The sequence below is a fragment of the Micromonospora sp. M42 genome, assembly GCF_000568915.1.
GTDB classification, from domain to species: Bacteria; Actinomycetota; Actinomycetes; order Mycobacteriales; family Micromonosporaceae; genus Micromonospora; species Micromonospora chalcea.
Genome location: NZ_KK037233.1, coordinates 3,993,211 through 4,158,452 on the forward strand (window position 1 = coordinate 3,993,211; position 165,242 = coordinate 4,158,452).

167 protein-coding genes, 4 tRNA genes, 4 pseudogenes and 1 riboswitch (1 of these 176 running past the window's edge) are annotated in these 165,242 nt (G+C 72.1%); of the genes and pseudogenes, 87 read left to right on the forward strand and 88 right to left on the reverse strand.

Features of this window, described 5'->3' with window-relative positions:
- The 5 genes in view from paaE to paaA are tightly spaced (each overlapping or abutting the next) and all read right to left on the reverse strand, a layout consistent with a single transcriptional unit that may run on beyond the window.
- A protein-coding gene (gene paaE, locus MCBG_RS18250; RefSeq protein WP_043327325.1) for a 1,2-phenylacetyl-CoA epoxidase subunit PaaE crosses the window boundary here: on the reverse strand, window positions 1-772 show its 5' portion. It extends 341 nt beyond the left edge of the window; only the first 772 of its 1,113 coding nucleotides appear in the window; it begins with the start codon at window positions 770-772; the stop codon falls past the left edge of the window.
- Window positions 769-1,245, reverse strand: coding sequence for a 1,2-phenylacetyl-CoA epoxidase subunit PaaD (gene paaD, locus MCBG_RS18255; RefSeq protein WP_043327327.1), 477 nt, complete (start codon window positions 1,243-1,245; stop codon window positions 769-771). Before paaD ends, paaE begins: the two co-directional genes overlap by 4 nt.
- Window positions 1,242-1,964, reverse strand: a complete 723-nt coding sequence (gene paaC / locus MCBG_RS18260; RefSeq protein WP_043327329.1) for a 1,2-phenylacetyl-CoA epoxidase subunit PaaC — start codon at window positions 1,962-1,964, stop codon at window positions 1,242-1,244. Before paaC ends, paaD begins: the two co-directional genes overlap by 4 nt.
- The gene (gene paaB, locus MCBG_RS18265) at window positions 1,961-2,248 is read right to left on the reverse strand and encodes a 1,2-phenylacetyl-CoA epoxidase subunit PaaB (protein ID WP_043327331.1); all 288 of its coding nucleotides are present in this window, start codon (window positions 2,246-2,248) and stop codon (window positions 1,961-1,963) included. The genes paaC and paaB overlap by 4 nt, the downstream gene beginning before the upstream one ends.
- Entirely contained in the window at window positions 2,245-3,312 is a 1,068-nt protein-coding gene (gene paaA / locus MCBG_RS18270) for a 1,2-phenylacetyl-CoA epoxidase subunit PaaA (protein WP_043327333.1), read from the reverse strand. Before paaA ends, paaB begins: the two co-directional genes overlap by 4 nt.
- A 366-nt stretch (window positions 3,313-3,678) precedes the next feature.
- On the opposite strand from paaA, the gene MCBG_RS18275 reads away from it, so the two are divergent.
- Window positions 3,679-4,659, forward strand: coding sequence for a hypothetical protein (locus MCBG_RS18275; RefSeq protein ID WP_043327335.1), 981 nt, complete (start codon window positions 3,679-3,681; stop codon window positions 4,657-4,659).
- Window positions 4,659-5,594 (forward strand): serine hydrolase, encoded by a 936-nt coding sequence (locus tag MCBG_RS18280; RefSeq protein WP_043327337.1) that lies wholly within the window; start codon window positions 4,659-4,661, stop codon window positions 5,592-5,594. Before MCBG_RS18275 ends, MCBG_RS18280 begins: the two co-directional genes overlap by 1 nt.
- Before the next feature lie 44 nt (window positions 5,595-5,638).
- On the opposite strand, the gene MCBG_RS18285 is transcribed toward MCBG_RS18280, so the two are convergent.
- The 5 genes from MCBG_RS18285 to MCBG_RS18305 form a co-directional block, all read right to left on the reverse strand.
- Window positions 5,639-6,490, reverse strand: a complete 852-nt coding sequence (locus tag MCBG_RS18285) for a menaquinone biosynthetic enzyme MqnA/MqnD family protein (protein WP_043327339.1) — start codon at window positions 6,488-6,490, stop codon at window positions 5,639-5,641.
- Window positions 6,491-6,624: 134 nt separating this feature from the next.
- Window positions 6,625-7,866, reverse strand: a complete 1,242-nt coding sequence (locus tag MCBG_RS18290; protein WP_043327341.1) for an MFS transporter — start codon at window positions 7,864-7,866, stop codon at window positions 6,625-6,627.
- Between the two features lie 40 nt (window positions 7,867-7,906).
- Window positions 7,907-8,488, reverse strand: coding sequence for an ArsR/SmtB family transcription factor (locus tag MCBG_RS18295; protein WP_043327342.1), 582 nt, complete (start codon window positions 8,486-8,488; stop codon window positions 7,907-7,909).
- Window positions 8,489-8,543: 55 nt separating this feature from the next.
- Window positions 8,544-8,864, reverse strand: a complete 321-nt coding sequence (locus MCBG_RS18300) for a helix-turn-helix domain-containing protein (protein WP_043327344.1) — start codon at window positions 8,862-8,864, stop codon at window positions 8,544-8,546.
- Window positions 8,861-9,214 (reverse strand): type II toxin-antitoxin system RelE/ParE family toxin, encoded by a 354-nt coding sequence (locus tag MCBG_RS18305; protein WP_043330725.1) that lies wholly within the window; start codon window positions 9,212-9,214, stop codon window positions 8,861-8,863. The genes MCBG_RS18300 and MCBG_RS18305 overlap by 4 nt, the downstream gene beginning before the upstream one ends.
- A gap of 236 nt (window positions 9,215-9,450) precedes the next feature.
- On the opposite strand from MCBG_RS18305, the gene MCBG_RS18310 reads away from it, so the two are divergent.
- On the forward strand, window positions 9,451-11,514 hold the full coding sequence (locus MCBG_RS18310) for a HelD family protein (RefSeq protein WP_043327346.1): 2,064 nt from the start codon (window positions 9,451-9,453) through the stop codon (window positions 11,512-11,514).
- A gap of 37 nt (window positions 11,515-11,551) precedes the next feature.
- On the opposite strand, the gene MCBG_RS18315 is transcribed toward MCBG_RS18310, so the two are convergent.
- Genes MCBG_RS18315 through MCBG_RS18330 form a run of 4 tightly spaced genes read right to left on the reverse strand, consistent with a single transcriptional unit; the run spans window position 11,552 to window position 13,776 of the window.
- Complete coding sequence (locus MCBG_RS18315; protein WP_043327348.1) at window positions 11,552-12,151, reverse strand: hypothetical protein; 600 nt, start codon at window positions 12,149-12,151, stop codon at window positions 11,552-11,554.
- A gap of 4 nt (window positions 12,152-12,155) precedes the next feature.
- Window positions 12,156-12,509: a YbaB/EbfC family nucleoid-associated protein gene (locus tag MCBG_RS18320; protein WP_043327350.1), complete on the reverse strand. Its 354-nt coding sequence runs from the start codon at window positions 12,507-12,509 to the stop codon at window positions 12,156-12,158.
- A 9-nt stretch (window positions 12,510-12,518) separates the two neighbouring features.
- Window positions 12,519-13,445: a WXG100 family type VII secretion target gene (locus MCBG_RS18325; protein WP_043327351.1), complete on the reverse strand. Its 927-nt coding sequence runs from the start codon at window positions 13,443-13,445 to the stop codon at window positions 12,519-12,521.
- A gap of 10 nt (window positions 13,446-13,455) precedes the next feature.
- Entirely contained in the window at window positions 13,456-13,776 is a 321-nt protein-coding gene (locus tag MCBG_RS18330) for a type VII secretion target (protein WP_043327353.1), read from the reverse strand.
- Between the two features lie 154 nt (window positions 13,777-13,930).
- Between MCBG_RS18330 and MCBG_RS18335 the strand changes: the two genes are divergently transcribed.
- The 3 genes from MCBG_RS18335 to MCBG_RS18345 all read left to right on the forward strand — a co-directional run bounded on the left by MCBG_RS18335 (window position 13,931) and on the right by MCBG_RS18345 (window position 16,418).
- Window positions 13,931-14,818: an ABC transporter ATP-binding protein gene (locus MCBG_RS18335; protein WP_043327355.1), complete on the forward strand. Its 888-nt coding sequence runs from the start codon at window positions 13,931-13,933 to the stop codon at window positions 14,816-14,818.
- A gap of 9 nt (window positions 14,819-14,827) precedes the next feature.
- A complete protein-coding gene (locus MCBG_RS18340; protein ID WP_043327358.1) occupies window positions 14,828-15,565 on the forward strand; it encodes an ABC transporter permease in 738 nt (245 codons plus the stop codon).
- Window positions 15,566-15,659: 94 nt separating this feature from the next.
- The gene (locus tag MCBG_RS18345; RefSeq protein ID WP_043327360.1) at window positions 15,660-16,418 is read left to right on the forward strand and encodes a VOC family protein; all 759 of its coding nucleotides are present in this window, start codon (window positions 15,660-15,662) and stop codon (window positions 16,416-16,418) included.
- Window positions 16,419-16,707: 289 nt separating this feature from the next.
- Here MCBG_RS18345 and MCBG_RS18350 read toward each other — a convergent pair whose 3' ends face one another.
- From MCBG_RS18350 to MCBG_RS18365, 4 genes and pseudogenes are all read right to left on the reverse strand, one after another.
- The gene (locus MCBG_RS18350; protein ID WP_043327362.1) at window positions 16,708-17,487 is read right to left on the reverse strand and encodes an ABC transporter ATP-binding protein; all 780 of its coding nucleotides are present in this window, start codon (window positions 17,485-17,487) and stop codon (window positions 16,708-16,710) included.
- Window positions 17,484-18,578, reverse strand: coding sequence for a FecCD family ABC transporter permease (locus tag MCBG_RS18355; RefSeq protein WP_051611556.1), 1,095 nt, complete (start codon window positions 18,576-18,578; stop codon window positions 17,484-17,486). Before MCBG_RS18355 ends, MCBG_RS18350 begins: the two co-directional genes overlap by 4 nt.
- 77 nt (window positions 18,579-18,655) lie before the next feature.
- On the reverse strand, window positions 18,656-19,588 hold the full coding sequence (locus MCBG_RS18360; RefSeq protein WP_043327365.1) for an ABC transporter substrate-binding protein: 933 nt from the start codon (window positions 19,586-19,588) through the stop codon (window positions 18,656-18,658).
- Window positions 19,589-19,695: 107 nt separating this feature from the next.
- Window positions 19,696-19,789, reverse strand: a riboswitch (cobalamin riboswitch).
- Between the two features lie 120 nt (window positions 19,790-19,909).
- Window positions 19,910-21,229: pseudogene (locus MCBG_RS18365) on the reverse strand (M14 family metallopeptidase); the annotation flags it as partial.
- A 207-nt stretch (window positions 21,230-21,436) separates the two neighbouring features.
- Between MCBG_RS18365 and MCBG_RS18370 the strand changes: the two are divergent.
- The gene (locus MCBG_RS18370; RefSeq protein WP_043327369.1) at window positions 21,437-22,777 is read left to right on the forward strand and encodes a C39 family peptidase; all 1,341 of its coding nucleotides are present in this window, start codon (window positions 21,437-21,439) and stop codon (window positions 22,775-22,777) included.
- Between the two features lie 89 nt (window positions 22,778-22,866).
- On the opposite strand, the gene MCBG_RS18375 is transcribed toward MCBG_RS18370, so the two are convergent.
- The 3 genes from MCBG_RS18375 to mqnE are packed head-to-tail and all read right to left on the reverse strand — an operon-like array spanning window position 22,867 to window position 24,777.
- Window positions 22,867-23,145, reverse strand: coding sequence for a DUF4229 domain-containing protein (locus MCBG_RS18375; RefSeq protein WP_043327371.1), 279 nt, complete (start codon window positions 23,143-23,145; stop codon window positions 22,867-22,869).
- A gap of 26 nt (window positions 23,146-23,171) precedes the next feature.
- Window positions 23,172-23,600, reverse strand: a complete 429-nt coding sequence (locus tag MCBG_RS18380; RefSeq protein WP_043327373.1) for a hypothetical protein — start codon at window positions 23,598-23,600, stop codon at window positions 23,172-23,174.
- Between the two features lie 7 nt (window positions 23,601-23,607).
- Complete coding sequence (gene mqnE / locus MCBG_RS18385) at window positions 23,608-24,777, reverse strand: aminofutalosine synthase MqnE (protein WP_043327375.1); 1,170 nt, start codon at window positions 24,775-24,777, stop codon at window positions 23,608-23,610.
- A 221-nt stretch (window positions 24,778-24,998) separates the two neighbouring features.
- Between mqnE and MCBG_RS18390 the strand changes: the two genes are divergently transcribed.
- From MCBG_RS18390 to MCBG_RS18410, 5 genes are all read left to right on the forward strand, one after another.
- A complete protein-coding gene (locus tag MCBG_RS18390; RefSeq protein ID WP_051611280.1) occupies window positions 24,999-26,591 on the forward strand; it encodes a C40 family peptidase in 1,593 nt (530 codons plus the stop codon).
- Between the two features lie 109 nt (window positions 26,592-26,700).
- Complete coding sequence (locus MCBG_RS32575; protein WP_157560789.1) at window positions 26,701-27,765, forward strand: hypothetical protein; 1,065 nt, start codon at window positions 26,701-26,703, stop codon at window positions 27,763-27,765.
- Between the two features lie 619 nt (window positions 27,766-28,384).
- The gene (locus MCBG_RS34220; protein WP_223201478.1) at window positions 28,385-29,089 is read left to right on the forward strand and encodes a hypothetical protein; all 705 of its coding nucleotides are present in this window, start codon (window positions 28,385-28,387) and stop codon (window positions 29,087-29,089) included.
- Between the two features lie 189 nt (window positions 29,090-29,278).
- Window positions 29,279-31,180 carry a DEAD/DEAH box helicase gene (locus tag MCBG_RS18405; RefSeq protein WP_043327377.1) on the forward strand — a complete coding sequence of 634 codons (1,902 nt, stop codon included), beginning with the start codon at window positions 29,279-29,281 and terminating at the stop codon, window positions 31,178-31,180.
- A gap of 97 nt (window positions 31,181-31,277) precedes the next feature.
- Window positions 31,278-31,898, forward strand: coding sequence for a putative glycolipid-binding domain-containing protein (locus MCBG_RS18410; protein WP_043330730.1), 621 nt, complete (start codon window positions 31,278-31,280; stop codon window positions 31,896-31,898).
- Between the two features lie 16 nt (window positions 31,899-31,914).
- On the opposite strand, the gene MCBG_RS18415 is transcribed toward MCBG_RS18410, so the two are convergent.
- From MCBG_RS18415 to MCBG_RS18425, 3 genes are read right to left on the reverse strand one after another with little or no spacing between them, the layout of a single operon-like run.
- Window positions 31,915-33,009 (reverse strand): L-cysteine desulfhydrase Cds1, encoded by a 1,095-nt coding sequence (locus MCBG_RS18415; protein WP_043327379.1) that lies wholly within the window; start codon window positions 33,007-33,009, stop codon window positions 31,915-31,917.
- Between the two features lie 10 nt (window positions 33,010-33,019).
- Window positions 33,020-33,862, reverse strand: coding sequence for an SDR family NAD(P)-dependent oxidoreductase (locus tag MCBG_RS18420; RefSeq protein WP_043327380.1), 843 nt, complete (start codon window positions 33,860-33,862; stop codon window positions 33,020-33,022).
- A 42-nt stretch (window positions 33,863-33,904) separates the two neighbouring features.
- On the reverse strand, window positions 33,905-34,363 hold the full coding sequence (locus MCBG_RS18425; RefSeq protein WP_018787850.1) for an Lrp/AsnC family transcriptional regulator: 459 nt from the start codon (window positions 34,361-34,363) through the stop codon (window positions 33,905-33,907).
- Window positions 34,364-34,630: 267 nt separating this feature from the next.
- Here MCBG_RS18425 and MCBG_RS18430 point away from each other — a divergent pair, with 267 nt between their 5' ends.
- Window positions 34,631-34,897, forward strand: a complete 267-nt coding sequence (locus tag MCBG_RS18430) for a BldC family transcriptional regulator (protein ID WP_013473529.1) — start codon at window positions 34,631-34,633, stop codon at window positions 34,895-34,897.
- A 57-nt stretch (window positions 34,898-34,954) separates the two neighbouring features.
- Here MCBG_RS18430 and MCBG_RS18435 read toward each other — a convergent pair whose 3' ends face one another.
- Window positions 34,955-35,599, reverse strand: a complete 645-nt coding sequence (locus tag MCBG_RS18435) for a UbiX family flavin prenyltransferase (protein WP_043327384.1) — start codon at window positions 35,597-35,599, stop codon at window positions 34,955-34,957.
- A gap of 145 nt (window positions 35,600-35,744) precedes the next feature.
- On the opposite strand from MCBG_RS18435, the gene MCBG_RS18440 reads away from it, so the two are divergent.
- Window positions 35,745-36,710 carry a terpene synthase family protein gene (locus MCBG_RS18440; protein ID WP_043327386.1) on the forward strand — a complete coding sequence of 322 codons (966 nt, stop codon included), beginning with the start codon at window positions 35,745-35,747 and terminating at the stop codon, window positions 36,708-36,710.
- Between the two features lie 19 nt (window positions 36,711-36,729).
- Here MCBG_RS18440 and mqnP read toward each other — a convergent pair whose 3' ends face one another.
- The 3 genes from mqnP to MCBG_RS18455 all read right to left on the reverse strand — a co-directional run bounded on the left by mqnP (window position 36,730) and on the right by MCBG_RS18455 (window position 39,743).
- Entirely contained in the window at window positions 36,730-37,635 is a 906-nt protein-coding gene (gene mqnP / locus MCBG_RS18445) for a menaquinone biosynthesis prenyltransferase MqnP (RefSeq protein ID WP_043327388.1), read from the reverse strand.
- Window positions 37,635-39,095: a menaquinone biosynthesis decarboxylase gene (locus MCBG_RS18450; protein ID WP_043327390.1), complete on the reverse strand. Its 1,461-nt coding sequence runs from the start codon at window positions 39,093-39,095 to the stop codon at window positions 37,635-37,637. Before MCBG_RS18450 ends, mqnP begins: the two co-directional genes overlap by 1 nt.
- A gap of 93 nt (window positions 39,096-39,188) precedes the next feature.
- Complete coding sequence (locus tag MCBG_RS18455) at window positions 39,189-39,743, reverse strand: carboxymuconolactone decarboxylase family protein (RefSeq protein WP_043327393.1); 555 nt, start codon at window positions 39,741-39,743, stop codon at window positions 39,189-39,191.
- A 63-nt stretch (window positions 39,744-39,806) separates the two neighbouring features.
- On the opposite strand from MCBG_RS18455, the gene MCBG_RS18460 reads away from it, so the two are divergent.
- Entirely contained in the window at window positions 39,807-40,277 is a 471-nt protein-coding gene (locus tag MCBG_RS18460; RefSeq protein ID WP_043327395.1) for a MarR family winged helix-turn-helix transcriptional regulator, read from the forward strand.
- A gap of 44 nt (window positions 40,278-40,321) precedes the next feature.
- On the forward strand, window positions 40,322-40,546 hold the full coding sequence (locus MCBG_RS18465; RefSeq protein ID WP_043327397.1) for a hypothetical protein: 225 nt from the start codon (window positions 40,322-40,324) through the stop codon (window positions 40,544-40,546).
- Here the strand turns inward: MCBG_RS18465 and ccsB are convergent.
- From ccsB to hemL, 6 genes are read right to left on the reverse strand one after another with little or no spacing between them, the layout of a single operon-like run.
- Window positions 40,515-41,480, reverse strand: a complete 966-nt coding sequence (ccsB, locus tag MCBG_RS18470) for a c-type cytochrome biogenesis protein CcsB (RefSeq protein WP_043327400.1) — start codon at window positions 41,478-41,480, stop codon at window positions 40,515-40,517. The genes MCBG_RS18465 and ccsB overlap by 32 nt on opposite strands.
- Window positions 41,480-43,099, reverse strand: coding sequence for a cytochrome c biogenesis protein ResB (locus MCBG_RS18475; RefSeq protein ID WP_043327402.1), 1,620 nt, complete (start codon window positions 43,097-43,099; stop codon window positions 41,480-41,482). The genes ccsB and MCBG_RS18475 overlap by 1 nt, the downstream gene beginning before the upstream one ends.
- Entirely contained in the window at window positions 43,099-43,965 is an 867-nt protein-coding gene (locus tag MCBG_RS18480; RefSeq protein WP_043327404.1) for a cytochrome c biogenesis CcdA family protein, read from the reverse strand. The genes MCBG_RS18475 and MCBG_RS18480 overlap by 1 nt, the downstream gene beginning before the upstream one ends.
- Window positions 43,965-44,540 carry a TlpA family protein disulfide reductase gene (locus MCBG_RS18485; protein ID WP_030500717.1) on the reverse strand — a complete coding sequence of 192 codons (576 nt, stop codon included), beginning with the start codon at window positions 44,538-44,540 and terminating at the stop codon, window positions 43,965-43,967. The genes MCBG_RS18480 and MCBG_RS18485 overlap by 1 nt, the downstream gene beginning before the upstream one ends.
- Entirely contained in the window at window positions 44,540-45,187 is a 648-nt protein-coding gene (locus MCBG_RS18490; protein ID WP_013283542.1) for a histidine phosphatase family protein, read from the reverse strand. Before MCBG_RS18490 ends, MCBG_RS18485 begins: the two co-directional genes overlap by 1 nt.
- 2 nt (window positions 45,188-45,189) lie before the next feature.
- Window positions 45,190-46,527 carry a glutamate-1-semialdehyde 2,1-aminomutase gene (gene hemL, locus MCBG_RS18495; protein ID WP_043327407.1) on the reverse strand — a complete coding sequence of 446 codons (1,338 nt, stop codon included), beginning with the start codon at window positions 46,525-46,527 and terminating at the stop codon, window positions 45,190-45,192.
- Between the two features lie 144 nt (window positions 46,528-46,671).
- On the opposite strand from hemL, the gene MCBG_RS18500 reads away from it, so the two are divergent.
- Entirely contained in the window at window positions 46,672-47,004 is a 333-nt protein-coding gene (locus MCBG_RS18500) for an STAS domain-containing protein (RefSeq protein ID WP_043327409.1), read from the forward strand.
- Between the two features lie 96 nt (window positions 47,005-47,100).
- On the opposite strand, the gene MCBG_RS18505 is transcribed toward MCBG_RS18500, so the two are convergent.
- Window positions 47,101-48,693: an ABC transporter permease gene (locus MCBG_RS18505; protein WP_043327411.1), complete on the reverse strand. Its 1,593-nt coding sequence runs from the start codon at window positions 48,691-48,693 to the stop codon at window positions 47,101-47,103.
- A complete protein-coding gene (locus tag MCBG_RS18510; RefSeq protein WP_043327413.1) occupies window positions 48,690-49,583 on the reverse strand; it encodes an ABC transporter ATP-binding protein in 894 nt (297 codons plus the stop codon). The genes MCBG_RS18505 and MCBG_RS18510 overlap by 4 nt, the downstream gene beginning before the upstream one ends.
- Before the next feature lie 53 nt (window positions 49,584-49,636).
- On the opposite strand from MCBG_RS18510, the gene MCBG_RS18515 reads away from it, so the two are divergent.
- Window positions 49,637-50,161: a GbsR/MarR family transcriptional regulator gene (locus MCBG_RS18515; RefSeq protein ID WP_223201263.1), complete on the forward strand. Its 525-nt coding sequence runs from the start codon at window positions 49,637-49,639 to the stop codon at window positions 50,159-50,161.
- A 4-nt stretch (window positions 50,162-50,165) separates the two neighbouring features.
- Here MCBG_RS18515 and MCBG_RS18520 read toward each other — a convergent pair whose 3' ends face one another.
- Window positions 50,166-50,723: a response regulator gene (locus tag MCBG_RS18520; protein ID WP_013283536.1), complete on the reverse strand. Its 558-nt coding sequence runs from the start codon at window positions 50,721-50,723 to the stop codon at window positions 50,166-50,168.
- Entirely contained in the window at window positions 50,720-55,084 is a 4,365-nt protein-coding gene (locus MCBG_RS18525) for a HAMP domain-containing protein (RefSeq protein ID WP_043327414.1), read from the reverse strand. Before MCBG_RS18525 ends, MCBG_RS18520 begins: the two co-directional genes overlap by 4 nt.
- 168 nt (window positions 55,085-55,252) lie before the next feature.
- Between MCBG_RS18525 and MCBG_RS18530 the strand changes: the two genes are divergently transcribed.
- The gene (locus MCBG_RS18530) at window positions 55,253-57,316 is read left to right on the forward strand and encodes a SpoIIE family protein phosphatase (RefSeq protein ID WP_043327416.1); all 2,064 of its coding nucleotides are present in this window, start codon (window positions 55,253-55,255) and stop codon (window positions 57,314-57,316) included.
- A 312-nt stretch (window positions 57,317-57,628) separates the two neighbouring features.
- On the opposite strand, the gene MCBG_RS18535 is transcribed toward MCBG_RS18530, so the two are convergent.
- A complete protein-coding gene (locus MCBG_RS18535; RefSeq protein ID WP_043327418.1) occupies window positions 57,629-59,110 on the reverse strand; it encodes an FAD-binding oxidoreductase in 1,482 nt (493 codons plus the stop codon).
- A 100-nt stretch (window positions 59,111-59,210) separates the two neighbouring features.
- Between MCBG_RS18535 and MCBG_RS18540 the strand changes: the two genes are divergently transcribed.
- Window positions 59,211-61,304: a S9 family peptidase gene (locus MCBG_RS18540; protein WP_043327420.1), complete on the forward strand. Its 2,094-nt coding sequence runs from the start codon at window positions 59,211-59,213 to the stop codon at window positions 61,302-61,304.
- A 6-nt stretch (window positions 61,305-61,310) separates the two neighbouring features.
- Here MCBG_RS18540 and MCBG_RS18545 read toward each other — a convergent pair.
- Window positions 61,311-62,257, reverse strand: a pseudogene (locus MCBG_RS18545) (threonine/serine dehydratase).
- Between the two features lie 22 nt (window positions 62,258-62,279).
- On the opposite strand from MCBG_RS18545, the gene MCBG_RS33085 reads away from it, so the two are divergent.
- A complete protein-coding gene (locus tag MCBG_RS33085) occupies window positions 62,280-62,423 on the forward strand; it encodes a hypothetical protein (RefSeq protein WP_166455678.1) in 144 nt (47 codons plus the stop codon).
- Window positions 62,424-62,508: 85 nt separating this feature from the next.
- Here the strand turns inward: MCBG_RS33085 and MCBG_RS18550 are convergent, their stop codons facing one another.
- Entirely contained in the window at window positions 62,509-63,075 is a 567-nt protein-coding gene (locus tag MCBG_RS18550; RefSeq protein ID WP_043327422.1) for a TIGR03086 family metal-binding protein, read from the reverse strand.
- Window positions 63,076-63,106: 31 nt separating this feature from the next.
- On the opposite strand from MCBG_RS18550, the gene MCBG_RS18555 reads away from it, so the two are divergent.
- Window positions 63,107-63,895: a helix-turn-helix domain-containing protein gene (locus tag MCBG_RS18555; RefSeq protein WP_043327424.1), complete on the forward strand. Its 789-nt coding sequence runs from the start codon at window positions 63,107-63,109 to the stop codon at window positions 63,893-63,895.
- 307 nt (window positions 63,896-64,202) lie between these two features.
- Here the strand turns inward: MCBG_RS18555 and MCBG_RS18560 are convergent, their stop codons facing one another.
- From MCBG_RS18560 to MCBG_RS18585, 6 genes are read right to left on the reverse strand one after another with little or no spacing between them, the layout of a single operon-like run.
- A complete protein-coding gene (locus MCBG_RS18560) occupies window positions 64,203-65,741 on the reverse strand; it encodes a SpoIIE family protein phosphatase (RefSeq protein WP_043327426.1) in 1,539 nt (512 codons plus the stop codon).
- Window positions 65,742-65,743: 2 nt separating this feature from the next.
- On the reverse strand, window positions 65,744-67,090 hold the full coding sequence (locus tag MCBG_RS18565; RefSeq protein WP_043327428.1) for a sensor histidine kinase: 1,347 nt from the start codon (window positions 67,088-67,090) through the stop codon (window positions 65,744-65,746).
- Complete coding sequence (locus MCBG_RS18570; RefSeq protein WP_043330732.1) at window positions 67,087-68,100, reverse strand: SpoIIE family protein phosphatase; 1,014 nt, start codon at window positions 68,098-68,100, stop codon at window positions 67,087-67,089. Before MCBG_RS18570 ends, MCBG_RS18565 begins: the two co-directional genes overlap by 4 nt.
- On the reverse strand, window positions 68,097-68,516 hold the full coding sequence (locus MCBG_RS18575; RefSeq protein WP_043327430.1) for an ATP-binding protein: 420 nt from the start codon (window positions 68,514-68,516) through the stop codon (window positions 68,097-68,099). Before MCBG_RS18575 ends, MCBG_RS18570 begins: the two co-directional genes overlap by 4 nt.
- Entirely contained in the window at window positions 68,513-68,923 is a 411-nt protein-coding gene (locus MCBG_RS18580; protein ID WP_043327433.1) for an STAS domain-containing protein, read from the reverse strand. Before MCBG_RS18580 ends, MCBG_RS18575 begins: the two co-directional genes overlap by 4 nt.
- Entirely contained in the window at window positions 68,923-69,783 is an 861-nt protein-coding gene (locus tag MCBG_RS18585; protein ID WP_043327435.1) for an STAS domain-containing protein, read from the reverse strand. Before MCBG_RS18585 ends, MCBG_RS18580 begins: the two co-directional genes overlap by 1 nt.
- Window positions 69,784-69,942: 159 nt before the next feature.
- On the opposite strand from MCBG_RS18585, the gene MCBG_RS18590 reads away from it, so the two are divergent.
- Window positions 69,943-70,299 carry an STAS domain-containing protein gene (locus MCBG_RS18590; protein WP_030500698.1) on the forward strand — a complete coding sequence of 119 codons (357 nt, stop codon included), beginning with the start codon at window positions 69,943-69,945 and terminating at the stop codon, window positions 70,297-70,299.
- Between the two features lie 10 nt (window positions 70,300-70,309).
- Here MCBG_RS18590 and MCBG_RS18595 read toward each other — a convergent pair whose 3' ends face one another.
- Complete coding sequence (locus tag MCBG_RS18595) at window positions 70,310-71,578, reverse strand: MFS transporter (protein WP_043327437.1); 1,269 nt, start codon at window positions 71,576-71,578, stop codon at window positions 70,310-70,312.
- Window positions 71,579-71,627: 49 nt separating this feature from the next.
- Here MCBG_RS18595 and MCBG_RS18600 point away from each other — a divergent pair, with 49 nt between their 5' ends.
- From MCBG_RS18600 to MCBG_RS18630, 7 genes are all read left to right on the forward strand, one after another.
- Window positions 71,628-72,311, forward strand: a complete 684-nt coding sequence (locus tag MCBG_RS18600) for a FadR/GntR family transcriptional regulator (protein ID WP_043327439.1) — start codon at window positions 71,628-71,630, stop codon at window positions 72,309-72,311.
- A gap of 40 nt (window positions 72,312-72,351) precedes the next feature.
- Window positions 72,352-72,822 (forward strand): large conductance mechanosensitive channel protein MscL, encoded by a 471-nt coding sequence (mscL, locus tag MCBG_RS18605; protein WP_043327441.1) that lies wholly within the window; start codon window positions 72,352-72,354, stop codon window positions 72,820-72,822.
- Window positions 72,823-72,899: 77 nt separating this feature from the next.
- Complete coding sequence (locus tag MCBG_RS18610) at window positions 72,900-73,148, forward strand: hypothetical protein (RefSeq protein ID WP_026268772.1); 249 nt, start codon at window positions 72,900-72,902, stop codon at window positions 73,146-73,148.
- Between the two features lie 29 nt (window positions 73,149-73,177).
- Window positions 73,178-73,543 carry a hypothetical protein gene (locus MCBG_RS18615; RefSeq protein ID WP_043327443.1) on the forward strand — a complete coding sequence of 122 codons (366 nt, stop codon included), beginning with the start codon at window positions 73,178-73,180 and terminating at the stop codon, window positions 73,541-73,543.
- 234 nt (window positions 73,544-73,777) lie between these two features.
- The gene (locus MCBG_RS18620; RefSeq protein WP_043327445.1) at window positions 73,778-74,071 is read left to right on the forward strand and encodes a hypothetical protein; all 294 of its coding nucleotides are present in this window, start codon (window positions 73,778-73,780) and stop codon (window positions 74,069-74,071) included.
- Complete coding sequence (locus MCBG_RS18625; RefSeq protein ID WP_113972225.1) at window positions 74,068-74,691, forward strand: RNA polymerase sigma factor; 624 nt, start codon at window positions 74,068-74,070, stop codon at window positions 74,689-74,691. Before MCBG_RS18620 ends, MCBG_RS18625 begins: the two co-directional genes overlap by 4 nt.
- Complete coding sequence (locus MCBG_RS18630) at window positions 74,678-76,582, forward strand: GGDEF domain-containing phosphodiesterase (RefSeq protein ID WP_043327447.1); 1,905 nt, start codon at window positions 74,678-74,680, stop codon at window positions 76,580-76,582. The genes MCBG_RS18625 and MCBG_RS18630 overlap by 14 nt, the downstream gene beginning before the upstream one ends.
- A gap of 7 nt (window positions 76,583-76,589) precedes the next feature.
- Here the strand turns inward: MCBG_RS18630 and MCBG_RS18635 are convergent, their stop codons facing one another.
- Window positions 76,590-77,804: a benzoate/H(+) symporter BenE family transporter gene (locus MCBG_RS18635; protein ID WP_043327449.1), complete on the reverse strand. Its 1,215-nt coding sequence runs from the start codon at window positions 77,802-77,804 to the stop codon at window positions 76,590-76,592.
- A 57-nt stretch (window positions 77,805-77,861) separates the two neighbouring features.
- On the opposite strand from MCBG_RS18635, the gene MCBG_RS18640 reads away from it, so the two are divergent.
- The 5 genes from MCBG_RS18640 to MCBG_RS18660 all read left to right on the forward strand — a co-directional run bounded on the left by MCBG_RS18640 (window position 77,862) and on the right by MCBG_RS18660 (window position 82,646).
- The gene (locus tag MCBG_RS18640) at window positions 77,862-78,425 is read left to right on the forward strand and encodes an XRE family transcriptional regulator (protein WP_043327451.1); all 564 of its coding nucleotides are present in this window, start codon (window positions 77,862-77,864) and stop codon (window positions 78,423-78,425) included.
- A gap of 93 nt (window positions 78,426-78,518) precedes the next feature.
- On the forward strand, window positions 78,519-79,238 hold the full coding sequence (locus tag MCBG_RS18645) for a PP2C family protein-serine/threonine phosphatase (RefSeq protein WP_013283512.1): 720 nt from the start codon (window positions 78,519-78,521) through the stop codon (window positions 79,236-79,238).
- A 52-nt stretch (window positions 79,239-79,290) separates the two neighbouring features.
- Entirely contained in the window at window positions 79,291-80,490 is a 1,200-nt protein-coding gene (gene eis, locus MCBG_RS18650) for a GNAT family N-acetyltransferase (RefSeq protein ID WP_043327453.1), read from the forward strand.
- Window positions 80,491-80,529: 39 nt separating this feature from the next.
- Complete coding sequence (locus MCBG_RS18655) at window positions 80,530-81,279, forward strand: ZIP family metal transporter (RefSeq protein ID WP_030500687.1); 750 nt, start codon at window positions 80,530-80,532, stop codon at window positions 81,277-81,279.
- 215 nt (window positions 81,280-81,494) lie between these two features.
- Entirely contained in the window at window positions 81,495-82,646 is a 1,152-nt protein-coding gene (locus tag MCBG_RS18660; RefSeq protein WP_043330735.1) for a hypothetical protein, read from the forward strand.
- A gap of 321 nt (window positions 82,647-82,967) precedes the next feature.
- On the opposite strand, the gene MCBG_RS18665 is transcribed toward MCBG_RS18660, so the two are convergent.
- Window positions 82,968-84,050 carry an NAD-dependent epimerase/dehydratase family protein gene (locus tag MCBG_RS18665; RefSeq protein WP_043327455.1) on the reverse strand — a complete coding sequence of 361 codons (1,083 nt, stop codon included), beginning with the start codon at window positions 84,048-84,050 and terminating at the stop codon, window positions 82,968-82,970.
- A gap of 37 nt (window positions 84,051-84,087) precedes the next feature.
- Entirely contained in the window at window positions 84,088-84,387 is a 300-nt protein-coding gene (locus MCBG_RS18670; protein ID WP_043327456.1) for a hypothetical protein, read from the reverse strand.
- 131 nt (window positions 84,388-84,518) lie between these two features.
- Between MCBG_RS18670 and MCBG_RS18675 the strand changes: the two genes are divergently transcribed.
- Window positions 84,519-84,590, forward strand: a tRNA-Lys gene (locus tag MCBG_RS18675).
- 65 nt (window positions 84,591-84,655) lie between these two features.
- Here MCBG_RS18675 and MCBG_RS18680 read toward each other — a convergent pair.
- Window positions 84,656-85,384 carry a tyrosine-type recombinase/integrase gene (locus MCBG_RS18680; protein WP_084789573.1) on the reverse strand — a complete coding sequence of 243 codons (729 nt, stop codon included), beginning with the start codon at window positions 85,382-85,384 and terminating at the stop codon, window positions 84,656-84,658.
- A gap of 140 nt (window positions 85,385-85,524) precedes the next feature.
- The gene (locus MCBG_RS18685) at window positions 85,525-85,896 is read right to left on the reverse strand and encodes a hypothetical protein (RefSeq protein WP_043327458.1); all 372 of its coding nucleotides are present in this window, start codon (window positions 85,894-85,896) and stop codon (window positions 85,525-85,527) included.
- An 89-nt stretch (window positions 85,897-85,985) separates the two neighbouring features.
- Here MCBG_RS18685 and MCBG_RS18690 point away from each other — a divergent pair, with 89 nt between their 5' ends.
- Window positions 85,986-86,525 (forward strand): hypothetical protein, encoded by a 540-nt coding sequence (locus tag MCBG_RS18690; protein WP_051611286.1) that lies wholly within the window; start codon window positions 85,986-85,988, stop codon window positions 86,523-86,525.
- Window positions 86,526-86,550: 25 nt separating this feature from the next.
- Window positions 86,551-87,021 carry an NUDIX hydrolase gene (locus MCBG_RS18695; RefSeq protein ID WP_043327461.1) on the forward strand — a complete coding sequence of 157 codons (471 nt, stop codon included), beginning with the start codon at window positions 86,551-86,553 and terminating at the stop codon, window positions 87,019-87,021.
- A gap of 70 nt (window positions 87,022-87,091) precedes the next feature.
- Here MCBG_RS18695 and MCBG_RS18700 read toward each other — a convergent pair whose 3' ends face one another.
- Window positions 87,092-87,562: an HD domain-containing protein gene (locus MCBG_RS18700; protein WP_223201264.1), complete on the reverse strand. Its 471-nt coding sequence runs from the start codon at window positions 87,560-87,562 to the stop codon at window positions 87,092-87,094.
- A 51-nt stretch (window positions 87,563-87,613) separates the two neighbouring features.
- Window positions 87,614-87,952: a hypothetical protein gene (locus MCBG_RS32580; protein WP_140946135.1), complete on the reverse strand. Its 339-nt coding sequence runs from the start codon at window positions 87,950-87,952 to the stop codon at window positions 87,614-87,616.
- A gap of 2,577 nt (window positions 87,953-90,529) precedes the next feature.
- Here MCBG_RS32580 and MCBG_RS32585 point away from each other — a divergent pair.
- From MCBG_RS32585 to MCBG_RS18715, 4 genes are all read left to right on the forward strand, one after another.
- On the forward strand, window positions 90,530-91,204 hold the full coding sequence (locus MCBG_RS32585; RefSeq protein WP_140946134.1) for a hypothetical protein: 675 nt from the start codon (window positions 90,530-90,532) through the stop codon (window positions 91,202-91,204).
- A 241-nt stretch (window positions 91,205-91,445) separates the two neighbouring features.
- The gene (locus tag MCBG_RS18705; RefSeq protein ID WP_043327463.1) at window positions 91,446-91,841 is read left to right on the forward strand and encodes a hypothetical protein; all 396 of its coding nucleotides are present in this window, start codon (window positions 91,446-91,448) and stop codon (window positions 91,839-91,841) included.
- 292 nt (window positions 91,842-92,133) lie between these two features.
- On the forward strand, window positions 92,134-92,370 hold the full coding sequence (locus MCBG_RS18710) for a type II toxin-antitoxin system Phd/YefM family antitoxin (RefSeq protein ID WP_043330739.1): 237 nt from the start codon (window positions 92,134-92,136) through the stop codon (window positions 92,368-92,370).
- A gap of 184 nt (window positions 92,371-92,554) precedes the next feature.
- Window positions 92,555-93,121 carry an NUDIX hydrolase gene (locus tag MCBG_RS18715; protein WP_043327465.1) on the forward strand — a complete coding sequence of 189 codons (567 nt, stop codon included), beginning with the start codon at window positions 92,555-92,557 and terminating at the stop codon, window positions 93,119-93,121.
- On the opposite strand, the gene MCBG_RS18720 is transcribed toward MCBG_RS18715, so the two are convergent.
- The gene (locus MCBG_RS18720; RefSeq protein WP_043327467.1) at window positions 93,122-94,432 is read right to left on the reverse strand and encodes a helix-turn-helix domain-containing protein; all 1,311 of its coding nucleotides are present in this window, start codon (window positions 94,430-94,432) and stop codon (window positions 93,122-93,124) included.
- 442 nt (window positions 94,433-94,874) lie between these two features.
- On the opposite strand from MCBG_RS18720, the gene MCBG_RS35255 reads away from it, so the two are divergent.
- The 4 genes from MCBG_RS35255 (at window position 94,875) to MCBG_RS18740 (ending at window position 97,102) form a co-directional block, all read left to right on the forward strand.
- A complete protein-coding gene (locus tag MCBG_RS35255; RefSeq protein WP_084789673.1) occupies window positions 94,875-95,273 on the forward strand; it encodes a hypothetical protein in 399 nt (132 codons plus the stop codon).
- A complete protein-coding gene (locus MCBG_RS34230) occupies window positions 95,270-95,497 on the forward strand; it encodes a hypothetical protein (RefSeq protein WP_043327471.1) in 228 nt (75 codons plus the stop codon). The genes MCBG_RS35255 and MCBG_RS34230 overlap by 4 nt, the downstream gene beginning before the upstream one ends.
- A 255-nt stretch (window positions 95,498-95,752) precedes the next feature.
- Entirely contained in the window at window positions 95,753-96,490 is a 738-nt protein-coding gene (locus MCBG_RS18735; protein WP_051611289.1) for a class I SAM-dependent methyltransferase, read from the forward strand.
- A gap of 93 nt (window positions 96,491-96,583) precedes the next feature.
- Window positions 96,584-97,102, forward strand: a complete 519-nt coding sequence (locus tag MCBG_RS18740) for a cupin domain-containing protein (protein ID WP_043327473.1) — start codon at window positions 96,584-96,586, stop codon at window positions 97,100-97,102.
- 83 nt (window positions 97,103-97,185) lie between these two features.
- On the opposite strand, the gene MCBG_RS18745 is transcribed toward MCBG_RS18740, so the two are convergent.
- On the reverse strand, window positions 97,186-98,670 hold the full coding sequence (locus MCBG_RS18745; RefSeq protein WP_043327475.1) for an endo-1,4-beta-xylanase: 1,485 nt from the start codon (window positions 98,668-98,670) through the stop codon (window positions 97,186-97,188).
- A gap of 278 nt (window positions 98,671-98,948) precedes the next feature.
- Complete coding sequence (locus tag MCBG_RS18750; protein WP_043327477.1) at window positions 98,949-99,377, reverse strand: winged helix-turn-helix transcriptional regulator; 429 nt, start codon at window positions 99,375-99,377, stop codon at window positions 98,949-98,951.
- Between the two features lie 115 nt (window positions 99,378-99,492).
- Between MCBG_RS18750 and MCBG_RS18755 the strand changes: the two genes are divergently transcribed.
- Window positions 99,493-100,407 carry an NADP-dependent oxidoreductase gene (locus MCBG_RS18755; protein ID WP_043327479.1) on the forward strand — a complete coding sequence of 305 codons (915 nt, stop codon included), beginning with the start codon at window positions 99,493-99,495 and terminating at the stop codon, window positions 100,405-100,407.
- Here MCBG_RS18755 and MCBG_RS18760 read toward each other — a convergent pair whose 3' ends face one another.
- A complete protein-coding gene (locus MCBG_RS18760) occupies window positions 100,408-104,511 on the reverse strand; it encodes an NACHT and WD repeat domain-containing protein (protein WP_051611290.1) in 4,104 nt (1,367 codons plus the stop codon).
- A gap of 15 nt (window positions 104,512-104,526) precedes the next feature.
- The gene (locus MCBG_RS18765; RefSeq protein WP_013283485.1) at window positions 104,527-104,856 is read right to left on the reverse strand and encodes a CU044_2847 family protein; all 330 of its coding nucleotides are present in this window, start codon (window positions 104,854-104,856) and stop codon (window positions 104,527-104,529) included.
- A gap of 375 nt (window positions 104,857-105,231) precedes the next feature.
- Here MCBG_RS18765 and MCBG_RS18770 point away from each other — a divergent pair, with 375 nt between their 5' ends.
- Window positions 105,232-105,891, forward strand: coding sequence for a hypothetical protein (locus tag MCBG_RS18770; protein WP_043327481.1), 660 nt, complete (start codon window positions 105,232-105,234; stop codon window positions 105,889-105,891).
- Entirely contained in the window at window positions 105,888-109,154 is a 3,267-nt protein-coding gene (locus MCBG_RS18775; protein ID WP_043327483.1) for a helicase HerA domain-containing protein, read from the forward strand. Before MCBG_RS18770 ends, MCBG_RS18775 begins: the two co-directional genes overlap by 4 nt.
- Here MCBG_RS18775 and MCBG_RS18780 read toward each other — a convergent pair.
- The 5 genes from MCBG_RS18780 to MCBG_RS18800 all read right to left on the reverse strand — a co-directional run bounded on the left by MCBG_RS18780 (window position 109,147) and on the right by MCBG_RS18800 (window position 112,345).
- Window positions 109,147-109,941, reverse strand: coding sequence for an ABC transporter permease (locus tag MCBG_RS18780; protein ID WP_043327485.1), 795 nt, complete (start codon window positions 109,939-109,941; stop codon window positions 109,147-109,149). The two genes, MCBG_RS18775 and MCBG_RS18780, sit on opposite strands and share 8 nt — an antisense overlap.
- Window positions 109,938-110,843, reverse strand: coding sequence for an ABC transporter ATP-binding protein (locus MCBG_RS18785; RefSeq protein WP_043327487.1), 906 nt, complete (start codon window positions 110,841-110,843; stop codon window positions 109,938-109,940). The genes MCBG_RS18780 and MCBG_RS18785 overlap by 4 nt, the downstream gene beginning before the upstream one ends.
- On the reverse strand, window positions 110,840-111,211 hold the full coding sequence (locus tag MCBG_RS18790; RefSeq protein ID WP_043327489.1) for a hypothetical protein: 372 nt from the start codon (window positions 111,209-111,211) through the stop codon (window positions 110,840-110,842). Before MCBG_RS18790 ends, MCBG_RS18785 begins: the two co-directional genes overlap by 4 nt.
- Complete coding sequence (locus MCBG_RS18795; RefSeq protein WP_223201265.1) at window positions 111,211-111,813, reverse strand: helix-turn-helix domain-containing protein; 603 nt, start codon at window positions 111,811-111,813, stop codon at window positions 111,211-111,213. Before MCBG_RS18795 ends, MCBG_RS18790 begins: the two co-directional genes overlap by 1 nt.
- Window positions 111,814-111,883: 70 nt before the next feature.
- Entirely contained in the window at window positions 111,884-112,345 is a 462-nt protein-coding gene (locus MCBG_RS18800; RefSeq protein WP_043327491.1) for a MarR family winged helix-turn-helix transcriptional regulator, read from the reverse strand.
- 92 nt (window positions 112,346-112,437) lie between these two features.
- On the opposite strand from MCBG_RS18800, the gene MCBG_RS18805 reads away from it, so the two are divergent.
- Window positions 112,438-113,529 carry an epoxide hydrolase family protein gene (locus MCBG_RS18805; protein ID WP_043327493.1) on the forward strand — a complete coding sequence of 364 codons (1,092 nt, stop codon included), beginning with the start codon at window positions 112,438-112,440 and terminating at the stop codon, window positions 113,527-113,529.
- A gap of 227 nt (window positions 113,530-113,756) precedes the next feature.
- Here MCBG_RS18805 and MCBG_RS18810 read toward each other — a convergent pair whose 3' ends face one another.
- Together MCBG_RS18810 and MCBG_RS18815 are read right to left on the reverse strand one after the other, a co-directional pair.
- On the reverse strand, window positions 113,757-114,221 hold the full coding sequence (locus tag MCBG_RS18810) for a DIP1984 family protein (RefSeq protein ID WP_030500648.1): 465 nt from the start codon (window positions 114,219-114,221) through the stop codon (window positions 113,757-113,759).
- Window positions 114,222-114,316: 95 nt separating this feature from the next.
- On the reverse strand, window positions 114,317-114,802 hold the full coding sequence (locus MCBG_RS18815) for a carboxymuconolactone decarboxylase family protein (RefSeq protein ID WP_043327495.1): 486 nt from the start codon (window positions 114,800-114,802) through the stop codon (window positions 114,317-114,319).
- A gap of 167 nt (window positions 114,803-114,969) precedes the next feature.
- On the opposite strand from MCBG_RS18815, the gene MCBG_RS18820 reads away from it, so the two are divergent.
- Together MCBG_RS18820 and MCBG_RS18825 are read left to right on the forward strand one after the other, a co-directional pair.
- Window positions 114,970-115,851: an RNA polymerase sigma-70 factor gene (locus tag MCBG_RS18820; RefSeq protein WP_043327497.1), complete on the forward strand. Its 882-nt coding sequence runs from the start codon at window positions 114,970-114,972 to the stop codon at window positions 115,849-115,851.
- Window positions 115,852-115,877: 26 nt separating this feature from the next.
- Window positions 115,878-116,171 carry a hypothetical protein gene (locus MCBG_RS18825; protein ID WP_043327499.1) on the forward strand — a complete coding sequence of 98 codons (294 nt, stop codon included), beginning with the start codon at window positions 115,878-115,880 and terminating at the stop codon, window positions 116,169-116,171.
- An 8-nt stretch (window positions 116,172-116,179) separates the two neighbouring features.
- On the opposite strand, the gene MCBG_RS18830 is transcribed toward MCBG_RS18825, so the two are convergent.
- Window positions 116,180-116,953, reverse strand: coding sequence for an SAM-dependent methyltransferase (locus tag MCBG_RS18830; RefSeq protein ID WP_043327501.1), 774 nt, complete (start codon window positions 116,951-116,953; stop codon window positions 116,180-116,182).
- 115 nt (window positions 116,954-117,068) lie between these two features.
- On the opposite strand from MCBG_RS18830, the gene MCBG_RS18835 reads away from it, so the two are divergent.
- On the forward strand, window positions 117,069-117,551 hold the full coding sequence (locus MCBG_RS18835) for a hypothetical protein (RefSeq protein ID WP_043330744.1): 483 nt from the start codon (window positions 117,069-117,071) through the stop codon (window positions 117,549-117,551).
- Here the strand turns inward: MCBG_RS18835 and MCBG_RS18840 are convergent.
- Both MCBG_RS18840 and MCBG_RS18845 read right to left on the reverse strand, forming a co-directional pair.
- A complete protein-coding gene (locus tag MCBG_RS18840) occupies window positions 117,524-119,899 on the reverse strand; it encodes a glycoside hydrolase family 65 protein (protein WP_043327503.1) in 2,376 nt (791 codons plus the stop codon). The two genes, MCBG_RS18835 and MCBG_RS18840, sit on opposite strands and share 28 nt — an antisense overlap.
- Window positions 119,900-120,007: 108 nt before the next feature.
- Window positions 120,008-120,301, reverse strand: a pseudogene (locus MCBG_RS18845) (prepilin peptidase); the annotation flags it as partial.
- Between the two features lie 1,514 nt (window positions 120,302-121,815).
- On the opposite strand from MCBG_RS18845, the gene MCBG_RS18850 reads away from it, so the two are divergent.
- The 12 genes from MCBG_RS18850 to MCBG_RS18905 are packed head-to-tail and all read left to right on the forward strand — an operon-like array spanning window position 121,816 to window position 130,747.
- Window positions 121,816-122,382 carry a hypothetical protein gene (locus tag MCBG_RS18850; protein ID WP_043327504.1) on the forward strand — a complete coding sequence of 189 codons (567 nt, stop codon included), beginning with the start codon at window positions 121,816-121,818 and terminating at the stop codon, window positions 122,380-122,382.
- Window positions 122,376-123,329: a hypothetical protein gene (locus MCBG_RS18855; RefSeq protein WP_043327505.1), complete on the forward strand. Its 954-nt coding sequence runs from the start codon at window positions 122,376-122,378 to the stop codon at window positions 123,327-123,329. The genes MCBG_RS18850 and MCBG_RS18855 overlap by 7 nt, the downstream gene beginning before the upstream one ends.
- Entirely contained in the window at window positions 123,326-123,991 is a 666-nt protein-coding gene (locus MCBG_RS18860; RefSeq protein ID WP_043327506.1) for an SAF domain-containing protein, read from the forward strand. The genes MCBG_RS18855 and MCBG_RS18860 overlap by 4 nt, the downstream gene beginning before the upstream one ends.
- Window positions 123,991-124,824 (forward strand): P-loop NTPase family protein, encoded by an 834-nt coding sequence (locus MCBG_RS18865; RefSeq protein WP_043327507.1) that lies wholly within the window; start codon window positions 123,991-123,993, stop codon window positions 124,822-124,824. The genes MCBG_RS18860 and MCBG_RS18865 overlap by 1 nt, the downstream gene beginning before the upstream one ends.
- Window positions 124,814-126,352: a CpaF family protein gene (locus MCBG_RS18870; RefSeq protein WP_043327508.1), complete on the forward strand. Its 1,539-nt coding sequence runs from the start codon at window positions 124,814-124,816 to the stop codon at window positions 126,350-126,352. The genes MCBG_RS18865 and MCBG_RS18870 overlap by 11 nt, the downstream gene beginning before the upstream one ends.
- Entirely contained in the window at window positions 126,295-127,248 is a 954-nt protein-coding gene (locus MCBG_RS18875; RefSeq protein WP_369799315.1) for a type II secretion system F family protein, read from the forward strand. The genes MCBG_RS18870 and MCBG_RS18875 overlap by 58 nt, the downstream gene beginning before the upstream one ends.
- A gap of 14 nt (window positions 127,249-127,262) precedes the next feature.
- On the forward strand, window positions 127,263-128,108 hold the full coding sequence (locus MCBG_RS18880) for a type II secretion system F family protein (RefSeq protein ID WP_124779077.1): 846 nt from the start codon (window positions 127,263-127,265) through the stop codon (window positions 128,106-128,108).
- A 23-nt stretch (window positions 128,109-128,131) separates the two neighbouring features.
- A complete protein-coding gene (locus MCBG_RS18885; RefSeq protein WP_013283462.1) occupies window positions 128,132-128,341 on the forward strand; it encodes a hypothetical protein in 210 nt (69 codons plus the stop codon).
- A complete protein-coding gene (locus tag MCBG_RS18890; protein ID WP_043330748.1) occupies window positions 128,341-128,823 on the forward strand; it encodes a TadE family protein in 483 nt (160 codons plus the stop codon). Before MCBG_RS18885 ends, MCBG_RS18890 begins: the two co-directional genes overlap by 1 nt.
- The gene (locus MCBG_RS18895; RefSeq protein ID WP_043327510.1) at window positions 128,820-129,293 is read left to right on the forward strand and encodes a TadE/TadG family type IV pilus assembly protein; all 474 of its coding nucleotides are present in this window, start codon (window positions 128,820-128,822) and stop codon (window positions 129,291-129,293) included. Before MCBG_RS18890 ends, MCBG_RS18895 begins: the two co-directional genes overlap by 4 nt.
- Window positions 129,290-129,721 carry a hypothetical protein gene (locus tag MCBG_RS18900; RefSeq protein WP_043327511.1) on the forward strand — a complete coding sequence of 144 codons (432 nt, stop codon included), beginning with the start codon at window positions 129,290-129,292 and terminating at the stop codon, window positions 129,719-129,721. Before MCBG_RS18895 ends, MCBG_RS18900 begins: the two co-directional genes overlap by 4 nt.
- Before the next feature lie 15 nt (window positions 129,722-129,736).
- On the forward strand, window positions 129,737-130,747 hold the full coding sequence (locus tag MCBG_RS18905) for a LysM peptidoglycan-binding domain-containing protein (protein WP_043327512.1): 1,011 nt from the start codon (window positions 129,737-129,739) through the stop codon (window positions 130,745-130,747).
- 1 nt (window position 130,748) lies between these two features.
- Here the strand turns inward: MCBG_RS18905 and MCBG_RS18910 are convergent, their stop codons facing one another.
- Window positions 130,749-131,600, reverse strand: a complete 852-nt coding sequence (locus MCBG_RS18910; RefSeq protein WP_043327513.1) for a Rieske (2Fe-2S) protein — start codon at window positions 131,598-131,600, stop codon at window positions 130,749-130,751.
- Between the two features lie 110 nt (window positions 131,601-131,710).
- On the opposite strand from MCBG_RS18910, the gene MCBG_RS18915 reads away from it, so the two are divergent.
- From MCBG_RS18915 to MCBG_RS18925, 3 genes are read left to right on the forward strand one after another with little or no spacing between them, the layout of a single operon-like run.
- Complete coding sequence (locus MCBG_RS18915; RefSeq protein ID WP_030500628.1) at window positions 131,711-131,920, forward strand: type II toxin-antitoxin system VapB family antitoxin; 210 nt, start codon at window positions 131,711-131,713, stop codon at window positions 131,918-131,920.
- Window positions 131,917-132,342 (forward strand): PIN domain nuclease, encoded by a 426-nt coding sequence (locus tag MCBG_RS18920; RefSeq protein ID WP_043327514.1) that lies wholly within the window; start codon window positions 131,917-131,919, stop codon window positions 132,340-132,342. The genes MCBG_RS18915 and MCBG_RS18920 overlap by 4 nt, the downstream gene beginning before the upstream one ends.
- 40 nt (window positions 132,343-132,382) lie before the next feature.
- Window positions 132,383-133,147 carry a crotonase/enoyl-CoA hydratase family protein gene (locus MCBG_RS18925; protein ID WP_043327515.1) on the forward strand — a complete coding sequence of 255 codons (765 nt, stop codon included), beginning with the start codon at window positions 132,383-132,385 and terminating at the stop codon, window positions 133,145-133,147.
- Between the two features lie 4 nt (window positions 133,148-133,151).
- Here MCBG_RS18925 and MCBG_RS18930 read toward each other — a convergent pair whose 3' ends face one another.
- The gene (locus MCBG_RS18930; RefSeq protein ID WP_043327516.1) at window positions 133,152-134,636 is read right to left on the reverse strand and encodes a dihydrolipoyl dehydrogenase family protein; all 1,485 of its coding nucleotides are present in this window, start codon (window positions 134,634-134,636) and stop codon (window positions 133,152-133,154) included.
- Window positions 134,637-134,728: 92 nt separating this feature from the next.
- Here MCBG_RS18930 and MCBG_RS18935 point away from each other — a divergent pair, with 92 nt between their 5' ends.
- Window positions 134,729-135,829: a serine hydrolase domain-containing protein gene (locus tag MCBG_RS18935; protein ID WP_043327517.1), complete on the forward strand. Its 1,101-nt coding sequence runs from the start codon at window positions 134,729-134,731 to the stop codon at window positions 135,827-135,829.
- Between the two features lie 355 nt (window positions 135,830-136,184).
- Here the strand turns inward: MCBG_RS18935 and MCBG_RS18940 are convergent.
- Together MCBG_RS18940 and MCBG_RS18945 are read right to left on the reverse strand one after the other, a co-directional pair.
- Window positions 136,185-137,509: pseudogene (locus MCBG_RS18940) on the reverse strand (deoxyribodipyrimidine photo-lyase).
- On the reverse strand, window positions 137,506-138,432 hold the full coding sequence (locus MCBG_RS18945) for a phytoene/squalene synthase family protein (RefSeq protein WP_043327518.1): 927 nt from the start codon (window positions 138,430-138,432) through the stop codon (window positions 137,506-137,508). The pseudogene MCBG_RS18940 and the gene MCBG_RS18945 overlap by 4 nt, the downstream one beginning before the upstream one ends.
- A 64-nt stretch (window positions 138,433-138,496) precedes the next feature.
- Here MCBG_RS18945 and MCBG_RS18950 point away from each other — a divergent pair, with 64 nt between their 5' ends.
- The 8 genes from MCBG_RS18950 (at window position 138,497) to MCBG_RS18985 (ending at window position 144,023) form a co-directional block, all read left to right on the forward strand.
- Complete coding sequence (locus MCBG_RS18950; protein WP_043327519.1) at window positions 138,497-139,651, forward strand: polyprenyl synthetase family protein; 1,155 nt, start codon at window positions 138,497-138,499, stop codon at window positions 139,649-139,651.
- A 29-nt stretch (window positions 139,652-139,680) separates the two neighbouring features.
- Window positions 139,681-141,162 carry a phytoene desaturase family protein gene (gene crtI, locus MCBG_RS18955; protein ID WP_181373707.1) on the forward strand — a complete coding sequence of 494 codons (1,482 nt, stop codon included), beginning with the start codon at window positions 139,681-139,683 and terminating at the stop codon, window positions 141,160-141,162.
- On the forward strand, window positions 141,159-141,752 hold the full coding sequence (idi, locus tag MCBG_RS18960; protein WP_043327521.1) for an isopentenyl-diphosphate Delta-isomerase: 594 nt from the start codon (window positions 141,159-141,161) through the stop codon (window positions 141,750-141,752). Before crtI ends, idi begins: the two co-directional genes overlap by 4 nt.
- Entirely contained in the window at window positions 141,742-142,689 is a 948-nt protein-coding gene (locus MCBG_RS18965) for a MerR family transcriptional regulator (RefSeq protein ID WP_043327522.1), read from the forward strand. The genes idi and MCBG_RS18965 overlap by 11 nt, the downstream gene beginning before the upstream one ends.
- A 75-nt stretch (window positions 142,690-142,764) precedes the next feature.
- Entirely contained in the window at window positions 142,765-143,550 is a 786-nt protein-coding gene (locus MCBG_RS18970) for a polysaccharide deacetylase family protein (protein ID WP_043327523.1), read from the forward strand.
- 143 nt (window positions 143,551-143,693) lie between these two features.
- Window positions 143,694-143,766: transfer RNA gene (locus MCBG_RS18975), tRNA-Glu, on the forward strand.
- A gap of 33 nt (window positions 143,767-143,799) precedes the next feature.
- A tRNA-Asp gene (locus tag MCBG_RS18980) sits at window positions 143,800-143,873 on the forward strand.
- Window positions 143,874-143,949: 76 nt separating this feature from the next.
- Window positions 143,950-144,023: transfer RNA gene (locus MCBG_RS18985), tRNA-Phe, on the forward strand.
- A gap of 63 nt (window positions 144,024-144,086) precedes the next feature.
- Here the strand turns inward: MCBG_RS18985 and MCBG_RS18990 are convergent.
- Entirely contained in the window at window positions 144,087-144,983 is an 897-nt protein-coding gene (locus tag MCBG_RS18990; RefSeq protein WP_043327524.1) for a LysR family transcriptional regulator, read from the reverse strand.
- An 80-nt stretch (window positions 144,984-145,063) separates the two neighbouring features.
- Here MCBG_RS18990 and MCBG_RS33090 point away from each other — a divergent pair, with 80 nt between their 5' ends.
- The 3 genes from MCBG_RS33090 to MCBG_RS19010 all read left to right on the forward strand — a co-directional run bounded on the left by MCBG_RS33090 (window position 145,064) and on the right by MCBG_RS19010 (window position 148,069).
- Window positions 145,064-146,299 (forward strand): NAD(P)-binding domain-containing protein, encoded by a 1,236-nt coding sequence (locus tag MCBG_RS33090; protein ID WP_198033307.1) that lies wholly within the window; start codon window positions 145,064-145,066, stop codon window positions 146,297-146,299.
- A gap of 168 nt (window positions 146,300-146,467) precedes the next feature.
- Window positions 146,468-147,433 (forward strand): TolB-like translocation protein, encoded by a 966-nt coding sequence (locus tag MCBG_RS19005; RefSeq protein ID WP_043330752.1) that lies wholly within the window; start codon window positions 146,468-146,470, stop codon window positions 147,431-147,433.
- 51 nt (window positions 147,434-147,484) lie between these two features.
- A complete protein-coding gene (locus tag MCBG_RS19010) occupies window positions 147,485-148,069 on the forward strand; it encodes a GNAT family N-acetyltransferase (RefSeq protein ID WP_043327525.1) in 585 nt (194 codons plus the stop codon).
- Between the two features lie 50 nt (window positions 148,070-148,119).
- On the opposite strand, the gene MCBG_RS19015 is transcribed toward MCBG_RS19010, so the two are convergent.
- Window positions 148,120-148,557, reverse strand: coding sequence for an ArsI/CadI family heavy metal resistance metalloenzyme (locus tag MCBG_RS19015; protein WP_043327526.1), 438 nt, complete (start codon window positions 148,555-148,557; stop codon window positions 148,120-148,122).
- Between the two features lie 297 nt (window positions 148,558-148,854).
- Here MCBG_RS19015 and MCBG_RS19020 point away from each other — a divergent pair, with 297 nt between their 5' ends.
- Window positions 148,855-149,367 carry an SRPBCC family protein gene (locus MCBG_RS19020; protein ID WP_043327527.1) on the forward strand — a complete coding sequence of 171 codons (513 nt, stop codon included), beginning with the start codon at window positions 148,855-148,857 and terminating at the stop codon, window positions 149,365-149,367.
- A 20-nt stretch (window positions 149,368-149,387) separates the two neighbouring features.
- Here MCBG_RS19020 and MCBG_RS19025 read toward each other — a convergent pair whose 3' ends face one another.
- Entirely contained in the window at window positions 149,388-150,092 is a 705-nt protein-coding gene (locus tag MCBG_RS19025) for a DUF2786 domain-containing protein (protein ID WP_043327528.1), read from the reverse strand.
- Window positions 150,093-150,136: 44 nt separating this feature from the next.
- A complete protein-coding gene (locus tag MCBG_RS19030; protein ID WP_043327529.1) occupies window positions 150,137-150,526 on the reverse strand; it encodes a hypothetical protein in 390 nt (129 codons plus the stop codon).
- Between the two features lie 166 nt (window positions 150,527-150,692).
- Here MCBG_RS19030 and MCBG_RS19035 point away from each other — a divergent pair, with 166 nt between their 5' ends.
- Window positions 150,693-152,030: an ABC transporter substrate-binding protein gene (locus MCBG_RS19035; protein ID WP_043327530.1), complete on the forward strand. Its 1,338-nt coding sequence runs from the start codon at window positions 150,693-150,695 to the stop codon at window positions 152,028-152,030.
- Window positions 152,031-152,090: 60 nt separating this feature from the next.
- Here MCBG_RS19035 and MCBG_RS19040 read toward each other — a convergent pair whose 3' ends face one another.
- Both MCBG_RS19040 and MCBG_RS19045 read right to left on the reverse strand, forming a co-directional pair.
- Window positions 152,091-152,834 carry an enoyl-CoA hydratase/isomerase family protein gene (locus tag MCBG_RS19040; protein ID WP_043327531.1) on the reverse strand — a complete coding sequence of 248 codons (744 nt, stop codon included), beginning with the start codon at window positions 152,832-152,834 and terminating at the stop codon, window positions 152,091-152,093.
- Window positions 152,831-153,688: a 3-hydroxyacyl-CoA dehydrogenase family protein gene (locus MCBG_RS19045; protein ID WP_043327532.1), complete on the reverse strand. Its 858-nt coding sequence runs from the start codon at window positions 153,686-153,688 to the stop codon at window positions 152,831-152,833. The genes MCBG_RS19040 and MCBG_RS19045 overlap by 4 nt, the downstream gene beginning before the upstream one ends.
- Before the next feature lie 162 nt (window positions 153,689-153,850).
- Between MCBG_RS19045 and MCBG_RS19050 the strand changes: the two genes are divergently transcribed.
- Window positions 153,851-154,138, forward strand: a complete 288-nt coding sequence (locus tag MCBG_RS19050) for a hypothetical protein (protein WP_043327533.1) — start codon at window positions 153,851-153,853, stop codon at window positions 154,136-154,138.
- Between the two features lie 53 nt (window positions 154,139-154,191).
- On the opposite strand, the gene MCBG_RS19055 is transcribed toward MCBG_RS19050, so the two are convergent.
- On the reverse strand, window positions 154,192-154,971 hold the full coding sequence (locus MCBG_RS19055) for a class I SAM-dependent methyltransferase (protein ID WP_043327534.1): 780 nt from the start codon (window positions 154,969-154,971) through the stop codon (window positions 154,192-154,194).
- Window positions 154,972-155,026: 55 nt separating this feature from the next.
- Here MCBG_RS19055 and MCBG_RS19060 point away from each other — a divergent pair, with 55 nt between their 5' ends.
- Window positions 155,027-155,425: a PPOX class F420-dependent oxidoreductase gene (locus tag MCBG_RS19060; protein ID WP_043327535.1), complete on the forward strand. Its 399-nt coding sequence runs from the start codon at window positions 155,027-155,029 to the stop codon at window positions 155,423-155,425.
- Window positions 155,426-155,496: 71 nt separating this feature from the next.
- Here the strand turns inward: MCBG_RS19060 and MCBG_RS19065 are convergent, their stop codons facing one another.
- Both MCBG_RS19065 and MCBG_RS19070 read right to left on the reverse strand, forming a co-directional pair.
- Entirely contained in the window at window positions 155,497-155,706 is a 210-nt protein-coding gene (locus tag MCBG_RS19065) for a BldC family transcriptional regulator (protein ID WP_007073996.1), read from the reverse strand.
- A 256-nt stretch (window positions 155,707-155,962) separates the two neighbouring features.
- Window positions 155,963-156,802, reverse strand: a complete 840-nt coding sequence (locus MCBG_RS19070) for a hypothetical protein (protein WP_030500602.1) — start codon at window positions 156,800-156,802, stop codon at window positions 155,963-155,965.
- 174 nt (window positions 156,803-156,976) lie between these two features.
- On the opposite strand from MCBG_RS19070, the gene MCBG_RS19075 reads away from it, so the two are divergent.
- Window positions 156,977-158,059, forward strand: coding sequence for a Glu/Leu/Phe/Val family dehydrogenase (locus MCBG_RS19075; protein WP_043327536.1), 1,083 nt, complete (start codon window positions 156,977-156,979; stop codon window positions 158,057-158,059).
- Window positions 158,060-158,351: 292 nt separating this feature from the next.
- Window positions 158,352-158,567: a DUF3073 domain-containing protein gene (locus MCBG_RS19080; protein ID WP_013283429.1), complete on the forward strand. Its 216-nt coding sequence runs from the start codon at window positions 158,352-158,354 to the stop codon at window positions 158,565-158,567.
- Between the two features lie 146 nt (window positions 158,568-158,713).
- Here MCBG_RS19080 and amcA read toward each other — a convergent pair whose 3' ends face one another.
- The 5 genes from amcA to MCBG_RS19105 all read right to left on the reverse strand — a co-directional run bounded on the left by amcA (window position 158,714) and on the right by MCBG_RS19105 (window position 163,378).
- The gene (gene amcA / locus MCBG_RS19085; RefSeq protein WP_030500600.1) at window positions 158,714-158,926 is read right to left on the reverse strand and encodes a multiple cyclophane-containing RiPP AmcA; all 213 of its coding nucleotides are present in this window, start codon (window positions 158,924-158,926) and stop codon (window positions 158,714-158,716) included.
- Entirely contained in the window at window positions 158,907-159,998 is a 1,092-nt protein-coding gene (amcB, locus tag MCBG_RS19090) for a cyclophane-forming radical SAM peptide maturase AmcB (protein WP_176722793.1), read from the reverse strand. Before amcB ends, amcA begins: the two co-directional genes overlap by 20 nt.
- A 127-nt stretch (window positions 159,999-160,125) precedes the next feature.
- The gene (gene purM, locus MCBG_RS19095; protein WP_043327537.1) at window positions 160,126-161,280 is read right to left on the reverse strand and encodes a phosphoribosylformylglycinamidine cyclo-ligase; all 1,155 of its coding nucleotides are present in this window, start codon (window positions 161,278-161,280) and stop codon (window positions 160,126-160,128) included.
- Window positions 161,281-161,337: 57 nt separating this feature from the next.
- Window positions 161,338-162,855: an amidophosphoribosyltransferase gene (gene purF, locus MCBG_RS19100; RefSeq protein WP_043330756.1), complete on the reverse strand. Its 1,518-nt coding sequence runs from the start codon at window positions 162,853-162,855 to the stop codon at window positions 161,338-161,340.
- A gap of 169 nt (window positions 162,856-163,024) precedes the next feature.
- Entirely contained in the window at window positions 163,025-163,378 is a 354-nt protein-coding gene (locus tag MCBG_RS19105) for a sterol carrier family protein (protein WP_043327538.1), read from the reverse strand.
- 160 nt (window positions 163,379-163,538) lie between these two features.
- Between MCBG_RS19105 and MCBG_RS19110 the strand changes: the two genes are divergently transcribed.
- A partial coding sequence (locus MCBG_RS19110) for a carboxypeptidase-like regulatory domain-containing protein (RefSeq protein WP_043330758.1) occupies window positions 163,539-165,242 on the forward strand: 1,704 nt, incomplete at its 3' end.

The window sequence follows — 165,242 nt, forward strand, 5'->3', positions numbered from 1 at the left end:
TGTGCACCGCCGCGTCCGGCACGCCGCGACCGGCCAGCACCGCCTTGGCGTCCACCACCATCCCGTACGGGCCGCAGAGGAACCACTCCTCGATCTCGTCCCCCGGTACGACGGTGTCGAGCAGCCGGGTCAGCCGGTCGGCGTCGATCCGCCCCGACAGCAGCGCCGACTCGCCCATCTCCCGGGACAGCACGTGCACCAGGTGCAGCCGGGTCGGATAGCGGTCCTTCAGGTCCGCCAGCTCCTCGGCGAACATCACCGAGTTCGCCGTGCGGTTGCCGTACACCAGCGTGAACGTGCTGCGCGGCTCGGTCGCCAGCGCGGTCGCGGCCAGGCCGAGGACCGGGGTGATGCCGGAACCGGCGACCACCGCGCCGTACCGGCGGACCCGGTCCGGGGTGAACGCGGAGGTGAAGTGGCCCAGCGGCGGCAGCACCTCGACGGTGTCGCCGCCACGCAGCGCGCCGCAGGCGTACGCGGAGAACGCCCCGCCCGGCACCTCACGCACCCCGACCCGCAACCGGCCGTGCCGGGCCAGCTCGTCGGGGGTGGAGCAGATCGAGTACGACCGCCGCACCTCCCCGCCGTCGGCGTCGGCCGGGCGGCGGACGGTGAGGTGCTGCCCGGCGGAGAACGCGAACGTCTCGCGCAGCTCCTCCGGCACCGCGAACGTGATCGACACCGAGTCGTCGGTGAGCCGGTCCACGGCGGCCACGGGCAGCGGGTGGAAGACCGGCCGGCGGCGAACCGGCCGCGTGATGGTGACAGTCACAGCGCCTTCAGGTGGTCGAAGGGTTCGGAACAGGAGCGGCAGCGCCACAGCGCCTTGCACGCGGTCGAGCCGAAGCGGCTGATCTGGGTGGTCTCCGGCGACCCGCAGCGCGGGCAGCGTACGGCCAGCGTCAGCGGCACCACGGTGTCGTCGCCGCGCGGCGCGGGCGGGGCGATGCCGGCGGCGGCGAGCTTGGCCCGCCCGGCGTCGGAGATCCAGTCGGTGCTCCACGCCGGGTGGTAGACCGTGCGGACCTCGGCGTCCGGATGCCCGGCGGCGGCCAGCGCCCGGCGGATGTCCGCCCGGATCACGTCCATGGCCGGGCAGCCGGTGTAGGTGGGGGTGATCGTGACGACGACCCGGCCGGTGCCGGGCTCCTCGTCGACGGCGCGCAGGATGCCCAGCTCGTCGATGGTGATGACCCGGATCTCCGGGTCCACCACCGCCGCCGCGGCGTCCCTCGCGCTTGTCACCAGCTCGCTCCGGGGTGGGCGCGGTGCAGCACCTGCATCTCGGCGAGCAGGTACGAGAGGTGCTCGGTGTGCAGGCCGTCCCGGCCACCACCGGGCGTCCAGCCCGTCTCCGGGCGGGTGAGCGTCGCCTCGTCCAGCACGGCGGACACGGTGGCGTCGAAGTCGGCCCGAAGGGTGGACGGGTCGACCGGCGCCGCCGGATCCGGGTTGAACAGCTCGTGGACGTACGGCCACACCTCGTCGACCGCGTCCTGCATGCGCCGGTGCGACTCCTCCGTGCCGTCGCCGAGCCGCTTCACCCACAGCGCCGCGTGGTCCAGGTGGTACGCCGACTCCTTGCGCGCCTTCGCGCCGACCGCCGCGAGCCGTTCGTCCGCGCAGCCGGCCAGCGCCGTGTAGAGCGGCACCTGGTACGCGGCCAGGAAGAACAGCTTCGCCATGGTCACGCCGAAGTCGCCGTTCGGCAGCTCGACCAGCAGGCAGTTGCGGAACTCGCGGTCGTCGCGCAAGAAGGCCAGGTCGTCCTCGTCGCGGCCCGCGCCCTCCAGCTCGCCCGCGTACGTGAGCAGCAGCCGCGCCGCGCCGAGCTGGTCGAGGGCGATGTTCGCGAGCGCGATGTCCTCTTCCATCTCCGGCGCGCGGGAGGTCCACTCGCCGAGGCGCTGCGCCGCGATGAGCGCGTCGTCGCCGATGGCGAGCGTGAAGTCGAACCGGCTCATAGGTTCGCCGCCCCTTCGGGGACCTCGTAGAAGGTGGGGTGCCGGTAGACCTTGTCGGCGGCCGGGTCGAAGAACGAGTCCTTCTCGTCCGGGCTGGACGCGGTGATCGCGCTCGCCGGCACCACCCAGATGGATACGCCCTCCTGGCGGCGGGTGTAGAGGTCCCGGGCGTTGCGCAGGGCCAGCTCGGCGTCGGGGGCGTGCAGGCTGCCGACGTGGGTGTGCGACAGGCCACGGCGGGCCCGCACGAAGACCTCCCAGAGGGGAGAGGACGAGCTGCTCATGCCGCCACCGGCTCCTTTCGATCTGACCGCTTCGCGGCGTACGCCGCGGCGGCCTCCCGTACCCACGCGCCGTCGGCGTGCGCCTTGCGCCGGTGCGCCATGCGCTCCCTGTTGCACGGCCCGTTGCCCTTGATGACCCGCATCAGCTCGTCGTAGTCGGGCTGGGTGTAGTCGTACGCCTGGCGCTCGTCGTTCCAGCGCAGGTCCGGGTCGGGCAGGGTGAGGCCGAGCACCTCCGCCTGGCCGACGCACATGTCGACGAAGCGCTGGCGCAGCTCGTCGTTGGAGAAGCGCTTGATCTTCCAGGCCATCGACTGGGCGCTGTGCGTCGAGTCGCCGTCCGGCGGGCCGAACATGGCAAGTGACGGGTACCACCAGCGGTCCACCGCGTCCTGCGCCATCGCCTTCTGCGCCTCGGTGCCGTGCGCCAGCGTGTGCAGGATCTCGTAGCCCTGCCGCTGGTGGAACGACTCCTCCTTGCAGACCCGGATCATCGCCCGGGCGTACGGGCCGTAGGAGCAGCGGCACAGCGGCACCTGGTTGACGATCGCCGCGCCGTCCACGAGCCAGCCGATCGCGCCGACGTCGGCCCAGGTCAGCGTCGGGTAGTTGAAGATCGAGCTGTACTTCTGCCGCCCGTCGAGCAGCAGGTCCACCAGCTCGTCGCGGCTGATCCCGAGCGTCTCGGCCGCCGCGTAGAGGTAGAGGCCGTGGCCGGCCTCGTCCTGCACCTTCGCCAGCAGGATCGCCTTGCGCTTGAGCGACGGCGCCCGGCTGATCCAGTTGCCCTCCGGCTGCATGCCGATGATCTCGGAGTGCGCGTGCTGCGCGATCTGCCGGATCAGCGTCCTGCGGTACGCCTCGGGCATCCAGTCGCGGGGCTCGATCTTCTGGTCCGCGTCGATGACGTCGGCGAAGTACGCCTCGACGTCCTCGCCCGGCGCCGGACCGCCGCGCCGCGCACGCGCCGCCGCTTCGCGCAGCGCCGCCTCCGCGGCCTCCACTTCGCCGAGCAGGCCGCCGCCCGGAGCGTCCTCCGGCGGAGCGAAGTCATTGCCATACATGTAGCTAGTGTTACAGCTCGGCACGATTGACACCAGAGGGTGTAACAGCATTCGCGAGCCGCCTTCCACGACCGGACAAGCGCCTGCCGTCATCGCCAGCAATCGGAGAGTGACTGTGATGTCGATCACTCGATGAAGGTGAAACCTCCCAAGGCTGGCAAAGCACGTCAATAACCCGCCCTTCCCACCAAGTCGGCGGGTGTCGAGACCTGGCATATCGACAGTCCGGAAGTAGACTTCCCCCGGCAAGCCGTTCGGCTCCAAGATCGTCACCGTTCAGGCCAACGTCCCCCGGCCTTGTGGCGACCGGAGCGAAACCTGCGGAAGCGCCGGTCCCCCCGGCCATACATCTGGAGTTCACCACTCATGCGACCTCGCGTGACCATGGTGCTCGCCATCGTGGCGGTCCTCGTCGGTGGCGTCATGCTGGTGCCCGCCGCGTACGCCAAGTTCGCCGGCGGCAGCGGCGAGGGCGGCATCGGCGGCGGTGGACAGGTCCCGGCGCCGAGCCCGACCGCCCCCGCACCGCCGACGCTCGCCGACGCGCCGGTCTCGGTGAAGTTCGAGGGCGAGTTCTTCTCCTGGGCACTGATGGACCGCGAGACGGGCACCGTCACCGGCGCGAAGAACATGAACCAGACCAGCTCCACCGAGTCGATGCTCAAGGCCTGGATCGTCGCGGACTACCTGCGCCAGCTCGGCGAGAAGGAGCCGAGCGACGACCTGAAGAAGGCGGCGATCCTGGCGATCCGGGACAGCGACGACGACGGCGCCAACCGGGTCTACCGGGCGGCCGGCGGCTCCTACCGCCCGCAGCCGGGCGGCAAGCCGGACCCGGTCATCGCGCGCGCGATCCGGATCTGCGGCCTGACCGACACCAGGCCCGGCGACGTGCCCGACTACGAAGGCTGGTGGAGCTTCACCGAGATGTCCCCCCGGGACGCCGTTCGCCTCGGCGACTGCATCGCCGACGGCCGCGCCGCCGGGCCCAAGTGGACGAAGTGGCTGCTCAGCGAAATGACCAAGGTGGCCGGCAGCGTCAAGCAGCAGGAGGAGCGCTCCGGCGGCGGCCGGTGGGGCATCATCGACGGCCTGCCCGCGACGATCAAGGCGCAGGGCCCGGTGCACATGAAGAACGGCTGGACGCGGCTCGCCTACGACGGCAACTGGCACGTCAGCTGCTTGGCGTTCACCGACAAGTGGAGTCTCTCGGTCATGATGCGCTACCCGGCCAGGGCCGGCCTGTCGTACGGCGCGAAGATGTGCGCCAGCGTCGCCACCCAGCTCGTGACGCCGCAGCCCGGCGCCGCGCTCAAGGTGCCGCAACAGCCGGCCGGGAAGCTCTGATGGCCGGCGCCCGGCGTCGACCCGGCAGCCATCGCCGCCCGCTGGCGTTCAGCGCCCTGGCAGTGGTTCTCCTCGGACTGCTCGGCCTCTCCCTGCGGGTGATCCCCGGCTCGCCGCTGGAGGCCACCGCAAGCTCGCACCCCGAGCCGACCAACGAGCGGTCCGCCCGGCAACCGGTCGACCGCAACGCGCCGCGCGTCGCCCCCTCACCGGCGCTCACCCCGCTGCCGTTCCAGGAGAAGAACCTGGACAGCCTGAAGATCAAGGGCTGGTACGCCTGGTCCGTGCTGGACAAGCGCACCGGAAAGATCATCGGTTCGGCGAACATGGACGAGACCAGCACGACCGCTTCGCTGATCAAGTCCTGGGTGGTGGCCGACTACCTGCGCCTGCGCGCCGAGGACGGCAGGACGCCGAGCGAGGCGAAGCTGGCCGACGCCACGAAGATCATTCGCGACAGCGACAACACCCGCGCCCAGGAGTTCTACGAGAGCGTGGGCGGTTCCGACTCGATCGAGCGGCTCATCTCGATCTGCAAGCTCACCGACAGCGCGGTCGCCGACGACGGCGGCTGGAGCCGCACCGAGCTGTCCCCCCGGGACACCGCCCGGCTCGGGCTCTGCATCGACGACGGCCGCGCGGCGGGGCCGAAGTGGACCAAGTGGCTGCTCAACGAGATGCGCCAGGTACGCGCCCCCGGTGACTTCGGCATCCGCAAGGCGTTCCCGGCCGCCCAGCAGAAGAAGATCGCCATCAAGAACGGGTGGATCGACCGGGACAAGGAAAAGGAGTACCACGTCAACTGCCTCGCCATCGGCGACACGTGGACGATGGGCGTGATGGTCCGCAGCCCGTTCGGTGTCGAGGGCGGCTGGGAGTACGGCATGGACGCCTGCGAACGGATCACCAAGGCGCTGCTGCGACCGGCGACCTGATCCGCCCGGCCGCCCACCGCGGGGTCGGCAGCCGGGCCGCACGCTCAGCCCTGGAAGAACTCCGGACCGTCGGCCGGCAGCGCCGGCACCTCCCCGTACGCGGCCGCCCGGCGGGCGAACTCGCGCAGCCCGGCCACCTGCCGCTCACCGAGCGAGAAGTCCAGCGCCCGGAAGTACGTGGCGAGCGTGTCCGCGTCGAACGTCTCCCAGCGGGCCGCCGCCTCCGCCACCTGGTCCAGCTCGGCCAGGCACAGGTCACGCGAGCGCAGGAACGCCTCGTGCACCTCCTTGACCAGGCCGGGGTGGGCGGCGGCGAAGTCACGGCGTACCGCCCAGACGGCGAAGACCATCGGCAGCCCGGTCCAGTCGTGCCACGCCTGACCCAGGTCGGTCACCTCGAGGCCCTTGGCGGGCGCCTCGTACAGCGCGCGCAGCGCCACGTCGCCGATCAGCACCCCGGCGTCGGCCTCCAGCAGCATCTGGGTCAGGTCCGGCGGGCAGCGGAAGTACTCCGGCCGCACCCCGTGCCGCTCGGCGAGCAGCAGCTGGGCCAGCAGCACCCCGGTACGCGACGTCGAGCCGAGCGCGACCCGGGCGCCGTCCAGCTCACCCAGCGGGCGAGTGGACACAATGTTCACCGAGAGCACCGGCCCGTCGCTGCCGACCGCCAGGTCGGGCAGGAGCAGCAGGTCGTCGGCGTGCTTGAGGAACTCCACGAGCGTGATCGGGCCGATGTCGAGGTCACCGGCGACCAGGTCGGCGCTGAGCCGGTCCGGCGAGTCCTTGTGCAGGTCGACGTCGATGAGCGCGCCGGACCGCATCAGCCCCCAGTAGATGGGCAGGCAGTTGAGGAACTGGATGTGCCCCACCCGGGGGCGGGCGATGCGATCGGCCATGACCCGACCGTATCGCCGCGGCCTCTCCCCCGCCGCCGGGGGATCCGATGGAGTGGTGAACCCCGCACCCGGCGGTAAGGAAGGGCCCCCTATTAACGCCTCCGGTATAGGAAGGGGCCCTTCTTAACCAGCGGTCAGACCGGCTCCGCCGCCACGGCTGCGGCGGGGACGACGGCGCGCTCGGCGCGTACCGCCCGGCGGACCGGCCCGGCCAGCGCCGCCACCACCAGCAGGCCGGCCACGCCGCAGCCGGCGATCAGCGTGCGCGGGCCGGCCACCTCCAGCAGCAGGCCCCCGACCAGGTAGCCGCCCATCGCGGCGCCCTGTGCCGCCGCGCCGAAGACCGCGAACGCCCGGCCCCGGGCCGCCTCCGGCACCCGCCGGGCCAGCAGGAGGTTGTTGAAGACGTTGTCGCCGCCGTTACCGACCCCGCCCAGCAACCAGATCGGCACGAGCAGCCACGCCGAGGGCACCGCCGCCGACACGAGCACCGCCAGGCAGCATCCGCCGAGCAGCACCAGCCCGGCGCCGAGCAGCGCGCCGTCGTCGGCGAGCCGGCGGGCGACCCGGGCGAACAGCCACGCGCCGAGCACGATGCCGAGCGTCCACGAGCCGGTGACCAGCCCGTACACGGTGGCGCTGCTGCCGAGCGTCTCCCGGATGAAGAAGACCTCGATCACGTTCACCGCCCCGACCGCGCCGATCACCGCGGCCACGCTGCCGACCATCACCGTCAGCAGCGGGTCGCGCCGGAACCGCCACGGGGGCGCGACCGCCGCGGCGGCGCCGACGGTCACCCGGCGGCCACCCCTTCGGGTACGGACGAGCAGCCCGGCCGCCACCAGGGAGAGATAGCTGAGCGCGCCGAGGAGCAGCGGTACCCGGGTGCCGAACTGGCCGACCAGGAGCCCGGCCAACGCCGGTCCGGCGAGCGCGCCGAGTGTACCGGCGGTCTGGTTGAGCGCGCCGGCCCGGGGCAGGTCCTCCGGCCGCACCATCACCGGCACCAGCGCGGAGATCACCGGCTGGGAGACCGCGAGGCCGGTGGCCAGCAGCGCCACCAGCGCGATCACCAGCGCCGGACCCGGTGCGTAGGCGAGCGCCAGGCAGGTCGCCCCCTGACCGAGCCCGGTCGCGATCAGCAGCACCCGGCTGTCCACCCGGTCGGCGAGACGACCGGTCAGCGGCGCGAGCGCGACCAGCGGCAGCGTCGCGGCGAGCAGCAGCCCGGAGACGGCGAGCCCACCGGCCCCGGCGGACTGGAGCGCCAGCGTGAGGGCGCTGGTGACCAGGAAGTTCCCGCAACTGGAGATGCCACGCGCGGTGGCCGCGAGCCAGACGTCCGGCCAGCACGAGGAGCCAGGTGTGAAGGACATACTTCGAAAATAATCCTTCACACCTGGTGCGCACAACCCCTCAATCGATGGGCATCGCCCGGTACTGAGCCGCCACCGCACGGACCCCGGCGGGTGGATCGGCCCGATGCCGCCGCCGGTACGGCTCCATCAGCGCCTGGATCGCCTGGTTCAACTCGCTCAACTCCTCGGCGGTCACCAGCAGCACGCTGTCGCTGAACCAGGTCGCCGCGTACCACTCCGGCGACTCGTCCGGCGCGCGGCGCAGCCAGTCCCGGACCCGCTGGGCATCGCGGACCATGTGCGCCTCGACCAGGGCCGCCTCGGCGGCGCGTGCCTCCGGTTCGGCATCCGGCCCCACCTCGACGTGGAACGACGGATTCACCGCCTGCCACACCCGCTCCCGCGCGTCCCCCCGGCCGGGCGCCTGCCGGATCAGCCCGAACTTCGCCAGCTCACGCAGGTGGTAGCTGGTCGCGCTCGGCGACAGCCCGGCGATCTCGGCGCACTCGGTGGCCGTCGCACCGCCCTCCAGCGTGCCGAGATGTTCCATGATCGCCATACGGGCCGGGTGAGCCAGCGCCCGCATCACCTGCGGGTCGCTGATCGTCACTCGGCGCTGCTCGGGCCGCGCCTCGGTCATGCCCCAATGATCCCGCGCCGCCGACACCTGGACACGCAGGGTGGAGCCCGTCGACTCAGGCGACCTTGAGCTGCTCGTCGCCGAAATCGGCGATCAGCTTGAGCGTGCCGCCGAGAGCGGCGATGTACCGCGCGAGCACGTCCTGGGTCGCGACACTGCCCGCCTCGATCTGCGACACTCGCGCGACCGACACACCCATCCTCAACGCGACCTGCTCCTGAGTCATCTCGCGCCGCTTGCGCAGCTCCGCGAGACGCCACCCGCGGGCCTCGTCGAGCATGCCACCGATCGCGGCCTCGAATGCCTGCACACCACCGGCGGTCTCCACCGCCCGGCCCAGGTGCGAGGTGTCACGCCACCGCTTGACGCCGCTCATCGAATCTCCTCCTGCCGCTCCTTGAGGTAGGTGTCGTAGAGCTGCTCCGCCTCCGGAATGGCATCCCGGTACCAGCGCGTCCACTGCCCCGACTTGTCGCCGGCGACCAGCAGAACCGCGGAGCGCCACGGGTCGAAGACGAAGAGAATCCTGATCTCGGTGCGCCCGGCAGAGGGAGGCCGCAGCTCCTTGAGGTTACTGAGGCGAGATGCGGTGATGCTGTCGACCAGCGGGCGCCCCTCGATGGGACCGTTGCGTTCCAGCACCAGGATTGCCTGGTTCACCAGGCGGTGCGACTCACGGTCGGCAGCGTAGAGCTCATCGAGGAAGTCCTCGACCTGCCCGGTCATCAGAATCTCCCACTCCACTTCTCATCCCCGAACTTAAGAATATTATTAAGAGCCGGGTCGGTCGAGTGACACGCTCGGCAGGAAAAATCGGTGGTGCGGGCGGCTGGATGGCCGTAGCGTGGATGGCCGCCCGACGGCCGCGGTGAGCATGCACCGCAGCGGACGTCCCCGCGCCGGGAGCAGGCCAACCGCCCCGGACACGCGAGCGAGCCTCAGTTGAGCCATCGGAGTTCACAGTGCCCGCAACCGAACTTGACACCACGCCCGAACGTGACGCCACGCCCGACCTCGACGCCGAACTCGCCGCCGAGCGCGCCCACCTCGACGCCTCCCGAGCCGCGCTGAAACGGATGCGGGAACGCGCCGAGGCGCTCTTCGCCACCGGCGACAAGGTGGCCGGTGACTCGTACACCGCCGAGCAGCTCGGCCGGCACATGGCCCGGCGGGTCAAGGAGCTGGCCGACGACCCGACCACGCCGCTGTTCTTCGGCCGCCTCGACTTCGGGGAGACGGACCCGGACCACGCCGGGCGGGACTACCACGTCGGGCGGCGGCACGTCACCGACGAGCTGGGCGAGCCGCTGGTGCTGGACTGGCGGGCCCCGGTGTCCCGGTCGTTCTACCGGGCCAGCGCGCGTGACCCGCAGGGCGTCGCCGTACGCCGCCGGTTCGGGTTCAGCGCGGGCGTGCTGACCAGCTTCGAGGACGAGCACCTGGACCGGGGCGAGGAACTCGGCACCGCCAGCCGCATCCTCACCGCCGAGATCGAGCGCCCCCGCGTCGGCCCGATGCGCGACATCGTCGCCACCATCCAGCCGGAGCAGGACGAACTGGTCCGGGCCGACCTGGCCGACTCGATCTGCGTGCAGGGCGCGCCCGGCACCGGCAAGACGGCGGTCGGGCTGCACCGCGCCGCGTACCTGCTCTACCTGCACCGGGAACGACTGCGCCGCTCGGGAGTGCTGATCGTCGGGCCGAACCGGGCGTTCCTGTCGTACATCGCGGCGGTGCTCCCCGCGCTCGGTGAGGTCGAGGTCGAGCAGGCCACCGTGGAGGACCTGGTCGCGCGGGTCCCGGTCCGCGCTGTCGACGACCCGGCCGCCGCCGCGCTCAAGCACGACGTCCGGATGGCCGAGGTGCTGCGCCGGGCCGTCGAGGCCCACATCGGTACGCCCACCGAGCCGATCATGGTGTCGGACGGCTCGTACCGGTGGCGGATCGGGCTCGACCCGCTGCACCGGCTGGTCACCGAGACGCGCCAGGAAGGGCTGCCCTACGCCACCGGCCGGGAACGGGTCCGGGCGCGGGTGGTGGGGCTGCTGCAACGCCAGGCGGAGGCGCGCCGGGCGGAGTCGCCGAGCGACGCCTGGCTGCGGCGGATGAGCCGGATCAAGCCGGTCACCGACCTGCTCGACGCGGTCTGGCCGGCGCTCACCCCGGACGGGCTGCTGCACCGGCTGCGTACCGATGCCGACGCGCTCGCCGCCGCCGCGGACGGCCTGCTCACGCCCGAGGAGCAGGAGTTGTTCCGGTCCGGCAAGACCGCGCGTACCGCGAAGGCGACCCGGTGGACCGCCGCCGACGCGGTGCTCATCGACGAGGTGGCCGGGCTGCTGGAACGGCCCGCCGGCTTCGGGCACGTGGTGGTGGACGAGGCGCAGGACCTCTCCCCGATGCAGTGCCGCGCCATCGCCCGGCGCAGCGAGCACGGCTCGATCACTCTTCTCGGCGACCTCGCCCAGGGCACCGCGCCGTGGGCCGCGACCGATTGGCGGGAGTCCCTGGCCCACCTGGGCAAGCCGGACGCCGCTGTGGTGCCGCTGAGCGTGGGCTTCCGGGTGCCGGCGGCAGTGGTGGCGTTCGCGAACCGGCTGCTGCCGGCGCTCGCCGTCGACGTACCCCCGGCCCGCTCGCTTCGCCACGACGGCGCGCTGGATGTGCGTACCGCCGAGGACCTGGCGGCCGCGACGGTGGCCGAGGTGCGGGCGGCGCTCGCGCACGACGGCTCGGTCGGTGTGATCGCCGCGGACGACGCGGTGGACCGGCTGCGCGCGGCGCTCGCCGACGCGGGCGTCGCAACCGCGACGGCCGACGACGTCGAGGCCGCGGCGCGCGTCACAGTGGTCCCGGCGACGCTGGTCAAGGGCCTGGAGTACGACCACGTGGTGGTCGTCGAGCCGGCCGCGATCGTGGCCGCCGAGCCGCGTGGGCTGCACCGCCTCTACGTGGTGCTGACCCGGGCGGTCTCCCGCCTGGCCGTGCTGCACCGCGAGCCGCTGCCCGCGCCGCTGGCCACCTGACCCGGGCGGGCGGCTGCGGCCCGGGCGGGCGGATCCGTCAGGCGGACAACGCGGCGGCGACCTCGCGCAGCGGACGGCCGGACTCGGCGATCGGCACGGTGAACGACAGCCAGGAACCGTCGGTGAAGTCGATCCGCAGCCGCTTCGGGTTCAGCCGGTGCCACCCGACCCGGGCCGAGGCGACCTCCGCACGCGCGGCCGACCACGCCACCGACGTCTCGGCCAGCGCGCGTTCCTCGGCCTCGCGCCCGGCCAGCAGCTTGACCCCGCCGGTACGGCAGACCAGCAGCCGCCGGTCGGTGACCGCGAGCAGCGTCTCCCGGACCTGGAGGTCGGGCCGGGCCGGGCGGAGCGCGCGGTGCAGGCGGGAGGCGGCCGAGCCGGGCTCGCCACGGCCGGCGATCCCCCAGCCGATCGCATCGACCAGCCGGTCGCCGCGGTCCCAGGTGGCGAGCGGCAGGAGGACGTTCAGCAGCACCGAGCCGAGCGTCCGCCGACCCGGCTCGGCAGTGGACTCCGGTTCGGGCGGCGGCGCCGGAGCGAGGCCCTGGCCGACGTCGGCCTTGGCGTGGGCCAGCACGCGCTCGCCCGGCTCGACGAGCCGGTCGATCGGGTCGCGGTATCTGGTCTCGTCCATCGGCTCAGTATCGGCCGTCGCCGTAGCCGTCGTCGGTACGGCGCTCCGCCGCCGGGGCGTTGCCCATCACCTCGCCGACGATCTCGCGTACCCGGGCGGCGGCGGCCTCCTGCGCCCGGTTCGCCGCGGCGGTGATCTCCTCGGCCAGCGTGTACGAGTCGAACCGCATGGCCCGCGCGTTGATATCGGTGGAGAGAATCTTGCCGTCGGCGGCGGCCACCACGGTGACCAGGCCGGAGTCGCTGACCCCCTGGGCGCTGCTCTGCTCCAGCTCGGCCATCCGCGCGCCGAGTTCGCGCTGCCACCCGTCCAGGTTGCGGGCCAGCGCCTCGATCCGGTCCAGGGCCGGGAACGTCATGGGTGCCTCTCAGTTCACGATCGAGTCGAACACGTTCTGCACGCCCTTTGTGTACGGGCCGAGATCCTCGCGGTACGTGCCGTCCACCAGGTAGTTGCGGTCCTTGCGCCCGTCGGAGATGTCGTGCAGCCCCATGCCGGTGTCGAGCAGGGCGCCGCCGATACCGGGGATGTTCACCGGTGACGCCTGGTTGATGGCGAACTTGCCCGGGAACAGGATGGCGGCGCGTTTGGCCTTGAACAGCACCGCCTCCCTGGTGTAGCCGGCCTTACTGAACGCGCCGTACGCCTTCTTGGCCTTGCGGAGCTCCAGCACCACCTGGCGGTAGCGCATGAGCAACTCGGCGACCTTCTGGAGCTTGGTGGCGAGCTTCGTGAGGATCTCCGCGAACCGCGCCACGATCTTGACCATGCGGCCGACGGTGGTGGCGAGCCGGGCCAGCACCCGCACCACTGTGGCGGCCAGGCTCACCCCGGCGCTCAGCACTGCCGCCACCGCGGCGATGATGACCTCGGTCAGGAACCAGAGCAGGAACTCCAGGATCAGCTCGACCAGCAGGTTGAACGCGTCGACAGCGGCATTGGCGGCGTCGACCAGCACCTCCTTGGTGCCGTCCAGCCCCTTGGCCAGTTCCTCCATCGCCTCCTCGATCGACTCCATCGAGGCGTGGAACTTGTCCGCCGCGTCGCCGTCCCAGGCGCCGCGCAGCCGAGCCCGGTCGGCGACCTGGTCGCCGGCGATCCGCCGGACCGCGTCGCCGGTGGTCAGCGCGAGCTGGGCCGCCCGCATCAGATCGTCCGGCTCGCCGGCGACCAGCTCCAGCAGCTGCTCGAACGGCCACAGCACGGCGTTCGAGAGCGGCTTGAACGGGTCGGGCGTGCCCGACACGATCTGCTCGAAGTAGGTCTTGTTGCGCTGCAGCGCCTCGGTGCTCATCCCGCCCCCCTCAGGCGCCCGGCTGGAACATGTCGGTGTTGGCCACGTCCGTGCCGGTGTACGCCTCGGCGGTGTCGCGGAGCCCCTCGGCGATCGTCGCCATCACCTCGGCGCCGTCCTCCAGCCCTGCCAGGCACGCCTCGAACTGCTGCTCGTACGCGGCGGCGAGACTGAACGACGCGGGCATCACGCCGAACGCGTGCCGGGCCACGTGGCCGTCGCGGAACAGCCGGTGCAGCTCACGGAACTGGCCGGCCCGGTCCCGGGAGGCGGCGGCGAACGCCGTCAACGCCTCCGGCTGCACCTCGAGATTCCTGCTCGGACTGGTCACGGACCCTCCCCAGTGTCCGGTCGGAACTTCCACCGTCCTCGACGGCGCCACCAGCCTAGGGGATGTGCGCAGTTCCACAGGGGGCGGCGACGGTTGCCCCGGCACGGTAGACAGGGAGTGCACGAGCACCCTTCCGCCGCCCGAGGAGCCCCGGATGATCCTGGCCCGCGCCGAACAGGTCAGTCGCCGCTACGGCGACGTGCTGGCCCTGGACCGGGTCGACCTGACCGTCCGGGCCGGGGAGCTGGTCGGCCTGCTCGGCCCGAACGGCGCCGGCAAGAGCACCCTGATCAACCTGCTGGTCGGGCTGCGCCGCCCGAGCGGCGGCCGGGTCGAGCTGTGCGGCGGCGACCCGCGTGACCCGGCGAGCCGGCGGCAGCTCGGCGTCACGCCGCAGGAGACCGGCCTGCCCGGCACGCTGCGGGTCGGCGAGGTGGTCGACTTCGTCTCCGCGCACTTCCCCGACCCGGTGCCCCGGGGCGAACTGCTCGACCGGTTCGGCCTCGCCGACCAGGTACGCCGGCAGACCGGCGGCCTCTCCGGCGGCCAGCGTCGCCGGCTGGCGGTGGCGCTGGCGTTCGTCGGCCGTCCCCGGCTGGTGGTGCTGGACGAGCCGACCACCGGCCTCGACGTGGAGGCGCGGCACGCGCTCTGGGACGCGATCCGCGGCTTCCACGCCGACGGCGGCGCCGTGCTGCTGAGCAGCCACTACCTGGAGGAGGTGGAGGCGCTCGCGCAGCGCGTCGTGGTGATCGGCCACGGGCGGGTACTGGCCGACGACTCGGTGGCGGCGATCCGCGGGATGGTCGGCGTACGCCGGGTCAGCCTGGTCGCCGACGACCTGCCGACGCTGCCCGGGGTGGTCGCCACCGAACGCGCCGACGGGCGGGTGCACCTGCTCACCACCGACGCCGACCAGCTCGTCCGCGACCTGGTCACCGCCGGGGTGGCGTTCCGCGACCTGGAGGTCCGGCCCACCTCGCTGGAGGAGGCGTTCCTCGCCATCACGGCCGGCGACCGGCCCGCGCCCACCCCCGCCTAGGAGACAGTCGTGCCGCTCGCCCTCGTCCACGCCCGCTACCACCTCCTGGAGATCATCCGGATTCCGGTGGCGGTGGTGGGCAGCGCCTTCTTCCCCGCGGCCGCGATGCTCTTCTTCGTGGTGCCGTTCGCCGGCGACGACCCCACCGGCGCCACCTACGCCACCGCCGCCATGGTGACGTTCGCGGTGATGAGCGCCAACATCTTCCAGTACGGCGTGGGTGTCGCCGAGGACCGCGACCAGCCCTGGAACCCGTACACCCGGACCCTGCCGACCGGACCGGCCCCGCGACTCACCGGGCGGATCCTGGCCGGGCTGGTGCTGACGTACGTGTCGATGATCCCGGTGGTGGTGATCGCCGCGGTGGCCACCGAGGCCCGGGTCAGCGCGCTGCAGTTCCTGCTCGGGCTCGGCGCGGTAGCGGTGATCTCGGTGCCGTTCACGCTGCTCGGCCTGGCGATCGGCTACGCGCTGCCGAGCAAGGCGGCGATCGTGGTGGCGCAGGTGATCTTCTTCCCGCTGGCGTTCGGCGGCGGCCTGCTCTCCGGGCCGGACGACGCGCCCGGCTTCATCAAGGCGATCGCCCCCTACCTGCCGACCCGGGGCGCGGTGGAACTGATCTGGGCGGCGGTCACCGACTTCCGGCCCGGCACCCTGTCGCTGGTGATGCTGGGAGTCTGGGTGCTGGTGCTCGCCGCGGCCGCCGGCTGGGCGTACCGGCGGGACGAGGGACGCCGCTTCACCTGACCTTTTGTCCGGTTCCGGCCCGGTGGCCGACCCGGCGGTGCCACGATGCCGACAGGGCGGGTCAGCGGGACCGTCCCCGGCGAGAGGGGTCACCGTGAACGGCGTCGAGCCCGGCACACCCTGCTGGACCGACCTGGCCACGCCGGGGCTGGAGGACGCGCGACGGTTCTACCCCGAGCTGTTCGGCTGGACCGGGCAGATCTCCCCCGAGCCGGAAGCGGGCGGCTACACCGTCTTCCAGAAGGACGGCAAAGCCGTCGCCGGGGCCGGCCCACCGGCCACGCCGGACCAGGTGCCGGTCTGGTCGATGTACGTGGCCACCGACGACGCCGACCTTGTCGCGACCCGGGTGGAGGCGGCCGGCGGGCAGGTGGTGGTCTCCCCGTTCGACGTCGCCACGCAGGGCCGGATGGCGGTGCTCGCCGACCCGGCGGGCGCGGTGTTCAGCGTCTGGCAGCCGATGGCGATGCGCGGGGCCGAACTGTTCAACGCACCCGGCGCGATGTGCTGGAACGAGCTGGTCACCCCCGATCCGGAGAACGCCAAGGAGTTCTACGCGCTGGTCTTCGGCTGGCACCCGGAGGAACGTCCCGCCGGGCCGGTGCCGTACACCGGATGGCGCTGCGGCGCCCGGATCGTCGCCGGGATGCTGCCCCGGGCCGAGCCGATGCCGGAGGACCTGCCCGCGTACTGGGCCGTCTACTTCGCGGTGGAGGACGCCGACGTCACCGCCGCGCGGGCCGCCGAGCTGGGCGGCACCGTCCTGGTCCCGCCGCGCGACAACCCGGCCGGCCGCAGCGCCGCCCTGCGCGACCCGTCCGGCGCCCTCTTCTCCATCTCCACCCTCCGCTGACCCCCTCCGCCGCGCGCGAGGCGGGTCCGGTCGAGATCTTGGTACGGGTTGGCCCCCAGGAGGGCCTGTTCGTACCAAGATCTATCTGCCCTCCCGGCAATCGGAACACCTGCTCAGGATTCGGGACGGCGCTCCCTGAGGGTGGGCTGTTCAGCGGCAAAGCCGCCACCCCGTCCGCCGATCTTGCAGTTGCGGCCCTCGTGGCGTTACATTCGCACCTTTTGTCGGGGCCGGAAGTGCAAGATCGACGGCGCGAGAGGGCGGGCGCGCGAAGGCGGGGCGGGTGGGGTCAGGTTGGGCGGACGGGGACCACCAAGGGGCCGTGGTCGCCGGGGATCACCCGGATGTGGGCTCGGTAGTGGCGGGCCAGCAGGGCCTCGGTGAGCACCTCGTCCGGTGGACCGGCGGCGGCCACCCGGCCGTCGGCCAGCAGCACCAGACGGTCGGCGTACTCGCCGGCGATCGAGAGGTCGTGCATGGTGGCCAGCACGGTCAGGCCGTGCTCGCGGCGGAGCTGGTCGACCAGTTCCAGCACCTCCTGCTGGTGCCCGATGTCCAGCGCGCTCGTCGGCTCGTCCAGCAGCAGCAGGGTGGCTCCCTGGGCCAGCGCCCGGGCCAGGAAGACGCGCTGCCGCTCGCCGCCGGAGAGCGTGGCCAGCTCACGGTGTGCGAACGGGCCGAGGTCGAGCCGGTCCAGCACCTCGTGCACGGCGGCCAGGTCGGCGGCGGACTCGCGGCCCAGCGCCGGGATGTACGGGGTACGCCCGAGCAGCGTGTAGTCGAAGACCGACATGCCGGCCGGCACCACCGGGGACTGGGCCACCGTGGCCACCACCCGGGCCCGTTCGCGGCGGCGGAGCGCGCCGATCGGCGTACCGAAGAGTGCGACCTCGCCCGGGCCGGTCAGCAGGCCGCCGACGGCGCGCAGCAGGGTCGACTTGCCGGCGCCGTTGGGTCCGATCACGGTGACCCACTCACCGGCGGAGACCGTGAGGTCGACGCCGGCCAGGATCGGGTTGCCGCCGAGGGCGACCCGCAGGTCGTGCACGCGCACGGCGGGGGCGTTCACATCGCCACCCGGCGGGCGGTACGCAGGACGAGGACGAAGAACGGGCCGCCGAGCAGCGCGGTGACCACGCCGATCGGGATCTCGGCGGGGGCGGCGGCGGTACGGGCGACCACGTCGGTGAGCGCGAGGAACGCGCCGCCGAACAGCATGGACAGCGGCAGGATGATCCGGTGGCTGGAGCCGAAGAGCAGCCGCATGGTGTGCGGCACGATGATGCCGACGAAGCCGATCAGCCCGGACGCGGAGACCGCGGCGGCGGTACCGAGCGACGCGGCGGCGATCAGCAGGTAGCGGGAGCGCTGCGGGTGCAGGCCGAGACCGGTGGCCTCGTCGTCGCCGACGGAGAGCACGTCCAGCTCACGCCGGTGCAGCAGCACCACCACGGCGGTGAGCACGAAGTACGGCAGGACCAGCCACACGTCGTGCCAGCCGGCGGTGGCGAGCCGCCCGAGCAGCCAGGAGTAGACCTGCTGGATGTTGTCGGAGTGCTGTTGCAGCAGGTACGTCTGCCCGGCGCCGAAGAACGCCGAGACCGCCACCCCGGCCAGGATCAGCGTGGCCGGTGACCGGTCCCGTCCGCCGGCCGCGCCGAGCAGGTACGTCAGCACGACCGCGCCGAGCGAGCCGACGAACGCGGCGAGCGGGATGGTGATCGGCAACCCGGTCAGCGCCCCGCCGGCTCCGGCGCCGAGCACGATCGCCGTGGTGACCGCGAAGCCGGCGCCGGCCGCCACGCCGAGCAGGTACGGGTCGGCCAGCGGGTTGCGGAAGACGCCCTGGTAGCAGCCGCCGGCCAGGGCGAGGAGCGCGCCGACGAGCAGGCCGAGCACGACCCGGGGCAGCCGCAGCTCGGTGATGATCGCGATTTCCCGCTCGGTGAGCCCGCTGTCGAGGCGTACCCCGGGTAGCAGGTTGAGCAGTTCGGCGGCGACGCTGCCGGGCGGCAGGCTGACCGGGCCGAGTGAGACGCCGGCCACCAGCGCGACGAGCACGGCCACGACTCCGGCGAGCAGCCAGCGCTTGCGTAGCCCGGCGGGCCGGACCGGGGCGCCGCCCGCGCCGGGCGCCCCGCGCCGCCCGGGGCGGGACAGCGGCCGGATGCCCGGCCGGGACGCCCGAGGCGTTCCGGCCGGGTTCGGGGCGGAGTCCGCCTGTCGTAGGGCCACTGTCAGGCCGGGACCTTGGCGGTGGCGTCGACGATGACCTTGAGCAGGTCGACCACGCGCGGGCCCCAGCGCGAGGCGATGTCGTCGTCCAGCTCCACGATCTGGTTGTTCTTCACCGCGTTGATGCCGGCCCACCCGCTGCGCGCCTTCACCGTGTCGGCGTTCTGCTTGCAGCACTTGGTGTCGGACAGGAAGACGAAGTCGGGGTTCGCCTTGACGATGACCTCCTGGGAGAGCTGCGGGTAGCCGCCGTTCTTCCCGTCGGCGTCGGACGGGTCGGCGATGTTCTCCAGCCCGGCGAGCGCGTAGATGGTGCCGATGAACGTCTTGCTGGTCGCGGTGTACAGCTCCGGACCCAGTTCGTGGAAGTAGGTCAGCTTCTCGGTGCGCTTGGGCAGGTCCTTGGTCAGCGCGGTGATGTCGTCCTTCATCTTCTGCACCACGGCCTCGGCCTCGGACCGGTGGCCGGTGAGCGTGCCCAGGTCGGTGAGCTGCCGGTACGTGTCGTCGAGCGTGGCCGCGGCGGGGATCTGCAGCACCGGGATCTTCAGCGCGACGAGCTGGTCGGCGATCTTGTTGAGGTTGTCCGAGATCACCACCAGGTCGGGGTTGCGGGAGGCGACCGCCTCCGCGTTCGGCTGGTAGCCGGACAGGTCGGTGCGGGGCGCGTCGGCCGGGTAGTTCGACTGGTCGTCGACGGCGGTGACCTGCTTGCCGGCGCCGATGGCGAAGAGCATCTCGGTGGAGGTCGGCGAGAGCGAGACGATCTTCTCGGGCCGCTTCTCCAGCGTCAGCTTGCCGACGGTGGCCGGGAACGCGCCGCCGGAGGCGCCGGCGGCGGGGGTGTCGGTCGAGGTCTTCTCGGCGCAACCGCCGAGAAGCAGCACGCCGGCCGCGAGCGCGGTGGCGAAGAGCCGGGGGGTACGTCGGGACATGAAGCCTCCTGTCGGTCGAGGAGTGTGGTGCTTCGCCGACAGGAAGAGAGGCCCGTCCGCGAGGCGCCCTTCCTCGAGAGCGCGTGTCGCGACCGGGCCGCAGGCGACCTGGCTCGTCCCACGTCCGTCGGCGCCGGCGGGAGGCCGACGCCGCGCGTACGGGGCATCACAGTTGCGGGACAGCGCCGGTTTCGCACCGGCTTCGCTGTGGCACGGTCGGTGCCACGGTAGCGCACGACCAGCGGAGATCGTCCGGACGGTGGGGGTGGGTGGGAACCCCGGCGGGGGTGGAACCGGGGTTCCCACCCGGTGGTGAGGTCAGCAGTACTGGCTCTGCTTGCCGATCGCCCGGTACGGGCAGTCGGCGTACTCGGACAGGATCAGCACGGCCTCCCGGTTGCGTGAGGTCTGCGCCGGGATCACCTCGTCCGGCGGGTAGAAGCCGCCGCCGGAGGCCGAGCCGGGGTACATCTCGAAGGTGTACGCCCAGATCTTGTGGGCGCCCCACATCCAGTCGATGCTGGTGCCGTCGGCGATGTAGAGGTCGCTCGACTGTTCCGGGGTGTAGTTGTTGGTCGCCGCCATCTGCCGTCCGATGGTGGCGAAGGTGTTGTACTGGTCGGTGTTCATCCCGGTGGCGGTGTTGTTGTACGTGTACCCGTACGGCCAGAGCACCAGCTGCGAGTAGGTGTGGAAGTCGATGTTCGCCTTGATCTGCTGCACCCCGCCGACGACCCGGCTGTTGACGAAGTTGCGCAGCGCCGCGGTCTCCGGCGCGGAGAAGGCGGACGGGCCCCGGTAGGTGTCCGACGACTTCGAGCTGGACGAGCCGCCGCAGCAGCCCCACTGGTAGCCCCAGTTGCGGTTCAGGTCGGTGCCGACGGCGGTGGAGCCGCTGTTGGGCTGCCGGTTCTTGCGCCAGGAGCGGTAGGAGCCGGTGGCGATGTCGTATTCGCTGCCGTCGGGGTTGACGGTGGGGACGATCCAGATCTCCCGGGTGTTGACGATGTTTGTGATCCGGGAGTCGCTGCCGTAGTTGTCGGTGAAGAGGTTGAGCAGGTAGATCGCCATTTCGACGGTGAGGTGCTCACGCGCGTGCTGCTGGGCGTTGAACAGGATCTCCGGCTCCGCCTCGTCGGTGGCGACGTTGTCGGAGATCTTCACGGCCATCAGGTCCCGGCCCTGGTAGGACGTGCCGATGCTCAGCTTCCGCGCGATGGTCGGGTGGTCGGCGACCACCTTGTTCACCACCGCGGTCAGCTCGGCGTAGTCGTGGTAGTTCGAGTCGGCGGGCGGGAACGCGTTGGCGGTCATGCCCCCGTCGGCGTGGTTGTGCTCCGGCACGACGTCCTTCTCGAGCCGGAACCCGAGCCGGGTGATCGCGTTCGCCTCGGCCTTGGTGGCCGTGACGTGCAACACACCGTGTTCGGAGTAGTCGATGGCGGCGCCGGTGCCGGCGACCGCGGTGCGGTCCGCGGCGGTGCGGGGGCCGAGCACCCGGTACGCGACGGCGGCCGGCTCGCCGGAGCCCTCCGGCGCGGGCCGGGCGACGGCGGGCGCGGCGGCCGCGCTGACGATGGTCAGGCCGACGGCGGCGGCGAGCGCCAGCCGGCGGCGGAACGGAGAGGTGCGGAAGGCCATGGACAACCTCCTGGGGGTACGGGAGAGCTCCCGTTGTCCGCACACTCCACCAGGAGACACATGGTCATATCAATATCTGTCTCTTCCTTTAGTCATCCCGACCTGATCGTCACTTCGGCAATGATTTTCCATGCCTGAACATCTGGCGAAACTTCCCGCCAGGCGCGACAGTGAACGGCAACGATGCCGTCTCCCCGTGGAGCTGCCATGTTCGGACGACCCATGCGCGCGGCCGCCCTCGCCGGCCTCACCGCGCTCACCCTCCTCGGCACCACCGCACCGGCCCAGGCACAAGCCCCGCGGCCGGGCCTCACACACGACGAACAGATCACGTTCCAGGAGTTCTCCCGCTTCCCCGACTGGCGCAGCGGCTCCCACCAGGGCACCCGCGCCGTACCGGGCCGTCACCCCGCGCTGACCATCGACCGCCCGGTGGGCACCACCGAGTTCACCGACGAGCACACCGGCACGACCCGCACCTGGGAGTACGCCACCTGGACCTCGCCCGAGCGGCGGATCGGCTTCGACGCCAGCGAGATGGTCGCGTCCTGGAACGCCGCCACCCCGGCCGGCACCTGGATCCAGGTCGAGCTGCACGGCACGTACAACACCGGGACGCAGACCCCGTGGTTCGTCATGGGCCGCTGGGCCTCCGGCGACCAGGACATCAAGCGGTCCACGCTGGACGGCCAGGGCGACCCCTGGTCGAGCATCTGGACCGACACGTTCTCGATCGACGACGCCGACGCCGGAGTGCTGCTGCGCTCGTACCAGTTGCGGCTGACGCTCTACCGCGCGCCCGGCCAGGCCGCCGCGCCGCAGGTGCGGATGGTCGGCGCGATGGCCTCGAACGTGCCCGACCGGTTCACCGTCACCCCGAGCCGGGGCGGCATCGCCTGGGGCACCGAGCTGGCCGTGCCGCGCTACTCGCAGAACGTCCACATCGGCGAGTACCCCGAGTACAACGGCGGCGGCGAGGCGTGGTGCTCACCCACCTCGACGGAGATGGTGGTCGAGTACTGGGGCCGCAAGCCCTCGGCCGAGGACACCTCCTGGGTCGACCCCGCCTACCCCGACCCGACCGTCGACCACGCCGCCCGGATGACCTACGACTACGAGTACGACGGCGCGGGCAACTGGCCGTTCAACACCGCGTACGCGGCGAGCTTCCCCGGCCTGGAGGGCCGGGTCACCCGGCTGCACTCGCTGGACGAGGCGGAACGCTTCATCAAGGCCGGCATCCCGGTGGTCACCTCGCAGTCGTTCCTCGCCAGCGAACTCGACGGGGCCAACTACGGCACCGCCGGGCACCTGTTCGTGATCGTCGGCTTCACCGCCGAGGGCGACGTGATCGTGAACGACCCCGCGTCCTCCTCGAACGAGGCGGTGCGCAACGTCTACAAGCGGGAGCAGTTCGAGCAGATCTGGCTGCGCACCAAGCGCTACCGCGCCAACGGCACAGTGGCCTCCGGCTCGGGCGGCATCGCGTACCTGATCAAGCCGGTCGACCGGCCGTGGCCGGTCGTCCCGGGCTCGACCAACTGGTGAGCGGCTCGACCATCCGGTGAACCGCTCGACCGGCTGGTGAACCGCGAAGGGCCCGGCGCGACGTCGCGCGCCGGGCCCCGCCGGTCCGCTCAGCTGTCGCGGCGTTCGCCGTCCGGCTCGGCCTGGTCCTCACCGGCCAGCGCGGAGCGCAGCCGGTCCTTCTCCAGGCGACGCCGCTCGGCCGCCTCCGCCATCTCCCCGGCCATCTGGTCCCGCAGGCCCTTGAGCAGGAAGAACGACAGCGTGGCGGAGAAGATCAACGCCAGCATCAGCCGCAGGAACATGTTCATGTCGACGAACCAGAGGGCCGCCAGCACGACGACGAACAGCCCGATCCGGCCCAGCGTGTACTTGAGCGCCGCGCTCATTCCCGCATTCCCACTCTCTTCGTGCCTCAGCCCGTACGCCGGGCCAGCCAGTGCACGCCATGAAACCAGACGACCGCGTAGACCACGGTGAACACCGCCGCGGCCAACGCTCCCGTGAACAGCGCGGGCAGCCCCGAGGCCAGTCCGGCGGCCAGCAGACCGGCGAGCACGCCGAGCGCGATGCCGGCCAGCGCCGCCACCACCCGGGCGGCGCCGAACTCCCAGGCCCGGAACTCGTCCCAGAACAACCAGAGCGGCAGGATCACCGCCAGCCAGCCGTTCGTGCCCCCGAAGCCGCTGTCGCCGATGGTGGCGAACGCCCATTCGAAGACCAGCAGCGCCAGCACCCCGATGACCAGGCCGGCGAGGCTCACGCCGAGCAGGTCACCGAGGGTCAGGATGCGCCCCTCGGCGTCACGCCGGGGGAAGGCGCGCTGCTGTTCCTCGCCGCTCATCGCCCGCTCAGGCCCAGACCTGCTGCGGCTCGGACCGGCGCTCGGCCAGCGACGGCGGCCCGTCGTACTCGCGCACGATCTCGTAGCGGGTGTTCCGCTCGACCGGGCGGAACCCGGCGTCCCAGATCATGTGCAGCAGGTCGTCGCGGTGCATGGTGTTCGGCGTGCCGTACGAGTCGGCGTCGTGGGTGATCTTGTATTCCACGACCGAGCCGTCCAGGTCGTCGACGCCGAAGTTCAGCGAGAGCTGCGCCACCGACAGGCCGTGCATGACCCAGAAGCACTTGACGTGCGGCACGTTGTCGAACAGCAGCCGGGAGACCGCGAACGTCTTCAGCGACTCGGCCGGCGAGGCCATCGTGGTGCGGGCCTGGATCCGGTTACGGATCTTGCCGTCCGCCGAGTCGACGAAGTCGTGCTGGTAGCGCAGCGGGATGAAGACCTGGAAGCCACCGGTCTCGTCCTGCAGCTCGCGCAGCCGCAGCACGTGGTCGACCCGGTGCCGGGGCTCCTCGATGTGGCCGTAGAGCATGGTCGACGGCGTCTTCATGCCCTTGGAGTGGGCAAGCCGGTGGATGCGCGACCAGTCCTCCCAGTGGCAGTTGTGGTCGACGATGTGCTGGCGGATCTCCCAGTCGAAGATCTCCGCGCCGCCGCCGGTCAGCGACTCCAGGCCGGCGTCCATCAGCTCGTCGAGGATCGCGTCGGCGGTGAGCCCGCTGATCTTCTCGAACCACTGCACCTCGGTCGCGGTGAACGCCTTGAGGTTGACGTTCGGCAGCGCGGCCTTCAGCTCCCGCAGCACCTTCGGGTAGTAGCGCCAGGGCAGCGTCGGGTGCAGGCCGTTGACGATGTGCAGCTCGGTGAGCTGCTCGTCCTCCATCTCCTTGGCCTTACGGACCGCCTCGTCGATCCGCATCGTGTAGGCGTCCTTCTCGCCCGGCTTGCGCTGGAACGAGCAGTACGCGCACGACGCCGAGCAGACGTTCGTCAGGTTCAGGTGCCGGTTGACGTTGAACATCACCCGGTCGCCGTTGAGCTCCGTACGCCTGTGGTGGGCCAGCCGGCCCAGCCAGGTCAGGTCGTCGCTGTCGTAGAGGGCGATGCCGTCCTCGCGGGTCAACCGCTCCCCGGCGTACACCTTCGCTTCGAGTTCGCGCTTGAGTCCGGCGTCCATCCGAAAGCCACGTCCTTCCCCCTGGGTTCCCGATCGAGCGTACGTCGCGGGTCCGACCAGCCGCCGACGTGGTCGAGCCAGTTCACCCGCCGTCACTCTCCGCACATCGACATCGCTGCGACGGTGAGGTAAGACAGGGTGGGGCGGAACACACACCAGTGCCGTCCTGTCCTGACACGCCCCACCTCGCGTGGCGGGCACCAGACCGGACGGGGAGCGGAATGTCCGACAGCACCAAGGCCCGGCGGCGACGAGGCCGGCAGCCGGTGATCTCACCGGTCCTGCGTCCGGCCCTCTGGTCCGCCCTCCTCGGTGCGGTCGCGGCGGCGGCGCTCGCCACCCCGGCCTGGGCCGACCCGCTGCCCGACACCGTGCCCAGCACCGGCTCCCGCCCCCAGGTCACCGGCCCCCTGCAACTGCCCGGCAGCGTCCCCGGCCTGCCCGGCAGCGTTCCGGGCGTGCCCGGAGTAACCGTCCCGGGCCTGCCGGGCGGCACCACCGGCGTCACCAACCCGGCCGACGGCCCGCTGATCGCGCAGATCAACCAGCTCGACGCCCAGGTCGGGCTGCTGGGCGAGGAAATGCTGCGGATCAAGGGCGAGCGGGACGCCGCACAGGCCGAGCTGACCCAGTCCGCCGCCCGGCTCAAGGAAGCCGAGGACGCGCTCACCCGGGCCCAGGAGAACGCGAAGAGCGCCGCCGCCGACGCGGTCAAGGCCGACGCGGCGCTGCCGCCGGGCGAGTTCGGCGCCAGCCTGCGTGACTTCGCCAACCTCCAGCGCATCACCCGGGGCGACAAGGCCGAGGGCGCCACCACGTCGGTGACCGGCGAACTCCTCCGGGCCACGAACGCCGAGCGGATCGCCCGGGAGGCGCACGACTCGGCCCAGCGCCGGGCGACCGAGAAGGCCGCCGAGTTCACCCGCGCCGAGACCGACCTGCGCAAGCAGGAGACGACGCTCGTCGCGCTGCGCAAGGAGAACGCCGCCAAGCTGCTCGAGATCGAGCGCCTGGCCGACGCCGCCGAGCAGCAGCTCGGCAGCTCGTACGTCGTCAACCAGAGCATCGACGGTCTGGCGGCGGACCCCAAGGCGCTCGCCGCGGTCCGCTACGCCCTCGCCCAGCTCGGCGACCCGTACCTCTGGGCCGCCGAGGGCCCGGACCGGTTCGACTGCTCCGGCCTGGTGCTCGCCTCCTACCGGTCGGCCGGCTACAAGGGCCTGCCGCGGGTCGCCAAGGACCAGTACTACGCCACCCGCTCCCGCACCGTCTCACCGAACGCGCTGCTCCCCGGCGACCTGCTCTTCTTCGCCTCCAGCAGCAGCTGGACGAGCATCCACCACGTCGCCATGTACATCGGCAACGGCAAGATGGTGGAGGCGCCCCGGACCGGCGACGTCGTCAAGATCTCGGTGGTCCGCTGGTCCCGGCTCTACGCCGCGACCCGGGTGATCGGAGCCGTCGCCGCCCCGGCCACCCCGGCTCCCCCGCCGCCCGTGCCGACCACCCCGCCGCCGTCGTCCCCGGCGCCGAAGCCGACGCCCACCACGCCGAAGCCGACGCCGACGACCCCCAGGCCGACGCCGACCACCCCGAGGCCGACCACGCCCACGCCGGACCCGACGACCTCCAGCCCGACGCCCAGCACGCCGCCCAGCCCGCCCGAGGAGCCGACGCCGACGCCGAGCGAGAGCAAGAGCGCCGCGCCGAGCACCAGCGCCGCCCCGAGCAGCAGCAGCGTCGCCCCGTCGCGCAGCACGTCCGCCAGCGCTTCCGCCAGCGCCTCTGCCAGCGCGAGCGGCAGCGCCGACTGACCCAACCCGCACTCCGGCTGTGCGCCCGGGCCGGAATATGGCACGGTGAGATCCAGGCACTTTCGGCCGGCGCCACGGTCGGGGGCGAGCGTAGGTGCGGAGGGGCGAGATGGGCGAGCACGAGGTTCCGGCGGAGAAGGTCCACCCCGGACCGACGCCCGACGCCGCCGACCCTGCCGACGACAGCCCGGCAGCGGCCCGCCCCGGGCCGGTGGCCGTCGCGCGGGCACGGGTGACCGTCGCCGGGGCGGCCGTACCGCCTCCCGCCGGCGACGAGCCGCCGGCGGCGCCGTCGAGCCCCACCACGTACCGCGCGGGCACCCCGGCGGACGCCCCGCCGCTGGACCGGCGTCAGCCCGGCGCGACAGTTCCCCCGTCGACCTGGTCCGCCTTCGCCGTGGCCGAACGCCCGGCGACGCCCGAGGCCCCCATCAGCACACCCGCTGCGGGTACGCCCTCCCCGGCCACGCCGGACGGCCCGGCGGCCGGTATCCCGGCTCCCCGTGTCTCCGGTTCCGCCCGGGTGCCCGCGCCCATTCCGACGGCCCTCGCCGACTCGGCTGCCCCGTCCGTTCCGCCTGCCGTGTCCGCTCCCGCCGTGTCCGCTCCCGCCGACTCGTCCACACCGGCCGCTCCGGCTGGCGTGTCCACTCCGGCGGGCGCGTCGACTTCGGTGGGCGGCGAGACGCCGGGTGAGGACGCCGCCGGCGCGGATGCGGTCGCGACCGACGATCGACCGGACCGCGACGCCGCGCCGGGCTGGCCGGAGAACGCGGCTGGAAGCACCGCCACCGATCCCCGGGACGGCGCCCCGGCAGCCGGGTCCGCCGACTCCGGCACCGCGTCCCCCGCCCTCGCCGAGCAACCGGCCGGGCCGGGTGCGGTGCCCTCCGCGAAGCCCGCCGACCTCGATGCGGCGCCGTCCGCGAAGCCCGCCGGGCTCAATGCGGCGCTGTCCACGAAGCCGGCCGGGCAAGGCGGGACGGCGCACGCCCGGGGCCAGCGCCGCGGTACCCGGCCTGAGCCGGGTGTCCGCCGACGAGATCGCCGCCTCGGTGGTGACCGCTCCCGCCGCCGCGACCGTTACTTTCTTAGTTTGGTCTCCTCACATCCACAAGTACATCACATCGCAAACCATCCTAGACTACCTCTTAATGATTTATTCAACTGGTGATTAACCTGATTAGCCCAAGTTTTTATCGGAGCTGCAACTAAGCGTGATGGGCCCACAGTGGCACACGAGCAGTCCGTCCCTTGAATCCCATTCTACCGCTTGGGTTATACATATTCGAGTACGCCGTGCACAGTTGGTCGCCCCAAGGAACAGTGTGCCTCGTAGGGAGTTTAAACCTTCTCGCAAAGCCCGACGGTAGCTCAAGCCTAAATCGCGGCATTGGTTACGCTAACAATCCGCGGCTCGCTTGTGACCTCGCGGCTTGTGTCACTGGGTAATTGGGGTTCAGGTAAGTGCCCGCGCTAATAAGAGAGATCCTTTGTTAGCGTTAACGAGGTGGCGACAAAGGCCGCCGGAGCCCGCGCAGCCCCGGCCCCGCACGGCTCAGGAGCCCGAGCCGGCGCCGACCCCGGTACCGGGTCCGACCCCGCCGTCGCCCGCGCCGCCGGTGCCGGAGCCGGAGCCGCCGTTCCGGCCCACGCCGCCCGCGCCCGCGCCGCCCGCGCCCGCGCCGCCCGCGCCGGCGCCCACCCCACCGGGGCCGGTTCCGCCCGTACCGGGGCCGCCGGTGCCGCCGCCCGGACCCGCGGTGCCCCCGCCGCCGCCCCCACCGGGTCCGATGCCCGCGCCTCCGTTCCCGCCACCACCGGCGATGACGGCCGCGGCGAACCCGCTGCCCGCGCCGCTGTTCCCCGCGCCACCGGCCACCGCAGGCCCGTCGTTCGGCACGCCGTCGGCCACCCCAGGCGCGCCGTCGTTCGTCACGCCACCGGTCACCGCGGGCCCGCCGTCGTTCGCCCCGCCGTCGGCCGGCTCGGCAGTGCCGCCCGCGCCGGCCACCACGCCCTTCCCGTCCGCGCCGCCGGCCACGACCGGCACTCCGGCGTCCTCCGCCGAGTCGCCGCCCTCGTGGGCCGCCGCGCCCGTCTCCGCCCCGCCGCCGCCCGCGGTCCCGGCGCCGGCGCTGCCGACCTGGCCGCCGCCGGCCACGCCGGCCCGCGACGCCGACGCGACCCGTCCGGTACGTCAGCAGTCCGGCAGCACGGACCTCGCCGGCGCCGTCTACGGCGGCGGGACGGACGGACCCGGTTTCGCCACCGTGTCGTTCCCGCAGGGCAATCCGCTGGAGAACTCCGGCTCGCTGACCGGGCACATCCTGGCTCAGGGCTGGTCCGAGGAGAGCCCGGCGGCCCGGGGCGGCAACACCAAGGTGATCATCGTGCTGGCGGTCGCGCTCACCATGCTCATCGCCATCAGCCTGCTCGTGGTCTTCCTGGCCAACGACGCGCTCAGCGGCCTGACCGGAGCCATGCCGGTCGAGTGATGGGGGTGAGCCCGCCCACTACCGCCTCGCGCTGCCGTGGCGGAGTGGGCGAAGCGCCGTACACTTGTCTCCGATTACTGACCTGGCGCGCCCCGATTGCGCGCTCATGGGCGATCTTGCGGGCGATTCGGCGGCGTGACAGGCCGCGGCGGGCCATCGCGAAGATGCGCCCCGCTCGAGAGGCATTTCTTGACCACGTTCGCTGAATCCAGCACGTCCCCGTCCGTCGACCCGAACTCCGACGCCGTCGACTTCGCGTCGCTCGGCCTGCCCCGGCAGCTCGTCGAGGCGCTCGCCCGGCAGGGCATCACCACCCCGTTCGAGATCCAGCGGGCCACCCTGCCCGACTCGCTCGCGGGACGCGACGTACTCGGCCGGGGCCAGACCGGCTCGGGCAAGACGCTCGCCTTCGGCCTGCCGGTGATCGCCCGGGTCGCCGACCGCAACCGGGCCCGGCCGCTGCACCCCCGCGCGCTCGTCCTGGTCCCCACCCGTGAACTCGCCATGCAGGTGAACGACGCCCTCGTGCCGCTCGGCAAGTCGGTGGGCGTCTTCCTGAAGACCGCCGTCGGCGGCGTGCCGTACGACCGGCAGATCGACGCGCTGCGCCGTGGCGTGGAGATCGTCGTGGCCACCCCGGGCCGGCTCGGCGACCTGATCGAGCGCGGCGTATGCCGGCTCGACGACGTCGAGATCACCGTGCTGGACGAGGCCGACCAGATGGCCGACATGGGCTTCCTGCCCGAGGTCACCCAGCTGCTGTCGAAGACCCCGGCGGACGCGCAGCGGCTGCTGTTCTCGGCCACCCTGGACAACGACGTCGACACGCTCGTCAAGCGGTTCATGACCGACCCGGTCACCCACTCGACCGCGCCGGCCACCGCCGCCGTGTCCACCATGGACCACCACCTGCTGCTGATCCCGCCGCACGACAAGTTCGCGGTCGCCGCGTCCATCGCCGCCCGCGAGGGCCGCACCATGCTGTTCGCCCGTACGCAGCTCGGCGTGGACCGGCTGGTCGAGCAGCTCGCGGCCGTCGGCGTGCGGGCCGGCGGGCTGCACGGCGGCAAGACCCAGCGAATGCGTACCAAGACGCTCGCCGAGTTCCGCGAGGGCCGCACGCCCGTGCTGGTCGCTACCGACGTGGCGGCCCGCGGCATCCACGTCGACGGCGTGTCGCTGGTGCTGCACGTGGACCCGCCGAAGGACCCCAAGGACTACCTGCACCGGGCCGGCCGTACGGCCCGGGCCGGCGAGTCGGGCGCGGTGGCGACGCTCGTGCTGCCCAAGCAGCGCCGCACCACTCTGGCGATGATGGAGAAGGCGGGCGTCGAGCCGGCCGAGACCCGGGTCCGGGCGGGCGACGAGGCGCTGGCCGAGCTGACCGGCGCGCGCGAGCCCAGCGGCGTACCCGTCCGGGACGAGCCGGAGCCGCGGCGCGGCGGCCCGCGCCGCTTCGGCGACCGGGACGGCCGGGGCTTCGACCGGGGTGGCCGGAGCGGCTTCTCCGACCGTGGCGAGCGCCGGTTCGGCGACCGCGACGGCCGGGGCGAGCGCCGCTACGGCGACCGGCCCGCGGGCGAGCGGTCCGGCGACCGGTTCGCGGACCGTGGCGGTGACCGCCGGTTCGGCGACCGGCCGGCGGGCGAGCGCTACTCGGGCGAGCGGGCCGGTGGCGGCGAGCGCCGCTTCGGGCGGCCGGAGCGTCGCGACGACCGGAGCTTCGGCGACCGGCGGTCCGACGGCCGGAGCTTCGGCGAGCAGCGGTCCGACGACCGTGGCCAGCGCAGCGACCGCTTCGGCGACCAGCGCGACGACAGGCGTTTCGGCGAGCGCGCCGACCGCCCGTTCGGGGACCGGCACCGGCCGGCGGCCGGGCGCGGGTACGACCGCGACGAGCGGCGGTACGACGACCGGCCGGGTGGCTTCGGTGACCGTCGCCAGGAGGACCGCCCGCACGCCGAGCGGCGTTTCGGTGACCGGGGCGACGCGCGCCCGGCCGAGCGCCGGAGTGGCGGTTTCCGGGCCGAGGGGCGGGGCCGGGACGACCGGCGCGGCTTCGGCGGGCGACCGCCGGCGCGTACCCACTGATCGGAGCGCACCCACGACGCCGCCGCCGAGCACCCGCTCGGCGGCGGCGTTCGCGCATCCGCTGCCGCCGACGGCCGGGTCGCGTAACGTCCGGACCATGCCGAAGTCGCTCTTCTGGGCCCGGACCGACACCGCCGGCTGCGAGCACGTCGTGCTCGACGGCGGGCAGGGGCTGACCGCGCAGGGCGTGGCACTCGCCGTGGACCCGATCCCGTACACCTGCCGTTACCGCCTGGCGCTCGCGCCCGACTGGTCGACCGACCAGCTGGAGGTCGAGGCAGAGGGCGCGGGCTGGTCGCGAAGCGTACGCCTGGAACGGGGCCGGGACGGGTGGCGCGTGCGTACCGGCGAGGAGGGTGACCTGGACGCGGCGCTGAGCGCGGCGGGCCACCCACCGGCGGGGTTGCCGGGCACCGACGACCCGGGCCGGCTGGACGACGCGCTCGACGTCGACCTGGGCGGGTCCCCGCTGACGAACACGCTGCCGATCCGCCGGATCGGGTTGGGGCGGCTGCCCGCCGACATGGCGACGGCGGTGACCGTGGCCTGGGTGCTGCTGCCCGGCCTGGCCGTGGTCCCCGCCGAGCAGGTCTACACCTCGCTCGGCCCGGGCCGGGTCCGGTACGCCAGCGGCACGTTCACGGCCGACCTGGAGGTCGACCCGGAGGGTTTCGTGGTGCGCTATCCGGGGCTGGCCGAGCGGGTCGACCCGCGCTGACAGTCCGGGGGCCGGCTCAGGCCGCCGGCCAGGTGCCGTCGGTGAGGAACCGGTCGATGGTGGCCAGGTGCGGGGCGAGGTCGAGGCCCTGCCCGGCCACCCACTCGTCGGAGTAGTAGGTGTCGACGTACCGGTCGCCCGGGTCGCAGATGAGCGTGACCACCGAGCCGGTACGTCCGTCCGCCAGCATCTGGGCGATCAGCCCGAACGCGCCCCACAGGTTGGTGCCGGTGGAGCCGCCCACGCGGCGGCCGAGCACCGCCGAGCCGGCCCGCATGGCGGCGAGCGACGCGGCGTCCGGCACCTGCACCATCCGGTCCACCACGCTGGGCAGGAAGGACGCCTCGACGGTGGGCCGCCCGATGCCCTCGATCCGGGAGCCGCGGCCGGTGCACGCCGACCAGTCACCGGCCTGCCAGGCGGGGTAGAACGCGGAGTTCTCCGGGTCCACCACGCAGAGCTTGGTGGGCAGCCGCCGGTAGCGGGCGTAGCGGCCGATGGTGGCGCTGGTGCCGCCGGTGCCGGCGCCGACGACGATCCAGGCGGGCACCGGGTGCCGTTCCAGCGCGAGCTGGGCGTAGATCGACTCGGCGATGTTGTTGTTGCCCCGCCAGTCGGTGGCCCGCTCGGCGTACGTGAACTGGTCCATGAACCGGCCGCCGGTGTCCTCGGCGAGCCAGCGCGCCTCCACCACCACCTTCGCCGGGTCCTGGACGAGGTGGCAGCGCCCGCCCTGGAACTCGATCTGGGCGATCTTCTCCGGCGAGGTGGAGGCGGGCATGACCGCGATGAACGGCAGCCCGAGCATCCGCGCGAAGTACGCCTCGGAGACCGCCGTCGAGCCGGACGACGCCTCGACGATCGTGGTGTCCGGGCCGATCCAGCCGTTGCAGAGCCCGTAGAGGAACAGCGAGCGGGCGAGCCGGTGCTTGAGCGAGCCGGTGGGGTGCACCGACTCGTCCTTGAGGTAGAGGTCGATCCCCCACTCGCGGGGCAGCGGGAACGGCAGCAGGTGGGTGTCGGCGGAGCGGTTGGCGTCCGCCTCGACAGCGGCGATCGCCTCGGTCACCCAGCGCCGGCTGGCCTCGTCGCACCGGTCGAGATGAGTCACGTCGGCAACGTTACAAGCGAGGTGGGCTCGGGTTTTCCCGGACCCGGCGGGCCTGCCGCCGTTGACCGGCCCGGCCGGTGGCCCGGATCACCGGGGTGAGCGCCAGGGCGAGCCGGGGGAAGGCGTCCAGGAGCCGTACCTGGACGCCGCGCCAGCGCGGCAGGCTGACCACCGGCCGGGGCCGCCGGGCCAGCCGGACGGCCCGCGCGGCCACCCGCTCCGGCGTCAGCAGCGAACCGGTGAAGGATGCCAGCGCGCCCGGGTCGTCCAGCTTGTCGTGCAGCATCGGCGTCCAGATCCCGTCCGGGCACAGGCACGACACGTGTACGCCCCGGACGCCGGCCATCCGCAGGTCGCTCAGCGTGCCGAGGCTGAACGCGAGCAGGGCGTGCTTGCTGGCCGCGTACACCGTCTCGCCGGGCGCGGCGATCAGCCCGGCCAGCGAGACGACGTTCAGCACGTGGCCGCGGCCCTGCTCGCGCATCACCGCGACGGCGGCGAGCGTGCCGTTCATCGCGCCGAGCGCGTTCACCTCGACCACCGCGCGCCGGGTCGGGGCGTCGTGCGCCCAGGACGGGCCGGTGAACAGGATGCCCGCGTTGTTCACCCAGAGCCCGAGGCCGCCGGGTGCGGCCGCCGCCTCGGCGGCCACGTCCGCGCAGGCGGATTCGTCGCGTACGTCGAGCGGGCGCGACCAGCCACCCAGCGGCGCGGCGGCGGTCGCCACGGCATCGGCGTCGACGTCGGTGAGCAGCACGTTCCAGCCGTCGGCGTGCAGCGCGACGGCGATGGCCCGGCCCAGCCCGCCGGCCGCACCGGTGACCACTGCGGCGCCGCGTCCCGAGATCGTCATCGGCGCACGGTAACCGCAATCCCCGCGCCGGGGCCAGAGTGATCAGGCGGTGGGCGGTTCCAGCGGCTGCGGGCGGTTCTCCCACTTGGTCGACAGGGCGATGCTGGTACGGGTGGATGCCACGCCGGCCGTCCGGTTCAGCCGGACGATCAGCTGCTCCAGCTCGGCGATCGTGCCGACCCGCGCCTTGAGCAGGAAGGACTCGACGCCGGCCATGAAGTAGCAGGACTCGATCTCGGGGATGCGCCGGAACGACTCCAGCACGTCGTCGGTGTCCGCGTCGGAGTCCTCGATGATGCCGATGAGCGCGGTGACGCCGAGCCCGATCGACTCCGGCTCGACCTCGGCCCGGTACGCCCGGATCACGCCGCTGGACTCCAGCTTGCCGACCCGCTCGTGCACGGCCGGGGCGGAGAGGCCGACCTGACGGGCCAGCTCGGCGTACGACAGACGGGCGTTGCCTCGCAACAGCTCCACAAGGCTCAGGTCGATCGTGTCCACGGAGAGTGACCCTATCTCGATCGGGGCCCGGCACTGCGGCCACCGGGCGACGATGAGGTCGGGCCGCGCCTATCACAAACGTGCGCTCACGGGGGTTCTCCGCCGGTACCATTTCCTAACTTCCCAGTGTGTGCGTTTTTCGCGTTTGGCGGACACGTCCGGTAGCCGGTGCTGTAATTGCCATACGTCCCTCATGACGGCTCTGGGCTCGCACCGGCCGGGGGCAGTGTGTTCAGCCGGGGGCTTCGTCGACGCGAGGAGGGGGCTGTGGACACTGGAGATCGCCTGCTGACACCGGGTGAGGTCGCTGCGCTGTTTCGGGTTGACCCGAAAACCGTGACCAGATGGGCAGCGGCCGGCCGGATCGGCAGTATCCGGACTCCAGGAGGGCACCGCCGGTTTCGGGAATCCGAGGTGCGGGCCCTGCTCGAGGGGGAGGGCATGCTGGACGAGGCGGAGGACATGGGCAAGGCCCGCAACATGGGCCCGACCGCTTCCACCGGCCCCGGCCCGGCGAACGCCGGCATGTACTGAACGTGCGGGGCGCGGTCCGATCGAGGCCGCGCCCCGCTCGTCGTACGCCGGGTCCGGTCAGGCCGGGCCGGGCTCCCGGCGACCGGAGGCCAGCTCGCCGGCCCACCGGCGGAACAGCGTGTGCGGGACGCCCAGCGCGTCCAGCACCTTGCCGGCCACGAAGTCCACGAGCTGCCCGGCGGAGGCCGCCGCCCCGGCGCCGTAGAAGCCCGGGCTGGCCGGCAGCACCACGGCGCCCGCGTCGTGCAGCGCGATGAGGTGCTCCAGGTGGCTGCGGGTCACCGGGGTCTCCCGGGGCACCACCACTACCGGGCGGCGCTCCTTGAGGTTCACCTCGGCGGCACGCTGGAGCAGATCCTTGGAGAGCCCGATGGCGATGCCGGCGCAGGCGGCGGTGCTGGCCGGCACCACCGCCATCCCGCGTACCCGATAGGAGCCGCTGCTCGGGCCGGCGGCCAGGTCACCGGCGGGCCAGTGCCGGATGTCCGCGCCGGTGAGGTCGCGGTCGAGCCAGGCGGCCAGGTCCTCGGCCCAGTGCCCGTCCCGGAAGGGCCGGCCGGTCTCGTCCAGCACTGTCAGCCGGGCCGCCCGGGACACGATCAGGTCCACCGCCTGGCCCGCGTCGAGCAGTGCCCGGACGACCGCCGCCGCGTACGGCGTGCCCGAGGCGCCGGAGACACCCACCACCCATGGTTCGCGCATGCCCTCAAGCGTGCCTGGTCGCCGCGGGCGACGGACCACGACCCCCGTTCGGGCGGCCCGCCCGGGATGTCCAGAGGGTTCACGGGAGTTCCCGCGACGTGAAATTCTTCGATCGGCAAGTCCACTTCCGTGGGAAGGGCCGGTGATGACTGCGGCGGTGCTGCGGGCGCTGCGCTCCGACTGCCCCATCACGCCCCGCCTCTCCCCGTACGCGGACGACGTGCAGGGCTGGCTGGTGGAGCTGATCGACCGGCTCGGCCTGCCGCCCGACCCGGCCACCCGGCGGCGGCTGGCGCGGGCCGGGTTCGCCCGGTACGCCGGCCGCCTCTACCCGGACGCCACCGAGGCGGACCTGCGGGTGCTGACCGCGCTGTTCACCTGGTTCTTTCTGGTCGACGACGCCTGCGACGGGCAGGACGGGCTGACGCCGGGGCAGATCCGCGCGTTGCGCGACGGCGCGCTCGCGTTGCTGCGCGAAGGTCCCCGAGCCCGCCATCCGGGCTTCTCCGGCCCGCTGCGCCGCCTGTTGGTGCAGGCGTGGCGGGAGCCCCGCCGCCGGATGCCGGCCCGCTGGCGGCTACGTTTCGCCGACGCGGTCGCCGACCACCTCGACGGCGTCCACCGGGAGGCCACCGCCACCGGGTCGGGCCGTCCGCCGGGCGTCGCCGAGTACGTGCGGCTGCGCCGGGCCACCTCGGCGGCGTACGTGTCGTACCCGCTCATCGAGTTCGCGTCCGGACGCCCGCTGCCCGACGCGGTCTACCACCACCCGGCGCTGCGGCGGCTCGCGGACCTCGCGAACGACCTGCTGTCCTGGTTCAACGACATCGCCTCGCTGGAGCGCGACCACGCCACCGGCGGCGGGCACAACCTGGTGCTGGCGGTGGCCGCCGAGCGGGGCGTGCCGCTGCCGGCGGCGGTCGACCTGGTGGCCGGGCACTGGCGGGCCGAGATGGACCGGTTCGCGGCGCTCCGCGCGGCGGCGCCGTCGTTCGGCCCGACGCTCGACGACGCCGTCTCCGTCCACCTCGACGGCCTGGCCGCCGCCGTGCGCGGCACCGTGGACTGGACGCTGGAGAGCGCCCGCTATCCGGTCACCCCGGCGTCCTGACCGCGTTCCGGCGTTGCCGTTACGGCCGCAGGCCGAGCCGGATCACCAGGTCGAGCAGCGCGAGGACGAACAACGCGATGCCGACGAAGCCGTTCGCGGTGAAGAACGCCCGGTTGACCTTGCTCAGGTCGGTCGGGCTGACCACCAGGTGCTGGTACGCGAAGGCGGCAGCGGTCAGCGCCAGCCCGATCCACCACAGCCAGCCGAAGCCGACCCACGCGCCGAACCAGATGAACAGCGCGAACGTCACCACGTGCGCGACGGTGGAGGCGTGCAGCGCGAAGCGCCGGCCGTACCGGGCGGGGACGCTGTGCACGCCGATCTCCCGGTCGATCTCCGAGTCCTGGCAGGCGTAGATCAGGTCGAAGCCGCCGATCCAGAGGCCGACCGCCGCGCCGAGCAGCCAGGCCGGGCCGGAGCCGTCGAGCGTGCCGGTGACCGCCAGCCAGGCGCCGACCGGGCCGACCGCCTGCGCCACCGCGAGGATGGCGTGCGGCCAGTTGGTGAACCGCTTGCCGTACGGGTAGACGATCAGCGGCACCACGGCCAGCGGCGCGAGCACCAGGCAGAGCGGGTTGAGCAGGGCGGCGGCGGCCAGGAACACCACGAGCGCGACGGCCGCGCCGGTCCAGGCCGTCCGCACGCTCACCGCGCCGGTGACCAGTTCCCGGTTCGCCGTACGCGGGTTCCGCGCGTCGATCCGCCGGTCGAGGATGCGGTTCGCGGCCATGGCGAACGTCCGCGCGCCGACCATCGCCACGGTGATCAGCAGCAGGTCGCCCCAGCGCACCCGGCCGCCGTTGAGCTGCATGGCGGTCAGCGCCGACAGGTACGCGAACGGCAGCGCGAAGACCGAGTGCTCGATGGCGACGAGCTTGAGGAAGGACGCGACCCGGCCGGGCCGTTCCTGTACCGCCGCCGTCATCAGATCCCGTATTCCTTCCAGCGCTTGTCCACCAGTGAGACCACCTCGGGCGACATCCGCATCTCCTCCGGCCAGCCCCGGGTGTAGCCCTCCTCGGGCAGCTTGCGGGTCGCGTCGATGCCCGCCTTGCCGCCCCAGAACTGCTGGTACGAGGCGTGGTCGAGGTGGTCCACCGGGCCCTCGGTGAGGAGCAGGTCACGGGCGTAGTCGACGTTGCCGAAGGCGCGGAACGCGACCTCGTTGTAGTCGTGGACGTCGCAGTCCTCGTCCACGATCACGATCAGCTTGGTCAGCGACATCATGTGCGCGCCCCAGATCGCGTTCATGACCTTCTGCGCGTGCTTCGGGTAGCGCTTGCGGATCGACACGATCGCGCAGTTGTGGAAGACACCGGCGGCGGGCAGGTCGTAGTCGACGATGTCCGGGATCAGGAAGCGCAGCAGCGGCGCGAAGATCCGCTCGGTGGCCTTGCCGAGACCGTGGTCCTCCTGCGGCGGCTGGGACGTGACGATCGAGTGGTAGACCGGGTCGCGCTGCATGGTCATGCACTCGATGTGCATCACCGGGAACGGCTCGACCGGCGTGTAGAAGCCGGTGTGGTCGCCGAACGGGCCCTCGGGCAGCCGCTCGCCCGGCTCGATGTAGCCCTCCAGCACGATCTGCGCGTGCGCCGGCACCTGGAGCGGGACGGTCAGGCAGTCGACCATCTCGACCCGCTCACCGGCGAGGAACCCGGCGAACAGGTACTCGTCGATGTCGGCGGGCAGCGGCGCGCTGGCCGAGTACGCCACCACCGGGTCCGCGCCGATGGCGATCGCCACCGGCAGCCGCTCGCCCAGCCGCTCCGCGACCGCGTGGTGCGCGGTGGAGTTCTTGTGGATCTGCCAGTGCATGCCGATCGTGTTGTGGCTGTGCTGCTGGAGCCGGTAGAGCCCGAGGTTGCGCTTGCCGGTCTCCGGGTGCTTGGTGTGGGTCAGCCCGAAGTTGTGGAAGATCCCGCCGTCGCCGGGCCACACCTGCAACCCGGGCAGCCGGTTCAGGTCGACGTCGTCGCCCCGGTAGACGACCTGCTGGCAGGGGGCGGTCTTGACCTTCTTCGGCGGCATCGACTTGAGCTGCATGACCTTGCCGAGGCCACCCATCATCCCGGAGAAGCCCTGCGGCAGCTCCGGCTTGAGCATGTCGCCGATCCGCGCGCCGATCTCGTCGAGGTCTTCCACCCCGAGCGCCATCGCCATCCGCTTCTCGGTGCCGAACAGGTTGATCGCCACCGGCATCTCACCCCGGGTGGGGCGCTCGAACAGCAGCGCCGGCCCGCCGGCCCGGACGGTGCGGGTGACGATCTCGCTGATCTCCAGCGTGGGGTCGACCGGCGCGCTCACCCGCCGCAGCTCGCCCGCGCGCTCCAGCGCCGCGAGGAAGTCCTTGAGATCGGTGTACGGGAAGCCACGAGCCGCCATGCCGCCATCCTCCCGCACGTTCCTGGGAGGTAAGGAAGGGCCCCCTGTTAACGCCTCCGGTAGAGGAGGGGCCCCTTCTTAACACCCCGCAGCTCAGGCCGCGGACGTCCAGGCGTACGCGGCCAGCGGCGCGTCGAGCGGCGCCTCGGTGAGCCGGTTGGCGAACGTGGAGATGGTGTACGTGCCGACGCCGAGCACCACGTCCAGCGCGTGCCGGCGCTGCCACCCGGCGGCGAGCAGCGCGTCGAGGTCGGCGTCGGGGACCGCGCCCCGGTGGTCGAGGACGGCGACGGTGAACCGGCGCAGCGCCTCCAGCCGAGGGTCGGGCAGCGTCGCGCCGGTCCGCAGCGCCTCGATCAGCTCCGGCGCGGCGGCGTGCCGGACGAGCGTAGCGGTGTGCATGGCCACGCAGAGGTGGCAGCCGTTGCGGGTGGCGACGGCGAGCACGACCACCTCCCGGGCGACCGCGTCGAGGTCGGTCGCCTCGAACGCGGCGTTGGCGGCGAGGAAGCCCTTGAGCAGCTCGGGTGAGCCCGCCATCAGGCCGACGGCAGCGGGCAGGTGGCCCAGTGTGCGGCGTACCCCGGCCATGACCGGGCGGGCGGCGGCGGGTGCGGTGTCCGGCTCGTACGTGGTGAAGCGGGACATGACTGTGCCCCTCTCGTAAGATGGTCAACGTGGTTGACGAAATAGTAAACGTGGTTGTCGAACGTGGCAACGCCTGACCGCCCCGGCTTCGCGCTGCCGCTGCTCCTGCTCGCCGGCTTCCGTACGCTCGTCGACGACCTGCACGCCGAGCTGGCCCGCCAGGGGCACCCCGAGCTGCGCCCGGCCCACGGGTTCGTCCTCCAGGCCGTCGGCCCGGACGGCACCACCGCCTCCGACCTCGGCCAGCGTCTCGGCGTCTCCAAGCAGGCAGCGGGCAAGACGGTGGACCGGCTGGTCGCGCTCGGCTACCTGGAACGCGTGGACGACCCGACCGACGCCCGACGCAAGCTGGTCCGGACGACCGCGAAGGGCCGCGACGGGCTGCACCGCTCGGCGGCGGTCTTCGACGAGCTACGCGACCGCTGGGCGGCCACGCTCGGCGCGGACCGGGTCGCCGCCATCGAGGACGACCTGCGCCGGATGGTTCCCGCCGACGTGTTCCGCCTCGACGTCCCCGGCTGGTTCGGCGGATGAATTCGTCACTGACAGGATCGCCGACGGCGGTTCATCATCGACGGATGGACGACGCATACGTGGTGGGTGACCCGGACGGCCTCAGCCCACTCCAGGCAGAGATCCGCGACGCGGTGGCCCGCGAACTGCACGCCCAGTTCGCGCTCCGGGCCGACCGCCTCGAACTGGCCGACCTGCCGGAGGTGGCCTACCAGGTCACGCGCCGGGTGGACGAGGTGCTGAGCGCGCGCCCGGCCACTACACCCCGGCGTACGAGTGCAGACCGGTGAAGAAGAAGTTCACGCCGAACAGGTTCATCATCACGGTCAGGAAGCCCACGATGGAGATCCAGGTGGCCACGCTGCGCTTCACGCTCGGCGTGGCCCGGGCGTGCAGGTAGCCCGCGTACACCACCCAGGAGATGAACGCCCAGGTCTCCTTGGGGTCCCAGCCCCAGGCGCGGCCCCAGGCCGCCTCGGCCCAGATCGCGCCCGCGATCACCGCGAACGTGAAGATCGGGAACGAGAAGGCGTGCAGCGTGAAGGTCAACCGCTCCAGCCCGGCCGCCGCCGGAAGGCGGCGGGCCAGGGTGTACGGGAAGCTGCGGCGACCCTGCTCCCAGCCGGCCCGCATCAGGTACGCGGCAGCGGGCACCACGCCCAGCAGGAAGAGGCCCGAGGCAAAGATGATCGTCGAGACGTGGATGATGAACCACCACGACTGCAGTGCCGGCATCAGCGGCTCGATCGGCACGTAGAGCTTCAGCTCGGCGAACGCCAGCAGCAGCACCATCACCAGCGTCAGGAACAGCCCGAGCCGGCGCAGCCACGGCTGCTTCCAGAGCACCACGAGCCAGGCCGCCACACCGATCCAGGTGCCGGTCAGCACGAACTCGTACATGTTGCCCCAGGGCATCCGGTCGGCGGCGACGCCCCGCGTGATCACCGCGCCCAGGTGCACGGCGGCGGCGACCGCGGTGAGCCAGCCGGCGATCCGGCCGGCCAGCACGGCCCGGGCGGCGGAGTGGTCCGGGCGCGGCGGCGCGGCCGGCTCGTCGACGGTGCCGCCGGCGCCGCCGACGCCCGCGCCGACCAGTTCCCGCGCGGGCGCGGCCGCGGGGACCTTCCGCGCGTTGCCCAGCGCGAACTCCACGGCGTGGCTGATCATCGCGATCAGGTACACCAGGATCGCGTACGCGACCAGCTGGTCGGAGAGTGCGGACATCACTCGTCTCCTTCTCGCGCCCGCCGCGCGTCCGGCTCGTCGCCGCTCACCGCGGCGACGAGCTGCGCGAACTCGTCGGCGAACCCTGGGTGCTCGGTGCGCGGAAGCCCACCGGCCTCCACCAAACTACTACCGCCCGTCGGAGATCCACCCTCCGGGGGCGAAACCCGGAACCACACCCGTCGCCGCCGGGCGAACAGCGAGCCCATCAGGCCCAGCAGCAGCGTGCCGCTGGCCACCAGCAGCAGCGTCTGCCCGGGCGCGTGCCGGACCGCGAGCGTGATGTACGGCTTGGTGCCGACGAACTCCAGCGTGCTGCCGTCGTCGAGGGTCCACTTCTCCCCCGGCCGCAGCAGCTTGGTGCCGATCTCCTTGAGCTTGCCGTCGTCGATCTGCCGCCGGTCCAGCGCGTAGACCGAGCCGGGGATGCCGGCGTCCATCCCGAGGTTCCCCCGGTACGCGGTCAGGTTCACCATCGGGTTGCGCTCGGCCGGGTACTGCGACGCCACGTACGGCGCGCTCTCCGGCCCCGTGGGCAGGTAGAGCCCGTCGAAGGCGATCTGCTGGTCCGGGGCCCGCGCGCCGGTCTTCGGGTCGACGTTGGCGTCCGGGAAGATCGCCACGCCCTCCTCGGTCGCGTTGGAGTCGCCGGTACGCAGGAACGGCGCCTCGCTGGTCTGGCTGCGGCCGTACTTGTCGGTGTACTTCAGCAGCGGCGCGTAGCCGTTGCCGAGCAGGTAGACGTTCGCCGAGCCGAGCCGCAGCGGCGAGTTGACCGAGAAGCCGGCGGTCCGCGCCTCGCCGCCCGGCTCGTCCACGGTCACCGTGGCCCAGTAGCGGGACGCCAGCCCGGACGGCAGGTAGTCGGCCTCGAACTTCTCCAGCGTCAGGCAGAACGGCGGCAGGTCGGCGCTGTCCACGCGCGGGCCGAGCGACGCCTCGGCGTACTGCTGACGGGTGTTGCAGAAGGCGTTGTCCTCGCCCGCGACCAGGATGCGGTTGCCGTGCCATCCGTACCAGGAACCGAGCGCGACCCCGAGCAGGACGGCGACCAGCGATACGTGGAAGAGCAGGTTGCCGGTCTCCTTGAGGTAGCCCTTCTCGGCGGAGACCTCGTTGCCGCGCACGGTGACCCGCCACCGGCGGCCGCGCAGCACCGCCGCGATCGCCTCGGGGTCGGCGGCGGCCGGGGCCTCCAGCACCGTGTGCTGGGGCAGCCGTTCGAGCCGCTTCGGCGCGGCCGGCGGCTTCATCCGCAGCGCGCGGACGTGGTCCCGGGCGCGGGGCAGGATGCAGCCGATCAGCGAGGTGAACAGCAGCAGGTAGATCGCGGAGAACCAGACCGAGCCGAAGACCTCGAACGCGCCGATCTGGTCCAGCCGGGGTGCGAGATCGGGGTGGTCCACGAACCACTGGTTGACCCGCTCCGGGTTGACGCCGCGCTGCGGCAGCACCGAGCCGGGGATGGCCGCGACGGCGAGCAGGAACAGCAGGATCAGCGCGGTACGCATGCTGGTGAGCTGCCGCCACGAGTTGCGCAGCAGGGCCAGCACCGGGTTGACCCGCCGTCGGGGCGCCTGCGCCGGAGGGGTCGACGGCCGGTCGTCGACGGTCGTCATCAGATGCTCACCTCGCCCACGCCCACGTTCGTCTGCAGCCAGATCACCACGTTCACCCAGCCGCCGGTGATCAGCGCCAGGCCGATCGCGATCAGCAGGGCCCCGCCGATGCGGGTGACCCAGCGGCTGTTGCGCCGGACGGCGCGGAACACCCCGAGCAGGCGCTGGAAGCCCAGCCCGAAGACGACGAACGGTATCCCCAGCCCGAGGCAGTACGCCACGGCGAGCACCACGGCCCGGTCGGTGCCCCCCTCGGTGGCCGCCATGCCGAGCACCGCGCCGAGCGTCGGGCCGGTGCAGGGCAGCCAGCTGAGCGCGAAGACCGCGCCGAGCACCGGCGCGCCGAGCAGCCCGGCGGAGGGCAGCCAGCGGATGCGGAACTCCCGCTGCATGCCGGGGATCACCCCGAGGTAGCCGAGCCCGAGCACCACCACGAGCGCGCCGATGACGATCTCCAGCGTGCGCTCGTACCGGAAGAAGAGCTTGCCGACGCCGGAGAAGAGGATCGCGGTGGCGACGAACACGACTGTGAAGCCGGCAATGAACAGCAGCGTGCCGGCGAGCACCCGGCCCTTGACGGCCGCGGTGGTCCGGGCCGGCGCCGCCCGCTCGGCGACGCCCACACCGCCCCCACTCGCGCCGCCGCTGTTAACAAGGGGCCCTTCCTCTACCGAAGGCGTTAACAGGGGGCCCTTCCTTGCACCCTCCAGGTCGGCGCCGGCCAGGCCGGTCACGTACGACAGGTAGCCGGGCATCAGCGGGAGCACGCACGGGGACAGGAAACTCACCAGCCCGGCCAGTGCGGCCGCGCCCACCGCGAACAGCAGCGGGCCGGACTCGGCGAGCTGGCGGAACGTCTCGCCCATCAGCGGGCGCCGTTCGGCGCCGGTGACTCGGCGGCGATCTTCTCGACGATCGGCCGCAGCTCGTCGCGGGTGACGGCCCGGCGGATCACCACGGCGATCCGGCCCTCACGGTCGAGCACGACGGTGGCCGGCGTGGTGTTCGGCGGGATGTCGAAGTTGAGCGCCTGCCGGCTGGCCGGGTCGAAGATGCTCGGGTACGTGACCCGGCCCTCCTCGAAGGCGAGCGCCTTGTCCTTGCTGTCCTGCACGTTGATGCCGAGGAACGTCACGCCGGAGCCCTTCGTGGCCTGGTAGGTGTCCTCCAGGTCGTCCGCCTCGGCACGGCAGGGCGCGCACCAGGAGCCCCAGAAGTTGACCACGACGACCTGGCCGCGGTCGCGGGAGATGTCGTAGCCGCCGCCGGTGAGCAGCTCACCGCTGACCTTCGGCGTCTTCGAGCGCTGGTCGGGTGCGCAGGTGACGACGGAGCCGTCGGCCGCGCACCGGCTCTCCTGGCTGCCGGAGGAGCAGCCGACCAGCGCCGTACCGGCGGTGACGGCGGCGAGCAGGGCGGCGGCGAGCCTCCGGGTGAGCATCAGGCCCCCTTGGCCGTCCGGGCGGTCGGCGAGATCGACACCAGGTGGGCGGCCGGCTCGGAGTACCCGATGCCGACGATCTTGGCGCCGTCGAAGTGGAACGAGGTGAGGCTGGCCAGGCCGCACTGGCGGCGGCGCGGGTCGTGCCAGAGGCGCTTGCGCTCGACGTGCCGGCGCAGCGTCCAGATCGGGAGCTGGTGCGACACGAGCACCGCCTCGCGGCCCTCGGCGGCGACGCGGGCGGCGTGCAGCGCGGCGAACATGCGCTCGGCGATGGCCCGGTACGCCTCGCCCCAGGACGGGGTCACCGGGTCGCGCAGCACCCACCAGTTGCGCGGGTCGCGGAACGAGCCGTCACCGGGCGAGACCTTCTTGCCCTCGAACCAGTTCGCGCTCTCGATCAGCCGCTCGTCGACGCCGACGGAGAGGCCGAACTGCGCCGCGATCGGCTCGGCGGTCTGCTGGGCGCGCTCCAGCGGGCTGGCCACCACGTGCACCACGGTCCGGTCGGCGAGCGCCTGCGCGGCCGCCTTCGCCATCTGCACGCCCAGCTCGGAGAGGCGGAACCCGGGCAGGCGGCCGTAGAGGATGCCGTCCGGGTTGTGCACCTCACCGTGCCGCAGCACGTGCACCACGGTCTCCGCCATAGTTACCCCCCGCTTCCCGCCGCTGCCGCCGCCCGCGCCGCCACCGGCAGGGCGGCGGCGATCTGCTCCCACGCCGCGTCGTCGATCGCGGTCGAGACGAACCACGACTCGAACGCGCTCGGCGGCAGGTAGACGCCACCGGCGAGCATCGCGTGGAAGAACGCCTTGAACGCCGGCACCACCTGGGTACGGGCGCTGTCGTAGTCGCGCACGTCCGCGTCGGTGAAGAAGACCGAGAACATGTTGCCGGCGGTGGAGAGGCGGTGCGGCACGCCGGCCGCGGACAGCGCCTCGGTGGTGAGCTTGCCGAGCGCGGCGGAGGTCTCGTCGAGCCGCCGGTAGAGCGCGTCGTCGGCCAGCCGCAGCGTGGCCAGTCCGGCGGCGCAGGCCAGCGGGTTACCGGAGAGCGTCCCGGCCTGGTAGACCGGGCCGGCCGGGGCGAGCTTCGCCATGATCTCCGCGCGCCCGCCGAACGCCGCGGCGGGCAGGCCGCCACCCATGACCTTCCCGTACGTCCACAGGTCCGCGTCCGACGGGTCGAGGCCGTGCCATCCGGCGCGGGACACCCGGAACCCGGTCATCACCTCGTCGACGATGAGCAGCGCGCCGTGCGCGTGCGCGATCCGGGCCAGTTCGGCGTTGAAGCCGTCACGCGGGGCGATCACGCCCATGTTGCCGGCGGCGGCCTCGGTGATGATCGCGGCGATGTGCTGGCCCTGGGCGGCGAACGCCTCCTCGACCGCGCGCAGGTCGTTGTACGGCAGCACGATCGTGTCGCTCGCCGCCGCGCCGGTCACGCCGGGCGAGTCGGGCAGGCCGAACGTGGCCACGCCGGAGCCGGCGGCGGCGAGCAGCGCGTCCGAGTGGCCGTGGTAGCAGCCGGCGAACTTGATGATTTTGGAGCGGCCGGTGAAGCCGCGGGCCAGCCGGATCGCCGACATGGTCGCCTCGGTGCCGGAGTTGACCAGGCGCACCTGCTCGACCGGCGTCCGCGCGATGATCTCCTCGGCGAGGTCCACCTCACCCGGGGTGGGCGTGCCGAAGCTCGTGCCCAGCGTGGCGGCCTCGCGCAGCGCCTCCACCACCGCCGGGTGCGCGTGGCCGAGAATGAGCGGGCCCCAGGAGCAGACCAGGTCGACGTACCGACGACCGTCGGCGTCGAAGAGCCACGGACCCTCCCCCCGGACCATGAAGCGCGGGGTGCCGCCGACGGCACGGAACGCGCGCACGGGAGAGTTCACCCCGCCGGGCACGACGGCCTTGGCGCGGTCGAACAGGGCCTCGGAGGCCGGGGCGTCGGCCGGGTAGCGGCCGGATCCGGCGGAAAGCGTCTCGGTCACGATGGGCCCATTGTGTCAGCGTCGGAGCACTGCCTGGCACGCACCCCGCGACGGGGGTTACCAGGCTCACCCCGGTGAGCGGCGGCAGGCCGCCAGCGATCCGCTCGACAGGCCCGTCGGTCGAGATCGCGATAGGCTGACCGGGTGGATCGTGCCGAACTGTCCATCGCCGTACAGCGGACCGGTGACGAAGCAGTGCTTCGTCTGGCCGGTGAGATCGACATGCTCACGGCCGCCCAGCTCTCGACGGTGGTCAACGAGGTGCTGGCGGATCCGCCCCCGCGCATCGTGCTCGACCTGGCCGGGGTCACGTTCTGCGACTCGCAGGGCCTCGGCACGCTCGTGGTGCTCAGCCGCAAGGCCAGTCATGCCCAGTGCCTGCTGATACTCACCAACGTCGGCGACTTCCTGATCCGCGTCCTGGACATCACCGGTCTCCGCAGCGCCCTGATGATCCGCAACGAAGCCACCCCGTAGCCCGACCCTCGCTTTCCTCCGCGATCTTGCACTTGCGGCCCTCCACGAGGGTGATTCACCCCTTTCGCCGGGGCCGCAAGTGCAAGATCAACGCTGCTAGAGGACGGGGAGGTCGCGGCGGCGGAAGGTGAGCAGGCCAGCCGTGGCCAGGGTCACCGCCAGGGCCGTGAGCAGGTAGAGCGGGGTGGGGGTCCAGGCGTCGCGGAGCACCTGCGGGGTGTGCGTGAACGGGGACAGGTCCAGCAGCCACTGGTCCAGCTCCAGCACCGCGCCGAGCTGCCCGAGCAGCACGCAGACCGCCAGCACCGCCCAGGTGACCGGCGCGAGCCGGGGCAGCAGGCCGTAGAGCAGCACGGCGAGCCCGGCCAGCACCCACGCCGCCGGCACCTGAGCCAGGCCCGCGGCGAGCATCCGGCCGAGTTGCCGGGGCACGTCACCGGTGCTCAGCCCGTACGTCAGGCCGGTGGCCAGCCCGGTCACCGCGAGCACCACCACCGGGCCGAGCAGCGCGAACGTCACGTGCGAGAGCAGCCAGGTCGAGCGGCGGGTGCCGGTGGCCAGCACCGGCTCGGCGTGCCCGGCGGACTCCTCGGCGCGCATCCGCAGCGCGGCCTGGATGCCGTACCCGGCGGCGGCCAGCCCGGCCAGGCTCAGCGTCACGCCCAGGTACGCGTCGGCCATGCCGGACGCCCCGCCGAGCCGGGCCACGATCTCCTCCATCCGCGGGCTGCCCTCGACGGACCGGCCGGCCGCCTCGGCCGCGCCACCGAGGATCAGCCCGAGCAGGCCGAACCCGACCGACCACCAGAGGATCTGCCCCCGGTGCAGCCGCCAGGCCAGGCCGAACGGACCGGACAGGCCACCACCGGCGGCGGCCGGGCCGAGCCGGGGCGGCAGCACGCCCGCGCCCAGGTCGCGGCGGACCGAGACCGGGTACGCGAACGCGGCGAGCAGTGCCGTGGCGGCAAGCGGCAGCAGCAGCACCCACCACCGCTCCCCCTCGTACGGGCGGACCCGGGCGGCCCAGCCCAGCGGGGACAGCCAGCTCGGCCAGTCGTTGCCCGCCGTGTCCCCGGCCAGGCGCAGCCCGAACGCGGCGCCGAGACCGGCGAGGCCGATGCCCCGCGCCCCACCCGCGGTCTCGGTCAACTGGGCCGCCAGCCCGCCGAGCGTGGCGAACACGACGCCGGTCAGCACGGTGACCAGGCCGTACGCCAGCGAGCCGCCGACCGGCAGCCCGGTCGCGACCAGCCCGGCGGCGGTGAGCAGGCCGAGCAGCAGATCCGCCGCGTACGTGACGAGCAGCGCGGCGGTCAGCCCGGCGTGCCGCCCGAGCACGTTGCCGCCGAGCAGTTCCCGCCGGCCGGCCTCCTCCTCGGTGCGGGTGTGCCGGATGACGGTGAGCAGGCTGGCCAGCGCGACGATGAGCAGCAGGAAGCCGCTGCGCTGCGCGGTCAGCCCGCCGATGCTGTCGCCGTAGGCGGGGCCGAGCAGCGCGACGATCGACGGGTTGCGGGCGGTGCCCTCCAGGTACGCGGCCCGCTCGGCGGCGGTCGGGAACAGCCCGGCGAAGCTGGCCGCGTACGTCATCGGCAGCACCGCGAGGATCAGCACCCACAGCGGCAGCAGGAGACGGTCCCGGCGCAGGATCAGCCGGACCAGGTGGCGGGTGCCGGTGAGCGTGCTCATGCCCGGTCCGCCGTTTCGTAGTGCCGCAGGAACAGTTCCTCCAGCGTGGGCGGGGTGCTGACCAGGCTGCGTACGCCCAGTTCGGTGAGCCGGCGCAGCGCGGCGTCGAGCGCGGCGGTGTCGACGTCGAAGCGCACCCGCCGCCCGTCGACCCGCAGGTCGTGCACACCGGGCAGGTCGGCCAGGCCGTCGAGCGGCGCGGCGACCTCGGCGTCGATGGCGGTGCGGTGCAGGTGGCGCAGGTCGCCGAGCGTGCCGGACTCCACCGTCCGGCCGGCCCGGATGATCGTCACCCGGTCGCAGAGCGCCTCCACCTCGGCGAGGATGTGGCTGGACAGCAGCACCGTGCGTCCGTCGTGGACGGCGCGGCGGACCCAGTGCTGGAAGACCTCCTCCATCAGCGGGTCGAGCCCGGAGGTCGGCTCGTCGAGGATGAGCAGTTCGACGTCGGAGGCGAGCGCGGCGACCAGGCCGACCTTCTGCCGGTTGCCCTTGGAGTAGGTGCGGCCCTTCTTGCGCGGGTCCAGCTCGAAGGAGTCCAGCAGTTCGGCGCGGCGTTTCGGGTCGAGCCCGCCGCGCATCCGGCCGAGCAGGTCGATCACCTCGCCGCCGCTGAGGTTGGGCCAGAGCGTGACGTCGCCGGGCACGTACGCGAGGCGGCGGTGCAGCGCGACCGCGTCCCGCCAGGGGTCGCCGCCCAGCAGCCGGGCGGCCCCCGCGTCCGCCCGCAGCAGGCCGAGCAGCACCCGGATGGTGGTCGACTTGCCGGAGCCGTTCGGGCCGAGGAAGCCGTGCACCTCCCCGGTGCGGACGGTCAGGTCGAGCCCGTCGAGGGCCCGGGTGCGGCCGAAGGTCTTCACCAGGCCGGACACATCGATTGCCGTTTCCATAATTCAGAAGCTACGCTCGTTTCACAAACTTGTGAAGACTGTAGGGTCACGGGGTGAGTGTCGAGGAGCCGACCATGAACGAGCCGTTCCGCCACGACGAGGAGGAGGTACACCTCTTCGTGGAGCGGATGGCGATGGCCTTCGCCGACGTGGGCTTCCCCCGGATGGCCGCCCGGGTCCTGTTCACAGTCATGAGCGCCGACGACCCGCTCACCGCGGGCGAGATCGCCGAACGGCTCGGCGTCAGCGCGGCGGCGGTCAGCGGCGCGGTCCGCTACCTGACCCAGTTCGCCATGCTGGTCCGCGAGCCGGTCAAGGGCTCCCGGCGCGACCGCTACCGGATGCCGGACAACCCCTGGTACGAGGCGACGATCACCAAGACCACGCTCTACAAGAACTTCATCGACATCGCCGCCGGCGGGGTCGACGCGCTGCACGGCCGCAGCACCCCGGCCGGTGAACGGGTCGCTGAGATGCGCGACTTCTTCCTCTTCGTACAGGAGGAACTGGAATCGCTCGGCGACCGGTGGCGGGCCCGGCGGGCCGCGACCGGGCACGGCGGCCCGGCCGGCGGCTGAACCGTCAGCGGGTGTTGCCCCAGCGCGCCTGCTCCAGCAGCTCGACCGCGCGTTCGCGGGTGGACGGGTCGTCGTCGGCGCGCAGCAGCGCCGTCGCCTCGTCCACCGCGTCGGTCAGGTGCCGCCACTGCAGATCCCGCTCCCGCACCAGGTCCGACTGGGCGGCGAGCTGCCGGGTCTTCACCCACAGGTCGACGAAGACGGTCACCTTCGCCCGCAGCACCCACGGATCGAACGGCTTGGTCAGGTAGTCGACCGCACCCGCCGCGTAGCCGCGCAACGCGAGCTGCGCGTCCTTGTCCGCGGCGGTCAGGAAGATGATCGGTACGTGCCGGGTGCGCTCGCGCCGCTTGATGTGCGTCGCCGTCTCGAAGCCGTCCATGTCGGGCATCTGGGCGTCCAGCAGGATCACCGCGAAGTCGTCCACGAGGAGCTGCTTGAGCGCGGCCTCGCCGCTCTCCACCGCGACCGACTGCACCGGGAGACCCTGGAGGATCGCCTCCAGCGCCATCAGGTTCTCCCGCCGGTCGTCCACCAGCAGGGCCTTGGCCGTCTGCGTCACGCGTTCTCCTCGCCTCGGCTGCGGCCGATCCAGGACGCCATCAGCTCGATCAGCTCGTCCAGGTCCACCGGCTTGGTGATGTAGTCGCTGCCGCCGGCGCTGAGCGCCGACTCCCGGTCGCCGGGCATCGCCTTGGCGGTCAGGAAGACGATCGGCAGGTCCGCGAACCGGTGGTTGCGGCGGATCTGCGCTGTCGTCTCGTACCCGTCCTGGTCCGGCATCATGGCGTCCATCAGGACGATGTCCACCTCCGGATGCTCGGCGAGCTGGCGGACGCCGTCCGCCCCGTTGTCCGAGTACAACACGGTCATGCCGTGCAGTTCCAACGCGGACGTCAATGCGAACACGTTCCGCACGTCGTCGTCGATGATCAGCACGGTCACGCCGTCCAGCCGCCGGGTGGCCGGCGTCTCCTGCGGCTGCGGCAGCTCCATCGGCATGAGCAGCGACGACGGCAGGCCCGCGCGGCTCGGCGACGGCGGCGCCGGCGCCACCACCGCGTCCGGCGCCAGCACATCGGGTACGAAGAGAGTGAACGTCGAACCCTGACCGGGCGCGGACGAGACGGTGATCGTGCCGCCGAGCAGGCGGGCCAGATCACGGCTGATGGACAGGCCCAGGCCGGTCCCGCCGTACCGCCGGCTGGTGGTGCCGTCCGCCTGCTGGAACGCCTCGAAGATCAGCGACAGCTTGTCGTCGGAGATGCCGATGCCGGTGTCGATCACGGTGAACGCGATCACCCGCTGCGCGTTCGTCAGCGCCGGCACGTCGAAGACGGCGTTCTCGGCCGCCGGCCCGATCCGCAGCGTCACCGCGCCGTTGTCGGTGAACTTCACCGCGTTGGAGAGCAGGTTGCGCAGGATCTGCTGCAACCGCTGGGCGTCGGTCACCAGCGCCGGCGGCAGATCGCTGCTGACCCGTACCTGGAAGTCCAGGCCCTTCTCCTCGGCCTGCGGCGCGAACGCCTGCTCGACGTAGCTCCGGATCTCGGCGAACTGGATCTCGGTGGGCTCCACGTCCATCCGGCCCGCCTCGATCTTCGACAGGTCGAGGATGTCGTCGATCAGCGAGAGCAGGTCCGAGCCGGCGCCGTGGATGGTCCGCGCGAACTCGATCTGCTTCGCGCTGAGGTTGCGCTCCGGGTTCTCGGCCAGCAGCCGGGCCAGCAGGAGCAGCGAGTTCAGCGGCGTACGCAGCTCGTGGCTCATGTTCGCCAGGAACTCCGACTTGTACGCCGACGCCCGGGTGAGCTGCTGCGCCTTCTCCTCCAGGCCGAGGCGGGCCAGCTCGATCTCCCGGTTCTGCGTCTCGATGTTGGCCTTCTGCTCGGACAGCAGCTTCGCCTTGTCCTCCAGCTCGGCGTTGGTGCGCTGCAACTCGGCCGACTGGTCCTGCATCTCGTGCGCCAGCCGCTGCGACTGCGCCAGCAGCTCCTCCGTACGCCGGTTGGCCTGGATGGTGTTGACCGCGACGCCGATGGTGAGCACCAGCCGCTCCAGGAACGCCAGGTGCAGGTCGGAGAACGTGGCCACGCCGGCGAACTCGATCACGGCGAGCAGTTCGCCCTCGAACAGGACCGGGAGCACCACCAGGTCGGCCGGGGGCGTGTCGGCCAGCCCGGAGCGCACCACGAGGCGCCCGTCCGGCTGCGCCTTGACCCGGATGGTCCGGCGGGACAACGCGGCCTGCCCGACCAGCCCCTCACCCGGGCCGAACGTGACGTCGTGCCCCCGGGCCACGTACCCGTAGGAGGCGGTGAGCCGCAGCCGCATGCTGCCCTCGGAGCTGTCCGCCAGGAAGAACGCGCCGAGCTGCGCGTCCACCAGCGGGGTCACCTCCATCATGATCATGCGGCAGACCTCGCCCAGGTCGCGCTGGCCCTGCAGCAGACCACCGATCCGGGCCAGGTTCGAGTCGAGCCAGCCCTGCTCGGCGTTCTTCTTCGTCGTCTCCCGGAGGGTGACGATCATCTGGTTGATGTTGTCCTTCAGCTCGGCGACCTCGCCCTGCGCCTTCACGTTGATCCGCTGGGTCAGGTCGCCGCGGGTCACCGACGTGGAGACCTGCGCGATCGCGCGCAACTGCGTGGTGAGCGTGGAGGCGAGCTGGTTGACGTTCTCGGTGAGGTCGCGCCACGTACCGGAGACGCCCTTGACCTGGGCCTGACCACCCAGCTTGCCCTCGGTGCCCACCTCGCGCGCCACGCGCGTCACCTCGTCCGCGAACGAGGAGAGCTGGTCCACCATCGTGTTGACGGTGTTCTTCAGCTCCAGGATCTCGCCCTGTGCGTCCACGGTGATCTTCTGACCCAGGTCGCCGTTCGCCACGGCGGTGGTGACCGAGGCGATGTTCCGCACCTGGCTGGTCAGGTTCGACGCCATCGAGTTCACGTTGTCGGTCAGGTCCCGCCACGTACCCGAGACGCCCTTGACCTGGGCCTGACCACCCAGCTTGCCCTCGGTACCCACCTCACGCGCCACCCGCGTGACCTCGTCCGCGAACGACGACAGCTGGTCCACCATCGTGTTGACAGTGGACTTCAGCTCCAGGATCTCGCCCTGCGCGTCCACGGTGATCTTCTGCGACAGGTCGCCCTTCGCCACCGCCGTGGACACCTGGGCGATGTTGCGCACCTGCGCGGTCAGGTTCGACGCCATCGAGTTGACGTTGTCCGTCAGGTCCCGCCAGGTGCCGGCGACGCCGCGCACCTGCGCCTGGCCGCCGAGCTTGCCCTCGGTACCCACCTCACGGGCCACCCGGGTGACCTCGTCGGCGAACGACGACAGCTGGTCCACCATCGTGTTGACAGTCGACTTCAGCTCCAGGATCTCGCCCCGGGCGTCCACGGTGATCTTCTGCGACAGGTCACCCTTCGCCACCGCCGTGGTGACCGAGGCGATGTTCCGCACCTGGCTGGTCAGGTTCGACGCCATCGAGTTCACGTTGTCGGTCAGGTCCCGCCACGTACCGGAGACGCCCTTGACCTGGGCCTGACCACCCAGCTTGCCCTCGGTGCCCACCTCACGCGCCACGCGCGTCACCTCGTCGGCGAACGAGGAGAGCTGGTCGACCATCGTGTTGACGGTGTTCTTCAGCTCCAGGATCTCGCCCTGCGCGTCCACGGTGATCTTCTGGCCCAGGTCGCCCTTGGCCACCGCCGTGGAGACCTGGGAGATGTTGCGGACCTGGCTGGTCAGGTTGCCGGCGAGCTGGTTCACGTTCTCGGTGAGGTCCCGCCAGGTGCCGGAGACGCCGCGCACCTGCGCCTGGCCGCCCAGCTTGCCCTCGATGCCGACCTCGCGCGCCACCCGCGTGACCTCGTCGGCGAACGACGACAGCTGGTCCACCATCGTGTTGACGGTGTCCTTCAGCTCCAGGATCTCGCCCTGCGCGGCCACCGTGATCTTCTGCGACAGGTCACCCTTGGCGACAGCCGTCGACACCTGGGCGATGTTGCGGACCTGCGCGGTCAGGTTCGACGCCATCGAGTTGACGTTGTCGGTCAGGTCCTTCCAGGTGCCGGCCACGCCCGGCACCTCGGCCTGGCCGCCCAGCTTGCCCTCGGTGCCCACCTCACGGGCCACCCGGGTCACCTGCTCGGCGAACAGCCGCAGCGTGTCGGTGAGCGAGTTCATCGTGTCGGCCAGCTCGGCCACCTCGCCGCGCGCCCCGACCGTGATCTTCTGCGACAGGTCGCCCTTCGCGACGGCGGTGGCCACCTGCGAGATCGACCGCACCTGGCCGGTGAGGTTCGACGCCATGGTGTTCACCGAGTCGGTGAGGTCCTTCCAGGTGCCGGCCACGCCACGCACGTCGGCCTGGCCGCCCAGCTTGCCCTCGGTGCCCACCTCACGGGCCACCCGCGTCACCTCGTCGGCGAACGACGACAGCTGGTCCACCATCGTGTTCACCGTGCGGCCGATGCGCAGATACTCACCCCGGAGCGGACGACCGTCTATCTCCAGCGCCATGTGCTGGGAGAGGTCACCGTCGGCGACCGCCACGATCACCCGGGCGATCTCCGTGGTGGGCCGGCCCAGGTCGTCGATGAGCGAGTTGACCGCCCGCTGCCCCTCCGCCCAGGAGCCGTCCAGGCCCTCGTCGTCCAGGCGCTCGGTGAGCCGGCCGTCGCGGCCGACGATCCGGCTGATCCGGCGCAGGTCCAGGTGCTGCCGCTCCTGCAACGACACCACGTCGTTGAAGGCGTCGGCGACCTCACCGGGCAGTCCGGCCCGGCGCGGCAGGCGTACCCGCAGGTCACCGTGCGCCACCCGGCGCAACGCGTCGACCAGCTCGCCGAGGAGCACCTCGTGGTCGGGCGCGGACGGGTCCGCGGTCACCGACTGTTTTGCCGTGGTCATGGTTCCTCGCTCCGCTCGGGCTCGTGCCGTCACGCGGCCATCCCATCATTCTGCCGCGCGATCCGTCGAGGTCACGGCGTGCAACCGCGCGTCACGCGCCGTATCCGCCCGACTGGCCGGTTCGCCGGACCCTTGGCACCCGGGGCCGGACCGGTGGAGGATACGGAGGTGTCAGCGGAGGCGGGGGCCACTCGGAGCGGCGGTGCGGACGAGCACGTCCGCCGCGTCCGCCTCCCCGCAGACCGCCGCACCCCGGCGGCGGCCCGCGCGGTGGTACGCACCATGCTGCTCGAAGCGCGGCTGCCCGAACTGCTGAACGAGGCGCTGCTGCTCACCACCGAGCTGACCACGAACGCCGTCGAACACGCACGCACCGAACTGGACATCGAGGTCGAAGCCGACCCGAACGGCCTCACCGTCACCGTCACCGACTTCGCCTCCGGACCCGTCGACGAACTGATCGTCGGCGTGCGCAACACCACCTCCGACATCACCGAAGTGGCCGCGCGGGGACGCGGACTGCTGCTCGTCGACCACTTCTCCAGCCGGTGGGGCACCACGTACCTGCCCACCGGCAAGGGCGTCTGGTTCCGCCTCGACCGGCCCGGCCCCGGCGGCCCCGCCCGCCCGTCGGCCGGCCCACCGCCGGTGACCGAGCCGGAACGGACCGGCGACGGTACGCCCAGCGCCGCCGCGATGAGCGAGTTGATGCAGATCACCCCCGACCCGTACGCCGACGAGCCACTGCCCGAGTTCGCGACCGCCCTGCTGAGCCGGGTCGGCGAGATGGTCGGCGCCGCCGGTGGCACGGTCCGGCTGGACCGGGGCGACGGGCTCGGCACCCAGGTGTTCGCCCGGTACGGCCGGCACCCGCGTGAGGGCAACGAACTGCTGCGCGTACCGCTCGCCGTGCACCGCCCGTACACCGGTGAGCTGGAACTGGACGCGGCGCCCTCCACGTACGCGCGGCCGCTGGCGGTGCTGGCCGCCGAGCGGCTGTCGCTGCACCTGGAGAACGACCGGCTGCGCCGCGCCGACGTACGCCGGTCCACCTGGCTGACGTTCCTGGCCGAGGCGAGCGAACTGCTCGCCCAGTCGCTGGACGTCGAACTGACCATGGCGCTCATCCCGCAGCTCGTGGTGCCCCGGCTCGGCCAGTGGTGCGCCGTGCACACCACCGACGAGTGGGGGCGGCTGCGTCTCGCCGCGTCCAGCCACGCCGACGAGGCCATGCTGCCGCAGCTGCACCGGATCCTCCAGGAAACCGGCCCGGACTCGATCCAGTCCCGGCTGCGCGAGGCGTCCCGCAACGCCGCCCAGGTGCCGCTCGGCGGACCGATGGAGGGCTTCGCCGTACCGCTGATCGCCCGTGGCCAGCGGCTCGGCACCCTCGCGGTGGGCCGGCACCAGCGGCACCGGCACGACCCGGACGAGGTCTCGGTGCTGGAGGACGTGGCCCGCCGCGCCGCCCTCGCCATCGAGAACGCGCGCATCCACGCCGAACGCCGCCGGGTCGCCCAGACGCTCCAGCAGTCCCTGCTGCCGCCGGTGCTCCCGGTGGTCGAGGGCATCGGCTTCGCCGCCGAGTACGTCCCCACCGGCGACGACGCGGAAGTCGGCGGCGACTTCTACGACGTGGTCCCGCTGCCGGACGGCCGCTGGCTCGTGGTGGTCGGCGACGTTTCCGGCAAGGGCGTGCAGGCCGCCGCCGTGACCGGCCTGGTCCGGGACGTGATCCGGGTCCTCGTCGGCGACGGCAAGCCGCTGCCCGAGGTGCTCAGCCGGCTCAACGAGACGCTCGTCGAGCGCGGCGGCGGACGCTACTGCACGCTGGCGCTGGCGGCCGTCTCACCCGGCGACGGCGACCAGCTCGACGTCTCGCTGCACCTCGCCGGCCACGACCGCCCGGTGCTGCTGCACGGTGGAGGCGGCGCCACCTTCGTCGGCACCGGCGGTACGGCGCTGGGCCTGCTCGACACCATCACCACGCCGACCGCCGAGCTGGCGCTCAAACCCGGCGACGCGCTGATCTTCTACACCGACGGGGTCACCGAGCGGCGGCGCGGACGCGAGCTGTTCGGCACCGAACGGCTGCGCGAGTCGGCGGCGCCGCTGGCCGGGTACTCGGCCGACGTGGTGGCCGCCCGGCTGCGCGCGGCGACGATCGCCTTCTCGGTGGAGCCACCGCGCGACGACATAGCCGTCCTGGTCCTCCGAAACGACACCCCGTAGCCCTCTCCCCGCGCCCCGCCCACCCAACCCGCCCCCGGTTCCGACTCCGGTTCCGACCCGGCGGTGATCAAGGAGTTTGTGGCCTGGGGAGGCGCGAAACGTGACACAAACTCCTTGATCACGACAGTGGTGGGGAGTGCGGGTTGTCGGTGGCGGGTGGGCGGCGCCAGCTCGCCGAAGTGGCGGCATCCGGCGCACGTGGACACAACCACCACCCCGAACTGGTGCCTGCCGCTGCCGCGCCCGCTGGGACGGGCGTCCAGTGTGGAGGCAGGTCGGGGTGCCGGGTGAGCAGGCCGAGGCGGGCCGGATTCAGAGACCACCGGGGAGGCGGCCGGGGGCCAGCCGGTGGTGCGGGTCCAGGTGGGCCTTGGCGCTGCGCAGGCGCGGCAACGCGGGCAGCTCGCCCCAGAGGTCCACGGCACGGCGCACCGCCGTCGGCGCGGCCACCACCACACACCGGCCTCGCCGGGCGATCAGCACGCTGCGGACGGCGGTGAGGATCGAGGCGACCCGCTCCGGCGGCAGCGCGCCGGGCAGGGCGGCGTGCACCGCGCCGCCGCCGGCCGAGCCGCGTACCGGCACGGGGGTGCCGGCGGCGTCGCGCAGCGCGTAGACGGCGGCGTGCAGGTCGTTGATCGGCACCTCGATGCGCAGCGCGGTGTCTCCGGGCGCGAAGGGATAGCGCCCCCACCACTCCGGCGCGTGGTGGCTGACCATCGCCGGGGCGCCGAGCACGGCGGTGAGCCGTTCGGCCCGCTCGGTCACGTCGGCCGGGCCGCCCTCCAGGAGCACCACCAGGTTGCCCGCCGCGGGTCGGCCGGTCACGGCCGGGTGATCGGGGCGGTTGATCACCGACGGGTGCGTGGCCGGAATCCTGCGACGGGGCAACGGCACCGGCACGGGCAGGTCCAGCTCGACGGCGGCCGGGCCGACGCCGGACGCCAGTACGGCACGGACCAGGTCGTGCACCTCCAGCGGGGTCCAGACCGGACGGGACACCCAGACCCGGCTCGCGGGCACGGCCTGCACCCGCATGGTGGCCGAGACCAGCACGCCGAGCCCGCCCTGCGAGCCGCAGAGCAGCCGTGCCACGTCCAGCCCGGGCATCCCACCCCGACCGAGGATCGCATCGCCACCACCGCGACCCGGACCTCCGTCGGCACCGGCATCGGCCGCCGGAGCGCGTCCGCCCGGACGGCCACCGCCGACACCCGGGGTGGCCCGGCCGAACGCCTCCGTGCCGGACTCGCCGACGCTCACCAACTCGCCGTCGGCGTCGAGATAGCGCACGCCGATGAGCTGGGCGCACGGGCTGCCGTGCCGGTGCCGCAGCGGACCGGACTCGTCGGCGGCGAGCACCCCGCCGAGCGTCGCGCCCGGCGAGGGCGCGTCGACAGGCAGCCGCCGGTTGGTGCGCGCCAGCGTGGCCTGGACGGCGCGCAGCGGCGTACCGGCGCCGATCTCGGCCACCGCCGCGGCATGCGGCTCGTGCCAGACGCCGGCGAGGCGGCCGGTGTCGAGCATGATGTCCACCTGCGCCGGAGCGGCGCCCCAGTCGATCTTCGTGCCGGCGCCGCGGGGCACCACTGTCAGGTCGTACGCCGCGGCCAGCCGCAACACCTCGGCGGCGGCGTGCGGGCCGCCCGGCACGGCCACCCAGCGGGCGGTACGCCCGGCCACCTCGTCGGCCGGGCCGGCGAAGCGGGCGAACGGCGAACCACAGATCTCCGCCAGCTTCCGGGTGATGTCGAGGGCTCCGGGTCGGTTGGTGGAACGAGCTGCATCCGCCATGGCGCTTATCGTACACATGTTCGAAAGCCCTGGCGGCGAGTCGCCGGATTCGCGCGGCGGGCGGCCCCGGCGGCGGTCCGGCGCCCGGTAACGTGGCGCCGTGACCGAAACCCCACTGCCCGTCGCCAAGCGCGTCCCGACCGAGCGCGTCCATCACGGTGACACAGTCCTCGACGAGTACGCCTGGCTCGCCGCCAAGGACGACCCGGACACGATCGCCTACCTGGACGCCGAGAACGCGTACACCGAGGCGCGCACCGCCCACCTGGCCGAGTTGCGCGCGGAGCTGTTCGAGGAGACGCGCCGGCGCACCCAGGAGACCGACCTGTCGGTGCCGACCCGCAAGGACGGTCACTGGTACTACACCCGCACCGTCGAGGGGCAGCAGTACGGCGTGCACTGCCGCCGCGCGGTCCGCCCCGGCGAGACCGCGCCCCCGGTCAGCGCCGACGGCGCGCCGCTCGACGGCGAGGAGGTGCTGCTCGACGGCAACCAGCTCGCCGAGGGGCACGACTTCTTCTCGCTCGGCGCGTTCGACGTCAGCCCGGACGGCCGCTGGCTGGCCTACTCCACCGACTTCTCCGGCGACGAGCGCTTCACGCTGCGGATCAAGGACCTGACCACCGGCGAGTCGCTGCCGGACGAGGTGCCGGACACGTTCTACGGCACGGCGTGGTCGAGCGACGCCTCGACTCTGTTCTACGTGACGGTGGACGAGGCGTGGCGGCCGAACCGGGTCTGGCGGCACACCGTCGGCACGTCGTCCACCGAGGACGTGGTGGTCTACCAGGAGGACGACGAGCGGTTCTGGGTCGGCGTCGAGCTGACCCGCTCCGAGCGCTTCGTGGTGATCGACATCCACAGCAAGATCACCAGCGAGGTGCGGGTGATCCCGGCCGCCAACCCGACCGGCGAGCCCGCCGTCGTGGCCCCGCGGCGTCAGGGCATCGAGTACGCGGTGGAGCACCACGGCCACCGCTTCCTGATCCTGCACAACGACGGCGCGGAGGACTTCGCGCTGGCGTACACCTCGGCGGACGCGCCGGGCGAGTGGACGCCGCTGATCCCGCACGCGCCGGGCACCCGGCTGGAGGCGGTCGACGCGTTCGAGAACCACCTCGTGGTGTCGCTGCGGGCCAACGGGCTGACCGGTCTGCGGGTGCTGCCGGTCGGCAGCGACGACAGCTGGGACATCGACTTCCCCGAGCCGATCTACAGCGTCGGGCTGGACGCGAACCCGGAGTACCGCACGAACGAGGTACGGCTGCGCTACACCTCGCTCGTCACCCCGGACTCGGTCTACGACTACGACCTGGTGACCCGGGAGCTGACGCTGCGGCGGCAGAAGCCGGTACGCCCCGGGCCGGACGGGCGGCCGTACGACCCGGCCGACTACGAGCAGCACCGGGACTGGGCGCTCGCCGACGACGGCACCCGGGTGCCGATCTCGCTGGTCTGCCGCCGGGACACCCCGCGCGACGGCTCGGCGCCCGCCGTCATCTACGGCTACGGGTCGTACGAGGCGAGCATGGACCCGTGGTTCTCGATCGCCCGGCTGAGCCTGCTCGACCGCGGCGTGATCTTCGCGGTGGCGCACATCCGGGGCGGTGGCGAGCTGGGCCGGCGCTGGTACGACGAGGGCAAGCTGCTGGCCAAGAAGAACACGTTCACCGATTTCGTGGCCTGCGCCCGGCACCTGGTGAAGGCGGGCTGGACGGCGAGCGACCGGCTGGTCGCCCGGGGCGCCTCGGCCGGTGGCCTGCTGATGGGCGCGGTGGCGAACCTCGCCCCGGACGCGTTCACCGGGATCGTCGCGCAGGTGCCGTTCGTGGACGCGCTCACCTCGATCCTCGACCCGTCGCTGCCGTTGACGGTCACCGAGTGGGAGGAGTGGGGCAACCCGCTGGACGACCCCGAGGTGTACGCGTACATGAAGTCGTACACGCCGTACGAGAATGTGACCGCCGCCGACTACCCGGCGATCCTGGCGGTGACCAGCCTCAACGACACCCGCGTGCTCTATCACGAGCCGGCCAAGTGGATCGCCCGGCTGCGCGCGCTCGCGCCGGCCGGCGACTACCTGCTCAAGACCGAGATGGGCGCGGGCCACGGCGGGCCGAGCGGCCGGTACGACTCGTGGCGTGAGGAGGCGTTCGTCAACGCCTGGATCCTGGACCGCGTCGGCCGCGCGTGACGGGGTTCAGGCGGCCAGTGCCGCGGTGAGCACCTGCGGGTCGGCGTTGCCGCCGGTCACGACCGCGACGGTACGGCCGGCCGGCAGCTCGCCACTGTGGAAGAGCCGGGCGGCCAGGGCGACCGCGCCGCTCGGCTCGGCCACCAGTCGCGCGTCCCGAATCAGCCGGCCGGTGGCCGCCATGATCTCGTCCTCGGTGACCGTGACGATGCCGTCGAGCCGGTCCCGCAGGTGGGCCAGCGTCAACGCGGACAGGCTGGTCCGCAGCCCGTCGGCGCACGTCCGGTAGGTGCGTTCGACGTCCCAGACGACCACCTCACCGGCGGCGAGTGACTCCTGGGCGTCGGCGGCCAGCGCCGGCTCCACGCCGATCACGACGGCGGACGGGCGCAGCGCCTTGACCGCAGTGGCCACGCCCGAGCCGAGCCCGCCGCCGCCCACCGGCACCAGCACCACGTCCACTTCCGGCAGGTCGGCGACGATCTCCAGCCCGACGGTGCCCTGACCGGCGATGACAGCTGGATGGTCGAACGGCGGCACCAGCGTCGCGCCGGTCCCGGCCACGATCCGCTCCGCCTCGGCGAGCCGCCGGGCCGGCGGCACCAGCCGTACGTCCGCGCCGAGAGCCCGCATCCGGGCCACCTTGACCTCCGGCGCCCCCTCGGGGACCACCACCGTGCAGGGCGCGCCGAGGGCGCGGGCCGCGTACGCCAGGGCTTGCCCGTGGTTTTCCCGACGAGTGGGTGACCACCCCCCCGGGCGCGGGTCGCGGGATCGAGCCGGGCCACCGCGTGGGTGGCGCCGCGCAGCTTGAACGACCCCACCGGTTGCAGGTTCTCCGGCTTGAGCCACAGCTGATCGTCCCAGAGCACCGGCACCAACGGGGTCCGCAGCACGGTGCCGGCCACGTCCTCGGCGGCGGCGCGGATGTCGGCGATCGAGATCAGCTCCATCGCACCAACCTAGACTGCCGGCATGAGTGCGGAGGAGCCCTCGGCGGCGCGACGCGGACCGACCTGGCTGATCCTCGTGGTGGTGGCCGCCGCGCTCGTCGTCTGCTGCTGTTCGACGGTGATCGGGCTGGTCGTCGCCGGCTCCGCCGGGCTGCTCGGTCGCTGACCGCCGGGCCGGACGCCGGCCGTCCCGGCCCGGCGGGCGCCGCCGTCCGTGCCGCTCGCCGCCCCGTGCCGGCGAGCAAGCAACGTCAGCGGGTCCAGGCCGGGTTCCGTCCGGCCCGGCCGAGCAGCGCGTCCATGCTGGCCGGCGCCGCCTCGGTGGGCACCGGCGGGCCGAACGCGCCCATCTTCTGCCCCATGTCGCCCATCCGGTCCATGAACTCGTGCCCGGCCGACACCACGGCCGGATCCACTGTCAGCTCCTGGCCGGTGGCCCGGGCCAGGTCCCACCCGTGCACCGTGAGGTCGATCAGCGCCATCGACCCGACGGTCTCCTGTGGGAGCCCCATGCCGGGTGACACGCCCTCCAGCGCGGCCGGGTCGGACCAGGCCTCGGTGAGCCGGGCCGTCTCGGTCGCGAACCGGTCACGCCAGCCCTCGGTCAGGTGATCGGTCTTGCCGGACCAGTCGACCTCTTCCCGGCGGGCCAGCGCCTGGAAGTTGACCACCACGTCGAACAGGTGCCCGAGCAGGTCGCGCACCGTGTAGTCGGGGCACGGGGTGGGCAGGCCGAGTTGCTCGTCGGAGATGCCGCGAACCACAGCGACCGTACGCGGCGCCGCGACGGCGAGCAGCTCACTAGTCTTCGTGCTCATAGGGGCAGCGTATGAGGGCGGTCTTGAAGAAATGCGACACGAACCGCGGCGTGACAACCGGGGCATCCTCGATCCGGGCCGGCTGCGGCAGCAGGTCCGGTTCCGGCGCCGGATGGCCGCCCCGGCGTTGCGCCGGTGGGTGGAGCACTACTGGTTGATCGACTGGGATCTGGACGAGCCGTTCGAGCAGCGGGTGGTGCCGCACCCGACCGTGAACGTGGTGTTCCAGGCGCAGGAGGGCGCGCCCGAACAGGGCGAGATCGCCGGCGTCGACACCGGCCTGTTCGCCGTCACGCTGCACGGCGTCGGCCGGGTCTCCGGCGTCCAGTTCCGCCCGGGCGGCTTCCGGCCGTTCTGGCGGCGCCCGGTCGCCGAACTGACCGGCCGGCGCGTGCCGATCCCCGGCGGGCCGATCTGCCCGGGGACCGACGACGAGCGCTGCGCGAGGCTGGACGAGCTGCTGACCTCGTGGCCGCCGGTCGCGGATCCGCTCGCCGCGGAGGCCACCGCGCTGGTCGAGGAGATCCGCGCCGACCGGACCGTGCTGCGGGTGACCGACTTCGCCCGGCGGCGCGGCGTCTCCGTCCGCCGGCTCCAGCGCCTCTTCCTCGACCACGTGGGCGTCGGTCCGAAGTGGGTGATCCGCCGCTACCGGCTCCAGGAGGCGATCGAACAGGCCGCCGCCGGGCCGCTGGACTGGTCGCGGGTCGCCGCCGATCTGGGGTACGCCGACCAGGCCCACCTGGTCCGCGAGTTCACCGCCGTCGCCGGGGTCTCGCCCGCGGCGTACGCCCGCTCGCTGGCGGCCCTGCGGCCGTGACGCGGGTCAGGCCTGCCGAGCGCGGGCCAACCCTCACTCCGCGCGGTTACGCACGGTGACAGTCGGCCCGAGCGGCGGGCCTCGCCTCGCGCCGACTTTGCTCTGCAGCCACTGACGCAACGCACACCGACGGTGACGGTGGCGGTGCGACGCCGCCGACCATGGTCAACAGGAAGCGCCTGCTCAGGCGCCTGCTGCACCGATGGCTGCAGAGCAAAGTCGGCAGCAAGCCCACTCACTCGCCCAGCGGCGGCCGTGACGCAGTGTTACAGGCAGCTTGGCTACGGTACGTGACCGGGAACGCGCGTCAGCGGCGGCGGACCGCCACCACCGCAACGTCGTCCTGGATCTCCGGCGGCGCCAACTCGACCAGCAGCCGCTGGCAGAACTGGTCCAGGTCGTCGTCCACCCGGGCGGCGGCCACGCCGAGCGCCGCCATGCCGTCGTCGATGGTGGCGTCCCGCCGCTCGATCAGCCCGTCGGTGTAGAGCACGAGCGTCGCCCCGGCGGGAAGCACGAACTCCAGGTCGGGCGGGCGCGGCGCGCGTACCCCGAGCAGCGGCGCGGACTGCGCCACGAACTCGACCCGGCCGTCCCGGCTCAGCAACGCCGGCAGGTGCCCGGCGCTGGCCATCCGGACCAGCCCGGTCGACGGCTGGAGCAGCAGCACGCAGATGGTGGCCAGCTCATTCGGCAGCAGGTTGCGCATCAGCTCGTTGACCCGGTCCAGGATCACCCCGGGCTGATGGCCCTCGACCGCGTACGCCCGTACCGCGTGGCGCAGCTCGGCCATCACGGTGGCCGCGTGCAGCGAGTGCCCGGCCACGTCACCGATCGCCACCAGCAGGTGCCCGTCGAGCATCACCAGCTCGTAGAAGTCGCCGCCCACCTCGGTCTGCGCGCTCGCCGGCTCGTACCGCACGGCCAGGTCCAGGCCCACGACGTCGGGCAGCCGCTGCGGCAGCAGGCTGCGCTGCAACGTCACGGCGATCCGGTGCTCCTCGTCGAAGGAGCGCTGCGCCTCCACCGCCGAGGCGACGGCCTGGGCGAGCTGCACCAGCACCGGCGTACGGACGGTCTGGGTGGCGGTCGGCACCACCACGTACAGCGGGGCGCGGTCCTCCCGCAGCCGGGAGGCGGCCACCGTCACCGTGTCCCCGTCCGGCCAGCCCGTCAGCGCCCAGTCGCCCGGGTCGTCGACCCGTACCCGGGTGCCGATCGGCACGCCGGTGTCGTCCACCACCCACGGCACGATCGTGGCCGGCGTGTGCGGGTCGACCGCCACCCCCGCCAGGCAGTCCCCGTCGAACGTCTCGGCGACCACCGCCGCTGGGGCCTTGAAGATCCGCGCCGCGCCGCTCGCTGCCGCCTCCAGCAGCCGGACGAAGTTCGGCGTCGCGTGCATCTCCACCGTGGCGTCGGCGAGCGCGGCGAGCCGCTCGGCGAGCTGCTCGGCACGCAGCCGGGCCTGGTAGTAGCGCAGCACCGCGTGCGCGGTGGCGACCAGTTCCTCCGGCTCGATCGGCTCGGCCAGGTAGGCGTCCGCGCCCCGGGTGAGACCCTGCGCCCGGTCGACCACGTCCACCGCGTGGGCGGAGACGTGGATGACCGGAATGTACGGGTGCGTCTCCTTGATCCGCTCGCACACCTCGAAGCCGCTCATGTCGGGCAGCCGCACGTCGAGCACCACGAGGTCGACGTGCTCACGGGCCACCCGGTCCAGCGCCTCCGTGCCGTTCTCCGCCTCCACGGTGACGAAACCGGCCCGGGTGAGCCAGTTCACCAGCAGGTACCGCTTGGGGCCGCTGTCGTCGACCACCAGCACGGTCACCGGCCCGCTGTCCACCGTCACGCTCCGCCCGCGGGAAGGACCACTGTGAACGTGCTGCCCCGGCCGGTCTCGCTCGTCAGCTCCAGCGTCCCGCCGAGCAGCGTGACCAGCCGCCGCGCGTACGGCAGGCCGAGCCCGGTGCCACCGACCCGCGTCGTGCCGGGCACCTGGTAGAACTCCTCGAAGACCCGCTCGTGCAGTTCGGGCGGGATGCCGACGCCGGTGTCGGTGACCGACAGCGTCCACTGCTCGCCCCGGCGCTCGGCGCGCAGGCGTACCTCGCCGCGCTCGGTGAACTTCAGGCCGTTGTGCAGCAGGTTGCGCAGCACCTGGGCGAGCAGCACCTCGTCCGAGCGGAGCATCGCCGGGGCCGGGGGCTCCTCGACCACAAGCTCCACATCGGAGCGGACGGTGAGCGCCCGCAGCGTGCCGCGCAGCTGCCCGAACACCGCGCGCAGGTCGACCTCGGACCAGTCCGGCTCGATCCGGCCCGACTCCGCCTTCGCCAGGTCGAGCAGCTCGTTGACCAGCCCCAGCAGGTCACCGGCGGAGGACCGGATCAGCCCCACCTGGCGGGCCTGCTCGCCGGTGAGCGGGTCGGAGGCGGAGTCGGCCAGCAGCCGGGCCAGACCGATGATCGCGGTGACCGGCGCGCGCAGCTCGTGGCTGACGTTGGCGAGGAACCGGCTCTTCGACTCGCTCGCGGCCCGCAGCTGTGTGGACTTCTCCTCCAGCTCGGCGTAGAGCGCCACCACGCCCCGGTTGGTCTCCTCCAGCTCCTCGGTGAGCTGGTTGTAGAGCGCCATCACGCCCCGGTTGGTCTCCTGCAGTTCGGAGTTGAGCACCGCCAGCTCGTCGCGCTGACTGCGTACCTCGTCGAGGGCCGCGATGAGCTGGGAGTTCTGCGCGGCCAGCTCGTCCAGCGCGGAGGCCGGAGCACGCTCGGCCAGCTCGGCCCGGAGCCGGCCGGCGCGTTCCGGCGTCAGCTCCTCGGCGTGGTCGGGCACCCGTCTGGACATCCTCACGACGGTATCGCCCTCGACGGCCACGACCTGCAACGTGTCCACCAGACGCGCGACGGCGCCGGACTTCGGCTCGTACCGGCCGCCTGGCAGTGGACGCAACGGCGACAGGTCGACCTGGAGGATCCGGCGGCCCACGGCGTCCCGGTCGAGAGCGAACGTGACGTCCGCGCCGTCGGCGCCGCTCAACAACTCCCGGGCCACCTCGCTGAGCGCGGTGGCGATCCGCACCTGGTCCTGGTGTTCCAGCCCGACCGCCGCGGCCACCTCGCGGCCGCGCTGCCGGACCAGGAAGATGTCCTGCTCGACCCGGAGTGCCAGGTGCAGAAGGGGTTCGGTCATGCCGCCCCCCGCGCGACCAGGACGCAGGCGTCGTCGCGACGGATGGCGGCGTCACGCAGCAGCGTCGCGGCGGCCAGCAACGGGTTGCGCCCGGCCAGCCCGGGGTAGTCGTCCAGGTCCCAGCGATCCACCACCCCGTCACTGTGCATGACCAGGGTGGAGTCACGCGAGAAGGGGTAGTCGTACCCGCGGATCGCCGGACGCTGGTGCCCGGCGATGCCCGGCAGCGAGACGAGCCCGCGCCGCCGCTCGCCCGGCGCGACGATCATCGCGGCGATGTTGCCCAGGCCGGCGAAGCGGAGCAGCCCGGCGGCGGGATCCGGTTCGGCCACCGCGAGCGCCGCGCCCCGGGTGTGCGACATGGCGGCGTGCAGGTGCCGCACCACGACGTCCGGCGGCCCGTCCGGCGCCGAGCGGAACGCGGACACGGCGGCCCCGGTCGCGGCGGCGGCCAGTGGCCCGTGGCCGAGGCCGTCGGAGACCAGCACCTGGCGACGGCCGTCCACCTCGCGCACCGCGTACCCGTCGCCGCTGCTCTGCTCGCCGGTGATCGGCCGGGCCAGCCCGGCCGCCCAGTCCGGCTCCGGCGGCGCTCCGTCCCAGACCTGGACGACCAGGACCGTGCCCCGGCCGGGCGTCGAGTAGCCGTCGAACCGGCTCGACTGCCGGGTGATCGCGCCGAGCCCGATGCCGAGCGTGCCGGCGGTGGAGTGGCCGTCGACCGACGAGAGCGTGAGGTCGGCCATGCCGGGGCCGGAGTCGATGGCCACCAGTTCCACCCCGGCCCGTCCGGCCCGGCGCGCCGGGCGCAGCAGGAGCGTGCCCTCGCGGGCGTGCTTGACCAGGTTGCTGGTGATCTCGGCGGTGACGATGGCCAGGTCCGCGACACGATCGGTGCTCAGTTCGAGCTGCCGGCCGAGACGCTCGGCGGCCCGGCGTACGCCGCCGGCGGTCGCGCCGTTGTCGACCCGGAACCACACCCCGTGGTCGGGGACCACGTCGGCGGTCATCGCGACCACTTGGTGACGGTGATCCTCGTCCCCTCGCCGACAGCCGTCTGGATGTCGAAGTCGTCCACCAGCCGGCGGGCCCCGCTGAGCCCGAGGCCCAGCCCGCCCCCCGTGGTGTAGCCGTCGGTCAGCGCCAAGTCGAGGTCGGGGATGCCCGGCCCTTCGTCGGCGAAGAGGATCCGTACGCCACGCCGTCGGCCGTCCTCCACTGTGCTCACCTCGGCGCTGCCCCCGCCGCCGTAGATCAGCGTGTTGCGGGCCAGCTCGCTGGCGGCGGTCACCAGCTTCGTCTGGTCGACCAGGGAGAGCCGGACCGCGACGGCCGTGGTACGCACCAACTGCCGGACCCGCACCACGTCCTCGTCGCTGCGGATCGCCTGCGTCGCCGGCACGCCGAGGTCGACGCCCGTGGTCATGCCGTCGCCGTCGTCTCGGTGTCCTCGTCGTCGGCGCCCTCGTCCCACTCGTCGGCTCGGCTGGCCGCGATCAGCTCCATGCCGCGCTCGACGTTCAGCGCGGTACGGATGCCGTTGAGCGACAGCCCCAGCTCGACGAGCGTGATGGCGACGGCCGGGCGCATGCCGACCACCACCGTCTCGGCGTCCAGCACCTTCGAGATGGACGCGATGGTGGAGAGCATCCGGCCGACGAAGGAGTCGACGATGTCCAGCGCCGTGATGTCGATGATCACGCCGTGGCAGCCGGTGGCGACGATCCGCTCGGCCAGGTCCTCCTGCAACTGGATCGCCGTCTGGTCGGACATGTCGACCTGGATGGAGACCAGCAGGATGTCGCCGATCTTGAGGATCGGCACCCGTTCCATCAGGACTCCCGCCGCGGGCGGCGAGCGGTGGTCTCGACCCCGGTCAGGCGCAGCACGTGGCGCAGCGCGTCGGCGAGGCTCGCCTTGGTGGCGATGTCGCCGAACTCGATGCCGAGGGCGACGATCGTCTGGGCGATCTGCGGGCGGATGCCGGAGATGATGCAGTCGGCGCCCATCAGCCGGGCGGCCACCACGGTCTTGAGGATGTGCTGCGCGACCTGGGTGTCCACCGCCGGCACGCCGGTGATGTCGATGATCGCGTACGGCGAGCCGGTGTCGACCAGGGTCTGGAGCAGCCGCTCCATCACCACCTGGGCGCGGGCCGAGTCCAGCGTCCCGACCAGCGGGACGGCGACCACGCCCTCCCAGAGCTTGACCACCGGGGTGGACAGCTCCAGCAGCTGCTCCGCCTGGTCGGCGATCAGGCTCTCCCGGGCCCGGACGAACGTCTCGAACGTGAACAGGCCCATCTGGTCGACGAGCGCGGAGAAGGCGACGAAGTCGCGCAGGGTGTCGTCACCCTTCTCCTCTTCCATCAGCTCCAGCAGGGCGTCCTTGCACGCGAACACGCTGATCGCGGTCTCGGTGGCGGAGAACCCCTGCCGGGCCCGGTTGGTGGACAGCTCGGACAGCACCGCTCGCAGCTCACCGCCGTGCTCGTCGGCCAGGTCGGAGACGCCCTGGCGCCCGGCGTCGACCAGCGCACGGTGCAGTTCCTGGACCTGCCGGGCCAGCTCGGCCCGGCTCAGGCGACCGCGCAGCGAACTGGCGACGATCTCCGTCCAGCGGTTGGTCAGCCGGTCCGCGTGCTGACTGAGCAGGTGGGCGAGCCGACCACCCTGTTCGGCGCTCAACGCCATCCTGACCTCCCTGATTTGGACGGGCGGACTCTATCACCGGGGGCTGACGCGGTACTTGTCGCGGAGCAAAGAATGATCGACCGCACCCGTGACCGCTCCCGTTCTGCGCGGCGCGCCCGTCGTGGGATACCGTTTCCCCCGAACACAGGAGGTCGACGAATGTCCTTGACGGTGCACACGGAACAGCGCGGCGACGTGGTCGTCGTGTCGGTCGCGGGCGAGCTGGACATGGCCACGGCACCGCAACTGCAGGACCAGATCACGGATCTGCTCGACAAGGGGCGCAACCGCCTCGTCTTCGACCTGGCCGAGGTGTCGTTCTGCGACTCCACCGGCCTGTCGGTGTTCGTCCGGGCGAAGAACAACTGCGACGAGGCCGGCGGCGTCGTCCGGCTGGCCGCTCCGCAGCGCGGCGTGCTGCGCATCCTCGAGGTCAGCGGGCTGGTCGAGGTGCTGCACACGTACCCGACCGTGGAACAGGCCGTCGCGGGCGAGCCCACCCCGACCTCCTCCTGACCGGTTCCGCTCAGCGCTCGTCCTCGATGTAGCGGGGACGGGCGATCACCATGCCCGCCGCCGTCTGCACGGCGAGCGCCACCAGCAGGAAGCCGATCGGGGCGGTCCAGCCGCCGGTCGCCTCGTAGAGGATGCCCACCAGCAGCGGCCCGAGCGCCGCGATGACGTACCCGGTGCTCTGCGCGAACGCGGACAACGCCACGGTGCCCTCGGCGGTCCGGGCGCGCAGCCCGATCGTGGTCAGGATGAGCGGGAATGCGCCCTGGCCGAGCGCCAGCAGCAGCACCCACAGCGGCGCCAGGCCGTGCGGGGCCAGCGCCAGACCGGTGTACGCGGCGGCGGAGAACACGGTGAGCGACAGCACCAGCGGCCGGAGCGTGGCCAGCCGGCCGGCCAGCGCCGGCATCATCAGCGCCACCGGCACGCCCAGCGCGGTCACGCCGGCGAGCAGCAGCCCGGCCGCCTCCGGGCGGTACCCGGCGTCCCGGAAGAGCTGGGCCAGCCAGCCCATGATCGCGTACCCGCTGAGCGACTGCGCCCCGAAGTAGACCGCCATGGCCCAGCCGAGCCGGGTCCGGGCGGGTTGCACCCGCGCCGGGGCGGCGACGGCCACCGCCGGGGGCGCGGCCCGTCGCGCCGCGCGGGCCCGCAGCGCCAGGGGCACCCACGGGAGTACGGCCAGCGCGGCCAGCCCGGCCCAGACGCCGAGTCCGGCCCGCCAGGAGCCGAAGGCGTGCGCGACCGGCACCGCCGCGGCGGCGGCCACCGTCGTGCCCACCGTCAGGGCCATCGTGTACGCCCCGGTGACCAGCCCGGTGCGGTGCGGGAAGTGCTGCTTGACGAGCATCGGCAGCAGGATGTTCGCCACCGCGATGCCGGCCAGCGCGAGCGCGCTGGTGGCCACGAAGACCGCCGCCGAGCCGGTGAGCGCGCGCAGCACCTGCCCGACGGTGAGCGCCAGCATGGCGAGCACCAGCACCCGGGGCGCGGCCCAGCGGCGGACCAGCCACGGGGTGAGCGCGCCCAGTCCGGCGAACGCGATGGTGGGCAGCGTGGTGACCAGGCCGGCCATCGCCCCGGAGAGGCCGAGACCGACCCGTACCTCGTCGAGCAGTGCGCCGAGGCTGGTCACCGCCGCGCGCAGGTTCAGCGCGACGAGCAGCATCCCGGTCAGCACGAGCAGTCCGCCTCGGACCGCGCGGGGCGCCGGGGTGGGGAGGGCCGCGGAGCCGGCGCCGGGGGCGGGCACTGTCGCGGCGGGCGCGGGTGGCGGAGTCATGACCTCGAACCTACAATCATGGGATGAATTTCGGCACGAGGTGTAACCGGTGACACCCGCCGTGGATTCCGTCGTCGTGCCGCCGCGCGGTCACCGGGTCCGCCAGACCATCGAGCAGCTCCGCGAGCGCATCCTCGGCGGCGAGTGGCCGGTGGGCGGGCGCATCCCCACCGAACCGCAACTCGTCGCCGAGCTCGGCGTGGGCCGGAACACGGTCCGCGAGGCGGTCCGGGCGCTCGTGCACGCCGGGGTGCTGGTGTGCCGGCAGGGCTCCGGCACGTACGTGGTGTCGACCGACGAGCTGGCCCCGGTGGTGGCCCGCCGGCTCACCGACGACCGGATGACCGAGGTGATCGAGGTCCGGCGCGCGTTCGAGGTGGAGGCCGCCCGGCTCGCCGCGTTGAGGCGTACCCCCGAGGACCTGGTGGCGCTCGACGGCGCGCTCGCGGCCCGCGAGGCCGCGTGGCGCGGCGGCCGGGTGGACGAGTTCGTCGAGGCGGACGCCGCGCTGCACACGGCAGTGGTGGCGGCCGCGCACAACGCCATGCTGGCCGAGCTGTACGCCTCGGTCGGCGCCGCGCTGCGCAGCACCGTGGCCCAGGCGATGGGCGAGGCGCTGACCCCGGAGCGGTACGTGGATCACGGCCGGCTGGTGGAGGCGATCCGGGCCGGCGACCCGCAGCGGGCGGCGATCGAGGCCGGTGCTTTTCTCGAAGGGCCCGCCGGGGCATAGGTTGTCCCCGACGCAGACTCATCAGGGCACGGGAGTACGGATGCTCAAGGGCTTCAAAGACTTCATCATGCGCGGCAACGTCGTCGACCTGGCGGTCGGTGTCGTCATCGGCGCGGCGTTCACCGGCGTGGTGACCCAGCTCACCAAGTCGTTCCTGGAACCGCTGGTACGCGTGTTCATCGTGTTGATCACCGGCAACGAGGACGGGATCGGCGGCTCGACGCCGTCCTTCCGCGGCGTCGCCTTCGACTGGGTGGCCTTCGTCAACGCGCTGATCACGTTCGTGCTCACCGCGGCGGCGCTGTACTTCCTGGTCGTCTACCCGATGAACAAGCTCGCCGAGCGCCGCAAGCGCGGCGAGGAGCCGCCGCCGTCGGCCCCGAGCGAGGAGGTCAAGCTGCTCACCGAGATCCGTGACGCGCTGCTCGCCGGCAACCACGGCACCCCGGGCCAGCGCAGCGCCCTGGACGACGTGCTCGGCCGCCGGCAGGAGCCGCCCGCGCCGCGCTGACGCCATAGCCGATCGGCCCCCGCGACAATCTCGCGGGGGCCGACGTGCATCGAACACATGTTCGATAGAGTCCGGGCATGGAGCAGCGTAGGCACTGGTGGAACGGGAAATGGGGACGCCTCGCCCGGCGTGACGTCTTCCTCCGGGTGGACGGCGACCGCTGGCACGTGGAGCAGCGGGCCGGCGGCGCCGAGGGGGTTTCCCGGTTCTACGAGCACGCCAGCGTCGAGGAGGCGGAGGAGACGGTCCGGGCGCTGCTGGACGGCACCGACACGTGGCGCGAACTGTCCCCCCGCCCGCCGGGCGGCTGGGCCCCGTCCGTTTAGCGCCCGCGTGACCCGGGAACCGCTGCCGTATGAGCCAGCAGCAGGACACCGTCTCCCGGGTCACCACCGGCATGCGGGTGGTCGACTCCGCAGGCGTCGAGGTGGGCACAGTCGATCTCGTCCAGCGCGGCGACCCGGCCGCGGTGACCGTGCAGGCACCCGCGCCGGTCGACCCGGGCAGCAGCCTGGACGAACTGATCGAGTCGGCGGCGGTCGAGGAGCCGGACGTGCCGGCCGACCTGGCCGCGCGACTGCTGCGCGACGGCTACCTCAAGGTCTCCACCGAGCTGGTCCGCACCGGCGCGGTCTACGTGCTGGCCGACCGGATCGCCGCGGTGCACGACGGCGCGGTACGCCTGACCGTCCCGGCCACGGAGCTGCCCGCCGAGGAGTGACGCCCGCCGAGGTGATGGATTTGTCACCCGCAGTAATAGGTGATCAATGCAAGTTGCCCGGAAAAGCCGCCCGTCAATCCCCTTGCGCAGAGTCTCAATGCCATGACTTTGCGCTTTAATCGCTGATGAACGACTTGATCGTTGATCTTCAAAAACATTGCGCGCGTTCTGGTATCTACATCGGCCTCTCGCCACGGATAGTAATTGGCGAACCAAGGGGGCCGAGGGGGAACAATGAACGAAGCGCTGGCGGAACCGCTCACCGGATATCAGGTGGTGGCCGTGGCCACTGCCGTCGCCGGAGTGGTGGCGGGCCTGGTGCGGGCCTACGTGGCATACCGCGCCCGCATGAACGAGGAACGCGAGGCGACAACACGCACCACAGCGCGGGTCACGTGGCTGATCCGGCTGGCCGAGGCGGACCATGACGTCGTACGGATCGTGGAGCGCGATCGCGACGGGCATCGGGAGGTCGAACTGGGCGGGCGCGGCGCGTCGAAGCCCGGCCCCGTCGAGGAGGCGGCGTGACAGACATCAAGGGCACCGCCGCTCTCACACCGGATCCCGACGACAACGACGCTCTGCGCGAGGCGGAGGCGGCCCGCCTGAAGGCCGTTCACGACCGGGAGTTCGCCGAATTCACCGAAGGCTCGTACCACACCGTGGAACGGATTCTCCGGGCGAGATGCCGGGACCGTCAGGCGGTGGAGGACGCGCTTCACGAAGCCTTTCTGCACGGTCGGGTCGAGTGGTCCAAGCTCCGCGACCACGTCCGGCCGATCGGGTGGATCGTCCGTACGGCGCGGTTCAAGATGCTGAAGGATCACGACCGACGACTGCGGGAGGCCGCGGTGGCGCCGGAGGACCTGCCGCCGTCGTCCCACTCGGACATCGCTGACGCGTGGGAGGCGCAGGAGACGCTGCGCGGCTGGTTGCACCAGTTGCCGGTACGGCACGCCGAGGTGTTCCAGATGTCGAAGGAGGGCTTCTCCAACCAGGAGATCGCCCGCATCCTCGGCCTGACCGAGAACAGCGTCCGCTCCTACAAGGCCGCCGCCAAGAAGGAGCTGTGCGAACTGGCCGAGAAGGCCGGCTTCACCCGCTCGGAGAGCGAGCGGCGGCAGGGGGCCGGCCGTGGATCTCGATGACATCCTGGCGCTCGCCGAGACCACACCCAGCCCGTTGGAGCTCGCGCGCGCCCGCCGGGTGGCGCGGACCGTGCAGAGCCAGCACGACCTGTCCCTCGCCGAGGGCTACAAGATCATCGTCGACACCGACCTCGCCGATCCCCTGACCTGGGACGCCGACGAGGCCGTCCGGGTCACCCGCGCCGCCCAGCTGGCGAAGCAGGGCACCGTCACCTGGCTGCCCGGCGACCACGACGCGGAGCGCTTCGAGCGGCTCTCCTGGTCCGACGAGATGGCGATGATCGTCGGGCACGCGCCGGGAACGCTCCGCCTCACCCCGCGGACGCTCGCCGACCTCGTTCATCCCGCCGATGTCGAGCGCGTCCTCGCCGCGGTGCGGACGGCGTGGGAACAGAGCCGCCCCGACGAGATCGGCTTCCGGGTGGTCCAGCCCGGAGGCAGCGTCCGCCACGTGTACTGCCACCTCGAGATCCTCACCGACGCGGGCCGGCCGGTCGGCGTCATCGCCACCGGCGAGGACATCACCGCGCTCGAACTCGCCCGCCAGGAGCAGCGCCGGCTCGCCGTACGCAGCCGGATGCTCGGCCCCGACCCGGCCGTCCGGGACGTGCTCACCGGGCTCCAGACCCGCGGGTACGTGATCGACGAGGTCGACCGGGCGCGGCGCACCACCGGCGGCGCCCTGATCGTCGTGGCGACCGAACCGGCCACCCGGCTGCCCGACGCGCTGACCGACGAGGACCGCGACCAGGTGACGGCGGAGATCGCCCGGACCCTGCGCGCAGTCGCCGGGGACGGCGTCACCAGCGGGCTGGTGGGTTCCGGCTCGTGGGGGCTACTGCTCGCCCCCCGGGACGACGCGGGGAAGGCCGAGGCCCTGGCCGCCCGGATCGTGGACAAGTTCCGGAACCATCTGTTCAGCGTCCGGCAGAAGCCCCTGCGGCTCAACACCTCGGCCGGCGTGGTCCATTTCGACAACGACATCCCGGACACCGGCTTCGACCTTCTCGTGGACGGCGAGCACGCGGCCCGCGACGCGCACCGCAACGCCACCGCCGTCAAGGTCCTGGAGCGGCCGGTCGCCGAGCGGGAACGGACGGACCGGTGCCGCCGCCGGATTCACCGCGCCGTCTCGGCCAACCGGTTCGCCCTGTACGCCCAGCCCATCATCGATCTCGGGCTCAATCAGGTGGCCCGTCACGAGATTCTGCTGCGCGTTCGCAGCGACACCGGTGAACCGGTCGCGCCGTGGGCCTTTCTCGACATGGCCGAGCGGGTCGGCGAAATCCTGGCGGTGGACAAGTGGGTCATCGACCACGCTCTGGAACTGATCGGCCGCGGGGCACAGACCTCCCATTACCAGGTGAACATTTCCGGGAAGTCGCTCGCCGACCCGGGACTGCTCGCTTTCGTGACCGGGGCGATCCACCGGCACCACGTCAAGCCGGAATGCCTGACGTTCGAAATCACCGAGACCGCGCTCATCGAGAACCGCAACGAGGCGCTGGCCTTCGCCACCGGAATCAGAGAGGTCGGCTGCCACCTGGCGCTCGACGACTTCGGCACCGGATACGGCGCCCTCGCCCAGCTCAAATACCTGCCGGTGGACCTGGTGAAGATCGACGGCGCGTTCATCGTCGACCTGTGCCGGTCGCCGGCCGACCAGGCTGTGGTGTCGGCGCTCGTCGAGCTGTGCCACACGCTCGGCATCCGGGTCGCCGCGGAGTACGTCCAGGACCAGGAGACCCTCGATCTCCTGCGCGCCGCGGAGGTCGACTTCGCGCAGGGATATCAGATCGGGCGGCCGGAACCGATAACTGTGAGCCAGGAGGAGGTGCAGAGCGTCGAACTCGAACTGCGGCTCCTGCCTCAGCAGACCGCCATGGGATGACCGGTCGTCACCCGGCCCGGCTGGGAACCGGCGGGGCGGGTTCCGCCTCGGGCGACCCGGCCGGCGGGGACGCGGCCGCGCGGCGGCGGAACAGCAGCAGCATCAGCCAGCCCGCGACCAGTCCCCAGAACGCGCCGCCCACCCCGAACAGGCTCACCCCGGAGGCGGTGACCACGAACGTCACCACCGCCGCCTCCCGCGCGTCCGGCTGGGCCACCGCCGCCGCGACCGCCCCGGCCAGCGCGCCGAGCAGGGCGAGCCCGGCGACGGCCTCGACCAGCACCGGCGGGGAGAGCAACACCAGTGTGGTGGCCACGCCCGCGCCGAGCCCGAGCAGCGCCAGCCCGATCCCGGCGGTGACCGAGGCGATCCAGCGCCGTTCCGGGTCCGGGTGGGCGTCCGGCCCGGCCGCCAGCGCGGCGGTGATCGCGGCCAGGTTCACCGCGTGCCCGCCGGCCGGCGCGCCGAGGGCGGTGGCGAGCCCGGTCACCCGCAGCGCCGAGCCCAGCGGGGCCCGATAGCCGTAGCCGGCGAGCACGGCGGTGCCGGGCACGTTCTGGGCGGCCATGGTGACCAGGAACAGCGGCAGCGCGAGCCCGACGACGGCGGGCAGCGTCCAGGCCGGCGCGGTGAGCGCGACGACCGGCGCGGCGTCCATCCGGGCCGGGCCGGAGGTGGTGAGCGCGATCGCCACCACCGCCACGGCGAGCGCGCCGGGTACCGCCCAGCGGCGGGCGAACCGGTGCAGCAGGAGCCAGACCAGCACCACCGGCCCGGCCAGCCAGGGCACCTCCACGAGGGCGCGTACGGGCGCCGTACACAGCGGCAGCAGCACCCCGGCGAGCATGGCGGAGGCGATCGGGGCGGGGATCGCGGCGACCGCGCGGCCGAGCGCGGGGATCAGCCCGGCGGCGACGATCAGCAGGCCGGCGAGCAGGAACGCGCCGACCGCGGCGGGCCAGCCGCCGGTGACCGGCCCGGTGGCGACGAGCAGCGCCGCGCCCGGCGTGGACCAGGCGATCGACAGTGGCAGCCGGTGCCGCAGGCCGAGCCAGACCGCGCAGGCGCCACTGGCGACGCAGAGCGCGAGCAGGCCGGAGGCGGCCTGGTCCCGGTCGGCGCCGACGGCGCGCAGCCCGGCCAGGACGACTGTGAACGAGCTGGCGAAGCCGACCAGGGCGGTCACCACGCCGGCCAGGACGGGTTGGAGCCGACCCCCCATGCTCTCCTCCTCCGCCGTTCCGTTTACGGAACGGCACGGTGTAGCACGATAGCCCTCATGACAGCCGCCGCACCACCCGATGACCGGGGCGCCCGGGAGGTCGGCCGGCGCATCCGCTCGCTCCGCACCGAACGGGGCATCTCCCTGTCCGAGCTGGCCCGCCTCGCGGGCGTCGGCAAGGCCACGCTCTCCGGCCTGGAGAACGGCGTACGCAACCCCCGGCTGGAAACCCTGTACGCGATCACCGCGCAGCTCGGCGTGCCGCTGACCGCCGTACTCTCCGCGCCCGAGCAGGCACCGACGGTACGCGGGGCCGCGGTCGGCGCCACGCTGCTGGAGGTCTTCGGCGACCGGGAGGCGACCTTCGAGCTGTACCGGATGTGGGTCACCCCGGGTCCGGCGCAGCTCTCCCCCGCCCACTCCAGCGGCGTGACCGAGCACGTCACAGTCTTCTCCGGCGTACTGCGCGCCGGCCCGGTCGACGCCCCGCTCACCGCCGGTCCCGGCGGCTACCTGCGGTGGATCTCCGACGTGCCGCACACGTACGCGGCGGTGGGTGAGGAGGAGGTCCACGCGAGCCTGCTGCTGCGTTATCCTCGACCGTCCACACCGGACAGTTGACGCATACCCAGGATGCAAGCGGATGACATTTCTTTCAGCAGACCCGCCACCGCGTAGAGACGCGGAGCCGTTCTTCTTGGCAAGCTTGTCCTCATGACGCTCATCCTCCGCTCGGCCATCCTCAACGACGTCGGCCTCGTCCGGACCAACAACGAGGACTCCGCCCTCGCCGGTGACCGCCTCGTGGCGGTGGCCGACGGCATGGGCGGGCTCCCCGCCGGCGAGGTGGCCAGCGAGATCGTCATCCGGATTTTGGACGAGCTGACCCCGCCCACCGGCGCCGACGAGGCAGCCGACGCGCTGCGCGCCGTGGTCAGCACCGCCAACCAGCGCATCCGCGCGGCCATCACCGTCGACCCGGCCCGCGACGGCATGGGTACGACGCTGACCGCCGCCCTGCTCGCCGGGGACACCCTGGTGCTCGCCCAGGTCGGCGACTCCCGCTGCTACCTGCTGCGCGACCACGAGCTGACCCAGCTCACCCGCGACGACACGTTCGTGCAGGCGCTCGTCGACCAGGGCGCGCTCTCCCGCGACCAGGCCCGGCACCACCCGCAGCGCTCGCTGGTCACCCGCGCGGTGCAGGGCTCCGACGCGCCACCCGCCGTCGGGGCGCTCACCGTGTTCCCCGGCGACCGGCTGCTGCTGTGCAGCGACGGCCTCTCCGACTACGTGGAGGACGCCGCCATCGCGGCGGCGCTCGCCACCTACGGCGACCGCCAGCAGTGCGGCGAGCAACTGGTGAAGCTGGCCCACCAGGCCGGCGCGCCGGACAACGTGACTGTGGTCATCTCGGACGTCACCGAGGCGTGAGTCGGCGTCCTTTCCGGTTGCGGAGCGCGCCCGCTGCGGTTGGGATGAACGGATGCACATCCGCCGGCTGGCCGCCGATGAACGACTGACCACCAGCTTCCCGCTCCAGGCGTACGCGTTCGAGGCCTCGCCGATGGGCGCCTCCCGGACCGACCAGTTCCGCGCCTACCTGCCGTACAACGCCGGGAACACGACACTGGTGGCCGAGGAGGACGGCGTCACCGCGGCGGCGGTCTCGGCGATCCCGATGCGGCAGAACCTGCGCGGCGCGGTGCTGCCGATGGCCGGTGTCGCGGGCGTGGCCACCCACCCGCTGGCCCGCCGGCGCGGACACGTCCGCACGCTCATGCACCAGCTCCTCGACGGCATGCGGGACGAGGGGCAGCAGCTCAGCGCGCTGCACCCGTTCCGCGCCTCGTTCTACGAGCGCTTCGGCTACATCGGGCTGCCCCGGCGGCGTACCGCTGTCTTCTCCCCCGCGGACCTGGCGCCGCTGCTGCGCGCCGAACTGCCGGACGAGCTGGTCTGGGAGCGGATCGGCACCGGCTATGCGCGGTGGCGCGCGTACACCGAACGGTGCCTGCGGGAACGGCACGGCTTCGCGGTCTTCCCGGACTTCCGGGCGGTCGGGCTGCGCGACCGCGACGACCGCTGGCTGGTCAGCGTGGTGCGCGGCGGCGAGACGGTCGGCGCTGTCACCTACCGGATCGACGACCACGCCGGCACGCTGCACGCCGACGACCTGCTCGTCGACGACCCGTACGCCCGGGCGTCGGTGCTCCAGTTCTTCGCCCGGCACGTCGACCAGGTGGCCCGGATCAGCGTCCAGATTCCCCCGGACGAACTGCCCGAGCTGTGGCTCACCGACCTCGACGTGCAGGTGGAGGCGAGGGTGGCCCGGCCCGACCCGACCGCGCCGATGGCCCGGCTGCTCAGCCTGGACGCGCTCGCCGACCAGCCGGTCGGGGTGGGCCGGGTGCTGATCGAGGTGGTCGGCGACCGCTGGCTCGCCGGCCGGCACCTGCTCGACGGCACCACCGGCAAGCTCGCGGTGCTGCCCGCGCAGACCACCGCCGAGGGCGGCGTGCCGGCCGCGCGGCTCACCGCCGCCGGGCTGTCCGCCCTGGCGTACGGGGTGCTCGACCCGGCCGAGGTGGTCGTACGCGGCCTGGGCGACGTGCCGGTGGACGCGGCCGGTGAGCTACGCCGCCTCTTCCCCCGCGAACTGCCGCACCTGTTCGCCGACTTCTGACCCGGTTGGCGGCACCCGCGCGGGGGTAGGGTCCAGCGCGTGCCGGAATGGCTGGAAGCGGGATTCTGGGGCCTGCTCGCCGGGTCGGCCCTGCTGATCGGGGCGGCCGTCGGGTTCTTCGCGCGCGTACCGCGCCGGACGACCGCCTCGGTGATGGCGTTCGGGGCGGGCGTGCTGCTCTCCGCCGTCTCGTTCGAGCTGATCGACGAGGCGCACGAGCAGGGTGGCCTGCGGCCCGTGGTGATCGGCGCGGCGATCGGCGCGCTCGCGTACACCGGGGCGAACGTCCTGCTGGCCCGGCACGGCGCGCGGCACCGCAAGCGCTCCGGCGACGAACAGCCCTCCGAGCGGGAACAGCCCGGCTCGGGTACGGCGATCGCTGTCGGCGCGCTGCTCGACGGCGTACCCGAATCGGTGGTGATCGGCGCGAGCCTGCTGGCCGGCGGCCCGGTCAGCCTGGTCACCGTCATCGCGGTGTTCCTCAGCAACGTGCCGGAAGGGCTGTCCAGCGCGGCCGGCATGCGGCAGGCCGGGCGCACCCGGCGCTACGTGTTCGGGCTGTGGACGGCCATCGCGTTGATCTCCGGCGCGGCGGCGCTGGCCGGGTACACGCTGCTCGGCGGCGCGCCGCCGGAGGTGCTGGCGACGATCACCGCGCTCGCGGCGGGTGCGATCCTCGCGATGATCACCGACACGATGGTGCCGGAGGCGTTCGCGGACGCGCACCTGCTGGTCGGGCTGATCACAGTGCTCGGCTTCCTGGTCGCGTTCGCGCTGTCGCACGCCTGACCGTCGCGCGCTTTGCCGGGGCCGCTGCCTGCGGGCACGCGGCCGCTCGCTGCGGCTGCGGTGCCAGCTGCGGCTGCGGCTGCGGTGGTGGTGGCTGGGGCTGCGGCTGGGGTGCCAGTTGCGGTGGTGGCTGCGGTTGCGGCTTAGCGGCGGGTTAAGGATCGGCTGTGGAGTCGTGCCGGGGCGGCCGGGCCTCCTAGCATCGGGCGGTGCGCGTGAAGTCGGCTGTCACTCTGCTCGTCCTCGCCCTGGCGACGGCGACGCTGCCCGCCTGCGGCGACGATCCGGCCCCCGCACCCGCCGCCGACCCCGGTTCGCCGGCCGGTCCGGCAGCCGCCCCGTCGCCCTCGCTCTCCCCGAGCGGGCGTTCCGGACTCGGCAGCGCCCGGCCGAGCCCCACCCCCGCCACAGTGGCGTTCCGCGCCGGCAACCCCGCCGGCCGGGCGAGCGTGCCGGCCGAGGCGCGTCCGGTGGACACCTCGCGCCCGACCCGTACCGTCGGCAGCGGCACCCCGGCGAGCTGCACCTCCGAGGCGGTGGTGAAGGCCGTCGCGGCCGGCGGCGTCATCACCTTCGACTGCGGGCCCGCGCCGGTCACCATCACCATGAAGGCCACCGCCAAGGTGGTGAACTCGCACGGCCCGCGCATCGTGCTGGACGGCGGCGGCACTGTCACGCTCAGCGGCGGCGGCAAGCGCCGCATCCTCTACATGAACACCTGCGACCAGGCGCAGGGCTTCACCACCTCGCACTGCCAGAACCAGGACCACCCGCAGCTCACCGTGCAGAACCTGACGTTCGCCGACGGCGACTCCACCGGCGAGCGGACCGAGGGCGGCGGGGGCGGCGCGATCTTCGTCCGGGGCGGGCGGTTCAAGGTGGTCAACTCGCGGTTCGTCGGCAACCGCTGCGACCGTACCGGCCCCGACCTGGGCGGCGCGGCGCTGCGCGTGCTCAGCCAGTTCGAGAACAAACCGGTGTACGTGGTGAGCAGCACCTTCACCGGCGGTGTGTGCGCCAACGGCGGGGCGCTGAGCAGCATCGGCGTCTCCTGGACGGTGCTGAACAGCGTCTTCCGCGACAACCGGGCGATCGGCACCGGCGCGAACCCGGCCCGGGGCGGCACGCCGGGTGGTGGCAGCGGCGGCGCGACCTACTGCGACGGCAACGAGTTCGCGGTGCGGATCGCCGGCACGGTCATCGAGGACAACAGCGCGAACGAGGGCGGCGGCGCAATCTTCTTCGTCAGCAACAACCGCACCGGCACGCTGCAGATCGACAGTTCAACGCTGCGCCGCAACCCGAGCAGAGGCTTCGAGACAAAGGGCCACCCCGGCATCTTCTTCCTGGGTGCCCAAATCTCCTGACCCCCTCCCTGCCCCGCCCCGCCCCGCCTCGCCTTGCCCCGCCTTGCCCCGCCTCACCTCGCCCCGTCGATCATGAAGTTGGCGGTCCCGATATCGGCGTGTCGACCCGCCAACTTCATGATCACCGGCCAGTCCTCCGCCCTACGGCGCCCGCCCCACCCGCCCCACCCTCGCACCTGCCCTTCAACTCGGTGATCAAGGAGTTTGTGTTCCAGTTGATCTCTGCGCGTGACACAAACTCCTTGATCAACAGGGCGGGGTGGCGGGGTGGGGCGAGGGCGGAGCGGATGGGACAGCGGCGGGCAGCGGCGAAGGGTGGGATCAGTAGGGGTTGGGGTGGCCGGGGAGGTGGCCTCGGGTCAGGGCTGCGGGGCGACCGGGGAGGGTCGGGTCCGGGGACAGCGGCGGGGAATCCGTGCCGGCTCTCGTGGCCATGCCGGTGAACAGGTCCTTCAGGGCGGTCACCGAGTCGATCGCCGGGGCCCAGCCGAGTTCGGTCTCGGCACGGTGGCTGGACATCAGCGGCACGTTCAGCGCCAGGTCGACCCAGCCGGTGTCGACCGGTTGCAGCCGCGCCCGCCAGGTCAGCGCCGCCGCCGCGCGCAGCACCGGCGTCGCCACCGGCACCGTCCAGCCGTGGAAGTGCCGGGCCACCAGCTCCGGCGTCAGCACCGGGTCGGCCGCCACGTTGAAGGCGCCGCCCGCATCCCCCAGAACCGCCCGGGCGTACGCGTCGGCCACGTCGTCGGCGTGCACCGCCTGCATCCGCAGCCGCTTGTTCGACGGCACCAGCGGAATGCGGCCGTACCGGAGAAGGCGCACCGGCGCCAGCGGGCCGAGGAAGTAGCGGCTGATCTCCGTACCGGCCTCCCGCTGGAAGATCAGCCCCGGGCGCAGCCGTACCACCCGGAGCTTCGGGTGCTCCCGCTGCACACCGTCGAGCAGCGCCTCCACCTCCGCCTTGTCCCGGCTGTACGACGACGTCTCCACCCCGGTCGCCGGCCAGTTCTCGCTGACCGGATGGTTCTTCGGGCCGGGCGCGTAGGTGCCGACCGATGAGGCGTACACCAGGGCCGGAACGCCGACCCGGACGGCGGCCTCGATCACCGCGCGGCTGCCGCCGACGTTGGTCCGGTAGAGCGTGCGGCGGTCGTGGCTGGGCTGGATCTGCCAGGCCAGATGCACCACCGCCCGCGCCCCGGCGAAGATCCGCACGAGCTGGTCGGCCGCCCCGGGCGCGCCGATGTCGCAGGAATGCCACTCCACGTCGGCGTACGGCTCACCGGCGTCCGGCCCGGGCAGCCGGCGCGCGACGCCCACCAGTTCCGCTTCCGCCTCCCGCCGCAGCCGGCGCAGCACGGCCGTCCCCACGTTGCCGGTCGCTCCCACGATCACGATGCGCATGTCCGGTGCGGTACCCGCTGAACCGGGCAGCAACCGCTCACGGACGGGGGTTCGTGCGCACCCAGCCCTTCTCCCGATCGCGGCGACCCGACGTGGCGGCCAGGCAGCGCGGACAGACCCAGCCCTCCGGGTCGGCCTCGGTGAGGACGTCAGTGCCGGAGTAGTCGAACGGCACGTGCGGGAAGCGGCGCAGGCGGGTACGGCTCAGCGGCAGCCCGCACAGCGTCTGGTTCTGGCCCGGCAGCCAGGCGTGCACCTCGCCGCCGGGCCGGCGTACGCCGTCGGCGCCCGGGACCTCGCGGGAGGCCGCGACGGCGGCGGTGCTGGTCACTCGCATGGTTGCCTCGGTTCCCCGGGCGGGGAGATTCACGCCTCGCGTCTGACAGGTCGCCTGGTTCGGGTCTGAAGATCGACAGGCGGTGGAAGCCGCGAGCTTAGGGCGGCCGGGTTCCGGTAACCTGAGCGGGCGGGCCGCTAGCTCAATGGCAGAGCTGTGGACTTTTAATCCATAGGTTCAGGGTTCGAGTCCCTGGCGGCCCACTCAACAGCGCATCTGAGCTGCGAGAACATCGGCCGAAGATCATCGGGCACAACCAGGGCACAACTCAGGCATGATCTTGGCTGACGCGGGGTGCGGATGACTTGCCGTCTGCCTGCCGCAGCAGGCTGCCGACCAGTCCGCGCGGGCGGTCCTTCTTCGGCAGCCAGTGCACGTAGGTCTCCAACGTGATCCGCAGGTTGGCGTGCCTCAGCGCCTTCTGTACCTCCTGGGGCTCGACACCGTTGCTCATGAGCGTGGTGGCGAAGAAGTGGCGCAGGGAGTGGAAGGTGCCTTCCTTCGGCCACCCGGCGGCCTGCCGCCGATCCGCCCACAGCTCCGACCAGTAGGTGTCCGTCAGCAGCTTGCCGCGCGCCGAGGTGAACAGGACCGCCACCGGTCGGATCAAGCGCTCTCCGGTGGTGATGTCGGGCAGCTCGAACTCGACAGGACCGACCTCGTTGAGATGGGCGGTCAGTTCCTCCGCGACCACCGCGTCCAGGTCGACGGTCCCGGTGGACCCGCTCTTAGGTGGCGAGAGGTAGAAGCCGCCGAAGTGCTCCGGCGAGTGCCGTAGTTGCTGCATCACGTGCAGCTCGCCGTGCTCGAAGTCAGCACAGCGTGAACCGGCTTCCATTCCCAGGACCTCACCGAGGCGAAGCCCTTCCCCTGCTCCCAGCCAGATAGCCGCCCGGAATCGCCGGGGTACCACCTCAACGAGTTTGAGCACCTGGTCCCCGGTGGGAACCCATTTCGGTGCCCGCGACAGACCGCGCAGGATCTGGGCGAGCTTCACGCCGTTGCAAGGGTTGTCCGGGAATCGCCTTGTCGACGACGGCCGCGTTCATGATGGTCTTGAACAGCCCGAAGTACAGACTCACCGAGGACTTCGGCGTTTGCTTGTCGAGCAGCCGCCCGAGCCAGGCAGCACGTCCGTCAGGGTGATCGACCGATTCTCTTCTCGCCGAACGCGGACAGGAGGTGCTTGCGCAGGTTCTGCGGTATCCGCCGCCGGGTCTCCGTCGACCACCCGGATTCGCGGGCCTCTCTCCACCGCTGCGCGTATTCACCGAAGGTCAGCTCGGCTTCCGCCCGCTTGACCAACACCTCTGGTGCTACACCGGAGCGGCACGCCAGATCGAAGGTTTCCGCTTCGCGCTTGAGATCGAACAACCGTTTCCGATCGTTGCTATCGGCATCGGCGTAGCGGACCCGCCAGCGCTTGCCCCGGCCATACCGCTTGGACGGAATCGGCTTCTTCGTGTCGGGGTCGCGCTTCTTGAGGTACCACAGGTCATCGATCGGCATGTCAGGCCGCCTGTTCTTCCAGCCACGCCCGAACACTGGAGGAGAGCGAGTCGTATCTCTGGCCAGACGCCTTGCCGACGCAGCGAGCGGTGCAGGTCAGCCAGTCCGAAGTCGTCCACATTTACCCGCGCCGCGGCGCTGTGCCGACCGACCTCTGGCAGCAGCTCCTGGAGAAGGCCACTCAACAGGTCGGCGTCCTGGTCTACGGCGGGCTGTTCCTGCCCGAGTTCAACCACCGGTGGGTGCCGACTCTGCGAGAGAAGGCGCTGGCCGGGTCTCAGGTGGAGTTGCTATTCGGAGATCCGGAGGGCAAGCACATCGCCGAACGGGGAGACGACGAAGGCATCGGCGTAGCCATGTCGACCAAGATTCTGAACGCGCTGGCCTTCTACAAGGACCTTCGAGACCTGGGCACGGTCGGGATCTACTACCACGACACGATCCTGTACAACTCCATCTATCGCTTCGATGACGAGATGCTGGTCAACACCCACCTCTACGGCACGCCAGCCGCCTACGCCCGGTCCTGCACCCTGCGCCGGCTCGGGGGCACGGACCTGTTCGACAGCTATGTCGCCAGCTTCAACCGTGTACTCGGCAAGAAGCGGGCCGTCTGGCCCGGACACTGAGCTGGCAGCGGTAAGAGGCTAGGCCATGGCCCGGATCGAGCACTTCAACAACCCGAACGCCCCGAAGCCGAACAGCATCGTCGTCGCGGTGACGGTCTTCGTGCAGGACGAGCAGGGCCGGGTGCTGCTCATCCAGCGGACCGACAACGGCCTGTGGGCGCTACCAGGTGGCGCCCAGGACTTCGGCGAGTACATCGCCGAGACGGCCGTACGGGAGACGCGCGAGGAGACCGGCGTAGAGATCGAGGTGATCAGCGTGGTCGGGATCTACACCAACCCGAATCATGTGGTCGAGTACAGCGACGGCGGGGCGCGGCAGGAGTTCTCGATCTGCTTCCGAGGCCGGTATATCGGCGGGGCGCCTACGACTAGCGACGAGTCCTCGGCAGTGCGCTGGGTGGCGCAAGAAGAACTCGAGGATTTATCTATTCACCCATCAATGCGGCTACGTATCGACCACGGATTTGAGCAGCGGGGCGAGCCCTATATTGGTTGATCAGCCAAGCGTTTCTGCATACGCCGTACCGCAACCAGCAATGGCGCCTCGGCCTTCTGCCAGAAACGTGTCACCAGGTCATCAGGCCCGTACCGCTCGCGAATCCAGCGAGCCGTTCCTCGACCGTCAGATCTTGGCCGTCCGTCCCAGTCGTCATATCTGCGAACCATAGCGCGTCTGATGTTGCAGACTCCTCAAAGGAGAACTCGCCTGCCAGAACGTCACCGAGACCGCGTTCATCCGCCTCATAGGAGGTGCAAGAGTGATAAGCGATCAGGGCAGCCAACCGCGGGCTGAAGCCCTCCCGCCGCGCCCATCGCGCCCCATCGAGCGCATGAAAACCGGTGTCAGCAACATCGGGCGCATAGCCGATATCGTGCAGCCAAGCGGACGCGACTAGCAGGTCCGCGTCTTCGCCGACCAACCTTCCTAGTGTCTTGGCCTTGGCTGCCACTGCCTGGACGTGTCGCCAGCGGCGCGGCGAGGTAGAAGCCAGGTGGCGAGCGGAAGTTTCCGCCGCCCAGCCGCTAAGAGAAGTCACGCAGGGAATGGTACACACGCTGGCTTAGCCTGCGCCACGTTCCGGTACCCGTCAGTCCACCTGATCGTCTGGGTCTGGAATTTCAAGCAGAGCCTCGGTAGCGAAGTCCCGAGGAGCGTCGGGCTCGGTGGCCAGCAATCGTTGAACGAAGTTCGATTCCCGCTTGAAATCCTCTTCCGCGGTGCGAGGCTTCCAAGCGAAGGGGTTCCCTCCGAGCGACCATACGACAAAATCATCGTAAAGCTGATCGTCCGTCAACAACAGTCGCGGTCGCTCAGGCAGGGACTTTGCTAGATTGGTCAGCGACTGGCATTCGCGTGCTGGTTCGGTAACCGCCACCACATCATACGGGGCCTGAATCGCGTCTGCGAGAGTGTCAAGCAATTCCACAGTTCGGCCGGACGTGCCTCCAACTCTACGCTTTACTTCTACAGGTACAAGACTCCCATCCGAAAAGAGAAGCAGGACATCAGCCTCCCCAACGTCGAGATTCGTTTTGGGATCTATGAAGCGGACGCCTGGGTGAGCGCCAACTAGTCCGTGTCCGTCCAACAGTTCGGTCAGCCACCGTAGAGCGAAAATGTGGCCAAGACTATCCGTTTCTAGGACCCGTCGCAGCGGCTCACCGATCCGATAGGTGAATAGCAAATCGCGGGCGCCATACGGCTGGGCAATGGCCCTTCCACATCCCGGGCAGCCGACCGGGGGCGGTAGTGAGGCTATCGGCAGCCATGAGGAGCTGGAGCAGTAGGGGCATGTAATGTTAGTTCCACGCACTAGCAGGTGTCTGCGCTCTGCCCAGGCAACCCAGCGCTTTGCGGCAGCCTCATTTCCTAGGGCTTGCCGGAACTTCTGAAAGGGAAGGGCTCGACCCTCCCCGGCGGGAGCTACTGCGGGGTCATCCCTTCCAAGCTCTTGGGCCGCAGACTCGAACGCTTGCGGATCGGCTCCAAGCTTCATTAGCTCGCGATGGGTGCGGGTCCACCGCTGCCTCCACCACGACATCCCACTACGCTCACCGATCTCATAAAGAAGGTGGATCAGCGGCCGATGTAGAAGCCAGCGGATCCCACTCACATCGCCGATTGATTCAATGAGTGTCGATGCAGCTAGTCCTGCTTCCGACGGAGCTACCTTCAGCTTTCGGCTTTGCGCTACGGCGGCAAGGCATGTCCAGGTAGGCGGCCAGGCCACCTCAACCGTGCGTTCCCGGTTAAGGGCTACGGGCACTTGGGCTGCCCCAGCCTGGAACCGAGCAAAGAACTGCTCTCCCCGTAAGGTGGGATCCGCCGGGATGGGATGCCCCGAGACATAAACGTCAAGAACCATGCTGGGTTGGCGAAACCCTGAGAGAGTGGGGTTTAGGATTTCGCGGTCGGAGTCACTGAGGGCATCCAGCTTCGCTCTTCCGTTACGCCATATCGCCACCTGGCTACGAGGTCGGGAGGGTGGGTAGCCGAATGTAACTAGATCCTCGTAGTTGGCGCACAGTGCACTGGATGCGTCTGCCGTAAGGGACTGCAACTCGGAAGTATCCAGCGAAGCGCTTGTAACGTAGCACTTCCCGCCGCTGAAGCCGAACATAGTTGCGATGCCCGGCTCGGAAAGCCGATCGAGTGTCGCGGCAGATATTTCAGCAATCGGCAGACCTATTGGGAGCGCTCTGTGGTCTCCATGTGCGGCCCGGAGGTTCCACAGCAGTGCGACGTCTTCGACTGAGCCGGGACTAACCGCAACGACAATATTAGGGCCGGCCGCACGCCGAATCGAGTTCGGCCGTGGGATGACCGAGTCTGTAGCGATGTAGCTAGTGTCGGGCTCGCTGCCAGCGGCCAGGAAGGCATTACTTACTCGCCGCGGGCTAATAAACTCCTCGTGGTTGAGGCGCGCGATAAGATCATCGAGGGAGCCTGACACGCGCTCGCGCGTGACATTAAAGATGTCTTCGAATCGCAGATCCGGCTTCAACGAGGCGAACTCTGAGAGTCTCTCACTGGGGCTTGAAGGCCAAGCTCCGAGAGTTGCGGCATAAATCGGATACCAAGGGTCAGTAGATTCTAGTTCCGCAATTTTGACCGGTCGCCAGTTCTCGGCCGATTTAGTAGACGCGAGAACAATCACAGGGTAGTCCCACACCGCCCGTTTTCCAACGCGCCTGGGGAGGCGTACATCAACTTCCTTTAGCCCAGATATGTAGTCGACCTGCTGTGTCTCCAGCAGCCTCGCATAGGCTTCTGGAATTCGGCCACGGGTGACCGGGAGGAGGGGCTGTCCACTACCACCCCAGACCTGACACAGGTGACTAATCTCCTCGATTAGGCTTGTCATGTCCCCCGCAGAAACCGGGCGGGCCCAGCGCTGTGGGCGTAGCCGAGTGTGAACCTCGAGTGCGCCGTCAAGTAAGGCGTCATCCAACAGGCCAAGCATCGCGACAGGGTCTCACATCCTTGTGCCCTACTTGGGACGACGCGCCAGGCAGCGATGTCGGGCAAGGACTCGTTCCCCACGCCGTGCTGCTGTGGGCACATGTCACGAGGTGCAGCGTCAGGAGTTTCTAATACCGATGTGTCACGCAGGTCTTGAGACCGGACACGCGCAACTCGCGCAAACCTGTGAGAAGCCTCTGTACGGGATGAAGGCGGCCCGCTTCGCAGGCCGCGCGGGGGCCGAACCTGGGCCGGGCCGATGGCCCGCCGCCGCGCCTCTGGCCTTCGGCCGCCAGCGCGACGGTGACAGCCCGCCGGCGGCGCGACATACGAAGAAGCCCCGGGCCGCCATGATCGATGGCAGTTCCAGGGCTTCACGTTGAACGAGACACAGACAGTGCCTCCGGCGGGGCGCTCGGGCGCTCTGGGATGGTGGCGCCATCCCGACAACCTCCGTCCGGGCAAAGCCGAGTGGATGGCTAGCGGGAGTGCCAGGTGTTCTCCGTGGGCGGTGGTTGCGGCGGCAAGACACCATCACAACGTGGATGGTTTCTGGAGCGGGGCCGTGAGTGCCCTAATTGGTGCGGTCGTTGGCGGTGTCGCTAGTTGGCTAGCCGCATGGATGCAGGTTAGAGCAGCAATGCGGGTCGCCAAAATGCAAGCCGACAACGCTATTGAGGCGCAGCGACTACTGCGCAAGGAGCAGTCAGAGCATGAAGCGATAAGAGCTTACTATCCACTAGTGACGAGGCAGCTAGAGGCACTTGCCAGTCTCGAAACAGCGCACATGCACTATCCGACAGAAGATGGGCGCTGTCCAGAAGAGGTCGATCCGCCGGAGATCGCTGCGGAACTAGTGATTGAATATGAGAAGTTGTACCCGCTGCATCACGCATTCTTGCATCCGACTATCTCGCACGAGCTGGCCTGGGTCGCGGAAACCTTGAATTCGGCAGTGCGCGGCAGCAAAATGTTTGCTCATATCGTCCTGGGGCCACCGCATCCTGAATTATGCGAAGTCGCCCGGGCGGCGGCGAGTGCAAGTGACATTGCTGATTTTGTCATGCGTTGCTTCCGAAATCAGATGATCGGTAAGCCGCTACCCGATCCCCGCCATCACGATCGTTATGTGGGCGACATCGTTGTCGATCGGGCCCTGAGGCAGCAGACTCTCGCCAAGCAAGCGTCAGCGAAGCTGAGGGCCACGGGCATGTAGGTCGGCCAAGCGCCTCCGGCCGGCATCCAAGATCATGCCGTTGCCAAGCCGTCCAAGGGAGGCTGGCGCTGACTATCGTTGACCAACTACGCCAAGCGTAGCGGCAGGTCAGGATCGCCATCATCCGGTTTGGTTCAATGCACCCCTGCCGTAGATCAATACCGCTGGAAGCGGCCTCGTCAGAAGACCGACAGCCCAGAATCCTTCACGTCGTGCACTCGCGTCCGTACCGTACGCACTCATGGCGTCGCGGGGAAGATCGAAGTTGTGGCAGTACTGGGGCTACGCGGTTCTGGCGCTGCTCTTCCTATCCCTGGGCAACAACGCGATCGGGCCGGGCGTCTACGCCGTTCTCGTCGGCCTACTGATCGTCTTCGTCCTCTTCCAAGCACCGGTGTACTGCGGCGCGATCAACCGCAAGCGCGGCGGCGTGGTCGAGTTCTGCCGCAACAACTCGACGGGGCTGATCCTGGGATGCCACCTCAGACAGCACAAGTGGCAGAAGTTCGGGCGTGACTGGTGGTCTCTCGGCTGGCGGGAGAAGACCAAGGGCATCTGGACCGGCGCGTCAGCGAAGCTTGCAACAGTCAGCGGCATCGTCGGCACGGTCACGGGGATCATCGGCGTCTTCAAGTAGCCCTGCGATCGGGCACGCTCCCTCCCCCTTGCGACAAGATCAACGGGCACAACTCCGGCACAACAGAGGGCGACAAGGGCTGTCAAACGTTGCCAGGCACCGTGAACGGACGCCCTGCTCAGCAGCCCGATCTGTCCGGTCACGGCGGATAGTCATGAGGCCCGCCGGATTCAGGGTTCGAGTCCCTGGAGGCCCACTCTCTTGCAGCTCAGCGCCCCATTGTGTGGGCGCGATCTTGGCTCAGCATGGTTCGACCAGGACGAGACGCGGACCACTTGCTCTGGAGGTGGTCATGCGGACCGTCAACTTCACCCAGCTACGGCAGAACCTGGCCGCTGAACTCGACAGCGTCATCAACGACGCCGAGGAAGTGGTGGTGACCCGCTCGGGCCACGAACCGGTGGTCATCGTCCCGCTTGCCGAGTACGAGGCGATGAAGGAAACCGAGTACCTCTTTCGCAGCCCGGCCAACGCCGCCGCGCTGCGCCGTTCGATGGAGGAGCTCGAGAAGGGCGACGCGGCTGACTAGAACCAGTACCTCAGCCACACGGGCCAAAAGCTGGTCGAGCTCATCAACGGCCTCATCGCGGACGTGATGCAGGGTTCGAAGCTCTGCCGGCCCACCACATACCGCCTCCCGGGTCCTCCGGGGTCGAGCCGAGTCGCGGGCGCCGCGGGCCGCGACCCGGCACCGCTGGTCGGATACTGGCCGTGTGACGGAGGAACTGGCTAGCAGGTCGACGCGCTGGACGATTCACGGCGAGCGGGTAGTGGACGGCAGCCGGCGCTCCCGGTTGAGCATCGCCGACGTGGAGTTGCCGGACGGGGTCCGCTTCGAGCAGTACGTGATCCGGGCGCCCCGGTCGGCCATGGTTGCCGTGCTCGACGGCCAGGAGCGCCTGTTGCTGATGCGGCGGCACCGGTTCGTATTCGACAGATGGGTGTGGGAGCTACCTGGCGGCTACGTCGATGAGGGCGAGGACGCGGCGACCTGCGCGATCCGCGAGGTCGAGGAGGAAACCGGCTGGCGCCCGGGCGCCATGGAGCCCTTGGTGTCGTTTCAGCCTTGGGTAGCAACCGCAGACGCGGAGAACTTGCTGTTCCTTACCCGGACCGCGGAGTACACCGGTGCTCCGGTGGACGTCAACGAGACGGAGCGGGTGGCCTGGGTTCCGCTGGAGGAGACGCGGCAACTCATCTCCGAGGGAGAGATCGTGGGTGCCGGCACGGTGATCGCCGTGTTGGAGCTGATGGCGCGCAAGGCTCGGGGTGAGCTGTAGTCAGCGCCGCTGGCCGAGCACCGCGTCGACCCGGGTGATGAACTGCCGTACTGCCGGCTTGCGGCGGTGGGGCGCCAGACCGGTCTGCAGATCGCGTAGGTAGCGGACGGCACGAGCCGACCGCAGTTGGGTGGTCAGGGTGAGCGCCTCCGCGCCGACGGCACTGGCACGTTCCGGCTCGCCGTGGCGAGCGTGGACGCTGGCCAGCAGGGCGAGGTTGAAGGCTTTGCCGCGTACGTAGCGCTCGTCCATCTTGAGTGAGCGAGCGGCGAAGCGCTCGGCTCGGCGGTGTTGACCGAGCGCGTGGAAGCAGTGGCCGAACTTGGCCGACAGGTACGCCTCGTCGAAGTAGCCGAGCCACTGAGGATCGCTGCTGCGGTCCGCTCGGTCGAGGGTTCGCTCCGCTTGGTGAAGCGCGGTCGCGCAGTCGCGTTCGTGGAGGGCGACAGCGTGGGCATGCGCTTCCATGACCAGCGCTTCGGCAGTCAGCGCCGTGAGGCCGGCGTCGGCGGCCGTTCGGGCGAGGTCCAGGGCATGCGTGAGGTATCGCTGGGCGAGGCCGTGTTCGGCCATGTCGTACGCCTGCCACCCGGCGAGCTGCGTCAGTTCGGCAGCAGCGGCGAGCAGTCTGCGGCCGGTCGCCGGGTCGTACCGGCACTCGGTCACCAGGGGCGCCACCTCGTGGTGCAGGAAGCGGGTGACGTTGTCGCGGGCATGCCCGCCGCCGTACTGGTTGTCGAGTCGCCGATAAGTGGCGGTCATCTGCCGGATCGTGTCGATGTCGGGTTGACCGACCGTTCGTCGGCCCTCCTGCTCGACGGGCTGCGCCGTGGTGGCGGTGAACCAGCGTAGGGCGGGCAAGGTGTACGCGGTGGAGCTGAACACTGTCTGGCGAAGCAGTTCTCGACGGTTCACATCGCCTTCCCATAGCTGCGCGGCGGCCCGGACGTCCTCGCGCCAGGACCGGTTGGCCGGCACGTCACTGTGCCGACCGCGGGAGTGATCCGCCATGGCCGGGCGATATGACCGCTGGTAGGGCGCGAGCCCCAGCGTCATCCGAGCTTCGTCGGGCATGCCGCAGCCGTCGGCGATCCGCTCCAGCACGTCGATCGAGGTCACCCGTCGGCCGGCGATGATCCGGCTGATGTAGCCCTGCTCCAGGCCGACAGCCGCGCCGATGCGAGTTTGGCTCGCGCCGGTGTGCCGAGCGAGCAGCCGGAACACCGCACCGATGTCGCGGGCCGCCAGAGCCTTGTGCATTTCCTCGCGCGACCAGAGGTCGTCGGGTATCCGGAGGTTTTCCAGCAGCACTACGGCTCCCAGCGTCGTCAGACGACTACCCATGGTGGTCGATCAGGAGCCTACGGTCGGTGTACGGGCAGGTCGAGTCCGCTCATGTCACCGTGACATGACCGGTCGACATGGTCACCGCACCCCACTCGGCGGGACCGTCTCCGGCATGGACTTCGACGTTGACGACTCGCCGGGCGGGATGTTCGTCTACGGCTCTGAGCCGCCGGTCAGGCTCGCCTTCCCGACCCTGCACGACAGGATGGGCTCGTGACTATCCGGGGTCGCCTGTGTCCGTTGGTGCGATGGCTGTTCCGGCAACCCGATCCGGCATCACCGCCCGGAACAGGGCAGCGGTACCAGGACGCCGAGCGCGCGGCAGCGCGACAGCGCTTACTCGACCTGGCAGCGCAGCTAGGGCGACCGGAAGGCAACCGTGAGCCGGCGCAGGACGCGGCAGAGCATCGATGAGCCGAAGGGCGGCCCGGACGACTCCGAGCAGACGACACGTCTCGTACGAGGACTACCTGGTCGCGACGGCACTCACTCTCGCCCGGAGGCACCGCCCTGTCTGGTGCTGGCGGAAGTGGCGACGGATCTGCCGCTGCGGAGCAGATCTGCCCTGCCGCGCCCGGCACCGAATCCCTATCAATCGTGGCCACTGGCCGGGAGAGGACGCGTCGTGAAGGACGACCTGGAGCAGGCGATCCTGGCTGTGCATGTCCGTGGGTTCGACGGCATGTGCACCGGCTGCCGCGCCTGGTGGTCGCGGCTGTCGCCGTACCCCTGCTGGCAGGTGGAATGGGCGACCAGCCGGCAGGCACGGACGATCACCGCCCGTTTCCTCGAGGGTGTGCGGTGACCACCCACGGCCCGGTCATGCCGGTCTGGAGCTGCGGAGGTTGCGATCTGCCCTGGCCCTGCCCGACACGGAAACGCGAGCTGCGCGCGGAGTATGACCGCGCTCCCGTGTCACTGGCCCTCTACCTCGGCGCCTACCTGGTCCAAGCCACTGAGGACATGCCGTGGACGCCAGCCGGGGTGTTGCACCGCCGCTTTCTCGGCTGGACCAGGCAGGCCGACTAGGTCCGGCCGACGGAGGGTGAGTTCTCGCCCGTGACGGACTTCGAGTTCCCCGTCGGCAACGCGCCCTATGTCGTCACCGCTCAGTATCCCGACGGCACCTGGTCGGGCGGTGCCGGTGTTCCCGGCACTACGACCGCGTACGCGCCGGCCCCTCCGGTGTCGGAGATCGGGACGCCAGAGGGGTCGGCCAGAGCCGGCACTGCCTGTCGATCGACGCCCCCACGCTAACGCTCGTTAGGTCTATGGTCAGCGACCATGGTGAATGCGAATCGCAATCTGGGGCTGGGGCACGGCAGCGCATTCGGCGAGCGTGGGGTGGCGAAGAGGCTCGGCACATTGGGCCGGCACACATCGCTGACCGGCCGGCGATTACTGGAGATCGGCTGCGGGGACGGCACATACACGATGCGGCTGGTCGACGCGTTCGCGCAGATCGAGGCCGTCGACATCCAGCAGGATCGGCTGGAGCTGTTCCGGGAGCGGCTGGCCGGCGATCCGGCGGCGGCCCGGAAGATCAACGTACGGGAGTTGTCCGCCACCGAGCTGGACTACCCGGACGGCAGCTTCGACCTGGTCACCGCAATCGAGGTGGTGGAGCACATCGACGACCTGGATGCCGCCCTGCGGCAGGTCCACCGCGTGCTCGTGCCCGGCGGCCGGTTCGCGCTGACGACACCCAACCGGTGGTTCCCGTTCGAGACGCACGGCTTCCTGATCCGGGGCCGGCGGTACCGGCCGGCGCGGGGCCCGTTCCTGCCGTGGATCGTGCCGCTGCACCGTCGGCTCGCCGACGCCCGCTCCTTCACCGCCCGTGGCTTGTCCGCGCAGCTGCGGCGGGCCGGGTTGGAGCCGGTAGCGGTGGACTACATCATGCCGCCGTTCGACAGGTCCCGCTTCGGGCGTCGCATCCGGCCGGTGACCGACGCGATCGAACGCTCGCCGTTGAAGTTCTTCGGCATGGCCCTGGCGGTTGTCGCCCGCCGCCCGGCATGACGGTCCCAGCACGGGAAGCGCCCCAGGTTTAGCAGCTTGCCGGATGGCTATGAGGGGAATCGATCCGCAGACCGACGATCGAGGAGAGAGCCGATGGCCAGCGGTGCGATCCCGTCCGACGATCCGACCCGTACCCTCGTCCATGCCCGGCCCGACGACCCCGGCCTCGCGCACCTCGCCATCGCGGGCGGCACCTACACGATCCTGGTCACCGGTGAGCAGACGGCCGGCCGGTACTGCCTGATCGACATGCGGGTTCCGCCGGGTGGTGGGCCGCCTCCGCACCGGCACGACTTCGAGGAGATGTTCACGGTGCTCGACGGGGCGGTGGAGTTCACGTTCCGGGGCGAGCAGACCGTCGCGCGGGCCGGGGAGACGGTGAACATTCCGGCGAACGCGCCGCATTTCTTCCGCAACTCCTTCGACCAGCCGGCGCGGCTGCTGTGCATGTGCACGCCGGCCGGGCAGGACGAGTATTTCCTGCGCGTCGGCGACCGGGTGGACGGTCCCACTTCGCCGCCGCCGGCTCTGACCGAGGAGGAGCAGGCCGAGCGCCGGAACCGGGCCGCCGCGCTGGCCGCCGACTACCGCACGGAGTTGCTGATCGGCTGACACCGGCAGCACGCGAGCACCACGAAAGCGGCTCACCGCCGTGGCCGAGACCACGACGGTGAGCCGTTTTCCGTACGCGAAGGTCAGCTCGTCGCGACGAGCTGGAACCGCTGGTTGGCCTGGCCGTTGCAGTCGTAGATCTGCACCTGCTGGCCGTTGCCGGTGCCCCAGACGTCGAGGCAGCGGCCGGACTGGACTCCGGTGATGGTGCCGTTGGAGTTGACGTTCCACTGCTGGTTCGTCTGGCCGTTGCAGCTGTAGATCTGGACCGCCGAGCCGTTGCCGGAGCCGGCGGCGTCCAGGCACACCGAGCCGTACACGGTCAGTTGCCGGCTGGAGGTGTAGGTCCACCGCTGGTTGGTCTGGCCGTGGCAGTCGTAGAGCTGCACCCGGGTGCCGTTGCTCTGCGAGGAGTTCGGCACGTCGATGCACCGGCCGGACTGGTTGCCGACGATCCGGCTCGCGCCGGTGGTCGGCGGCGGCGTGGTCGGCCCGCCGGTCGGCGACACGGTCGGCGACACAGTCGGCGACACGGTCGCGGTCGGCGTGGGGTTGGGCGACGCGGAGTTGAGGACGTTGAGGACCGAGTTGTACGCGGCCTTCTTGTTGCCTCCGCCGTCGAACAGCAGCGGGCTCTCGTTGGAACGCCACGAGTCGCTGTCACGCACGCCCCACACCGTGATGCCGATGCAGCGCGGCACGTTGATGCACGCCTGCGTCAGACCCGCGTACTGGCTGGTCGAGGAGTTCGTGACGTCGACCTCGGTCAGCGCCACGTCCACACCCAGCGCGGCGAAGTTCTGCAGCGTGGTCTGGAAGTTGCCCGGCAACGAGCTGCCACCGGTGAAGTGGGTCTGCAGACCCACGCAGTCGATCGGCACACCACGGGACTTGAAGTCCCGGATCATGTTGTAGACACCCTGCGTCTTGCCGTACGACCAGTTCTCGATGTTGTAGTCGTTGTAGCACAGCTTCGTCGACGGGTCGGCCGCCCGCGCGGTGCGGAACGCCACCTCGATCCAGTCGTTACCGGTGCCCTGCAGGTTCGACTGCCGACGGCTGCCGTCCTCGTTGAACGCCTCGTTCACCACGTCCCACGCGGCCAGCTTGCCCTTGTAGTGGGCCATCACGCCGTTGATGTGGTCGATCATCGCCTGACGCAGGTTGCTGCCGTTCAGGCTCTGCATCCAGCCCGGCTGCTGCGCGTGCCACGCGAGGGTGTGGCCGCGGACCTGGAGACCGCGCTGGGTGGCCCAGTTGTAGATCTGGTCGCCGGAGGAGAAGTTGAACTGGCCCCGGTTGGGCTGGAGCGCTTCCGGCTTCATCTCGTTCTCGGCGGTGATCATGTTGAACTCACGCGCCGCGATCGTGCTGTACGTCGAGTCGCCCAGTCGGTTCGCCGCGATGGCGGTGCCGAAGTAGCGGCCCGACTGTGCCGCGGCGGCACCGAGCGTGCTCGCCGCCGCCTGGGCAATGGTGGGCACCACGAGCGCGGCGCCGGCGAGAGCCAGCGCGCTGCTGACGGCGGCCAGCACCACGCGGTGGCTGCGCCTCGGTAGATGTTTCATGACACTCCTCTGCATATCGGACGATGATGCGCTGGCGATGCCCGGCTTGACGCGGGCGGGAGCCGGCGGTGCGCCCACCCCCGCGTCACTGCCCTGAAACTTTTCGAAGATGTACCGGTAACTTCCCTGGGAAGATATCCGCGACGGCACGATCGGTCAATGTCGATGTCGACGCGAACATGGACTCAAACGGCTGATCAGCGCGGGAGTCCATGGATGACCGTGCGAGCGAAGGGCGCCGAGAAGCGCGAGCACGACCGAAAGTTTCGGAGATCCGGTCAGTGACCGGCGGCGTCGTACCGCTCGCGGTTGGCGTGCACCTCGTCCATGTGCGCCTCGGCCCACAGCTTCATGCCGTACATCAGCTGGTGCAGCGACTGACCGAGGTCGGTCAGCTCGTAGGTGACAGTCACCGGCACGCTCGGCGTCACGGTCCGGGTGACAAGGCCGTCGCGTTCCAGTGAGCGCAACGTCTGGGTGAGCATCTTCTGGCTGACCCCGGCCAGCCGCCGCGACAGCTCGGAGTAGCGCATGACCCGCGGTTCCGCGTTGCGGTCGGGCCCGTCGCGGCCGAGCGCGGCCAGGATCAGCGCCACCCACTTGTCGGAGATCCGGTCCAGGAGTTGCCGGCTCGGGCAGCCGGCGAGGAACGCGTCGTACTCCTCCCGCGCCTGCGCCCGCTTCTCCGCCGCCGTCTGCGTCGGCATCGTCCGCGCCTCCTACCCGGGGGTACCCAACGCACTCCGAAGTGCGTACTTCCCGATGGAAAGTTACCCCTCCATCGTGGAGCAGGGCATCCCTCACGACCAAGGAGACAGAACCATGGGTACGCGTACCTTCCGCACCGCAGTCGTCCGCACCCCGGGCGGACCCGAGGCCATCGAGATCATCGACGTTCCGCAGCGCGAGCCGGGGCCCGGCGAGGTCCGGGTGGACGTCGCGGCGGCACCGGTCAACCCGGCCGACCTCGGCGTCGTCGGCGGCTTCTTCCACTCGCTGGGGCTCATCCACCAGCCGCACCACACCGGCCTGGGCTGGGACTTCGCCGGTGTCGTCGCCGCCGCCGGGCCGGGCGTCGACCTCGCCGTGGGCACCCCTGTCGCCGGGCTGGTCGGCGGGTTCGACCGCGACTTCGGCACGTACGCCGAGCAACTCGTCGTACCAGTGGCCGACCTGGCCGTCGTACCCGATGATCTGGACCTGGTGGCGGCGGCGACAGTGCCGCTCAACGGCCTGACCGCGGCGCAGATCGTCGACCTGCTCGGCGACCCGCCCGCCGGCGGCCGGCTGCTGATCACCGGCGCCGCCGGCGCGGTCGGCGGCTACGTCGTGCCGCTCGCCCGGGACCGGGGATGGCGGGTGACCGGCCTGGCGCGGGCCGGGGACGAGAAGTTCGTCCGCGGGCTCGGCGCCGACTTCACCACCGCCGCCGAGCCGGGCTGGGACGCGGTCGCCGACGCCGCGGCGCTCCAGGACCGAGGGCTCGCGCTGGTGGGCGACGGCGGCGTGTTCGTCGGGGTACGGCCGAACGCCCACCCGGCCGCCGAACGCGGTGTCACGGTGCGCGCGGTCGAGGTGCACGCCGACGGGACACGCCTGGCCGACCTGCTCGCCCGCACCGCCGCCGGTGAGCTGCCGGCGCGGGTGCACGCGGTGGTGCCGCTGGACCGGGTGGCGGACGCCCACCGGGAGGCGGCCGAGGGCGGGGTACGCGGACGCTACGTGCTGCGCCCCTGATCAGCAGCGCACCGCCACCCGAGCGACCGCACGGTCCGCGGCCTCGGGTGGCAGGTCGCTCCGGCCGTCGACGTCCAACGCCAGCAGGCCCTGATCCAGACCGACGAGCAACGTTCCGTCGACAGTGCAGCACGTCAGCGCCGGGTGATAGACGGGGATGGTGTGCAGCGCCCGTCCGGTGGACGGGTCCCAGATCCGCACCGTCCGGTCCCGGCTGGTCGAGGCGAGCAGATCCCGCCCGCCGACCCGCACCAGGCTCAGCCCGGTTACGGCAGCCGTGTGGCCGGTGAACACGTCCACGGGCTCACCCCATTCGGCGTCCCACAGACGGATCGTGTGGTCGGCGCTGGCCGACGCCAGCATCCGGCGACCCGCCACGACCAGGCCGCAGAGCGCGGTGACCGCGTCCTGATGTCCCTGCCGGGTCCAGACCGGCGTGTCACCACCGCCCCACAGCATCACCGTGCCGCTCTTGTCGGCCGAGGCGAGCGCCTCCACCTCGGGCCACCGAACCGTCGCGAGGGCCGTCACCCAGGCACGGGTGACGTGCCCGAGCAGGACCGCCCGCACGGTGCCGGTCTGCGGGTGCCAGAGCCGGATGGCCTGGTCGTCGCCGGCCGACGCGACGAGCGTCTCACCGCCGATGACGATCGGGCAGACCGCCGCCACCGGAGCGTGGTGCTCGGTCATCTCCCCCACCAAGGCGCTGTGCCGCACACTCCAGGTTCCGACCGTGTTGTCGTCCTGGGCGGTGACGAGCAGCGGCTCCTCGACGTCGGCGACCGCGCACATCGCGTTCACCGGCCCGCCGGGTGTCGGGATCTCCCGCAGCCGCTCGCCCGTGGCGGCGTCCCAGATCCGCACCCGGCCGTCGGCACCGCCGGAGGCGACCAGGCCCGGTCGCTCGTCAGGGACCGCGCAGAGGCTGTGCACGGGCCCGAGCCGGTCCCGCTCGGCGACGGTGTCGGGTCGGCCGCCGGCCGGGTCCCACAGCCGCACGGTGCCGTCGTCACCCGCCGTCGCCAGCATCCGGTCCTTCGCCGTACGCAGCTCGCAGACCGCACGGATCCAGCTCGCGTGCCCCCGCAGGCTCGGCCGGCTCGTCCACGTCGGCACGTCCCAGACCCGGATGAGCCCGTCCTCACCCGTCGACACGAGCAGACAGCCCTCGTCGACCTCGACCGTGCACAGATCCGTGACCGGTCCACCGGTGGCAAGGACGTGGACGCATTCGCCGCTCTGCGGGTCCCAGAGCCGGACCGTGCCGTCGTAGCCGGCCGAGGCGAGCAACGTGCCACCCGGCGCTCGAACGGCGTAGAGCGTGGTCACCCAGCCGACGTGTCCGGTGAGGGTCAGCGTCGGGCGCGTGTCGGCCGTCGGCTCCCAGACCCGGACCACGCCGTCGAAGCCGGTGGAGGCGAGCAGGTGCCGGCCGTCCGACGGGACGTACGTCACGGCCGTCACCCAGCCCGAGTGTCCGGTCAACGCGTAGCGCTGCGTCCCGGTCACCGGATCCCAGATCCGGACCGTCCGGTCGTCGCCGGCCGAGGCGAGCAGGTCGCCGTCCGGCAGTGGAATGACGCAGATGTTGCGGACCCAGTCGTCGTGCCCGCTCAGTTCGTGCCGACGCTGGCCGGTCCGGGGATCCCACAGGCCGACGGTCCCGTCGTGGCTGGCGGTGGCGATCAGCGTCTCGCCGCCGCCGGTACGGACAGCGCACAGCCCGCGGATCGTGTCGTTGTGACACGGGAAGACTCCCACGGCCTGGTTGGTCATCGGGTCCCAGAGCCGGACCGTGCCGTCGTCACCGGCGGAGGCGAGCAACCACCGATCGTCCAGCTCGACGGCCGCCACGTCGTAGACGGCCTGCGAGTGCCCGTCCAGCACGCTGCGCTCCTGCCGGGGCGGGGTGTGCGCCCAGCGCGCACGGTACGGCGCGCCGTCGGCCTCGATCCCGCTGCCCAGTCCGTCGAGCCGGTCGACGACCGAGAAGAGGGCGGCGCGCTCGGCCGGTGCCGCCGCGACAGCGAGCGGCGTCCGGTGCAGCAGCCGCACCCGTGATCGGGACAGCGGCTCCAGCAGTCTCTCCATGTCGACGACCGAGAGCAACCGCTCCAGGTGCGCGTGCAGTAGGTAGCCCTCGTCGGCGAGGAGCCGCTCCACGAGCCCGGCGCGGGAGGCGTGCTGGGGCAGGGAGCGCCGTAGGTAGTCGGGCACCGAGGCCCATCCTACCTCGGCCGCCAGGTCCGCCCAGGCGGCGACCAGCCGTCGCTGGTCGTCCCGGCGTGACGCGCCGTCCAACAACGCGTCGTTGAGGGCCTGGTGGAACAGGCGGTACGCGGGCCGGCTGCCGCCACCGGTCTCGACCAGGAAGTTCGCCGCCGACGTACGGGCGAACGCGAGGAGTTCGTCCTCGGTGACCGTGCCGCCGAGCGCGGTCACCGCGATCCGCCAGAGCGACAGCGGCAGACCCGGCGTCTCGGCGTACGCCAGGGCGGTGAGGGCGAGCCGGGCGGAGGCCGAGCCGGCAGCCGGCAGCCCGGCCAGATAGGAGTCGAGCGCATGGGCCACTGTCGCGCTGAACGACACCGAAGCCGGGTCGACGGGCTCGATGTCGCGCAGCGCGTGTGCCCGTGCGACGAGACCGGCCACCAGGAAGTTTCCCTTCGCCAGCTCGGCGATCCGGCGGGCCAGCGGGATAGCCGCCGCCGAGTCGCTGTATGGGTTGCCCGGCCGTTCCGCGCCGAGCAGTCGCAGGGTCGCCAGGGCGTAGTTCACCAGATCGGCCCCGGCGAAGTATTCCGGTGTGTCCAGATCCACCAGCTCGACCGGATCACCGAAGCAGGCGATCAGGTCACCCCGGTCGTCGCCGCGCCGGGTGCCGACAACCACCCGCACGCCGTACCGGCCGCACTCCCGGGCCAGCGGCAGCAGGACGTCGTCGATGACCTGCCGGGCCTGACCGGGGTCGGCCGTCTCGTCCAGCGCATCGATGACGAGCGCGAAGCGAGCCGGACGCCGCGCCAGCCGGTCCCGCACGGCCGGCATCAGATCGGCCGGCGCACCGGGCAGGTCGACGGCGGCCGCCCGGGCGATCTCGAGCGCCACCTCCAGCGCGGTCTTGCCCTTGGCGTGCACGGCGCAGGACACCGAGCCGACAGTGGCCCGTACGGCGGTGTCGCCGCCCGGCAGGCTGTCCCGGATCTGCTGGTCGGCCGTGGTCACCACGCGGCCCAGGACGGCGGACTTGCCGACGCCTGGCGAACCCGTGACGATCAGCGGCCGGGTGGCGGGCGCCTTCCCGTCGATGAAGTCGACGATCCGCCGGAGCGCGGCCGTACGACCCCGGAACCGCGCGCCGCCCTCGGTGTCCACGGCGACGCCCCGCGCCCGGGGCAGCCAGTGCCGGCCGGCCTCACCGTCGGTGCTCAACGTCCACCCCCAGGCCGATAGCGCGGCGTCGTCGGCGTCCTCGACCCGCCAGGCCGACAACGCGCCCAACGTCATCGCCGGCACCTGCTCGTCGACGTGGTGCAGCGTCACCGCCTGCCCCTTGCCCTTGCCGTCGGCCGTGACGACGACGCCGACCACCGCCTGGTACTCCGGGGACCACAACGCGCCCCCGCTGAACCCCTTGCTGAGCGGCCCGGCAGCGCCGCTGTCGATGGTGACGCGGCCGTACCCGCCGTCTTCGACGACGGAACCGGTCGCCTGCAGGCCGCCGACCACCCCGGCCGGGAAGCCGTACGCCCAGAAGGGGCGGTCGAGCAGCGGCTTGGGGGCGAGGCAGCGCAGCCGCGCCGGGGTGACGGTCGCCGGCACCGGCTCGACGAGTTCGAGCACCACCACGTCGACGTGCGCCGCCGGCATGCCGTCGTGCCGGCACCGCCGGACCTTGCGCCGGTCGAAGTAGGCGACCTTGGGCGCGCGCGGGAAGGCGACAGTGAGATAGGGGCGGAGGGTGCCGTCGGCGGCGAACGCCACGTGGTGGCAGGTGAGCACCAGGTTGGCGGCGATGACGATGCCGGTGCCGAGTGCCGTGTGCGGGTCCGCCTCACGGTGCAGGGCAACCGCCCACGAGCTCTCGTCCGGGGCCGTTGTCACGGGCCGAGCCGTCCGTCAGCGCCGTGGACCGGCACCGCGATCGGTGGGGCCGTCCGGCTGCCAGGCGAGGGTGACCTCGAAGTTCGCCTCTCCGGTCGCCTTCGCCACCACCCAGCTCGCCGTGCCGGTGGCCTTGATCCCGAAGCGCACCTCCACCGCGTCGGGAGAGACGGTCTTGACCTGTTCCAGCAATTCCCGGGCGGCGGCGACCGCCGGTGCCGCGGATTCGCGTACCCAGCCGGCGACGTCGCCGAAGCCTGCGGGCTGGAAACCGGGTGTCGGCTCGACTTCGATCAAGGCAACCGTTTCGTCGTCGACCTGGTAGCGGACCACCTCAGACTGCACGGTCACCTCCGTGACGTATTTCTGGAGAACAGGCGGGAGGGTTCGCGGCGGAGCAGAACTCCGGCCCTCGCGCCGGTCTGCCATGCTGCCCGCTGTCCTTGTCATTTCGCAATGGTCGGGTCGACCGACCGCGCCGAAGCCGCCGAACAGGCGTTTCAATCGAGGCGTCCACGCAGGACCGTTGGAGATCCACTACGCGGCCCTGTCGGCTTTCGTCAGCGAGATCGGTGACCTTGCGCGAGTCCGGCGCCGTCGGCAGAATCGGCCCGTGCGCCGGGGCCGTCCCCGTTGCCCACCTCGATCATGGCCACCCCTTCCGAGCCTTCGATCACACCGTCGACGCGGTGGGAGCTCGTGCCGCAGAGGAGCATCCGCATGCCGGAAAAGGAACTGACCCTCGTCGACCGGTGCATTCTTGTCACGCTGATGGTGAAGGCGGCGCCTTTGCCGCAGACCTACTTCACCAATGTCGCCGGTATCGGCCTGAAAGCCGATCACCGCCGTCGACTTGAATCACTCGGCCTGATCGAGGTCACCGAGAAGCCGATCACGCTGGCGCTCACCGACAAGGGATGGGACCGCGCCACCGAGGAGTTGGGCGCGGAACCGCCGAAGGGCGCCGGTACCGCGGGCGGAACGCTCTACGTCGCGCTCGACTTCCTGCGCCGGCTGATCGACCATTCCGGGACCCGCGCCGACGACCTGTTCCGGATGCAGATCAACCGGGACGAGGTCGTCGCGCCGCCGCCGGTGGCGTCGTCGGCGTCCCCGGCCGCGGACGCGGTCACGCTGATCCGGCAGGCGTACCACGAGCTGGCCGCCAAGCCCGGCGACTACGTCATGCTGGCCGATCTTCGCGACGCCCTCTCCGACCTGCCCCGCCCCGAGTTCGACGCCGCGCTCGTGACGCTTAACCGGGAGCGCGGCGTGCACCTGGTGCCCGAGTCCAACCAGAAGGTGCTGAAGCCGCAGGAGCGGGCGGCGGCGGTGACCATCGGCAACCAGGACAAGCATCTGGTCGCCATCTCGTCATGATCGGTGACGAGCAACGCCGTGCCCTGGCGGCGCTGAGGTTCAACTGGGCTCCGACCCCGGACGACGTCTGGAAACCCACACCGTTCCACGTGGAGGGTCTGCACCACGACGTCGTCACGACGGTGCTGGACAGCTTCGCGGAGGCTCAGGCCAGCACCGACTCCAGTCCGGTGGGCGTGGCCATCCTCGGCCAGCGCGGCACCGGCAAGACCCACCTCATCGGCACGGTCCGCCAGCAGGTGCAGGGACGCGGCGGCTTCTTCTTCCTGGTCGAACTGCTCGAAGCCCGGACGTTCTGGCAACGCACCGCGATCTCGATGCTGGAGGGCCTGGTCCGTCCGATGCCGGACGAGACGACCCAGCTACGGGCGTTCCTGCGCCGGCTGGCCGACGCGGTGGGTGCGCCCCGGACGGTACGGCGCGCGGTCGCCGGTGAGACCGAACTCAGCCGTCCGACGCTCGACGCCTTCGTCGACCTGATCCGCAAGAAGGACCGGCAGATCGGCACGGAGTGCCAGGACACCGCGCGGGCCCTGGTGCTCTACGCGGCCGAGCAGTCAGCCGTGCAGGACATCGGCTACGACTTCCTCTCCTCGATGGACGAGGAGGAGCCCGGCCAACGGGCCGGGTGGGGGCTGCGGCGCAATCGTCGTGCGCCCCAGGAGGTGGTCCGGGACATCTCCCGGCTGCTCGCCGTCGTCGGTCCGACCGTGATCGCGGTGGACCAGATCGACCTGATGATCGCCCAGTCCGTGAAGGCCACGAACCAGGACGCCCGGGGCGAGGCGGACTGGCAGACCTCGCTCCTGCTCGAACAGGTCGCCAGCGGTCTGATGGCGCTACGCGAGACCACTCGCCGGACGCTGTCCGTCGTCTCGTGCCTGCCGCAGACGTGGCGCAGCATCCAGCAGCAGGCGACGGACACCGTCCAGGACCGGTTCCGGGAGGCCGCCCCGCTCAAGGAGATCCCCTCCGTCGAGGTGGGCCGCGAGCTGGTCGAGAAGCGGTTCGCGGTGCTTTTCGAGGGCCTCGGGTTCACCCCGCCGCACCCCACCTGGCCGGTCCACCCGGACGCGTTCCAGGAGGTTGTCGGCTTCACCCCTCGTGAGCTGCTACGGCGGATCGACACGCACGTCCGGGCCTGCCTGGCCGACGGCGAGGCGCGGGAACTGCGGCACCTGCTGCACGCGACCGGCGAGCGCGTCGCCGGGGATATCGCGCCCGCCACGGTCACCGGGCCGCCACCGGAGAGCCGGACGAACGGATTCGGCAAGCTCGACGCCCGGTACGCGGAGCTGGTCGCCGCCGCCGACACCGCCCTGTCCCCGCAGACGGAGGACGCCCGCGTCCCGCGCCTGCTCGAAGCCGGCCTGACCGCGTGGATCGCCGCGCAGGGCGCGGCAGTCGACGCGTTCAGCCTCGACCCGATCCCCGCCGGAACCAAGCCGGCGCTGCACGCCCGGCTACGGCACAGCCTGAGCGAGGACAGCGAGGACGAGGAGCACTGGTCGTTCCGGGCGATCTCCGCGCCGCACCACATCGCCGTGCTCAACCGGATCCGCAACGCGATCACGACCGCCGGACTCACCGAGGGGGTCGCCAAACGACGGCTCTTCCTGCTGCGCAGCGCGGAGTGGTCGGCCGGTGCCCGTACCCGTGAGGTGCTTGACGCGTTCGAGCGGGCCGGCGGTCGGCGGCTTCCCCTGGACGCGCCGGACGTCGCCCGGCTGGCCGCGCTCGAACAACTCATCCAGGACTACGGGCGGGAGACGCTGCGGCCCTGGTTCGCCGATCGCCGGCCGGCGTCCCACATCACCTGCCTGCGGGAGGCGCTGGGCGACTGGCCGGGTGCGCCGGAAGCCGTCCGGACCGAGGAGCGGCCAGAGGAGGCGCCGGACCGACCCCCGGTCGGGACGCCACCGCCGGTCACCGCTGCACCGCGCTCTGCCGGTCCCGTCCCGACGCCGCGCTCCGCCGGGCTCGACCCGGCGCCGCCGGTGGTCGCTCCCCTGCCACCGGTGGCGGGCATCGACCCGGAGCGGATGGAGATCGGCACTGTCACCGGGCGGCCCGAACCGGTCGGCCTCGACCTGGAAGCGCTGCGCCGGCACACAGTCATCTTCGCCGGCTCCGGTTCCGGCAAGACCGTACTGATCCGCCGCCTGGTCGAGGAGTGCGCCCTGCGCGGCGTGTCGGCCATCGTGCTCGACCCCAACAATGACCTGGCCCGGCTCGGCGAGACCTGGCCCGCCGCACCGCCGGGCTGGGGCGCGGACGACGCCCGCCGCGCGGCGGAATATCTGGCCGGCACCGACGTGGTCGTCTGGACGCCGGGACGGCAGGCCGGTCGGCCGTTGAGCTTCCAGCCGTTGCCGGCCTTCGCCGACGTGCTCGACGACCCGGACGGGTTCACCTCGGCCGTCAACGCCGCCGTCGCCACGCTCGCCCCGCACGCCCGGGTGGACGGCGGCACCGACAAGGCCCGGCTCGGCCGGGCCGTGCTGCGCGAGGCGCTGATCGGCTACGCCCGCAGCGGCGCGAGTGACCTGCGTGAGTTCACCGACGTCCTCAACGATTTACCGGACGGGGTGAGTCAGCTCGACAGCGCGCCCAAGCTGGCCGCCGGCATGGCCCAGCTGCTCAAGGCCGCCCTGATCAACGATCCGCTCCTGGGCGGCGTCGGAACGCCTGTCGACCCGGGCGAGCTGCTCACCCCGCCCCCCGGTCGCCGCGCCCGGGTCTCGGTGATCAACCTCGCCGGGTTGCCCGAGGACAATCAGCGGCAGAGCTTCGTCAACCAGTTGCAGCTCGCCCTGTTCACCTGGATCAAGCGTCATCCGGCCGGGGACCGGCCACTCGGTGGACTCTTCGTCATGGACGAGGCGCAGACGCTGGCCCCGTCCGGCGCCGTGACCGCCTGCACCCAGAGCACGCTCGCGCTGACCTCGCAGGCCCGCAAGTACGGGCTGGGGCTGGTCTTCGCCACCCAGGCGCCGAAGGCGTTGCACAACCAGATCCCCGGCAACGCCGCCACGCAGTTCTTCGGCCTGCTCACCGTGCCGGTGCAGATCGAGGCGGCCCGGGATGTGGCCAGGGCGAAGGGCACCGACGTCCCGGACATCGGCAAGCTGCGTACCGGCCAGTTCTACGCCGCGGTCGAGGGGGCCCGGTTCGTCAAGATGCAAGCTCCCATGTGCCTGACCCACCATCCCCGCAGCCCGCTGACCGCTGAGGAGATCGTCCGGCTCGCGACGCTCAGGTGATGTCGCGGCGCATCGGGACGACCACGGCGATCGCGGCTGCGGCGAGCGCGTACCCGGTCAGCAGCAGTGCGCCGGCCGCCGGCGGCAGGAGCGCGACGGCGTCGTTGCCGAGCTGCGCGGACATCGCGTCGGCGACGTACGTGAAGTCGGTGAGCGCGGCGGTGGCGCCGCCGGGCAGGAGCGGGTAGAGCGCGTTGACGCCGGGGATCATCATCAGTACGGGCTCGGCCAGGTACAGGTAGCCGACCACGACGCACACGGCCGCGACCTGGTTGCGGAGCAGCGCGCCCACGCCGGTGCCGACGAGCAGGTACACCGCCATCGCGACGCCGATGCGGGCGAGCAGCGCCAGCACCGTGGGAGCGGGCAGGCCCAGCGACACGCCACGCGCGGCGGCGACTGTGAACAGGGCTGCCGCGGCGGCGACGGCGAGCACGAGGCCGTAGGCGAGGCCGACGATCGCGTGGGTGGCGAGTTTGGCGGCCAGCACCCGCCCTCGGCGCGGCGCGAACATGAACGTGACGGCGGCGGTGCCGTGCCGGTGCTCGGAGGTGGCCGCGAGGGCGCCGGCGGCGGCGGGCACGAAGGCGGTGAAGCCGAGGATGCCGAGGATGGACCGCAGGCCCTCCTCGGTGTGCAGGCCGGGCATCGGCGGGTCGAAGTTCTCCGGCCCGACGAGCGCCATGAGCCCGACCAGGCCGCCGCCGAGCGCGACGGCCGCGAGCAGCAGCCCGGTCCACATGCGGGTGGCCAGGACCCGGCGTAGTTCCGCTCTGATCAGGTTCATCGGGCCTCCGCCGTCTCGGTGGTCAGGTCGAGGAAGAGCTGTTCGAGGCTTGTGGTCTCGGTGACCAGCTCGTGGACCCGCACGCGATGGGCCGCGGCCAGGTCGGCGACGCGCGGCGCGTCCAGTCCGCGTACCCGCAGGCGGCCGGGCCCGGCGGCCTCGACGGACCCGGCGGCGGCCGCCAGCGCGGCGGCCAGGGCTGTCGCGTCCGGCGAGGTGACGAGCACCGTCGGCGGGCCGGTGAGCCGCGACCACGGCCCGGCGGCGACGAGTTCGCCGCGCCGGATCACCACCACGTCGTCGACCACCTGCTGGACCTCGTGCAGGACGTGGCTGGAGACCAGTACGGTGCGGCCCTCGTCGGCGAGGCCGCGCAGCAGCCCGCGCAGCCACGACATGCCTTCCGGGTCCAGGCCGTTCGACGGTTCGTCGAGCAGCAGGACGCGCGGGTCGCCGAGCAGCGCCGTGGCGAGGCTGAGCCGTTGCCGCATGCCGGTGGAGAACCCCCGGGTACGACGGTCGGCGGCCTGCGCGAGGCCGAGCAGATCCAGCAGTTCCGCGACCCGGCTGTCCGGGCAGCCGGCCATCGCGGCGTAGACGCCCAGGTGGTCACGGGCGGTGTGGCCGGGGTGGAACGCGTTGCCGTCGAACACCGCGCCGACGGTCCGTGCCGGCTGGGCCAGCCGGCCGTACGGCTGCCCGCCGATGGTGGCGGTGCCGCTGGTCGGCGTCACCAGCCCGGTCAGCATGCGCATCGTGGTGGTCTTGCCGGCGCCGTTCGGGCCGAGGAAGCCGGTGACCGCGCCGGGTCGTACGGTGAAGGTCAGATCGCGTACGGCGGTGACGTCGCCGTAGCGTTTGGTCAGGCCCGACGCCTCGATCGCCAGGTGGTCGCCGGTCATGGCCGGCCCCGCGTCGCACGCCCGATCGTCTCGGCGAGGCCCGGCGCGGCCGGGTCGGAGACCACCACCTCGTCGAACTCGCCGCCGGCCGCCGCGCGGTCCAGCACCAGGTGCAGGCCGGGCTGACCGCGCCGGGCCGCCACGAGCTGCCGGGGACCGCCGAACAGACCCCAGACGCCGATCTTGGCGAAGCCGGACACGGCGTACCCGCGCCGGGCGCCCCGGGCCAGCCGGATCGGCTCGTCCACCGGGGCGGCGTGCCGCACGGCGGCCAGGCGCAGCGCGAACCGCTCCCGCCTGACCCACATCCGTTCCCATCCGGTGAACCGGATGTCGATCACATCGCCGTTGAGCATTACGGAGGCCATCAGTCGTCGCCCTTCGTCGTGTCGGAGTCGTGCGCTGACGTGTGCGTGTCGCCGGGGGGCACCGGGCGATCGGCGGGCATCAGGACGGTCGCCAGCAGCCGGGGGATCCGGCCGTCGCCGGGCCCTCTGGCGAGCAACGGGCCGACCAGCGCGTTGAGCCCGGCCGCGAACTCGTGCAGCTCGGCGTCGGTCAGGTGCAGTACGAGCTGCTGGTATCCGACCCCGTCGGCGACGAAGTCGACGCGGTCGCGGGCGAGGTAGCGGGAGAACTCGGACAGCAGGCTCGACACGAACGCGGTGAAGTAGCGCGCGTGGTCCTCCGGCGTGGCCGTGGCCAGGGCCGCCGGGTCCAGCGCCGCGCCGTGCGCGGGCAGCGCGTACACCCGCTCGACGGCGCCGCGCACCTTGCGCTCCTGCACCACGTCGAGCATCCCGGCCTTCACGAGCGTCGCCAGGTGCCGGTAGAGCGTGGCGTGCGGGACGTCGGGCAGCAGCTCGGCCAGGTCGTGAGTGGTCACCCGGGTGCCCGCCACGGCACGCAGGACGCGGAGCCGCACCGGGTGCAGCGCCACCTCCGCCCACCGCTCCATCGACATCGCCATGACTGAACCGTATCACTATCGATAGTGATATAGGTAGGGAGTGGGGCGACCGGGCGCGAAAGCCGGACGATCAGACGGGCGGACGGGTGTGGTGGGCCAGCACCCGAGCAAGGAGCCGGGTCAGGTCCGCCCGCTCGTCCGGCGTCAGCGGCGCGAGCAGGTCGTCCTGCACCTCGGCGAGTCGCTTCTCCAGCCGCCGCAACTGCCGCCGCCCCGCCGCGGTGATGGTGACGACGTTGCGCCGCCGGTCGGACGGGTCCGGGGCGCGGACCACGAACTCCCGCTCGGCGAGCTCGTTGAGGGCCGCCACCACGTCGCTGACGTGGATGCCGCTGCGCCGGCCGAGCGCCGCCTGACTGGCCGGGCCGAACTCGTCGAGCGTGGCGAGCAGCCGGAAGTGGTAGCCACGCGCGTCGACCGCCGCCAGCCCGTCGCTCACCAGCCGGCCGGCGCGTACGGCGGTCTGGGTGATCAGCCAGCTCGGCAGGCCGGCCAGGCGGGTGGGTACGACATCCGGCTCCGGGTTCTCCACATGCCCAGCCTATCCAAAAACGTTGGCGCCCCCAACGATCTGCGCTATCGTTCGTCGCACAAACATTAGTGACACCAACGATCGGAGCTACCGTGATCGAGCCGTTCCGTATCCACGTCCCCCAGGCCGACCTCGACGACCTGGCCGACCGCCTGGCCCGCACCCGCTGGCCCGACGAGCTACCAGGCGCCGGGTGGGACTACGGCATCCCGCTGGCCCGCGTACGCGAGCTGGCCGAGCGCTGGCGCACCGCGTACGACTGGCGGCGGGCCGAGGCCGAACTGAACCGGTATCCGCAGTTCACCACCACCATCGACGGACAGAACATCCATTTCCTGCACGTACGGGCCGCCGACCCGGACGCGCTGCCGCTGATCCTCACGCACGGCTGGCCCGGCTCGGTCGTGGAGTTCCTCGACGTGATCGGCCTGCTGTCCGAGCAGTTCCACCTGGTCGTACCGTCGATCCCCGGATTTGGCTTCTCCGGCCCGACCCGGGAACGCGGCTGGGACGTCGACCGCGTCGCCCGCGCCTGGGCCGAGCTGATGCGCCGGCTCGGCTACCGGCGGTACGGCGCCCAGGGCGGCGACTGGGGCTCGGTGATCTCCACCCGGCTCGGCGGCGTCGACCCGGAACACGTCGTCGGCGTGCACCTCAACTACCTGCCCACGCCCCCGCCACCCGGCTGGACCGGCGAGGCCGGACTGTCCGGCGAGGACCGGGACCGGCTCACCCGGATCATGCGGCTCAAGACGCAGCGGCACCCGCACCAGGTGCTCTACGCCAGCCGCCCGCAGACCGTGTCGTACGCGCTCAACGACTCACCCGTCGGGCAGCTCGCGTGGATCGCGGAGAAGTTCACCGAGTGGACCGACCCGGGATCGGCCGTCAGCGTGGACCGCATCCTCACCGACGTCTCGGTCTACTGGTTCACCGGCACCGCCGCCTCGTCCGCGCGGCTGGTGCGGGAGAGCGCGTTCGGTGGCCCGCCCGCGCCCTGCCCGCCCCCGCTCGGAGTCGCCGTGTTCGCGCACGACATCACCCGGTCCGTACGCCCGATCGCCGAGCTGACGTACACGATCCGGCACTGGAGCGAGTTCGACCGGGGCGGTCACTTCGCCGCGCTGGAGGTGCCGGACCTGTTCGTCGACGACGTCCGGTCGTTCTTCTGGAACCTACGGTGACGGGACGAGTCGCGGAAGTCCCCTGTCCCACCCTCACCGACGTGGATCTGCACCTGGTGGTGTGCCGTGCCCTGTGCGCCGTCACCTGTGTCCCGTGCTGGGCGTGCGGTGTGTGCTGGGGAGTCGAACCCCGGCGCCTGCCCTCGGCGCACCAGGAGTGAGCCGGATTGCCCGCCGGCTCTCGGGGGCGTGCACGCCTCCACGTCGGCTACCTGCTCCGCGACTCGTCAGTCCAGCAGGTCGACCTCCCAGTTCGTCCGCTGGATCGTGGTGTCCACCTCGCGGATCTGCCGGGCCAGGTCGTCGGCCTGCCGGCGCAGCTCCGCCACCGGCAACGCCGGGACCATCTTCAGCTCCGACCGGAGCTGACGGTAGCCGCGCTGGCCCTCGCCCGCAGCGGCGTCCGCAGCGGCGGTGACCACGCCGTGCCGCAGGCGCAGCACGTCGCGCCGCGCGAGCGCGTCGGTCAGGGTGCCACCGTCCACGACGGTCGCCGCGTTCGTACGGTTGATCCGCCGGATCAGCGTCTCCAGCTCACCGAGCACCCCGGCCGCCTCCACGAGCAGCGCCGAGGCGTCCTCGGCGGGCGTCTCGCCCTCCTGGTAGCGGGCGCTCGCGGTGATGCGGGCACGGAGCTGTTCGGCGCGTCGCGCCGCATCCGCCCGCAGCGCAAGGGCCTCCGCAATCTTCATGGCGAGCAGTATGGCCACCGGGGAGCACGGGTGTCGCCGCGTTTTCCGGGGGCGGTCCGGCCCGGGACGACCGGGCCGGACCGCCGCCGCGACGCTCAGCTCATCGCCGCCGCGAACATCCCCGGCTCGTACGAGCCGCCGCGCTGGTGCACGAGCACCGCGAACCGGTTCGCCGCGTTGATCAGCCCGAGCAGGCACACCAGCGCGGCGATCTGGTCGTCGTCGTAGTGCTCGCGTACCCGCGCCCACGTCTCGTCGGACACGCCCTGATGCGCGTCGGCCAACCGGGTGCCCTCCTCGGCGAACGCCAGCGCCGCGCGCTCGGCCTCGGTGAACACTGTCGACTCGCGCCAGGCGGCGACCAGGTTCAGCCGGACCGCGCTCTCACCCCCGGCCACCGCCTCCTTGGTGTGCATGTCGATGCACCAGCCGCAGCCGTTGATCTGGCTGGCCCGCAGCGACACCAGCTCCTGGACGGTGCGCGGCAACGTCGACTGGTGGATCGCCAGGCCCGCGCCGGCGAAACGCTTCATGAACGCCGCCGAGACCGGGTTCTCGAACAGGTTGAATCGGGTCTGCATGGGTTGCGCCCTCTCTGCTTCGGTGGTGTCGGACGAACACGAGATGCCGGGGACCGCTCCGGCGTGACGGCGCCGGCGGGTGAGGACCACCACAGCGACCCGATGTCACACGGCGGTCGCGGGCGGCGTCTGGTGGGGAGCGCAGCCAGACAGCGGAGGAGCCAGTCATGGCGGACCAGGCCACCGAGGACTTCCTCGCGCACCGCAACCTGCTCTTCACCGTCGCGTACGAGATGCTCGGCTCGGCCGCCGACGCGGAGGACGTGGTGCAGGAGACCTGGCTGCGCTGGGCCGGCGTCGACCTCGGCGAGGTGCGGGACCGGCGCGCCTACCTGGTGCGGATCACCACCCGCCAGGCGCTGACCCGGCTGCGCACGCTCGGGCGGCGCAAGGAGTCGTACGTCGGGTCGTGGCTGCCCGAGCCGCTGCTCACCGCGCCCGACGTGGCGGACGACGTGGCGTTGGCCGAGAGCGTGTCGATGGCGATGCTGCTGGTGCTGGAGACGCTGACGCCGACCGAGCGGGCCGTGTTCGTGCTGCGTGAGGTGTTCGACGTCGGCTACGACGAGATCGCCGAGACGGTCGAGCGGACGCCCGTCGCCGTGCGGCAGATCGCGCACCGGGCGCGCGCCCACGTCGCGGCGCGCCGCCCCCGGCGTACCGTCCCGGCGGCCGAGGCCCGCGACGCCCTCGACGCGTTCCGGCGGGCGGTCGAGACCGGCGACCTGGACGGGCTGCTCCGCGTCCTGGCCCCGGACGCGGTGCTGGTCGGCGACGGCGGCGGGATCAAGCAGGCGCTCGCCCGCCCGGTCACCGGCGGCGACAAGGTGGCCCGGCTGCTGACCGGCGGCTGGTCCCGGATCGCCGCCGTGGCGTCGATGGAACCGGCGCAGGTGAACGGCTACCCGGCGCTGCTGGTACGCCTCGACGGCGAGCTGGACACCGTCGTCGCGGTACGCCTCGACGACGGCCGGATCAGCGGCCTCTACGCGGTGCGCAACCCGGAAAAGCTGTCCCGCATGACCCGGGAAACCACACTGCGCCGGTGAGCGCGTGGTCGTGGGACGATCGCCGGATGAGCAGCGCCGCCTCACCCGACGTCAGCGCCCTCGCCATCAACGTGACGGTGCCGGAGGAGCTGCGCTGGACCGACACCCGGCGCGGCGAGGAGTTCACCCTGACCACGCTCAACGTGCGGCTGCTGCCGGACGGGCGGCTCGCCGCGAAGGCGTACGGCCGGCCCACCGCCGGCGGCCGCGGCGCGTACGTGTCGTTCCGGGTGCCCGACCGGCCCGAACTGGCCGCGCTCGTGGCGGCGGCGGCTGACCGCGCCGCCGCGCTCTGGGCCGCGCACGGCGGCCTGGACTGACTCCCGCCTCAGCGGCGCACGCCCACCCCGCCGTAGCCGTGCGACACCGCGGCCTGCGGCTCGCCGTCGGGCCGCCAGTCCGCCACCTTGACCAGGCCCGGATCGACGAACTCGTACCCGTCGAGGAAGCGGGCCACCTCGTCGCGGGTGCGGGGCACCAGCGGGGAGCTGCTGCGGCGGTAGATCGCGGTGCCCTGCTCGGTGGGCAGCGTCGGCAGGCCGTCCAGCGTGAGGTGGGACAGCGCGAGCACGCTGCCCGGCACTGTGGCGTCGCGCAGCGTCGCCACCGCCGCGTACGGGTCGTCGGCGTCCGGCACGAAGTGCAGCACCGCCAACAGCAGCACCGCCACCGGCTCGCTCAGGTCGATGGTGGCCCGCAGCGTCGGGTCGGCCAGCAACTCGCCGGGCCGCCGCAGGTCACCCCGGAGCACCACGGTGCGGCCGTCGGTGGGCAGCAACCGCCGGGCGTACGCGACCGCCACCTCGTCGTGGTCGACGTAGACCACCCGGGCGTCGGGGCGGATCGCGCGCACCACCTCGTGCACGTTGCCCTGCGTGGGCAGGCCGGCGCCGATGTCGAGGAACTGGCGAATCCCCTGCTCGGCGGCCCAGCGCACGACCCGGCGCAGGAACGCGCGGTTGCTCTGCGCGGCGACGCCGGTGTCCGGGAAGATCCTCAGGACCTCCTCGGCGGCGGCCCGGTCGGCGGCGAAGTTGTGGCAGCCGCCCAGGTAGTAGTCGTACATCCGGGCGACATTGGGTCGGTTCTCAGCCTCCGTCACGCCTCGATGTCTAGCACTCTGCGCGACACACCGCTGACCCGTCGTGTCGACGATCCGGCCGATCCCGCCGTCCACCTGGTACGACGGTGGGACACGCCGTCGCGAGGAGGTACCGATGACAGGTGGACGGGAGACAGTGGAGGTCGAGCCGGCGGTGTTCCGCGCCGTCTACGACTCGCCCGCGTCGCTGCCCGGGCGGCACCGCTGGACCACCCCGGAGGCGGACGTACGCCGGCTGGAGAAGCTGCTGAACATGCCGGCGCGCAGCATCGGCGCCCCGCTGTGGGTCAGCGGCGACGAGCCGGACTGCCCGAAGTGCGGGCGGCGGCCGACCTGGTACGACATCGTCGCGTCCGCGCTGCACGGCGTGCACGACCGCACGATGATCGCCCGGGTGATCCTCGGCGAACGCAAGTACGTGAACACCGAGGTCCCGGACGCGATCCCGGGCGTCCACTGTGCCGACTGCCGCACCCCGATCACCGGGTTGCGCAGCTTCAAGTGCCACAACTGGGCGTACGCGTTCGAGGCGCTGGAGGAGGTCGTCGCCCGGATGTCCGGCCTGCCGGCTCAGTCGTCGCCGCCCGCCGCCTCCTGAGCGCGCCGTTCCGGACGGCGGCCGGGCGGGGCCTGCGGCTCCGGGCCGGGGTCGGGCACCGGCGGCATCGGCCGGATGACCGGCCCGTCGCCGGTGACGCGGAGCTGTTCGCCGTGGTGCCACAGCTCGACCGCGTCGCCCGGACCGGCGTCCGGCAGCTCGTAGCGGGCCTCCCGCGGCGTGAGCGTGACCCGCAGCCGGTGCCCGTGCCGGCGCAGGTGGAACACCAGCCGGGTGATCCGCCCCGGTAGCCGCGGCTCGAACGCGAGCACGCCCCGGTCGTCGCGCAGCCCGCCGAAGCCCTGCGCCACCACCAGCCAGGCGCCGGCCAGGGACGCCAGGTGCAGCCCGTCCGCGGTCTTGTCGCCCAGGTCGGCGAGGTCCTGCAACGCCGTCTCGGCGAACAGGTCGTACGCCAGGTCGAGGTGCCCGACCTCGGCGGCGAGGATCGCCTGCGCGGACGCCGACAGCGACGAGTCCCGGACGGTCCGCGCCTCGTAGTAGGCGACGTTGCGCGTCTTCTCCTCGGCGGTGAACTCCCCCGGGCAGCGCAGCATGGCCAGCACCAGGTCGGCCTGCTTGACCACCTGCTTGCGGTACAGCTCCTGGTAGGGGAAGTGCAGCAGCAGCGGATAGTCGTCCTCGCCGGTGCCGGCGAAGTCCCACTCCGGCTGCGCGGTGAACCCGGCCGACTGCTCGTGCACGCCGCGCTTGCCGTCGTACGGGACGAACATCGCGTCGGCGGCGGCCCGCCAGCCGGCCACCTCGGCGGCGTCGACACCCAGCCGGGCGGCCACCTCGGGCCAGTCCTCGGCGGCGTCGGCGGCGCCGCGCAGGTTGCGCCGGGCCATCAGGTTCGTGAAGACGTTGTCGTCGACCAGCGCGGAGTACTCGTCCGGCCCGGTGACGCCGGTCAGGTGGAACGCGCCGGCGTCGTCGAAGTGGCCGTAGCCGTGCCACAGCCGGGCGGTCTCGATCAGCACCTCGGCGCCGCACTCGGCGAGGAACGCGGTGTCGCCGGTGGCCGCGACGTACCGCAGGATCGCGTCCGCGATGTCCGCGTTGACGTGCAGGCCCGCGCTGCCGGCCGGCCAGTAGCCGGAGCACTCCCGGCCGCTGAGCGTCCGCCACGGATAGGTGACGCCGGTCAGACGCAGCTCGGCCGCACGCTCGCGGGCCTCGGGCAGGTGGGCGTGCCGCCAGCGCAGCGCCGAGCGGGCCAGCTCCGGCGCCAGGTACGTCAGCACCGGCAGCACGTAGCCCTCGGTGTCCCAGAGCACGTGCCCGTCGTAGCCGTTGCCGGTCAGCCCCTTCGCCGGGATGGTCCGGGCCCCGTCGGCGCGCCCCGACTGGAGCAGGTGGAACACCGAGAACCGCACCGCGAGCTGCAGCTCCGGGTCACCGTCCAGCTCGACGTCGGCGGTGGCCCACGCGGCATCCAGCGCGGCGCGCTGCTCGGCGAGCAGGGCGTCGAACCCGTCGGCCCGGGCCGCGTCCGCCTCCGCGACGACCAGGTCGGCCAGCTCACCGGGCGGGGTGCCGTCGACCTCCGCCCACTCGTACGCGGCGAACCGGGTGACCCGGATCCGCTCGCCGGGGCGTACCGGACCGGACAGCGCCAGCCGGAACCGGTCGGCGGTCAGCTCGGTGCCGGTGGCGATCTCGTCGGGTGCCTCGACCCGGTGCGCGACGGCGACGGCGACCCGCTGCCCGCTGCGCCCGGTCCGGTGCACGAGCACCCCGTCCAAGCCGTCGTCGCGGCGGATCTCGCCGGTGAGCGGGTCGTGGATCACCGAGGCGGCCCGGGGGTCGTCGGCACGTTCCGGCACACGCTGGTTGGCGAGCAGGTCGGCGCCGATCCGCAGCCGTACCGGCTCGTCCAGCGGTTCGACAGCCCAGTCGACGGCGGCGACCGGACGGCGGGTCAGCGAGACCAGGCGGGTGCTGCGGATCCGGACACCCCGGCCACCCGGCGAGACCCATTCGGTCTCCCGCCGGACCACCCCGGCGCGCAGGTCCAGCTCCTGGTGGTGCCGCCGGATCGTGCCGGTGCGCAGGTCCAGCGGCTCGTCGCCCACCCAGAGCCGGATCAGGGCGGCGTTCGGCGCGCTGATCACGGTATCGCTGCGTTCCGGGAACGCGTACCCGCTCTCCGGGTAGCTCAGCTCGTGCTGCTCGTGGAACCCGTTGAGGTAGCTGCCCGGCATGCCGCACGGCTCGCCCTCGTCGAGCGTCCCGCGCCAGCCCACCCAGCCGTTGGCGAGCGCGAAGACCGACTCGGTCTCGCCCAGCCGGTCCAGGTCCGCGCTGGTACGCCGGATCCGCCAACCGTCGTCGCCGTGCGACACGTGCCCTCCCGAGTCCGAAGCCTGGACCGCCACCGAACCAGACCCGGCTGGGAGGCGGCTGGGACCCCGATACCCGTGGCGACCCCGCCCGCACCTGCGGGTGGCCGATCACACGGTGACGAGCACCAGCGTGGCGGCGGTGCCGAGCACCAGGAACGGCCCGAACGGCAGGTGCCCGGACCAGCGGACCCGCCGGGCGGCGAGCAGCGCCACTCCGGTCGCCCCGGCGAGGAGGAGCGCGAGCACCAGCCCGGCCACCAGCACCGGCCAGCCGTACCAGCCAAGCAGCGCGCCCGCGCCGAGCGCCAGCTTGGCGTCGCCGAGGCCGAAACCGCGCCGCCCGAGCAGCAGCGTGGTCGCGGCGAAGCCGCCGCCGAGCGCCAGAGCGGCGGCTGTGGCGCGATCCACGGGCTCAGCAGTCATACTGTTACGGTTCTACTATAACAGGAACGCAGGAACTAGGTCCAAGCTGCTGGTAAACCGGGAAGCCCCTTAACAATGTCTGACCACCCGTTAATGCAAGTTTTATTTCGCAACCGCGTTCTGCTGAAGAGGTCCACCTGTATACAGTTCGAAACTGCTCCGTCTACACATCCGCGGTCCATCCATAGAATGGGTCTAGAACCCTGACCCTGCATCTTTATTGCCCTACCCCGGTCCTGGACACGTGCTGCGCTAGATTCAATGGGTTCCGCTGTCGCGCTATATTTAGGCGGAAAGTATCGCAAACGCTTCTTCTGATCGATACACTTCTATAATACGCCCGAAATTAGATTTTATATTCGTAGAAGCGAGTGTAGGTTCTGAGCAGGTCTGAAAAATGGTACCTCAGATTTCTGGTAAGCAACACGAAAGTATAACAGCTCCAATTTTTCATGCTTTTTTCGACGAGTGTGTATTTGGGCTGCCAAATATTCCTGATATCACAAATAGCGAACCGCCGACGTTTGCTCGGGGAGGACGTGCTTGACTCTTTCTGCCTATCTCTTAGTCAGACCTTCAGTTGGCCAGGTGCCCTAATGAATGAAATACTGATAGACGGAGACTGATGTGGACCACCACGTATGACGGAAGGCTCTAACTGATTCACGAGATGTGTCACCCTTGGACGAGGTGCGTCTCCGGCGCCCGGCAGCCGGGCACCGGGCCGCGGGGCCGAGCGCCGGCAGTGGCCGGTCCAGCCCGATCGGGGCGGCGCAGCCGTCGCACGCCGTCCGGTCCGGACAATCCGGGGGTACGGCGTAACGCGCCACCGCCAGCCGGAGCAGCGGTACGACCGCGAGGGCGGCCAGCAGCCGGACGACCGGACGGCTGACCTCGGCCACCGGTCCGGTACGCCGTACCCGTTCAGTGGTCACGCCGGCTCCCCCGTCCGGTCGCCGTATGTTCCATGGTGGAGCACGCAGAGTGATTTCTCGTTCGCGCTGATGTGACGGGGGAGCCCGCAGCGGCGTGCGGCGCGACGCGCGACCGGCCGGGACCGACCGCGGTGTGAGCCCTATCGAACCGGCGGGACGGATCGGACGAGCGGCCCGCTCCCCACCCATACCGGCGGCTCGTCGCCACCGCCACGGCGGGTACGGGTGAGCACACGCCCGCCGGCCCGGAGCCCACCGGAAGCCCGCTCGTCATCGTGACGACACACACCGGCCACCACCTCCCGTCTTCACTCACCGTGTTCACGTGAATTGCCTCTGTTGCATCGGCGGACGTGAGCTTATGCTCGCCCCTTGGGTACGACGCAACCCCCGATCAATTGGCGTCGGAGGAGTCAGGGCACAGAACCCGCAGCTATCAGTACAGGTCAATACGAGTGGCGGCGACGGGGACCCGGAGCGACAGTTCCGGGTGCGCTTCCGCATGCCCGGAGCGGGTCGGCGTGATCGCCCCGGGCCGGCACCGAGGAGGGATCGGCGTTGCGCACACGGCAATCCCGCCGATGGGAAATCTACCTGCTCAGCCTCGCGCTGGCGGTCGGCGCGGCCGGCTGCGGCACCGAGCCGGAGGCGGCCAACCGACCGCTCACCGGCCGCGCCGCCGCCCCCGCCACCCATTCCGCCGAGGCGGAGAAGGAAGCCGAAAAGGCGGCGCTTGCCGCGTATTCCGGCTATCTCGACGCGTCCCGGGCGGCGAGCGCCCGAAGCGATCCGTCCCATCCCGCTCTGGCCCGTTTTCTGGCTGATCCGCTGCTGACCCGGGTGCGAATGGCAATTCTCGACGCGAAGGAGCACGGCGCGATGCGTACCGGGAAACTGGTCTCCGACCCCACAGTGGTCTCGGTCGACCTGACCGCCCGCCCACCCACCGTCGAGATCCAGGACTGCCTGGACGCGAGCGGCTACCGGCTCGTCTACGCCAAGGACCGCAAGGCCGTGCCGGGCACCCGCGGCGGGCGCTACCTCGCCACCGCCACAGCGGCCCGCTTCCCGGACGGCCGGTGGCTGATCAACGGCGGCGCCGCACATCAGGACCAGCCGTGCTGACCTGGGGAGGAAGGGGTGTCCCGGCCCGCCCGCCCCGGGCCGGGACGCTCCGCCGGGTGCTGCTCGCCGCCGGCCTCGCCGCGCTGCTGACGCTCACCGGCGCGCCCGCGCGTGCCGCCGACCCCGGTGGCTCGTGCCCGCCGGAACAGACCGACTGCGACGTGTGGGACGACGACCCCGGCACCCCGGGCGGCCCGGGCGGGCCGGGCGGCGGGGACAACGGCGGCGGCGGCAACGGCGGCGGCGCGCCGAAGTGCCAGTGGAACGGCCGCGTCATCCCCTGCTACAACGAGACGCTCGGCTGGTTCAACAACGCCGACGGCTGCTACTACAAGCTCGCCGAGCCGCAGGACGAGGCACCTCCCGGCAAGCAGTGGTACCAGCTCACCTGCAACGGCGGCGACACCAGCCCGGGCAGCATGCGCCAGGAACTCCTGGACGCCCCGCCGCCCGGCTACGGCGCCCCGCCGGACCCGGAGGAGCTGGCCCGGCGCGCGCTGGCCTCGATCTCGCTGCTCCCGCCCCGGGCCTCGGTCGCGCCCCGGCGCAGTCAGGGACCCGGCCTGGTCGGGCTGCCGGTCTGGATGTGGGCCAGCCCGGGCGAGGCGTACTTCGGGCCGCTGAGCGCCTCCGCCTCCGACCGCGGGCTGACCGTGAGGATCACGGCGAAGGTGGACCGGATCGTCTGGCACATGTCCGACGACATCGACGTCACCTGCCACGGACCGGGCACACCGTACCGGGCCGACGGGCCACGGGCCGGCTTGACCTCGCCCGACTGCGGTCTCGACGCCGGCTATCCGAAGGCCGACACCTACCAGGTCAGCGCCACCACGTTCTGGACCGTCGAGTGGTCCGGCGGCGGGGAGAGCGGCGTGATCGCCCAGAGCCGGTCCAGCGGCGTCATCCCGGTACAGATCAACGAGCTTCAGGTGGTGACCCGATGAGTGTGGTGGCAGCCCGCAACGGAACCCCGATGGAGGCGCCGGTCGCGCCGCCGAAGGTGGTCCGGCAGCGACGTGTCCGGCCCGGCCTGCTCGGCCTGGCGATCCTGCTGATCGCCCTCGGCGGGCTCGGCGCGGCGTTCGCGGTCACCTCGGTGCGCTCCACCGGCACGTACCTGGCCGTGGCCCGGCCGGTCGACGTGGGCCGGCAACTCACAGCCGACGACCTGGTGCCGGTGCGCGTCTCCGGCGGGCGGGAACTCCAGCCGGTGCCGGCCGACCGGATGGACGAGGTGCTGGGACTGCGGGCGGCCGTCCGGCTCACCCCGGGCACGCTGCTCACCGAGGCGCAGCTCACCGAGGCCCCGCTGCTCGGCGCCGGCCAGCAGCAGATCGCTCTCGGGCTGGAACCGGAGCAGGTGCCGGCCCGCAAGCTGAACCCCGGCGACAAGGTGCTGCTGGTCAGCACACCGAGCAACGCCACGAACGGCTCCGACGCGTCCCGTGCCGGCGGAACCCGGTTCGAGGGCACCGTGATCGACACCGCCACGCCGCAGAACGGCGACGTGGTGGTCTACCTGGCGCTGACCGTGCGGGACGTGCCGGCGGTCGTGGCGCTCGCCGCCGCCGACCGGATCGCGCTCGTGCTCACCGAGGCGGCCTGATGGCGATCATCGCCCTGGTCTCGGCGAAGGGATCGCCGGGCGTCACCACCGCGGCGCTCGCCGCCGCGCTGAGCTGGCACCGGCGGCTCGTGCTGGCCGAGTGCGACCCGGCGGGCGGCTCGATCCTCGCCGGCTACCTCGGCGGGGCCCTGGACGGCCCGCGCGGCATCGGTGAGCTGGCGGTGGGCGAGCTGCGCGACGGCAGCCTGGAGCACACGTTCTGGTCCCAGCTGGTCGACCTGGACGCGCCCCGGCGCGAGCGGCTGCTGCTGCCCGGCGTGGTGGACCCGGCCCAGGCCGGCAGCGTGATCCCGCTGTGGCAGCGCTTCGCCGACTACTTCACCGGGCTGGAGCGCGGCGAACCGCCGTACGACGTGCTCGTCGACTGTGGCCGGCTCGCCGTCGGCGGTCCACCGTGGCCGCTGCTCCGGGCCGCCACCGTGGTGCTGCTGGTCACCCGCGCGACCCTGCCCGACCTCTCCGCCACCCGGGCCACCGCCCGGGCGATCGAACGGGACCTCACCGAGCACCGCGTACCGCCGGGCACGCTGCGGCTGCTCGTGGTCGGGGACGGGCACGGCACCAGCGAGATCAGCAAGGCGCTGCGGCTGCCGGTGATCGCCCGCCTGCCGCACGACCCGCGTACCGCCGAGGTGCTCGCACACGGCGGCACCGTACGCGCGAACCGGCCGCTGATGCGCGCGGCCGGCGCCCTGGAGGTGCCGGTCCGGGCGCTGCTGGACCGGCGGCGGGCCCGGCTCGCCTGGCCGGGCGCGACCACACCGCGCGCGGTGACCGCCCCGAGCGTGCCGGGGGTGTCCGGTGCGGTTTGAGCCGGTCTCCCACGACCCGCGCGGGCAGCAGCCCGGTGTCGTCTCCACGGTTCCGCCGCTGGCGCCGCCGAACGGGCGGCACCACGTGCCCGGCCCGCTCCCCGCCGCGCCCCCGCCACCGCCGCGCCCCCGGATCGACTTCGCCGTGGTCCGCGAGCTGCGCCGGGAACTGAGCGAACGGCTCACCCATTGGCAGCGCGGCCGCGAGTTCGACGCCGACGCCGAGGAGGTCGAGCGCGCCCGGCTGGCGGTCACCGTGGTCTCCGCGTACGCCGACTCGGTACGCCGGTCCGGCACGCCGATGGCGGCGGACGAGGAACGGCTGCTGCTCGACCAGGTGACAGCCGAACTCGTCGGGCTGGGCCGGCTCCAGACGCTGCTCGTCGACGACAGCATCGAGGAGGTGCACATCCTCGGCTGCGACCAGGTACGCATCACCCGGCACGGCGGCGGCGTCGACTGGGCCGAGCCGATCGCCGAGACCGACGACGAGCTGGTGGAGATCCTCCAGGCGGCGGCCCGCCGGGCGGGTGCCACCGAACGGTCGCTGTCCACCTCGAAGCCCACGCTCGACCTGCAACTGCCCGACGGCAGCCGCCTCGCCGCCGTGTTCCTGGTCAGCCACCGCCCGTACGCGGTGATCCGCAAGCACAACACGCTCGCGGTGAGCCTGGAGGACATCGCGGGCGGCCGGCCCGACCTGGACGAGATGATCGACCCGCTGCTGCGCGACTTCCTGCGCGCGTCCATGCGGGCCGGGCTGAACATCATGGTCGCCGGGCTCGCCGGGGCCGGGAAGACCACTGTCATCCGGGCGCTGATGGACGAGATCCCGGCCGACGAGCCGTACGTGCTGCTGGAGGAGAGCCGGGAACTGCTGCCGGCCCGGCGTGGGCACAAGCACCGGGCGGTGATGAGCTTCGAGTCCCGGGAGGGGCACGGCGAGCGCGGCGCGGACGGACGGCCGGCGGGTGAGGTCAGCATCGCCGACCTGATCCCGGTGTCGCTGCGCATGGGCGTGCTGCGGATCATCGTCGGCGAGGTGCGGTCCCGGGAGATCGTGCCGATGCTCCAGGCGATGACCACGAGCCGGGGCTCGATGTGCACCATCCACGCGCGTACCCCCTCGGGGGTGAGCGAACGCATCATCGAGCTGGCGCTGTCGCACGGCCGGGAAATGACAGTCGACCAGGCCCGCCGGATGGCCGGCAACGCGCTCGACCTGATCGTCTACGTGACGGTCGAGGACGAGACCGCGATCGGCGGGCGCAAGCACCGCTTCGTCTCGCACGTCGAGGAGGTCATCGGCGTCGGCGAAGGCAACCGGATCACCACCACGACCGTCTTCGGCCCCGGGCCGGACGGCCGCGCGGTCCCCCGTCACCTGCCCGAACGCATCCGCGACCAACTGCTGCGCGTCGGCTACGACGCCCGCCTGCTCACCCGGTTCGTCGAGGCCGGCGTGGGCGCGTGGCGGCGGCCCCGGCACACCCGCCTAGGGGCACGGCCGAACGGAGGCCCGGCGTGACGCAGATCGAACTGATCGCCCTGGTCTCCGGCGCGGCCTGCGTGGCCGGGCTGGTGCTGGCGGTGGTCGCGCTCGTCGGCACCCGCCGCCCACCGGGCCCGGCCCCGGGCGCCGGGCCCGGCCTGAGCCGGCTCTGGACCGGTTCCGGCGCGAGCCGCGCCGACCAGCGCCGCTACCAGCTCCTGCTCGGCGCCGCGGTGGTCGCCGGGGCGGCGGCGTTCCTGCTCACCGGGCTGCCGGTGGTCGGCCTGCTGGTGGCGCTCGCGGTGCCGGGCGTGCCGTGGCTGTTCGCGGTGGGCCGGGCCGAGCAGCGGGCCATCGCCCGGGTCGAAGCCGTAGGCGAGTGGACCCGCCGGCTCAAGGACATCTCGGCCACCGGCCAGGGGCTCCAGCAGGCGATCATCGGCACCATCGCCACCGCGCCGGAGGAGATCCAGGAGGAGGTACGCACGCTCGCCGCCCGCCTGCAGGCCGGCTGGCTGGCCCGCTCCGCCCTGCTCGCCTTCGCCGACGAGATCGCCGACCCGGTCGCCGACCAGGTGGTGGCCGCGCTGATCCTGCACCTCACCGACCGGGGTGAGCGCCTCGGCGACGTGCTCGGCTCGATCGCCACCGCCGCCTCGGCCGAGGTGGCGACGCGGCGCGAGGTCGAGGCCAAACGCACCCAGCCGCGGTTCGCGGTCCGCTTCCTCACCGGCATGACGCTGGCGACCCTGGCGTACGGGCTGGTGAACAGCGACTACATCCGTCCCTACGGGACGCTCACCGGTCAGCTCGTGATGGCGGTGCTCGGCGCGGCGTTCGTCGGCCTGCTGGTCTGGGTGCGCTCGATGAGCCAGCCGCCCCGGCCCGCGCGCTTCCTCCCGGCGCCCGATCCGGAGGAGGCAATCGCGTGATCCTCAACTGGCAGATGGCGATCGCAGTCCTCGGCGGGTGCGCGGTCGGGCTCGGGCTGTTCCTGGTGGTACGCGAGGCGCTGCCGGCCACCCCGGCGCTCGGCCCGGCGCTGCGCCGGCTGCACCAGCCGCCCGGCCAGGCCCCGGCCGCCGGCGCCGGACCGGACTGGCTCGGCGGGTTCGCCCGCTGGCTGCGCCCGCCGCACCGGCAGCTCGCCCTGCTCGACCGCACCCCCGAGCAGTACGCGCTGTCGGTGCTGCTCTCCGCGCTCGTCGGGTTCGCCACCCCGGCGGTCGCCTCGGCGGTGCTCTTCGTCGGCGGGGTGGCGCTGCCGCTGGCCGTGCCGGTGGTGGCCAGCCTGGGTCTGGCGCTCGGCGCCGGACTGCTCGCGCACCGCTCGGTCCTCGCCAAGGCCGACGCCGCCCGGGACGAGTTCCGGCAGGCGGTCTGCACCTACCTCGACCTGGTGGCGCTGCAGCTGTCCGCCGCGCACGGCCCGGTGCAGTCGCTGGAACGCGCGGCGGCGGTCTGCGACGGCTGGGTCTTCGACCGGATCCGGGAGGCGCTGCGGCTCGCCCAGCTCCAGATGCACTCGCCCTGGGACGAGTTGCAGGAGCTGGCCGACCGGATCGGCATCCCGGAGCTGGGCGACGTGGGCGCGATCATGCGCTCCTCCGGCAGCGAGGGCGCCCAGGTGCACGAGACGTTGCGGTCCCGTGCCGACTCGCTGCGCGACCAGATCCGTACCGACAACCTGGCCCGGGCCGAGGGGGTCACCAGCAAGTTGGACATCCCCGGCTCACTGCTGGTGTTCGTCCTGCTCGGCTTCGCCGTCTATCCGTTCCTCGCCCGTCTGTGAACCCCATCGAGAAGGAGACGACCATGCACCTCTACGCCTACCTGTACGTGGCGGTGAGCACCCGCCTCGCCGAGCTGCGCCGGGACTCCGAGCGCGGCGACAGCCCGGTGCCGACCGCGGTGATCATCTTCGGCCTGGTCGCGGTGGCCATGGCGGTCACCGGGCTCGCCCTGGCCAAGGCGAACAACTGGATGAACGCCATCCCGAACAACACGGCGCCGCAGGCCCCGTGATGCCCCGCCCCGCCCGTACGGTCCGGAGCCGGCCGGCGCCCGCCGGCCGGCCCGCCGGTCCGCCCGGTCCGGGGCGGATCGCCGCTGCTCTGCGCGCCCGTCTGGCCGAGGGCGAGCGGGGCGCCAATCCGGTCGAGCTGGCCGTGGTGATGCCGGTGATCCTGGTGATGCTGTTCGGCTCGATCCAGGTCGCCGTCTGGTTCGTGGCCCGGTCCACGGCGCTCAACGCCGCGCAGACCGGTGTGAACGCCCAGCGCACGATCGACGCCGGGCCGGACGCCGGCCGGGAGCGGGCGATCAGCTTCCTGCAGCAGTCCGGGGACTGGCTGGTCGACTGGGAGCAGACCGGCCCGACGTGCGTCGAGACCGCCACCGCCGTCACCTGCACGGTGCAGGGGCGCTCCCTGTCGGTCATCCCGGGTGTCTCGTTCGCGGTCACGCAGACCGCGCACGGCCCGGCCGAACGCTGGACCACCGGATGAGCGCCGGGCCGCGGCGGGACCGGGGTTCCGTCTCGATCGAGGTGGCGGTGCTCGCGCCCGCCTTCATCGGGCTGATGGTGCTGGCCGGGGTCGCCGGGCGGACCGCGATCGCGGACGAGGCGGTGGAGTCGGCCGCGCACGACGCCGCGCGGGCCGCCTCGCTGGCCCGCAACGCCGACGACGGCGCGGAGGCCGCCGAGGAGGCGGCCCGGAACCAGCTCGGCTGGGCGGGGCTGAACTGCTCCGGCCCGCCCCAGCTCGACCTCGCGGGCTCGGTGGCCGGTACGACGACGAGCTTCGCCGCCGCGTACGCAAGCGCCGCAGGCGTGCCGGCGACCGTGACGGTCACTGTGACCTGCACCGTCTCCTTCGACGACCTGAGCGCGCCCGGCCTGCCCGGCGTGCCCGGCGGCAAGACCGTCTCGGCGAGGTTCACCTCGCCGCTGGACACCTACCGGAGTCGCGGATGACCGGGCGGCGCGCGGCGGAGAACGGCCGGGTGAGTCTCTTCCTGGCCGTGGCGATGACCGGCGTACTGGCGATCATCAGCCTCGCCTACGACGGCGCCGGCCAACTGCGCACGCTCCAGCGCGCGGACAACCTGGCCGCCGAGGCGGCCCGCGCCGGCGGCCAGATGATCGACCGCGCGCGGGCCATCGAGGGCGGCCCGAAGCAGATCGACCAGGTCGCCGCCCGCGCCGCTGTCGCCGCCTACCTCGACGCGGCGGGCGGCGTCCAGGACCACGAGGTCGACTTCCCCGTGGTCGGCGCCGAGACCCAGATCCGGGTGAGCGTGCAGATCACCTACAGCCGGGACCTGCTGAGTCTGTTCGGCGTGCAGAAATCAGCCACCGTCACCGGTGAGGCCACCGCTCGGGCGCTCACCGGCCCACCGTAGGAAGGGAAGGCCGCCATGGGCGCACCCCGACGCTCCCCCGTCCGCCGCGCCGGCCAGGTTCTCACCGGCCTCGGCGCCCTCGTCGTGCTCGTCGGCGTGCTGGCCGGCGGGCCGGTCGCGCTGCTGGCGTTCGCCGGCAACCCGCTGCCGGATCACCTGCCCACGTTCGCCGAGATCGGTACGACGTTGACCAGCCGCGACGACGGTCAACTGTTCCTGCGCGCGCTGGCGGTGGTGGGCTGGTTCGGCTGGGCCACGTTCACGTTCTCCGTCGTGGTGGAGTTGCTCGCGGCTGCGGTACGCCGGCCGGCGCCGAAGCTGCCCGGCATGCACCGCCAGCAGAAGGCCGCAGCCGCGCTCGTCGGTTCGGTCGCGCTGATCCTGGCCGCGAGCCCGGCCGCGGCGAGCGCCGCCGCGCTGACCGCCCCGCAGCCGGCGGTCGCCGCTTCTGCCGTCACCGCGCCGAGCCGGGTCGCGCCGCCGGCCCCGGTCGCGTCGAAGGCGGACGACCCGGCCGTGTACCGGGTGGCGAAGGGCGACTACCTGGGCGAGGTGGCGGACCGCTACCTGGACGACTTCGACAGGTACAAGGAGCTGGCCCGGCTGAACCGGCTCGCCGACCCGGACCGGATCCGCCCCGGCCAGCTCATCACGCTGCCGGACGGCGCGACGGACTCCGGCGCCCGGCGGCACGCCACCGGGCGGCTGGTGGTGACCAAACCGGCCCAGACCGCACCGGTCAAGCCGGGTGGCGGCGGCGCGTCGTCGAGCGCGCCGCAGGCGAAGCCGAAGCCCACCCCGCGGGACGCGACGCCCACCGTGGAGGCGCCGGTCGGTCAGCCGCCGGCCATGTCGGCGGGCGCGTCCCGGCCCACCGCCGAGGAGGGCATCAACCGTCCGCTCGCCATCTCGGCGGTGCTGGCGGTCGCGAGCATCGTGGGCGCGCAGATCGGCGCGCTGCTGGGGTTGCGCAAGCGGCCGGTGCCCGCCCGCGCGGGTTCCAGCGGGCGGCACCGGCGGGAGTGAGTCAGGGCAGCCGGGCCTCGACCCGGCCGGACACCACGCGGGTGGGGAGCACGATCTGGTCGTTCGCGGCCGGGCCGTGCACCACCTCGCCGCCGTTGAGCCGGAACGCGCTGCCGTGCCAGGGGCAGACCACGCAGGCGTGACCGTCGATCTGCTCCACAGTGCCCTCGGCGAGCGGGCCGCTCTGGTGCGGGCAGCGCTCCAGCATGACCGTGACGTCGTCGCCGTCCCGGTAGAGGATCACCGAGACGTCGTCGATCTTCTTGGTGACCAGTTCGTGCCGGGGCAGGCTGCCCAGGTCGCCGACCCGGTGCCAGCCGTCGCTGATCAGGTGCAGCTCGGAGACGCTCTGGCTGGCCTGGGCGCCCTGCTTGTACGCGAGGTGCCCACCCAGGTACGCGCCACCGCTGGCGGCGGACAGACCGAGGTAGGACAGCGCCCGGCCGAGGCCGTGCCGCCCGTTGAGGCGGGCCGCCAGCGAGCCGGCGTACAGCGCCAGGCCGACCGTGTTGGCGGCGGCGTGCACCAGGCCGATCCGGCGCTGGTCGCGGGAGAGCGTGGCCCAGTCGTTGAGCCCGGCGACCGCCGCCGGGAGCGCGCTGACCGTACCGAGACCCACCAGCGCGGTGGCGGCCCGGCGCTGGCCGGGCAGCAGGTCCACCACGGCGGCGGAGATCCACGCGCCGACCGGCACCTGCACCATCGCGGGGTGCAGCGGATGGCCGAGCCACACGCCGTGCAGCGCGTCGCGTACCCGCTGGGAACGCAGCGTGCCCTGGACGGCGCGCTGCAACCGGTCACCCACCCGGTCGAGACCGGTGGCCTGTTCGATCTTCGTCAGTAGTTCGCGCACCCGTTCCGACTTCCCGGCAGGAGAGCCCCCAAACCGGACGCCCCGGAATTCCCTCGCACGACCTCCGCGCTGGATATACTCGGGCGGCTGGTCGTATATAGGGAGCCGCGATGACCAAGATCCTGGTGGACGTCGACGACGAGGCGCTGGCGGATGCCGCCGAGGCGTTCGGCACGAAGACCAAGAAGGACACGGTGAACGTCGCTCTCCGCGAGGGCGCGGCGCGACTGCGCCGCGCCCGGGCACTGGCGGAGCTGGCCGAGCGCGGGCAGGCCGGTGATTTCGACGAACTGCTCGACAAGGGTGCCTACCGCTCGTGAAGCTGGCCGACTACCTGATCGACACCAGCGCCCTCGTCCGGCTCCTGCGTGATCCCGACGTGCTGGCTCGCTGGGAACAGCAGGTGACAGCGGGTCTGCTCGCCGTGTGCCCGCTGGTCGAGCTGGAATTCCTCTACACCGCCCGCTCGGTCGCCGACCGGGCGCGCCTGACCGAGCAGCTCCGGGCCGCCTTCGGCTGGGTGGTCATGCCGGACCGGATCTACGAACGCGCCGCCGAGATCCAGGGCGAGCTGACCGCGCGGGGCACGCACCGCTCGGCGGGCGCGGTCGACCTGCTCATCGCCGCCACCGCCGAGTACCACGGCCTCTCGCTGCTGCACTACGACCGGGACTTCGACCAGGTCGGCGCCGTCACCGGCCAGCCGATGCGCTGGCTGACCCGACCCGGCTCGATCAAATAGGGCGTAGCCACGGCAGCGCCGTCGCGGGCATGCTGAGCCCATGGGGGTACGCGTCGAGCACGCCGGTGCCGTGACCACTGTGATCCTGGACCGGCCCGAGGCCCGTAACGCCGTGGACGGGCCGACCGCACGAGCGCTGGCCGACGCGTTCCGCGCGTTCGACGCCGACCCGGACGCGGCGGTCGCGGTGCTCTGGGGCGCGGGCGGCACGTTCTGCTCCGGCGCCGATCTGAAGGCCGTCGGCACGCCGCGCGGCAACCGCGTCGAGCCCGAGGGGGACGGACCGATGGGCCCCACCCGGATGCGGCTGTCCAAGCCGGTGATCGCGGCGATCTCCGGGTACGCGGTGGCGGGCGGGCTGGAGCTGGCGCTCTGGTGCGACCTGCGTATCGCCGAGTCGGACGCGACGCTCGGCGTGTTCTGCCGCCGGTGGGGCGTACCGCTGATCGACGGCGGGACGGTCCGGCTGCCCCGGCTGATCGGCGAGAGCCGGGCGATGGACCTGATCCTCACCGGACGCCCGGTCGGCGCCGACGAGGCGTACGCGATGGGTCTGGTCAACCGGCTGGTCGCGCCGGGTGGGGCCCGCGCGGCGGCCGAGGAACTGGCCGCCGCGATCGCCGGGCATCCGCAGACGTGCCTGCGCAACGACCGGGCGGCGGTGCTGGACGGCGCGGGGCAGCCGGAGCCGGAGGCGATGGCCACCGAGCTGGCCTACGGCATGGAGTCGCTGGCGGTGGACGGGGTACGCGGGGCCGGCCGGTTCGCCGCCGGGGCCGGCCGGCACGGTGCGCCGGCCGGCTGAGGCGTCACTTCAGGGCGCGCAACGCGTCCTCGATGGCCCGGTGGAACGTGGGGTACGCGTAGATCATGTGCCGGAGCTGGCTGATCGGCACCGCCGCGTGCACCGCCACGACGAGCGCGGAGAGCACCTCGCCGCCGGCCGGTCCGGCCGAGGTGGCCCCGATGAGCACGCCCTGGTCGGCGTCGGCAACCAGCTTGATGAACCCGGCGTTGCCGGTCTTGTGGATCCAGCCCCGGGCCGACGAGGTGAGATCGGCGTATCCGACCTGGACGTTGACGCCGCGCTCGCGGGCCTGCTGCTCGGTGAGGCCGACCGCGCCGACCTCGGGGTCGGTGAACGTGACCCGGGGCAGCGCCCGGTAGTCGGCGACCGGGACGCTGCCCGGCGCGACGCTCGACCCGCCCGCGCTCATCGCGCCGCCGACCGAGCTGACCACACCGGCCGCGCCGCCGACCACGCTCGCGGTGCCGCTGGCGTCCGGGCCGCCCTTGGTACGCCGCATGTGGTCGAGGACGTCGGCCACCACGATGCCGGCCTGGTACATGGCGATGTGGGTGAACGCGCCCTCGCCGGTGAGGTCACCGACCGCCCAGATCCCGTCGGTGACGTGCATCCGGTCGTTCACCGGCAGGTAGCGCTGCCCGGCGTCCACCCCGACCGTGTCCAGGCCCAACTCCTCCAGGTGCGCCTTGCGGCCGGTCACCACGAGCAGCTTCTCGCCGGTGAACTCGGCGCCGTCGGCGTACACGGTGAACGCGCCGCCGTCGTGGCCGACCCGGCCGGCCTTGACCCCGGTGTGGATCTCCACCCCGTCGGCGCGCAGCGCGTCGGCGGCGAGCGCTGACGCCTCCGGCTCCTCGACGGCGAGCACCCGGTCGGCCGCTTCGATCACCGTCACCCGGACGCCGAACCGGGCGAAGACCTGCGCGAGTTCCAGCCCGATCGCGCCGCCGCCGAGCACCAGCAGCGACGCGGGCAGCTCCTCCACCTCGATGGCCTGGTGATTCGTCCAGTACGGCGTGTCGGCCAGCCCGTCGATCGGCGGGACCGAGGGCCGGGTGCCGGTGCCGAGGACCACGCCGTACCGGGCCTGGAACACCTGGTCGCCGACGCGTACCCGGTTCGGGCCGTCGAGCCGCCCGCTGCCCCGGACGAACCGGCCGCCCTTGCCGGTGAAGCGGTCCACCGCCACCTTGTCGTCCCAGGTGTCGGTGGCCTCGGCGCGGATCCGCTTCGCCACCGGCGCCCAGTCCGGCCGCACCTGGGCGGACCCGGCCAACTCGTTGACCCGGTGCGCCTCGGCCAGCGCGTTCGCCGCCCGGATCATCATCTTGCTCGGCACGCACCCCCAGTAGGGGCACTCGCCGCCGACCAGGTCCCGTTCGATGCCGACCACTGTGAGGCCGGCCTCGGCGAGCCGTCCGGCCACCTCCTCGCCGCCGACGCCGAGCCCGACCACTACTACGTCAACCTGTTCCGGCTCCGCCATTCCGCAAGCATTCCGTACCTTCGGGACACCGGCCACCGTACCGGCCCCGAATTCCCGCGCTCGTCACGAACGCGACCGCCTACCGTGGCCGCATGCACACGCGCTTCACCCCGGTCCGGGACTGCTTCCACGACCTGTTCGTCACCGGCCGGGAGACCGGCGCGTCGCTCGCGGTGTGGCACGACGGCGTACCGGTGATCGAGCTGATGGGCGGCACGGCGGCGGCGGTCCCGCCCAGTGCGGTCGTGCCGATGGCAGGGGCGGACCGCGCGTGGCGTCCGGACACGCTCGTGGACGTCTACTCGACCGGCAAGCCGGTGGTGGCGCTCTGTCTGCTGCTGCTCGTCGACCGGGGCCGGGTCGACCTGGACACGCCGGTGTCGGCGTACTGGCCGGAGTTCCGCACCCCGGCGACCGTCCGGCAGGTCCTCGCCCACACCGCCGGGCTGCCCGCCTTCCCGGTGCCCCGGCCCGCCGCGGCCATCGCCGACTGGGGCCTGCTCTGCGCCGACCTGGCGGCGGCCGAGCCGGAGTGGGACCCGGGCGCCGTCGCGGGCGAGCACGCCTGGACGTACGGGCACCTGGTGGGCGAGTTGGTCCGCCGGGTGGACGGGCGGCCGGTGGGCCGGTTCCTGGCCGAGGAGATCGCCGGTCCGTGGCGCCTGGACCTGGCCTTCGGGCTGGGTGAGGCCGACCGGCGGCGGTGCGCCGACCTGTCGTACGCCGATCCGGCCTGGCCGGACGCGATGCGCGGCGAGCCGGGTTCGTTGCGGGCGCGGGCGCTGGACAACCCGCCCGGCGGGCGCGACGTCGCGATGGTGAACAGCGACCTCTGGCGGGCCGCCGAGATCCCGGCGGTGAACCTGCACGCCACCGCCGCCGGGCTCGCCCGGCTGTACGCGGGCCTGCTCGCCGGCGGCGCCCTGGACGGGGTACGCCTGTTCAGCCCGGAGCTGGTCGCCGAGGCGACGCGGGTGCAGTATTCCGGGCCGGACCTGCTGCTGGACCGGCCGGTGTACTGGACGCTCGGCATGCAGTGGGAGCCGGACGGCAGCTGGGGCATGGGCGGGATCGGCGGCAGCAGCGCCTGGGCCGACCCGGAGCGGGGCTACACCTTCGCGTACGCGACCGCCCGGCTGGCCGACCACGATCGGGTGGAGGAGCTGGTCGAGGCGCTGCACTCCTGCCTCTGACGGTCAGTCACGTTCTGTAATTCCGGCGCGTCGTCACGCAGCGCATTCGGCCGGCAGTCGCGCCTGGCTTCCCCTTTTCCGACTTTGCTCTGCACCCATTGGCGCAGCACCGAGTTGAGCAGCGGATTTCCGCTAGGTCCGAAATCCGCGAGAGGCCCGCACGGTCACGTTCCGCAACGGGTGCGGATATGGCTGCAGAGCAAAGTCGGCGGAGGTGGATAGGCGCGGGCTAGAGGTGTAGTCACCCGCAGTAATCGTGGGCGCCGTGCTGCGGCCCGCGCGGGCCGCCAGCGACGTTGGGCTCGTGTGACGTTCGCGCTCGTGCGCGGGCGGCGGGCGGCGAGGGGCGAGGGCGTCAGCGGAGCCAGACCGGGTCGGCGCCGGGCACCTCCAGCGGCGGCGGGTAGTCGAGCGTGCGACGCACAGCGTCGGGCAGCCGCCACGGCTGGTGCACCGCCTTGCCCGCCACCGATTCCAGCTCCGGCACCCACCGCCGCACGTACGCGCCGTCGGGGTCGTAGCGCTCGGCCTGCCGTACCGGGTTGAAGCCGCGGTACGGCCGGGTGTCGTTGCCGGTGCCGGCCACCCACTGCCAGTTGCCCGAGTTGTTGACCCGGTCGCCGTCGAGCAACCACCGGAAGAAGACTTCCAGGCCGGGCCGCCAGTCCAGCCCGAGGTGCTTGGTCAGGTAGCCGGCGGTGATCAGGCGGGCCCGGTTGTGCATCCAGCCCTCGGCGCGCATCTGACGCATGCCGGCGTCCACGATCGGCATGCCGGTCCGTCCCTCGGTCCAGGCGTCGAGCGCGTGCTCGTCGTACCGCCAGTCCTCCCGGGCGCCCCGCCGGTAGGCGGCCGTGGACAGGTCCGGGAATCCGGCGACGACCTGGTGGTAGAAGTCGCGCCAGCAGAGCTGCCGGACGAACGGGCCGTCGCGGTCGCCGGCCCGGGTCGCCACCGCCAGCGGGGAGACGCAGCCGAAGCGCAGGTACGGGCTGAGCCGGGAGGTCTCGTCGCCGGCCATGTCGTCGTGGATGTCGTCGTACCGGTCGAGGGTGGGCAGCCAGGCGGTGAGCCGGCGGCGGGCGGCGTTCTCCCCGCCCACGGCGGCGGCCGGGCTGTCGCCCTTCGGCGGGTCGGGCAGGCGGCCCGGGTCGACGCCGTCGGGCAGCCGGACCCGCTTCGGCGCGGCCAGTTCGTCCCGCAGGCGCACGCCCTGCCAGGCGCGGAAGTAGGGGCTGAACACGCGGTAGTGGTCGCCGCCGCTCGGGCGCAGCGCGCCCGGCTCGTTCGTATTTTTGAGGCCGGGGAACAACCGCAGGAACATGCGGTGCCGGTCGCACTCGGCGCGCAGGCGGGTTCCCGGCTGCGGGCGTAGTGGCTGAAGTCGGCGGAGAGCCCGACGCCCTCGGCGCCCACCTTCCGGGCCAGCTTCACCGTCTCGGCCACCGGGTCGCCGCGCCTGATCACCAGGTCGCCGCCGCGCTTGCGCAGCGCCTCGCGCAGGTCGGCCAGGCTCTGGTGCAGGAAGCGGGTGCGGTTCGGCGAGAGCTGCTGCAACTCCGGGTCGAGCACGTAGAGCGGCACCACCCGCTCGAACGCGGAACAGGCGGCCGCCAGCGCCGGGTGGTCGTGCACCCGCAGGTCGCGGGTGAACAGCACGACCGCCGTCCGGCCGGTCATCCGGCCAGGGCCGGTTCCAGCGCCGGGCCGGGCACCTGAACCGGCGTGCCGGGCGGGGTGAGCAGCGCCCGCGCGGCCACCGCCATCCGGCGCCGCTGCGGCACCAGGGCCCGGCGGACGAAGACGTCGTAGTCCTGCGCGGCGACCTCGTCCAGGATGCCGCCGTAGAGCGCGTACGCGGTGCGCATGCACGCCTGCGAGGCGGGGTTGAGCAGCGGGATGCCCGGCGCGGCGGCGAGGTAGTGGGCCTGCGCGCGGGTCACCTCGTACTCGATCAGCTCGCGGATGCGCGGCGTGGTGCGACCGGCGGCCTTGGCCGCGACGAGGTCGGCGCGGGTGACGTCGAACTTGGCCAGATCCTCGTCGGGCAGGTAGGTCCGGCCCCGGTCGAGGTCCTCGGCGACGTCCCGGATGAAGTTGGTGAGCTGGAAGGCGAAGCCGAGCTGGCGGGCGGGCTCCCGGGCGGCGGCCGGGTCGGAGCTGCCCAGGATCGGCAGCATCATGGTGCCGATGACGGCGGCCGAGCCCTCCATGTAGTCGAGCAGGTCGTCGTAGGTCGGGTACGACATCACCGTCAGGTCCATCGCCATGCTGCGCAGGAACGACGCGAAGTCGTCGCGGTCCAGGTCGAACACGGCGATGGTGTGCAGCACGGCGGGGAGCAGCGGGTCGTCGACCGACGCGCCGTGCAGCCCGGCCACGAATCGATCCGACCACTCGCGCAGCCGGGCCGCGCGCTCGGCGGGCGGCAGGTCCTCGGTACGGTCGACGATCTCGTCCGCGTAGCGGGTGAATCCGTACAAGGCGTGCACATGTCGCCGTTTCCAGGCGGGGAGCAGCCGGGTGGCGAGATAGTAGGTACGGCCGTGACGCCGGTGCAGCTCGCGGCAGCGGTCATAGGCGGCGGCCAGATCCACGTCCATCGGCCCTCCTCAGTTTCGACGCAGCAATCGACGCAACTCGTAACCCTAGGGTACGCTCGCCCACATGGCCAACGACGCAGTTGCGGGTAATGCGCTCCGCGTCGCGCCGGCTCAGGCCGGGGCGACGGACGATCCGGTCCGCGGCGTACTGGCCGCGTTCACGAAAGACCTGATCAAAGGGGTCGATGAGACGCTGGTGGCGTTCCTGGCCGCAGAAGTCGATTCGCTGACCGAGATCGACGCAGCGATGGGTGCATTCGCCGCAACCGCGCGCGACTGCGTGCTGGCCGGCGGCAAACGGGTCCGGCCCACGTTCGCGTACTGGGGATGGCGGGGCGCTGTCGGCGGGGAGGAACCGATGTGTTCGGTGCTCCCGGCCCTGTCCGCCCTCGAACTGCTGCACACGTTCGCGCTCGTGCACGACGACGTGATGGACGCTTCCGACACCCGGCGCGGGCTGCCGACCGCGCACCGGGCCGCCGCCGCCCGGCACCGCGCCGCCGGGCACGCGGGCGACCCCGACCGGTACGGCGAAGCGGTCGCCGTCCTCATCGGCGACCTCTGCATGGTGTGGGCCGACCGGCTCATGGGCCACGCGGCGGTCCCCGCCGAGCGGCTGCTCGACGTGCGCCGCTGCTACGACCAGATGCGGGTGGAGACGGTCGCCGGGCAGTTCCTGGACGTGCTCGGCGAGAACGACGCGGGGAACTGGACGGTCGACCGGGCGCTACGGGTGGCCCGGTACAAGACCGCCAGCTACACGGTCCAGCGGCCGCTGCTCTTCGGCGCCTGCCTGGCCGGCACCGACGCGGACGACCCGCTCATCGCCGCGTACACCCGGTACGGGCTGGCCGTCGGCGAGGCGTTCCAGCTCCGCGACGACCTGCTCGGCGTCTACGGCGACCCGGAGACCACCGGCAAGCCGGCCGGGGACGACCTGCGTACCGGCAAGCCGACCGCGCTGCTGATGCTGGCCCGGCAACTCGCCGACCCGGCGCAGCGCCGGGCGCTGGACCGGGCCGGCTCGGTCACCACGGCACGCGACGTGGACCGGCTTGCCGACGTGGTCCGCGACACCGGCGCCACCGCCCGGGTGGAACGGATGATCGCCGACCGGGTCACCGAGGCGCTCGCCGCGCTCGGCACCGCACCGATCGACGAGACCGCGCGCACCGCGCTGACGGGTCTCGCCACCGCCGCCACCGCGCGGCGGGCATGATGAGCAACTTCGCGAGCAAGGGGGCCGGAATGCGTACCGTCAAGGGACGGACCGACCGGGTGGTGGTGGTCGGCGCCGGGCTGGGTGGGCTGGCGTGCGCGCTGCACCTGGCCGGCAGCGGCCGGCAGGTGACGGTGCTGGAGCGCGAGCCGGTGCCCGGCGGGCGCGCCGGGCGGCTCAGCGTCGACGGGTACGAGTTCGACACCGGCCCGACCGTCCTCACCATGCCCGACCTGATCGCCGAGGCGCTCGGCGCGGTCGGCGAGGAGCTGACCGACTGGCTCGACCTGAGCCCGCTCGACCCGGCGTACCGCGCCTACTACCCGGACGGGTCGACGCTCGACGTCATCACCGACACCACCCGGATGGCGGCCGAGATCGCGCGTGTCTGCGGCCCCCGGGAGGCGGACGGCTACCTGCGTTTCGTCGACTACGCCCGCAACCTGTGGCAGTGGGAACGGGCCGACTTCATCGAGCGCAACCTCGACGCGCCGACCGACCTGCTCACCGGCAACCTGCTGAAGTTGTTCGCCAACGGCGCCTTCCGGCGGCTCCAGACGAAGATCAACCAGTTCTTCCGCGACCCGCGTACCCAGCGGATCTTCTCCTTCCAGGCCATGTACGCGGGCCTGTCGCCGCACGACGCGCTGGCGATCTACGCGGTCATCGCGTACCTCGACTCGGTGGCCGGTGTCTGCTTCCCGCGCGGCGGCATCCACGCGGTCTCCCGCGGGATGGCCGGCGCGGCCGAGAAGCACGGCGTGCAGTTCCGGTACGGCACCACGGTGACCCGGGTGGAGACCGCCAACGGCCGCGCCACCGGCGTGATCACCTCCGACGGCGACTTCGTCCCCGCCGACACGGTGGTGCTCAACCCCGACCTGCCGGTCGCCTACGAGGACCTGCTGCCGCCCAGCCGGCAACGCAAGCTCACCTACTCGCCGTCCTGCGTGGTGCTGCACATCGGTTCGACGCAGGGCTATGGCAAGATCGCCCACCACAACATCCACTTCGGGCGCTCCTGGAAGGGGACGTTCGACGAGGTGATCCGCCGAGGCGAGCTGATGACCGACCCGTCGCTGCTGGTGACGAACCCGAGCCGCACCGACCCGTCGGTGGCGCCGGCCGGGAAGCACACCTACTACGTGCTGGCGCCGGTGCCGAACCTGGAGCGGGCGCCGTTCGACTGGACGGGCGACCTCACCCAGCGGTACGCCGACCAGCTCGTAGGCACGCTGGAGGAACGCGGATACGTCGGCTTCGGCGACGGCATCGAGGTGATGCGGGCCGTCACCCCGGCCGACTGGGCGGCACAGGGCATGGCCGCCGGCACGCCGTTCGCCGCCGCGCACAGCCTCTTCCAGACCGGGCCGTTCCGCCCCTCCAACCTGCACCGGAAGCTGGACAACGTGGTCTTCGTCGGCTCCGGCACGCAGCCGGGCGTGGGGGTACCGATGGTGCTGATCAGCGGCAAGCTCGCGGCGGCCCGGATCACCGGGGCGACGGCATGAGCGAGCGGGAGGAACACCTGGTCGAGCTGGTCGGCGACGACGGGCAGGTGCTCGGCGAGACCACCGTGGCGACCGCCCACCAGCCACCCGGCCGGCTGCACCGGGCCTTCTCGGTGCTCCTGGTCGACCCGCAGGGGCGGGTGCTGCTGCAGCAGCGGGCCGCGGTGAAGACGCGGTTCCCGCTGCGCTGGGCGAACTCCTGCTGCGGGCACCCGCTGCCGGGCCAGTCGCTGACCGAGGCCGCCAACCGGCGGCTCGGCGAGGAACTCGGCGTCGGCCCGGTCGAGCTCACCGAGGTGGGCGTCTACATCTACTACGCCGAGGACCCGGCGACCGGCCGCGTCGAGTTCGAGTACGACCACGTGCTGCGCGCCGACGTACCCGCCGACCTGGTGACGCGGCCCGATCCGGACGAGGTGGCCGAGCTGCGCTGGGCCGACCCCGGCGCGGTGGTGGCCGACCTGGACGCCGACCCCCGCGCGTACGCCCCGTGGCTGGGCGGCGTGGTCAACCGGCTGCTGCATCCGGCGGGCCCGGCCCGGCCGGGCGTCGCGGCCTCCGAGGCACCGGAGCGGTCGGGTGGCCGATGAGGCGCTGAGCGCGGGGGCCGTGGCACGCCGGTTGGGTGTGGCGGTCACCACGCTGCGCACCTGGCACCAGCGGTACGGCCTCGGTCCCAGCGAGCACGTGCCGGGCCACCACCGGCGCTACACGCCCGCCGACCTCGCCCGCCTGGAGATCATGCGCCGGCTGACCACCGAGGGGGTGGCGCCCGCCGAGGCGGCCCGCTGGGCCCGGCAGGCCCCGGCCGTGCCGCCGCCGGACCGGCTCGCGCTCAAGGCACGGACCTCGGCGGTACGCGACGGCGGCGGCACGACCATCCCGGTCGGCCGGGCCGGCCCCGCCGCACGGGGGCTGGCCCGTGCCGCGATGCGCCTGGACTCGGTGACCATCGCGCGGACCATCGCCGAGGCGCTCGCCGCCGACGGGGTGGTGGCGACCTGGGAGGGGCTGCTCCGGCCGGTGCTCACCGGGATCGGGGAACGGCACGCCGCCACCGCCGGCCTGATCGAGGTGGAACACCTGATGTCCCGGTGCGTCTCGGTGGCGTTCGCCACGGTGATCCGGGCCCACCCGAACGGCGGACCGCCCCGGATCCTGCTCTCCTGCGCCGACGAGGAACAGCACTCGTTGCCGCTGGAGGCGCTCGCCGCCGCGCTCGCGGAGGCCGGTGTGAGCTCTCGCATGCTCGGCGCCCGGGTGCCGTTGCCCGCCCTGGTGGAGGCGGTCAACCGGACCGGGCCGGCGGCCGTGGTCCTCTGGTCGCACACCCGCGCGACCGCCGACCCGTGCCAGCTCACCGCGCTGCTGACCGTCCCCCGCCGGCCGCTGCTGGTGCTCGCCGCCGGGCCCGGCTGGCGGGCCGACTCGCTGCCGGCCGGGGTGGTCCGGCCGGTGGATCTGGCCGAGGCGCTCTCCCTCGCCCTGGCGGTACGGGACTCGCTGGACCAGTCGACGAAGGGCTGACGGCCCTTTTCGCTCCGGGGCGCGTCCACTACGGTCGGAAAGTCCGTCTGACCCCGACCCCTCCGGGAGCGACGAATGCGTCCACGCGCCCTGCCGGCGCTCGCCCTGGGCCTGGTGCTCCTCGTCACCGCCTGCGGCGAAGCCGGCAAGTCACCCGATCAGGCGGCGGCCTCGCCGTCGGTCTCGGCGTCGCCGTCGCCCGTGACGAAGCCCTCACCGACCCCGACCGCCACCCCCAGGAAGCCGAAGCTGCGCCCGGTGCCCAAGAAGCTCCCGGCGGGCCTGCACCGGGCCAGCGGGAGCAGCGGGGTGGCGCTCACCTTCGACGACGGACCGGATCCCCGCTACACCCCGCAGATCCTGGCCCAGCTCCGGGCGGCCCGGGTCACCGCGACGTTCTGCGTGGTCGGCCAGCAGGCCAAGCGCTACCCGGAGCTGGTGGCCCGGATCGTCCGCGAGGGTCACCAGCTCTGCAACCACAGCTGGCACCACGACGTGAACCTCGGCCGGCGGTCGGCCACCGAGATCCGGGCCGACCTGGAACGGACCAACGACGCCATCCGCGCCGCCGCGCCCAAGGCGCCGATCACCTGGTTCCGCCAGCCCGGCGGCCGGTGGACCGCCGAGGAGATCGTGGTGGCCCGGCAGATGGGCCTGCGCCCGCTGCACTGGAGCGTGGACCCGCAGGACTGGGACCACCCGCCGGCGAAGACGATCATCAAGCGGGTGAAGGGCGCCACCCGGAACGGCTCGATCGTGCTGATGCACGACGCGGGCGGTGACCGGGCCCAGACGATGGCCGCGTGCCGGCACCTGATCCCGGACCTGAAGCGGCGGTACGGCATCGCGCGACTACCCTGACCTGCGGTTTTGCCCGGCGTCGCGGCCATGCCCATACCGGTTTGGCCGTCCGTGCAGACATGACATATGCTTCTCCTGCCTCCGGCGGGGCCGGATGGGAGCAAGTCCGCTTGAAGTTGCGAGTGTGCAATGATGGCGGGGCCGCCCTCATCGTCTAGCGGCCCAGGACGCCGCCCTTTCAAGGCGGTAGCACGGGTTCGAATCCCGTTGGGGGCACGGTCCGGCTCGCGCCGGATGCAACACCAGCCAGGTCCTGTGGAGCAGTTGGAGTGCTCGCCGCCCTGTCAAGGCGGAGGTCGCGGGTTCAAGTCCCGTCAGGACCGCAAGCGCTGACGCCGCGCAGCTCAATGCGCGGCGTTCTGCGTATCGGCTCGTGCGGTAGCATGTGCCGAGCACCACGGCCAGGTAGCTCAGTTGGTACGAGCGTCCGACTGAAAATCGGAAGGTCGGCGGTTCGACCCCGCCCCTGGCCACATAGCCTTTCGCCGGGCTACAGGAACGCCGACCAGCGGATACGCAGGTCGGCGTTCTGCTTTTCAGCCCAGATGGGCCGCCTCCGCCCGCAGATGCTCGAGAAAGTGCGTGACCGCCGGCGGCGGCGTCCTGCCCCGCACGGTCGCCGCGAATATCTGCCGTACCGACTCGTCGTCCGGGTGCAGGCGGAGCAGGGCGATGTCCGGCGGGGTTCCGCGTACCGCCAGGGCCGGAACCAGGGCCACCCCCAACCCGGCGGCGACGCATCCCAGCTTGCCGGTCCACTCGGCCGCGACGATGTCGATGCGCGGCGAGAAACCGCTGGGCAGGCTTGCGCGGAGCAGGCTGTTCTCCGCGGTGGCCGAGCCCACGACGAACGCTTCCGGGGCGAGGTCCGCCAGGCGCACCGAGCGGCGGCGCGCCAGCCGGTGGTCACGCGCGACCGCGACCAGGAGCCGCTCGTCGAGCAGGTGTCGCAGGTCGAATCGTTCGCGGTCCAGCTCGCCCGTGGGCGAGGTGCTGACCACTGCCACATCCGCCTCCTCGGCGAGCAGGCGCTCCAGCAGCCGCGGCGTCACGCCCTCGACCAGCGAAAGCGAGACCTCCGGGTAGGCCGAGCGGAACGACGCCATCGCCCGGGGTACGAGGGCCGCGACAGCGGTCGGGAAGGCGCCCACACGCAGCCGCCCTCGGCCGAGCCCACGCAGGTCGTCGAGGTCACGCCGGGCCGCGGCGAGCCGGTCGAGGACCGCCTCGGCGTGCGGGAGCAGCTCTCGTCCCTCCTCGGTGAGGGCGACGCCGCGGGGCAGCCGGTCGAAGAGCCGGGCGCCGATGTCGGCCTCGAGCGCGGCTATCTGCCGGGAGACAGCCGACTGGGTGAAGCTGAGGGCGCGCGCGGCGGTGGTGATCGAGCCGTGCCGCGCGACGGTGCGGAACACCTCCAGCAGCTGAGTCTCCATGGGCAGGCATGGTAATCACGCATGGCAGGCATGCAAGACATTCGTTTGTCGCATTGCTTTCACCGGCCTAGCGTTACCGCGTGAAGATCATCGCGGTCCTCGGGACCGGGCACATGGGTACGCCGATCGCGCGCCGCCTCCTGGCCGGCGGCAACCGGGTCAGAGTGTGGAACCGCAGCCCGGAGCGTTCGGAGTCGCTCGCCGCGGTCGGCGCGACGGTGGCCGCGAGCCCGTCCGCCGCAGTCGACGGAGCCGAGGTCGTCGTCGTCATGCTCGCCGACGCCGGCGCGGTCGAGACGGTGCTGTTCGGGCCGGACGGCGCCGCCACCGCGCTCCGACCCGGGACGGTCGTGGTGCAGATGTCGACGATCGGGCCGGACGAAGTCCGAGCGGTGGCCGGCCGGCTTCCGGCGGGCGTCTACCTCCTCGACGCCCCCGTCGGCGGCAGCGTCAACGCCGCCCGGGCCGGCACGCTGGTGATCTTCGCGGGCGGCCCTGCCGATGCCGTGGAGAGGGCGGCTCCGGTGCTGGGGCAGCTCGGGACGGTCCGTCACTGCGGTCCGATCGGCGCAGGTGCCGCCGTCAAACTCGTCGCGAACACGGGCCTGGTGACGGCTGTCGCCGCGCTGCACGACGCGCTGGCTGTCGCCGCAGCGCTCGGTGTCGACAGGCAGACCGCCCTCGACGTGCTCGACCGTGGGGCCCTCGGCGGCGCGGTCGGACGGGCCACCGCCCCGGGCGCCTCGTTCGCAGTCACGATGGCGGCGAAGGACGCGCGGCTGGCGCTGCGCCGCCCGGTGCCGGCCCCCGTGCTGGAGGCCGCCCTCGACCTGATGCGGGCCGCGCCGGACCAGGACGCCGATCTCTCCTCCCTCGTCTCCCCCGACTTCTGCGAAGGGACGCTGATGCGCCTCACCCTGGACAACCCCGAATCCGTCGCGGCCCCGTTCGGCGACCGCTTCGCGCACGTCGCCCGGATCGATGTCGGCGGCGGCGCGCTGCTGATGCTCGCCGGACAGGTCGCCGTCGACGACGACGGCGAGGTGGTGGCCCCCGGAGACGCCGGCGCCCAGGCCGAACGGATCTTCGAGATCGTGGGCGGCGTGCTCGCGGCGCACGGTGCGAGCTTCGACGACGTGCTGCACGTCCGCACGTTCATGACGGACCTGGCTGACCTGTCGGCGTACGCGGCCGTCCGGCGCCGACTCTTCACTGGCACACCGCCGCCGGCGAGCACGACTGTCGAGATCAGCAAGCTCTTCCTGCCGGGCGCTGTGCTCGAGGTCGAGGTCACGGCCGTGGTCCGGTCCCGCTAGGTGTCGCGACGATTGCGCTTCCCGATCGACGGGCCGTATCCACGGCCGGCACAGGTCGCCACCCTGAGTACCTAACGGGTGTACAGTCCCCGGCAACGGCGGCGGCGCCTACGGTGAGCCCGCTGAGTGACGGACGGAATGAGGCAGGTGAGCACCAGAAGGTCGCGTGTGCGGACGCTGCGTACGGCTCTGACGTCGGTCCTCGTACTGGCCGTGATCCTGGTGGGCGGGTGCGGCCGGGTCTCGGGGCTCCTGGATTCCGTCTCCCTGTTCCATCCGGTGTGGGCCGCCGACGGCTGGGTCTACTACCTGCGGGAGGTGACCTCGACCTCGGGCTCGGGAGTAGCCGAGGTGTGGCGGCAGCGGCCCGACGGGAGCGGCGAGGAAGCCGTTCTCACGCGCGCCCCGGCGGTGCCCGCCTGCGAAGCGGGCTTGTTCAGCTTCTTGTTCGCCGACCCCGACGGCGACCTCGGGGTGGCCCTCGAATGCGGCTGGGACGGAACGGAGCTGCTCACCTACTCGCCGGCCGACAAGACGTTCGAGCCTCTGGCGTCGACGCGCTTCCTCGCCGGTGCCGCACTCGTGAACGGTGACGGCAGGGGATATGTGCAGGCGCGCCGGCAGTGCGGGCCGGGGGGAATCCAGCTGCTCGCTGACGGGAAGGCGTCTGAGTTCCCCTCTCCGGTGACGGTCGACGGGACAACCTTCAACCTCAGTGGCAGTGATACGGGTTGCGAGTCCATGGTGCTGGTGCGGTCGCCGACAACCATGGGTGAGCGGCTGTTCTTCATCACCGCACCCGACACCCTCGGCAGGTTGCCGCTGCCTGTCGAGGTGTATCCGTCTGACTTCACCTGGCACCTGACCGAGTGGGACGTCGGATCGGCCACGGCCAGGTTCCTCGCGGAGCTTCCCGGGCTCGCCGACCTGGCGGTGTCGCCGGACGGCAGGTCGGTGATCGCCGCCGTCGCGTCGGATCACGTGGGCGGCGTGTGGTCGGTCGACGTCGACACCGGGAAGAAGACGCGGATCGCCGACGGTAAGCGCGCGTACCACCCGAGCTTCTCTCCGGACGGCAAGCGGTTCGTCTACGTCGAGGCCTTCAGGCGGCTGAGGTTCGCCGAGGCACGGTAGTCGCCGGCCGGCTCACGCCGCGAGGGACGCCCCGCGCCTCGGCCGCACGATATGTTGCACGCTGTGACAGGGCCTGAGATCACCGTTGCGACGCCGGAAGACCGTGGCAGCGTGGTCACCTCGCTGGTCGCGGCGTTCACCAAGGATCCGGTCCTGCGGCACCTGTTCCCCGACCAGGCGACCTATGCGCGTTATGCGGCCGTCTTCTTCGGGCACCTGTTCGACAAGCGGGTGCACAAGGAGACGATCTGGACGATCGGGCACGGCGCGTCGGTGGCGATCTGGGAGCCGCCGGCATCCGGGAGCGCACAGCCGGACGACGATCTCGCCGCCCGGCTTCCCGCCGACGTGTTGCACCGCGTACGCGCCTACGACGAGGCGGTGCACGCCGCGCTGCCGTCGGCGCCGTTCTGGTACCTGGGGGTGCTGGGTACGCACCCGGACCACGCCGGCCGCAGGTGGGGCCACGCCGTGATGCGGGTGGGGCTGGACCGGGCCGCCGCGGACGGCCTGCCGGCGATTCTGGAGACCAGCAACCCGGACAACGTCGAGGTGTACCGGCGCGCCGGCTGGGAGGTGGTGCACGCCTTCGCGGAGCCGCTGCCCACCTGGGTCATGCGGAATCGCCGCACCTGACCGTACGACAGAGATCCCCACCGGCGGAGACGCCGGTGGGGATCCGCCGTTCAGACGCCGGCGGGCTGCTCCGCGGTGTCCGAGGCGCAGCAGGCGCTCTCGGTCACCTTCTCCAGCTGCGGTGAGTCGGCCTTGACCGTGTAGACCTCCCACGGCTCGTCGCCGGGGCCGCGCACCCAGACCTTGTCCTGGAGCGCGTAGCAGCACTCGGTGTCGTTCTCCTCCAGCGTGATCAGGCCGGACTCGGTGAGCCGGCTGGTCGCGGCGTTCACCTCGCCGGTGGTGGCCACCTCGACCCCGAGGTGGTCCATCACCGTCGGCAGGCCGGGCTCACCTTCGAGGAGTACGAGCTTCAGCGGCGGGTTCTCCACCGCGAAGTTGGCGTAGCCGGGGCGGCGCTTGGCCGGCTCGACGCCGAACAGCTTGCTGTAGAAGGCGACGGAGCCTTCGAGGTCGGAGACGCGCAGGGCGAGCTGGACGCGGGACATGTGAACTCCCTGTCTAGATGTTTATCGAAGCAGACTCCACCCTGCCCTCTGCTTTGAAGTCTGTCAACCTAGAGAAATGTCGAAACAAGCGCTGCCGGCGCCTCGGCGTCGGAGATCTGCGTCCGACTCCGAGCGGCGTGGCACCTGGGCCTGGCACCGGGTACGCCCGGAGGCGTTCCGCCAACTCGGCGCGCCTGTCCCACCACACAGCGCTGTCGTGGAGCGGCGTTCCCGGTGTCCGGAAGCGGGCGCAACGGAAGCTGCGCACCGAGACATGAGCCGGTATGGTCCGGACCTATGGGACAGGAGATGGCCGATCCGGATGAGGTCCGGCAGGAATCCGACCGCTTCTCCCTCCGCAGCAACCTGTTCGTCCCGGCGTCGGCCGAGCGGGCGTACGCCGTGTTCACCGGATCGCTCGCCGACTGGTGGGTACGCGAGTACACCTGGTCCGGCCCGCAGGCGCTCGCCGCGCTCGGCATCGAACCCCGGGCCGGCGGCATGCTCTACGAGATCGGCCCGTACGGCTTCCGCAACGACTGGGGCCGCGTGCTGACCTGGGATCCGCCCCGGCGTCTGGTCTTCACCTGGCAGATCGGCCCGGACCGGGTGCCGGTGCCGGACCCGGCCGGCGCCAGCGAGGTGGAGGTCCTGTTCCACCCCGAGGGCCCGGAACTGACCCGGGTCGAGGTCGAGCACCGCTACTTCGACCGGCACGGCGCCGCGGCCGAGGGCTACCGCGAGGCGCTCACGGCCGGCTGGCACGAGTTGCTCTGCCGCTACCTGGCGACGGTCGCCCGCACCGCCTGACCCGTACCCGATGGGCCCGGTCAGCCGGTGATGCCCGGCGTCGCCGCGGCGCCGGGCACGCCGGTGCCGCCGAGGTCGGCGCGGCGGCCGGCGTCCGCGCCCGGCGCGAAACCACCGCCCGCGAGGCGCCGTCGCGGCGCGGTGCGCAACCTGGGGTACGCCTCGGCGACCCGGCGCTGGACGCGGTCGGAACGGTCGGCGAGTACCAGGGCCGTCGAGGGGCCGCCCGCCTCGGCCACCGCGTTCTCCTCGGCTGCGCGCAGCCGCTGCGCGACGACGTACGCGAAGCCGGCCAGCCAGGTACGCCGGAACGCGGCCGGGTGCTCCCCGTCCGGCACGGCGGCTCCCGCCAGTCCGTGCGCGGCCTGCACCAGCAGCGAGGTGAACAGCAACTCGACGCGTTCCAGGTCGCTGGCGAAGCCGAACAGGTGCATGGCGAAACCGTTGCCCTGCCGTCGGCGTACGCAGCGGCAGCGCAACGGTTCGGCGACCGCGGCCAGAAGTCCGGCCTTGTCCCGGGCGTACGGCGCGACCACCTCGACCGTCCGGTCGCCCACCGGGTCGACGGCCGGGTCGCGTGCCGCGAGCAGCGCCCGGTCGACGCCGTAACGGGCGATCAGCTCGGTGGCCTTGGCCATGAACGCGGCCGACTCGGCGGGCGTGCAGGCCGGGTCCTCGGCCTGGGCGAGCAGCTTGCGCACCTTGCTGAGCATCGCCTCGGACATGACCCAGAGCTATCACAGCCGGCGCGCGTCGCGGCGCGGCGGGCTCAGTCGGACCGGCTGCGCAGCGTGGCGATGGTCGAGCCGGCGAGGGTGAGCAGGCAGTCGGGCAGCAGCCCGTCGGCGGCGGCCGCGCCGAACAGCGCCTCACCGGTGTCGGCGTCGTCGTTGGCGCACGCGCTGACGAAGCGGGCCACCCAGCGGGTGTCGTAGTCGGCCTGGTCGATGCCGGGGAAGTCGAGGGCCGCCCCGCCGGCCGGCGCGTCGTCGCCGAGCATGGTGGCGGCCAGGCACCACGCCACCCCGTACGCCCCGGCCAGGCCGGAGCGGTCCACCACCGCGTCGAACGTGCCCACCACCCCGGCGCCGTCGCCGGCGAGGGCGGAACGGAGCACGGCGGTCGCGTCGTCCAGCGTCTGCTGTGCTTCGTCGTTCACCCGCGGAACAGTAGCGCCGGGGGTCAAGCCGTGACCCGGAAATCGCTCGATGAACACGCAGCGTGATTCCCGCAGTCGGGGTGCCGACGGAGCCGACTCCACAGTCCCGCCTACCGCGTGGGCACGCTAAGGTGCGCAGCGGACCTTCGCCGGAGGAAGGACGACCATGCTGAGAACACGCACGTCGCGCGCGGCCCTGTCCATGGCCTGCGCGGCGCTCCTGCTCGCCACGAGCGCCTGCGGGAGCGACGAGCCGGAAGAAGCGCCCGCCACCCAGGTGCGCCTCTACGGCACCGACGGCAACATGCTCAATTCATACCCAGCCGAGCTGAAGGATCGGGCGGATCTGGTGAACGGGATGAAGGGCACCACGCCCCTCACTCCGCTGCCCGAGAGCTTCAAGGAACGACTACTCGCCGTAGACGCGAAGCTGGGTGACTTCCTCTACTCCGCCGAGTCCTACGACGCGGTCGTGATCAGCGCGCTGGCCGCCCAGCTCGCCGGCACCACCGCGCCGGGCGAGATCGCCAAGCAGATCGTCGGGGTCACCACCGGCGGCGAGCGCTGCGACGAGGTGGCGACCTGCCTCCAGCTCGCCCGCGCCGGTCAGGACATCCAGTACCGGGGCGTGTCGCTCACCCGGGCCGGGTTCACCGACAACGGCGAGCCGGCCACCGCCAGCTACGGCACCATGCACTTCGACAACCAGAAGATCGACGACAGCAAGACCGAGTTCGTCGGCGCCGGTGAGGAGTCCGGGGCGAGCAGCAAGACGCCGCCGCGCGGTCGCAAGCTGCGCGACGGGAAGGCGAAGGACGCGCCGCTGGTCCTCGGCGGCCTCCTGCCGAAGACCGGTGACCTGGCGCTGGCGTACCCGCCGCTGGCCGCTGGCGCCGCGCTCGCGCTCCGCGAGGTCAACGCCGCCGGTGGTGTGCTCGGTGAGCCGGTGAGGTGGGTCGAGGGCGACGACGGCACCAACCCGGCGGTCGCCAAGGCCACTGTCGCCTCGCACGTCCGGGAGGGCGTCCACGTCATCATCGGCGCCGGTGGTTCCGGCATCTCCCGGGCGGTGCTGCCGGACGTGGTGGCCGCCGGGCGGATCCTGTTCTCGCCGTCGAACACCGACGCGGGGCTGAGCGCGGTGGACGACAACGGCCTCTACTTCCGTACCGCCCCGCCGGACAGCCTCCAGGGTCGCGCGCTGGCCGACGTGATGCTCCGGGACGGGCCGCGCAAGATCGCGATCCTGGCCCGTAAGGACTCCTACGGCGAGGGCCTCCAGGAGAACGTCCGTTCGGAGCTGGAGAAGGCCGGCATCGGCGCGGACCGGGTCAAGCTGCTGACCTACGAGCCGCCGGAGGACCCGAAGACCCCCGTCGACTTCTCCGGCATCGCCCAGGAGATCAAGGCGTACGGGCCGGAGGCGCTGCTGCTCATCGGCTTCGCCGAGTCCGCGCCGGCGATCCCGGCTCTGGCGGACGCCGGAGTCCAGATCAGACGCTGAGAAGCGCCGACGACGAGGGCCGCACCGGGAACACCGGCGCGGCCCTCGTCGTGTTCCGGCTCAGCGCGCCTTGCGCCGGTCCAGGAACTCGGTCATCCGCCGGTGTTTCTCCTCGTCCTCGAAGAGCACCGCCTGGCTGAGCAGGTCGAGTTGCGGGTGCGCGGCCGCCGGGGCGTCCACCGCCAGCTTGGTCAGCCGCAGGGCCAGCGCGGAGCCCTTCGCCATCTCGTCGAGCAGACCGTGCGCGGTGGGCAGCAGCTCGTCCGGTTCGGCCACCACCCGGTTCACCAGCCCGATCCGCAGCGCCTCCGCGGCGTCCACCCGCCGGCCGGTGAAGAGCAGCTCCTTGGCGCGGGCCTCACCGATCAACGCCGGCAGCCGGTAGGTCGCGCCCGCGCCGGCCAGGATGCCCAGCCGCACCTCGGGCTGACCGAAGACCGCGCGGTCCGTGCACACCCGCAGATCGCAGGCGTACGCGAGTTCGGCGCCGCCGCCCAGCGCCGGCCCGTCGACGGCGGCCACGGTGGGCATCGGGAGCGCCCGGATGCGGGCGAAGACGCCCTGGTTGATGGCGGCCAGCGCGTCCAGCCGGCCGCGCTCGCGCAGCTGGGCGATGTCGGCGCCGCCGGCGAAGATGCCCACCGTCCCGCCGGTGAGCAGCAGCAGCCGGGGGCGTGCCTCCAGGTCGGCGCAGACCGCGTGCAGCTCGGCCACCAGGTCGGCGTCGATCGCGTTGCGTTTCTCCGGCCGGTCCAGCGTCACGACCAGCCGGTCCGGCAGCTCCTCGATCCGCAGCCCGCTCATTTCTTCTGGCCGTCCTTCCAGGTGTAGAAGCCCTGCCCGGACTTCTTGCCCAGCTTCCCGGCGGCCACCATCTCGACCAGCAGCGGCGGCGGCGCGAAGCGGTCCCCGTACGCGGCCTGGAGCGTACGCGCGATGTCGAGCCGCACGTCCAGTCCGACCAGGTCGGTCAGCTCCAGCGGTCCGATCGGGTGCCGGTAGCCGAGCACCATCGCCTTGTCGATGTCGGCCGGGCTCGCCACCTCGTCGGCCACCATCCGGATCGCCTCCAGGCCGAGCGTGACGCCGAGGCGGGAGGTGGCGAAGCCGGGCATGTCGCGTACGACGACGGGGTCCTTGCCCAGCCGGGCGGCGAGCGCGACGGCCGCCTCGGTGGTCTGCGGCGCGGTGGCCGGGCCGACCACGACCTCCAGCAGCGCCATCGCCCAGACCGGGTTGAAGAAGTGCAGCCCGACGAAGTCGGCCGGGCGGTCCAGCCCGGCGGCCAGTTCGGCGATCGGGATGCTGGACGTGTTGCTGCCCAGCAGCGCGGGGCGGCGGCTCTCCGCCTCGCGCAGCACGGCGCGCTTCAGGTCGAGCCGCTCGGGCACCGCCTCCACGATCACGTCGGCGCCCTCGGGCACCTCGGTGAGCCCGGCCCGCAACGTGACGCGCCCGCGGTTGGCGGTGGCGGCCTCCTCGGTCAGCTTGCCGCGCTGCACGCCCCGGTCCCACAGCTCGCCGAGCCGGCGGACGGCCTCGGCGCCCCGCGCGGGGTCGACCTCGACCAGTTCGACCGCGTACCCGGCGCCGGCCGCCACGTACGCGATGCCGAGGCCCATGGTGCCGGCCCCGACGACCACAAAACGACCACTCATCGGTGTCCCCTCGCCGCGGCGGGGGCGCGCGGGGTCTCCGCCGCCGGGCCCGTCCGCTCGCTCGTTCCTGCATGCGACCCTATGCAGGGCCGGGCCGCCGGGATGAGTGGGGGCGGAGCGGACGGGGTAAGGACGGCCGTCAACGTCGAAGGAAGGAACGAGATGAGCCAGGCACCGGAGAGCGCGGAGAACACCGAGACGGTCGAGACCCGCGGCGACGAGCGGGTGGACCTGCTCCGCGCGGACACCAACAACGACGGCAAGACCGACGTGTGGGTGGTGGACACCGACGGCGACGGCAAGGCCGACCTGTTCCAGTTCGACACCGACGGTGACGGCAAGGTGGACATCACCATGGTGGACATCGACGAGGACGGCACGCCGGACGAGGTGGTCGACGGCGACGGCGGACTGCCCCCGGAGCAGACCACCCCCACCGTCCAGGTCTGAGCATGTAAGGAAGGGCCCCTTGTTAACGCCTGGGCGCTTGAAAGGGGCCCTTCCTAACGCCGCAGCTCCAGCGTGGCGAGGTAGTACGGGTGGTCGGTGTCGTCCACGTCGGCCAGTCGCCACGGTGAGCCGTGGACCAGCTCGGCGAACTCCTCGGGCGAGCAGACCAGGTAGTCGAACCACCCGGTGCCGAGCAGCCGGTAGCGCAGCCGCAGCCGCAGTTGCCCGCCGATCCGGCCCCGCTGCCGGTTGCGCTCGTGATAGGCGGTGTGCACCGGGTCGGTGGTGCCGTACGGGTCGGTACCGTGGGCGATCACCCGGGCGCCGGGGCGGGCCAGGGCGGCGAGCGCGGCCAGCATCGCGGGCGCCCGTTCCCGCCCCTCGAACAGCCCGAGGTTGTTGCCGAGCAGCAGGAACGTGTCGTAGCGCGGCTCGTCGGCGGTGTGCTCGTCGACGGTGCCGTGGACGAGGTCGCGTACGCCCCGGTGCCGGCTGACCCGCAGCGCGCCCAGCGAGGTGTCCAGGCCGGTGACGGGCACGCCGCGCTCCTGGAGTTCCAGCGCGATCCGTCCGGCGCCGACGCCGACGTCGAGCACGTGCCCGCGTACCCGGTTCACCGCCCGGTGGTCGTGCGGCTGCCACAGCTGCGGCGGGTCCAGGTAGTGCCCGGCGGGCGCGCCGTTGATCAGCCCGTCGTCCCGCTCGATGATCTCGATGACCGGCCGGGGCAGGCGTCCACCGGCCATCGGCCGGGGTCCGATCCCGGTGGCGACCGCGTACGCGTCGCGGATCATCTCGCCGAACACGTCGCCGATCTCGGGTTCCCCGGTCATGCCCGCAACGCTATCCGGGGGTCGGCGGCGCCGTGGCCGCCGTATCCTGGGCGGCGTGACCGACCTGGACCGCCTGGCGGCGGAGAAGTACGTCCTGCTCACCACGTTCCGCAAGGACGGCCGGGCAGTGGCGACACCGGTGTGGGCGGTACGCGACGGTGACTCGCTGGCGGTGTGGACGGTGTCCGACTCCGGCAAGGTGAAGCGGATCCGGCGCGACGGCCGGGTCACTGTGGCGCCGTGCGACGTGCGCGGGCGACCGCACGGCGATGCGGTGCCGGCACACGCGACGATCGCCGATCCGGAGAGCACCCGGCGGGTGCGGGGCCTGCTCAAGCAGAAGTACCGGCTGATCGGGCGGCTGAGCCTGCTCGGCAGCCGGCTGCGCCGGGGCGAGGGGGGCACGGTGGGGCTGCGGATCGTGCTGGACGGCGCGGCCCCCGGACACGATTGAGCCCGGGCACGATTAAGGGCGGCGCCGCGACGGCACCGCCCCTGATCGGAACGCCGGAGAACGCCGGTTCGTCAGTCTCCCTGGCGCTGCTGGGGGATCTGCCCCTGCAGTAGCGCCCGAACCTCTGACTCACGGTAGCGGCGGTGGCCGCCAAGGGTCCGGATGGCGCTGAGCTTGCCAGCCTTGGCCCACCGGGTCACCGTCTTCGGGTCGACACGGAACATCGACGCCACCTCGGCCGGTGTGAGTAGCGGCTCAGGTTCGTGCGTTCGCGATGCCATCGGGGTCACTCCTCCACATGTATAGACATCGGCCGGGGTCCCGCCGGCCGACGCGTCTCCCATGGTCCGGCTAGTCCCCGATGTCCGACATGGGCCGAACGGCTGAAGGTCCCTAGACGGACGGATGAAGCATGCCCGATTTTTACGACTTTTATGCCGCAGAAACTACCTTATTAGGACTCATGATCACGGTTCGTGACGCATCAACTACGAGACACTCTCGTGTCCAAGACCACTTATCGGGGTAAACCGGGCGTCAGTTGCAGCGCTCCAACAGCTGCACCGCGCGCCAGCGGGCGACCAGCTTGTCGTACGCGGCGGACGCCTCCTCGGCCTCGCCCCGGCCCAGTCCGGACAGTCCGGTGGCCACCAGATCGGTCGAGTCGTCGGCTTCGAGCGTCTCGTCCGGCAGCAGTTGAACCAGGCCGCCGTAGTCCAGCTCGACCACCGAGCGCGGGTGGAACTCCTCCAGCCACCGGGCCGCCTCCTCGACCGCCTCGGTGATCGGCGCCTCGCCGATCGACTTGCGCAGCACCGACAGCGCCCGCGACGCGCGGCGGCGCGCCTTGGAGATCTCGGTGCGGTAGCGCAGCGCGCGCCGCTCCGGCTCGGTGACCAGGTGCCGCTCACCCGCCTCGAACAGCACGAACCAGCGCAGCGGCACGCCCCAGGTGGCGATCTGCTCGTGCACCCGGGGCACGCCGTGCTCCAGCACCCGGGCGCCGCTGCGCCAGTCCTCCACCACCGCCTTGGCCTGCCCGGCGAGCACCGGCGGCACGAACGCGTCGGCCAGCACCGAGGGCACGCCGTCGCGGGCGCTCAGCGCCGCCTCGGCGACCCGGATGCGCAGGTTCCAGGGGCAGACCAGCAACGAGTCGTCCGACTCCAGGACGTACGCCTCGTCGGGCAGGTCGGGCAGCCGGGTCCAGCCCGCGCCCAGCGCCTCGATCACGGCGGTCCGTTGTCGTACCGGCCCTTCCAGCGGGGCGATCGCCCGGCCCTCGCTGACGTACCGGCGCCAGTAGGACTGCCGGTCCCGGTCGAAGGCGGTCAGCGGCTCGTACACGCGCAGGTATGAAGCGAAGAGCGACGGCACGGCGCGATCCTCCCACGAGACGGGACCGCCCGTCGCCGCCCGTGAGCCCGTGGCGTGACGTGCGCGACAGTACGGTTCGGGCCGATATTAGGCTCAGAGACACCGGCAGCATCCCGCCGGCGTGCCACCAGGTTCCGCTCCCCACAAGGGCGCTCACCGACACAGGAGTCAGCCATGGGCGTATTCGCCAGCACCGACGACCCCGTTTCCACGGGGCATGAGCAGGTCGTGTTCTGCCAGGACAAGCAGTCCGGCCTGAAGGCGATCATCGGGATCTACTCCACCGCGCTGGGCCCCGCGCTCGGCGGGACCCGGTTCTACCCGTACGCCACGGAGGCCGACGCCCTCGCCGACGTGCTCGACCTCTCCCGCGGCATGGCCTACAAGAACGCGCTGGCGAACCTCGACCTCGGTGGCGGCAAGGCGGTCATCTGGGGCGACCCCGAGCAGATCAAGAGCGAGGCGCTGCTGCGCGCGTACGGCCGCTTCGTCGAGTCGCTCAACGGCCGCTACTACACCGCCTGTGACGTCGGCACGTACGTCGCGGACATGGACGTGATCGCGCGCGAGACCCGGTACGTCACCGGCCGCAGCGTGGAGCACGGCGGCGCGGGCGACTCCTCGATCCTCACCGCGTGGGGCGTGTTCCAGGGCATGCGGGCCGCCGCCGAGCACGTCTGGGGCAGCCCGACGCTGGCCGGCCGCCGGGTCGGCGTGGCCGGGCTGGGCAAGGTCGGCAAGTACCTGACCGCCCACCTGCTCGACGACGGCGCCGAGGTCGTGGCGACCGACGTGAACCCGCGCGCCCTGGAGTGGGCGCGCGCCACCCACCCGCAGGTCACCCTGGTCGACGACACCGCGGCGCTGGTCGCCTCCGACATCGACGTGTACGCCCCGTGCGCGCTCGGCGGCGCGCTGAACGACGAGACCGTGCCGGTGCTGCGGGCGAAGGTCGTCACCGGAGCGGCGAACAACCAGCTCGCCCACTCGGGCATCGAGAAGGTGCTCGCCGACCGGGGCATCCTCTACACCCCGGACTACGTGGTGAACGCGGGCGGCGTGATCCAGGTGGCCGACGAGATCGAGGGCTTCAACTTCGAGCGCGCCAAGCTGCGCGCCACCCGGATCTTCGACACCACCCGGCAGATCCTCCAGCTCGCCGACGACGAGGGCGTACCCCCGGCGGTGGCCGCGGACCGGCTCGCCGAGCGGCGGATGGCCGAGGTCGGCCGGCTGCGCGCGATCCATCTGCGGTGAAGCTCACCTCCGGGGGCGGAGCGGCGACTCCACCCCCGGAGGCCGTGCGCGTTAAGCTGAGCCTCGGGCCCGTTCGTACCCATTTGTCCGCTGTCACGGCCAGCCCCGGACCTTACCCCTTACCCGGTACACTTGGTGACGGCTGGACCACTGCGACGCGCAGGTCCGGTCGACGGTGACCCGAGGTGCCGAACGATGGCATCCCCATGTACCGTAAGAGCCACGAGAGATGCCTGACGTCATCGGGGCCCGCCTTCGGGCTGCCCCGCATTCTGTGCGAGGGGGTCGAGCCATGGGGCGCGGCCGTGCTAAGGCCAAGCAGACGAAGGTGGCGCGGGAGTTGAAGTATCACTCCCCGAACACCGACCTAACCGCCTTGCAGCGCGAACTGGCGGGTAGTGGGAAGTCTGAGCACAACTTCGACGACGACTACAAAGAGTATGTCGACGACGATGACGAGGACCACGCGGACGACGACCCGGACACCTGGGCTCGTCCGACCCGCTGACCTCCGGTCACATCTGAGCACGCGGTAACCCCCGCGTGCTCACGCATGTGCTCTGCTGAGCCGGCGTACGACCGACGATCAGGGACCTGCCGTGCCGGGGTGCCGCCCCGACTCGCCGGCAGGTCCCTGATCGCGGAACCGAGCCCTCAGCGCGGCCGGTTGTTCCAGTTGTAGAACGTCGGGATGTTCTCGAAGTGGTTCCAGGCGCAGACCGCGTTGGCGCCGTCGCCGCCCGACACCTCCGCCCGCAGCAGCCGCGCCGCCTCCGCCTCACGGAGCAGAGCGGTAAGCCCCGCAGCGGCGTCCCGCACCCGGTCGGCCACTGCCCCCCGGTCGGTGTCACTGATGGTCTCGGGCATGCTCCAACACTCCCTCCAGTAGGCGGATCTTGCTGTTCCGGCAATGCTCGGTCTCCGTACCGTCGAAACGCCCCAGCTCGAAGTAGCGGTTGGCGGCGTGCCCACCCCCACAGAAGCCGAAGTACGCGCAGGACGTCCGGCACGCCTCCACGCCGGTGAGGAACTCGCCCACCCAGGGCGTGCCGGCCGCGTCGGCGAGGATCTCGCCCAGCGGGGTGGTGAGCACGTTCCCGCTGGTGAAGTCGCCGTAGTGCGGGTCCGTGAAGCCGGCCAGCTCCGGCGAGAGCACCACCACCGAACCGTCGTGCCCGACCGTCGGGATCGGGTCGAGGCGGCGGGGCAGCAGGTCGTCGGCGGTGCCGGCCAGCACCGCGCCCGCGTACCGCAGCGACCACTCCACCTCGCGCAGGTGGATCCGGGGATCACGCCGCCAGGCCGCGACCAGCTCCGCCCAGAACCCGGTGACCGCGCCCGCGTCCCGGGCGTTGGTCCGGGTGTTGACGCCCTCGGTCTCCTCGATGTTGACGCCGAGCACGTCGCAGCCCAGGTCGAGGAAGTAGTCGTACAGCTCGGTCGCCAGGCCCGGCTCCGGCCGGGACACCACAGCCAGCGCCGAGAACGGCACGCCGTGGCGGCGCAGCGCCGCCACCCCGGCCACGATCCGGTCGTACGCGGGCCGCCCGCCCCGGGTGACCCGCTCGGCGTTGCGGGCCCGTGGCCCGTCCACGCTGACGCTGACCCGCACCCGGTGCTCGGCGAAGAACGCGCACCAGGCGTCGTCGATCAGCGTGGCGTTCGTCTGCACGTGGTGCTCGACGTCCGGCCCGAACGGCGCCAGCAGGGCGGCCAGATGCTCCCGGCCGGCCGCGAGCGGCTCGCCGCCGTGCCAGACCACGGAGAAGCGACCACCCGTCGCCCACGGGTTCACCGACGCCGCCACCGCCTCGGCGACGGCCACCGGCATCCGCCGATCGGCCGCCCGAAGCGGCAGGTAGCAGTAGGCGCAGTCGAGGTTGCACAGGGTGGTCGGCTGCATCACCACGTACGACGGGACGGCGGCGATACCCCGCATCCCTTCGGGCGCACGTGCGGCCATCAGCACCTCCCCCGCCTGCCTGAAAACCGAACCTCCAGGCTAGGCCGCGGCGACCGCTCGGGTGAACCCCCGATCAGGTGCCCGGCCGATCGGCGCAGGGTGATCAGCCCCGGGTGTGCTGCCCGACCATCTGCACGTTGCCGGACCCCTCGATGATCTCGCCTGCCTGCCAGGCGTCCACGCCCCGGCCGGTCAGGGTGGCCAGCGCGCGGTCGGCGTCCTCGGCGGAGACGATCGCGAACATGCCGACGCCCATGTTGAACGTCGCCTCCATCTCCGGGTCCTCGATCCGGCCCTTGGTCTGGATCAGGTCGAAGATCGGCTGCGGCTTCCAGGTGGAGCGGTTGACCACGGCGTCGACGTGCTCGGGCAGCACCCGGACCAGGTTGCCGGGGATGCCGCCGCCGGTGACGTGGGCCAGCGCCCGCACCTCGGCCTCGGCGATCAGCTTGAGGCAGTCCTGCGCGTAGATCTTGGTCGGGGTGAGCAGCTCCTCGCCGAGCGTCCGCTGGCGGCCGAAGTCGTCGATCACCACGTCCAGCCGCATCCGGCCGGCGCCCAGCAGCACGTGCCGGACCAGGGAGTAGCCGTTGGAGTGCAGGCCGGAGGAGCGCATGGCGATCACCACGTCACCCACCTCCACCCGCTCCGGGGTGAGGATCTCGCTCTCCTCCACCACGCCGACGCCGGTGGCGGAGATGTCGTACTCGTCGGGGCGCAGCACGCCCGGGTGCTCGGCGGTCTCGCCACCCAGCAGCGCGCAGCCGGCGTACCGGCAGCCGTCCGCGATGCCGGCGCCGATCTCGGCGACCTTGTCCGGCACGACCTCGCCGGTGGCGATGTAGTCGAGCAGGAACAGCGGCTCGGCGCCGCAGGCGACCAGGTCGTCGACGACCATGGCGACCAGGTCGATGCCGACCGTGTCGTGGATGTCGAGCTGCTGCGCGATCACCAGCTTGGTGCCGACGCCGTCGGTCGAGGAGGCCAGGATCGGATTCTTGTACTTCTTCGTGTCCAGCCGGAACAGGCCGGCGAAGCCGCCCAGGTCACCCAGGACCTCCGGGCGCCGGGTCTCCTTGACCTTGGACTTGAGCAGCTCGACCGCGCGGTCGCCCGCCTCGATCGACACCCCGGCGTCGGCGTACGAGACCGAGCGTTTGCGCTGCGTCCGGCCGGACCCCGCCGACCAGGGCTGGCGGTCGCCGCCGGCGCCCGTCGGGCTGGATCCTGCGCCGCTGCGCTCGGACACGTGCGTCACGGTTCTCCCCTTTGTGGTTCCCGCGAGCCCGGAGCGGCCGGACCCGCGTCGGTGGTGCTACGGGTGGTGGGTCGGTGTGGCGACGAGCGGACCGGTCGGCCCGGCCGCCTCGGCGGCGACCCGGCGTCCCACTCCTTCGAGCACGTGCTTGCCGATCAGGTTCCCGGCCGGCAGTTCGATCGGATACTCCCCATCGAAGCACGCCCGGCAGAGCCGGCTCTTCGGCTGCTCGGTCGCGGCGATGAGACCGGGCAGCGATACGTACCCGAGCGTGTCGGCGCCGATCGAGCGCCGGATGCCCTCGTTGTCCAGCCCGTTGGCCAGCAGTTCGGCCCGGGTGGCGAAGTCGATGCCGTAGAAGCAGGGCCAGCTCACCGGCGGCGAGGAGATCCGGACATGGACCTCCAGGGCGCCCGCCTCGCGCAGCAACCGGACGATCGCCCGCTGGGTGGTGCCCCGGACGATCGAGTCGTCCACCACCACCAGGCGCTTGCCGCGCACGTTCTGCCGCAGCGGGTTCAGCTTCAGCCGGACGCCGAGCGCGCGCAGCGTCTGCGAGGGCTGGATGAAGGTGCGCCCGACGTACGGGTTCTTCATCAGGCCCTGGCCGTAGGTGATGCCTGATTCCTCGGCGTAGCCGATCGCGGCCGGCGTGCCGGACTCCGGCACCGGGATCACCAGGTCGGCCTCGACCGGGTGCTCCTTGGCGAGCTGACGGCCGATCTGCACCCGCGCGGCGTGCACGTTACGGCCGGCGATGGTGGCGTCCGGCCGGGCGATGTACACGTACTCGAAGAGGCAGCCCTTGGGCTCGGGCGCGGCGAACCGGCTGGAGCGCAGCCCGTTCTCGTCGATGGCGATCAGCTCGCCCGGCTCGACCTCGCGGACCACGCTCGCGCCGACGATGTCCAGCGCGGCGGTCTCGCTGGCCACCACCCAGCCGCGTTCGAGGCGGCCGAGCACCAGCGGGCGTACGCCGTGCGCGTCGCGCGCCGCGTAGAGCGTCGACTCGTCCATGAAAACGAAGCTGAACGCGCCGCGCAGTTGCGGCAGCACCTCCAGCGCCGCCGCCTCGACCGACAGGTCGGGCCGGCTGGCCAGCAGCATCGTCACCAGCGAGGTGTCGTTCGTCGAGCCGTCCGGGTCGAGCCCGCGCACTGCGGCCTCGCGCTGCAGCTCGGCGGTGTTGACCAGGTTGCCGTTGTGCGCCAGCGCGATGGTGGTGCCGGCGCTGGTGGCGCGGATCGTCGGCTGGGCGTTCTCCCAGGTCGAGCCGCCGGTGGTGGAGTAGCGCGCGTGCCCGATCGCGACGTGCCCGCGCAGGCTCGCCAGCGTCGGCTCGTCGAACACCTGGGCGACCAGGCCGAGATCCTTGTAGACCACGACGCCGGAACCGTCGCTCACTGCGATGCCCGCGGCCTCCTGGCCCCGGTGCTGGAGGGCGTAGAGCCCGAAGTAGGTGAGGTTGGCGACCTCTTCCCCGGGGGCCCAGACGCCGAAGACGCCGCACGCGTCCTGGGGGCCGGGTCGCTCGGGGTCAAGGTCGTGGCTCAGCCGGCCATCGCCTCGGGGCACCTGCCGCTCCCTCTTGGTGGGGTCTGAACTGGCCTGGCGGAGTCGGGGGTCAGCTCCGCACGCTATGGGCCGGGACCGTCGTCGGCTCTCAGTGTACGCGAACAGCAGTCGATACCGACAGTCACGGAGTCCCCGCTCAGGGTGAGTGCAGGTTGCGGCCGCCCGCCGGCTAAATCGGGAGGTACGCGGAAAGGTCGGCCCGGTTCCCCGACACCCGTACGCGACCGTCGGTGACCGCTCGCGCCCAGTCGAGGCGTCCGGTGGCGAGCGCCAGCCACGTCGGCGGGTCCATCTCCACCACGTTCGGGGGCGTGCCGCGGGTGTGTCGTGGACCACTCACGCACTGCACCGCACCGTAGGGTGGGACGCGCACCTCCACCGATCGGCCGGGGGCGCGATCCGTGAGGGCAGCCAAGAGGGTCCGGACCGCCTCCCGGAGGACCGGCCGTTCGGGCGTACGCCCCTCGTCCAGCGCCGCCAGGGCGGCGAGTACCGCTTCGGAATAAGCGTGCGGAGAGGACACGACGGGACGATACGACCCGGCAGAACGCCGCCCTGCGGCGGCCCTGGGTAGAGATGATCCGGTCAGACAAGGCATAGTTGCCGACGGCGTTATTCGTACCGTGAGTGATCAACCTCGGCCGAGCGGCCGGCGGAGAGATCAGACCCGGAAGGCGGTGGACGTGTCAACACACCGACGTGCCTGGAAGCAGCGGGCCGGTGTGGTCGTAGCGCTGCTCTTCGGCGCCCTGCTCACCGTCCCCGCCACCCCCGCCCTGGCCGCACAGATCGTCACCGCGACTAACTCCGTGACGATCGAGGCCGGCCGAAGCAGCGCAGTCACGGTCACGGTTCGCCCGAACAACGGTGAGACCTCTGCCGATATCGACGTGCAGGACCTGCCCGACGGCGTCAACTGCGGAGGCTGCGGCCGGGTCGATTTCAACGGCGAGCAGGACCAGACGGTCACGCTGAACCTGTCGGCTGCCGCCAACGCTCCCGCCAATAACGCCTCAGCACGAATCACGGTGAGCGGCGGGGGCGCGCGTCCGCTCCGTGTCACCGTCAGGGCGGCCGCGCCGCCCACGCCGGACCAGCCGCAGACCGTCAAGACGGTGTCCGGCAAGGTGGTGAACGCCGACGGCGACCCGATCGAAGGCGCCCTCGTGATGCTGCGCGACAGCGCGGGCAAGGAGCGCCGTACCAACACCAGCGGCAACGGCAACTTCAGCTTCAGCGGCTCCGACTCCAACCCGATCGCGCCCGGCCGGATCGAGGTGGGTGCCTCGACCGACGGCGCCACCCCGGTCGCCAGGTCGATAAACGCCAGCGCCGGCCAGTCCGTGACCGGCGTCCGGCTCAGCATTCAGCTGCGGGCGTCGGCGAGCCCGAGCGCCACCCCGTCGGCGAGTGAGTCCGCCCCGCCGTCGGACGAGCCGCTCGAGGAGGACCCGGCCGACACCCCGGCCACCGACGCGCCGGCCGCCCAGGAGCCGACCGCGAACGAGGACTCCGGGGGCATGGGCTCCTGGCTGCTGATCCTGCTCGGCGGCCTGTTCGTCGCCGTCGGTGTGGGCACCATCGTGCTGCTCTACATGCGGCGCAAGAACGAGGGCGACGACGGTGACGGCGACGGCCCAGGTGGACCGGTCGGTCCGGGTGGCCCCGGCGGCGCCGCCGCGGCCGGCGCGATCCCCGCGGCCCCGGGTGCCTACCACGGCACCGACGACCAGACCCGTGTGGTGAACGGCATGGGCGCCGGACCGGCGGCGACGATGGTCGGCGGCCCGTCGATCAGCGACGCCCCCACCATGCTCCAGCGGCCGGTCGTGGACGACGTCCCACCGGACCCGTACGGCGCACCGCCCGGACCGGCGTACGGCGTCGGCGCGGGACAGGCCGGGTACGGCTACGGCGACGACGCGCCCGGGCAGGGCGGCTACGGCGCCGGCAACGGCTACGGCGACGCGCCCGCCTCCGGCGGCGGATACGGCATCGCGCCCTCCTCGGGCGGCGGCTACGGCAACGGTCCGTCCTCCGGGGCCGGCTACGGCAGCCCGGACTACGCCGCGGGCGGCGCGGCCGGATACGCGGCCCAGGGCGGCGGCTACGGCAACGAGCGCTTCGACGAGCCCACCGGCCGCTACACCGGCGACAGCACGCAGTACGCGCCGGCGGCCGACCCGTACCCGACCAGCACCTACCAGCCGGAGCAGGACCGCGGGTACGACCAGTCCGGCCCGGCCGGGTACGGCCGCGGCGCGGAGCAGGGTGACGGCTACCGCTCCGGCGGCGGGTACGGCGCCGCCTCGGGTGGCTACGACAACGCGCCCACCGGCGGCTACGACAGCGGCCGCCAGCAGGGCGGTTACGGCGACGCCCCGGCG

Bases quoted from the DNA above. Each gene is read 5' to 3' on its own strand.
- paaC (WP_043327329.1), bottom strand. From the start codon at position 1,964: ATGAGCCGGTTCGACTTCACGCTCGCCATCGGCGACGACGCGCTCATC.
- paaB (WP_043327331.1), bottom strand. From the start codon at position 2,248: ATGAGCAGCTCGTCCTCTCCCCTCTGGGAGGTCTTCGTGCGGGCCCGC.
- paaA (WP_043327333.1), bottom strand. From the start codon at position 3,312: ATGTATGGCAATGACTTCGCTCCGCCGGAGGACGCTCCGGGCGGCGGC.
- MCBG_RS18275 (WP_043327335.1), top strand. From the start codon at position 3,679: ATGCGACCTCGCGTGACCATGGTGCTCGCCATCGTGGCGGTCCTCGTC.
- MCBG_RS18280 (WP_043327337.1), top strand. From the start codon at position 4,659: ATGGCCGGCGCCCGGCGTCGACCCGGCAGCCATCGCCGCCCGCTGGCG.
- MCBG_RS18285 (WP_043327339.1), bottom strand. From the start codon at position 6,490: ATGGCCGATCGCATCGCCCGCCCCCGGGTGGGGCACATCCAGTTCCTC.
- MCBG_RS18290 (WP_043327341.1), bottom strand. From the start codon at position 7,866: ATGTCCTTCACACCTGGCTCCTCGTGCTGGCCGGACGTCTGGCTCGCG.
- MCBG_RS18295 (WP_043327342.1), bottom strand. From the start codon at position 8,488: ATGACCGAGGCGCGGCCCGAGCAGCGCCGAGTGACGATCAGCGACCCG.
- MCBG_RS18300 (WP_043327344.1), bottom strand. From the start codon at position 8,864: ATGAGCGGCGTCAAGCGGTGGCGTGACACCTCGCACCTGGGCCGGGCG.
- MCBG_RS18305 (WP_043330725.1), bottom strand. From the start codon at position 9,214: ATGACCGGGCAGGTCGAGGACTTCCTCGATGAGCTCTACGCTGCCGAC.
- MCBG_RS18315 (WP_043327348.1), bottom strand. From the start codon at position 12,151: ATGGACGAGACCAGATACCGCGACCCGATCGACCGGCTCGTCGAGCCG.
- MCBG_RS18320 (WP_043327350.1), bottom strand. From the start codon at position 12,509: ATGACGTTCCCGGCCCTGGACCGGATCGAGGCGCTGGCCCGCAACCTG.
- MCBG_RS18325 (WP_043327351.1), bottom strand. From the start codon at position 13,445: ATGAGCACCGAGGCGCTGCAGCGCAACAAGACCTACTTCGAGCAGATC.
- MCBG_RS18335 (WP_043327355.1), top strand. From the start codon at position 13,931: ATGATCCTGGCCCGCGCCGAACAGGTCAGTCGCCGCTACGGCGACGTG.
- MCBG_RS18360 (WP_043327365.1), bottom strand. From the start codon at position 19,588: ATGTCCCGACGTACCCCCCGGCTCTTCGCCACCGCGCTCGCGGCCGGC.
- MCBG_RS18370 (WP_043327369.1), top strand. From the start codon at position 21,437: ATGTTCGGACGACCCATGCGCGCGGCCGCCCTCGCCGGCCTCACCGCG.
- MCBG_RS18375 (WP_043327371.1), bottom strand. From the start codon at position 23,145: ATGAGCGCGGCGCTCAAGTACACGCTGGGCCGGATCGGGCTGTTCGTC.
- MCBG_RS18380 (WP_043327373.1), bottom strand. From the start codon at position 23,600: ATGAGCGGCGAGGAACAGCAGCGCGCCTTCCCCCGGCGTGACGCCGAG.
- mqnE (WP_043327375.1), bottom strand. From the start codon at position 24,777: ATGGACGCCGGACTCAAGCGCGAACTCGAAGCGAAGGTGTACGCCGGG.
- MCBG_RS18390 (WP_051611280.1), top strand. From the start codon at position 24,999: ATGTCCGACAGCACCAAGGCCCGGCGGCGACGAGGCCGGCAGCCGGTG.
- MCBG_RS32575 (WP_157560789.1), top strand. From the start codon at position 26,701: ATGGGCGAGCACGAGGTTCCGGCGGAGAAGGTCCACCCCGGACCGACG.
- MCBG_RS34220 (WP_223201478.1), top strand. From the start codon at position 28,385: ATGCCCGCGCCTCCGTTCCCGCCACCACCGGCGATGACGGCCGCGGCG.
- MCBG_RS18410 (WP_043330730.1), top strand. From the start codon at position 31,278: ATGCCGAAGTCGCTCTTCTGGGCCCGGACCGACACCGCCGGCTGCGAG.
- MCBG_RS18420 (WP_043327380.1), bottom strand. From the start codon at position 33,862: ATGACGATCTCGGGACGCGGCGCCGCAGTGGTCACCGGTGCGGCCGGC.
- MCBG_RS18435 (WP_043327384.1), bottom strand. From the start codon at position 35,599: ATGCGCGAACCATGGGTGGTGGGTGTCTCCGGCGCCTCGGGCACGCCG.
- MCBG_RS18440 (WP_043327386.1), top strand. From the start codon at position 35,745: ATGACTGCGGCGGTGCTGCGGGCGCTGCGCTCCGACTGCCCCATCACG.
- mqnP (WP_043327388.1), bottom strand. From the start codon at position 37,635: ATGACGGCGGCGGTACAGGAACGGCCCGGCCGGGTCGCGTCCTTCCTC.
- MCBG_RS18450 (WP_043327390.1), bottom strand. From the start codon at position 39,095: ATGGCGGCTCGTGGCTTCCCGTACACCGATCTCAAGGACTTCCTCGCG.
- MCBG_RS18455 (WP_043327393.1), bottom strand. From the start codon at position 39,743: ATGTCCCGCTTCACCACGTACGAGCCGGACACCGCACCCGCCGCCGCC.
- MCBG_RS18465 (WP_043327397.1), top strand. From the start codon at position 40,322: ATGGACGACGCATACGTGGTGGGTGACCCGGACGGCCTCAGCCCACTC.
- ccsB (WP_043327400.1), bottom strand. From the start codon at position 41,480: ATGTCCGCACTCTCCGACCAGCTGGTCGCGTACGCGATCCTGGTGTAC.
- MCBG_RS18475 (WP_043327402.1), bottom strand. From the start codon at position 43,099: ATGACGACCGTCGACGACCGGCCGTCGACCCCTCCGGCGCAGGCGCCC.
- MCBG_RS18480 (WP_043327404.1), bottom strand. From the start codon at position 43,965: ATGGGCGAGACGTTCCGCCAGCTCGCCGAGTCCGGCCCGCTGCTGTTC.
- MCBG_RS18485 (WP_030500717.1), bottom strand. From the start codon at position 44,540: ATGCTCACCCGGAGGCTCGCCGCCGCCCTGCTCGCCGCCGTCACCGCC.
- MCBG_RS18490 (WP_013283542.1), bottom strand. From the start codon at position 45,187: ATGGCGGAGACCGTGGTGCACGTGCTGCGGCACGGTGAGGTGCACAAC.
- MCBG_RS18505 (WP_043327411.1), bottom strand. From the start codon at position 48,693: ATGAGCACGCTCACCGGCACCCGCCACCTGGTCCGGCTGATCCTGCGC.
- MCBG_RS18510 (WP_043327413.1), bottom strand. From the start codon at position 49,583: ATGGAAACGGCAATCGATGTGTCCGGCCTGGTGAAGACCTTCGGCCGC.
- MCBG_RS18525 (WP_043327414.1), bottom strand. From the start codon at position 55,084: ATGACCACGGCAAAACAGTCGGTGACCGCGGACCCGTCCGCGCCCGAC.
- MCBG_RS18535 (WP_043327418.1), bottom strand. From the start codon at position 59,110: ATGGCGGATGCAGCTCGTTCCACCAACCGACCCGGAGCCCTCGACATC.
- MCBG_RS33085 (WP_166455678.1), top strand. From the start codon at position 62,280: ATGAGTGCGGAGGAGCCCTCGGCGGCGCGACGCGGACCGACCTGGCTG.
- MCBG_RS18550 (WP_043327422.1), bottom strand. From the start codon at position 63,075: ATGAGCACGAAGACTAGTGAGCTGCTCGCCGTCGCGGCGCCGCGTACG.
- MCBG_RS18555 (WP_043327424.1), top strand. From the start codon at position 63,107: ATGCGACACGAACCGCGGCGTGACAACCGGGGCATCCTCGATCCGGGC.
- MCBG_RS18565 (WP_043327428.1), bottom strand. From the start codon at position 67,090: ATGACCGAACCCCTTCTGCACCTGGCACTCCGGGTCGAGCAGGACATC.
- MCBG_RS18570 (WP_043330732.1), bottom strand. From the start codon at position 68,100: ATGACCGCCGACGTGGTCCCCGACCACGGGGTGTGGTTCCGGGTCGAC.
- MCBG_RS18575 (WP_043327430.1), bottom strand. From the start codon at position 68,516: ATGACCACGGGCGTCGACCTCGGCGTGCCGGCGACGCAGGCGATCCGC.
- MCBG_RS18580 (WP_043327433.1), bottom strand. From the start codon at position 68,923: ATGGAACGGGTGCCGATCCTCAAGATCGGCGACATCCTGCTGGTCTCC.
- MCBG_RS18585 (WP_043327435.1), bottom strand. From the start codon at position 69,783: ATGGCGTTGAGCGCCGAACAGGGTGGTCGGCTCGCCCACCTGCTCAGT.
- MCBG_RS18590 (WP_030500698.1), top strand. From the start codon at position 69,943: ATGTCCTTGACGGTGCACACGGAACAGCGCGGCGACGTGGTCGTCGTG.
- MCBG_RS18595 (WP_043327437.1), bottom strand. From the start codon at position 71,578: ATGACTCCGCCACCCGCGCCCGCCGCGACAGTGCCCGCCCCCGGCGCC.
- mscL (WP_043327441.1), top strand. From the start codon at position 72,352: ATGCTCAAGGGCTTCAAAGACTTCATCATGCGCGGCAACGTCGTCGAC.
- MCBG_RS18610 (WP_026268772.1), top strand. From the start codon at position 72,900: ATGGAGCAGCGTAGGCACTGGTGGAACGGGAAATGGGGACGCCTCGCC.
- MCBG_RS18615 (WP_043327443.1), top strand. From the start codon at position 73,178: ATGAGCCAGCAGCAGGACACCGTCTCCCGGGTCACCACCGGCATGCGG.
- MCBG_RS18620 (WP_043327445.1), top strand. From the start codon at position 73,778: ATGAACGAAGCGCTGGCGGAACCGCTCACCGGATATCAGGTGGTGGCC.
- MCBG_RS18635 (WP_043327449.1), bottom strand. From the start codon at position 77,804: ATGGGGGGTCGGCTCCAACCCGTCCTGGCCGGCGTGGTGACCGCCCTG.
- MCBG_RS18640 (WP_043327451.1), top strand. From the start codon at position 77,862: ATGACAGCCGCCGCACCACCCGATGACCGGGGCGCCCGGGAGGTCGGC.
- MCBG_RS18645 (WP_013283512.1), top strand. From the start codon at position 78,519: ATGACGCTCATCCTCCGCTCGGCCATCCTCAACGACGTCGGCCTCGTC.
- eis (WP_043327453.1), top strand. From the start codon at position 79,291: ATGCACATCCGCCGGCTGGCCGCCGATGAACGACTGACCACCAGCTTC.
- MCBG_RS18665 (WP_043327455.1), bottom strand. From the start codon at position 84,050: ATGCGCATCGTGATCGTGGGAGCGACCGGCAACGTGGGGACGGCCGTG.
- MCBG_RS18670 (WP_043327456.1), bottom strand. From the start codon at position 84,387: ATGCGAGTGACCAGCACCGCCGCCGTCGCGGCCTCCCGCGAGGTCCCG.
- MCBG_RS18685 (WP_043327458.1), bottom strand. From the start codon at position 85,896: ATGCCGATCGATGACCTGTGGTACCTCAAGAAGCGCGACCCCGACACG.
- MCBG_RS18695 (WP_043327461.1), top strand. From the start codon at position 86,551: ATGGCCCGGATCGAGCACTTCAACAACCCGAACGCCCCGAAGCCGAAC.
- MCBG_RS18705 (WP_043327463.1), top strand. From the start codon at position 91,446: ATGGCGTCGCGGGGAAGATCGAAGTTGTGGCAGTACTGGGGCTACGCG.
- MCBG_RS18710 (WP_043330739.1), top strand. From the start codon at position 92,134: ATGCGGACCGTCAACTTCACCCAGCTACGGCAGAACCTGGCCGCTGAA.
- MCBG_RS18735 (WP_051611289.1), top strand. From the start codon at position 95,753: ATGGTGAATGCGAATCGCAATCTGGGGCTGGGGCACGGCAGCGCATTC.
- MCBG_RS18740 (WP_043327473.1), top strand. From the start codon at position 96,584: ATGGCCAGCGGTGCGATCCCGTCCGACGATCCGACCCGTACCCTCGTC.
- MCBG_RS18745 (WP_043327475.1), bottom strand. From the start codon at position 98,670: ATGAAACATCTACCGAGGCGCAGCCACCGCGTGGTGCTGGCCGCCGTC.
- MCBG_RS18750 (WP_043327477.1), bottom strand. From the start codon at position 99,377: ATGCCGACGCAGACGGCGGCGGAGAAGCGGGCGCAGGCGCGGGAGGAG.
- MCBG_RS18755 (WP_043327479.1), top strand. From the start codon at position 99,493: ATGGGTACGCGTACCTTCCGCACCGCAGTCGTCCGCACCCCGGGCGGA.
- MCBG_RS18770 (WP_043327481.1), top strand. From the start codon at position 105,232: ATGCCGGAAAAGGAACTGACCCTCGTCGACCGGTGCATTCTTGTCACG.
- MCBG_RS18775 (WP_043327483.1), top strand. From the start codon at position 105,888: ATGATCGGTGACGAGCAACGCCGTGCCCTGGCGGCGCTGAGGTTCAAC.
- MCBG_RS18780 (WP_043327485.1), bottom strand. From the start codon at position 109,941: ATGAACCTGATCAGAGCGGAACTACGCCGGGTCCTGGCCACCCGCATG.
- MCBG_RS18785 (WP_043327487.1), bottom strand. From the start codon at position 110,843: ATGACCGGCGACCACCTGGCGATCGAGGCGTCGGGCCTGACCAAACGC.
- MCBG_RS18790 (WP_043327489.1), bottom strand. From the start codon at position 111,211: ATGGCCTCCGTAATGCTCAACGGCGATGTGATCGACATCCGGTTCACC.
- MCBG_RS18795 (WP_223201265.1), bottom strand. From the start codon at position 111,813: ATGGCGATGTCGATGGAGCGGTGGGCGGAGGTGGCGCTGCACCCGGTG.
- MCBG_RS18810 (WP_030500648.1), bottom strand. From the start codon at position 114,221: ATGAAGATTGCGGAGGCCCTTGCGCTGCGGGCGGATGCGGCGCGACGC.
- MCBG_RS18815 (WP_043327495.1), bottom strand. From the start codon at position 114,802: ATGCAGACCCGATTCAACCTGTTCGAGAACCCGGTCTCGGCGGCGTTC.
- MCBG_RS18820 (WP_043327497.1), top strand. From the start codon at position 114,970: ATGGCGGACCAGGCCACCGAGGACTTCCTCGCGCACCGCAACCTGCTC.
- MCBG_RS18825 (WP_043327499.1), top strand. From the start codon at position 115,878: ATGAGCAGCGCCGCCTCACCCGACGTCAGCGCCCTCGCCATCAACGTG.
- MCBG_RS18835 (WP_043330744.1), top strand. From the start codon at position 117,069: ATGACAGGTGGACGGGAGACAGTGGAGGTCGAGCCGGCGGTGTTCCGC.
- MCBG_RS18860 (WP_043327506.1), top strand. From the start codon at position 123,326: ATGAGTGTGGTGGCAGCCCGCAACGGAACCCCGATGGAGGCGCCGGTC.
- MCBG_RS18865 (WP_043327507.1), top strand. From the start codon at position 123,991: ATGGCGATCATCGCCCTGGTCTCGGCGAAGGGATCGCCGGGCGTCACC.
- MCBG_RS18880 (WP_124779077.1), top strand. From the start codon at position 127,263: ATGGCGATCGCAGTCCTCGGCGGGTGCGCGGTCGGGCTCGGGCTGTTC.
- MCBG_RS18885 (WP_013283462.1), top strand. From the start codon at position 128,132: ATGCACCTCTACGCCTACCTGTACGTGGCGGTGAGCACCCGCCTCGCC.
- MCBG_RS18890 (WP_043330748.1), top strand. From the start codon at position 128,341: ATGCCCCGCCCCGCCCGTACGGTCCGGAGCCGGCCGGCGCCCGCCGGC.
- MCBG_RS18895 (WP_043327510.1), top strand. From the start codon at position 128,820: ATGAGCGCCGGGCCGCGGCGGGACCGGGGTTCCGTCTCGATCGAGGTG.
- MCBG_RS18900 (WP_043327511.1), top strand. From the start codon at position 129,290: ATGACCGGGCGGCGCGCGGCGGAGAACGGCCGGGTGAGTCTCTTCCTG.
- MCBG_RS18905 (WP_043327512.1), top strand. From the start codon at position 129,737: ATGGGCGCACCCCGACGCTCCCCCGTCCGCCGCGCCGGCCAGGTTCTC.
- MCBG_RS18915 (WP_030500628.1), top strand. From the start codon at position 131,711: ATGACCAAGATCCTGGTGGACGTCGACGACGAGGCGCTGGCGGATGCC.
- MCBG_RS18925 (WP_043327515.1), top strand. From the start codon at position 132,383: ATGGGGGTACGCGTCGAGCACGCCGGTGCCGTGACCACTGTGATCCTG.
- MCBG_RS18930 (WP_043327516.1), bottom strand. From the start codon at position 134,636: ATGGCGGAGCCGGAACAGGTTGACGTAGTAGTGGTCGGGCTCGGCGTC.
- MCBG_RS18935 (WP_043327517.1), top strand. From the start codon at position 134,729: ATGCACACGCGCTTCACCCCGGTCCGGGACTGCTTCCACGACCTGTTC.
- MCBG_RS18945 (WP_043327518.1), bottom strand. From the start codon at position 138,432: ATGGACGTGGATCTGGCCGCCGCCTATGACCGCTGCCGCGAGCTGCAC.
- MCBG_RS18950 (WP_043327519.1), top strand. From the start codon at position 138,497: ATGGCCAACGACGCAGTTGCGGGTAATGCGCTCCGCGTCGCGCCGGCT.
- crtI (WP_181373707.1), top strand. From the start codon at position 139,681: ATGCGTACCGTCAAGGGACGGACCGACCGGGTGGTGGTGGTCGGCGCC.
- idi (WP_043327521.1), top strand. From the start codon at position 141,159: ATGAGCGAGCGGGAGGAACACCTGGTCGAGCTGGTCGGCGACGACGGG.
- MCBG_RS18970 (WP_043327523.1), top strand. From the start codon at position 142,765: ATGCGTCCACGCGCCCTGCCGGCGCTCGCCCTGGGCCTGGTGCTCCTC.
- MCBG_RS18990 (WP_043327524.1), bottom strand. From the start codon at position 144,983: ATGGAGACTCAGCTGCTGGAGGTGTTCCGCACCGTCGCGCGGCACGGC.
- MCBG_RS19010 (WP_043327525.1), top strand. From the start codon at position 147,485: ATGTTGCACGCTGTGACAGGGCCTGAGATCACCGTTGCGACGCCGGAA.
- MCBG_RS19015 (WP_043327526.1), bottom strand. From the start codon at position 148,557: ATGTCCCGCGTCCAGCTCGCCCTGCGCGTCTCCGACCTCGAAGGCTCC.
- MCBG_RS19020 (WP_043327527.1), top strand. From the start codon at position 148,855: ATGGGACAGGAGATGGCCGATCCGGATGAGGTCCGGCAGGAATCCGAC.
- MCBG_RS19025 (WP_043327528.1), bottom strand. From the start codon at position 150,092: ATGTCCGAGGCGATGCTCAGCAAGGTGCGCAAGCTGCTCGCCCAGGCC.
- MCBG_RS19035 (WP_043327530.1), top strand. From the start codon at position 150,693: ATGCTGAGAACACGCACGTCGCGCGCGGCCCTGTCCATGGCCTGCGCG.
- MCBG_RS19040 (WP_043327531.1), bottom strand. From the start codon at position 152,834: ATGAGCGGGCTGCGGATCGAGGAGCTGCCGGACCGGCTGGTCGTGACG.
- MCBG_RS19045 (WP_043327532.1), bottom strand. From the start codon at position 153,688: ATGAGTGGTCGTTTTGTGGTCGTCGGGGCCGGCACCATGGGCCTCGGC.
- MCBG_RS19050 (WP_043327533.1), top strand. From the start codon at position 153,851: ATGAGCCAGGCACCGGAGAGCGCGGAGAACACCGAGACGGTCGAGACC.
- MCBG_RS19055 (WP_043327534.1), bottom strand. From the start codon at position 154,971: ATGACCGGGGAACCCGAGATCGGCGACGTGTTCGGCGAGATGATCCGC.
- MCBG_RS19065 (WP_007073996.1), bottom strand. From the start codon at position 155,706: ATGGCATCGCGAACGCACGAACCTGAGCCGCTACTCACACCGGCCGAG.
- MCBG_RS19075 (WP_043327536.1), top strand. From the start codon at position 156,977: ATGGGCGTATTCGCCAGCACCGACGACCCCGTTTCCACGGGGCATGAG.
- MCBG_RS19080 (WP_013283429.1), top strand. From the start codon at position 158,352: ATGGGGCGCGGCCGTGCTAAGGCCAAGCAGACGAAGGTGGCGCGGGAG.
- amcA (WP_030500600.1), bottom strand. From the start codon at position 158,926: ATGCCCGAGACCATCAGTGACACCGACCGGGGGGCAGTGGCCGACCGG.
- amcB (WP_176722793.1), bottom strand. From the start codon at position 159,998: ATGCGGGGTATCGCCGCCGTCCCGTCGTACGTGGTGATGCAGCCGACC.